This window comes from Ruegeria arenilitoris (assembly GCF_013030985.1).
GTDB classification, from domain to species: Bacteria; Pseudomonadota; Alphaproteobacteria; order Rhodobacterales; family Rhodobacteraceae; genus Ruegeria; species Ruegeria arenilitoris_B.
In genome coordinates this window covers 1-228,459 of the sequence record NZ_WPYP01000009.1, presented here as the reverse complement: position 1 = coordinate 228,459, position 228,459 = coordinate 1, and the positions used below count along the sequence as shown (strand labels likewise).

Sequence of the window (228,459 nt, the reverse complement as noted above, 5' to 3'; positions counted from 1 at the left end):
CAAAGCTTTGCATCGTCTCCAACGCCGGGAAGAAGAAAGCATAGGCTGTGACAGCCAGTGCCATGCACAGGGTCAGCGCCGTGATCTGAAGCCACGCGCCGCTGTACCATTTCAACACGGCAGCGGGACGCGGAGGCCAGTTGAACAGCGGGTTCAGCCCCACCGGCCCCTCGGGGTGATAGTGCCAGCGGGCGGCTTCGGGGTCTTGGGTGACGTCGGTCATGGCAATACCCTATGTGTGGCGTGGTCGGGTTATGTGGCGTAGTCGGAGCCTTCGGCATCCAGCAGAGCCTTGATCTCGCGCAGATGTGCCTCGGCCTGATCGGGATAGTCATCCAGTTCCTGTGCTGTCTTTTCGGCAATCTCATCCGACAACACGCGCAGGGGCTGGCCGGTTTGTAGCGCTCGGATGTAGGTTTCCGCCGCCCGTTCAAAATAATAGAGGCGATTGAAGGTATCCGCCGGGTCGCTGCCGATCACCAGCACACCATGGTTGCCCATGATCATGACCTTTTTCTTCGGATCCGACAGCATTCCCGCGCAGCGTTTGCCCTCGCTTTCAAAGGCCAATCCGCCGAATTCCTGATCGACCACATAGCGGTTGTAAAAAGTGGCCGTGTTCTGATCGATCGGCGGCAGAGTGCTGTCCGCCAGCGAGGCCAACACGGTGGCAAAGATCGAATGCACATGCATCACGCAGCGCGCATGCGGGCAGTGGCGATGGATCGATCCGTGCAAACCCCAAGCGGTTGGATCCGGTGCACCGGGCTGAGACATCACGTCCGGATCGTTGGCATCCAGAAACAGCAGATTCGACGCCTTGATCCGCGCGAAATGCATCTGGTTGGGGTTCATCAGGAACTGCGTGCCGTCCTCGTTCACCGCAAGGCTGAAATGATTGGCCACGCCTTCATGCATGTTCAGCCGCTCGGTCCAGCGGAAGGTCGCGGCAAGGTCCACGCGTTCTGCCCAATGGTCGATGTTGGGACGCAGGTTGGTGACGGTCATTTCGGGCTCCTGTTGGAATAGCTGGGGCTTTGGAAAAGCGTGCCTGCGGCGCGAATGTTTGACCAACGAAAAAAACAGACCTATCTCATTAGCTGAACTAATGGCAGAGTTATGCACATGCAGAATTCACTTCCTCCGCTGGGTTGGTTGCGCACGTTCGAGGCCTCGGCCCGGCATCTGTCCTTCACCGGTGCGGCCCGGGATCTGAACATGACCCAAAGCGCCGTCAGCCAGCAGATCAAATCGCTGGAAGGTTATTTGGGCCAGCCCCTGTTTGTGCGCCGTCCGCGCGCGCTGGAACTGACCGAGGCCGGCATCACCTATCTGCCAGTGGTGCGCGAGGCGTTCCGGACTCTGGTGCGCGGCACGAAGGCCGTGACCGGAGCGCAGCAGAACGCGGTGCAGGTGCAAAGCAACATCAGTTTTGCGGTCAATTGGCTGGCCCCGCGCCTGCCGCAGTTTCGATCCGCGCACCCCGAGGTGCAGCTGAACATTTTTACCGAACTGTGGGAACCACGCGAGATGGCCGAAGGCGCCGCGGTGGAAATCCGCTATTCGCTGCGGCCCTCCGATACGGTGCGCACCGAATTGCTGCGGACCGATCACTATTACCCGGTCTGCGCCCCTGGTTACGAGGTGACACTGGACACGCTGCAGCAGCAGCCGCTGTTTGACTGTTCCAACCTGATGTCCAACTGGGCAAGTTGGGCAGAGGATCAGCCCCTGAACTGGAAAAACCCGCCAATCACCTATTCGACCACCTATCTGGTCAGCCTGTCCGTGGCGATGGCCGGAGGCGGGTTGTGCCTGACCCATGACACCATCGCCCGCGACCTGATCCGGCAGGGGCGATTGGTGGCCCCATTCGCCCACCGCGCGGTGATGCCCGAGGCCTATTACCTGCTGTTATCCCCACAGGCCGAGGAAACTCCGGGGGCACTGGCCTTTGCCGATTGGCTGCGGCGCGAGATGGAAACGGACCGGCTGATGTGACCGGGGCACTCCCGCCCATCGTCAATGTCGCTGCGCGACATTTCCTCTGGTTGGGCCGGGCAGCGCTGACGCGCTGCGTGACGGTTTGATGATAGCTGTGCGCTGGGGGTTGCACCTTTTTGCGCATTCGGGAAAGTTGAACCATGGAATACACGCCCTTCCCCAGCTGGCCCGATGTCGCCCCTCAATTGATTGCAGTCGCCGCAGGACGCGAGGCCGCCGATATGGTTATTCGCGGCGGAATCTGGGTCAATGTCCACAGCCGCGAAACGCTGCCCGAACACGACATTGCCATTGCGGCGGGGCGCGTGGCCTTTGTCGGGCCGGACGCGTCGCATTGCATTGGACCCGACACACAGATCATCGAAGCAAAAGGCCGTTACATGCTGCCGGGCCTGTGTGATGCCCATATGCACATCGAATCGGGCATGTTGACCCCGGCCGAGTTTGCCCGCGCAGTGATTCCGCATGGCACCACCTCAATGTTTACCGACCCGCATGAGATTGCCAATGTGCTGGGGCTGGACGGTGTGCGCATGATGCATGACGAAGCGCTAATGCAGCCGGTGAACATCTTCACTCAGATGCCGTCCTGCGCGCCCTCGGCACCCGGGCTTGAAACCACGGGTTATGAGATCACCCCTGAAGATGTGGCCGAGGCTATGAACTGGCCAGGCATTATAGGGCTGGGAGAGATGATGAATTTCCCGGGTGTGATCCATGGCGACCCGAAGATGCTGGCCGAGATTGCCGCGACCCAACGGGCGGGCAAGACAGTGGGCGGGCATTATGCCTCGCCGGATCTGGGGCCTGATTTCGCAGCCTATGTCGCGGGTGGCCCGGCCGATGACCATGAAGGCACCTGCGAAGCCGACGCGATTGCCCGCGTGCGGCAGGGGATGCGGTCGATGATGCGGTTGGGTTCGGCCTGGTATGACGTCGAAAGCCAGATCACGGCCGTGACCGAAAAGGGGCTGGACCCGCGCAACTTTATCCTGTGCACCGACGACTGCCACTCTGGCACGCTGGTCAATGAAGGGCATATGAACCGGGTGGTGCGCCACGCGATTGCCTGCGGATGCGATCCGCTGATTGCATTGCAGATGGCGACGATCAACACCGCGACCCATTTCGGACTGGAGCGGGAGATCGGCTCGATAACCCCGGGGCGTCGGGCGGATATCATTCTGAGCTCGGACCTGACTGAGTTGCCTGTTGAGGTCGTCATCGCCCGCGGTCAGGTCATCGCCCGGGATGGCGCGATCACAGTGGACTGCCCGCATCTGAATTGGCCCGAAACCGCGCGCAACACCGTGCATCTGGGCCACGCCCTGACCAAGGGGGACTTCGAAATCAAAGCGCCCAACGGGGCCAACCGCGTACAGGCCAATGTGATTGGCGTGGTCGAAAACCAAGCCCCGACCAAAGCATTGAAGGCGGAATTGCCGATCATTGGCGGGCTGGTCGAAGGCGAAGGCGAGGTCTGCCAGATCGCGTTGGTCGAGCGCCACCGCGCGACCGGAGGGGTGACGAACGCTTTTGTCTCGGGCTTCGGATACCAAGGCAAAATGGCCATGGCCTCGACCGTGGCCCATGACAGCCACCATATGATTGTGGTTGGCACCGACCGGGATCAGATGGCGCTGGCGGCAAACCGTCTGGCCGAGGTTGGCGGCGGCATCACCATTTTCCGCGATGGAGAAGAACTGGCGCTGGTGGAGTTGCCGATTGCCGGGCTGATGTCCGACAGCCCCGCTGCTGAAGTGGCCGCTAAGGCGGACAAGATGGTCGAGGCGATGCAGGCCTGCGGCTGTCAGTTGAACAACGCGTATATGCAGCACTCGCTGCTGGCATTGGTCGTGATCCCCGAGCTGCGGATCTCGGATCTGGGACTGGTGGATGTGCGCACTTTTGAAAAGATAGACCTTCTGGAACCACTTGCATGACAATAATAAAAACTCCTGACGTCCCGACGCCTGAAAAGTTCACCGACCCCGCCGCCGCCGTGGCCCGTCTGGAAGGGCTGTACGAGAAGGCGACGCAGTTCCTGTGCGACAGCTTTGCTTCGGCCATGGAACAGGGTGCCCCGACCGAGCGGTATCGGGCCTTTTACCCGGAAATTCGCATCAAGACCTCCTCCTATGCGCAGGTCGACAGCCGGCTGAGCTTTGGTCACGTGTCCGAACCCGGAACCCACGCCACAACAGTGACACGGCCCGACCTGTTCCGATCCTACCTGACGCAACAGATCGCCCTGCTGATCAGGAACCATGATCAGCCGGTGACGATTCAGGCCTCGGACACCCCCATCCCGGTGCATTTCGCAGTGGCCAACAACCGCGATCTGGTGGTGCCGCATCAGGGTGCCGCCGGGTTCACCCTGCGCGATGTGTTCGACGTGCCGGACCTGACCACGACAAATGACGACATCGTCAACGGCGTACATGACATAAACGACGTGATTGGCCCGCTGTCGCTGTTCACCGCGCAGCGCGTGGATTACTCATTGGCGCGGCTGTCACATTACACGGCAACCGATCCCAGCCATTTCCAGAACCACGTCCTGTTCACCAACTACCAGTTCTACGTGTCCGAGTTCGAAAACTACGCGCGCGAACAACTTGCTGATCCGGACAGCGGCTATACCAGTTTCGTCTCGACCGGGAATGTCGAAATCACGACCCCGGACGGCGTGCTGGAACAACCGCTGAAACTGCCCCAGATGCCGACCTATCACCTGAAGCGTGCGGATGGAGCGGGGATCACACTGGTCAATATCGGGGTCGGTCCATCGAATGCAAAAACCGCCACCGACCATATCGCGGTACTGCGCCCGCACGCCTGGTTGATGGTCGGCCACTGCGCGGGCCTGAGGAACACGCAGGCGCTGGGGGATTTCGTGCTGGCCCATGCCTATCTGCGCGAGGACAAGGTGCTTGATGACGATTTGCCGGTTTGGGTTCCGATCCCGCCGCTGGCCGAGGTTCAGGTCGCGCTGGAAAGTGCTGTCGCCGAGGTGACCGAACTGGAAGGCTATGAGCTGAAACGGATCATGCGCACCGGCACCGTTGCTTCGGTCGACAACCGCAACTGGGAGCTGCGCGACCAATCCGGCCCGGTGCAAAGGCTCAGCCAATCCCGCGCGATCGCGCTGGATATGGAAAGCGCCACCATCGCCGCCAATGGCTATCGGTTCCGGGTGCCATATGGGACTTTACTGTGCGTGTCCGACAAGCCTTTGCACGGGGAATTAAAGCTTCCCGGCATGGCTTCGGCGTTCTATACCACTCAGGTCAGCCGCCATCTGGCGATCGGAATACGCGCGATGGAGCACCTGCGCGGCATGCCGTTGGAGCGTCTGCACAGCCGGAAATTGCGTTCGTTTGACGAAACGGCCTTTCTCTGAAGCAAAAAAGCAACGTTTTCCCCCTATTTTTAGTGTTTTCCGCGCTACTATTCGTTGTGTTCGCCCACAATATCCCGTTACAGTTACGCGGTGAGGCCCTATGTTTCGGGCACGTTAAGGAGACCAAGAAATGGCAAAGCCTATGACAAAGACTCAGCTGGTGGCTGCTCTCGCTGAGGAAATGGGAACGGACAAAAAAGCCGCGAACGCTGCGCTTGAGGCCATGACCGGCCTGATCACCCGCGAAGTTTCGGCCGGTGGCGCAGTGACCCTGCCCGGCGTTGGCAAAATCTATTGCCGCGAACGCCCCGAGCGCATGGTGCGCAACCCCGCCACAGGCGAGCAGTTCAAGAAAGAAGCGGACAAAGTGGTCAAGATGACCATCGCGAAAGCTCTGAAGGACAGCGTGAACGGCTGATTTCAGCTTTCACTGCGAAATGATCAAGGGCCGCCGCTTGGGGGCCCTTTTTCTATTTTACCCTTACTACTTCGTCTTTCGTGTTTGTAGACTTTGAGCCCAGACCTCCTGCGTCGCAGCACGTGGGCAAATGTCAGCTATACAGACTGAGCGGCGATAGCAGTGATCTCAATGAGCGTTACTTCATCGCCCAAGTCGGCGCCCACACATGCTCTTTGAGGCCAATTCTCTTCTGGTCCAATCCAATCACACCAGACGTCATCCATTGCCGGCTTCATTGTCATGTCGCTTAGAAACACCGTGACTTGAAGGAGGGCATGTTTTCCACTGCCCATTTCGGACAGCCTGTCTTCCAGAAAACGGAGGCAATTGCGTGTCTGGACTTCAATTCCCTCCGCGGCGTTCGGGTCATAGGCGACAAGAAAACACATGCCGTTGAAAGCCACGGCGTCACTTCGCCCCTGCGCGCTGCTTAAAGCTCGTTTTATGGGCATATTGTGTATCCGAACGTTTTGTAATTACAATTACATCATAACAGACATTGCCACCGGGTGAACGGATGTCCGCTTCGTCCGCATAACTGCCATTGTGGACGTTGGATCATGCAACAGCGGCGAATGGCGGCTCAGTGGCCTGACCTGCCCCGAACGTTGTGTCCTTGCGTCCCAAAGGGCGTTTCCGGCTCTAGCCACTGCCATTTATTGTGTCGCTGCCTGCTAATAGCCGCGCCGCGCAATAGTAATCCAATAAGCACACTTCAATCTTTGTCACAGTGCTTCCGTATTGCTTCCGGCAAGCCGAACGGCATGAAGCGCGCTCTACGCGCATTCATGTAAGAATTTGTTCTCATTGAAAAAAGTGGTGAGCCGTGCAGGATTCGAACCTGCGACCCACTGATTAAAAGTTCTATGGATCTAGCAGTAATGCCCAGCGTTAGCTGGATAACCTATTGTAATTCAACAATATAACTAGCCGTGTTGTGTCCTAAACCTTTCCGCTTAATACATACAGTAGGCCCACTATTAGGCCCAATTTCCCACACCTTTTTCTGATCTAAGGCATTGTATTTTCGCCATAGTTTGTGGGCGAAAAGAACCCGCCAGTCACTGCGGATTTTGGTACCTTTTGAAGAAAGCCGCCTTCCACTCTGAAACTTCTTGGCAGTGTCGGGTGCCTTACCCCTCGCCCTGACCAAGGCCACACAATACCCTCAACATTTGCCCGATCAATTTGACAGATGCTGCGTAACGCAATCTTGAAAAAACCAAAGGTCGGCTTGCTACGGCAACCGCTTTAAACCCTGCACACAAATTCGACCTTAAAAGGAAGAATGATCGCCTCAAGCCACTTCGCCTGAAAACCAAATGGCGCAGTGAACGGCATTTGCTGTGGTTCTTCCACTCCACCTTGCGACAGCAATCCAATCAAATTGAACATTAATAAGGAGGCCACGTGAACAACGTGACGCTAACATCACCTGAAGAATTAAGAGAAACCCTGAACCAAGCACATATGTCTACATTAGATCGGTCTACGACAACTGAGGCTGCAAAAAACTTCGTTTCAGAACTCATATGTCAAACTCTAACATATGAAGCGCAGTATCACCCTCGAACACGTGCTAGGCGACGCATCGACTTGGACAACTTCAAACTGGCCGTTGGTGCAATGGCTGCTGACTTGATCAAGCACAGCGACAACGTAGCTTCCAAGGGCTATATGTATCGACCAGCCGCCAAAGACGAACTGGCACAGACCTTGGTGAGCAGTGATGCCCTTATCAAGCTTCGAACCTACTGGATAGGAATGGGGCTGATGGAGGAAACCGGATTTGCGCATTTCCAAGCATCCTATGTGGCCAATGACCAGACCCAGACATATGAAAAGGCTAGAAGGTTCAGAGCCACGCCACGGCTATTGGAAATGGCTCAGAATTACCAACTCACTGCGGCTAACATCTCGGAGCATTTCGAGCGCAGTCACAAGCACGTCAATGTGCTGCAAGTGCGTGGCTCCAAAGGCAGTAACTATGCCCTTCCGCAGCGGGGAAAACTCATCAAACAAAGCGGCATCAAGTTTCAGGAACGCAGAGCCGAAGTGGAAACCCTCAACAGACAGTTGGCCCGTCACAGGTTCAGTCTGTCAGACAAACCGATGCTGAGGCGTATCTTCAACTGCGGAGACAGGAAAGGCTTCGACTTCAATCTCGGAGGTCGCTTTTACTGCGCCTCTGACGACGATTGGATGCAGATGCCGAAGGAAAAAAGGAGAGCTATTCTGATCGATGGTGAACCGACTTGTGAAATTGACGTTTCTTCCAGTCAGCTATCCATCCTGTACGCAATCAAAGGCGAAACCCTCGCTTATGATCCTGATCCTTACCAGATCGACGGGATACCCAGAGAGGTCACAAAACGGATCGTTGTCGCCTCTATCGGGCGGGGCAAACCCCCATCCCGTTGGCCGAGGTCCTTCAACGAAGACTTCATTGCCGAACATGGCTACCACCCTAGGGATCGGTACAAGCTGAAGGACGTGGTTTCATCGGTTTTGGTCCGACACCCCATCCTGTCCAATCTTGAACCGGACAGACTAGATTGGGCTGTTTTGCAGTACGAAGAAGCAGAGTGTTTTTTGACAGCTATGCAGCGCCTCTATGAGTTGCACGAGATACCGTCTCTTCCGGTTCATGACAGTCTGATCGTAAGGGAACGGGATCACGAGTTGACACTAGATGTGCTGAAGGATGCGTACAAGGAACGACTCGGTTTCATACCCCAAGTTAAGACGAACATGGGTGGCGGCTTTGCTATGGTGGCTTAGGGGCTTTAGAAAGTTACCTTATGTTACCCCATAGGTATGGTACCTTGTTGGGGGGGTATTATCCCCCCTGCTAACAAGTCATCCTACACGTTGTCCTATAAGAAGTATCTTAGGCATTACTTGGCAGCATAAGAAAAAAGGTAACGTTCGACCAAGAATTCTATTTTATACAAGGCAAAGTAATTACTGCATTTTTTCGGTCTTGATATGGTATCCGCACAACAAAAAACCCAAGACGCACCGCCGCACTTAGTCACTAGTGACAAGTATAGCCCGACCTGCAATGTTCATGCCAACAAGGTAGGAATCTAGATGCCAACAATGACCGAAAATCTCCCCAATAGGGTGAGAAAACTAACTAAACCTAGGAGCTCTGCACAAGCCTTGCAGCCTTTCTTAGAGGCTGTGAGCAATTCAATAATGGCCATTGACGACCGCGAAAGTGTCTTTGGCGATGCTTCGAATGGCGCCATACACATCGCTGTGTCTGACCTCGGCACGGACGAGGTCAAAATTGAAGTTAGGGACAATGGGATTGGCCTAGATCAAGATCGCTACAAGGCATTCTGCGAGATTGACACTGACTATAAAGAAGGGCGTGGTGGAAAAGGCGTTGGCCGCCTCTACTGGCTAGACGCCTTTAAAAGAATCGAAGTAATTTCCCAATATCGCACAGGCACAAAGCTCGCCCGACGGGCATTTGAGTTTCGTTTGACCCACGAAGATCAAGTTTTAGAGGTCGATGACGCAGAACACGACTTTGGTCCAACCGAGACGGGCACAATTGTTCGATTTTCTGGCTTGCGCCAAGGCCCCTATTCAGAACACTTTCCAAAACGCGCGGCTACAATAAAAGTCTATCTTGCCGCAGAGTTCATTTCAAACTTCCTCAGCAAGGTCGGTCCAGTAGTTCACTTAACCGCGACGACCAAAGGAGGTACTCTACAATCTGCGACATTCCCCAAAGATGTTTCAGAGTTGGTTGCCCGAGGACCAGAAGCCGTCAACAAGATCAAGTTGAGTGACGGCTCGAACCTAGATGTTACCTGCTTCTTGTGTGACAAGAAGGCGAGTTCAGGGTTGGTTGGCCGCCATCAGGTTCATCTGCTCGGCAACGAACGCACAGTTGAAAGCCGAAATGTTGATGATCTCGTGGCAATTGGCCCACTAAAATCAGAAGAAAATGAAGACTTAGCGCTCCATGTTCTGGTTAGTGGGGAACTTCTGAACAGCAATGTTTCTGAAAGCCGCACTTCCTTTTCTCTTACGGAAGGAGAAGTCTCGGACATTGTTAAAGAAGCAGTAAAATCTGCTCGATCCGGGTTCATCTCGGATCAACTTGATGAATTTGATCAAGCACGGCGTGCTACGTTCGAGGAATTCCTGAGGCAGCAACCAATATTTGGTTATGCCAACAAGGATGAGATATTTGCCTCCTTACCTGCCAACGCAAAGAGCCCTGAGGACTTCGTTAGCAAATTGGCCCTTCCTCGTTTCCGCGCTGAACAAAAGAGAGAAGAGGCGCTTTCATCTCTCGTCGAGAAAGTAGTTTCGGGAGATGAAGTACCTGAAGACTTTGGTGAAGTTGTGCGTCGTGCAGCAGAAGGGGTGCAAGACAATGAAAGAGTTGCCCTCGGGCATCATGCGGCGCGCAGGAGAGTGGTTCTGGATTTAATGGATCAACTAATCAGACGGCTTCGCAACAGCCCTGATCGGGACAAGAACCACGTGGAAAACACCCTCCATTCATTGCTAGTTCCTATGCGAGTGAATGCCGCCAACCCGGAAGAAGAAGAAAGCGCTGCTCATGATCTTTGGCTGCTGGACGAACGCTTAGCATTTGCTTCAGGTTTCTCCTCAGACAAGAGATTAGCAGCCGTTCTGGAAGATAGTGACAGTGACCTCAGGCCAGATGTTCTGCTCTGGGACGTGCTCTACGGCCTAGGGCCAGTCGGTCAACAAGGTGGGGAAGAAGAGGTTGAAGATACGGAGCCCCTGTCAACGGTCTTTATCGTGGAACTCAAGCACCCTGGCCGTGAAAACTATAAACCAGAGGAAAGAATTGAAGACCAGATACGTAGATACGTCTCTGAGATAAAAGACGACAAAATCGAAAGTTTCGGCCGTAGAAAGGTAAGCGTCACAAAAGACTGTCAATTTCATTGTCTGGTCGTGGCAGATTTTCACGGGAAGCTAAAAGAAGAAGTATCGGGCTGGGATTATATTCACAATCGAAGGGGAAGAGAGAGGCGGCTTGGCGGAGATCATTCGAATGTAGTCATACAGGCAGTGGAGTGGGACTATGTCCTTTCCTCATCACGGCAAGCAAATAGGGCACTGTTAGACGCAGCAGGATTGGACAGGCCACGCAAAACAGATTTTGTGAAGCAAAGTTCAACTGAAAACGACTATCTTGTTGATGTTGCTCAGACGCCAAAAGCTGCGGAATGAGCGAGAGCACTTCTTTGTAGCCTAGTTGTTGATGTCATAGATAGATGGGCCTTTCCCAAAGAAGGCCCTAAGCCTCATTTCTGGTTTGGGCCGCGAACAGGCCAATGCTGCTACGGTATTTTATCCCTCGGGCAATAACCGTTAAGGGCTAATAGCGGTCACCCGGCCATTTCTACTAACCTTCCGGCGGATTTGCTCTGAGCCGATCGATATTCAAACAACAACAATAACAACTCTTAAAACCCCCGCTTTTTGAAGTCGCTTTCCGAACCCCCCGCCCCCTCTTCATTCTGAAATGAATTCTCTCTGGCCAACTGCCCAGCGCAAATAGGCTTCCTAGCCTATGCCAATAGACCTTACCCATATGGCATACGCAGTGGAAATGCTGTCACTGAGAACTTCGGGTTGCCTGAGCGTGTCTGAGTCGTGCGGCCATCGGAATGACTGCAAAGCGGGCAGATCGGTCACTTGATACTTCGCCTTAGCGCTTCAATGATCATTTCAACATCGAAAGGTTGGTCCAACTCATTTATGTCTGTCGAGCCACGAGTTTTGGTAGTCAATCCACCGCCTTTGACACAATCGATCGAATGTTGTTTTCCTTGAGTGAGGAACGTCGCCGGATCGGCCATCGAGGCGACCAAGCCCTGAATGCACTTTACAATAACTTTATGATTTTGTTCGTCAATTGCCTTCTGGAATTCCGCTGGACTCACATAGCTATTGCCTTGATGAAAGTGTGTGAAAGTAAACGCACCATGCTCAAGAAATGATAACTCCCATGACTTTTCGTCATGCATTGAGGAGCATAGACCGTCATACAAACGAACGGTTTCTTCACGACCTTGAAGAGCGACCATTGCCTCAAAGAGAAAAGCGCCCGAGTGACAGCTGTCGAGCATCATGCTGATCCCTCGGATTCCCTTATCGGACGCCATGTTTTCTTCGATCAATGAAACGTAATCAGCGGCTGAAAGCGCCTGATCGCGCAGGACTAAGGCTCCGGACTTGGGTAAGCCATGACCTGCGAAGTAAAGGTCAATTCCGGTCTCGCCTTGCGGGAACACGCTCAATTCTCTCGAAATATTTTCAATCGCGGCTTCGAAGTCAGAGAGCGTTGGGTCCAATAGCAATACGTGGGCATCTTTCGGAACCAGTTCATCAATCGACCAGTTGTCAAATGCTAGTTTTGCGTCCGCTGACGTGAACTTCAGCTGAGCTCCGGAGCGACAGCGCATTTCGCCATAGACAGTCTGTTCGGGTGGAGGGTTTTCGGGGCCGGCGCAAGCAACAATCAGGCTTCCAGAATATCTCCTATCGTACACTTCGACCTCACCTGTTGCGTGTTAACAGATCATCTTTGATCGGTATTTGAATGTCCACAAAGGGCTCAGAGCAGCCATCCGCCGATTTTTGCCTGTCTTTCGACCTGTCCCACGGGATAAACGGCAGTTGTGCGGACGGAGCTGTCGTTCGTTTTAGCGCTGCCAAGGTCTGCTGTCGGCGCTATGTGTTGCTCGGTTGAGCGATCAAGACTAATAAAACAGCATGCGAGTCTACAAGTTTTATCCTGCTAAATGGGGCCTCGAAGCTTTGTCGAAGCGTCGCCTCAAAGTATCCCCGATTGACGAATTGAATGATCCATTTGAGTATCTATCACTTGATCTGGGAGATAAGAGTGTACGCGCTTGGGCGAAACAATTCCGGAATTTAGTCTCTAAAGAAAACGGGATCATCTCTTTTTCTAGAAATTGGTATCAACCTTTGATGTGGGCACACTACGCGGACTCGCACAAAGGCCTCGCGCTTGGTTTTGAAGTTCCTGACAGACTGCTATTCGAGATCAATTATGTCGAAGATCGGATCAAACCTGCAAGCGATGTCGATAATTCCAAGTCTTCGCTGCAAGGCTTAATCCACCAGTTGCTGCGAACAAAGCACAAAGAGTGGTCGTACGAAGACGAGTATCGGTTGGTTCGTCCCTTAGAGAACTGCGTTAGTGAAGATGGCAAGTTCTTTGCTGCTTTCAACGAAATCACAGTTCTGAAAGAGGTTGTCATCGGTGCTAGGTATGAGGCTTCAAATTCCGAACGACTCTATTCAGAATTGAAGTCTGAGGGGGTCACTTTTCAAACGGCTAGAGCGGAGTTTAAGGGGTTTCGCATGACTCCCCAAAAGTCAGCTAAGCTTCAAAAACACCTTTGAGTCTCTAGAACTAAGACTGGCGCATTTACGGACATTGGTTTTGCATTCAGCATCGGGCAACTAGGGCTCAATGCGGTCATCCGACCATTGCCGTCAGCTTTCCATCCGATGTGTTGTGAGGTGGCCGACTTCCAAACAACAACAATAACAACACTTATAACCCCCGCTTTTTGAAGTCGCTTTCAGACACCCCCGCCCCCTCTTCATTCTGAAATGAACTCTCACCGGCCAACTGCCCAGCGCAATAAGGCTTCCCGGCCTCTGCCGATAGATCTTGCCCGTGTGTCAGCCTCAGAGCGTGGCGCAAATGTCTGTCTATGGAGTCGGTTTCGACTTTTGGCAGACACCCTGCCGCAACTTCCTAAACATCATTGGCAGACAAGGAGACCATCACATGATGATCGGATATGCACGTACGTCGACACTGGAACAGAAAGCATCCCTAGAGGCTCAGAGGGAGTCACTGAGGGGCGTAGGGTGCGAGAAGGTGTACGAGGAACAGGTAAGCTCTGTAGCCCTCAGGGAGTCCCTCAACGCCGCTATGGAGTTCTGCCGGGAGGGAGACGTTCTGGTGGTGACCAAACTGGACAGGCTGGCCCGGTCTGTGAAGCATCTCGGCGAAATTGTGGACGACCTAGAAGCTGGGAATATTGGCCTTCGGGTGCTGAACCTAGGCTTGGATACGTCAAATGCTACCGGGAAACTGATGCTGAATGTTCTGGGTTCCGTGGCTCAGTTTGAGCGGGAGATGATGCTGGAACGCCAACGGGAAGGCATCGCCAAGGCGAAGGCAGAAGGCAAGTATAAGGGTAGGAAACCGACCGCTAGAGCCAAAGCGGCTGAAGTTCGGCAAATGCTTCAGGAAGGCAAAAGCAAACGTGAAACTGCCAAGTGTTTGGGCATCTCAGAGCGTTCTGTATTCCGCGTCATCCAAGACGCCCACTAACTGAATAGCCAGAAAACAAGCGACGATTTTCTGTGCTTGTGACCAACCCATCACGTTGGGGAAGGCCACTCTCTAAGTCGCAATCCATCGCCTAGTAAATCAATCAAACGCAAGGCACTAAGTCTGTCTCGCTGATCAAGGTTGCTGGCTCATTTCAACGGGCATTGGCCCAAAGGAAAGTACAAATGACAAATCTTGTCACACACCCCACCATAAAAGAACCGAGCAAACGAAAAGCTGATCTATCCCTGAGAAACATCAATAGAACCAGACGCAAGAGGAACGAGGAATCCGTGGGCGACTACTTAAACATCGGCCTCCTACTTAGCGAAACCGCATCTCAATTCCAAAGCACCCGAAAGTACGGTGAATTCCTCAAATCCGAATTCCCCGAACTCATAAAGAGTATGGATTCTCCGCTGCGCAGCGCTTGCAAGTGGTTGTACGAGGCCATTTATGTCCCGGGATCAGAGGGTTCAGACATTCTGGAAGTTCTGGACATTGATGATATTGCGGACTTCAGATCATCACACCCGACGGTAATCAAAAGGGAATATAGAAAAGCCTTGAAAGCTAAGAAGGGCGTGAGAAACGATAACGCTTTATCTGCGGACGAAGACAAATCACAGACCGGCGTAACTGCAGCGCCCAATGCCGCACCCCCGAAACGGTAAAAACCCGCTCGCGCCTTGGAGCATTGCCGCGAGACAGCGGGACTAAGCGTTCGAGATACCCAGACGGAAAGGCCATCCCATGCTCTCTGAGAAACGCAGAGAGAGGAACCGAAGCAACCTAGGTGCGCGTCTCAAAGATGCCCGACTGAAGAAGGGATACACTCAAAAGGCTTTGGCAAAGGCATTGGGTGTCGAAAACCATACTATGATCAGCCAAATGGAACTTGGTTATATGGCAGTACCTTCGAACCTGTGGGTGCCGCTTGCCGAGACCCTCAATATGGATCGCTACATCTGGGTGCTTCTTTGCACCCAAGAATATCATCCCGATATGCATCGGTCGCTCTTTGGCAACCTGAGCCGCCGGGAAATAGCGAACTTCTTGGATGCCCTGCACAGTGGGCAACTGAATGACCTGCTGAAACAGCAGAACTAACAACCCAAACCAAAATCCACACCTAGAAGGCCTGACCTCTGCTTTGCACAACGCAACGCGGAGCGATTTGGCGTGTCCGATGTTCGGATGCGCCGGGTCTTCATGGTGCCTTCAGAAAGAATCCCATGAATATCTTCAAACGCAAAGGCAGCCCGTACTACTACTACAAGTTCATGATCAGCGGGAAGGAGTACAAGGCCAGTACCAAGCGCAAAGACCAAGCTGGTGCTAAGCGCGTCATGATGGCCGAATACAACAAGGTCATGGACATTCGTCAGCATGGCGAGAAACCGGAAATAACGCTCCGAGACGCCTGTGCGCTCACGGTGGCCAGCGTCCAACGTCGGACCAAAGAAAGCTACCAATATAACATGAACAAAATGCTGGGGCTGACCAAGGCCTTCCACGGTCGCTGGTCGCTTGATCCGGACCGTCCACTTTCTTCTTTGACCGATGACGACGTGGATGACCTCAGAATGGCACGTCAGGAAGAAGGTATGACAGCAAACACGATCAACGGCGAACTTCGCTTTCTCAAACGAGTGAACAACCTTTGCAAAAAGAGGTACAAGGTGAACCCTGATCTGGAATTCAAATTGGAACGTGGCTTTGTGAAGTGCCGTGTGCTGTCTGACTTGGAAGAAGAAGCCATCCTACAGGGCCTCAACGCCAAGGCATCTGAGGGGAACGCGGCATATCAGAAGGCGGCCGATCTGTTCGTCTATCTCATCGATACAGGCGTTAGGCTAAACGAAGCTATTTTGGTTGAGTGGGCAGACATTGATATGGAAAACCGGGTGATCGATAACTTTAACCACAAAACCAAGAAGTCTGTGTTTGTGCCGATCAGTGACCGGCTTTACGATGTTCTGAAGAGGCTTAGTGAGCAGCCAAAGCCATTCGTCTCCATGGATAGAGCCGTCAAGAATCTTAGGAACGTCATAAGGGAGAACTGTCCTTCCAGCGCCCGTGTGTTGGCGGAGAAAGGAACGGCAACTATTCACTCCTGCCGGGATACCTATGCAACCCGAATGCTGAACAAAGGTATGAGGCTTGAGGAAGTATCCCATCTGTTGGGACACGCTACAGTCACTCAGACACAGAAGTATGCCAAGTTCGCAAATTTGCCGACAGCTGATAAAGCGCGTGAAATTCTCAACGCGGCCTGAGCCAAAATTCGAACTGGCCCAAATCCCGACCCAGTATGGACTTGCTGTACTGGGTCAACCCTAACCGGCACCCTGCATCTCTTTGTTATTATTGAAAAAAGTGGTGAGCCGTGCAGGATTCGAACCTGCGACCCACTGATTAAAAGTCAGTTGCTCTACCAACTGAGCTAACGGCCCACTCTTTTGTCTGGATCATGTCGATCCGTGGCGCTCTCTAAGGCATTTTCCCGACCGGGTGCAAGTCCTTATTTTGCGCCTCGTTTCGCCATCACTTAACTTGTTTCCGGCGTCCCGATAGGCGGCCTAATTAGGCAGGTGGCGCGGGGGGGTCAACCCCTTTTTTAAGGAATCTTCACCGCAGGGTGGATTCCTTTCCAGTGCAGGGTTATATGCGCGCCATGCAACGAATACTGACCTCCGGTTTGCCCTTCATGAAGATGCACGGGCTGGGCAATGACTTTGTCATTGTTGATGCGCGCGCGCAAAGCGTTGAGATTACGCCCGACCTGGCAAAAGGAATCGGGCACCGGCAGTTCGGTGTCGGGTTCGACCAGCTGGCGGTGATCGAAAACGGCGAATCGGATGCGCATCTGGTGTTCTACAACGCCGACGGATCGACCTCGGCCGCTTGCGGGAATGCCACGCGCTGTATTGCGCGTTTCCTGATGGAAGAAACTGGCAAATCCGAACTGACGCTGACCACAGAACGCGGCACCTTGTACGCACGCGATGCGGGTAAAGGGCTGACCTCGGTCAACATGGGGCCGCCGCAGCTGGACTGGCACGAGATTCCGCTGGCCGAAGAGGTGGACACCTTGGAGCTGCCGATCGAGGGTGGGCCAACCGCCACCGGGATGGGCAACCCGCACTGCACCTTCTTTGTCGAGGACGCCGAAGCCATCCCTCTGACGGAATTCGGCGCGCGCTACGAATACCACCCGCTGTATCCCGAACGTACCAATGTGCAGGTGGCACAGGTCATCGGCCCAGACCACATCCGGATGCGTGTGTGGGAGAGGGGCGTGGGCATCACGTTGGCCTCGGGATCTTCGTCCTGTGCAACCGCCGTTGCCGCCGCACGGCGCGGCCTGACGGGACGCAAAGTGCAGATCGATCTGGATGGCGGCACCATCTGGATCGACTGGCGCGAGGATGGCGTCTGGATGACAGGGCCGACTTGCCATGTTTTCTCGGGCACTCTGACACCTGAATTCCTGAGGTCATTGGGATGAATCCCCCCAAGTTCACCACTCTGGGCTGCCGCCTGAACGCCTATGAGACCGAGGCGATGAAGGAGCTGTCGCAACAGGCAGGCCTGACCGACGCGGTCGTGGTGAACACCTGCGCGGTAACAGCCGAGGCAGTGCGCAAGGCACGGCAGGAGATTCGCAAGCTGCGGCGCGAAAATCCCAATGCTCGGCTGATCGTAACCGGCTGTGCCGCTCAGACCGAACCCGAGACGTTTTCGCGGATGGAAGAGGTTGATGCGGTCATCGGCAATACCGAAAAGATGCAGCCCGACACCTGGAACGGCATGGCAGCGGATTTCATCGGCCAGACCGAGGCGGTGCAGGTCGATGACATCATGTCGGTCTCTGAGACCGCAGGCCACCTGATCGACGGGTTTGGCACTCGTTCACGCGCCTATGTGCAGGTCCAGAATGGCTGTGACCATCGCTGCACCTTCTGCATCATCCCCTATGGCCGCGGCAATTCTCGCAGCGTCCCTGCGGGCGTTGTGGTGGACCAGATCAAGCGGCTGGTGGACCGGGGCTACAACGAAGTGGTTCTGACCGGCGTTGACCTGACCTCATGGGGCGCCGACCTGCCGGCACAGCCGAAGCTGGGCGATCTGGTCATGCGGATTCTCAAATTGGTTCCCGACCTGCCGCGCCTGCGGATCAGTTCGATCGACTCGATCGAGGTGGACGAGAACCTGTTGCACGCCATCGCAACCGAGCCGCGCCTGATGCCGCATCTGCACCTGTCGCTGCAACACGGGGATGACCTGATCCTGAAACGGATGAAACGCCGCCACCTGCGTGACGATGCCATCCGCTTCACAGAGGAGGCCCGCAAACTGCGCCCCGAAATGACCTTTGGCGCCGACATCATCGCCGGCTTTCCGACCGAGACGGACGCGCATTTCGAAAACTCACTGAAGCTGGTCACCGACTGCGACCTGACCTGGCTGCACGTCTTCCCTTATTCCAAACGCGAAGGCACCCCTGCAGCCCGCATACCGCAGCAGATCAATGGGAACATCATCAAGGACCGTGCCGCCCGGCTGCGCGCCGCAGGTGAGGCTCAGGTCGCCAAACACCTGACCGCCCAGATCGGCAAGACCCATCACATCCTGATGGAAAATCCGCATATGGGCCGCACCGAGCAATTCACTGAGGTCACGTTCGGAGCACCTCAAACCGAAGGGCAGATCGTGACGTCCAAAATTTTCGGTCGCTCAAACACACAACTGACTGTCTGAGCCAGAACTAGCCCAACGACGGACACCTGATATGGCAGAGAAAATGGATTCTGATGAGGAACGGAAATCGATTAACGGGGCGGTTGCTATTTTTAGTATAATCTGGATTTTGTTTGTTATTTGGGTTGTTTTCTTTCCTCAACACCTGCCCATAACTAAAATCCGCTATCTTGCATACCTCTACATAGTTGTGTGGTGGCCTGTCGCTTTCATGGCGCACTCATCCAAGAAAAGCCTAAAGTAGTCGCTCGGTTAGAAGAATACACGGCCCCCGAAACAACGCGTGATGGTTCGGGTGTAGCTTTCGAAGCGCTTAAACAAAAAAGCCCGGTGCTGAGCACCGGGCTTTCAAAGTCTTGGTGGAAGTCCGATCAGACGGTCTTCTTGCCTTTGACGCCTGCCCACAGACGCTTGTTGACCAGGTACAGCAGGACCGACAGCAGCGACAGGAAGATCACGCCGACGAAGCCCGAGTATTTGCGCTCCATCATCTTCGGCTCGGCCGTCCACATCAGGAAGGCAGCGACATCTTCGGACAAGGCCTCAACCGTGGCCGGGTGACCATCGGCAAACTCGACCTGATCGTCGGACAGCGGCGGTGCCATCGAAATCCAGCCGCCGGGGAAGGCGGTGTTTTCGTACAGAACCGTACCAGCCTCTTCTTTTTCATGGCCGGTGTAGCCATCCAGCAGCGAGGCGATGTATTCCGCGCCGCCCATGCCTTTGAAGAACTGGTTGATACCCAGACCATAAGGTCCGTGGAACCCGGCGCGGGCCTTGGCCATCAGGCTCAGGTCCGGCGCGCCAACACCGTCATTGGCCGGGAAGTGGTCGGTCGGGATCGCCGGGCGGAAATCGTCCAGCTCAGGATCGAACACTTCGAAGTTGCCCGCCGCATAAGCGATGACTTCTTCTTCCGAATAGCCAAGCGCCTCAAGGTCGCGCAGGGGCACGTATCTCAGACCGTGGCAGGCTGCGCAGACCTCGGTATAGATCTGAAGACCACGCTGCAGCTGGTTCTTGTCCCAGGTGCCGAAAGGCCCTTCGAACGAGAAGTGGAAGTCCTCGATATGCTGCTCGCCGCCGCCTGCTGCGAAGGACGCAGCAGGAGCAAGGGCCAGAGCAAACGCGGCACCGATTGCAAGTTTCTTGAACATGTTTCCGGTCCCTCTTCTTACTCGGCCGGCGTGGCGTCGGCGTCAGCCTTGCCATAATGCGCGTTGAAGTCTTCTTCGATGGTCTCGGGCTGTGCCAGAGGCTTCTCGATCACGCCGAGGATCGGCAGGATCACGAAGAAATAGGCGAACCAGTAGGCAGACGCGATCAGCGAGAAGGTCGCATAGGGCTCTTCCGCGGGCATCGCACCCAGCCACATCAGGGCGAAGAAGTCGATGATCAGCAGGTAGAACCACCATTTGAACATCGGGCGGTATTTGCCCGAACGCACGCTCGAGGTATCCAGCCAGGGCGCCAGGGCCATGGCCAGGATCGCACCGAACATCGCGATCACACCAAAGAACTTGGCGTCGACGATGCCGCCGGTGATGAAGCTGGCGAACTGAACAACCCAGACCTCACCGGTGAAGGCACGCAGGATCGCGTAGAACGGCAGGAAGTACCATTCAGGCACGATGTGCGCAGGTGTGACCAGCGGGTTGGCTTCGATGTAGTTGTCCGGGTGGCCCAGATAGTTCGGCATGAAGCCGACAATCGCCCAGAACACGACCAGGATCACGGCCAGCGCGAACAGGTCCTTGATCACGAAGTAGGGCCAGAAGGGCAGCGTGTCTTTCTCGGCCTCGGCTTTCGAACCACGGCGCACTTCAACACCCGTGGGGTTGTTGTTGCCGGTGGTGTGGAAAGCCCAGATGTGCACGATGACCAGCGCCGCAATCACGAACGGCAGCAGGTAGTGCAGCGAGAAGAAGCGGTTCAGCGTGGCGTTGTCCACCGCGGGTCCGCCCAGCAGCCAGGTCTGGATCGCGTCGCCCACAAACGGGATCGCGCCAAACAGGCCGGTGATCACGGTCGCACCCCAGAAGGACATCTGACCCCAGGGCAGAACGTAGCCCATGAAGGCGGTGCCCATCATCATCAGGTAGATCAGCATCCCGATGATCCACGTGATTTCACGCGGGGCTTTGTACGAGCCGTAGAACAGGCCACGGAAGATGTGGATGTAGACCGCAACAAAGAACAGCGACGCGCCGTTCATGTGCAGGTAGCGCAGCATATAGCCGCCATTCACGTTGCGCATGATGTGTTCGATGCTGGCGAAGGCCAGATCAACATGCGGGGTATAGTGCATCACCAGAACGATACCGGTGACGATCTGCAGCGCCAGGCAGAACGCCAGGACGATGCCCCAGATCCACCACCAGTTCAGGTTCTTCGGTGTGGGGATCATGATGGTGTCGTAAATCAGGCCGACGATAGGCAGTCGGCTGTTCAGCCACTTCTCACCGTTTGTCTTCGGCTCGTAATGATCGTGGGGAATTCCGGACATCTGGGTCTCCCTTAGCCGAGCTTGATGGTTGTCGCGTCCACCCATTCAACGGGCGGAACGGGCAGGTTTTCGGGCGCGGGGCCTTTGCGGATACGACCGGCAAGGTCATAGTGCGAACCGTGGCAGGGGCAGAACCAGCCTCCGAAATCACCGGCATCGCCCAGAGGCACACAGCCCAGGTGCGTGCAAACGCCCATCTGTACGATCCATGCACCGGGAGCTTCGCCTTCGGGCGAAGGCATCACGCGGTTGGCGTCGGTTGCGGGGGCATCAGCGGGCAGGTTGAAATTGCGCGCCAACGGATCAGGCAGTGCGTCTACGCCTTCAGCGTCCTGCTCCTGAGCCTCTTGAATCTCAGCACCGGTACGGTGACGGATGAATACAGGCTTACCCAGCCATTTCACGGTCAGCTGCGTGCCCGGCTCGACACCGCTGACATCCTGGCGAATCGAGGACAGCGCCTGAACGTCTGCCGATGGGTTCATTTGGTTGATCAGGGGCCATACGGCTGCACCCGTCGCAACGACACCTGCGCCGCCAGCGACGTAGTAGAGGAAATCTCTGCGGGTGCCTTCGTTGTCTTCTGCGTGGGACACGAGGTTTTCTCCGATTCCGGCGCCCGCGGTTGCGGGCAAACATGCATCAGCACCGCATCAAAGCGGCGTCTCATCGCGGCTATCTAGCCGGGAGAAATCGGTTCGTCCAGCGGTCATAGGCGCGCACTACGCCGCATGTGGGCATTCATGTCACAACGAAGGGGTGATTTTTCAAGATTTGGACGGGTTTAAGTGGGGAAATCCGCCAATCGGCAGAATTCGCATCCATGTGATTCGGGGCGTGCGAATACGGGTCACCAGGATCGGTCATCCCCGCATCACAGGCCGCCTGATCTGCAAATTTCTGACCCATTTTCGCCATGCAATTTCCCACTTTCGGGAAATCCGTGACCGCGAAAAAACTGAGTTGAAAATAGATATTTTGTAGGAGCTTACGCAGACCTGATTTCGATTGCACTTTTAGCGGGAATCTCCGAAGGGCCGATTAATCCCAACCTCAGCAGGACGTTTTCCATGCCAAAACTCATTCCAACTGCGTTGACTCTTACAATTGCCCTTGCGTCACATGCCGCAGCTGCCGGTGACCCGGCCAAAGGTGAAAAACTCTATAACCGCTGCTCTTCCTGCCACGCGATCATCAAAGACGGTGAGGTTCTGGTCAAAGGCGGCATCACCGGGCCGAATCTCTATGGTGTGGTGGGCCGCGTCGCCGGAGCCGAGAATGACTACCGCTATGGTAGCGAGCGTCTGCCCGTCGGCATGTTCACCGATGACATGATCCGCGCCGGTGATGAAGGTCTGATCTGGACCGAAGAAAACATCGCCGCCTATTCGCAGGACCCGATCGGTTTCATTCAAGAATATCTGGATGACGAGACCGCGCGCCCGAACATGAGCGTCAAGCTGAAGAAAGGCGCCGATGACATCGCGGCCTATCTCGCCACGTTCAGCGCCCCCTGATTTTTGATCCGGCGCTGGCCTTGCCTGTCACGGCCAGCGCTTCTGAAGCCGGGCTCAGCCCTCGGGGCGGGTCGCTGCCATGCTGGGGCGTTCGTTGAACGCGGCAAACCATTCGCTGAGCGCATCATTGCCTTTGCGCCAGTTCCGCGCGTCGTGGCGCAAGTCCAGATAGCCCAGCGCACAGGCCACGGCCACCTGCCCCATATCCAGCGGCCCCGACAGATGCGCCATCCAACGCTGGTTCAATGCGGCACAAGCCCGTTCGATCTTGCCCCATTGCGCGTCCAGCCAGGTGTCCCACTGTTTGTCCTCGGGGCGCAGGCGCGCCTCATAGGTCATCCCAACCGCCGAATCCAGAATACCGTCAGCCAGCGCCTCCAACGTCAGCACGTCCCAGCGCCCGGAGCCCTCGGTGTACATTCCCGCCTTGGCACGCGCATCCAGAAACGCGCAGATCACACGGCTGTCAAACAGGGTCGGGCCTTCGGGCCGCTCCAGCGCCGGAATGCGTCTCAGCGGCACCTTGCCCTGCAGCTCGTCCGCCGGGGCCAACGGAGTGGTGGCGACGTTCAACACCTCGACATCTTCAAGCTGGCCGGTTTCGTGCAGCAAAACCATCACCTTGCGGACATAAGGCGAGGTTGGACTGTGATAGAGTTTCATTCGCGCTCTCCTTGGTTGCAGCGACCTTACAGGACGACCATGGAAACAAAACCCGTCAATTGGCCGGGGCGTAAAGCCTCTTGCAGAAGTGAACGCGCCTTGGCACATTCCACCCCGTTCTCAGGGCGGGGTGAAATTCCCCACCGGCGGTATGCGGGCTTGACCCGTAAGCCCGCGAGCGGCCCCGTTGATCGGGGTGTCAGCAGATCTGGTGAGAGGCCAGAGCCGACGGTTACAGTCCGGATGAAAGAGAACGTGCAGCGTGCCGGTAATGCGGTGCGTCTGCTCGTGATCGCCTTGGGTGACGTGTCATGCCGGGCTGGCAGCGAAAAGTGGGAATCTGTTTTCGCGACCGCCAGCAGGCCACCAAACCGAAAGGAGATCATGATGACACACACCCGCTATGCTTTTATCAAAGCCAACTGGCATTCCGATATCGTGGACCGCGCGCTGGACGGGCTCCTTGAACTCATCCCTGCCGAACAGGTCGATGTCTTCGACGTCCCCGGCGCGTTCGAGATGCCGCTGCTGGCCCGCGATCTGGCCCAAACCGGCCAATACGATGCCATCGCCTGTGCCGCTTTTGTGGTGGATGGCGGCATCTACCGGCACGATTTTGTGGCACAAGCCGTAGTCGATGGCCTGATGCGTGCCGGATTGGACACGGGCGTTCCCGTCCTCTCGGTCTCGCTGACCCCGCATCAGTATCAGGAAACCGATCACCACAACGCCATCTACCGCGATCACTTCGTGGAAAAGGGGCGCGAGGCCGCGCAAGCCGCCCTTATGATCGCCAAAACCCGCGCCGAACTAACCCGTGCGGCATAGGCACACTTGGTTGGGGCGCCCCTGCCCCAACCGCAAATCCGCTTGAGGCCACGGGCCTTGCCCGCTAATCACAACCCTCAAAGGAGCACGCCCCATGTCGATGAACAGCTTTGGACACCTCTTCCGCGTCACCACCTGGGGTGAAAGCCACGGGCCCGCTTTGGGTGCCACCGTCGACGGCTGCCCTCCGGGTGTGACAATCGACGAAGCGATGATCCAGCACTGGCTGGACAAGCGCAAACCGGGGCAGAGCAAGTTCACTACCCAGCGGCGTGAACCTGATGCGGTCAAGATTCTGTCCGGCGTGTTTGAAGGCCAGACCACCGGCACGCCTGTGCAGCTGATGATCGAGAACACCGATCAACGCTCGAAAGACTACGGCGATATCATGGAGAAGTTCCGTCCGGGGCACGCCGACATCACCTATTGGCAGAAATACGGCATCCGCGACTATCGCGGTGGCGGGCGCAGCTCGGCCCGTGAAACCGCGTCGCGGGTCGCCGCAGGTGGCTTGGCGCGTGAGGCGATCAAGCAGATCGCGCCCAATGTGCAGATCACCGGCTATATGACCCAGATCGGCACGCACAAGATCGACCGCGCCAATTTCGACTGGTCGCAGATTGAACAGAACCCGTTCTGGACGCCCGACGCGCAAGCCGCTGAAGACTGGGCCGTGTATCTGGACGACCTGCGCAAATCCGGCAACTCGGTCGGTGCGGTGGTCGAGGTCGTGGCCCGCGGCGTTCCCGCCGGGCTGGGCGCACCGGTTTATGCCAAGTTAGACACTGATCTGGCCGCAGCGATGATGTCGATCAACGCCGTCAAAGGTGTCGAGATCGGCGAAGGCATGGCTGCCGCCGAACTGACCGGCGAGGCCAATGCCGACGAGATTTTCATGGGTCAGGACGGCCCGCAATACAGCAGCAACCACGCGGGCGGCATTCTGGGCGGCATTTCGACCGGGCAGGATGTTGTGGTGCGGTTTGCGGTCAAACCGACCTCGTCGATCCTGACCACCCGCAAGACCATCACCAAGTCCGGCGAGGAGACCGAGATTATTACCAAAGGCCGCCACGACCCCTGCGTCGGCATCCGCGCGGTGCCGGTGGGTGAGGCGATGATGGCCTGCGTGATCCTCGACCACCTGCTGTTGCACCGTGGCCAGATCGGAGAGAACCGTGGACGGATCGGCTGATCTGCGCACACGCCTGCGCGCCGTCGTCGCGCAGCGGATGGAAACCGATCCGGCACATGACCTGGCCCATCTGGACCGGGTCTGGGTGAATGCTCAGAACATCGCGGATGAGGTAACGGACCGGTCCGTGTTGCTGGCCGCCTGTTACCTGCATGATCTTGTCAATCTGCCGAAAGACGACCCCGAGCGTCATCTGGCCTCGCGCAAGTCGGCACAGCGTTCAGAGCCTGTTCTGCGGGAACTGGGCTATAACGACACCCAAATCAGCGCGATCCAACACGCCATCGAAGCGCATAGTTTCTCGGCCAATATCACGCCCGAAACGCCCGAGGCCTGCATTCTGCGCGATGCGGATCGGCTGGACGCACTTGGGGCCATCGGGGTTGCACGGAACTTCTCCGTCTCGGGCGCATTGGGGCGGACACTGTATGATGCGGCCGATCCTTTCGCCGCAAACCGCCCGCTGGATGATCTTGCCTTTTCGATCGACCACTGGAAGGTCAAGCTTTTGGCACTGCCGGATGACATGCTGACCAAAGGTGGCGCGGCCTTGGCGCGGCGACGAACCCAACGGATGATCCGGTTTCTGGAAGAGTTCGCCGACGAGATCGGCCACCCTCTGCCCGCCGACTGGTCAAACTCCCGCACCGGTCATTGATCTTTGACAGCCAAAAGCGCAGGGTCGCGCCGATGGCAAAACCCTTAACATCGCATCGACCTGTGCTGGCCGTATCACTGAAACTCAGCGCGCTTGTGCTGTTCACGGCAATGCAGGCGCTTGTCAAAGCGTTGTCGGTCGATTTCCCGCCCGGAGAGATGGTGTTTTTCCGCTCGCTTTTTGCGGTTCCGGTGATCATCGGCTGGCTGGTCTATCGGGGTGAGCTGGTGCAGGGGTTGGTGGTCAAAAAGCCGATGGGGCATTTCTGGCGCGGCGTTCTGGGCACCAGCGCCATGGGCCTGACCTTTACCGGTCTCAGCCTGCTGCCCCTGCCCGAGGTTACGGCGATTGGCTATGCCACCCCGATCTTCACCCTGATTCTGGCCGCAATCATGCTGGGCGAGCGTATTCGCATGATCCGCATTGGCGCTGTTGCCATCGGCCTTCTGGGGGTGCTGATCATGATCTGGCCACGGCTGGGCGGCAATAACATGGACACCGCCGCCACCATCGGCGCGCTCTGCGTATTGGCGGCCACCATGGCGCGGGCCTTTGTGCAGATCCACATCCGGCAATTGGTGCAGGTCGACCATCCCGCTGCGGTGGTCTTCTATTTCTCGCTGACCGCCACGCTGCTGTCATCCCTGACCGCCTTTTGGGGCTGGACAATGCCGACGATTGAACAGGCTCTAATATTGGCTTTTATGGGGCTGATCGGCGGTGTGGCGCAAATTCTGGTGACCTCGTCCTATCGCTTTGGACAGGCCTCGATGCTGGCGCCCTACGATTACACGACCATGCTGTTTGCCATTATCATCGGCTATGTGTGGTTCGACGAGTGGCCGACACTTGTCATGCTGGGCGGCGCAGCGCTGGTCATTGCAGGCAACGTGCTGGTTATCCTGCGCGAACGCCAACTGGGCGTGGATCGGGGCAAGGACAAATCGGCCCCGGACCCAAAGGCCTGATCTTTACCTTTGGCAAACTTCGCTTAGGTTGGGCGCAAATCAAGAAAGGTTCCGCCGATGAGCGATGCACAAGATCACAAGGAAAAGATGCAGAAGGTGCAGGCCCAGCACCGCAAAAAGGTGTCCGAGGCTGTCGATCCGGAGCGCGGGCTGGTTCTGATCAACACCGGCAAGGGCAAGGGCAAATCCTCGGCCGCGTTTGGCGTGGTGATCCGGGCGCTCGGCTGGGGCCAGAAGGTCGCCGTGGTGCAGTTCATCAAGGGCAAGTGGAAAACCGGCGAGCGGCGCTTTTTCGAAGAGCGCGATCTGGTGACCTGGCACACGATGGGTGAAGGCTTCACCTGGGACACGCAGGACAAAGAACGTGACATTGCCGCCGCCAACGCCGCCTTTGACAAGGCCCGAGCGCTGATGGCCAGCGGCGACTATGATCTGGTGGTTCTGGACGAGATCAACATCGCCCTGCGCTACGAATACCTGTCGGTGGATCAGGTGATCGACGGGCTGAATGAGCGGTCCGACAAGACCAGCGTATTCCTGACCGGCCGCGATGCCCCGCAAGCGCTGCGTGACTATGCCGATCTGGTCACCGAAATGACCGAAGAAAAGCACCCGTTCCAAGCTGGCATCAAAGCCCAGCGCGGCGTGGATTTCTAAGGTTAAGTGATTGAACAGCCCCGTCCCGGGGCTGTTACCTCGCCTGATTCTCATTGAGAAACCGAACCGATCCGCGGCGGCTTGCGGCACTGGCTGGCAAGGTTTCTGGCAGGTCACTTTCTGCTTTAGGTGACTTCTCAACATAAGCGCAAAAGTCATCGTCACAGCAACAGCCGCACGCGGTGGCCGCCTCGTGTCGTGCCATGATTTCGTCCAGCGCATCGCCCATGTCTTACCCCGATCATTCGTTTCCGAGGCGGCGGCAAGCTCTCACCGTTTCATGCGCTAAGCCCGCAAACCGCCTCGAAACCCTGTGCCGGATGCGGGTGCATCTGGCGTTACGCGTTATCTGACTATTTTAGTCGGATTTTTCAAGGGTAAAAACGCGCCCCAAAACAATCTTCGGGACGCGATGCGGCGGGCGATCAGATCCCCTGTGGTTGCGGGTCCAGTGTGACCGACCACAGCTCGGTATCCGCACGATCCATCAGGCGCACGGTCATCTGCTGGGTCTCCCCGTCGATATCGACCAGACCAAAGAATTGCAGACCAGCGCTGGGGGGTAGATTGGCGCCCTGTTCCTTGGTCGGCGCTTTGACGTATTTCACCTCTGGCCCAAAAGTGCCGTCCAGCGCGTTCGGACCAAAGGTTCCGGCATGCAGCGGGCCGGACACGAATTCCCAGAACGGTTCAAAATCCTGGAATTGCGCTTTGTTAGGGTCATAATAGTGCGCAGCCGTATAGTGTACATCTGCCGTGAACCACACCGTGTTGGTAACCCCTTCGGTCTTGATGAAGCGCAGCAGATCGGCGATCTCCAACTCGCGCCCTTTGGCCGGGCCATTATCCCCGTTCGAGATCGCCTCGACCCCCTTCTGATCCTTCCACCGATCCCAAACGATCAGACCAATGGGCATGTCTGAGGCAATCACCTTCCATATGGCCTGCGAAGCGGCCAGTTCGCGTTTCAGCCACGCCAGTTGCTCAGCGCCCAGAATGCGCGACTTGTCGGTGATTTCATCCTCCATCGACGGCCCGTTCGGCCCGCGATAGCTGCGCAGGTCCAGAAAGAACACATCCAGCATCGGACCGTACGAGATCTTGCGATACACGCGCCCCGGCTCGGCTGGCGTGATCCGCAGCGGGGTCATCTCGTGGAAGGCACGGCCCGCGCGGGATTGCAGCACATGCACCGATTTTTCGGAATAGCGGTCATCCGAGATCAGATCCTTGGCGTCCGACCAGTTGTTGACGACCTCGTGGTCATCCCACTGGAAGAAGGTCGGGCAGACGGCGTTCATCGCCCGCACATGCTCGTCCATCATGTTGTATTTCCATTGGGCGCGGAATTCATCCAGCGTTTCGGCCACTTTGCGTTTCTCATCAATCAGGGTGGTGTTTTTCCAGATCAGCCGGCCGTCTTTCTCGACCTCATCCTGCATTGGACCATCGGCATAAACCGTGTCACCGGAATGAATAAAGAAATCCGGCCGGTGCTGCGCCATGGTCGCATAGGTGCGCATCCCCTCGTCATCGATACCCCAGCCCTGCCCGGCGGTGTCACCCGACCAGGCAAATCGGATATTGCGCCGCTCGGACGGAGCAGTGCGGAATTGCCCAATAATAGGCTCTGATACGACGTTGATATCGCTCAGATCGGCAGCAACAAAACGGTAGAAGATATCCTGGTCCGAGGGCAGCCCCTCGACCAGCCGCTTCACTGCGAAATCGCTGTTCGGGATAGCATCCATCGGGGTCAGTTGGCGGGCGTCGGCAAAGCTCTCGGTGGTCGACACTTCCATCATCACCCGCGCAGGGCGATCCGTGCGGGTCCAGATCATGCCCGAGCTCATGTCGACATCGCCCGACTGCACGCCGTGGGTAAAGACGGGACGGGACGCGGCGCGGCTGATCGCGGGCATGGACAGAGACACGGCAAATGCGGTGCTGCCAACCAGAAAGGCGCGGCGGTTGGAACGAAGGATTCGGGTCATGGGGCTCTCCTGTCTGGTGACCCTTGCGGGCCACGCGATTGGTGAGCGGCAGTGAGCCGCTTGTTTGTAAAACAAGCGGCTCAAATTCTTGAAAGTATCACGATGATATTGTGACACCTGTGTATAGCCCGCTCAGGCAGTCACACCCTGTTCCGGCGTGCTGAGCGAGATGACGGCGACCACCGCCGCGCCGTTCAGCCAATAGTATATCGCATCCAGCCCCGAGAACCCAAACAGGCTGGGCGCGGCCAGGAACACGACCCCGACCAGCAGATCGACGGCCAGGTGGACCTTGTAGGGCAGCACGCGCCAGATGCCGAGGTGGTGGTCGGTCAGCACGGTCAGCACAAAGGCCGCGACTCCGGTGGCTACTGACAGCCACAGCGCCATGGGGTTGGATTGCCCTATCCCCAGAACAAAGGGCAGCCCCATCAAGGCGAAGGCAACCGGATAGTCCAGATAGGCGTGAATGGTGCGGGTAACGAAACGAGCAGGCATTGAAATTTCCTTTCCTTGCTTGGCATGACCCCAAACTAGGAAAGTACATTCGGACGTTTAATTCCGGATCGTTCGTGAAACTGTGCAGATCGTCCAGAAAAATGTCGGATCAGTGCATCGACCGATAAGCCGCCGGGGACAGGCCGATCTGCTTTTTGAACACGCGGGAAAACGCAGCCTCAGAGGCATAACCGACCTCGGCCGCCGCATCCGCCACGTTCCAGCGGGCTTCGGTCAAGCCGTGACAGGCGATCTGCATCCGCCAGTCGGTCAGGTATTGCATCGGTGTGGTGCCCATCTTCTCGGCAAAGAGCTGCGCGAAGGCGGTGCGCGACATTCCGGCCTCACGCGCCAGCGATTCGACGCTCCATTCCTGCGCCGGGGCCTGATGAAAGGCGGTCAACGCGCGGGAAATGCGGGGATCGGCAAATCCGGCCAACGCGGATTCGCTGGGGCTTTGATGCTCCAGATGGGCGCGGATAGCCTGTGCAAACAGCACCTCGGACAGTTTCAACGCAATCAGATCGCCGCCGATCCGGGTGCCGCTGACCTCGGACCCGATCATGCGCAAAGTGGCCTCAATCCAGGCCCCGGCCTCTTCGCCGTAGTTTTCGATCAGGATATAGGGCGGCAGCCGGTCAATCAGCATGTGCCCGGTGCCTTGCCGCCCCGGCGGCCCGGTGAAGGAGAAATGGCCGCAGATCAGTTGGGTGTCGCGGCTCCTATCCTCTCCGCCATAGATCAGCACGCCATCGCCCTGATAGCCGGCCTCGTCCAACACTTGCTCAAGCGGCAGCGCGTCCATCGGTTTGACCTCATTGCACAGCAACGCATGGGCCGAGCCATGCGGGATCAGGATCAAGTCGCCCTGCTTCAGACGCAGCGTTTCGCCTGTGATAGAGACGAAAATCTTCAATTCTCCGCGCTGAACGAAGTGAAACCGGGCGACGTTCTGGTAGGCGGGCACCTGAATACCAAACGGCGGCGTGAAGGAAGTGCGGAAATAGAATGTGCCCCGCAGAGACAGGCGGGTAAGGATATCGCTGAGCAGGTCCAACATGGGGTAAACCTACACCCGGTTGCGCATTCGTCCAGCTATCCGAACGATCTGCACAAAATCTTGAACTATGGGCAAAGAAAACCCCCGCCAACAGCGGGGGTTCCATAAATCGTGTGTCGCTCGGATTAGGCGCGGACCAGCGCCTCGTACTCTGCGGCGATCTCGCGGGTCAGGTCTCCGACCTCGAAAGTATAGTCGCCGATCTGCCCGACCGGGGTGACCTCGGCGGCCGTGCCGGTCAGCCAGCACTGTTCGAAATCGGCCATTTCTTCGGGCTTGATGCGGCGCTCGTGGACAGTGATGCCTTTGTCTTTCAGCATCTGGATCACGGTCTGGCGGGTGATGCCGTTCAGGAAGCAATCAGCCAGCGGCGTGTGGACCTCACCATCCTTGACGAAAAACACGTTGGCACCTGTCGCCTCGGCCACATAACCGCGCCAGTCCATGAACAGCGCATCCGAGCAGCCCTTGGCCTCGGCCTTATGCTTCGAGATGGTACAGATCATGTAGAGACCCGCCGCCTTGGCATGGACCGGGATGGTTTCCGGGCTGGGGCGTTTCCATTCCGCGATGTCCAGCTTGGCGCCCTGCATCTTGGCGTCGCCGTAATAGGCGCCCCAAGGCCAGACGGCCACGGCCATGCGTACCGGGTTCCTGGCCGACGCCACGCCCATATCCTCGCCCGAGCCGCGCCAGACCAGCACACGGACATAAGCGTCCTGCAGGCCGCTGGCTTTCAGCGCTTCTTCCTTGGCGGCCTCGATCTCGTCCACCGAATAGGGCATCGGCATGTCCAGCGCCTCGGCCGAGGCGATCAGACGCTCGGAATGTTCGCGGCTTTTGAAGATCTTACCGTTGTAGGCGCGCTCTCCTTCAAAGACCGAGGACGCATAGTGCATCGCATGGGTCAGGATGTGCACATTGGCCTCGCGCCAGGGCACAAGTTTGCCATCCAACCAGATGGTGCCATCACGATCATCATACCCCGCCATGCGAAACCTCCAGCCTTGGGTTGAATTTTCCGATTGTTGCGCCAATTAAGTCCGATGCGGACATAAAGTTGCGCAGAAACTGCGATTCGATACCTGTCCACTCTTGGAATGTCAACAACGCTGACATAAACTCGACACGAGTAACGAATGAGGCATACTATGTCGGATACGCGTCCCGCCCAAGTCTTTGGCGGTGAAAGCCTGCTGTTTTTGACCGACGAACAGCTTCGGCAGGGGATCGAGGCGATGTTTTTCGCCTATCGCGGCTTTACCGCCGACCCTGATCGCATATTGGCGCAGATGGCTTATGGCCGGGCGCATCACCGGGCGATCCACTTCATCAACCGCGCGCCGGGGACGACAGTGAACAACCTGCTGGCCATACTGGGGGTGACGAAACAGTCACTGAACCGGGTGCTGCGGACATTGATCGAAGACGGCCTGGTCGAAAGCCGCGTGGGCACGGTGGACAAGCGCGAACGGCATCTGTTTCTGACCGAAAAGGGCAAGGCGCTCGAGGCGAAACTGTCCGAGGCTCAGCGCGTTAGGATGCGCGCGGCGTATAAAGATGCGGGCCCCGAGGCCGTGTCAGGATTTCGTAAAGTGCTTGAAGCGATGATGGATGCTGATATGCGTCATGCTTATACGAAACTGCGGGATACCACCTCATGAGCGAAATGGACGCCCATCTGCTGATCGTTGACGACGATGAGCGTATTCGTGATCTGCTCAAGAAGTTCCTGATGCGGAGCGGTTTTCTGGTCACGGCGGCCCGTGATGCGGCACACGCAAGGCGGGTGTTGTCCGGGCTGGATTTCGACATGATCGTGATGGATGTGATGATGCCCGGCGAGGATGGTGTGAGCCTGACCAGAACGCTGCGCGAAACCCATACCACGCCGATCCTGCTGTTGACCGCACGGGGCGAGACCGAGCACCGGATCGCCGGGCTTGAAGCGGGTGCGGATGATTATCTTGCCAAACCGTTTGAGCCAAAAGAGCTGCTTCTGCGGATCAATGCGATCCTGCGGCGGATGCCGGAAACGCAGGCACATGACACGGCCACCAAGATTCTGAGCCTCGGCCCGATCCGCTATGACGTGGAGCGCGGCGAGATGTGGCAGGGCGAAGACCCGGTGCGTTTGACCGCGACCGAAAGCCAGTTGATGAAGATCTTCTCGGCTCAGCCGGGGGAACCGATCAGCCGCGCCAAACTGGTTGAGGATCTGGGCCGCGACAAGGGTCAGGCGCAGGAGCGCGCGGTGGACGTGCAGATCACCCGCCTGCGTCGGAAGATCGAACAGGACCCGAAGCAGCCTCGGTACCTGCAGACCGTTCGGGGTGCCGGGTATATGCTGGCGCCGGATTGATTGTGCCGCTGCGCGGCGGTTTTATACCTTCGGCGAAGGTATTTTTGGCCAGATGAACAGGGGACCCAGATGAAAACTGCCCTTCTGACTCATGCGGATTGTTTGGGACATGTGACGCCGGGCGGGCATCCTGAGCGGGTGGCGCGTTTGGAGCACATCCTGCACGCGCTGGAGTCGTTGGATTTGAACCGGGTGACGGCACCTTTGGCGGCAGATGATGATCTGTTGCGGGTGCATCCGGAAAGCTACATCCGGGATATTCGCAGCGCGCGCCCGGCTGAGGGGTTTGCCCAGATCGACGGGGATACGTTCATGTCTCCGGGCTCGGTCGATGCGGCCTATCGCGCTGCCGGGGCCATGGTGCGGGCGGTGGATATGGTACTGGGAGGAGACGCCCCAAACGCGTTTTGTGCCATCCGTCCACCAGGGCATCATGCGGAAACAGACACGGCCATGGGGTTCTGCCTGTTCGGCAATGCAGCGCTGGCAGCCAAGCACGCGCTGGATCATCACGGGCTGAGCCGGGTCGCGGTGGTCGATTTCGACGTCCATCACGGCAATGGCACGCAGGATCTGCTGTGGGATGAGAAGCACGCGCTGGTGATCACCAGCCAACAGATGCCTCTGTGGCCCGGATCGGGACGGCCGGATGAGACCGGAGCCTTTGAGACCGTTCTCAACATCCCCCTTGCCCCCGGGACAGGCGGCGCCGAGATGCGCAGGGCTTATGAAACGCAAGCCTTCCCGCGTCTTCGCGCCTTCAAGCCTGAACTGATCATCATCTCGGCCGGGTTCGACGCGCATCAGGACGATCCGCTTGCCAATCTGAACTGGTCCACCGGCGATTTCGCCTGGATCACGGCAGAGCTATGTAAACTTGCTGATGAGCTGTGCGAAGGACGTATCGTCTCGACTCTGGAAGGCGGGTATGATCTGAACGCACTGGCCGAGGCCACCCGCGCCCATGTGGAAGAATTGATGAAGGCAGCCCGATGACCGATACCCCCGTTGATCAGATGACATTCGAACAGGCGATGAAAGAGCTTGAGGCCGTGGTCGGCCAGCTGGAGCGCGGCGACGTGGCGCTGGACCAGTCCATCGACCTTTACACGCGGGGCGCACAACTTAAGAAACGCTGCGAGGATGAGCTGAAACGGGCTGAGGAAAAAGTGGCCGCGATCACTCTGGATGCCGATGGTCAGCCGACCGGGACGACACCTGTCGAAGGTCAGTAAATGTTTCGCGAAAAGCTTGCGCAGGATGCGGCGCGGATTCAGGATCAGTTCGATCTGGTTCTGGGCGCGCTGGACGATCTGGATGTGACCCGGGCGATGGCCTATGCCACCGAAGGCGGCAAGCGGCTGCGCGGGTTTCTGGTACTGGAAAGCGCGCGTCTGCATGGCGTGGACGTGGGCCGTGCAATCTGGCCCGCGGCGGGGATCGAAGCGCTGCACGCCTATTCGCTGGTGCATGACGATCTGCCCTGCATGGATGACGATGATCTGCGTCGGGGGCGCCCGACCGTGCATGTGAAATGGGATGAAGGCACCGCCGTTCTGGCCGGGGACGCGCTGCAGACGCTGGCCTTTGAACTGTGTACCCGGCCCGAGGTCGGCAATGCCGAGGTCCGCGCGGACCTGGCCCTGACGCTGGCCAAAGCCAGCGGGGCGCAAGGCATGGTGCTGGGTCAGGCGCTGGACATTGCGGCGGAATCAGCCGCCGCGCCGCTGACGCTGGACGAAATTACCCGCCTGCAGGCGGGTAAAACAGGGGCGCTGATAGAATGGTCGGCCTGCGCGGGGGCACGGTTGGCACAGGCCGATCCGGAGCCGTTGCGCCAATATGCCCAAGCCCTTGGCCTTGCTTTTCAGATCGCGGATGACATCCTTGATGTGGAAGGTGATGCCGAAAAGGCCGGGAAACGCCTGCAAAAGGATGCCGAGGCCGGAAAGGCCACGTTTGTATCCCTGTTGGGTCTGGAAGCGGCCAAGACCCGTGCTGCAGAGCTGGTCGATCAGGCCTGTGCTGCGCTGGATGGGTACGGACCCTCGGCTGAAACCTTGAAGGACGCCGCCCGCTTCGTTATTGCCCGGGACAGCTAAGCCAGGAACGCGCCACATGTCTGACCGCCCGAACACGCCCCTGCTGGATCTTGTTAGCCGCCCCGCGGACCTCAAGCAATTTTCGGACGCGCAACTGCATCAGGTGGCGCAGGAATTACGGGCCGAGACGATCTCGGCCGTATCCGTCACCGGCGGCCATCTGGGGGCAGGTCTGGGTGTGGTCGAACTGACCACTGCACTGCACGCCGTCTTTGACACACCCCGCGACAAGATCATCTGGGACGTGGGGCATCAATGCTATCCGCATAAAATCCTGACCGAGCGGCGCGACCGTATCCGCACACTGCGTATGAAAGACGGGCTGAGCGGCTTTACCAAACGCAGCGAGAGCCCCTATGACCCGTTCGGCGCGGCCCATAGCTCAACCTCGATCAGCGCAGCGCTGGGCTTTGCCGTTGCCCGCGATCTGGGTGGTGTGACACCCGAAGGGCTGGGCGATGCGATTGCGGTGATCGGTGACGGCTCGATGTCTGCGGGCATGGCGTTCGAGGCGATGAACAATGCAGGCCACCTGAAAAAGCGCCTGATCGTCATCCTGAATGACAATGAGATGAGCATCGCACCGCCTGTCGGCGCGCTGTCCAGCTATCTGTCGCGGATTTACACCGAGGCCCCGTTCCACGATCTGAAAGCCGCCGCCAAGGGTGCGGTCTCGCTGCTGCCTGAACCGTTCCGCGAGGGTGCCAAACGCGCCAAGGAAATGCTGAAAGGCATGGCCGTGGGTGGCACCTTGTTCGAAGAGCTGGGCTTTTCCTATATCGGCCCGCTGGACGGTCACGACATGGACCAATTGCTGCCGGTTCTGCGCACCGTCAAGGCACGGGCAACCAGTCCGATCCTGATCCATGTGTTGACCAAAAAGGGCAAGGGATACGCGCCCGCCGAGCAGGCCCGGGACAAAGGCCATGCGACGGCCAGGTTCGACGTTGTCACTGGCAAGCAGCACAAGGCCCCGTCCAACGCGCCGTCATATACCTCGGTCTTTGGCAAAATGCTGGTCGAAGAAGCCGGGCGCGATGACAAGATCGTGGCCGTCACCGCTGCGATGCCGGACGGCACCGGGCTGAGCCTTTTCGCGGAGCGCTACCCCTCGCGCTGTTTTGACGTGGCGATTGCCGAACAGCATGGCGTGACCTTTGCCGCAGCGCTGGCGGCTGGTGGGATGAAGCCGTTCTGCGCGATGTATTCCACCTTCCTACAGCGCGGTTACGATCAGGTCGTGCATGACGTCGCCATTCAGCGCCTGCCGGTGCGTTTTGCCATCGACCGCGCAGGGCTTGTGGGTGCCGATGGGGCAACCCATGCGGGGTCATTCGACATCGCCTATCTGGCCAACCTGCCCGGCATGGTCGTGATGGCCGCCGCGGATGAGGCCGAACTGGTGCATATGGTCGCCACCGCCGCGGCCCATGACGACGGCCCCATCGCGTTCCGCTATCCGCGCGGTGAAGGGGTTGGCGTCGATCTGCCCGAACGCGGTGAGGTGCTGGAAATCGGCAAAGGCCGCATGATCCAGAAAGGCGCACGCGTGGCGCTGCTGTCCTTTGGCACCCGTCTGGCCGAGGTTCAGAAAGCCGCCGAAGCGCTCTCGGCCCGGGGCATCACCCCCACCATTGCCGATGCCCGTTTTGCCAAACCGCTGGATCACGAACTGATTCTGGACCTCGCCACAAACCACGAGGCCCTGATCACCATCGAAGAAGGCGCGGTTGGCGGTTTCGGCAGCCATGTGGCGCAACTGCTTGCGGATGAGGGCGTGTTCGATCACGGATTGAAATTCCGCTCGATGGTGCTGCCGGATACCTTCATCGATCAGGCCAGCCCGGCGGATATGTACGCCGTCGCGGGTATGAATGCCGAACAGATCGAGGCCAAGGTGCTGTCGGTTCTGGGCGTAACAACGATCGGCGAGAAGCGCGCCTGAGCGTCAACGACTTTACTATTGGAAAACGTGGTGCCTCAAGAGGGACTCGAACCCCCGACCTTGTCCTTACGAAGGACCTGCTCTACCAGCTGAGCTATTGAGGCAAGCGATGGTCCGTTTAAACGGTCGGGGTAGCACGCGCAAGCCTCGATCTTGGTGATTTCATCATCTATCGGTTCTGTGGCGTTTCCCGTTCTTGCCCCCGATTTTCTGCCCCGAAACTCCACGTCCGCGCTTGGACTGTGAATTTTTTGTAACGGCGCGTTTCCCGGATTGTCGTGCAATCTTTATTTCTATATTTCATGAAATATGACAGAACAAATTACCGACCAACTCGCCATCCTCGGCCACCCACAGCGCATCTCGGTGTTTCGCATGTTGATGCGACGCTTTCCTGACACCGTGCCCGCCGGAGAGCTGGCGGCAGAGCTGGATATCAAGGCCAGCACCCTGTCGAATTATCTGAATGCTCTGCAACGCTCGGGGTTGGTGACGCAGGAACGGTCGGGAACCTCTCTGCTCTATTCGGTCGATATGAAGAACGTGCAGCACATGCTGGATTTTCTAGTCCTCGATTGCTGCCGTGGCCGCCCTGATATCTGCATGCCTTTCAGCCAAGGAAGTGACGCCATGACGGACCGCAAGTTCAATGTACTGTTTCTGTGTGTGGGCAACTCTGCCCGCTCGATCTTTGCCGAATCGCTGCTGCGCGAACTGGGCGGCGATCGGTTCAACGTGTATTCCGCCGGAACCCAGCCAACCACCGAGCTTAACCCATTTGCTGTTCAGGTCCTGAGCGACAAGGGGCATGACACCTCGGTCCTGCGCTCCAAGCATATGTCCGAGTTCGCCGCGCCGGGCGCGCCCGAGATGGATTTCGTCTTTACCGTCTGCAACCAGGCCGCCAACGAAGAATGTCCGGCCTGGGAAGGCCAGCCGATCAGCGGCCATTGGGGCATGGTGGATCCGGTCAAGGCCTCCGGCACCGATGCGGAAAAAAGCCTGGCTTTCCAGAACGCCTATGGCGCGCTGAAGCGCCGGATCGAGGCCTTTACCTCGCTACCGGTCGAAAGCCTGGACCGGATCGCATTGCAAACTGCTGTCGATGACATCGGCAGAACGTCACTTGAGGACACGAAATGACGACTTACGCTGTAAACGGCCTGGGCCGGATGGGAAAACTGGCCCTGAAGCCGTTGCTGGAAAAAGGCGCAAAGATCGCCTGGATCAATGACGGGGTCGGTGACCCCGAGATGCACACGCACCTGCTGGAGTTCGACACGGTGCACGGTCGCTGGGACGCAGAGTTTTCGCACGACTCGGACAGCGTCACCATTAACGGCACCCGCCTGCCCTTTATCGGCACCAAAGACCTGGACGCCCTGCCTCTGGATGGTGTGGATGTGGTGATCGACTGCACTGGTGTTTTCAAGACCGAGGCCAAGCTGGCCCCCTATTTTGCAGCTGGCGTGAAAAAGGTTGTTGTCTCGGCCCCGGTCAAGGACGGCCCCACCGCCAATATCGTCATGGGCGTCAACGAAGACACCTATGACCCGGCCACGCATCACATCGTGACAGCGGCCTCCTGCACCACCAACTGTTTGGCTCCGGTGGTCAAGGTCATCCATGAGAACCTCGGCATCCGCCACGGCTCGATGACCACGATCCATGACGTGACCAATACGCAAACCATCGTGGACCGTCCGGCCCAGGACCTGCGCCGCGCGCGCTCGGCGCTGAACTCGCTGATCCCGACTACCACCGGCTCGGCCACCGCGATCACGCTGATCTATCCCGAATTGAAAGGCCGCCTGAACGGCCACGCAGTCCGTGTACCGCTGCTGAATGCCTCGCTGACCGACTGCGTGTTCGAGGTGGAACGCGAAACCACTGCTGATGAAGTCAACGCCTTCTTCAAAGCCGCAGCCGAGGGTGAGTTGAAGGGCATTCTGGGCTATGAAACCCGCCCGCTGGTCTCGACCGATTACACCAATGACGAACGGTCTTCGATCGTTGATGCACCCTCAACCATGGTGGTGAACGGAACGCAGGTGAAGATCTATGCGTGGTACGACAACGAGATGGGCTATGCCCATCGTCTGGTCGATGTCGCGCTGAAGGTTGGAGCCTTGCTGTGACAACCCGGCCCGAAGGACTGTCGGCCTATATTGCGGTCACGGCGGCCTATTGGGCCTTTATGCTGACCGACGGGGCCCTGCGGATGCTGGTGCTGCTGCACTTTCATACGATGGGGTTCTCGCCGGTTCAGTTGGCGTATCTGTTTGTGCTCTATGAAATTGCCGGGATGGGAACCAACCTTGCGGCGGGCTGGATCGCGGCGCGGTTCGGGCTGACCTCGACGCTGTATGCAGGGTTGGCGTTGCAGGTGGGGGCACTTCTTGTTCTCACGCAACTAGACCCTAACTGGGCGATTCCGGCCAAAGTTGCCTTTGTCATGATCGTGCAAGGGGCCAGTGGCGTGGCCAAGGATCTGGCCAAGATGTCCTCGAAATCCGCCGTGAAGCTGCTGGCGCCGACCGAGGGTGGCGGGCTGTTCCGCTGGGTTGCTGTTCTCACCGGCTCGAAAAACGCCGTCAAAGGACTGGGCTTTTTGTTGGGTGCTGCCTTGCTGGCGACGCTGGGCTTTATGTGGGCCACGCTGGCCATGGCGATTGTGCTGGCGATCATTCTGGTTGCTGTGATCCTGCTGATGCCACCCGGCCTGCCCAAGGGGCGCAAGGGCACGAAGTTCTCGGAAGTCTTTTCGAAATCTTCAAATGTGAACTGGCTGTCGGCTGCGCGGGTGTTTCTGTTCGGCGCGCGGGACGTGTGGTTTGTGGTCGGCATCCCGATCTATTTCTATGCGGTCCTGTCCGACGGCACCGAAGAAGGCAACCGCACGTCGTTTTTCATGATCGGCACCTTCATGGCCGTCTGGGTCATCCTCTACGGAGCCGTTCAGGCCAGCGCGCCCAAGATCCTGCGCGCATCCGAACGCAGCGAAGGCGATCTGATCCACGCCGCCCGCAGCTGGGCCACCGCCCTGTTTTGTGTTCCGGCGGCGTTGACGGTTGTAGTGCTGGTCTCCCAAGGGCCGCAGACATGGCTGACCGTCACGCTGGTTCTGGGCCTCCTGGTGTTCGGGGCAATCTTTGCGGTCAACTCTTCGCTGCATTCCTACCTGATCCTGGCGTTTACTAAATCCGAACGGGTGACGATGGATGTGGGCTTCTACTACATGGCCAACGCGACGGGCCGCCTTTTGGGCACCGTGCTGTCGGGCCTGACCTATCAGGTCGGTGGGCTGCCTCTGGTTCTGGGAACCGCTGCCGTGATGGTGGCACTTGCGGCGCTGACCTCGGGCAAGCTGACCGACCAAGCAAATGAGGCCTACTCATGAGCATTTTCGAACGCTACCTGACCGTCTGGGTCGCCCTCGCCATGATTGCAGGAATTCTGATCGGTCTGGCCGCGCCGGGTCTGGTCGGACTGATCGCCTCGGCCGAGGTGGCCAGCGTCAACCTGGTGGTGGCCCTGCTGATCTGGGCCATGGTCTTTCCGATGATGGTCGGCGTCGATTTCGGCGCTGTTGCGGGCGTGGCGCGCCAACCGAAGGGTTTGATCGTGACACTTGTGGTCAACTGGCTGATCAAGCCCTTCACCATGGCGCTGCTGGCGGTGCTGTTCTTCGACTACGTTTTTGCGCCGTGGATTCAGCCCGAGGATGCCGCACAATACACTGCCGGTCTGATCCTGCTGGGCGCGGCCCCCTGCACCGCGATGGTGTTTGTCTGGTCGCAACTGACCAAAGGCGATCCAACCTATACGCTGGTGCAGGTCTCGGTGAACGACCTGATCATGGTGGTCGCTTTTGCCCCAATCGTGGCGTTTTTGCTGGGCGTCACCGATATCTCGGTCCCGTGGCAAACGCTGGTGCTGGCAACAGTGCTGTATGTGGTGCTGCCTCTGATCGCCGGGCTGATCACACGCCGCAAACTGGGCTCACAGGACGCCATCGACGCGTTTTCGGCCCGGGTGAAGCCGTGGTCGGTGCTGGGCCTGATCACAACGGTGGTCATCCTGTTCGGCCTGCAGGGTCAGACCATTCTGGCGAAACCGCTGGTGATTGTCCTGATCGCCGTACCGATCCTGATACAGAGCTATGGGATCTTCGCTTTGGCCTACGGCGCGGCTTACGCGCTGAAAGTGCCCCACCGAATCGCCGCCCCCTGCGCCATGATCGGCACGTCGAACTTCTTTGAGCTGGCCGTCGCCGTCGCCATCAGCCTGTTCGGCCTGAATTCGGGCGCCGCCCTGGCCACCGTGGTCGGCGTTCTGGTCGAGGTGCCGGTGATGCTGTCATTGGTGGCCTTTGCCAACCGCACCCGCGCCCGCTTTCCCGAACCTGCCGGGATCGAAGCGCGCGGCGCCGGGAAGCTGCACCGCTGACACGTGCGAAACGGGCGTTCAATACGTCCCGCGCGGCACAAAATAGGGATCGATCGGAAGGGTTTCGCTGGTTCTTGCGGGCTCGGACAACCGGCGTTCAAGCAAGTGGATCACGTGCTCGACCGCCTCGTCGATGGGGTTTCTGACGGTGCTCAGGTAGAAGGTCGGCCATCCGACCATTTCGATATCGTCAAAGCCCACAATCGACAGGGCCCCGGCACTTCCATGCCACGTTCTCGCGCTGCGGTCAGCGCTCCGATTGTGCTGGCGTCATTGGCACAAACCAGCGCATCCAGGCTGTTGTCCCGCAACAGGGTCATCGACGCCTTATACCCGGCCGCGACAGTAAACTCCCTCGCCTCTTCCGCGATCGGGGGCAACCCGACCTGATCCAGAGCCTTTATTAAACCCGCCATGCGTGAGGTGCTGTGTCATGGCCGCACCTCACATCCCGAGCTTGCGGGATTCCGAGCTGTGCGGTGGTCCGCGATCCGACGTTGTTCCTGTTTGATGAGCCGCTCTCGAACCTGGACGCCAAGCCGCGCAACCAGATGCGGAATGAGATCAAGGCCCTGCAGCGCCGCCTTGGCACCACAGCCACGCATCTGAAACCAATCGCCCCGTACGTCGCGCTGCTGTCCGAGGTCGATCACGGCATGGCCCGCACGTCTCAACGCCACACAACCACAGAAATGGCGCGCGCACTGGGCATGGTCTACGCCTTCAGGGTGGAGTTTCACGAGCTGGATCAGGGCGGCCCGACCGAACGGTCTTTCTGCACGGATGAAATCAACGACCACGGCCACTGGTTCGCGTCCGAGGCCGGCGCGGCCGACCCCGAACAGCCCCGCGTCCGCGGCCGAATAGCCATCGTCGCCGTGATCCCCACTGCCAGCGGCCCCGTCTGTGTGGTTTCGACCCATCTGGAAAGCAACGCGGATACCGCGCACCGGCATGCTCAGTTCGACCTGTTGCTGCAGAAGATTGATGCCTTTGCCCCCGGTCTGCCGGTCCTCATCGGCGGAGACCTGAACACCGGCAACCACCTCCCGCCAGATTTTGACTGGCAGCGGGAGACACTGTTCGATCTGGCCGTGGGCCATGGCTATTCCTGGGCATTCACCCCGCCCGGGCTGACGACGCGGCCAAGCCTGATCACGCCGCACCCGGACCGCGAAATGATGCTGGACTGGCTGGCAGGCCGAGGATTCGCACCTGTGGAAAGCGGAATTCTGACCTCGATTTCCGCCTCGGGCCCCCGTTATCAGACCACGATTGCGTCTGGAGCACCGTCAGGCCCCTGAACGAAACAGCCTGAAACTGGCGACCCCGGCAGGATTCGAACCTGCAACCTGCCCCTTAGGAGGGGGCTGCTCTATCCAGTTGAGCCACGGGGCCGCGCAAGGCCCTCTGTAGCGCGGTTTTTTTCGGTTGTCATGAGTTTTGCACAACAGTTGTAAATCGCGTCCTGTTCACGCTACCATCGGGCAAAACAACAGCGCAGGTGCCCTCCGTGACCACAGAAACAAAACGCCCGCTTACCCTTCGTGATGTGTCCGAAGCGTCCGGAGTGTCAGAGATGACGGTCAGCCGGGTGCTGAGAAACCGGGGCGACGTATCCGACGCCACCCGCACCCGCGTTCTGGCTGCCGCGAAAGAGCTGGGATATGTGCCCAACAAGATCGCAGGCGCGCTGGCCTCGAGCCGGGTCAACCTGGTCGCGGTGATCATCCCGTCGCTGTCGAACATGGTTTTCCCCGAGGTGCTGACCGGCATCAATCAGGTTCTGGAAGATACCGAATTGCAGCCCGTGGTCGGCGTCACCGACTATTTGCCCGAGAAAGAGGAAAAGGTTCTGTACGAGATGCTCTCGTGGCGGCCTTCGGGGGTGATTATCGCGGGGCTTGAGCATACCGAGGCTGCCCGTGCCATGCTGGATTCCGCCGGCATCCCGGTGGTTGAGATCATGGACACCGATGGCAAGCCGGTGGATGCGATGGTTGGAATTTCGCACCGTCGCGCCGGGCGCGAGATGGCCGAAGCGATCCTGAAGGCGGGTTACGAACATATCGGCTTCATGGGCACTAAGATGCCGCTGGACCACCGCGCGCGGAAACGGTTTGAAGGCTTCACCGAAGTTCTGGGCAAGAACGGTGTCGAGATCGAGGATCGCGAGTTCTATTCCGGCGGCTCAGCCCTGGCCAAGGGACGCGAGATGACACAGGCCATGCTGGATCGCTCTCCGGATCTGGATTTCCTGTATTACTCCAATGACATGATTGGCGCCGGGGGTCTGCTGTATCTGCTGGAGCAGGGCATCGACGTGCCCGGGCAAATCGGTCTGGCCGGGTTCAATAACGTCGAGCTGTTGCAGGGTCTGCCCCGCAAACTGGCCACGATGGATGCCTGCCGGTTGGAGATCGGACGCAAAGCCGCCGAAATCATCGCCGCACAACTGGCCGAGCCGGATGCCGAGGTCGACACCCGCGTGACCCTGACCCCCAAGATCAGCTATGGCGATACGCTGAAACGGCGCTGACGCCATGGCGCTGCCACGGCTGGACAACAAGGCGGCCCGTGCTCTGTTCATGGACCGTCATGCGCTGGCCGAACAGCCTGCAGGCGGGGCCAAAGGGGCTGACCTGCTGGACCTGATCCACCGGCTGGGTTTTGTGCAGCTGGACAGCATCAACACCGTCGCCCGCGCCCATGACATGATCCTGTTTTCGCGGCGGCCGTCCTACCGCGCGAAGAACCTCAAGCGCCTCTATGAGCGCGACAAGGCATTGTTCGAACACTGGACCCATGACGCAGCGGTCATTCCGATGGAGTTCTATCCGCATTGGCACCTGCGGTTTCAACGGGATGCCGATCTGCTGAAGTCCCGCTGGAAGAACTGGCGTCGCGACGGGTTCGAACAGCAATTTGCCACTGTCCTGCAACATATCCGCGACCACGGGCCGGTATCCTCGTCGGATGTGGGCAAGGACGAAAAGAAAGGATCGGGCGGTTGGTGGGACTGGCACCCCTCGAAAACTGCGCTGGAGTTTCTGTGGCGGTCGGGGGCCCTGACGGTGATTGGCCGCAACGGATTTCAGAAACGCTATGACCTGACGGAACGGGTGATCGACACGCATCTGTGCCCGGGCAACATGGCCTGCGATGCCGAGGCAACCGTGGATTGGCTGTGCAATTCCGCGCTGGACCGGCTGGGTTTTGCCACGTCCGGAGAGCTGGCGGCCTTCTGGGACACGGTCAGCGTGGCCGAGGCGAAATCTTGGTGTGAACAGGCTCTAACACGCGGGGATTTGGAGGAAATCGAAGTGACCTGTGCCAATGGTCAGGTACGGAAACTGCTGGCCCGGCCGGGGCTGACCGAGGCTGACCTGCCCGCATCACCGGGCCGTATCCGGGTTCTCAGCCCGTTCGACCCGATGCTGCGCGACCGCAACCGGGCCGAGCGGCTGTTCGGCTTCCACTATCGGATCGAGGTCTTCGTCCCTGCCGCCAAGCGGACCTACGGGTATTATGTCTTTCCGCTGCTGGAGGGCGACCGGATGGTCGGCCGTATCGACATGAAAGCCCAACGCGACAGGGGCATTCTGCAAGTCAGCGCGCTGTGGCCAGAGCGCAAGGTGCGCTGGTCAGAACCCCGCATCCGTCGCCTGCAATCGGAATTGGACCGGGTCCGTCGCTTTGCCGGGCTGGACGACGTTGAATTTGCGAAAGACTGGCTGAAAGACCCTAAATAGGGTCTATTCAGCGTCTGTCAGCGTCAATCGGATCGGCTGCAACCCATCGATGCCGCCCTCGATCACATCACCGGCCTGCACCGGGCCGACACCAGCGGGCGTGCCGGTCAGGATCAGGTCTCCGGGCCGCAGGTGGTAATAGCCGGACAGATGGCTGACGATCTCGTCGATCTTCCATATCAGCTCATTCAGCGTTGCATCCTGGCGGAGCTCGCCATTCACACTCAGATGAATGCGGGTGTCATCCGCCGGCGACCAATCCGCCGCTGGTGTCAACGGCGCAAACACTGCCCCAGCCTCCAGATCCTTGCCCAGATCCCAGGGGCGCTGCTTGTTGCGCTCGCGGATCTGCAGGTCGCGACGGGTCATGTCCAGCGCACAGCCATAGGCGTAAACCGCGTCCCAGGCCTGTGCGCTGGTGGCGCGAAAGACGGGTTTGCCGATGGCGACGGCCAGCTCCATCTCGTGATGAAAGTCTTCCGTGCCCGGCGGATACGGCACAGCCGCACCAGTCAGAACCGCATTTGAGGCGGACTTGGTGAAATAAAACGGCGCCTCGCGATCGACCTCGTGCCCCATCTCGGCCGCATGCGCTGCATAGTTGCGGCCGACACAGAAGATCCGCCCCACCGGGTAAGCCGCCTGCTGCCCCTGAACCGGAATCGCAATCGGCTCGGGTAAAGAAAACACAGTTTCTGGCATCGCGGCCCCCTTTTGTTTCAGCCAGCCCGCATATTAACGCCGCAAACCGACGGGGCAAGACGCCCGGTTTTGCGCATGCCCGGCACCGCGGAACACAAAAACCTGAGCAAATCCCGTTCACAATCCGGGTGCCCTGTCTTGGAAAACACCGGAACAGTTCTAAATTGGAAGGTGGTAGAGCGACGACGCCGGTGACTCGGGGTACGGCGCGCTCTGGCCGCCGCTCACAGGTACGGCGGGTAAACTTGCACCCGTCTGGACGTGAAGACATCCCATAATGCCGCGAACCACGCGGCGTTAACGGATGCGAATACTTCAGAGAACTACGGCCTAAGACTTTACCCCCAAGGTCTTTGCGTCAGAGAGCCGGTATATTTCGGTCCGGCACGTTTTCTGAAGCGTAGGTCGGACCGTCGGGACCTATCCGACGCAACCGGCCTCGGGCCAGGCACATAATCCAGTACACGTCTGGCCGCCCCGCCGGAGAGAATGCCTACCTCCGGCGGGGTTCGTATGTGGGCGTCACGCTTCCAGATTGCGCAGTTCATTCAACAGGTCCAACAGCGCCTCGTGCCGCTCCGGGCCCAGCTTGGTACGCAGATCTTCGGCCAGATGGACCGTCACCTGAATGTTGTCGTGGATAATCTGCTTTCCCTTGGCTGAGATATCGACGATCTGCCTGCGCTTGTCGTCCGGGTGGATTTCCCTGCGGATCAGCCCCTTGGCCTCGAGCTTTTGCAGAATGCGGGTGAGGCTGGGCAACAACAGGCAGGCCCGGTCCGCAATATGGGTCGGCTCTTGCGGGCCTTCCTCGTCCAGGACGCGAAGCACGCGCCATTGCTGTTCGGTTACACCGACATCCGCCAGCATCTTGCGAATGGGCCCCATGACCCGTTCTCTGGCCCGAAGTAATGCAATGGGCAATGAACGTGACGTCAATGGTACTTCATTGGTCATAGGAAATTGTCGCCGAATTCCGGCTGCTCTGCAACGGGCGCAACACTTTTTCTGGCTGTTTTTGCGCGTTTAGCCTTAATTAGACTCTGATCAAAAGTGTGCACTTTCCTGTGTTCAGAGCTTTTGGCAGGACGCAGGATCGAAAGATCGTTGACCTTCGGCCGCAGATGCCCATCACTGTCGGCAGAGTAAAGCCGGACCAGACAAGGCGCGCACCGGACAAAAACGAGGTCTGAAATGAAGTGGGATGAGTTCTCCGACTGGGGCAAGCGAATTTCTGAATGGGCGCAGGATTACCACCTGACCGTTGGTGACAAACCGGTGCGTGCCCGGACCGAACCGGGCGAGATTCTGGACGTCCTGCCCGCCCATCCACCGGAACAGGCGCAGGCAATGGAGGATATCTTTCGCGATTTCGAAGATATCGTGATGCCTGGGATCACCCATTGGCAACACCCCCGGTTCTTTGCTTACTTCAATGCCAACACGTCGCCCCCTTCGGTTCTGGCCGAGTTTCTGACCAGTGCTATCGCACCGCAATGCATGTTGTGGCAGACCTCACCCGCCGCGACCGAGATGGAAACGCAGATGATGGACTGGCTGCGTCAGGCCCTGGACCTGCCCGAGGGGTTTGCCGGCGTCATTCAGGATTCTGCCTCTTCGGCGACGCTGGCGGCGGTGCTGACCATGCGGGAAAAGGCGTTGAACTGGCAGGGAAACCAGCAGGGGTTGTTCGGGCAGAAGCCACTGCGCGTCTATTGCTCGGCCGAAGTACATACCTCGGTGGATCGCGCCATCTGGGTGGCCGGGGTCGGACAGGACAACCTGGTGCGCATCCCGATCAAGGGAGACTGGCGCGGCATGGACCCCGAGGCGCTGGAAACGGCGATTCAGACCGATTTAGACTCTGGTTTGCAACCCGCGGGCGTCATTCTATGTGTCGGAGGGACCGGCACCGGGGCGACCGATCCGGTGGATGAATGCCTGAAGATCGCGCAGAAATACGGGCTGTATTCCCATGTGGACGCGGCCTGGGCGGGATCGGCGATGATCTGTCCGGAATACCGCCACTATTGGCCCGGGATCGCGCAAGCTGACAGCATCGTGTTCAACCCGCATAAATGGTTGGGCGTGCAGTTCGACTGCTGCGCACATTTCCTGAAAAACCCCGACGATCTGGTGCAGACGCTGGCGATCAGCCCCGAATACCTCAAGACGCACGGCAAGGATGGGATCATAAACTATTCGGAATGGTCGGTGCCCCTGGGCCGTCGGTTCCGGGCGCTGAAACTGTGGTTCGTGCTGCGGGCGTATGGGTTAGAGGGACTGCGCGAACGGCTGCGCAACCATGTGAACTGGTCCGTGGACCTGCATGACCGGCTGGCGGCCGCACCGGATTTCCAGATTGTCACCCCGCCGATGTGGTCGCTGTGGACTTTCCGCTATATACCCGATGGGCAAACGGATCTGGACGATCTGAACCTGCGGCTGGTCAATGCGATCAACGATGATGGCCGCATCTATCTGACCCAGACCCGTGTCGATGGCGATCTGGTGATCCGCTTTCAGGCCGGTCAGTTCGAAACCACCGAGTATGACGTCCGCATGGCCTATGATGTCATCACCGAAATCGCCCGCTCACTCACCTAGAGGTTCCCAAATGGCTGCGCCCAAAAATACGTTCAAACAGGCTCTAATCAAAGGCGAACGATTGATCGGCTGTTGGAGCAGTTTCGCCGAACCTGTCGCGGCCGAGATCATGGGCACCGCCGGATTCGACTGGCTGGTGATCGATGGGGAACACGCGCCGAATGACATCCGATCATTGCGGGATCAGTTGATGGCGCTGGCCGCCAGCCCCTCGCATCCGGTGGTTCGGGTACCGGTGGGTGACACGGCGCTGATCAAGATGGTGTTGGATATCGGCGCGCAGACCATTCTGGTGCCCATGGTCAACAGCGCCGAACAAGCACGCGAACTGGTGCGGGCCTGCCGCTATCCGCCCGAAGGGCTGCGCGGTGTCGGTGCCGGGGCGGCGCGGGCCACGGGCTATGGCTCGGTCACGGAGTACATTCAGACCGCCGATGAGCAGATTTGCCTGCTGGTGCAGGTCGAAAACCGCGCCGGGATGGCGGCACTGGACGATATTCTGCAGGTCGAAGGCGTCGATGGCGTGTTCATCGGCCCGGCGGATTTGTCTACCGATATGGGGTTTCAGGGCAACAGCGCCGCCCCCGAGGTGCGTGCCACCATCGCCGATGCCATCACGCGGATCAAAGCCGCGGGCAAAGCACCCGGCATTCTGGGCACCAATGACGAGGCCAGCCAGGCCTATCTTGAGATGGGCGCGCAATTTCTGGCAGTGGGGATCGACGTGATGCTGCTGACACAAGCCGCACGGGCGCTGGCGGCGCAATGGAAGGCAAAATAGCGCGCTAACCCTGCATCGCGGCGGCGGCCTGCGCATACCCGCCCGAGGCTCCGTCGACGAAATGCACATGGTCGTCCCGCATGGCCGAGGGCACAAAGCAGGTCATCATCGCCTCGTCCTGTGCGTGCAACCCAAAGCGGACCTTGCCCTGTTCGCGCGCCTGCTCCAGCATGATCCTGATTTGCTTGAGCGTGGCCGGATCGCAATCCAGCGTCATCTTCAACCCGTCATCGAACTTGCGGAAATCCGCGTTGCGGCTGACCATGTGTTTGTAGTGTCCCGGGTCGAACTCGCCCAACCGTTTACCGGTCTTGAACAACAGCGCAATCAGCAGGTTCTGCCCCAACAGCTTGATCCTTTGCCCAAACAGATTGCGCCCCGCCCGCGAGACACGGGCGTCCAACTCGACATCCGGCGGTGGCCAGCTGATTGGCGGGCCGTTTTCCGGCACCGGGTGGCCTGCACGCTCCAACCGTTCCGAGGCGGTCAGAACCGACCGCGCCAGATCGGCAAAATCGCTCTCGGTCGCTTTCTGCGTTGGCTGGATCACTACCGAGACGATCTGACCGTGGCGCGCCTTGCTGTTGGACCAGCGGCAGGACAGGCCGGTCAGATCAGGCAGCGCGCCCGGCTCAGAGGGCGGCACCTCGAACGCGCCAGCTTTCATCCGTGCTTCGGCCCAAACCAGCCCACCGCCCGAGAACATCGCGTAATCCACCCCGTCCGAGGGCGCATAGCGCGCCACCCGCAAATCCCGGCCTGCCGAACGGATTTCGGACACCGGCACCAACGCGCCACGCAGCGTGATCCCAAACTCTTCATCAGCCCAACGCCGCAATTCGGCCAGTACTGTACGGGCGGTATCCACGGCGCTTGCGGGGATGGCAAAGCCTGCGCCATCGCCGCCGAAGACATAGGGAAACTCCTGCCCTTTCAGCGCGTTGATCATGGCTGAGATCACTGCCGCGCCCACCATGTTGACGGTCTTGTAGCGACCCCTCGCGATCTCACCGGTGGAATCGACGATATCGGCCACGCCCAGCGCCCAGTCGCTTGGCACGGGCGTAAACCGCGCTGGCTGCGCCAGGCTGGTGAAGTCCCGCTGTCGGGGAAGGCTGTCATAAAAGGCGGCCTGTGCGTCTTTCATCGGCACCTCGGGGTGATGGGTATCGCAATAGATAGCCCGAATGTGAACGCTGTCCGGTGAAAACAGTATAGCACACAAGCTTGTGTGGCGCACCGGGACGTGCCAAGCATTTTCGCAAATCTTGGGGAGGAAGGGCAGTTCATGAAAGCAGGTCTGGCGGTCTTGTGCCTGGGCTATGTGCTCAGCCAGTTCTTTCGCGCCTTTCTGGCGGTGCTGAGCGTTGATCTGGGCCGCGATATCGGTGCCACGCCCGAGGATCTGGCCTTTGCCTCGGGGCTTTGGTTTCTGGTCTTTGCCGCCATGCAGTTGCCGGTGGGCTGGGCGCTGGATCAGATCGGGCCGCGCCTGACAGCAGCGGTGTTGCTAATGGTCGGCGGCGCGGGCGGTGCGGCACTGTTCGCCGTGGCCAGCACGCCGTTTCATATTGCCATCGCGATGGGACTGATCGGGGTCGGGTGCTCTCCGGTGCTGATGGCGTCGTATTACATTTTTGCACGCGAGTACCCACCTGCACGGTTTGCGACGCTGGCAGCGGTGATGCTGGGCGTGGGCTCGGTGGGCAATCTGGTGGCCTCCTACCCCACCGCGTTGGCGGTCGAGCTGATGGGGTGGCGCGCAACGATGTGGGTGCTGGCGCTGTTCTCGGGCGCCATTGCGCTGGGCATCTGGATCACGGTGCATGACCCCAAACGGGTTGAGACCGAGCACCGGGGGTCTGTGCTGGACCTGCTGAAAGAACCCGCTTTGTGGGCGATTCTGCCGCTGATGCTGGTGGCCTATGCACCCGCGGCGGCCACGCGTGGGTTGTGGGCCGGGCCTTACCTGAGCGATATCTTCGCCCTCAGCACCACTCAGATCGGCACGGCGACACTGTTCATGGGGGCGGCGATGATTGCGGGCACCTTTGCCTATGGCCCGCTTGACAGGATGCTGGGCACACGGAAATGGGTGATCTTCGGCGGCAACGCGCTGGGCACGGTGGCGCTGGTGCTGCTGTGCCTGTGGATCGACAACGCGGTCTGGCTGTCGGTGGTTCTGATGGCAGTGATCGGCTTCATGGGGGCCAGCTTTCCGGTCATCATGGCGCATGGCCGCGCCTTTGTGGCCCCGCATCTGGTGGGGCGTGGCATGACCCTGTTGAACCTCTTTGGCATAGGTGGTGTTGGCATTGCGCAATTCGTCACGGGGCGCATCCATGCTGCCACGGTGGACATCAGCCCGACCGCGCCCTACACAGCGATATTCGGCTTTTTCGCGGTCGCGCTTGCCATTGGTTGCGTGATCTATCTATTCAGCCGCGACAGCGTCGACTGACGCTGGAACCGTCAGGAGAGCCCATGTCCGACCCGCGCGTCATTGCCCCCAATCTCAAACGCCGGCTTTCGGGCGTGACCGCGACGATTGCCCGGCTGGTGCCGCTGCAGGTGCAGTGGATCGACATCGCCGCAACGGGGCCGGGCCTGCCATCGGACATCCCGCATATCCCACTGGGCCGCCTACCCTTTCTGTCGCGCAAAACCCTGCGTGTCTGGCACGCCCGCCGCAATACCGAGATGCTGCTGGGCCTGTTCCTGCGCAACATCCTGCGACTGAAGCTGAAACTGCTGTTCACCAGCGCCTCGCAACGGGCCCATACCGGTTACACCAAATGGTTGATCGAGAAGATGGACGCGGTGGTCGCCACCTCGCGCAAGACGGCCGGGTATCTGGAGCGGGACGCGCAGGTGATCATGCATGGCATCAACCTGCAGGATTTCACTCCGCCCAAGGATAAAACCGCAGTTCGGGCGGAGCTGGGCCTGCCCGAAGGCCTGTTGCTGGGCTGCTATGGCCGCATTCGCCACCAGAAAGGCACCGACGCCTTCGTTGATGCGATGATCGACCTGTGTGGCCGCTTTGACGACGTGCACGGCATCGTCATGGGCCGCGCCACCGAGAAACACACCGGCTTTCTGGCCGAGCTGAAAGACAAGGTCGCCAAGGCGGGCCTGTCCGACCGCATCCTGTTCAAACCCGAAGTGACCGTCGACCAGATCGCCGAGTGGTATCAGGTGCTGGACCTGTTCATCGCCCCGCAACGGTGGGAAGGGTTCGGGCTTACTCCGCTCGAGGCGATGGCCTGCGGCGTGCCGGTTGTGGCTACCGACGTCGGTGCGTTTTCCGAGATCGTCACCGACCCGTCGCTGGGCCGTGTGGTCGAACCCGGTGATATCCCTGCCCTGGCCGATGCCGCCGCTGAAATGCTGGCGAGCCGCGATTCCCTGACGCAATCCAGCGTCGCCGCCCGCGCCCATGTCGAACAGAATTTCGACATCAACGGTGAGGCCAAAACCCTTGTGGCCCTCTACGAGAGGCTTCTGAACGACGCCTGACGCCATCTGCCGCGTAAAATCGGCGTCATTGCGGCAAATAACCCCCGAAAACCCTTTTTTCTTTGCCGCAACGCAGCTATGAACGCGCGTCCTTAACTTTGGAGACATGAAATGGGCTATCGCGTCGTTGTCGCCGGCGCCACGGGTAACGTGGGCCGCGAAATGCTGAACATCCTGGCGGAACGCCAGTTCCCGGTCGATGAAATTGCCGCTCTGGCAAGCCGTCGTTCGCTGGGCACAGAAGTTAGCTTTGGCGACAAGACACTGACTACCCAGGACATCGACACCTTCGACTTCACCGGCTGGGACATGGCGCTGTTCGCCATCGGCTCGGACGCAACCAAGGTCTATGCCCCCAAGGCGGCCGAGGCCGGTTGCGTAGTGATCGATAACTCGTCGCTCTATCGCTATGACCCGGAGATTCCTCTGATCGTACCGGAATGTAACCCGCAGGCGATTCACGACTACAAAAACAAGAATATCATCGCCAACCCCAACTGCTCGACCGCGCAGATGGTTGTCGCGCTGAAGCCGCTGCACGACCGCGCCAAGATCAAGCGCGTTGTCGTGTCGACCTATCAGTCGGTTTCGGGTGCTGGCAAAGACGGCATGGACGAACTGTGGGATCAGACCAAAGCGGTCTACAACCCCACAACGGACGTTCCGCCGAACAAGTTCCAGAAACAGATCGCCTTCAACGTCATTCCGCAGATCGACGTCTTCATGGAAGACGGCTCGACCAAGGAAGAGTGGAAGATGGTTGTCGAGACCAAGAAGATCATCGATCCGTCGATCAAGGTCACCGCAACCTGCGTCCGCGTTCCGGTCTTCGTCGGCCATTCCGAGGCCGTGAATATCGAGTTCGAGGAATTCCTGGACGAAGACGAAGCCCGCGACATCCTGCGCGAGGCACCGGGCATTATGGTAATCGACAAGCGCGAACCTGGCGGCTACGTCTCGCCCATCGAATGCGCGGGCGATTTCGCCACGTTCATCAGCCGCATCCGTCAGGACTCGACCGTTGAAAACGGCATCAACCTGTGGTGCGTCTCGGACAACCTGCGCAAGGGTGCCGCCTTGAACGCAGTGCAGATCGCTGAACTGCTGGGCCGTGAGGTTCTGAAAAAGGGCTGAACCCCTTCCAACTGAAATGCCACAAGGGCCACCAAATTCGGGTGGCCCTTTTTCTTTTTCTTGTAGTGAAATGAAGCGCCTGCAACCTTTGCGGGTAGCCGGAACCTTTTCTCTGCGAGCACTTATGAAAAACCTGTTTTACTTGTTGGCGCTTGCGCCGACGTTGCTGTCTGCCGAAACCTTCACAATCGACACCAAAGTCAGCGAAGTGACAGTATACCCGCAAGGCGTCGAAGTTCTTCGAACAGGAACTTACTCGATCCCCGCAGGAACACATCGACTTGTCTTGTTGGGCGTTCCCGCCAGCGACCCGGATACCCAATTGGCAACGATGCAGGTTCAGGCCGATGGGCTCAGCCGATCCGCGCTTATTGTTCGCGGGGACGATGTGCCCTGGCATGACTACGTCAGCGATGAGGTCAAACAGGCCGAGGATCGCGTGACCGATATCGAAAGCCAGATCACGGCGGTAGAGGACAGAGCCGAAACGGCGCGGCTCAGGGCCGAGGCGGCCCGTCACAAAATCGCATTCCTGTCCAATCTGGGCAGGAACGAGGGTCTGGCCGGATCAGATGCCGAAAACCTGCGCGGCATTGCGCAAATGGTCGGTGAGGAATCTCTGAACGCCGAAAACACCGCGCAAACCGCCGAAATCGAAGCCCGCAAAATCGAAGAGAATCTGATCGAACTGGAAACCCAACTGGATGCAGCACGCATCGATCTGGCTGCCTTGCTGCCAGAAACAGACGAGCGACTGTTCATCGCCGTGGACGTCATTGCCGAAGCGGCGTCCGAGGGTGCGATTTCCCTGTCTTATATCGATTTTTACAGCGCCGAATGGCAACCCGGATACGATTTCAACCTGATCACCGGTGACGCACCGGAAATTCGAATCGACCGAAGTGTTCTGGTGTCACAGGAAACCGGTGAGAACTGGCAAGACGTCAGGCTGAGCGTTTCGACCCTGCAACCCACTGGGCAAAACAGCGCATCGCATATCTTTCCCCAGCGCAGGTCAATCAGCGAATACGTTGCAAATCTTGAGGAACCGGTTTTCGAAGCCCCAGTGGTAGTAGAGGAAGTTGCCCGCTTTGCACCCGATCCCGCATCCGTTCAGGGCACCGGCATTACCTACACTTTGCCCGAACCGATCTCGATCACCAGCGGGCCAGCAATCGCCGAGTTCGCCCTAGACGACATGGCCCAATCAGTAGAGCTGTTTGCGCTGGCCAACCCACTTCACGATGAAACGGCGTATCGCACGGCACGTTTCACCAATCCGTATGACCAGATGTTGCTGTCCGCCAACTTTGCCAGATGGCGGGTCGACGGGGTGCTGGTGGCGACTGACAGCACTGCAAGCATTGGCCCAAAGGCAGAGGTTGAGATGGGATTTGGCCCGCTTTACGCCCTGACCGTCACGCGCAACATCCTAGGGCGTAGCCGGGGCGATGTTGGCCTGATCTCGCGCTCCAATCAAAGTCAGGAACGCGCACAGATCAAGATTGAGAATCTGACAGGCGAAACGTGGCCGCTCCGCATTTTGGACCGTGTGCCTTTTTCCGAACAGGACGATCTTGAGATCACCTGGACCGCCCAGCCGAAGCCAAGCGAAGAAAACGTAGACAACCGGCGCGGCATTCTGGCGTGGGAACTGGAGCTGGCGCCGGGTCAATCGGAGACGATTCAATTGGATACCAAACTCAGTTGGCCCGAAGGAATGGAGCTGCACTGAACGCAATCAAGATTGCCGAACTGCTACACCGTGAGGTTCTGAAAAAAGGCTGAGTTCAACTTTAGGTCAAAGAGAAACCCCGCTGCGCCACCAGCGGGTTTTTTTGGCCAGTTGTATCTCGCAAACCTAAGAATGCGAATTTGCTTCAACCGGGCATCCACGGTTACTTCAGCACCATAGTTTTGCCAGAATACTCTGACCTACTGACCGAACTTAGTTGTGGAATTTCATTGTGTTCGGCAGTTTTTACCTTTTGACCAGAAATGAAAACGCCAAACTGACTTTGATACGCGTCGCTGAAGGTTCGGCTATCGTGGCGCTGTTCCTGATTCTGGTCCTATTGCTTGAAGGGCTGGTTCTGGCGGTTGAGTACCGCAAAGTTGACGTCATCAATGTGGTCCAAGTGCCTGGCTAAGATGCAAGCAAAAGGTTGGTAGTGGTCGATCTCGGGGACGCCACTTTCCAATTCGGACCTCGGACCGGCTTTTGACCGTTACTCCCGGGAAATGGGCATGTGTTTCGAAACGCCACGTACTGTTGCGCCGATGGTCCCTCTACAAGCTTGAGCTTCCGGGATATTGCAGAAATGCCCTGTCTGATGGGGCCCATTCTGGCCCGTATGACCCACGGTCCCTGCCCCGATCGCCTACAGCGCCTGCCCCTCCTCATCAAAAAACTGAAGCTTCTCCGGCGCGAAATGCAGGCCGATCTTGGCACCAGCCTTGATCTCGGTATCGCCGCCAAGGCGGACGGTGACTTTCTCCTCGGTGCCGCAATCGACAATGACGAACATATCGGCACCCAGGTATTCGACCACCTCGACCATGCCGTCGCTGTGGCCCGCGCCCGGTTCGACCACGCTGATATGTTCCGGACGGATACCCAGCATCGTGGCCGTGCCGGTGCGGTCGAACGGTCCGCTGCCGCCGTTTTCCAACTGGAACTGGTCTCCGGAGACGGTGCAGGGCAACACGTTCATCTTCGGGCTGCCGATGAACTGCGCCACGAACAGGTTGGCGGGGCGCTCGTATAGCTCACGCGGTGTACCGACCTGCGCGATTTTGCCGAACTCCAGCACGACGATGCGGTCGGCCAATGTCATCGCTTCGACCTGATCATGGGTCACGTAGATCATAGTGCGGTTGAGGCTCTGGTGCAGCTTGGCAATCTCGTACCGCATCTCGACCCGCAAAGCGGCGTCGAGGTTGGACAGAGGTTCATCGAACAGAAATGCGGTGGGGTCGCGCACGATCGACCGCCCGATCGCCACGCGCTGGCGCTGTCCACCGGACAAGTCCTTGGGGCGACGTTCCAGATAAGGTTCCAGCTTGAGCACCTCGGCGGCCTTGCCCACACGCTCGGCTATCTCGGCCTTGGGAACACCTGCCACCTTCAGCGAAAAGCCCATATTCTCGGCCACGGTCAGGTGGGGATAGAGCGCATAGGACTGGAACACCATGGTCAGCCCGCGTTTGGACGGTGGGTGATCGGTGACGTCGTCCCCGTTGATCAGGAGCGACCCGCGCGAGATATCCTCGAGCCCGCCGATCATCCGCAACAAGGTGGATTTGCCACAGCCCGAGGGGCCGACGAAGACGACAAACTCACCCTCTTCGATCTGCAGGTCGATGCCTTTGATCACCTGCACTTCGCCGAACCATTTCTCGACGGATTTGAGCTCGATGCTGCCCATCAGTTCCTCCCTGCCCAATGCAGCCAGACGGCGGCTGTCCAAGTGAATGCGTTGCCCCCGGCCGGACTGCCGGTGATCGGGTCGTAATATTCGGCAAAGCCGTGGCCCGCGATCAGGCGGGCGGTTTTCAGGCGCAGGGCTTCGGCTTCGACACCGTGGCCCATTTCCGCTAGTCCGAACCCCGCCAGCATGTTCATGAAGGCCCAGGTCGGCCCGCGCCAATAGCGACGTTCATCGAACTTGGGCATGTTTGGGTCATAGCTGGGGATCGGGTGCGGCACGGTGGTCAGAACGGTCTTGATCCGGTCCAACATCTGCGGGGAGTCAATCCCCCCATACCAGCACAAATAGCTCGCGTTAGAGACGCTTTCGGCCCATTCACCCGTATGCGCATCGCGGGCGTCAAACGCGCCCAGCGCCTCGTTCCACAGCGACTTTGCACCGGCCTCAAGCCGGACCACATCGGTGCTGAGGCCCTCGGCCTCGATCCCGAGTTCCTCGCTGATGGCAAGCAGATCGCGGGCGGCGCGCAGGGTGGTGAAACTCATGGTCGGATCAGCGACGCGGAACGGGTTGAGCGCCAGCAGTTTCTGCTGATCCCAGCCAACCTCACGCCCGATCTGCACCAGTTTGATATAGCGGTCATAGTCGTATTTGGTGGGCCGGTCGGCGCTGTTCACATGGCTGGTATCGCGGCGCTGATATTCACCGACGTCCGAGGCATCGATCCCCGCCATCGCGCCATCCCAGTCCGGCGCATTGTCGCGTCCGGCCTCCCATGGATGGGTTGTGCAGACCGCACCGTGTTCGTCCAGACGCCATTTCATGAACCAGCGGTGCCAGGCCAGCATGGCCGGGAACAGAGCGCGAAGGCGTACTTCACCCACCGCGCGATCCTTCTCCCAAACCCGCCGCGCCATGGTGGCGGCCAGCGGCGGTTGGGTCACACCCGAGGACGCAATCGGCCCGGAGCCGCCCCAGACGTCCGGCCCGGGGAAATACCCCGGATCGGGCTTGTGGAACAGGATATGGGGCACCATGCCGTCCGCCCACTGGCCCGAAAACAACGTCTCAAGCTCGACCCAGGCGCGGTCGATATCAAACTCGGCAAAGCCCAGCGCCGCAACCGCGCTGTCCCAGTTCCACTGATAGGGGTAAAGGCCGCTGGTCGGGATCGTATAGCCGCCCCGATCGTTTGCGATCAGGATGTTGCGGGCCGATTCACTCGGCGTCGTATAGTAGTTCATGTCTGTCATCCTTTGACCGAACCTGCCGTCAGGCCTTTGGTCATGAAACGTTCAAGCCCCAGAAACAGGGCCATGATCGGAACGGTGGCAATCACCGCACCGGCCATCAGGTGTTGGCGGGGGATTTCCGAGGAGTTCAGCATGGTAACACCTCGGGTCAGAGTGAATTTCGACGGGTCGTCCAGCAGCATGAAGGCCAGCAGGAATTCATTCCAAGCAATCATGAAGACATAGAGCGACACCGACGCCAGCGCCGGCAGGCTGAGCGGCAGGGTGATCTTCCAGATCACCGCCAGACGCGACAGTCCGTCCATCAGACCGGCCTCTTCCACCTCGGTCGGCAGGCCGCGGAAATAGCCTTGCAGCATGTAAAGCGCGACCGGGATCGTCGTGACCGGGTAAATCATGACGATGCCAAGGATCGAGTTGCGCAGGCCTGTCAGCGAAAACGCGATATAGATCGGCAACGCCAGCACGATCATCGGTACCATGTAGATCAGCAGGATCGAGCGCGAGAACGCTTTTTGCCCCTGAAACCGGAATCGCGCCACCGCATAGGCACCCGGCACGCTGAACAGCAACGTGATGAACACGGTCAGGACCGAGACGTAGAAGGATGTCAACAGGTAGCTGCCGAAATTGAAATCGCGGAACAGCTCGGTATAGCTGCGGAACAAAGCCATGCCCTGGCTCAGATCAACCGAAAAATCCAGCGGGTTCTGCAACAGCGCCTGCTGCGATTTCAGGCTGGTCATCACCATCACATAGAAGGGGATGATGACGATGGCGGTGAAGAAGATATAGCCAAAGCCGGTGCAGAACCGGATCACCGCGTCTTCGTATTCGTGGCGAGTCAGTTCCGCAAACGGCAGTTCCTTGAGAATCGCGGCCAGTGACACATGCATCACCACGGCCACCGAGATCACCGTCACCAGCAGCGCCAGCAGCGTCGTTTCCGATCCGATCAGAACCGGGCCAAAGCCGGTCAGGCAGGACAGGCCCAGCAAAGCCGCAACGCCCAGACGCGCCGGGGCATGGCGGGCGGGAAAGCGAACATAGACCAGCCCGGCCACTGCGCCCCAGATCAGGCTCAGCAGAACCTGCGGGCGAAACGCAGCACCTGTGGCGAAAGACATGGTGACCGCGATGGTGGTGGCGATCACCACCATCCACAGCGCGCCCAATACCGGGCCGGTGATATACCCTTTGCGCATCACAGGCCCTCCTCGCGGCTGATGAAACGGAAGAAGACAAAGCTGAAGGCGATCAGGCACATCAGGATCACGACGGCCACCGCCGCGCCGGCCCCGATATTCGAGACCGCAAAGGCCTGCTCATAGACATTCACGGTCAGCGTGCGGGTGCCCGCATTACCGCCGGTCAGCAAGAAAATGTCGTCGAACTTGTTGAACGTCCAGATAAAGCGCAGCAGGAACAGCACCGACAGGATGCCCAGCAGCTGCGGGATGCTCAGCAGCCAGAATTTCTGGAACGGCGAGGCGCCATCCATATCCGCCGCCTCATACATGCTGGAGTCGATGGACTGCATCCGTGCCAGGATGAACAGGAAGGACAGTGGGAAATAGCGCCAGATTTCGAACACAGTGACCATGATCAGGGCTAAGGGGCGTTCCCCGAAGAAATTGATCGGCTCACTGCTCAGCCCCATCTGCACCAGCAGCGCATTGGCCGAACCAGAAAAGGGATCGAACAGCGTGACCCAGGTGAAGGCGACGGCGATGACGGGGGCCACATAGGGGAACAGGTAAAGGCCGCGGATGAAGCCCTGCCCCTTGAAGCTTTTGTTCAGCAGCAGCGCGGCAAACAAGCCCATGACCAGTGCGCCGATAGTGCCGAACACGGTATAGAACAGGGTGACCCCAAGCACGCCCCAGAACTCGTCCCCGTCAAACACGCGGGCAAAGTTTTCCAGGCTGAATTCGAAATTTGTCAGGACACTCGGGCCGCTGCCGGTCACGCGGGGTTCAGACGCTTCGACCAGTTCTTCGAACGCGTCCGGATCGCCATCGAATTCGACCGGAATGCGGATACGCTCTCGCTGGCCGCCCTCCAGCGCGCCGAAATCGCAGAACAGGTCCTGCCCGTCCAGAATGCAGGGCGCGGCGACCTCTCCGGCGATCACACCGTCGGGCAGCACATCACTCAGGGTCACGCCGTCGATGGCGAACTCCTGACTGGAGTTGCGCAGTCGGTATTCGATCCGCAGATCGTCGCCCGATCCGCGCAGGCTTTCACGCACGATCGGTGCGGGCGGGCGCAGGTCGGACAGGGTGAAGGGCTTGAAGCTGATCCAGATGATCGCCAGCAGGGGCAGGATCACAACCAGCGACACACTGATGATGGTCGGAGCAAGCAGCGTCCAGGCCAGACGCGCCTCGCGTTTGGCTAACGCCCCGGTTCCGGTCGGTGGGGTGGCCGAAGACATGGGATACCTCGAAGGGTTGTGCGCAGCGGCGCGGACGCCGCCGCAGGTGCCGGTTTGTTACTGAACCTTGGCCAGCTCTTCGTTCATGGCCGCAACAGCGGCGGTGGCGTCAATCTCGTCATCGATATACTGACGCACGATCCGGTTGATGGCCTGAGAGTTGATCATCTTCGAGGCCAGCGACAGCTGCCCCTCGGCCACGCCCCAACGCTGAGCCACGTCCAGTCCGCCGACGATCTCGTCGATCATCGCCTGTTCATAAAGCTCACCCAGCGGGGCTTTGCGGTCCACGCCCACGGGCAGCTCTGCCCAGGCTTCCGAGAAGGCCGTCGGGTTGTCGGCATTGCCGCGACGGACCGGAAACTTACCCTCAGGCGCGATGGACAGCGTCTGGGTATAGCCCTGATCCATGGCGTATTTCACGAACTCCATCGCCGCGTCGGTATCGGCATCGTTGGTGATACCGAAGTAACGCACATCACCCCAGGCCGCGCCATCGGGGTTCGACGGGCCGGACAGTTTGGTGACGATGCCGGTTTTGCCCGCCAGATCGCGCGAGGTCGGGTCGTCGGTGATGGTGGGCGGGGCGCTGTCACGCAGACCGGCCAGTTCGTCCAGAATGAACGGCGACCAGATGATCATCGCGGCCTTGCCGTCGAAATACAGCTCGCGCGATTGCTTCCAGTACAGTTCACCCGGAGGCGACGCTTTGGAGATCGCCTTGTAGAAATCCAGAACCTCGATGGTTTTGGCTTCGTTCAGCGGTTGGAACCCGTCGGGGCCTACCGGCGAGACGCCATTGGCGAGGAAGACATGCTCCAGCACCTGGCTCATGAAGTTTTCGTCGACCTTGGTGGCCGAGACAAAGCCGTACATCTCGGGCGGGTTATGCAGGGCCTCAAGCGCAGCTTGGATATCGTCAAAGCTGTCGGGCGCGTCCAGACCGGCCTCGTCGAACAGGTCCTTGCGATAAACCACCATCTGGGTCCAGCCATCCACCGGCACGGACGCGGTTTCACCGTTGAACGCGGCCATCGCCAGCGCGCCGGGGGCAAAGGTGTCGGCACCCAATTCCTCGATCACTTCGGTGGCGGCTTCGGTGTCCAGAATGCCGGCCTCGGCCCAGGGCAGCGCGTATTGCAGTGTGTGATATACCACATCCGGAAGGTCACCCGCGGCAAAGGCGGCAGTGGCGCGGGTGCCCAGATCGCTTTCGGTGACAGGGATCACCTCGACCGTGGTGCCGGTTTCAGCCTTGAACTGATCGGCCATCTCCTGCTGTTTGGCCAAACGTTCGGGTTGTTCCTCGGTGGTCCAGAACCGGATCGTGTCAGCCTGCACCGACAGTGCGGTCAGCGCCAGTGCCAGCGACGATCCAAGCATCAGCCTTGCGGCTTTTGGTGTCAGTTTCATGAGTGGTCTCCTCCCGGTTATTCTTTGTTAAGTTGTGTGTGTTTCTTCGCCAGGTCCGTCGGTTTCAGAAATGGCGGCCCGTCCGATTCCCCTTCGACCAGAGACGCCTCGGTCAGCTCGCGCAGGGTGGCAGGGTCTTCGCCCCGGATCTGACGGATCAGCAAGGTTGCCAGCCGGTGCCCGGCCATGCGGGAATCGACGGCAAACGTGGTCAGCGCGGGGCGCGCATAGCGGCATTCCGGAATGCCGTCATAGCCGATGACCGAGACGTCCCGGCCAATCTCGAGCCCCAGATCCTGCGCAGCTGCACAGAACCCCAATGCGGCCAGATCGGTGGCAAAAACAATTGCGGTCGGCGGCTGATCCAGCTGCATCAGCGCCATCGCCTGCGCAGCGCCGTCCTCCCGCGTCCGGGCGCCTTCGCGGATCAGATCGGGATCACGCGGCAGACCCGCCTGAAGCAAACCTTCGGTGTAGCCATCGCGGCGCAGGTGGCTGTAGTTGAACTTGGGATCACTGCCGACATAGCCGATGCGCGTATGTCCGAACCCGGCCAGCCGCAGCACGGCCTTGCGCATGGCGGTTTCGCCCGCAATATCGAACCACGAGGTCTCCTCCCACGTGTTTGGCTGCCCGTACCCGGTGCGACCATAAAGGATATGCGGCACCTCGAGATTGCGCAAAAGCCCGACACGCGCATCCTTGACCATCGTTCGCGGCAGGATGAATCCGTCCGCCTTGCGCTCCTCGAACAGACGGCTGAGCACTTTCAGCGTGTCGCGTTCCGAGGTCGCGGTGGATATGGTCATCGTCCAGTCGAGACTGCTGGCGGCCTCGCAGGCCCCGGCCAGAAAGTCCTGCAGGAACGGGTTGTGTTGATCAGGCTCTTCGCTGTTCAAAACCATCGCAATGGCGCGCACCTGCCCGGTCCGGATCGCCTGTGCGTGGCTCAGTGGCCGATAGCCCAGCTTGCGGGCAGCGACCTCGACTCGGTTCCGCGTCACTTCGGAAATATCGGGATAGCCGTTCAGCGCCCGCGACACCGTGCTTTTCGACAGGCCCAGATGCGCCGCCAGTTCATCCAGCTTGACCCGGCCAGAGGCTGAGGTGCGATTCGCTGACGCGAGCGAAGGATATGAAGGATTCGTAGCCATTTTTTTCATTTGTTTGCTCCGAAACCGGTTTCGGCAATAAAAAAGTTAAAAAAGATGCAATCTGGCCATCTTTCTTGGCGCCTTTGAAGAATTTTTATTCCAGCGTGGCGACTTACCGAGGGGCGGAGTCCGCTAACGCTGCGTTTCGACCAGCACTTTCAAATTGGACAGACCCCGTTCGTAGTCGCCGCCCACCCATTCATCCATCATCAATCCCATCCATCGCGCCATCGGATTCAGCCCCAGATCGGTGACGAATCCCCAGGTCACCTGCGTCCGGTCACCTTCGGGCACCAGATCAAACGACGCCGTGGCGGTGCCCATCGACCCAAAATCCAGCGCCGTTCTGACCGTCTGATCGGGAACGCTTTCGATGATCTCCTGCGATCCGGTCCCGACCTGCTGGTGCTCCGAACTCCAGTTCAGGGCGTTGCCCACCCCGGCCTCGGGGCCGCTATACGTCAGCTGTGTCGCGGGATCGCGTTCCAGCCAGGGCGACCATTTCTCGGTCTCCTGCATCGAATTAACATAGGGAAAGATGGCAGCGGGCGGGGCGTCGATGACAATGCTGCGCGACACTTCGGCCCGTCCGGGCAACAGGTACGATACCCCGATCAGCAGCAATACAAGCACAAGCAGAGCCAGAAGAATGCGTTTGATGACTTGCATTATACGTCCCCGATCCAAACCCGGATAAGGCGACTATAGCAAAAAATAGCGCGGAATCAGAGACCTGATCCCGCGCCTTTCAAATCTACGGACTATTCCGACGGGTCAGACGACCACGAATTTCTTTTCCTGCGGGTCGTAGCACTGCAGCCCACCCTCGCCGATATCGGTCCACAGCCCATGCAGGCTGAGCGAGCCGTCCTGCACCGCCGAGGACACAAACGGGAAGGTCATCAAGTTCTCGAGCGAGGCGACAACCGCCTGCCGTTCGAACTGTCGCGCCTGATCGACGCTGTCTTCTATATCGGCCACCAGCTCGTATTTCGGCTTCAGAATATCCATCCAGCGTCCGACAAAGCTGTCTTTGGCTTCCAGTTGCGGGGCCTGACCTTTGCACATGTCAATACAGCCCTGTACCCCACCGCATTGCGAATGACCCAGCACGATCAGATGCGCCACCTTCAACGCGGTCACGGCGTATTCGATGGCCGCACTGGTGCCGTGGTGATCACCGTCGGGCGCGAAAGGGGGCACCAGGTTGGCGATGTTGCGATGGATGAAGAAATCGCCCTGATCCGCCCCGAACATCGACGTCACATGCACACGGCTGTCACAACAGGAAATCACCATCGCACGCGGGCGCTGCCCCTCGGTCGCCAGGCGGCGATACCAGACCTGATTTTCGGAATAAGTGGTGGCCTTCCAGCCGTGATACCGTTTGACCAGATAGCCCGGCAGAGGTTTCGCTAAGTCCATTCTTCTGTCCATCTTCGTGTTGCTGAGAGCTGCTCTACCCTGAATTCGCGGAAAATTCGAGCAATTATCCTGCGCGGATGCAAGGTTTTGCAAAGGAATTCACAGTCAAAGTCCGTCTATGCCGTGGGGGCGTAAAGAATTGGGGTGAATGTGGTGGATAAGATACTCACGCTTGAACACAAGGAAACCGTCCGGCTGGACCTGGAGCAGCTGAGCGGGCTGTACCGGCAACTGGGCGACAAGAACGCGCTGGACGTGCTGTGCCGCACGGTCGAGGAGCTGGCCGTACGCCTGTCAAACTGCGAACGCTTCTGGCGGCAGCGCGACTGGGCGGGGCTGCGCAAATGTGCGCGATCACTGGTGGCAATTGCGGATCAGATCGGCATGGTCGCACTTGCGCGGGTGGCAGGGGATGTGGCGCAGACCGTGGACACCGGCGATGCAGTGGCCACCGGCGCCACCCTGTCGCGGCTGATCCGGGTCGGAGAAAAATCGCTGACCGTGATCTGGGATCAGCAGGATCTTTCCGTCTGACGGGGCTTGCGGACGGGCCGTGGGCGGCTAGGCTGGGCGCAAATCGAACCAACCGAGATTTCCATGACTCTGTCCTTTGCTTCGCCCTCTGACCCCTCGCTGCCGCTGCATGTCATCGCGCAACCCGATCTGGACGATTGGCTGGCGGACCAGCCCGATCACGTGTCGACCTGGGTGCAGGCCAGCGGCTTTACCGCCGCGCTAGGACAGGTTGCCCTGATCCCGGGGCCGGACGGCGCACCGGAATTCGCGGTTGCGGGTTACGGCAAGGCCGCAGGCCGCGGACGCAAACGGTTTCCGCTGGCCGCCGCAGCCGAAGCCTTGCCCAAAGGCACCTTTCACATCGCATCCGGCGTGCCTGAGGACGCGCTGGAAACCGAATGTCTGGGCTGGCTGCTGACCGGTTACGCGTTTGATCGCTATGCTGCGCAATCCGGGGCCAAAGCGCGTCTGGTTGCCCCTGCAGGGGTGGACGCGGCGCGGATTGAGGTTCTGGCACAGGCCGAAGCCCTGACCCGTGATCTGGTCAACACGCCCACTTCAGATATGGGCCCCGATCAGCTGCAGGCCGCCGCCGAGGCGTTGGCGCAGGAATTCGGCGCTTCCTGCGACGTGATCACAGGGCAGGCCTTGTTGGAACAAAACTTTCCGATGATCCACGCTGTTGGCCGCGCCGCCGCGCAGGACCCCCGCCTGATCGAGGTGAATTGGGGCAGTTTCGGCCCCAAACTGACTTTGGTCGGCAAAGGCGTGTGTTTCGATACGGGGGGGCTGAACCTGAAACCCGGCAACTCGATGGCCTTGATGAAGAAGGACATGGGCGGGTCTGCCAACGTGCTGGGTCTGGCGCGGATGATCATGGCGCTGAAACTGCCGTTACAGCTGCGTGTGCTGATCCCGGCGGTTGAGAACTCGGTCGCCGGAAACGCGTTCCGCCCCGGTGACATCCTGACCTCGCGCAAGGGGCTGACGGTCGAGATCAACAACACCGATGCCGAAGGGCGGCTGGTGCTGGCCGATGCGCTGACGCTGGCGGATGAGGGCGCCCCCGATCTGGTAATCTCGATGGCTACGCTGACCGGCGCGGCGCGGGTGGCCGTTGGCGGCGATCTCGCTCCGTTTTACACCGACGACGACAGCGCTGCCGTTGCCCTGGCGCGGGCCGGGCAACAGGCCGCCGATCCGGTCTGGCGGATGCCGTTCCACGAACCCTACGAGGCGATGATCGAACCGGGCATTGCCGATCTGGACAATGCGCCTTCGGGCGGGTTTGCGGGATCGATCACCGCCGCACTGTTTCTGCGCCGGTTTGTGGGCGAAAGCCGCTACATGCATTTCGACATCTATTCCTGGCAAGCCAGCAAAGCGCCGGGCCGCAGCAAGGGCGGCCTCGGACAAGGTCCGCGCGCACTGCTGACCGCCCTGCCCGAGATTCTGGACCTATGACCAAACAACGCATCATAAACCCCGTGGTCAACCTGCTGCGCCACCCCGATGGCGCCCGGGACCGGCAGTTGTTGTTCGGTGACACGGTCACCGTAACGGATACCCAAGGTGGCTGGAGCCATGTGACCGCGGAAAAGGACAGCTACACAGGCTGGGTCGCCTCGGATCAGTTAGGCGCTTGGGTCGAAGACACCCACTGGATCACCGCCCCCGCGACCCATGCCTATGCAGAGCCGGATATGAAAAGCCCCGATCAGGTCTCGCTGAGTTTCGGCAGCCGGGTTCAGGTTCTGTCGGAACAGAACCGGTTTCTGGAAACCGAACTGGGTTTTATCCCCACTGTGCACGCCAAGCTTAACGCCACCCATCTGACCGACCCGGTCGCGGTGGCCGAGCTGTTTCTGGGTACGCCCTATCTGTGGGGCGGAAACAGCCGGTTCGGGCTGGATTGTTCGGGTCTGGTGCAGGCCGGGCTATTGGCTTGCGGCATCCCCTGCCCGGGCGACAGCGGAGATCAGGAACGGGAACTGGGTGAGGCCCTGCCCGCAGGCGCCGAACCGAAACACGGTGATCTGCTGTTCTGGAAAGGCCATGTCGCCTGGGTCTATGACGACAACATGCTGCTGCACGCCAATGCCTACCACATGGATGTGACATTCGAGCCGATGGATCAGGCAATCGCGCGCATTCTGGAACAGGGCGACGGGCCTGTTACATCCCACAAAAGGCTCTAATCAAGGTCAACCGAGCGGATCAGCTTGCGCTCCAGCACCCGCAGAACAGTGCGCAGGTCATGGCCGCGCTTCAGAATGCGGCCATCCAAACCGACCACCGAATACATCCCCTGCCTTTGCCGCAGGCGCGGGTGCTTCTCGACCCGGTAGATCGGATGCTCGGCGGTGCGTCTAAAGATGGAGAACACCGCCATGTCCCGCAGGTTGGAAATACCGTAATCGCGCATTTCTCCGGCAGCGACCATCCGGCCATAGACGGACAGGATATGGGACATCTCGTGCCGGTTAAACGCGACGGGCATCTGTGCCGAGTTAGCAGAAAACCGGCTGGGAGGCTGCATGTTCATACCCTCAGCCTTGCCGGAAAATGCGTTTGAATCAAGCCCGAGCACGACAAGGTGTGGTTTTTTGGTCGATCGTGACCTAGCGCCGCCCGACCTGACGGCAGATCAGAATCACCGGCAACAGCCCCACTGCAAGGATGACCAGAGAGGGCACGGCGGCGCCCTCGAGCCGCTCATCCGAGGCCAGCCTGTAGGCCTGCACCGCCAACGTATCAAAGTTGAACGGGCGCATGATCAGGGTTGCGGGAAGCTCTTTCATCACGTCGACAAAGACGATCAGCAGCGCCGTCAGCAACGATGGTGTCAGGATCGGCAGATGCACCCGGCGCAGCGTGCCCAAAGGTGTTTGGCCCAGAGACCGCGCGGCCGCGTCCATATTGGCGTGAACGGTGCTCTGCCCGCCTTCATAAGCGCTGAGCGCGGCGGCCAGAAAACGCACCATATACGCCGCGATCAGCAACCAGATCGACCCCGTCACCAGGAGCCCGGTCGAGATATCGAAGGTTTGTCGCATCCACGCATCCAGCGCGTTGTCAAAGCTGGCAAATGGCACCATCAGGCCGACCGCGATTACCCCACCCGGCACCGCATATCCCAACCGCGCCAGATAACCCGCAGTGGCCGATTTCCGGCCCGGCCGCAGGCGTTGAAAGAACCCCACGCAGATCGCCGCGAACACGGTGACGACCGCCGCTGTGCCTGCCAGGGTCAGTGAGTTCTGGATAAACCCGACATAGCGCCGCGACAGCAGGTTCTGTTCCGACTGCAGGCCCATCTGGATCAGGATGAAGACCGGCAGCAAAAAGCCCAGAAACACCGGTACGGCGCACAGCGTAAAGGCTGCCACGGATTGCCAGCCTTTCAATTGCGCCGAAGGCAAGGACGCGTGGCTTTTACCCGCCTGATAATATTTCGCCTTACCGCGCTGTATCCGCTCGGTCATCGCCATGACCAGCGCAAACCCCAGCAGGCACAGGGCCAGTTGCGCGGCGGCGGCGCGGTCTCCGATCGAGAACCAGCTGGTGTAGATACCGGTGGCAAAAGTCTGCACCCCGAAATAGGCCACAGTGCCGAAATCGGCGATGGTTTCCATGATCGCCAACAGGACACCGCCCGCAATGGCCGGTCGCGCCATCGGCAGCGACACGTGCCAAAAGGCCAGCCACGGGCTTTTGCCCAGCGCACGGGCGGCCAGAAAGGCCGTCGCGCTCTGCTGCAGGAACGCCGCTCGCGCCAGCAGATAGACATAGGGGTACAGCACGAGGATCAGCATCACCGCCGCACCCTCGGTCGAGCGGATCTCGGGGAACCAGTAGTCGCGCGGCCCCCAGCCGGTTACGTCGCGCAGGGTTGTCTGGACGATGCCGGGATGGTCCAGAATGAACGTATAGGCATAGGCCAGAACATAGGCCGGGAAGGCCAGCGGCAGAACCAGCGCGATTTCCAGAAAACGCACGCCGGGAAAGCGGGACATCGTCACCAGCCACGCTGCGCCCACCCCGATGGAAAAGGTGCCAATCGCCACCAGAACCACCAGAATAACCGTCGTCAGCGCATAGCGCGGCAAAACCGTGTCGAGCAGGTGCGAGATCGTGTCCGTCCCGCCCGTCACCGCCGCCAGAACAACCGCCACCATCGGCAACAGGCACGCGGCCGCCACCAGACAGGCCACCGTGCCAACCAGCCGGGTGCCAAACACGCCCTGACGACGCGTTCCGTGTTCTGAAAATTCGATTTCGGCCATGTTTCCGGTTTTGACAGGCTAAGGCGCAGGTTCCGCCTTTAATTGACCAAAACGCTAAGAAACACCAGTGGGCGACGAAACAATTCTGCGGCACATACTGCCGCAGACTTGTTTTTCATGGTCACTCATAAACCCGCTGATCCTCGATCACCAAACCGTCCTTGGGCAGCGATCCGGGGGCCACGACCTCGATCGCGCCTTTCAGTTTCAGCACCTCGACCACCGATTTCGCATAGGCCACGTCGTCGCTGCGGGGACTTTCGATCTGAACGGTCATGGTGTCCATCTCTCCCTGGCGGGCGGCGATGACGCGGGCCTTGACGATCTCTTCATGCTTGTCGACCAGCGCGGCCACCTGTTCGGGGCGCACGAACATGCCCTTGATCTTGGTGGTCTGATCGGCGCGGCCCATCCAACCCCTGATCCGCAGATTTGTGCGGCCACAGGGGGATTGCCCCGGCATGATCGCCGACAGATCACCAGTGGCGAACCGGATCAGCGGATAATCGGGATTCAACGAGGTCACCACGACCTCACCCACTTCACCCTCGGCCACGGGGGTGCCGGTGCCGGGGGTGACGATCTCGACGATGACATGTTCGTCGATGATCATCCCCTCCATTGCGGGGCTTTCATAGGCGATATTGCCCAGATCGGCAGTGGCATAGCATTGCAGGCAGGAAATACCGCGGTCGGCATATTCCTGACGCAAGGACGGAAACAGCGCGCCGCCGCCGACAACAGCTGCGTTGAAGCCCAGCGCCACACCCATCTCATCCGCCTTGTCCAGAATGACCTTCAGATAATCCGGGGTCCCGGCATAGGCAGTACAGCCCACATCGCGCGCGGCGGTCACTTGCAGCTCGGTCTGGCCGGTGCCAGCGGGCAGCACGGCGGCCCCTACGGCCCGTGCGCCGCTTTCAAAGATCATGCCTGCAGGTGTCAGGTGGTAGCCAAAACAGTTCTGCACGATATCGCCCGGCCCTACGCCCGCTGCATGAAGGAACCGCCCCATGCGCCACCAATCGGGATCGGTGCTGCCAGGTTCGTAAATCGGGCCGGGGGATTGGAACACGTGGTGGAAATGCCGCGCAGGTTTGACCGTGAAGCCACCGAATGGTGGCCGAGACGCCTGCGCCTGCGCCAGATCGGATTTGCGCAAAACCGGCAGTTTTACCAGATCCGCAACCGAGGCGACGGCATCGGTGTCGGCCTCGGCCAGATGCGCTTCGAATCCCGGCGCGGACAAGGCCCGCTGAAGCTGTACGCGCAAGGCCTGCGCCTGATCGGAGGCACGTTGGTCGGCTGAACGGGTCTCGAGCGCGTCGTAATAATTCGTCATGACCATATCCTCCATCCGCTTACAGCCACCTCTTGCGACGGCGATATGAGCGTACGTCGCGGAAGCTTTTGCGCCCCTCATCCGACATGCCCAGATAGAATTCCTTCACGTCCGGATTCTCGCGCAGATCGGCCGCCGGGCCGTCCATCACAACGCGGCCCGATTCCAGAATGTACCCGTAATGGGCAAACCGCAGCGCCACGTTTGTGTTCTGTTCAGCCAGCAGGAAGGACACGCCCTCTTTCTCGTTCAGATCCTTCACGATGCCAAAAATCTCTTCGACCAGCTGCGGCGCCAGACCCATCGAGGGCTCGTCCAGCAGGATCGTCTCGGGGCGCGACATCAGCGCCCGGCCCATCGCCACCATCTGCTGCTCACCACCCGAGGTATAGCCCGCCTGCGACCGGCGGCGTTCCTTGAGGCGGGGGAAATAGGTATAGACCAGCTCAAGGTCCTGTTGGATCGCCGCATTGCCATCCTTGCGGGTATAGGCGCCGGTCAGCAGGTTTTCCTCGACCGTCAGGTGTTCGAAACAATGGCGGCCCTCCATCACCTGGATGACGCCCTTTTCCACCAGATCGGCCGGATCGCTTTCGTGGACATTGGACCCACGATAGGTGATCGAACCTTTGGTGACCTCGCCGCGTTCCGATTGCAGCAGGTTCGATATCGCCTTGAGCGTTGTTGTCTTGCCCGCGCCGTTCCCGCCGAGCAGAGCGGTAATGCCCCCTTTGGGCACGGTCAGGCTGACACCCTTCAGAACCAGGATGACGTGGTTGTAGATCACCTCGATATTATTCACCTCAAGCAGGGTTTCCGCCTGAACTTCGGTGGTTTGAGCCGCATCCAGCATCTGCGCGTGTCCTTGTGCGAGTGTGGGGTTCGGGGCGGCAGTTCACCGCCGCCCCGGTGTATCAAAGCGCCTTAGTTGCAGCGCGAGTCGATGTTGTTCTCCGAGGCATAGGCTCCGGAATCTTCGTCGATCAGCGCGCCGATCACTTCACCATCGGTCGGCTTGAAGTCCGAGATCATCGTCCAGGTCTTGTTCGCCGCGTCCCATTGGGTCACACCCACCAGAGCGTCACCACCATGGTTCTCACATGAGACCGAGAAGGTCGGACCAAAGTTCGGCAGACCCAGTTCGGTCATCTTCGCCTCGGTCATTTCAAGCGCTTCCATGCCTTCGCGCATTTCGGCGGGGGTGATGTCGGCATTGCCCGAAAGCTCTTGCGCCTTCTTGATCGCTTCGGCGGCAAGTACGGCCGCATAGAGGCCACGGTTATACAGAACCGTACCGACCTGATCACCCGCGCCTGCGGCTTTGCCCGCATCAACTACGTGTGTCTTCAGATCGTCGAAAACCGGGAAGTCGGTGCCCACGTTGTGGAAGGTCAGCGCCTTATAGCCATTCGCGGCCTCACCGGCGGGCACAACGTCGTTTTCCGAGCCCGACCACCAGATGCCGATGAAGTTTTCCATCGGGAAGCGGATGTTCGCGGCTTCTTGTACGGCCACCTGGTTCATCACGCCCCAGCCCCACATCAGGACATAGTCGGGACGGTCGCGGCGGATTTGCAGCCATTGCGACTTCTGCTCCTGACCCGGGTGATCGACCGGCAGGGCCGCCAGTTCAAAGCCATGTTTCTTGGACAGTTCTTCCAGCGTGCGGATCGGTTCCTTGCCATAGGCCGAGTTGTGATAGATCAGCGCGATTTTCTTGCCGCTCAGATCGCCGCCGTTTTCCTCGAGCAGATAGTTGATCGCACCCGAGGCCCCGTCCCAATAGTTGGCCGGGTAGTTGAACACGTGGCTGAACACGGTACCGTTCTTGGCCGAGGTCCGACCATAGCCCATCGTGTGCAGCGGAATGTTGTCCGCGGTCACTTTCGGGATCAGCTGATAGGTGATGCCGGTGGACAGCGGCTGATACACCAACGCGCCTTCGCCTTTGGTGGATTCATAGCACTCAACGCCTTTTTCGGTGTTATAGCCGGTTTCGCACTCGACCACGCGGATCGGAACGCCGCCAATGCCACCATCGCGTTCGTTCAGCAGGGTGAAATAGTCGTTATACCCGTCCGAGAACGGAATGCCGCCAGCTGCGTAAGGTCCGGTGCGATAGCTCAGATCGGGGATCACAAGATCCGCCAGAGCCGGCCCTGCGGCCATCAGGGCGCCAAGCGCCGCGGTTGCCAGTTTCAATTTCATCGGGTGTCTCCTCCCTTGGTTGGTCCGATGTTGGGGTCGGGCTTTTGCACCCGTTATCTGATTGGGCCTGCCCCTTAGTGCGGGAACGGCCAGAGTCTGAGTTTCTCTTTCGCCACGCGCCACAGCTGCGCCAGGCCATGCGGTTCAAGGATCAGGAACAGGATGATCAGCCCGCCAACGATCACCAGCTGCAGATGCGCCACGATATCCGTGGGCCAGCCCAGCCAGTCAGCGCCGACCACTTTCAGCACCACCGGCAGCAGCACCAGAAAGGCCGCCCCCGCGAACGAGCCGAAAATCGAGCCCAACCCGCCGATAATGATCATGAACAGAACCAGGAACGATTTCTGGATGCCGAAGGCCTCGCCGACCTCAACCGCGCCCAGATAAACCGCAAAGAATAGCGCGCCCGCGATACCTACAAAGAACGAGCTGACGGCAAAGGCGGTCAGTTTCGCCCGCAGCGGGTTCACCCCGATGATCTCGGCCGCGATATCCATGTCGCGGATTGCCATCCAGGTGCGCCCGGTGGTGCCGCGCGTCAGGTTGCGTGCGATCAGGGCGCAGATGGTCAGGAAGATCAGGCAGAACAGGTATGTGGCCCAGGCAGGTGCGTTCGGCCCGGTGATGATGATGCCGAACACATCGCGTTCCGGCGCATTGATCTGACCCGACGCCGAATAGTTGTAGAACCACGGCACCCGGTTGAACAGCCACACCAGGAAGAACTGCGCCGCCAGCGTCGCCACCGCCAGGTAAAACCCCTTGATCCGAAGGCTCGGCAGGCCGAACAGCACGCCGACGATGGCCGTGATCCCTCCGGCAAGGATGACGTGGATGAACATGCTGACATCCGGGAAAGCGGTCATCAGCTTGTAGCAGGCATAGGCCCCCACGGCCATGAACCCCCCGGTGCCCAGGCTGACCTGCCCGCAATAGCCCACCAGAATGTTCAGCCCGATCGCCGCAATCGCGTAAATCAGGAACGGCAGCAACAGCGCGTTGGCCAGATAGTCGTTGATCAGGAACGGAATGATCCCGAACGCCACCGCCAGCACGACATAGTACCGATACCGGTCGAACTTGATCGGGAAGGTCTGGCTGTCATCAATGTACGAGGTTTTGAAATCCCCGGCCTCACGATAGAACATGTCTTACTTTCCCCATTCTTCCTGCGCTTTGTTGCGGGCCTCGGCGTCCAGTTGGTTGGAGCCTTTGGCAAATCCACTCGCCTCGGAGGCGCGCACCAGTTTCAGATAGGCCAGCACACCCATGATCAGCCCGACAAAGGCCAGGATCGCGGCGATGGTCAGCTGACCGTTCGTCAAGTCTTCCGATGTGAGGGCGATGTACCCAAAGGCCCAGAACCCGGCCCATGCGACCACGTTGATGATGGCGATGAGTTTGGTCATGCCTTACACCCTCTCGATGATTTTCTCGCCGAAGAGTCCTTGCGGACGGAACACCAGGAAAATCAGCGCCAGAACATAGGCAAACCAGTTCTCGGTCGCGCCGCCGACCAGCGGGCCGATGGCAAATTCGAACAGTTTCTCACCGACACCGATGATCAGCCCGCCCACGATGGCGCCGGGGATCGAGGTGAACCCGCCCAGCATCAGCACCGGCAGCGCCTTGAGCGCAATCAGCGACAGCGAGAACTGCACGCCCGACTTGGTGCCCCACATGATACCCGCGACCAGCGCCACGAAACCCGCAACCGACCAGACCATGATCCAGATGAAGTTCAGCGAGATCCCAACCGACAGTGCCGCCTGGTGGTCATCGGCCACCGCGCGCATCGCCCGGCCCTGTTTGGTGTATTGGCTGAACACGACCAGTGCCGCCACCAGCAGCGCCGCAATCACCGTCGCCACAATGTCCAGATTGTCGATGAAGAACCCATAGCCAAAGATGTTGAAGGTCGCCTCATCAATCCACAGGTTGATGCCCTGCGGCAGGCCCACATCCAGCGTCTTGATCTCGGATCCCCACATCAGGTCGGCCACGCCTTCAAGGAAATAGGCCAGACCAATGGTGGCCATGAACAGGATGATCGGCTCCTGCCCGACCAGATGGCGCATGACGAACCGCTGCACCGCCCAGGCCAGCAGCACCATGACACCCATGGTCAGGATGATTGCCAGCAGTGCCGGAACAGTCCAGCCAAACTTGTGCACATGCGTTCCAAAGGTCGCGTTGATGATATGCGCAAACGGAACCTGGCCGCTCATGATCCCGACCAGCGTCATCGCCGCGAACAGGGCCATAACCCCTTGGGCATAATTGAAAATCCCGGAGGCTTTGTAGATCAGCACAAAGCCCAGCGCGACCAGCGCATACAGCACCCCGGCCATCAGACCGTTGAGGATGACCTCCATCGCGAATACGAGTTGTTCAGGCATCTGCGCCGCTCCTCATGTCTGTCCGATGCTTAGTCATGGCTGACCCCCAGATAGGCGTCGATGACGTCCTGATTGCTGCGCACCTCGTCCGGTGTGCCGTCGCCGATCTTCTTGCCGTAATCCATCACGACCACCCGGTCGCTCAGGTCCATCACCACGCCCATATCATGCTCGATCAGGGCGATGGTGGTGCCGAACTCGTCATTCACATCTAGGATAAAGCGGCTCATGTCCTCTTTCTCTTCGACATTCATACCGGCCATCGGCTCATCCAGCAGCAGCAGCTTGGGCTCGGCCGCCAGCGCGCGCGCCAACTCGACCCGTTTTTTCAAACCGTACGGCAAGCGGGAAACGGGCGTCTTGCGGATGTGCTGGATTTCCAGAAAGTCGATGATCTTCTCAACGGCCTCGCGGTTCTCAACCTCTTCCGCCTCGGCTTTGCCTTTCCACCAGGCCTGCTGGAACATGTTGGTCTTCATGTAGTTCAGCCGCCCGGTCATGACGTTGTCCAAAACGCTCATGCCTTCGAACAGGGCGATATTCTGGAACGTCCGTGCAATGCCCTGCCGTGCCACCTCATAAGGCCGCATCGGCGGGCGCTTGGCGCCGTGGAACCAAACCTCGCCCTCCTGCGGCACATAAAATCCCGAGATCACGTTCAGCATCGAGGACTTGCCCGCCCCGTTCGGTCCGATGATGGCGCGGATTTCGCCCTCGCGAATGTCGAACGAGATATCCTTGATCGCCACCACACCGCCAAAGCGCAGGGTGATGTTTTTCATCTCCATCACCACGCCGCCGATCTTGCGACCGTCCTCGGTGACATATCCTTCGGTACTATCCAGCATCAGTCACTCCCTGACTTTTGCAAAAACGGGACGGCGGGCGGGGCGACGACCGAAGGTCGAGCGGCGCACGACCGGTCCTCATTCCGCAGCCACCTTGTGCTGCGCCACCGGCACCACCGGCGCGTCCACAATCTCCAGCGTCGCCGAGATCGACCCCTTGCGGCCGTCCTCATAGGTCACTTCGGTCGTGGTCGAGACGGTTTTGGACCCGTCATACAGCGCCGCGATGATGTCGCTGAACTTCTCCTCGACGAAACCACGCCGCACTTTCCGCGTACGGGTCATCTCACCATCATCGGCGTCCAGTTCCTTATGCAGCACAACAAAGCGATGCACCTGGCAACCTGACAGCATTTCATCCGCCGCCACGGACTTGTTCACCTCTTCCACATGGCCGCGAATCGTCTCTAACACACGGGGATGGCCCGCCAGTTCCTGATAAGACGCATAGGCCACGTTGTTGCGTTCCGCCCAGTTGCCGACTGCGGTCAGGTCGATATTAATGAAGGCGACACAATGATCCCGGCCGTTTCCGAACAGCACGACCTCAAGGATATCGGGATAGAACTTCAGCTTGTTCTCAACATATTTCGGCGCAAACATCGACCCATCGGCCATCTTGCCCACGTCCTTGGCCCGGTCGATGATCCGCAGATGGCCCGAGTTCTCTTCGATGAATCCTGCGTCCCCGGTGGCCACCCAGCCCTCGGCATCCTTGGTCGAAGCGGTCGAATCCGGGTTGTTGTAATACTCGACGAACACGCCGGGCGAGCGATAGTGAATCTCGCCGTTGTCGTCGATTTTCAGCTCGACCGCCGGGGCTGGTACACCAACCGTATCCGCGCGCACCTCACCATCAGGCTGAACGGTGATAAACACGGTGGCTTCGGTTTGGCCGTAAAGCTGTTTCAGGTTTATACCCAGCGAGCGGTAGAAATCGAAAATCTCCGGCCCGATCGCCTCACCGGCCGTATATCCCACGCGGAACCGGCCATAGCCCAGAGTATCCTTGAGCGGGCCATAGACCAGCAGATTGCCCAGCGCGTATTTCAGCCGGTCGCCGAAACCCACCGGCTTACCGTCCAGCAGCAGCCCTCCAACCTTCTTGGCGTGCGCCATGAAGTGGTGGAACATGCGCTGCTTCAGCTTGCCCGCGTCCTCCATCCGGATCATCACGTTGGTCAGCTGGGTTTCGAACACCCGCGGCGGGGCAAAGAAATAGGTTGGCCCGATCTCGCGCAGATCGGTCATCATCGTGTCGGCGCTTTCGGGGCAGTTCACGCAGAAACCGCACCAATAAGCCTGACCGATGGAAAAGATGAAATCACCGACCCAGGCCATCGGCAGGTAGGACAGGATGTCCTCATTCCGGGTCAGGTGATCGAACTCGGCCGAATTCTTGGCGCTTTCGATCACGTTGCGGTTCGAAAGCACCACACCCTTGGGCTTGCCCGTGGTGCCCGAGGTGTAAAGCATCACGCAGGTATCGTCATAGGTGATCGCAGCAGTCCGCTTGTCCAGTTCCGCATCGAACCGCTGATGGCCTGCGTTTCCCTCGGCCATGATGTCTTCCAGCGCGTTCATCTGGGAGTGGTCGTATTTCCGCATCCCGCGCTTGTCGGTATAGAAGATGTGTTTGACCTGATGCAGGTTTTCCTGAATCTCGATGACCTTGTCGACCTGCTCCTGATCGCCGCAGACGACGTATTTCGCGCCGCAATGCTCCAGCACATAGGCCATCTCTTCGGCCACCGAGTCCTGATACAGCGGCACCGGGACCGCCCCCACCATCTGCGCGGCCACCATCGACCAGTAATGCGCCGGTCGGTTGCGACCGATCACGGCAATATGGTCACCCTTTTCAACGCCGATCTCCAGAAATCCAAGCGCCAGCGCGCGAACCTCGGCAGCGGTTTCCGCCCAGGTCCAGCATTGCCAGATGCCGAATTCTTTTTCCCGATAGGCCGGGGCATTCCCGAACTGTGTCGCATTGCGATGTAGCAGCGCCGGAAGGGAGGCCATCCCGTCCGCGCCCGACTGCGTCTGAGCCAATCTCTCTCTCCTCCCCATCCGACCCCTCCCCGAGGCCGGAAATGGCGGGTCCGGGATGGTGCCCGGACGCCAATGCCCCGATTAGGAGCATGAGCAAGATCAGCGTCAAGTTTTGCCTGATGTTTTCTCAATTCTTACGAATTGTAACAGGCGTAAGAGGGGGATCTTTTGGGTCTTACAAGGTATACAAACCGCGAGATTGGGTATCTAAGTCGAGCGTTAGAGGACTTTGGGCTGGGTTTCACGCCTTTGCAGCAAAGTTGACGTAACGAGATGTCGGGCATTGATACGGGGCAGCTTTGCGCCCAAAGCCGCCATCTAACATGCTTCAGCCTTTCTTTTGCGCGGCACATCGCAAACTGCGGAAGCCGGACATTTGGAGTACCGGCGAGTAAAGGCAAGTGGCGGACAAACAGAGTTATCGCTGCAACCGCACCAAAGAGCGTTTTGTGGACGGGCGATCAACAGTGATCGTTTTTTGTCATACATGTATGCCAAGCGCTGGCCAGTTTAGCTGCAACGGCAGCCCGTCACCTGAGCACATAATGCGCCAAGGCTTCGTGTCTGGCACCTTCTGGACGCAAGGTCGATTGGTATAGGGTAAAGCCGGTCACCTGCATCTTTGGCAAGGCGCTCATTGTGCACGGATGTTGGACGAGCTGAACCGCCTCGCGTTGTCCTGGTTTGAAGCGAGCAATAGTCACATGCGGGCGAAAGCGCCGGCGGGGCAGCACGATCTCGGCTCGCCGCATGGCAGTCTGGATTTTTTGGTGCAAAGCTACGAGTGCCGGACAATCCTCCGCCACGACAGCCAGAACCTGCCCAAAACTTTCGATCCCTGAAAAGGTGATGCCGAAGGGTGGAGCTGAAAGTTTCAAAAGCTCTTCATGCAATTCCTCTAACGTCTCCTCGGTCTGATCATCCAAAAAGGCTAGCGTCAAATGCATGTTGTCCGACGATACCAGTCGGCCGACCGGCAGCGCGCGTTGCAAGGGCGCAATAGCTGCCTTTACGTCGTCGCTAAGCGATATCGCAATGAAAGACCGCATAGAGCCCAGAGCTACGGATGGTGTATTGGCAAGCCCATCACATAGTAGACTGGCAAAACGAACGATAGAAAATGTGCAAAGGTTGCCAAAGGGTTTTCAATCGCGACGCGCAACGTCGATTTTTCCAAGTGGAACATCTTTACCGTATCATTCCGATATCGCGGAGAAAATGCCAACAATACTCCATACGTTCCAAGCATCGACAAGGCGACAACGGCAAAGCTTTGATCCTGCGTCATAGTGAGGCCCTGAATTTTGTCTGAGTAACTTTGCGCAATGTTTGCTCATGTTTCAATGGCAGCAAAGACCGCATAACCGTCATCCAGCCGGGTTTTTCTAGGGTGTTTCCGACGTTCAACCCCTACAACCAATCTCTCAAAATCGGGATCAGCGGCACATCCGCCGCGGGCATCGGGTAATTGCGCAGCTCATTCGCGCGCGCCCATTTCAATGCCTGCCCTTCCTTGGATTGCGGAATCCCCTCCCATTTGCGGCAGGCAAACAACGGCATCAGCAGGTGGAAATCGTCATAGCTGTGACTGGCAAAGGTCAGCGGCGCGAGGCACGAAGCCCAGGTGTCGATACCCAGCTCCTCGTGCAATTCGCGGATCAAAGCGGCCTCGGGGGTTTCGCCGGGTTCGATCTTGCCGCCGGGGAATTCCCACAGACCGGCCATGGATTTGCCCTCTGGGCGCTGCGCCAGCAGCACCCGGCCCTCAATGTCGATCAGGGCGACCGCAGAAACCAGAACTGTTTTCACGAGCGATAGTCCGCGTTGATCTCGATATACCCATGGGTCAGGTCACAGGTCCAAACGGTGGACTGACCCTCACCCAGCCCCAGATCGACGGCGATCACCAGATCCTGACCTTTCATATAGGCGGCGGCGTCTTCCTCGCGGTAGTCCGGGCTGACCCAGCCTTTTTCGGCCACCAGAATGTCTCCGAAAGAGATGCTCAGCAGGTCCCGATCCGCCGCGGCGCCGGATTTGCCGATGGCCATGACCACGCGGCCCCAATTCGGGTCCTCGCCCGCGATGGCGGTTTTCACCAGCGGTGAGTTGGCGATGGCCAGACCATGCACCTTGGCGTCAGTGTCCGAGTCGGCCCCGGTCACACGGATTTCCACGAATTTCGTGGCCCCTTCCCCGTCACGCACCACCTGCTGGGCAAGATCCAGCATTACGGTTTCCAACGCCTCGGCAAAAGCCGCGTTGCCGGTGGCATCCACACCTGACGCGCCGGTGGCGCACAGCAGCAGGCTGTCCGAGGTCGAGGTGTCGCTGTCCACGGTAATGCAGTTGAACGTCCGGTCGGTTTGCGCCCCCAGCATCGCCTGAAGGGCCGATTGCTCGACTTGCGCATCGGTGAAGATATAGACCAGCATCGTCGCCATATCCGGCGCGATCATGCCCGAACCCTTCGCAATCCCCGCAATAGAGACTGTTTTGCCGGCAATCTCGACCTGCGCCGATGCCCCTTTCGGGAAGGTGTCGGTGGTCATGATCGCCCGCGCGGCGTCCTCGATGGCATGGCGGCTGAGGCCCGATTTCAGCGCCTCAAGCTGCGTCACGATACGCTCATGCGGCAGCGGCTCGCCGATCACGCCGGTCGAAGAGGTAAAGACCCGCTCGACCGGAACGCCGGTTGCTTTTGAGACCGCCTGCGTCACCTCGGCCACCGAGGTCTGACCATAGTGCCCGGTGAACGCGTTGGCATTACCCGAGTTCACAAGGATCGCCGCCGGGCCGTCACTGGCCCCGCCGATCTTGTCCTGACAGTCCAGCACCGGCGCCGCACGGGTAGCAGACCGGGTAAAAACCCCGGCCACAGACGTGCCAGGGTCCAGTACCGCCAGCATGACGTCAGTGCGTCCCTGATAGCGCACCCCCGCCTCGACGGTGGCAAAGCGCACACCGTCAATCGCAGGCAATTCGGGAAAAGCCGCCGGAGCCAGCGGAGAGACCTTGGTGATCGTGGCCACGCGCGTTTACTCCTGAATCAGGTCGGTCTGACGCAGAACTTCGGGACCAGCGCCCTCCAGCGCCGGGCGTTCAATCTCGGCCTGCTGGGTAAGTTCGTCGATGCGGGCCTGGATGACCTCTTGCTGCAGGGTCTGGGTCAGCTCGGCGCGGACCTGATCCAGGTCCGGTGCTTCGGATTTGCGCTTGTCGTTCAGGGTGACCACGTGCCAGCCGAACTGGGTTTTCACAGGCTCGGACACCTGCCCCTTTTCCAGGCTGATCACGGCTGCCTCGAAGGCCGGAACCATCTGGCCCGATCCGAACCAGCCCAGCTCACCCCCATTGGGACCGGACGGGCCGGTCGAGTGCTCTTTGGCCATTTCGGCGAAATCGGCACCGTCGTCCAGCTGTGCCTTGATCTCTTTGGCTTTTTCTTCGGTTTCCACAAGGATGTGGCTGGCGTTGAACTCATCCGCGCCCTGGAAATCGGCATATTTCGCGTCATAGGCCGCCTGAATCGCCTCGTCTGTCAGTTCTTCCGCGATCAAGGCGTTCACCGTCTGCACCGCCAGCAGCGAGCGTGTCTCATTGTCCAGTGCCAGTGTGTTCAGCTTGGACAAGGCTTCCTGCTGCTGGCCCAGCAGCGCCTGCTGGATCAGCTGGTCGACGATCAGCTCGTACAGCACGTCATCTTCAATCTGCTGGTACTGCTCGGGCAGAGCAGCGCCGGTGGCGATCACGTGACCCAAAGTGATCTCTTCCCCGTTCACGCGGGCAATAACGGTGCTGGCGTCGGGTTTGGTTTCGGCGGCCAATGGCAGGGCCATCGTCACAGCAAGCGCCAGCGATGGCAGAAAAGTGAGGCCTTTGGGCATGGAATCATCCTATTTCTTTGCCGCGACAGGGCGTGGCGTTGACACTCTGGGACCTGCCGCTTACATCGCTTTGAAGCCTTGGACAGGGCCGCCTTTCACCCCCCGTATCTATGGGTTGCGCGCAAGGTGGGCAAGCCTGTCGCAACCACGATAAGAACAGATCCGCTGGAGTGAACATGCTGGGACTCGGAACGCTCGCCAAAAAGGTGTTCGGAACACCGAACGACCGCAAGATCAAGGCGACCCGCCCGCTGATCGAAAAGATCAACGCGCTGGAGCCCGAGTTCGAAAAACTCTCTGACGAGGGGCTGATCGAAAAAACCGCCGAGCTGCGCAAACGCGCGTTGGATGGCGAAAGCCTGGACGCTCTGCTGCCCGAAGCCTTTGCCAACGTCCGTGAAGGCGCAAAACGCGCGCTGGGCCTGCGCGCCTTTGATGTGCAGCTGATGGGCGGCACCTTTCTGCATCAGGGCAATATCTCGGAAATGAAAACGGGTGAGGGCAAGACGCTGGTCGCCACCTTCCCCGCCTATCTGAACGCGCTGACCGGCAAGGGCGTGCATGTGGTCACGGTGAACGAATACCTGGCCAAGCGTGACTCGGAATGGATGGGCAAGGTGTTTGCCGCCGTCGGCATGACCACCGGCGTGATCTGGTCGGGTCAGCCCGATCCCGAGAAGAAAGCCGCCTACGCCTGTGACATCACCTATGCCACCAACAATGAGCTGGGCTTCGATTACCTGCGCGACAACATGAAGGCCGATCTGGCCGAGATTTACCAGAAATACCACAATTTCGCGATTGTGGACGAGGTCGACTCGATCCTGATCGACGAGGCGCGGACGCCGCTGATCATCTCGGGGCCGTCACAGGACCGCTCGGACCTGTATACCGCCATCGACGCGCTGATCCCGTCGCTGAGTGACGATCACTATTCGCTGGATGAAAAGTCCCGCAGCGTGACCTTCACCGACGAGGGCAACGAGTTTCTGGAGCAGCAGCTGATTGCTGCCGGCCTGATCCCCGAAGGCCATTCGCTCTATGATCCCGAAAGCACCACGGTCGTGCACCACGTGAACCAGGGTCTGCGCGCGCACAAGCTGTTCACGCGCGACAAGGATTACATCGTGCGTGACGGCAATGTCGTGCTGATCGACGAATTCACCGGCCGGATGATGCCGGGCCGCCGCCTGTCCGAGGGTCTGCATCAGGCCATCGAAGCCAAGGAAGGCGTACAGATCCAGCCCGAGAACGTGACGCTGGCCAGCGTGACCTTCCAGAACTATTTCCGCCTTTATGACAAGCTGAGCGGTATGACCGGTACGGCGCTGACCGAAGCCGAGGAATTTGCCGAAATCTATGGTCTGGGTGTGGTCGAGGTTCCGACCAACAGGCCCATCGCCCGTGTGGACGAGGACGATCAGGTCTATCGTACCGGTGCTGAGAAATACGGCGCGATGATCGAACAGACCAAGGAAGCACAGGAAAAGGGCCAGCCGGTCTTGCTGGGCACCACGTCGATCGAGAAATCCGAACTGCTGAGCCAGCTGCTGCAAAAGGAAGGCATCGCGCATAACGTCCTGAACGCCCGCCAGCACGAGCAAGAGGCGCAGATCGTTGCCGATGCGGGCCGTCTGGGCGCGGTGACCATCGCCACCAACATGGCCGGCCGCGGCACCGACATTCAGTTGGGCGGCAATGTGGAAATGAAGGTTCTCAAAGCACTGGCCGAAAACCCCGAGGCGGATCCTTCCCAACTGCGCACCGCCGAAGAGGCCCGCCATGCGGAAGAGAAAGAAAAGGTTCTGGAGGCCGGTGGTCTTTATGTGATGGCGTCGGAACGCCACGAAAGCCGCCGCATCGACAACCAGCTGCGCGGTCGTTCCGGCCGTCAGGGTGACCCGGGCCGCACCGTGTTCTACCTGAGCCTCGAAGACGACCTGATGCGCATCTTCGGCTCGGAACGGCTCGACAAGGTTCTGACCACGCTTGGCATGAAAGAGGGCGAGGCCATCGTCCACCCCTGGGTCAACAAGTCGCTGGAACGGGCGCAATCCAAGGTCGAAGGCCGCAACTTCGACATGCGCAAGAACGTACTGAAATTCGACGACGTGATGAATGATCAGCGGAAGGTTGTGTTCAGCCAACGGCGCGAGATCATGTCCTCGGATGACCTGTCCGAGATTGTCTCGGACATGCGCGAGCAGGTAATCGACGATCTGATCGACGAATACATGCCGCCCAAATCCTATGCTGATCAGTGGGACACCGACGGCCTGCACGAGGCGATCAAGGACAAGCTGACCATCGACGCGCCGGTTCAGGACTGGGCCGCCGAAGAGGGCGTGGATGACGAACAGGTGCGCGAGCGTCTGATCAACGCCGCAGATGAAATGATGGCGCAGAAGGCCGCCGCCTTTGGCCCCGAGAACATGCGCAACATCGAAAAACAGGTGCTGCTGAACACCATCGACAGCAAATGGCGCGAGCATCTTCTTACGCTGGAACATCTGCGCTCGGTCGTCGGTTTCCGTGGATACGCGCAGCGCGATCCGCTGAACGAATACAAGAACGAAAGCTTCCAGCTGTTCGAGGGTATGCTCGACAGCCTGCGCGAAACCGTGACCCAGCAATTGTCACGCGTGCGTCCGCTGACCGAAGAAGAACAGCGCGAGATGCTGGCTCAGATGCAGGCGCAACAGGCACAGGCGCAACAGGCGGTCGATCAGGCCGCGGACCGGGCCGAAGCCGTGGCCGAGGCCGAAGCCTCGGGTGATGCCCGCCCCGGTTTTGTCGAGGACGATCCCAGCACCTGGGGCAACCCGTCGCGCAATGACCGGTGCCCCTGCGGGTCAGGCAAGAAGTTCAAACATTGCCACGGGCGCCTGACCTAACGTCGCCCGAAATCAGACACATTGAGTCCCCTTCACGGCCACATATTGGCCGTGTTTCTTAATCAACATGCGACTCGCTCCTTCAAATGGGGAGGGTGTCTTGTTTGTCATTAAGAACTACGTGACCACCGGCGGCACGGTCGTTTGCGCGCTGGCGATTGGTTACCTGATGCAAAATGGAATTCCTGCCGGATCGAACGATTCGCGGGACCTTGAAGTTGTATCCACCACCCCGAGCGCTGTTGTGCCCGGGCTGGAGGAAATCGTCCTGACTTCCTCGACTCCCGCCCCGGCAACAGACCAGATCACTTCGTCGACAAAACGGACGCTAAAGCCCAGCCGGTCAACCCCCTCTGACCGCGCCGAGTGTGTCCTGAGCGCCCGGGCCCGCGCCGTCCCCGGCGCTGCCGCCCGCCTGATCGTCAAAGCCCCCTGCCACGGCAATGAGCGGATCGAGGTGCATCACAGCGGCCTGACTGTCACGCAAGAGACAGACGCAAACGGCACGTTGGATCTGACCATACCGGCCCTGTCGGAATACGCGATCTTTCTGATCTCTCTTGACGATCAGAAGGGGACCGTAGCCACCACTCACATTCCCGACATCGGCCAGTATTCCCGCGTGGCCCTGCAGTGGCAGGGTGAGACCGAGCTGCAGATCCATGCGCTGGAATTTGGGGCCAGCTATGGCGACGCGGGTCATGTCTCGGCCGGGTCCGGCACGCAGGGCGCAGGCAGCGTCGTGCATCTGGCCCAGTCCACATTCCACGATGCCCGCAACGTCGAGGTCTATTCCTTCCTTGCGGCACAATCGCATCAATCGGGGTCGATCGCATTGACGGTCGAGGCCGAGGTGACCGAAGCCAATTGCGGCCAGGACCTGAGCGTGCAGTCGCTGGAATTGCAGTATGACCGAAGCCTGCGGTCGCGCGACCTGACGCTCAGCTTTCCGGATTGTTCCAGGACCGGTGAGTTTCTGGTGTTGAATAATCTGCTTCAAGACCTGACAATCGCGGCAAACTAAACCCGCAGGCAGGCTCGAATTTCCAATGACATTTCTTCGTGTGGCGGCGGCCGCACTGTTTTCGGCAACATTTACCTCGACCGTACTGGCGCAGGATATCACGCTCACCTCTCATGACGGCAAGGTCGAGGTGGCCGGAACCCTTCTGGGGTTCGACGGCGAGTTCTACCGCGTCGACACGCAATTCGGCGAACTGACGGTCGACGGCTCTGGCGTGACCTGCGACGGACCCGCCTGCCCCAACCTGACCGATTACGTGGCCGAGCTGCGGTTTTCCGGATCGTCCGTCATGGCCGAAAAGGTGCTGCCCGCCCTGCTGACGGGCTTTGCGGAACAGGAAGGGCTGTCGGCAACGCCCCTCATGACCCAAAACGACAAACTTGTTTATGAGCTGCACCAGACCGGGCGCGATGCCCCGCTTGGGCGGTTCTTTTTCGACGTCGGCAATACAGGTGGCGGCTTTTCCGATCTGATCGCAGGGCAGGCCGATATCGTGATGGCCCTGCGCGAAATCCGCCCGTCGGAACAAGAGGCCGCCGAGGCCGCTGGTCTTGGCGACCTGACGCAGGCGCGCCGGTCGCGGGTTGTGGCGCTGGATGCGCTGGTCCCCATCGTTGCGCCCGACAATCCGGTAGCGTTTGTTTCCCTGTCCGATCTGGCACTGGTGCTGTCCGGTGAGATCGACAACTGGTCCGCTTTGGGTGGACCGGACGCACCAATAGCGCTGCACCTGCCGGAATCCGGATCGGGTCTGGCGCAAGGGGTCGAGGATCGATTGCTTGCCCCCGCCAAAGTGGCGCTGTCTGATACCGTCCTCCGACACGCGCGGGGCAGCGATCTGGTGCGTGCCGTGGCCGATGATCCCTTTGCCATCGGAATAGCCAGCGAGGCCGAGGTCGAAACGGCCCGCGCCCTTCCGCTGGCCGGGGGGTGTGGCCATGCGCTGATGGCCACAAGACAAACAATCAAGACCGAGGATTACCCGCTGACCTCGCCCATGTTCCTGTACCTGCCCCAGCAACGCCTGCCCCGCGTCGCCCGTCAGTTTCTGGCTTATACCCAAAGCGCTGACGCCCAGATGGCAATCCGCGACGCAGGTTTTGTCGATCAGGCCCCCGAGAGGATGCCTATCGAGCTGCAGGGAAATCGGTTTGCCAATGCTGTTGCCTCGGGCGGCGCTGAGGTCGGGCTGGAAGAGCTGCAGCGCATGGTCACCACGTTGCGGCCTTTGTCCCGCCTGTCGCTGTCCTTCCGGTTCGAGGCCGGGTCTTCGCGGCCTGACGCGCAATCGCGGTCCAACATCCAGAACCTGGCCCAACAGCTTGAGGCGGGAACGCTCAATGCGCGCAAACTGGTCTTTGTCGGTTTCAGCGACGGCGACGGCGACGCGGCGGCCAACGCGCGGATTGCTCTGCTGCGGGCAAAAACAGTGCGCAACGCGGTGCTGGCAGCAGTGGAAACCGCGATCCCCGACAGTATCGAACTTGAGGTTGACGGGTTCGGCGAGGCCATGCCGATGGCCTGCGACGACACCGACTGGGGCCGCAAGGTCAATCGCCGGGTCGAGGTCTGGGTCAGGTAACCCGCTACAGATACCCTTCCGACCGAAAGCTCAGTTCATTCGATTTGCCGATGATCAGGTGATCGTGCAGCGTCAGGCCCAGCGCCAGACAGGCGTCCTGAATCCGGTTGGTCATGTCGATATCCGACTGTGACGGGGTCGGATCGCCCGACGGATGGTTGTGCACCAGAATTAGCGCCGACGCATTCAGTTCCAGCGCCCGTTTCGCCACCTCGCGCGGGTAGACCGGAACGTGATCCACGGTGCCCTTGGCCTGTTCCTCATCCGCGATCAGCACGTTCTTGCGATCCAGATAGAACACCCGGAACTGCTCGGTTTCACGGTGCGCCATGGTCGTATGGCAATAGTCCAGCAGCGCATCCCAGCCCGAGATCACATGCCGCTGCATCACCCGCGCGCGGGCCATGCGATGGGCGCAGGCCTCGAGGATTTTCAGATCGGTGATCACCGTATCCCCAACGCCCTTGATCTGGCGCAGCCGTTCCTCGGGCGCGGTCAGCACCCGGTTGAAATCACCGAACGTATCCATCAGCGCCCGCGCCAGCGGTTTGACGTCCTGCCGGGGGATGGACCGGAACAGGACCAGCTCCAACAGCTCATAATCCGGCATCGCCGCCGAACCACCGGACATGAACCTTTCGCGCAGCCGTTTGCGATGATCCTTGATGTAGGACGGCAACCGCCCCGACGGCAGCGGCTGCACCGGGGCTTCGTCACTTTCAAACAGCATCGGGGCTTCGGCAAAGGCGTCCTGGGTCATGCCCAAAGATTGGCGCAGAATCGGTTTCCGAAAGGTTAACGCGCCTCACCCGCCATGCGGGCCGTGGCCCGGCGGACCAGCATATGCAGCAGAACCGAGAACACCCCGAGCGTCAGCATCGCCGCAAACATCAGATCGGTCTTGGCCCGGCCATTGGCCAGCAGCATCAGATACCCCAGCCCCTGCGAAGACCCGACCCATTCACCGATCACCGCCCCAATCGGCGCGTAAACAGCCGCCAAGCGCATTCCAGACGCCAGCGAAGGCAAGGCGGCCGGTATCCGGATATGCCACAACACTGCGCGCGGGCTGGCCTGCATGGTGCGCGCCAGATCGAGATACCCGGCAGGCGTCCGCATCAGCCCGTCGAAAAAGGACGAGGTGATCGGGAAATAGATGATCAGCACCGCCATCGCCACCTTGGACCACAGCCCATAGCCCAGCCAGAGGGTAAGCAGAGGAGCCAGCGCAAAAACCGGCAGCGCCTGCGTGAACACCAGCATCGGTTGCACCAGAACCCGCGCGGCGCGGGAATTGGCCAGTTGCAACGCGGTGACCACCCCCAGAACTGTGCCGCAGGCCAGCCCGACCACCACCTCAATCGCGGTGATCCACGTGTGTTCGGCAATCAGCCAACGGTTCTGCCACCACGTTTCCGCCACCAGGGCGGGTCCGGGCAGGATGAATTTCGGCAGGCCGGTCAGAAAGACAATCATCTGCCAGACCGCCAATGCAAACAGGGTTGCGGCGAGGGCCGAAAGGTACTTCACGCCGCTTCCTCGCGCAAAAGACGCAGCAGCGCGCCTTGGGTCTCCAGCGACCCGAGGTCATCGACCTTACGCGGGGCGGACGCGGCTGGCGGCTGGCAGGGGGTCAGGCCATGCTGCGTCATCACCACGATGGACTGGCCCAGCCGGGCGGCCTCAGCCGGGTCATGGGTGACCAGCAGAACGGTCCGCCCCTGCAATGCCTCAGCAGCCAGATCCTGCATATCCGCGCGGGTGCGCGCGTCGAGCGCCGAAAACGGCTCGTCCAGCAACACGATAGGGCGATCCTCCATCAGCGTGCGGGCCAAGGCCACGCGCTGCCGCTGACCGCCGGACAATTCGCCCGGTTTCTTGGTCAGATGATCCTGCAGGCGCATCCGTTCGATCAGACGGTCACGGCGCGCAAGATCCGGCGTCTCACCCCGCAACCGGGGCCCCAGCAGGACATTCTGCGCCACGGTCGCCCAAGGCAACAGCAGATCGTCCTGCGCCATGTAAGCAACACGCTGGGTCACCGGTTGACCATCGCTGGCGGTGATCTGACCGGTGAACTCGGCCCCGGTGTCCAGCCCCGCGATCAAGCGCAGTACGGTGGTTTTCCCAACACCTGACCCACCCAGCAGGCAGGTCCATTGCCCCGCACCAAGAGTCAGGGACAGCGGCGCGAACAGGGTCGCGCCGCCGATTGTGGCCGATCCGCTGATGGTCAGGTCGGGTGTCGAGGTCATGGGGTCAGGCCCATCTGCCAGAAATTTACCTCGAGCTCGGTCGCGGTGCGGAAGGTCCGGCACAGGCGCTGCCAACGCGGTGACGTCTCAAAATCCGCCCCAATACGCCGTGTTAGAGCCGCATCAAGCAATTCCCCGACCGCCTGACACGCCGCCTGATAATCCGGGCTGGCATAGGTGTTGATCCAGTCGCGATAGGTGTCCGAGGTGGCCTCGGACACCAGCCGAGCGCCGATCTCACCATATCCCATCACGCAAGGTACCAATGCGGCCAGCAGGTCCAGCAGATCGCCGCTATAACCGGCCTCGAGTACAAAGCGGGTGTAGGCCATGTTTTCCGCCCGTTCCTCGGTCGCGAACAGCTCTTCGCCCGAGATGCCTTCTGCCGCGCAAATACCGATATGCAGCTGCATCTCTTCGGCCACCAGCGCGTTCACCGTCGCCACCGCAGTCAGCATCTCGGAGTGGGTCTCGGACTTTACCACCGCCAGCGCCCAGGCGCGGGAAAAGTGGATCAGGAACACATAGTCCTGCCGCAGGTAATGCAGGAATGCCTCACGCGGCAGGGTGCCGTCCTTCATCCCCTCGACAAAGGCGTGGCGGGTATAGTCCCGCCACTGCCCCTGCGCCGCATCACGCATCAGCGTGAACGCTTTGCCGTAGTCGCTCATTGCACGGTCACGTCGATGGTGATGTCGCTGACCGGGTTGATGCTGTCGATCATGCCGCTGTCTTTCAGAAACGCCTCGAACCGGGCATAGCGACCCGCGTCAAAACCCGCGGGACGCAGGGCAAAGCGGGGCAGCGTGTCGACCCACGCGCGGGCGTTCAGCTCATCCTGCAGCTCGGGCGAGGTGGCGGCAAAAATCTCCCAGCTTTTCTTTGGATTGTTCACAATGAACTGGGTCGCTTTTTCGGTGGCAGCCAGAAAACGTGCGACCTTGTCAGCGTCCATCGTTTCGGGGTTGGCCACATAGATCAGCTCATCATAGGGCGGCACGCCTTCTTCCTCGATATAAAAACACCGGCCTGCGACGCCTTCGATATCCATCTGGTTCAGTTCAAAATTGCGGAAGGCTCCGATCACCGCGTCCACCTGGCCGCTCATCAGCGACGGCGACAGCGAGAAGTTCACGTTGATCATCTCGATATCGTCCAGCGCGACGTCATGAGTGTTCAGCATCGCGGACAGAACCGCCTCTTCCACACCGGCGACCGAGAATCCGACCTTCTTGTCCTTGAGGTCCGCCAGCGTTTCGATCGGGCCTTCTTCAAGCACCAGCAGGCAGTTCAGCGGGGTGGCGACCAGCGTGCCGACACGTTTCAACGGCAGACCTTCGTGAATCTGCAGGTGCAGCTGGGGTTGATAAGACACCGCCAGATCCGCCTGACCGGCGGCCACCAGACGCGGCGGGGCCGAGGGGTCGGCGGGCGGGATGACTTCGACCTCAAGCCCCTCATCGGCGAAATAACCGTTTTCCTGCGCCACGATGATAGGGCCATGGTCGGGGTTGATGAACCAGTCCAGCAGAACGGTCATCTTATCCTCGGCCCAGGCGGGCGCGGCGGCCAGCAGGGCGATGGTTGTGATCAGTTTCTTCATGTCTCGCGTTTCCTTTTCACTCACGATGTTGAAGCCGCGACGAGGACGATCTCGCCCGGCCAATCCGGTTGCATTTCTTCCGCAGCCCGCCATGCGCGCAGGCCGGTGGCGCAGCAAAGCGCCAGTCGTTTTCTTTTGTTAGGCTCTGGTTTCAGATCTCGCATCGACGCACGCCGGGCATTCGGATGGACCGGGTCTGGTGCCTCATCCGGGCCACGCAGCTCGACGATCAGATCGCCATCCATCAGTTGGCTGGACGAGATGAAAGAAAAATGTCGTGCCGGTTCCGGGGCCTTGTCAAAACGGAACGCGGTGCTGCGGAAGGTGCGCGCATCGACCTGAACCATCTGCCCCAGCGGCGAGGGCTGAAGGCCAAGGATCAGGTTCAGCGCCATCTGCGCCTGCATCGCGCCGATCATCCCAACGACCGGACCCAGCACCCCGGAGGTTGCACAGCTAGCGCCGCTGTCAGGTGCGTCCGGGAACACCGCCCGCAGGGACGGCGCACCGCCACAAAAGCCGCCGACATACCCCGCCAGTCCCAGCACCGAGGCCGAAATCAGTGGTTTGCCGAGTGCGAGACAGGTGTCTGACAGGATATAACTGGCCGCATAGCTGTCGGCGCAGTCGAGAACCAAGTCCGCTTGTTCGACAAATCCAGCCGCGTTTTCGCTTGTTAGAGCCTGTTTTACTGCGGAAACAGTAACCTCACCATTCAAGCCCCGGCAACGATCTGCCGCGACCTCAACCTTAGGACGACCACTATCCGCCTCGGTGAATAAGGTCTGCCGGTGCAGGTTCGACAAGGCAACCTCATCCCGGTCCATGATCGTCAGATGCCCCACCCCGGCCCCGACCAACAGCGGCAGCACCGGAGCGGTCAGCCCTCCCGCGCCCACCACCAGAACCCGCGCGGCGGACAAGCGGGCCTGCCCCTCTGCCCCGACCTCGGGCAGGATCATCTGGCGGGTATATCGGTTCATCGCGTGACCTCGATCCAGTCCCGCACACGAGCTTCTGGCTCAGCATTCAGCGTGATGTCGGTGACGACCGAGACGATATCGGCCCCGGCGGCTAACACACCTGGCGCGCGTTCAACGCTCATCCCGCCGATCCCGACCAGAGGGATTTTACCCACCCGCGCCTTCCATTCGGTGACCCGGGGCAAGCCCTGCTGATGCCACTTCATCTTTTTCAGGATCGTCGGATAGACCGGGCCCAACGCCACATAGTCCGGGTCTATCGTCAGGACCCGCTCCAACTCATCGTCATCGTGGGTCGAGACGCCCAGTTTCAGCCCCGCCTTGCGGATGGCGTGCAAATCGGCCTCGTCCAGATCCTCCTGTCCGAGGTGAATCCAGTCACACCCGACCTCAATCGCCTGCTGCCAATAATCGTTGATGACCAAGACCGCGCCATGCTGGCGGCAGAGGTCACGCGACTGGGCAATCTGTTCGCGCACCACCGCATCGGGCTGATCCTTGATCCGCAACTGCACGAGTTTCACACCCAAGGGCAGCATTCGGCGCAGCCAGTCCGAGTGATCGAAAATTGGGTAAAACCGGTCGAGCATCATGACAGGAACGCCTTTCCGATCACCGGGGTGGACGGCTCCGCCATATCGCGCGCCTCAATCGGGTCGGCCTGATGGGCCAATTGGCCAGCCTCAATCGCCAGCAACATCGCGCGGGCCATGGCTGCGGGGTCTCCGGCCCGGGCCACGGCTGTGTTCAGCAGAACCGCGTCATATCCCAGCTCCATCGCCTGCGCCGCGTGGCTGGGCAACCCGATCCCGGCGTCGACCACCAGCGGCACATCCGGGAACTCAGCCCGCATCGCGCGCAGAGCATATGCGTTGTTCAACCCCCGACCCGACCCAATCGGCGCGCCCCAGGGCATCAACACCTCACACCCCGCCGCCAGCAGGCGTTCGCCCACGATCAGGTCATCGGTGGTGTAAGGGAAAACCTGAAACCCGTCCTCGGTCAGGATGCGCGCGGCCTCGACCAGCTGAAACACGTCCGGCTGCAGGCTGTCGGTGTGCCCGATCAATTCCAGCTTGATCCAGTTTGTATCGAACACCTCCCGCGCCATGTGGGCGGTGGTCACGGCCTCTTTGATCGTGTGACAACTAGCCGTGTTCGGCAGAACCAGCACGCCGAGGTCTCGGATCATCTGCCAAAAGGTTTGCCCTGCACCGGATTCGCGTCGCAGCGACACCGTGGCCACCCCGGCGCCGCTGTCCCGAAACGCCTGTTCCAGGATCGCGGGGCTGGGATATTGTGCGGTGCCCAGCATCAACGGGTTGGGCAGCTGGATGCCGTAGAAGCTTTTCATCCTCAGCCCCCTTGCATCGGCGCGACGACTTCGACCCGGTCACCGTCGGACAGCTTGTGGGCAATCCGCAGACCCGCGGGCACGAAATCCTCATTCACGGCCGTCGCCACCCGCCCCGAAAAGCCACACTCGACCAGCAGGTCCGAGAGGGTTTCAGCGCGCAACTCGCGCGGTTCTCCATTAAGCACGATCTTCATCGATCATCTCCGAATGATTGTTGTCCAGCGCCAGATCCGCCACGCCCTGCGCCAGAGCCGGGGCCAGCAGATAGCCATGGCGATAGAGACCATTGGCATAGATCGTGCGCCCCAGCCGACGGATACGCGGCAGGTTGTCGGGAAAGGCCGGGCGCAGATCGACGCCAATTTCCAACACTTCGGCCTCACCAAATGCGGGGTTCAGCGCATAAGCCGCGCTGAGCAGTTCCAGCATCGAGCGCGCGGTGATGCGGCTGCTGTCCTCGCTTTCGATCATCGTCGCGCCCAGCATGTAGATGCCGCCCCCGCGCGGCACGATGTAAAGCGGCATCCTTGGGTGCAGCAGACGCACGGGCCGGGTCAGGGTGACATCCGGGCAGCGGATCACCAGCATCTCGCCCTTCACGCCGCGCAGATCGTGCAGCACCTCGCGGGCGTGCAATCCGCGACAGTCGATTGCGTTTTCAAGCCGCAATGGGGCGAGTTTGCGGTAGAATTCTACGCCTTGGTCCACCAGTTGCTTATGAAGGTCCCGCAAGGCTTGGCGTGGGTCCAGATGGGCTTCGTTCTTGAAATGGAGACCCTTGGTGAATCCATGCAATTCAGGCTCTAATTCGGCTATATTGGACTGTTCGACCTCGCTATACCCTTCGGTCCGCCGGGCAAACCGGCGCAGATCGGGCAGGTCACGCGGGTTGGCCACGACCAGCGTACCCCGCCTTTCCACCCGAGTGCGTGCCGCCCACCAGTCCAGCGCAGACTGACCCAGGCGCAGAACCGGTTCCTCGGCGTTTTCATACTCACACCATGGGGCCAGCATACCGCCCGCCCACCAGGAACACCCATGCGGACCCGGGGGACCAGCGGGATCGAACACCTGAACCCTGGCACCACGTGAAACAAGTTCACTGGCCACGGCCAACCCGGCGACACCAGACCCTATGACAGACCAGACCGTCACGCGGGCCAGACCCGGTGGAAGTGATGCACCGGCCCGTGCCCCTGGCCAATCATCAGACCGTCCGCGAAGGTGATAGCCCCTTGCAGATACTCATGTGCCTGTGTAACCGCGTCTGTCAGGCCAAGCCCCCGCGCCAGCCCCGCCGCAATCGATGACGACAAGGTGCACCCTGTGCCATGCGTGTTCCGCGTCTCGCATCGAGGGGCGGTGAATTCCGCCACCAGACCGGAGGCATCAACCAGCAGATCATGGCAGACAGCCCCGCGGCCATGCCCGCCCTTCATCAATACCGAACTTGCGCCTAACTCACACAAGGCAAGCCCCTGCGCGATCATCTGGTCGGGGGTTTCAGCTTCGGTAGCTCCTAGCAAACAGGCAGCTTCCGGCAGGTTAGGGGTCAATACGGTAGCCCGAGGTAGAAGGATGTCGCGTAAAGTCAGCACTGCATCCTGCGCCAGCAACGCATCGCCGGATTTGGCGATCATCACCGGGTCCAGCACAATCGGACCATCAAACCTGACAATGGCATCCGCGACCGTCTGAATAATCTCCGGAGTCGCCAGCATCCCGATCTTGATCGCACCAACGTCCAGATCGGTCAGCACGGCCTCAATCTGGGCGGAAACCACATCCAGCGGAATCCCATGCACCGCCGTTACGGCCCGGGTATTCTGCGCCGTTACTGCGGTAATCACGCTGGCCCCGTAGACGCCCAAAGCGGACATCGCCTTGAGATCCGCCTGTATCCCGGCCCCGCCGCCGCTGTCCGAGCCCGCAATAGTCAGGGCAATATGCGCCATATCGTTGCTCCATCATCAATGGGCAACGCGCAGCATGGAAAACGTCTGTAGTGTATACGACCGTTCCCTACGCCGGTATTGCCCGGATCAGGTTCGATGGGTTAGCGCATTCACGCCTCTCAGCCCCTTGATCGGGGCACCCCAACGGTTGGGCGGACAATCTCAGGTGGAGGAGTGGAAATCAAGCGGCAATCTTCGGTTCATAGGACCACATACGGCGGATAAATAAGACCAATCTGTGCGCGGTGTGAATTGAAGGGATTTAACGAGGCTCCGCCTCGCGCTCCGAGGCACTACCGGCCAGATGAAGAGCGGATCCCAGCTTCATCTGGCTAAAAATATCCCGGGGGAGGTGCCCAAAGGGCGACGGGGGCAGAGCCCCCAAATCAAAAGGCCGCCCCAATCGGAGCGGCCTGTTTTGTTGTATCAGCCTTTCATCCCGTCCCAGAAGGACTTGACGGATGAGAAAAAGCTATTTGATTCCGGGTGGTTGTCCTCACCCAGATCATCGAACTCTTTCAGCAGTTCTTTCTGGCGGCTGGTCAGGTTGACGGGTGTTTCCACAGCCAGTTCGATAAACATGTCGCCGACGCCGCCTCCGCGCAGGGCAGGCATGCCCTTGCCGCGCAGGCGCATCTGGCGGCCTGATTGGCTGCCAGCCGGGATTTGCACGCGCCCGCGACCACCGTCGATGGTGGGTACTTCGATCGATCCGCCCAGCGCGGCCTTGGCCATGCTGACCGGCACGCGGCAATAGAGGTTCACGCTGTCACGTTCGAACAGCTTGTGATCCGACACCTCGACAAAAATATAGAGATCACCCGGAGGACCACCACGCATCCCGGCTTCACCCTCACCCGCCAGACGGATACGAGTACCGGTTTCGACACCGGCGGGGATGTTCACGGACAGCGCGCGTTCTCTCTCAACGCGGCCTGCGCCACCGCAGGATTTACAGGGGTTCTTGATGATCTGACCCAGACCGGAACAGGTCGGGCAGGAGCGTTCAACGGTAAAAAAGCCCTGCTGTGCACGAACCTTGCCCATGCCCGAGCAGGTCGGACAGGTGGTCGGCTCCACGCCACCTTCCGCGCCCGAGCCGTCACAGGCCGAACAGGCCACGGCAGCGGGAACGCTGATGGTTTTCTGCAGGCCCGAGAATGCCTCTTCCAACGTCACGCGCAGGTTATAGCGCAGGTCGGACCCGCGCGCGGCGCGACGTCCGCCACCAGCGCCACCGCGCTGGCCACCCATGAAATCGCCGAACAGATCGTCGAACACATCCGAAAACGCGCTGGAGAAATCGCCCTGACCAAAACCGCCGCCCGGACGTCCACCGCCACCCATGCCGTTTTCAAACGCGGCATGACCAAAACGGTCATAGGCTGCCTTTTTGTCGGCATCGCGCAGCACGTCATAGGCTTCGTTCGCTTCCTTGAACTGGGCCTCGGCATCCGGGTTGTCCTTGTTGCGGTCGGGATGCAATTCCTTGGCCTTCTTGCGAAAGCCCTTCTTGATCTCGTCCGCCGATGCGCCCTTAGCTACGCCGAGCACATCATAGTAGTCGCGTTTTGACATCAGTGTTTCCTTCTGCCTCAACGTAATCGGGCCGGCCCGGCAACCGGACCGGCCCGCATTGGCCCGGTTACCCGTTAGTTACGTTTGTCGTCGTCCAGATCTTCGAACTCGGCATCGACAATGTCGTCGTCACCGGCCGGAGCAGCATCTGCCGCTGCGGGCTCATCTTCGACCTCTTCGGCTTGCGCCTTGTAGATGGCCTCACCCAGCTTCATGGCCGCTTCGGTGACATTCTGGATGCCGGACTTGATCTTGTCGGCGTTTTCGGTTTCCAGCTCGTCCTTCAGTGCGGCAATCGCCAGCTCGATGGCTTCGATGGTGGTCGGGTCGACCTTGTCGGCGTGCTCTTCCATCGACTTCTCGGTCGAGTGGATGAGGCTTTCCGCCTGGTTCTTGGCGTCGACCAGCTCGCGGCGTTCCTTGTCGGCTTCCGCGTTCTCTTCGGCGTCCTTGACCATCTTGTCGATATCCTCGTCCGACAGACCGCCAGAAGCCTGGATGGTGATCTTCTGCTCTTTGCCAGTGCCTTTGTCCTTGGCCGAAACCGAGACAATGCCGTTGGCATCGATATCAAAAGTCACCTCGATCTGAGGCATACCGCGCGGTGCGGGCGGGATATCTTCGAGGTTGAACTGACCCAGGATCTTGTTGTCCGCAGCCATTTCACGTTCCCCCTGGAAACAGCGGATGGTCACGGCGTTCTGATTGTCTTCAGCGGTCGAGAAGACCTGAGACTTTTTCGTCGGGATCGTGGTGTTGCGGTCGATCAGACGGGTGAACACGCCACCCAGCGTCTCGATACCCAGCGACAGCGGGGTTACGTCCAGCAGAACCACGTCTTTGACGTCACCCTGCAGAACACCGGCCTGAATGGCGGCGCCCATGGCAACCACTTCGTCCGGGTTCACGCCCTTGTGCGGCTCTTTGCCGAAGAACTTGGTGACCTCTTCGATCACTTTCGGCATCCGGGTCATACCACCAACCAGAACGACTTCGTCGACGTCAGCAGCCGACAGACCCGCGTCTTTCAGAGCAGCGGCACAAGGCTTCATCGACTTCTTGATCAGGTCGCCAACCAGCGATTCCAGCTTGGCACGGGTCAGTTTCATGACCATGTGCAGCGGCTGACCGTTCGAGCCCATCGAGATGAACGGCTGGTTGATTTCGGTTTGCGAGGTCGAGGACAGCTCAATCTTGGCTTTTTCAGCGGCTTCCTTCAGACGCTGCAGGGCCATCTTGTCGGCAGACAGATCGACGCCGTGTTCCTTTTTGAACTCATCCGCCAGGTAGTTGACGATGCGCATGTCAAAGTCTTCACCACCCAAGAAGGTGTCGCCGTTGGTCGACTTGACCTCGAACAGGCCGTCGTCGATTTCCAGAATGGTCACGTCGAAAGTACCGCCACCAAGGTCATAGACCGCGATGGTTTGGGTTTCTTCCTTGTCCAGACCATAGGCCAGAGCAGCCGCTGTCGGTTCGTTGATGATCCGCAGCACTTCGAGACCAGCGATTTTACCGGCGTCTTTGGTGGCCTGACGCTGTGCGTCGTTGAAATATGCCGGAACGGTGATAACCGCCTGTGTGACTTCCTCACCCAGATAGCTCTCGGCTGTTTCCTTCATCTTGCCCAGAGTGAAGGCCGAGATCTGGCTTGGGGAGTACTTTTCACCGCGGGCTTCAACCCACGCGTCACCATTGCCGCCATCGACGATGGCGTACGGCACCATTTTCTTATCTTTTTCGACTTCTGCATCATCCACACGACGACCGATCAGGCGCTTGACGCCAAATATCGTGTTGTCGGGGTTGGTGACCGCCTGACGTTTTGCAGGCTGACCGACCAGTCGCTCATCTTCGGTGAAGGCGACGATCGAGGGCGTGGTCCGCGCCCCTTCGGCGTTTTCGATGACCTTCGGCTGCGAGCCGTCCATGATGGCCACACACGAGTTGGTGGTTCCGAGGTCAATCCCGATTACTTTTCCCATATGTTCAATCCCTTTCTCTTCAAGGCGATGTCCGAGGTCCGGACCCGTTATGGCACCCGGCCCCGATCTGATATGCGCGAACGGCCCTACACCATCGCGCGTCCCGGCGTATATAAGGGCGGGATCAGAGGCCTGCAAGCGTTGTAAAAGGCAGGTTTTCGGGAATCTGCGGCCTTTTTCGCAAGGTTTTGGCAAGGATTGGGGAATCTTGAATGGCGCGACTGCTTTTGCGCGGTTTTGATATCAGGAAAGGCTATCTGGATAGCGCAGCTCAGACGCAGCTGATCGAGGTGCTGCGCCCGATACTGAAATCGGCCCCCTTGTTCCGACCGGTGACGCCATCGGGCAAGGAGATGTCGGTGCGCATGACCTCGGCCGGGTCGCTGGGCTGGGTGACGGACAAGGCCGGCTACAGGTACCAGCCACAGCATCCCAAGGGGGCGGGCTGGCCCGCGATCCCCGATCCTATCCTTGATATCTGGCGCGAACTGGCCAGCCCGGACCGTGATCCCGATTGCTGCCTGATCAACTATTATGGCGAAGGCGCCCGAATGGGCCTGCATCAGGACAAGGATGAGGCGGATTTCTCCTGGCCCGTGCTGTCGATCTCATTGGGGGATGACGCCCTGTTTCGCATCGGCAACCAGACCCGCGGCGGCAAGACCGAGTCGATCTGGCTGAACTCGGGCGATGTGGTGATCATGGGCGGCCCAGCCCGGCTGACCTATCACGGGATCGACCGAATCCGGTTCGGGTCTTCGAAACTGCTACCCAAGGGCGGTCGGATCAACCTGACCCTGCGCGTGGCAGGCTAGCGACGTGCATCCCAGCTCTGCGACACGTGCTGGCGCGAGAAAAAGATGCCCAGAAGCCCGATCAGCAGCAAGGCCAGCCCCACCCAAAGCGCGTATTCCCAACTGGTATTGCGCGGATAGTAATTGCGGAAAACAAACCCCCGGCACTGGTCGATGATGTGGAACAATGGGTTCCACGCAAACATGGCCAGCGTGGCGCCGCCGAGCGCATTTGCCACAAACATCTTTCCCGAAAAGATCATGTTCAGACGGCGGTAGATGTTTTTGACGATCGTGGAAACGGTCGGAAACCATGGTTTCAGGGCCATGAACACCACACCCACGGAACACCCGGTGAACCACGCCAGCATCAACATGCCAAACGCGCCGCCGGGATCCTGAATCTCGATCGGGGCGACCGCGACGCTGTAGAGGAACAGAATGACAATGATCGTGACAATCTGCGTATAAAGCGTGCCAAATGCGGTCGCCAGCAGCATGACCATCATGTTCATCGGCGAGTGCAGCATCATCGGGTTGCCCCCAGTGCTGACGCCCGCCACCGAACTGACCGCCCTCAAATGCGTTACGAACAAAAACACGCCAGACAGCACATACAGGATGAACTCACCGCGGATTTTGGCAATACGCGGACCCAGGAAGGACATGATCGTGTAAAACACCGCGACCAGGGCCAGGACCTGCAGGATGTTGACAATTATGGCCAGCACCGCGTTGCTGTGCTGCGACCGAACGCTACGCACGACGGCATGGAAAATAAGCTCGGCGGTTGTGAACGCGCCGCCCAGTAGTGTCTGGTTTCGCTTGAAATAATACACCCGAAGCGTCTTTCCCGTTTTTTCGCCTGCAATCTGCCACGAATTTCTTGCCGATCCGTAACCGGCACATCATAAGGCCGTCAGGATATTCGATCAACAAATCACAGGAACGGAGCATTTTTGTGACCTACGACGCCCTCATCCCCGTCATTCGACGTCTGGCCCTGGAAGCGGGCGACAAGATCATGGAGATTTACAATTCGGACGATTTCGACGTCAAAGTCAAATCCGACGCCAGCCCCGTGACCGAAGCGGACGAGGCCGCCGATGCGCTGATCTCGGCTGGTCTGCGCGACGCCTTCCCCGACATCCTGCTGGTGACCGAGGAACAGGCTGCCTCACACTCGGAAAAGGGTGATACGTTCCTGATCGTCGATCCGCTGGACGGCACCAAGGAATTCATCAACCGCCGTGGCGATTTCACGGTGAACATCGCGTTGGTAGAGAACGGCGTGCCGACCCGCGGCGTTGTGTATGCCCCCGCCAAGGGACGCATGTTCTATACGCAGGCCGATGGTCAATCGGTCGAGGAAACCGGCGCGCTGGACAAGGCGCAGGCGGGGTATTTGACACCGATTTCAGTATCTAAACCGAACAACTCCGCACTGTTGATCGTGGCATCCAAGTCGCACCGGGATCAGGCGACCGAGGATTACATCAACAAGTATCAGGTGCAGGACAGCAAGAGCGCGGGCTCGTCGCTGAAATTCTGTCTGGTCGCCACTGGCGAGGCGGATCTGTACCCCCGCGTTGGCCGCACGATGGAATGGGACACCGCCGCAGGCCACGCCGTGCTGGCCGGTGCCGGCGGCAATGTGGTCCGGTTCGACAGCCACGAACCGTTGACTTACGGCAAGGACGGCTATGCAAACCCGTTCTTCATCGCCTACGCTCCGGGTGTTGAGCTGAAGGAGGCCTGATGTCCGTTCTGATCGCTATTCCCGCCCGTTACGCCTCGACCCGCTATCCGGGCAAACCGCTGGTTCCGCTGACCGGCGCCAGTGGCAACGCGATGACCCTGATCGAACGGTCCTGGCGCGCGGCCTGTTCGGTCTCGGGTGTCGACAAGGTGGTTGTTGCCACCGATGACGACCGCATCCGCGAGGTCGCCGAAGGCTTTGGGGCCGAGGTTGTGATGACCTCGGAAACCTGCGGCAATGGCACCGAACGCTGCGCCGAGACTCACGCAAACCTGGGCGCAGGATATGACATTGTGGTCAACCTGCAGGGAGACGCGCCACTGACCCCGCACTGGTTCGTCGAAGACCTGATCGCCGGTCTGCGCGCCGCGCCCGAGGCCGGTGTCGCCACACCGGTTCTGCGCTGCGACGGCGACGCGCTGAACAGCCTGCTGAACGACCGCAAGAACGGTCGCGTCGGCGGTACAACTGCGGTTTTCGCCGCCGACAACAGCGCCATGTATTTCTCGAAAGAGGTTGTCCCTTACACCGCCGAAACCTATGGCGGGGACGACGCGACCCCGGTCTTCCACCATGTCGGCGTCTATGCCTATCGCCCCGATGCACTGGCCGCCTATCCCACCTGGCCCGTTGGCCCGCTGGAGAAACTGGAAGGGCTGGAACAGCTGCGCTTCATGGAGAACGGTCGCAAGGTTCTGTGCGTCGAGGTCGAGGCCAAAGGCCGCCAGTTTTGGGAGCTGAACAACCCACAGGACGTCCCCAAGCTGGAAGAGATGATGATGGCGATGGGGCTGGATTGATAACTGCCCCGCGCCCCTTGCCAGCCCTCCGGCATGGCAATGCACACCATATTTGATCGGAATAATAGATGACCAACATTCTTGTGACCGGCGGCGCCGGATATATCGGGTCGCACGCCTGCAAGGCGCTGGCGCAGGCGGGCTATACGCCTGTGACCTATGACAACCTGATCACAGGCTGGCAGGACGCGGTGAAATTCGGCCCGTTCGAACAGGGCGACCTGCTGGACCGCGCCCGTCTGGATGAGGTTTTTGCCAAGTATCAGCCCGCCGCCGTAATGCACTTTGCCGCGCTCAGCCAGGTGGGCGAGGCAATGTCCGAGCCCGGTAAATACTGGACCAACAACGTCACCGGCTCGTTGTCCCTGATCGAAGCCGCCGTCGCCGCGGGCTGCCTGAACTTCGTGTTCTCATCGACCTGTGCCACCTATGGCGAACATGACAATGTGGTGCTGGACGAAGACACGCCGCAGGAACCGCTGAACGCCTATGGCGCCTCGAAGCGCGCCATCGAGGATATCCTGCGCGATTTCCAGGCCGCGCATGGGCTGAACCATGTGATCTTCCGCTATTTCAACGTGGCCGGGGCCGATCCGGAGGGCGAGGTGGGTGAATTCCACCGCCCCGAAACCCATCTGGTGCCGCTGATGCTGGACGCCATCGACGGCAAACGGGACGGGCTGACCGTGTTCGGCACCGATTACGACACGCCCGACGGCACCTGCATCCGCGATTATGTGCATGTCTGCGATCTGGTCGATGCGCATGTGCTGGGCCTGAACTGGCTGGAACAAGGCAAGGGCAGCCGGGTGTTCAACCTGGGCACCGGATCAGGCTTTTCGGTGATGGAGGTGATCGGCCATTCCAAAGCTGTCACCAACCGCGAGGTGCCCTATTCCATCGGCCCCCGCCGCGCCGGGGATTGCACCAAGCTGGTCTCGGGTTCGGTCCGCGCCGGGGATGAGTTGGGTTGGACCCCGAAAAGGTCTACGTTGGAGACGATGATCGGCGATGCCTGGCGCTGGCACCAGAACGGCAATTACGAGAAGTGAGCCGCAAATGACACACTCCGCAACCGATACGCTTCCCCCCGTCGGATGGGTGCAAAAGTACCGGTTGCGCCTGAAGCGACGGCGGCTGCTGTGGCGATCCTTTCGCAGCCGCCACCAGCTGTCCTGCCTTCAGGACCGGACCGCGCAGATCAGGCCCGGTGCCATTCTGGCCTTCACCACGCTGCGCAATGAGATCAACCGCCTTCCGTGGTTCTTCCGCCATTACCGCGCATTGGGTGTCGATCACTTTCTAATCGTGGACAATGACAGCGATGACGGCTCAGTCGAGTTCCTGCGCGATCAACCGGATGTGTCGCTGTGGCAGGCCCCCGCCAGCTATCGCGCCGCGCGCTACGGGCTGGATTGGCTCACCTGGCTGCAAATGCGTCATGGGCACGATCATTGGATCCTGATGGTAGATGCCGATGAACTGCTGATCTATCCAGGTCATGACAACAAATCCCTTCAGGACCTGACCGCAGAGTTGGACCAACAAGGCCGCGCGGGTTTCGGCGCGCTGATGCTGGATCTCTACCCCAAAGGGCCGCTGAGCACGCAAAACTATAGCCCCGAGACCGACCCGACCGAGGTTCTGAACTGGTTCGATCCCGGCCCTTACCGGGCGCAGAGGCAAAGCCCGCTGGGCAATCTGTGGGTTCAGGGCGGCGCGCGGGAACGTATGTTCTTTGCCGACCAGCCGCGTCATTCTCCGACGCTGAACAAGATCCCTCTGGTCCGGTGGTCGCGGCGCTATGCCTTTGTAAACTCGTGCCATTCCGCCCTGCCCCGGCACCTGAACGCAGCCTATGACGGGCCGGACGGCGCGATCCCTGCGGGTGTGCTGCTGCACACCAAATTCCTGCCCGAAGTGGTCGGAAAATCGAAGATCGAGAAAGCGCGGCGCCAACATTTCCACGATCCCGACCAGTTTGCGACCTACTATGATTCAATCGCAGACGGCCCCGACATGTGGACGCCCCAGTCGGTCCGTTATGAGGGCTGGGAACAGTTGCAGAACTTGGGCCTGATGGGGAAAGTTTGCTGAAAAGCCGCATATGTGACTAACCATTTTTAAATGCGTTGCCATGAAAGATGCAAAGGTGGCATAAATCGGCAATTGCCCGGCACCACTCTGGACCATCCAGCCCCCGGGCATGCTCGCGTAACAAAAAGGGCAGAGCAACCGCGTGAGCCTGTTGGATTCATACCGGATGAGATTGCGGCGCAAGCGTCGCCTTGCGCGTTGCCTTCTGAAACGGCGGCAACTGAAGCCGGTGACCGACAAGACCGCCAACATCCGACGCGACGACGTGTTGTTGATGAGCGTGCTGCGGAACGAAAAAATCCGCCTGCCCTATTTCATGGACTATTACCGCAAGCTGGGCATCGATCATTTCCTGTTCGTCGACAATGACAGCGATGATGGTTCGCGCGAGTATCTGGCCAGCCAGCCCGACGCCTCGGTCTGGCACGCGCGGGCCAGCTACAAACGGGCCTCGTTCGGGCTGGACTGGTCGAATTACCTGCTGCGCAAGTACGCGCATGGACACTGGGTTCTGACCGTCGATCCGGATGAGTTCTTCATTTACCCGTTCTGCGACACCCGCCCGATCCGCGCCCTGACCGATTGGCTGGACGGCTGCGCAGTGCGCAGTTTCGGCACCATGCTGATCGACATGTACCCGCAGGGGCCGGTGGACGCGGAACCCTACCGCGAGGGGCAGGACCCGTTTCAGATCGCGCGCTGGTTCGATTCCGGCAATTACATGATCACGAAGAACCCGGTCTACGGGAACCTGTGGATACAAGGTGGCCCGCGCGCACGTGTGTTTTTCCGCGACACCCCCGCCAAGGCGCCGGCCCTGAACAAGATCCCACTGGTCAAATGGGACCGGCGCTATGTCTATGTCAGCTCGACCCATTCGCTGCTGCCGCGCGGGTTGAATCAGGTCTATGACGAATGGGGCGGCGAGAAGGCCAGCGGCGCGTTGCTGCATGCCAAGCTGATCAGCACGCTGGGCGAAAAAGCCAGGGAAGAGATGCTGCGCCGCCAGCACTTTCGGCGCTCGGGCGAATACCGCGCCTATGCCGAGGGGCTGGAGGACAAGCCGGTATTCTGGTGCGAACAGTCCGAGAAGCTCATCAACTGGCGGCAGCTTGAGATTCTGGGCCTGATGTCGAAAGGAAACTGGGCATGAGCCGTCTGGGTGTCGTCATGCTGGTCCACACGGCGCTGCACCGGGCCGGACAGGTGGCGCGCCACTGGACGGCTGCAGGATGCCCGGTTGTGATCCACGTCGACCGCAAAGTGCCCGCCCGGGTCTATTCCGATTTCGTCACCTCTTGCGCCGACGATCCGTTGATCCGGTTTTCCGACCGCCATGTCTGCGAATGGGGCGGATGGGGCATCGTTGCCGCCTCGCAATCCGCAGCGGAAATGATGCTGAACGTCTTTCCGGATGTGCATCATGTCTACCTTTCATCGGGTGCCTGCCTGCCGTTGCGACCGGTGGAAGAGCTGATCGATTATCTCGCAGACCGGCCCCGCGTCGATTTCATCGAAAGCGCCACCACCGCCGATGTCAGCTGGACCATTGGCGGCCTGGATCAGGAGCGGTTCACCCTGCAATTCCCGTTTTCCTGGCGCAAGAACCGCAAGCTTTTCGATGCCTATGTAAAGCTGCAGCGCGCCACCGGTTTGCGCCGCAAAATCCCCGACGGGTTGGTGCCGCATATGGGCAGCCAGTGGTGGTGCCTGACCCGTCAGACCCTCTCGGCCATTCTGCAGGACCCCAGACGCCAGACCTATGACCGCTATTTCCGGCGTGTCTGGATTCCGGATGAAAGCTATTTCCAGACGCTGGCACGGCTCTATTCCACCCATATCGAAAGCCGGTCCCTGACCCTGTCCAAATTCGACTATCAGGGACGGCCGCATATTTTCTATGACGACCATCTGCAGCTGCTGCGGCGGTCCGACTGTTTCGTGGCGCGTAAAATCTGGCCACATGCGGACCGGCTGTATCAGTCCTTCCTGACCGACCAGAACAGCGCCATGCGACCGGCCGAGCCCAACCCGGGCAAGATCGACCGCGTATTCTCGAAAGCGGTCGAGCGTCGGACCCATGGGCGCGACGGTCTGTATATGCAAAGCCGCTTTCCCCGCCACGGCAGCGAGAACGGGCTGACCTCATTCCCTTATTCGGTGTTTCAGGGCTTTGCCGAACTGTTCGAAGGGTTCGAACCCTGGCTGGCGGAAACCACCGGCGCGCGGGTGCACGGGCACCTGTTCGGCCCCGAACGTGCCGAGTTTGCTGGCGGCGCGACGATCACCAACGGGGCTCTCAGCGATTGCGCCGTTTTGCGGGACTATAATCCGACGGCCTTTGTCTCGAACCTGATCTGGAACACGCGGGGCGAGCGCCAGTGCTTTCAGTTCGGTCCGGCAGACACCCAACAGATCAACTGGTTTCTGGCCCGGGACAGGAACGCGCAGATCTCGGTCATCACCGGGGCCTGGGCGATCCCGCTGTTTCGGTCGAACAAGAATTTCGCCGACATCCGCACTGAGGCCGCGCGTCTGCAACAGATCGAAACCAAACAGCTCGAGGTTCTGAACTCGGTCTGGACCAAAGCGCGGCTGCGCACCTGGTCGCTGGCGGAATTCGTGGAATCTCCGATGGAGCCCCTGCAGACGGTGATTGCGGAAATCGGCACCCCTCGGGCCAGCCACCTGACGGAGGCCCCGTTGATGGTGGATCTTTCGGGGTTCGGGAAGTTCCTGCAAAACCTCAAGAATCAGGGCATGCACCCCTATCTTATGGGCGACTTTCCCGCCGATGATGTGTTTGGCGCCCGCGCCCGACCGTTCAAGAAACCCTACCTGGTACAATAGCCCGTGATGACATCCGGATTTGACTATTTCATCGTTCTTGCCGCGATGCGGACCGGGTCCAACCTGTTGGAGTTCAACTTGAACGCACTGGACGGCGTCGCCTGCCATGGCGAGGCGTTCAATCCGCATTTCATCGGCCGTCTCAAATCCGAAAGCCTGCTGGACGTGACGCTTGAGGAACGGGATGACGACCCGATGAAACTGGTTCAGGCGATCAGGTCGGCACCTGGCGAACTCAACGGATTTCGGTTCTTTCAGGGGCATGATCCCCGTGTGTTAGAGCCTGCATTGTCCGACCCCCGCTGTGCCAAGATCATCCTGACACGCAACCCGCTGGACAGCTACGTTTCGCTGAAGATCGCGCGCGAGACCAAGCAGTGGCAACTGAAAAACATCAAACGCCGCCGCGAAGCTCAGGTTGAGTTCGAAGCACAGGAATTCGAAAAATACCTGGATCAGCAGCAGGAGTTTCAACTGTTGTTGCTCAACGCACTTCAAACCACAGGGCAGACCGCATTTTACATCGCCTATGACGACCTGACCAATCTGGATGTTCTGAACGGGCTGGCCGCGTGGCTGGGGGTTTCGTCCCGGCTGTCCGCCATCGACGACACGATCAAGCCGCAGAACCCCGAACCGGTCCTGTCGAAGGTGACAAATCCCGAAGAAGCCGAGCAAGCGCTGGCCCGGATCGACAGTTTCAACCTGCACCGTACCCCGAATTTCGAGCCTCGTCGCGGACCTGCGATCGGCACTTATGTCGCCGCACCTGACACGCCGCTGATGTACCTGCCAATACGCGGCGGGCTCGAAGGCCCGGTGACACAGTGGCTGGCTGATCTAGATGCGACCGAGTCCGACAAGCTGATCACCAATCAGAACCGCAAACAGACGCGGCGCTGGCTGCAGGCCCATCCCGGGCATCGCAAGTTCACCGTGCTGCAGCACCCATTGGCGCGGGCGCATTCGGCCTTTTGTTCCTATATTCTCAGCACCGAACCCGGTGCCTACCTGAAAATCCGCAACATGCTGCGCAACCGGTTCAAGATCCCGATCCCCGGTCAGCTGCGCCAAGACAACTATTCGCGCGACCAGCACCTTGAGGCGTTTTCAGCCTTCCTCACCTTTTTGCGGCAAAACCTGGCAGGACAGACGCCGGTGCGGGTGGATGGGGTGTGGTGCAGCCAGTCTCAGGTGCTTGGCGGGATGACCTCTTTTGCGTTTCCTGACCTGATCCTGCGCGAGGATGAAATCGCCACCGCCCTGCCCGATCTGGCGCGTCGGATGGGGCATGAAGGCCCGCCGACACCCGGCCTGACCGCACCGGAAACCCCGTTCACGCTGGCCGAGATATACAACGACACGCTCGAGGCGCTGGCGGTTGATGCCTACCAGCGCGACTATATGCAGTTCGGGTTCGGGTCTTGGAAACCGCTTACGGGCGCAGAGTGATCAGCGTGCCTTTGTTCACCATCGCATAGATCTCTTCGATCTCTTCATTCTTGACGGCGATGCAGCCCGCGGTCCAATCCGGCGTCTTTTTGGCGCGTTTCAGTTCCGACCGCTTTCTCGGCTGACCGTGAATGAAAATATCGCCGCCCGGGTCAACACCGGCCGCCTTGGCCTGTGCGATGTCATTCGAGTTCGGATAGGAAATCCCCAGCGACAGGTGATAGCGGCTGTTGGGGTTGCGGCGGTCGATCAGATAGCTGCCCTCGGGCGTACGCCCATCGCCACGCTTGGTCTTTGTACCATTTGGCGCAAAGCCCAAATCAACCTTGTATTCCTTGAGGATGGTTTGATTGTGCAGAAGGTACAACTTCCGCGCGCCCTTGTTGATGACCAAAGAGGTCACCTCGGGGCCATCATATGTCAGAAATCGCGGGCTGGCTGAGGCACAGGCCGAAAGACCCAGCGTTGCCATAGCGCCCATTCCAAATGCTCGACGATCCATGTTTCACTGCCTGCTCTTTTTTTTCAGCATTATGCCAGAAATCGGAAAAACTGAAATCACTTTTTGCTGTGCGATTGCTCGGTCAGGCGGCGTTCGATACTTTCCAGCCGTTCCAGCACCTCGTCTCGATAGGCGTCGGTTTTCACCTCATCCTCGGCATGGTGTGCATCCTGCATCGAATTCACGATCAGACCCACCAGCAGGTTTACCACCGCGAATGTGGTGACCATGATGAAAGGCACGAAGAACAGCCAGGCATAGGGGTACACCTCCATCACCGGACGCACGATGCCCATCGACCAGCTTTCCAGCGTCATGATCTGGAACAGCGTATAAGCCGATTGGCCCAGATCGCCGAACCATTCCGGGAACGAGACCGAGAACAGCTTGGTCGAGATCACCGCGCCGATATAGAACAGGATCGCCATCAGCAGGAACACGCTGGCCATACCCGGCAGGGCCGAGATGAAGCCTTCGACCACACGGCGCAGGCGTGGCGCCACCGAAATGACGCGCAGCACCCGAAGAATCCGCAACGCCCGCAGCACCGACAACCCGCCCGCGCTGGGGATCAGGGCGATGCCGACGACGATGAAGTCGAAGACGTTCCAGCCGTTCAAAAAGAACCGCCGCCCACTCGCCAGCAGTTTCATGGCAATCTCCGCCACGAAAATGGTCAGGCAGATACTGTCCAGCGTCACGATCAGGGGGCCCGCGACCTCCATCAGGGTGGGCGATGTCTCCATCCCCAACAAAATGGCGTTGAAGATGATGACCCCGGTGATGAACCGGCCAAAGGTGGGATTTTCAATGATGCCCAAAAGGCGTTGATTGAATCCCATTGTGACTTTCTCCTGTGTGCTCATGCTGCGGACCCCAGTACAAACCGCGCGGCCAGTTCGGTATGTGATGACCATCGAAATTGGTCCACCACCTGTACCCATTCAAGGGTATAGCCTGCGTTAATCAGCGTTTTTGCGTCGCGCGCGAAAGTGACCGGGTTGCATGAGACATAGGCGATTACCGGGCGCTGCGCCTGGGCCAGTTCGGCCACCTGCGCCTCGGCCCCGGCGCGGGGCGGGTCGATGACCACGGCATCAAAGCTTTTCAGCTCATCGGGCATCAACGGACGGCGGAACAGATCGCGCGCCTCGGTGGTGACGCGCTTCAAGCCTTGCGCGCGACGCCACCCCTGATCCAGAGCGTCGGTCATCGCAGCCTCACCTTCGACCGCCTGAACCTCGGCGGTTTCGGCCAGGGGCAGTGAGAAGGTACCGCTGCCTGCAAACAGGTCTACAACCCGCTTTGCCCCCTGCGTGGCCTGCAAAACCGCCTGTAACAGAGCCTGTTCTCCATCTTTCGTCGCCTGCAGGAACGCGCCCGGCGGCGGCACAACCCCAGCCGCGCCGAACCGCTGCACGGGAGGCTGGCGCATGGCGATCACCTCGCCATCCCAGCTGAGCCGGGCCAGCCCGTGTTTCTCGGTCGCCTGCGCCAGCGCCAGTTCCAGTGGGCCGTCCAGAGGCTTTCCGCCTTTGACGGCCACATCCAGACCGCCTTCGGACAGGGTCAGCATCACAGCCAGCACACCCTTGCGGCTGCCCCCCAAAACCGCCAGCGCTTCGGCCACGGGAATGGCCGCGATCAAGCCCGGGTCCAGCAAATGACAATCCGGGATTTCGGTGATCGTGTCCGAGGCGCGGCCATAAAACCCGGACAGCGTGCCCTTTTTCGTCCGCCGCACCGCAATAGTCGCCCGGCGTCGTGATCGCTCGGGCGAGGTGTGAATTGGCCGCATCGGGGTATCGAGCCCCTGCGCGGCCAGCGCATTGCGCACCACCGAGACTTTCCATTCGGCCACGAAATCATCTGCGGCATGTTGCAGCTGACACCCGCCGCACGCCTTGTAATGGCGGCACGGCGCCTTGACCCGCTGGTCCGAAGGCACCTCGACCCGGATATCGGTCAGCAACTGGCCAACTAACGTGCCGCTGACCACCTCACCCGGCAGGGTGCGTGGTGCGTAAACGGGGCCGTCGGCGATGCCGTCGCCCTGATGGCCCAGGCGGGTTATGGTGAACTGCTGCGTCATGGGGGGCCTGATACCGGGGCTTTGCGCGCAACAAAACCCCTGAGAGCGTTATTCCGCCGCTTCCACCTGAATGAACCCGCCGGATTGGCGGTGCCAGAACCGGGCATAGAGGCCGCCTTGCTCCAACAGCGCGTCATGAGTGCCGGTTTCAACAATCCGGCCCTGATCCAAGACGATGATCCGATCCATCTCGCTGAGCGTGGACAGGCGGTGTGCGATCGCCAGAACCGTCTTGCCCTGCATGACCCGGTGTAATGCCGCCTGGATCGAGGCCTCGACCTCGGAATCCAGCGCGGACGTCGCCTCATCCAGCACCAGAATCGGCGCGTCTTTCAGAATCGCGCGAGCCAAGGCGATCCGCTGCCGCTGCCCGCCGCTGAGTTTCACGCCGCGCTCGCCCAAATGCGCGTCATAGCCCTTGCGACCATGGGCATCCTCGAGGCTGAGGATAAACTCATGCGCCTCGGCCTTTTTCGCAGCCGCGATCATCTCGTTCTCCGAAGCATCGGGACGGCCGTACAGGATGTTCTCTCGCGCCGAGCGGTTGAACATCGCTGTTTCCTGCGTGACCATGCCGATCTGCCCGCGCAGACTGTCCTGCGTCACCCGGCCAACGTCCTGCCCATCGATGCGAATGGCGCCTTTTTCCCCGTCATAGAGCCTGAGTAACAGCGACACCAAGGTGGATTTCCCCGCCCCCGAAGCGCCGACAATGCCCAGCTTTTCACCCGGGTGCACGGTTATGGTCACATCGGACACACCGCCCACATCGCGGCCATAGGCAAAGCTGACATGGTCGAAATCAATCTGTCCCGTCGTCACCTTCAGCGCCGTAGCATCCGCTGTGTCCTCGACCCGCTCGCGCTTGGCGAGCGTCTTCATACCGTTTTCGATCTCACCCACATTGGCGTATAGCCCCATGAGCGTGAAACTGACCCAGCCGGTCATCTGCGAAACCCGGATCGAGATCGCACCCGCCGCCACAATATCCCCAGCCGTTGCGATACCGCTGCGCCATAGCATCAATGTCGCACCGATCAACAAAACCGGTAAAACACCGGCCAGCACCATCAGAACAAAGCGGAAGCTGGCTGACAACTTGCCGAAGGCCAGCATCTTTTCCCGCAGATCGATCATCGAGTTCCGTGCGGCCTGATCCTCGAACGCGGAATGCGCGAACAGCTTGACGGTTTTGATATTGGTGATCGTATCGACCACCTGCCCCGACACCATCGCCCGCGCCCCTGCCCGCGCCGAAGACCGCACGCGAATGCGCGGCAGATACCAGCGGATCAGCAGAAAGTAGACCACCAGCCAACCGGCAAAGGGCAGGATAACCAGCGGGTGAATAGACCCTAACAAAAGCAAAGAGCCCGCAAGTGAGGCAAGGGCAAAGACAATCGCGCTGATCGTTTCGGACACCACCGAGGCCATCGCGTTCGAGGTCTGCATCTGTTTCTGCGCGATCCGGCCGGCGAAATCGTCATCGAAATAGGTGACCGATTGGCCCAGCGTCCAGCGATTCAGCTTGGCCAGAACCAGCGGCGGAATGTTAGGCATGACGATGTAGTTGTTCGAAAACGCCGAAAACCCAAAAAACACCGGGCGCAGCAGCATGAAGAACGCTGCCACGCCAAGGATCTTCCACAGATTGCTGCCACTCAGGATGTTCTCGGGTCCGCTCTCGGTCGCCAGATCGATCACCAGACCCAGCATCCAGGCGGTTCCGGCCTCCATCGCGCCCGCCGAGGCCGAAAAACAGGCCGCGACGAAGATCATCGGCCAGGCCCCCGACAGGCACCAGCGGATAAACGCCCCCAGCGTTTGCGGCGGGGGCGCTTCAGTGTTTTTGAACGGATCGATCAGGTCGGCAACCTTCATTCCGCAGCCTCCGGGTTCAGGAAGCCCCCAGATTGCCGCGCCCAGAACTGGGCGTAAAGCCCGCCTTGGGCCAACAGCTCGGAATGGCCGCCCTGTTCGACGATCCGGCCGCCATCCATGACCAGAATGCGGTCCATCTGGGCAATTGTGCTCAGCCGGTGGGCAATGGCGATCACGGTTTTACCTTGCATCATGCCGTAGAGAGTTTCCTGAATCGACGCTTCGACCTCGGAATCCAGGGCGGATGTCGCCTCGTCCAACAACAGGATCGGTGCGTCCTTCAGGATCACCCGCGCCAGCGTCACCCGCTGCCTCTGTCCACCGGACAGCTTCACGCCCCGTTCGCCCACATGCGCGTCATAGCCGGTGCGCCCCTGCGGGTCCTGAAGGTCGAGGATGAACTCATGCGCCTCGGCCTGTTTGGCGGCGGCGATCATCTGTTCCTCGGTCGCCTCGGGACGGCCATAGAGGATGTTGTCGCGCACCGAACGATGCAGCAAGGCGCTGTCCTGCTGCACCATGCCGATTTTGCTGCGCAGACTGTCCTGCGTGACGCTTGCGATGTTCTGGTGGTCGATCAGGATCGCGCCTTGTTCTACGTCGTAAAACCGCAAAAGCAGCTTGACCAGGGTCGATTTTCCGGCACCGGACCGCCCGATCAGACCAATTTTCTCACCCGGATGGATGGTCAGATTGATGTGATCCAGCCCACCGGTCTTGCGCCCGTAGTGGTGCGACAGATCGCGGATGTCGATCTGGCCGTTGGTCAGGCGCAACGGTTTCGCACCCGGCTTGTCCAGCAAGTCGATGGGCTGGGCGATCGTCTGCATCCCCTCGGCCACAACACCAAGTTGACGGAAGAAGCTGGTCAGCGCCCACATGATCCACCCGGTCATCGCGTTCAGGCGCAAGGTCAGCGCGGTCGCCGCCGCGACCACACCGACCGAGGCGCTGCCCTGCATCCACAGGGCAATGGCCCAACCCACCACACCGACGATCAGCAATCCGTTCAACGCGACCAGAACCGCATCCATGATGGTGAAGATCCGCATCTCGATCTGGAAGGTGCGGCGGGTTTCCTCAATGGCTTCGCGGGCATAATCCAACTCTTGCTCGTCATGTGCGAACATCTTGACCGAATGGATGTTGGTGTAGCTGTCCACCACCCGTCCCGTCACTGCCGAGCGCGCGTCCGAAGCCGCCTGCGATGCCGGGCCGACACGGGCCACCGTCCAACGCACCAGTAACCCGTAAAGCACCAACCAAATCAGCAGCGGCAACAACAGACGCGGATCAGCCGCCATCAGCAAGATCGCCGCCCCGATCAGGTACGCGATCGAAAAGGAAATGGCGTCGAACACCTGAAACACCGCCTCACCTGCGGCGGGCGGGGTCTGCATGATGCGGTTGGCGATGCGGCCGGCAAAGTCATTCTCAAACCACCCCACCGACTGCCGCAGCACGTGCTTATGCGCCCGCCAGCGGATCAGGGTGCCAAAGTTCGGCAGGATCGTGTTGTTCAGCAGCAGCACATCGAACACATGCAGCATCGGGCGCAGCAGCAGCACGAACACCGCCATCAGGATCAGTTCGGTGCCGTGCGCCTGCCAGACCTCGGCAGGCGGGCCGGACAGCAGGTCAACGACGCGACCCATGTAGTAAATCAGGCCGACTTCAACTGCCGCAACAATGACCGAGATCAGCGCGGCCCAGAAGAACACCCCCATGAATGGCCGGGAATAGTCCAACATGAACGGCCACAGCCGCGTAGGCGGCGTGTCGGTTTCGGTATAGGCAACAAAAGGGTCAACGAGATTTTCGAAATAGCGAAACATGGAGGGTGCTCCGATTGAGCAGGAAATTCAGGACGTGCGAAAACAGATGGCGCCAGAACACCACCCTTACGGGTCAGAGTGTTCCGGCTTTAGCCGAACCAGATCCCGTAATACATTCGCATGCCTCCCTCCAAATCAGGTAACACGCGAAAGTAACCACAATATTTTTTGTTTGTCATCCCTTTTTGAGACTTGGCCTCAGCCGCCCAGCAGGTCTTTGCGGGTCAGGGAAAAGCCTGAGGCGATCCAGCGGGCCTCAAGCTCGGCCAGTTTCTTGCCCAGCGCGGGCCCGGTGAAGTCGGGGATCAGATCGGTGGCCCGAACCGGAAAATCGGCGGCGGCACCTTTGCGCAGGTCCTGCCGCATGTCCTCGGACCAGGGCTGTTCCAGAAAGGCGCAGCGCAGCAGGGTTTCGTGCATCCCACTCTCTTCCCCATAACGAAAGCCCAGTTCGGCAATGCTGGCGGTGCCCGAGGCCTCATCCCGCATCCGGGTCAGCCGTTGCAGCTGCGCCTTGCTGAGGCGCAGGGTTTTGGCGATCTCGGGCGTGGCAATGGCGGCCAGACGTAGGATCGGCTCGGGCGCGGCCCCAGCCTGTTGCTCCAACGCGACCAGAGGCGCCAGCGACCGGTCTTCGGCCCCCGGAATCAACTGCGCCAGGACACCCGCCTGACGCATGGCTGCGACCGAGGGCGCGGGATCAGGCGCGGCCAGCAGTTTCAGCAGCTCGGCCCCGACCCGTTCGCGGGACAAACCGGCCAGCCCGTCCAGATTGGCCGCAATCGCCGCCAGTGCATTCGGATCGAACCCGGCCTCGGTATCGCCATACCAGGCGTGAAAGCGGAAATAGCGCAGCGAACGCAGGTAATCCTCGCGAATGCGGTTTTCAGCGGTGCCGATAAAGCGCACCCGCCGCGCCTGCAGATCAGGCAGACCGTCTAGCGGGTCCAGTAAGGTGCCGTCGGGCCGCGCATAGATCGCATTCATGGTGAAATCACGGCGGGCGGCGTCCTCTTCCACCTTGTCGGAAAAGGCCACTACAGCCCGCCGGCCGTCGGTTTTCACATCGCGGCGAAAGGTGGTGATCTCATGGGGGGCACCGCCGCTGACCACGGTGATGGTGCCATGCTCGATCCCGGTGGGAATAGCCTTGAGGCCCGCCGCCTGCGCCAGTTCCATCACCCGCTCGGGGTGAGCATCGGTGGCAATGTCGATATCCGAAACCGGCGCGCCCAGCAGCGCGTTTCGAACGCAGCCACCCACAAACAGCGCCTGCGCCCCGGCGCCGGTCAGGGCCGCGCAAACCTTTTGTGTAGCCGGATCAGACACCCAGCCTTCGGAAATTTGCGTCATTCACTCACCCGCGCTGCCAATCCCCGCAACATCCGGGCCGTCGCGCCCCAAATGTAATAAGGACCGAACGGCACTGCGTAATAAAACCTTTTCTGACCCCGCCAGCGGCGTGATTCAACGATATAATTCGCAGGGTTGAGCACATGTGCAAGCGGAACCGAGAACACCTCGTCCACTTCACCCGGTTCCGGGATCAGTTGGAACGGCGCGCGCAGGATTGCCACAACCGGTGTCACGGTGAACGAGGTGACGGTCTCATGGGTCGGCAGGTGCCCCAGAATTTCGGGCAGGTCGGGCGGCAGACCGATTTCCTCCTGCGCCTCGCGCAGGGCGGTGGCGGTGACATCCGCGTCGCCCTCATCCTGCTTGCCGCCGGGAAAGGCGATCTGGCCGGGATGGTGTTTCAGCGCCGAGGAGCGTTTGGTCAGGATCAGCCGCGGCGAACCGGTTGAAACCGAGATTGGCACCAAAACGCCGGCGGGGCGCAGCTTGCGGCCCTCGGGCAGAACGGTTTCGGGGTTCAGGTCGAAATCGCTCGACCCGTGACCGGGGCGGCTAAGCGCCGCCCGCAGCTGATCGGTTGGATCAGGCCTCGTCCGCATCAAAGCCGACCGAGCCCGGTTCCAGCACGTAATGGGCACCGCAGAACTGGCAATCGGCGGTGACCTTGCCCTCGGGCGTGGTCATCTTTTCGATGTCCTTGGCCGAATAGATCGACAGGCTTTGCCGTACGCGCTCCTCGGAACAGGTGCAGCCGAACTGCACTGCTTGCGCGTCATAGACCCGCGGCTGTTCCTCGTGAAACAGGCGGACCAGCAGGTCGGTCGGTGCGATCGAAGGCCCGATCAGTTCCAGATCTTCGACCGTATCCAGCAGGATGTTGACGCGGCCCCAGTTTTCACCCTCTTCGCCATCCACCAGATCTTCGGCGGTCAGGATCTGGCCCTCACCCTCGCTGGTTGCCACAAAGGGCGAGGCTTTGGGCATGTGCTGCAGCATGACCCCACCGGCGCGCCAATGTTCGCCAACGCCCGGCTCGGTCGATTTGCCGAAGCTCAGCGAGAACCGGGTCGGCAGCTGTTCGGACTGCGCAAAATACGCCTCGGCGCAGGCGCTGATCGACCCACCGGCCAGCGGCGTGATCCCCTGATAGGGCTGCGAGCCCTTGCCCTGATCGATCATGATGGCGAAATAGCCCTCACCCACCTGATCGAACGGCGCGCCATCGGTCAGGCGCTCGCGGTCGAAACTGGCATAGGCGCGGATACGGGCCGGTTCGCCCTCTTGCTTGGGCGCATAGTAGTCGGTTGCAATCATGCGCACCGGGCCCTTGGACTGAACCTGCAGCGACAGCTTCCAGCGCAGCGAAATGGTCTGGCCGATCAGCGCGGTCAGCAGGGCCATCTCGGCCACCAGGGCCTCGACCTTTTCCGGATAATCATGCTGCTTCAGGATGCCGTCGAGCACACCATCCAGACGGGCCACGCGGCCGCGCATATCCGATACATCAAGTTGAAAGGGCAGGACGGTATCGTCCCACGCGATTTTCGTTCCAAGAGACATGGGGTTTCCTTACACGCCACAGGTTGGCATACCGCCAGCATATAGGTCGAACAATTCGGGTTGTAAGGGGCCATACATGATCAGACGGTTCGGTGAAACCCCGCAAGCGGGTCAGAAATACATCAGACGTGTGGGTGTTTACGCTTTGTTGCCGCGCGGTCGGCACCTTTTGCTGACCTGTCAGATGGAGCCCGGCCCCGATCTGCAACTGCCCGGCGGCGGGATCGACCCGGGCGAATCACCCGTCACCGCCCTGCACCGCGAAGTGTTCGAGGAAACCGGCTGGCTTGTGGCCGCGCCACGTCGCGTCGGCGCGTTCCGGCGGTTCACCTTCATGCCGGAATACGATCTGTGGGCGGAAAAAGTCTGCCTGATCTATCGCGCCCGCCCCGTTCGCCGTATCGGCCCGCCGACCGAGCCGTTTCACGAGGCGTTGTGGATGGATACCGCAGATGCAACCCAAATGCTGGGCAATGCCGGTGACCGCCACTTTGCCGCTCAACACCTGAACGGGCTCTAGGGCCCGTTATATTCAAAGAACACGGCCGAGACGTCGTCATCCATGCCGCTGCCGGGGGCCATGGCCTGTGTCAGGCGCCAGAACATGTCGTCCAGAAACTCGGTTCCGCTGCGGCCGGGGGCGCATTCCAAAGCCATCCGGCGCAACCCCTCCTCTTCCAACAGCCCGCCACTGGCGAGCCCGCATTCGGTAAAGCCATCCGAATACAGCAACAGCTTGTCGCCGGGATGCAGATAGGTTTCGGTCTGCTGAAACGAGACGTCCGACAGCAATCCGATGGGCAGCCCGCCTTCGCCCAGAAACTCGGTCCTGCCATCGTGGCGCAGCACCAGCGGGTGTGGGTGCCCAGCTTGCACCATTTTCAGATGCCCATTGCGCAAATCGATGATCGCATAGACCATGGTGAAATATTCCTCGACGCCCGCATCCGCCATCAGCCGGCAATTGAGCATCTCGGCCACCTGCTCGGGCGGCAGCAGCGCATAGAACTTGTCGAACCGCTTTTCCATCGCCACGTTCTGGTCAAAATGATTGCTGGACAGATAGCCCCCCAGCCGTGCCGTCATCATCGCCGAGGTGATGCCGTGGCCCGAAACATCGATGCTGTAGAACCCAAGCCGGTTGACCCCGGGTGAAAACATCCCCACCAGATCGCCACCAATATGGCCGCAGGGTTTCAGCAACATGCTGACCCGTGACTTGCCAAACTCACGCGTCAGTTCCGGAACCAGCGAGTCCTGAATTTTCCGGGCCTGCATCAGATCCTTGTCGATGGCATCATGCGCCACGCGCAGCTCTTCCAGCGCGGTTTCGATCATCCGGTTTTTTTCGGACAGCTCGCGCTGCATATCCAGAATACGCGCGCCGGCCGAAATGCGCGCGCGCAACTCATCGGCTTCAAGCGGTTTGATCAGAAAATCGTCGGCCCCGGCATCCAGCCCCTTTGCCACCTCCTGCTTTTCGCTTTTTGAGGTCAGCAGGATGAAATAGCTGTACTGCTCACTGTCCAGCGCCCGGAACGTGCGGCAGAATTCCAGCCCACTCATCCCCGGCATGACCCAGTCGCTGACCACCAGATCCGGCGGGTCGGCTTGACACATCTCGATCGCAACATCACCGCTGTCGGCCTCAAGCACCTCAAAGCCCCATTTTTTCAGTGAAGCCACCAGAATCCGCCGTTGCAGGCGGCTGTCATCGACGACAAGCACCTTTTGGATCGCACCAAAATCCAGCTCTGTCCTGGCCTCTGCCTGACTGCCTTCTGCCACCTGTACCCTCTGCACTGCGACCATACCTGAACGAGCTGACCCTAGCGCGCGGCGGTTTAACATCCCGTGAAGGCGTCTTGTTTGCGTTGCTTAACCCCCTCTTTACCGGCCCTGGGGTACGCAGGTCATGTCGCGATATGTGTGGAGAGACCGAACATGATCGACTGGTCCAGGGTCAGACAGCTACGGGATGAGGTGGGCGCCGGTGAGTTTGACGAGGTGGTGCAAATCTTTCTGGACGAGGTGCAGGAAACGATTGATCGGGTGCACCGGGACACAAACCGGGCCGAGTTCGAGCAGAACATGCATTTCCTCAAGGGCAGCGCGCTGAGCCTTGGGTTCAACCGCTTCTCAAGCCTCTGTCAGGACGCCGAGCGAAACGCCGCCGCAGGCAAGGCGGCTGAGGTCGATCTGTCAGCGATTCTGAAGATCTATGACGAGTCCCGCACCGTGTTCCTGGCCGAAAAGGCCACGAACCTGACCTAGATCACGAACTGCGCCAGCGTCTCGTCTTCGGTGATGTCGGTATAGGTGAACCCGGCCTCGTCCAGATGCGCAAACAGGCGGGCGAAATTTTCGGGCTTGCGGGTTTCGATGCCGATCAGGACCGAGCCGAAATTGCGCGCCGATTTCTTCATGTATTCGAACCGGGCGATATCGTCTTCGGGACCGAGAATGTTCAGGAATTCCTTCAACGCGCCGGGGCGCTGCGGCAGGCGCAGGATGAAGTATTTCTTCACACCGGAATAGCGCTGCGCCCGCTCCTTGACCTCGGGCAGGCGTTCGAAATCAAAATTGCCGCCCGAGGTAACGCAGACCACAGTCTTGCCACGAATAAAGCTCTGGACATCACCAATGGCCTCAATCGCCAGCGCGCCGGCGGGCTCCAGGACAATGCCTTCGACATTCAGCATCTCAATCATGGTGGTGCAGATGCGGTCTTCGGACAGGACCAGCACGTCGGACAGGTGGCGATCCTTCAACAACTCAAACGGTTTCGCACCGATTTTGCCTACAGCCGCGCCATCGACGAAATTGTCCACGTGATCCAACGCAACCGGATGCCCCGCCGCCATCGCCGCGTGCAGGCAGGCCCCACCCTTAGGCTCGACAAACAGGCAATGGGTCCGGTCCCCGAACCACGTCGCCACGCCCGAGGACATGCCACCCCCACCCACCGGCAGGATCACGTGATCGGGTAGGCCGCCCAGTTGTGCCTCAATCTCAACCGCCAATGAGGCCTGCCCTTCGATCACATCCTCATCGTCAAAGGGCGACAGGAAATGCCCACCCTGTTGGGAGCACCACGCTTGCGCGGCCGCCAATGTGTCGTCGAAATAGTCGCCGATCAGATGAATTTCGATGTTGTCGCCACCAAAGATGCGGGTCTTCTGGATTTTCTGCTGCGGCGTCGTCACGGGCATGAAGATCACACCCTTCACGCCCAGATGCTTACACATGTACGCCACGCCCTGCGCATGGTTGCCCGCGCTGGCGCAGACGAACAGGTCCTGCCCCTGCTGCTTGCGCATGGCATTGAACGCACCGCGGATCTTGTAGGACCGCACCGGGCTGAGGTCTTCCCGCTTGAGCCAGATATCCGCGCCATAGCGGTCGGACAGATGGGCATTCCGCTGCAGAGGTGTGGGCGGAAACACGGTGCGCATTGCCTGTTCGGCGGCGCGGGCGCGGGTCATGAAATCAGTCATGACCGTTTCACTGCCGTATCACCGCCGAAAGGGCAAGGAATACATATGTGTACGCGGATTAGGCGAGTTCGCGCTTTTCGATGAAGACGCCGTACATGGTGGTCAGGACGCTGACATTCACAAGCGAGAGCACCAGCCCGATGATTGTTTGGCCCGCGATACCTGCAAATGGCAAAATCAGTGAAGCCTGAAATATCAGTGCATTTAGTAGAAATTGAAAAGTTCCAAGAATTATGGCGAGAACGAAAATCGCTCCGTTTTTGCCTTCTGTCGCTTGCTTGGCTTCTCTCAATCCAAGCGGAGCATTAATGGCAGCAGCGGGCAAGACGCAGCCCAACCGAAGGAACACCATATAGGCGAAAGTAAAGATGAGCAGAGGAAGAACCATTATCAAAAGAGTGGAAAACGGTAATACTGCTGAGACAATAGGTGTCAGTAGGCCGATCAAAATTCCGCAGAAAATTCCCGCGCCTAAACAGATTGCAAGGAGCGCAAAAGTATAACCAATGTAGTCTCGCAACCTGTCAATTCTAAGGGTCGGAATCCAACCTTTCGGGTAGTCTTCAAGCAGTATGAAACGGTGCCAAGCGACAAAAATCCAAAGCGTAACAACAAAACCGATCAGGATCGCGGCGATCAAAAGTACAACATCTCCGGTAGAAAGAGATGTGACATCATCAGCCGTGAAATCGTCAGCCATACCGGAAGCTTGCATCAACACAGTACTGATCACCGCTGTAAATACAGACAATACGAGGCCGATCTGGAGAGCTTCCTGGAGATTGCGAAATACCATCCGCACCGAATGCACAAAAATCTGCCAGCCCAACATTGAAAATCGCCCCTTCAACCAATCCTTGTTCTCTTTCCGCCTGTTTCACCCCAATTCATCCCGTGCGTCAACGCAGATAACTTGCCCCCGCTTTCAAAACCCGTTAGGGGCCAAGCGTTCTACGCATAAGGGGAAGTCAGATGTCCGCGCCCAAGAAAGTTGTTCTGGCCTATTCCGGTGGCCTTGATACCTCGATCATCCTGAAATGGTTGCAGACCGAATATGGCTGTGAGGTCGTCACCTTCACCGCCGATCTGGGTCAGGGTGAGGAACTGGAACCCGCCCGCAAGAAGGCCGAGATGCTGGGGATCAAACCCGAGAACATCTATATCGAGGACATCCGCGAAGAGTTCGTCCGCGACTTCGTCTTCCCCATGTTCCGCGCCAACGCACAGTACGAAGGCCTGTACCTGCTGGGCACCTCGATCGCGCGCCCGCTGATCTCGAAACGTCTGGTCGAGATCGCGCAGGAGACCGGTGCCGACGCCGTAGCGCATGGCGCAACCGGCAAGGGCAACGATCAGGTGCGTTTTGAATTGGCGGCCTACGCGCTGAACCCCGACATCAAGGTTATCGCCCCGTGGCGTGAATGGGATCTGACCAGCCGTACCCGTCTGATCGAATGGGCCGAAGCCCATCAGATTCCGATTGCCAAGGACAAACGCGGCGAAGCGCCCTTCTCGGTCGATGCCAACCTGCTGCACACCTCGTCGGAAGGTAAGGTTCTGGAAGACCCCGCCGACATGGCGCCGGACTATGTCTATCAGCGCACCGTCCACCCCGAGGACGCGCCCAACGAGCCCGAGTACATCGAGATCGGCTTTGAAAAAGGCGACGCGGTCAGCATCAATGGCGAGGCCATGAGCCCGGCCACCATCCTGACCAAGCTGAACGAATATGGCGGCAAGCACGGCATTGGCCGTCTGGACCTGGTCGAAGGCCGTTTCGTTGGTATGAAATCGCGCGGCATCTACGAAACGCCCGGCGGCACCATCCTGCTGGAAGCACACCGCGGGATCGAGTCCATCACCATGGACCGCGGCGCGATGCACCTGAAAGACCAGCTGATGCCGCAATATGCCGAGCTGATCTATAACGGTTTCTGGTACTCGCCCGAGCGTGAGATGCTGCAGGCCGCAATCGACAAGTCGCAAGAACACGTCACCGGCACCGTCCGCGTAAAACTGTACAAAGGTCTGGCCTCGACCGTGGGCCGCTGGTCGGATCACTCGCTGTACTCTGAGGCGCATGTAACCTTTGAGGAAGATGCCGGCGCTTACGATCAGACAGATGCGGCGGGCTTTATCCAGCTGAACGCCCTGCGCCTGAAGCTGTTGGCCGCACGGGACAAGCGCCTGAAATAACGGCTCTGCTGCGCGAAAAAGTTGAATTGACCGGTCGGGTCGCAACTTTGCCGCAGAATTGCCCAGTTGGTTGAACACACAGAACGGGTCGGCCCTGCCAGGGTCCGGCCCGTTTTTCATTCAATCCCATTGAGGCATTCATGCAGGCAGATCACAGACAGGAGCCCCCGGCAGAGTTTGAGTTCCGGGGATCGGCGGCCGAGTATTTCGGCATCTGGATCGTCAACCTGCTGCTGTCGCTTTTGACCTTTGGCATCTACAGCGCCTGGGCCAAGGTGCGCACCAAGAAATACTTCTACCAGAACACCTTTGTCGCCGGGCGCAGCTTTGACTACCACGCCACCGGGCTACAGATCCTGATCGGGCGGATCATCGTGATCGCCGGGATCGTCGCCTACACCATTCTGGGTGCGATACCGCTGGTGAACCTCGCTATGCTGCTGGGGCTGGTGTTCCTGATCCCCTACCTGCTGGTGCGGTCACTGCGGTTTCAGGCACGCATGTCCAGCTGGTCGAACGTCCGGTTCGATTTTCAAGGCAATTGGGGAACGGCAGCGGCCAACTATTTCCTGTATCCCTTCCTCGCAGCACTGACGATCTATACCACATGGCCGTTTGTCACCCGCTCGGTCCAGCGGTTTCACGTGAACGGTCATACGTTCGGGACAACCAAGATGTCTTTCGACAGCCCGATCGGGCCGTTTTACAAGGCCGCGCTGGCGGCGATGGCTTGGGGGATCGGAACGATTGTAATTGCAACTGTCGTTGTCGGAGTGAATGCCAACATATCGGGTATGCTGAGCGAGCTTAGTCACGACCCCGAAGATATCGCAGCGATGATCGACGTCATCATGATCTTGCTTTTGTTCTTCGTAGCCGCCATCCCAGCCACGATCATCTATCGGGCCATGGTGCGCAACACGGTCTACAACTACACCATTCTGGGCGACGGACACCGGTTCTATTCGGATGTGAGCGCCCTGCGTCTGTTGTGGATTTCCGTTTCGAATGCCGTGGTTGTTGCGATGACACTGGGTCTGATGCTGCCCTGGGCGCATGTGCGCCGGGTGCGCTATCTGGCCGATCACACCCTCTTCATCCCAGCCGGTCCGTTGGATGATTTCGTTGGCGACATCAGCGCCCAAGTCAGCGCCATTGGCGACGCCTACGGGGATATCGAAGGCTTTGATATCGGCATCGCGGTCTGACCTTTGAGCACGTGTCCCGAAGATATCGGCGCGCGTGTCCATGGGCGCGCCTATCCGCCTCTCAGCTCGCGCGAGGTTCCGGTGCGGTTGGCGGTGGGCACCAATACCGTCTGGCTGATTGACGATCAGGGCCAGATCCAGACCCGTTGCACCCCCGAGGAGTTGTCGGTGGAACCCCGCGTCGGATCGACCGAACGGCGGGTGAACTTCCCCGATGGCACCCTGTTTCTGACCGACCAGCACGCGGCGCTGGAACATCTGATCGCAGACTCCAGCGGATCGCACCTGCATCACGCCGAGAGGTTCCATCCCCGGTTGATCGTCGTCACGCTGGCCTGTCTGGTCGCGGTCTGGGGTGTGTGGAAATACGGGCTGTCGTTACTGGTGGCATTGGCAGTGTGGATGACCCCTCTGCCACTGGTGACCGCCATCGATGCCGGTGTGATGCAGGCGCTGGATCAGATCATGACCGAGCCCAGCGCCCTGAGCGACCGGGACAAAGCCATGGTTCAGGACAGTTTCGACCGGGTCCTGGCGGCGCTGGGTCCCGCTGCCGAGGATCACGACTACACTCTGGAATTCCGCGACCTTCCGGGCATGGGCCCGAACGCCTTTGCCCTGCCGGGTGGCACGATTGTGGTGACCGATGAACTGGTGCGACGGGTCTCGACCGATGCGCTGGCCGGGGTGATCGGGCACGAGATCGGGCATGTGGTCGAACAACACGGGCTGACGCAGATCTACCGCTCGCTCGGGGCGTTTGTGCTGATCGGGATGATGGCGGGCGATACCGGGCCAGTGCTGGAGCAGGTGCTGCTGGAAGGCAACCTGATCCTGTCCCTGTCCTATTCGCGCCAGCACGAGCTGGCCGCCGACCAGTTCGGTGTCGATCTGGCCCGAAAGGCCGGGTTCGATCCCAATGGCCTGTCGGATTTCTTCGACCTGCTGGAACAGGAATTCGGCGATCAGGAGATGGACTGGCTCAGCACCCATCCCCGTTTCGAGGACCGTCAGGAAAACCTGAAATCCATGACCCAAGGTCACTAGGCGCGGGCTATTGCCTGCGCCCCGACTGCCCCCTAACCCTGTGGCTGAAACAGGAGGGACCCCATGACACTTGCCGCTATTGCCGATGGTATTCAGAAAAACTTGGTCGGGCGCAGCTTTGAAGGCTCGTTGAAATTCGACTGCGGCGATGACGGCGTCATCGTGCTGGCCGACAATCAGGCCTCGACCCAGGATCAGGAAACCGACTGCACCATCCGCATCTCGCAGGACAACCTGACCAAGCTGCTGACCGGCAAGCTGAACCCGATGACCGGGGTGGCACTGGGCAAGCTCAAGATCTCGGGCAATATGGGTGTGGCGATGAAGCTGGGGCAACTGTTGGGCTGAGGCGATAAACTCGTCTCACCACCGCGTGACAAACCATGTCAGCGGATTGCGCCGGTGCATAAGTCAGGGCAGCCTGATCCCGAAAGGAGCCCTGCCATGACCCGCATCGCTTATCTCGACTTCGTCAAACCAACGCTGCTGATTGCGTTGATCGCACTGGCCGCCCTGCTGCGCGCCACGCCTGCACCGGCAGCGGGGACCGAGACCCTGACGGTGGCAGGAGGCTGTTTCTGGTGCGTCGAATCCGATTTCGAATCCGTTCCGGGCGTGATTGGTGCGGTCTCGGGCTTTACCGGCGGCAAAACCGCCAACCCGACCTATGATCAGGTCACCAAAGGCGGTACCGGCCATTACGAGGCCGTCCAGATCACCTTTGATCCGGCCCGCGTTTCCCGTGAAACGCTGCTGAACATGTTCTTCCGCTCAGTCGATCCTACCGATGCAGGCGGTCAGTTCTGCGACCGGGGCGATAGCTATCGCACGGCGATTTTCGTCTCTAACACAGGGGAAAAAGCGCTGGCACAACAGGCCAAGGCCGATGCGCAGCGCGCCTTGGGGCAAACGGTCGTTACGCCGATCCTGCAACAGGGCGCGTTCTACCCGGCCGAAGCCTATCATCAGGATTACTATAAGGGCACCAAGCTGGTCCTGACCCGCTTTGGCCCCAAGCGTCAGCACAGCGCCTACAAGGCCTATCGCAAAGCCTGCGGCCGCGATGCCCGGGTCAAGCAGCTCTGGGGCAGCGCGGCGCCGTTTGCCGGGTCTTAATCGAACCGCGCCTCGTGCACCTCTTTGAGGTCGGGGATCACATCCGCCGTTCCGTGCCGCGTGACCATCAGGGCCGCGGCACGATTTGCCTGAGCAATTGCCTGCGCCATCGGCATCCCGTGATCCATTCCCGCCAGAACATAACCGGTGAACGTATCCCCGGCGCCTGTGGTATCCACGGCCTGCACCTTATGGGCCGGAAAGTCCGAGGCCTCACCCCGGTGGTAGTAGCGCGCGCCTTTTGATCCAAGCGTGACAATCACATGTTCGATCTTCAGGTCGGTCACCGATTGGCCGGTGGCGTCGCGCAACTGCTCGGCCTCGACCTCATTCAGGATCAGGAAATCCAGATAGGGCAGCACGGCCTGCACCGCCGCGGCCTGAAAAGGGGCTGCGGCGTAACAGACGGTCAGGCCCAGCGCGCGGGCCATCTTTGCGGCCTCGACCTGCAGGGTGGTTTCGTTCTGCATCACCAGCAGATCGCCCTGCGATGCAGAGGAAAGCGCCTGCCCCAGTTGGTCCGGCGTGATTGCATGGTTCGAGCCCGGGAACAGGATGATGTTGTTTTCACCCTGCGCATCCACGGCGATGATGGCATGGCCGGTGGGCACATCGACCTCGGCGATATGGCGCGTGTCCACACCATATTCGGTCAGCCGATCCCGCGCCCAGCGCCCGTCTGGTCCTACGGCCCCGATATGCGCAACCTGCGCCCCGGCCCGCGCCGCAGCTACGGACATATTCGCCCCTTTGCCGCCCAGAAACCGATCCAGCCGATTGGCCGAAAGCGTCTCTCCTGGTCCGGGCAGGTGCGGCACGTCATAGATCATGTCCGCGTTGATCGAGCCGAGGTTCCAGATCGTCATGTGTTACCCGATATCGCAGGAGGCCAGGATGGCCATGTTCAGGATGTCATTCGCCGTCGAGACGGTCGAACAGATTTGGATCGGTTTGTCGACACCCGACAGGATCGGGCCAATGACAGTCGCGCCGCCCATTTCCTGCATCAGCTTGGTCGAAATCGATGCCGAGTGGCGGGCCGGTACGATCAGGATATTCGCCGGGCCGGTCAGGCGCTGGAACGGATAGCCTGCCTGCTGATCCACGTTCAGGGCCACGTCCACGGTCATTTCGCCTTCGTATTCGAAATCGACGCCGCGTTGGTCCAGAACTGCGGGCGCGCGGTGCATTTTCTCGGCCCGCTCAGACACCGGATAACCGAAGGTCGAGAAGCTGACGAAGGCCACGCGCGGTTCAAGCCCCATGTGCCGGGCCACGGCGGCCGAGCGTTCGGCAATATTGGCCAGATCGTTTTCGTCGGGCCATTCATGTACTAGCGTGTCGCCAATCAGCACGATCCGCCCCTTGTGCAACAGCGCGGTTACACCCGCGGCGCCATGGGCTGCGTCAGCATCAAAAACATGGTTGATCCGGTCCAGAACATGCGCCGATTTGCGCGTGGCTCCGGTCACCAGACCATCACCATGGCCATGCGCCAGCATCAGGGACGAGAACACATGGCGATCGCGGGCGGCCAGACGGTGAATGTCCTTGCGATCAAACCCCTTACGCTGCAGTCGCTCATAGAGAAAATTCGAATAAGCATCGAGATGCGAGGTGTTGGCGGCATTCACCACCTCCAGCTCACGCACGGCATCGCCCAGACCGGCCTCTTCCAGCTTTTGTTTCACGTCTTCTGGACGGCCCACAACCAACGCCTTGCCAAAGCCCGAGCGTTGATAAGTCACCGCCGCACGCAGCACGCGGGGATCGTCGCCTTCGGCAAAGATCATGCGGCTTTGCGCCTGGCGCGCCCGCGCGTTCAGGCCGCGCAGGATGCTGGCGGTCGGGTCCATGCGAGACTTGAGGCTCAGCTCATAGGCCTCCATGTCGATGATCGGACGGCGCGCAGCCCCGGTATCCATGCCGGCCTTGGCAACGGCAGGCGGAATGCGGTGGATCAGGCGCGGATCGAACGGCGTGGGGATGATGTAGTCGCGCCCGAAAGTCAGCGATTTGCCATAGGCCATCGCGACCTCATCCGGAACATCCTCACGCGCCAGATTGGCAAGCGCATGGGCACAGGCGATCTTCATCTCGTCATTGATGGCGCGGGCGTGAATGTCCAGCGCACCACGGAAAAGATAAGGGAAACCCAGAACGTTATTCACCTGGTTCGGATAGTCGCTGCGGCCAGTGGCGACGATCGCATCGACGCGAACCTCATGTGCCTCTTCCGGAGTGATCTCCGGGTCCGGGTTGGCCATGGCGAAAATCACCGGGTTGTCGGCCATGCTGGCGACCATATCCTGCGTCACCGCGCCCTTGACCGACACACCCAGGAACACGTCCGCACCCTTCATGGCGTCTTCCAGGGTGCGTAGTTCGGTGGAAATCGCATGCGCCGATTTCCACTGGTTCATGCCCTCGGTCCGACCCTGGTAAATCACACCCTTGGTGTCACAAACGATGCAGTTCTCATGCCGCGCGCCCATTGATTTGAGCAGCTCGATACAGGCAATCCCGGCAGCACCCGCACCATTCAGGACGATCTTCACATCTTCGATCTTCTTGCCCGAGATATGCAGCGCGTTCAGCAGACCCGCCGCACAGATCACCGCTGTGCCGTGCTGGTCATCGTGGAAGACGGGGATATCCATCTCTTCCTTCAGACGCTGTTCGATGATGAAACACTCGGGCGCCTTGATGTCTTCCAGATTGATGCCGCCGAAGGTCGGACCCATCAGCTTTACCGCACGGCAGAACTCATCAGGGTCTTCCGTGTCCAACTCGATATCGATCGAGTTCACATCCGCGAACCGTTTGAAAAGGACGGATTTCCCCTCCATCACCGGTTTCGATCCCAGCGCACCCAGATTGCCAAGGCCCAGAACTGCCGTCCCGTTCGAGATCACGGCCACCAGATTGCCCTTGTTGGTATAGTCGTAAGCAGTCTCGGGCGCTTCGGCGATGGCTTCACATGGAACAGCTACGCCGGGGCTGTAAGCCAGCGACAGATCGCGTTGCGTTGTCATGGGAACGGTGGCCTGCACCTCCCACTTGCCGGGGGTCGGGTCTAGGTGAAAGGCCAGCGCCTCTTCTTTGGTGATCTTCGTTTTGGGCATCGGAAATGTCGTTTCTTTACATCTGTTGGGCTTTTGCGTCATAGCGCAGGCTAAGGCGCGCCTCAACGACATTACGTTTTCACCTTTCGTCGCAGGGGACGGGTTTGTAAGGTCGCGCCCGGAATACGCCAGAAGGGGGCCGCACTTGTCCACAGTCACGCCGATGATGGCGCAGTATCTCGAGGTCAAAGAGGCCCACGCGGACGCCCTGCTGTTTTATCGCATGGGCGATTTCTACGAGATGTTTTTCCAGGACGCCGTGAACGCCGCCGAGGCGCTGGACATCGCCCTGACCAAGCGCGGCAAGCACAATGGCGAGGATATCCCAATGTGCGGCGTGCCGGTGCATTCCGCCGAGGGCTATCTGCTGACGCTGATCCGCAAGGGGTTTCGCGTGGCCGTTTGCGAACAGATGGAAAGCCCGGCTGAGGCGAAGAAAAGAGGCTCTAAATCAGTGGTTCGGCGCGATGTCGTGCGTCTGGTGACGCCGGGCACGCTGACCGAGGACGCCCTGTTGGAGGCGCGCCGCCACAACTTCCTGGCCGCTTATGCCGAGGTCCGCGACGAAGCCGCACTGGCCTGGGCCGATATCTCGACCGGCGCGTTTCACGTGATGCCTTTGACCTCGGTGCGCCTCAGCCCGGAACTGGCGCGACTGGCCCCGTCCGAGTTGATTTTGGCTGATGGGATACAGGACAAGCTGGGTGAACCGGTGCGCGATCTGGGAATTTCGCTGACGCCGATTGGGCGGGCCAGCTTCGACAGCACGGCGGCCGAGAAACGCATCTGCGGTTTGTTTCACGTGGGCGCGCTGGATGCGTTCGGGAGTTTTGGCCGTGCCGAAGTGTCGGCAATGGGTGCGCTGATCGACTATCTTGAGATCACGCAAAAAGGCAAACTGCCGCTGCTGCAAACGCCGCTGAAGGAATCCGAAGACCGCGTGGTGCAGATCGACGCCGCCACGCGCCGCAATCTGGAACTGACCCGGTCTTTGTCTGGCGGTCGCGCCGGATCGCTGTTGTCCGTGGTCGACCGCACTGTGACCCCGGGCGGCGCGCGGCTGTTGGAGCAACGCCTGTCCAGCCCTTCGCGCAATCTGGACGTGATCCATGCCAGGCTCGACGCGGTGAGTTTTACTGCCGAAGACAGCCTGACCGCCTCGGACCTGCGCGAGGCGCTGCGCAAAACGCCCGATCTGGACCGGGCTTTGTCCCGCCTTTCGCTGGACCGTGGCGGCCCCCGCGATCTGGCCGCAATCCGCAACGGGCTGACCCAAGCCGCAGCGATCGCCGGGATTTGCGAAGGTCAGGATCTGCCTGTCCTGCTGGCGACCGCCCTGCAAAACCTTGTTGGCTTTGACGATCTGCTAAACCTGCTGGACGAAGCCCTTGTCGCCGAACCACCCCTTCTGGCGCGCGACGGTGGTTTCATCGCCCCCGGTTTCGACTCCGAACTTGACGAAGCCCGCACCCTGCGGGACGAGGGTCGTTCAGTCATCGCCGGATTTCAGCAGAAATATGCGGAACATACCGGCATCACCTCGTTGAAGATCAAGCACAACAACGTGCTGGGCTATTTCATCGAAACAACGGCCACCCATGCCGAGAAGATGCTGAACCCGCCGTTTTCCGAGACCTATATCCACCGCCAGACCACAGCGAACCAAGTGCGGTTCACCACTGTGGAACTGTCCGAGATCGAAACCCGCATCCTGAACGCCGGAAATCTGGCGCTTGAGATCGAAAAGCGGCTCTATCAAAGGCTTTCTGACGAGATTCTGGCCCTCGCCGCCCGCCTGAACCAAGCTGCCCGGGGGCTGGCCGAACTGGACTTGACCACCGCCCTTTCCGATCTGGCGCGCGGTGAAAACTGGTGCCGCCCGCAGGTCGACACCTCGCGCACATTCGACGTTCAGGGTGGCCGCCACCCGGTCGTCGAACACGCGTTGCGCCAACAAGGCGGCGATGCCTTCATTGCCAACGACTGTGATCTGAGCGCCGATCAAGGCGCTGCCATCTGGCTTTTGACTGGCCCCAACATGGCGGGTAAATCGACCTTCCTGCGCCAGAACGCCTTGATCGCGCTACTGGCCCAGATGGGCAGCTACGTCCCTGCCGAACGGGCCCATGTCGGCGTCGTCAGCCAACTGTTCAGCCGTGTCGGAGCCTCGGACGATCTGGCGAGGGGCCGTTCGACCTTCATGGTCGAGATGGTGGAAACCGCAGCGATCCTGAACCAGGCCGATGACCGCGCGCTGGTCATTCTGGACGAAATCGGGCGGGGTACGGCCACCTATGACGGCCTGTCGATTGCCTGGGCCACGCTGGAACACCTGCACGCCGCCAACAAATGCCGCGCGCTGTTCGCCACCCACTACCACGAATTGACCGCTCTGGCCGGCAATCTGGAAGGCGTCGACAACGCCACCGTCGCCGTCAAGGAATGGGAAGGCGAGGTGATCTTCCTGCACGAGGTTCACAAAGGCGCCGCCGACCGGTCTTATGGGGTACAGGTCGCGCAGCTTGCCGGCCTGCCTGCATCGGTGGTCGAGCGCGCCCGCGTGGTTCTGGACCAGCTGGAGAAAACCGAACGCGAAGGTGGCAAGCAGAAGGCTCTGATCGACGACCTGCCTCTGTTCTCGGCCGCTCCGCCGCCGCCACCTCCAGCGCCCAAAGCCTCACCGGTGACGGATATGTTGGAAGACATCCTGCCGGATGAACTGACCCCGCGCGAGGCGCTGGACCTGATCTACAAACTGAAAGAGGCGGCCAGAACCTGACCGCCTCAATACTGTTCGGATTTGAACCTGCTTAGCTTGCAGGCGTTGACGACACGCCAACCTGCGCCGGGCGCAACAGGCGATCATGCAGCATGAAGCCTTCGGCCGAGACCTGGATGATATCACCGGCACGGGTGCCCGGAACGGGCGCTTCGAACATCGCTTCGTGAATATTCGGATCAAACCGGTCACCAACTTCGGGCGTGATTACCTGAATCCCGTGCTTCTGGAACACGTCCTTCAGCGCGCGCATGGTCAGTTCAACACCTTCCAGCAGACCGGCGGCAACTTCTTTCTGCTCATCGGTCGCCGCTTCAAGCGCGCGTTTCATGTTGTCGTAGACCGGCAGCATGTCGCGGGCCAGTTTCGACCCGCCATAGTTTTCGGCATCGCGACGCGCCTTGTCACCACGTTTGCGCGCATTCTCAGCATCCGCCAGCGCGCGCATGAACTTGTCCTTGTAGTCGTCCCGCTCGGCACGCAGCTCATCAAGCTCCAGCGCTTCGTCGCTGAATTCCGCGATTTCTTCGGCCAGCGCTTCCGCTTCGGCTGTTGCGATATCGTCCAGAAAATCTTCGTTCTTGGGCTCTGCCATCTCTTACCCTCTAGCTCCGGTCGGATATCAGCTTGCCGACCAGTTGCGCCGTATAATCCACGATCGGCACGATCCGTCCATAATTCAGACGCGTGGGCCCGATGACCCCGACCGCACCGATTATCTTTCGATCAGCGTTCATATATGGAGACACCACCAAAGAGGAACCCGAAAGTGAGAAAAGTTTGTTCTCGGAGCCGATAAAAATGCGCACACCCTCGCCTTCTTCGGTCAATTCGAGGAATTCGGCGATGTCACGCTTGCGTTCGAGATCGTCAAACAGGCTTCGGATTCGGTCCAGTTCCTCTTCCTGACCCGGTTCATTCAGCAGATTCGCCCGCCCGCGCACGATCAGACGGGCCGAGTCGCCACCGTCCCCGTCCCAGGCGGCCATACCGCTTTCGACCATCTCGCGCGCCAGCACGTCGATCTCCTGCTTGCGGGCATCGATCTGCGTCTGCATCTGACGGCGCACTTCGCTCAGCGTGCGCCCCTCGATCAATGCGTTCAGGAAATTCGCCGCCTCACGCATCGAACTGGGTGTCTGCCCCGGTGGTGGCGTGAACAAGCGGTTCTCAACATGTCCATCGGCAAACACCAGGACCACCAGAGCGCGGTCATGGGCCAGAGAAACAAACTCGATATGTTTGATCTCGGATTCATGCTTGGGCGTCAGAACCAGCGATGCCCCATGTGTCACGTGAGACAATGCCGCCCCCACACGGTCCAGCATCCCGCCCACATCGCCTGCGTTAGAGCCTAATGTCTCATCCAGCTTCTGCCGATCATCCGCGCCCAGATCGCCGACTTCTAACAACCCATCGACGAACATGCGCAACCCTTGCTGCGTCGGAATCCGCCCGGCGCTGACATGAGGACTGTCAAGCAGGCCCAGAAACTCCAGATCCTGCATTACGTTGCGCACAGTCGCTGCGCTGACCTTTTCCGACAGGGTGCGGGTCAGGGTGCGGCTGCCAACGGGCTCGCCGCTGTCCAGATAGCTTTCGACGATCAGCCGGAACACCTCACGCGACCGGTCATTCATCTCGTTCAGAATTTTGCTTGCTTCGCTCATCGGCGGCCCCCTGCTGGGTCGTCATTAAATCGCAGGCAAATGAAAGGTCAATCGGGGTTGCATCGTAACGCCACGGGGCGTTATCCCCAACCCAGCAAACAAAGGATTTCCCATGCGACCCTCAGGACGAGATTTAAGCGAAATGCGCGCCGTTTCAATCGAAACGGGGTTCACCAAACATGCCGAAGGTTCCTGCCTGATCAAAATGGGCGACACCCATGTGCTGTGCACCGCCACGATCGAGGATCGCGTGCCGCCCTTTATCAAGGGCTCGGGTCTGGGTTGGGTCACCGCCGAATATGGTATGCTGCCCCGTGCGACCAACACGCGGATGCGGCGTGAGGCCGCCAGCGGCAAGCAAGGCGGCCGCACCGTGGAAATCCAGCGCCTGATCGGCCGCGCCCTGCGTGCCGGTGTGGATCGGGTTGCACTGGGAGAGCGTCAGATCACCGTGGATTGTGACGTGATCCAGGCTGATGGCGGCACCCGCTGCGCGTCGATCACCGGCGGCTGGGTTGCGCTACGTCTGGCGGTGAACAAGCTGATGAAGGCGGGTGATGTGATCTCTGACCCCTTGGTAGACCCTGTTGCGGCTGTTTCTTGTGGTATCTATGCGGGTCAGCCGGTGCTGGATCTGGACTACCCCGAGGACAGCGAAGCCGGCGTGGACGGCAACTTCATCATGACCGGTTCCGGCAAACTGATCGAAGTGCAGATGAGCGCCGAAGGTTCGGTCTTTAGCCGCGCCCAGATGGATCAGCTGATGGATCTGGCTGAAAAAGGCGTGGCCGAACTGGCTGCTGCGCAAAAGGCCGCCACCGCATGACCCGCAAGTTCGACAGCGACAAGCTGCTGGTGGCCACGCATAACAAAGGCAAACTCGAGGAGATGGCGCATCTCCTCGAACCCTTTGGCGTGACGGTCATTGGCGCGGCAGAGATGAACCTGCCCGAACCGGAAGAGACCGAGGATACCTTCGTCGGCAACGCCCGGATCAAGGCCCATGCCGCGGCCAAGGCGACCGGCCTGCCTGCCCTGTCGGACGATTCCGGCATCACCATCGACGCGTTGGACGGCGCGCCCGGCGTTTACACCGCCGATTGGGCCGAAACCGGCAACGGCCGCGATTTCCTGATGGCGATGACCCGCGCCCATAACGAACTTGAGGCGAAGAACGCCGCCCATCCCCGCACCGCTCAGTTCCGCAGCACCCTGGTTCTGGCCTGGCCCGACGGCCATGACGAGGTCTTCGAAGGCATCGCCCCCGGCCATCTGGTCTGGCCGATCCGCGGTGAAGGCGGGTTTGGCTATGACCCGATGTTTGTCCCCGACGGCTACGACATTACCTTTGCCGAAATGGATCGCTGGGAAAAGAACAAGATCAGCCATCGCGGCCGCGCGGTGGAGATGTTCGTGAAAGGCTGCTTTGGCGGATGATTGGCGCAACGGGGGCTTTGGCCTGTATGTGCATTGGCCTTTTTGCGAGGCCAAATGCCCCTATTGCGATTTCAACAGCCATGTTTCGCGAAATATCGATCAAAAACAATGGCTTAACTCTTACTTAAGCGAATTGCGCCGTTCGGCCGCCGAGACACCCGACCGCGTCCTGAACACGATCTTCTTTGGCGGCGGCACCCCGTCCCTGATGGAGCCCGATACCGTCGCCGCCGTCATCGACGAGGCTCGCGCCCTTTGGCGACCTGCCAATGATATGGAAATCACGCTCGAGGCCAATCCCGGCTCGGTCGAGGCTGGCCGCTTTGCCGCCTATCGCGACGCTGGCGTGAACCGTGTCTCGATGGGTGTACAGGCCCTGAACGACGACGACCTGCGCCGTCTGGGTCGCATTCACACCGTGGCCGAGGCCCGCGCCGCCTTTGACATCGCCCGCAATTGTTTTGACCGGGTGAGCTTTGACCTGATCTACGCCCGTCAGCATCAAACCCTGGACGCCTGGCGCGCCGAGCTGACCGAGGCGCTGTCGATGGCTATCGACCACCTGTCGCTGTACCAGCTGACCATCGAGGACGGCACCGCATTCGGCGACCGCTATGCCATCGGAAAACTGCGCGGCCTGCCCGAGGATGACAGCGCCGCCGACATGTATCTGGCCACACAAGAGATCTGCGAGGCGCATGGTCTGCCCGCCTATGAGGTTTCAAACCACGCCTGTCCCGGCGCGGAATCACAGCACAACCTGATCTATTGGCGCTATGGCGATTATGTCGGTATCGGTCCCGGGGCGCATGGGCGCATCACGCTGAACGGTCGAAAGCTGGCAACAGAAACCTATCTGTCTCCAAACGCGTGGCTGAACGCGGTTGAAAACGGATCCGGAGAAAAAGAGCGCACTGCGCTTTCACCGCAAGATCAGGCAAATGAATACCTTATGATGGGTTTAAGGGTTGCCGAAGGGCTAGATATTGATAGGTTCAGCGCATTGTCGGACCAAGCTCTGCCGCAGAAAAAACTGTCTGATCTGGCCGAACTTGGCATGATCGAGCAGACAAACGGACGGCTGATCGCTACCAAAGACGGGCGCGCCGTATTGAACGCGGTGATCCGGGAATTGTTGGGATAGGTGATGCAGTATATCTGGGCCATTCTGGGATTGATCTGCGTCGGGCTTGCGATCGTGGGCATTGTTCTGCCCCTGTTGCCGACGGTGCCGTTTCTGCTTTTGGCGGCGTTCTTCTTCGCCCGATCTTCCTCGCGCCTGCATAATTGGCTGATCACACACCGCTCATTCGGACCGCTGATCGTGGATTGGCAAAGCTCTGGCGCCATTCGTCCGGGCGCAAAAAAGGCGGCCACCCTTTCGATCGCCGCCGTGTTTGGATTGTCAATTCTGCTGGCCCTGCCCTCACACGTCCTGATCATTCAGGCCGTGGTGCTGAGCGCGGTGATGATCTTTATCTGGACCCGTCCTAACGGCTGAGCTTGGCGCAAAGATCGTCCAGCTGATCCAGGTTTTCATAAGTCAGAACCACCTGTCCGGTTTCGGTTCCGGGTTTGTGATTGATCAAAACCTTCATCGCCAGAATCGCGGAAAGGTCCTTCTCAAGCGCCCGCGTGTCCGCATCCTTGCCCGCATTCAGGTTTCTGGAGCGCGGCGCAGCCTTGGCCGGATCACCGTTCTGCTTCTTCACCAGCGCTTCGGTGGCACGCACTGACAGCCCGTCCCGCACGACAATTTTCGCCAGTTCCGACGGATTTTCTGCGGTAATCAGCGCCCGCGCGTGACCTGCAGATAGTTTTCCTTCAATCACCAGCGTCTGCACGTCCAGCGGCAGAGATAACAAACGCAGCAGGTTTGCGATGTGACTGCGGCTTTTGCCCAGGGCTTCGGCAAGTTTCTCTTGCGTATGCCCAAACCGATCCATCAGTTGCTTGTAGCCCGCCGCCTCTTCAACCGCGTTCAGGTCTGCACGCTGAATGTTTTCGATAATTGCAACTTCCAGCACTTCGGTATCGTCAAAATCACGGACGATGACCGGAATATCATGCAGTTGTGCCATTTGGGCGGCGCGCCAGCGGCGCTCACCAGCGACGATTTCGTACTCACTTCCGTTAATTTCGCGCACGATCAACGGTTGAATGATGCCTTTTTCTTTGACCGAGGCCGCAAGCTCGTCCAACTGGTCCGGCGAAAACGTCCGACGCGGCTGGTTCGGGTTGGCACGCAGCTTTTCGATCGGGACTTTCATATCCGGCCGGCGGGGTTCTGACGGGGCCAGACCCTCGGCCTCCTGTGTCACATCTGCCATCAAGGCCGACAATCCACGGCCCAAACCTCGGGGTTTTGATTTCTTGACGGCCACTGCGCCCTCCTCACTGCCGCTCAGGCGGCGGCTTTCTTGTTCTTATGAATGACTTCGCGCGCCAGATGCCGATATGCCATCGCCCCCAACGACCCCGAGTCATACTGCAGAACCGGCAAAGCGTAAGACGGCGCCTCGCTGACCCGCACATTTCTGGGTATCTTGGTTTTAAATACCATCTCACCCAGATTGTCACGCGCGTCTTTTTCGACCTGGCGGGACAAGTTGTTGCGGTTATCATACATGGTCAACACAACACCTTCGATTCTGAGGTCCGGATTCGCGGTCTGGCGGACCTCTCGTATTGTCAGCATCAGTTGGGACAACCCTTCCAGCGCAAAAAACTCACTTTGCAACGGAACCAGAATCGAATGGGCCGCGACCATGGCGTTTACGGTCAGCAGATTCAGCGATGGCGGGCAATCTATGAGCACAAAATCAAGCTCGAACTTATCAATTGACGTCTGCCGCAACGCGTCATGCAAAAGATAGCTGCGCTTTTCGTTCGAAATCAATTCGATGTCAGCCGAGCTTAGATCGACGGTAGCGGGGATTACAAACAGTCCTTCGATTTCCGTCTCTTGTACCACCGCTTCAAGCGGCGCGTCGTCAAGGATCAGATCGTAAGTCGTCCAGTCTCGGTCTTCGACGCCGAGGCCGGTTGACGCGTTTCCTTGCGGATCGAGGTCAACAACCAGTACCCTGCACCCGGCTTCGGCCAGACCCGCGGCCAGATTGATCGCCGTCGTTGTTTTTCCCACCCCACCCTTTTGATTGGCAACCGCAATTATCCGGGGCCCTGAGGGACGAGACAGATCAACCACGCGATACTCCTTTGATCCTTAGGATAACAGCTTGGGGTTCAGTTAAACTTGTAATCGCCTCGCACTCGAAATTCCATTCCTCGCGTGCGGCTTCCAGCTCTTTTTTCCAGCTAGCACCTTTCGGCAACAAAGCAGTACCGGTTTTTCCTAAATGTCTGTCACAAAATGACAATAATGCCTCGAGATCCGCAAGCGCCCGCACAGAAAGGACGTCTGCTTGCAGCGGCTCAACGGTTTCGATTCGCTTTGAAATGACAGTACAGTTGGCACCGCATTCCCGTGCCACGCTGCGCAGGAACGCCGATTTGCGCTGATCGCTTTCCACGAAGGTGAATTTGGCTTCTGGCGCTTCTTCTACGGCCATGATCGCGCAGACCATACCGGGGAACCCGCCCCCGCTGCCCAAATCCACCCAGGTTTTGAACGCATCTGCACAGCGGTAAACCTGTACGGAATCCAGAATATGCCGCGTCCAGATATCCTTTAAACTGTTGCGGGATACCAGATTGATCTTGGGATTCCAGCGTTGCACCAGTTCAACATAGGTCTCGAGCCGCTCGAATGTTTCACGTGAAACACTCAAACCATCAAAGATCTCGTGGCTCATGCCTTTCGTACCTTTTGCTCGCGCCTCAATTTGGCCAACAGCAATGTAAGTGCGGCTGGTGTCACCCCTTCGACGCGCCCGGCCTGAGCGATGTTCACCGGTCGGGCTTGAGAAAGCTTCTGCTTCATCTCGGATGACAGACCTTCCAGAGAAGAATAGTCAAAGTCCCGCGGAATTTCATAGGTTTCATCGCGTTTCATCGCTTCGACATCTTTTTGCTGACGCGCGATATAGTTTGCATAAAGCGCGTCACGCTCAACCTGAAGCCGGATATCTGTTTCGACCTCCTCCAACTCAGGGACAAGAGGAACCAGATCATCAAACGAGACGTCTGGGAACGCCAATAGCGCCATACCATCCCGGCGATTGCCGTCCTGATTGACGTTAATTCCAACAGCACGCACCTCTTTCGGCGTATATGTTCGATCCGTCAACATGGATTTCGCAGAGGTGAGTTTATCCATCTTCTCGCCAAACCGGGTTTGGCGTTCTTCTCCCACACACCCAAGGTCTATACCCAAAGGTGTCAGCCGTTGATCGGCATTGTCTGCTCGTAACGACAGTCGAAATTCCGCCCGAGAAGTGAACATCCGGTACGGTTCCGCCACACCACGTGTGGTCAGATCGTCAATCATCACACCGATATAGCTGTCGGCCCGGGTGAAATGAACGGAATCTCGCCCAAGCACAGCCAGAGCGGCATTCAGTCCCGCGACAAGACCTTGGGCCGCGGCCTCCTCATATCCTGTGGTGCCGTTTATTTGGCCCGCAAGATATAGACCGGGCGCTTCAGGCAAGGACAATGACGATGTCAGAACACGTGGATCGACATAATCGTATTCAATGGCATAACCAGGTTGCAGGATTTCGGCATTCTCAAGCCCTTTGATTGAGCGAACATAATCTTGCTGCACATCTTGAGGCAAAGACGTTGAAATACCGTTTGGATAGATCGTATGATCATCAACCCCTTCGGGTTCAAGGAAAATTTGATGCGAGTCCTTTTCCTCAAATCGCACAATCTTATCCTCGATCGAAGGACAATACCTGGGCCCCACCCCATCGATATGCCCGCCATACATAGCGGATCGGGACAGGTTCTTTTTGATGATCTCATGGGTGCGCGCGTTTGTATGCGTGATTCCGCAGGAAATCTGCGGTGCAACAACGGACGTGGAGAGAAAGGAAAATAGCGTGGGGTCGTCGTCTCCGTCCTGACGTTCAAGATCGGACCAGTCGATTGTCCGACCGTCCAGACGTGGCGGTGTCCCAGTTTTTAATCGCCCCATCGGCAGATCAAGACTGTCCAATCGTTCTGCCAACTTAACTGAGGGTCGATCCCCCATCCGCCCCCCTGGCCGGGAAACATCGCCGATATGGATAATGCCGCGCAAGAACGTGCCTGAAGTCAAGATAACGGCGCCGGCGTGGATTTCGGAATCGTCTGCCAGCCTGATCCCAACCACCTTGTGCCCGTCCATCAAAAAGTCGACGACCTCTCCGACCACGATCGACAGACGATCCTGCGCCTGGGTCTCCTTTTGCATGGCAGCCCGGTACAAAGCGCGGTCAGCCTGGGTTCTTGGGCCTTGTACTGCCGGACCTTTACGGCGATTCAGCAAGCGAAACTGAATACCGGCCTGATCCGCGACCCGGCCCATAACGCCATCCAGCGCATCGATTTCACGGACCAAATGGCCTTTACCCAATCCACCGATGGCGGGGTTGCAGGACATTACACCGATATCGGATGCGGACAGAGTGACCAATGCCGTCTCAGCTCCCATCCGCGCGGCTGCATGAGCAGCTTCGGTACCGGCATGACCAGCGCCTACAACAACGACATCGAACTTCGAATGTTTCACGTGAAACACTCCCTACTTACCCAGGCAGAAACTGGAGAATATCTCGTCCAGAAGGTCTTCGACCCCGATCCTGCCAACCAATGTTTCCAAGGCACGGATCGCCGTGCGCAGTTCTTCGGCAGCGATATCATACAAGTCCGGGCCTGATTCCAGAACCGCCATCGCCGCAGCCAATGCTGACCGGGCATCAATCAGCGCGACGCGGTGCCGTTCACGGGTTGCGATACCATGACTGGTAGATCGTTCGCCTAGGACACACGATATGTGGGATATCAACTGATCGATTCCCTGCCCCGTCTTTCCGGAAATCCCGCCGTTTCCAACTTCACGGAGATCAGATTTCGGCAACATCTGAATATCGCCGTCCAGCATTTGAACGCCAAGCTCTGATGGGTCTTCAGTCAAAAACACCCTTAGGTCGGCCGCATCGGCGCGTTTGCGAGCCAGCTCGATCCCAAGGTTTTCGACGTGATCTTCAGTTTCGCGCAGCCCGGCAGTATCCAACAGCGTCACCGGCAACCCGCCAAGATCCATCCGAACCTCGATCACATCGCGGGTTGTGCCTGCGTATTCTGAGGTGATTGCCGCCTCGCGCCCGGCCAATGCGTTCAGCAAGGTCGACTTGCCCACATTTGGCAGACCAACAATCGCGACCTCGAACCCGGTCCGGATGCGTTCAGCAATCTTCACGCCTTCCGCTTCGCGCTGCAGGTCTTGCATGACGCCGGTCACCAATGTCTGCACTTCTGGTGTGACGTCCGTTGGTACTTCTTCGTCGGCAAAATCAATGACAGCTTCCAACAGTGATGCTGCCCGAATCAGATCACGGCGCCAGCGTTCCGCCAATCCGCCCAGTTCCCCGGCCAGAATGGTCTGCGCCTGTTTCCGCTGCGCCTCGGTTTCGGCATCAATCAGATCGGCAAGCCCTTCGACCTGTGTCAGGTCCATCTTGCCATTTTCCAGCGCGCGGCGCGTGAACTCTCCGGGTTCTGCCAACCGCAACCCGTCCGAATCCGACAGGCACCGCATCACGGCGTTGACCGAGGCGGTGCTGCCGTGAATTTGCAGCTCGGCCACATCTTCGCCAGTAAAACTGGCCGGCCCCTGGAAGGTCAGGACCAACCCATCGTCCAATCGCGCGCCATCGGCCGCATGCAAGGACCGAACCCGCATACCGCGGGGCGGCAACGGGCTGCCGGTCAGGTCCGCTGCAGCGGAATGCGCCAAAGGGCCAGAGAGGCGGATGACCGCCACCCCTGCTTTGCCCTGTGCGCTGGCCAAGGCGAATATCGTATCCATTCGAAGGCCTCGCGTGGTTATTAAGACCTGTGTCAGGTGTTCATCGAGTCGAAGAACTCACCGTTCGTCTTGGTCTGCTTCAGCTTGGACAGCAGGAACTCGATCGCGTCGGTGGTGCCCATCGGGTTGAGGATACGGCGCAGAACGAAGGTCTTGGCCAGATCTCCCTTGTCGACCAGCAGGTCCTCTTTCCGGGTACCGGACTTGAGGATGTCGATCGCCGGGAACACGCGCTTGTCCGCAATCTTGCGATCCAGAACGATTTCCGAGTTACCGGTGCCTTTGAATTCTTCAAAGATAACTTCGTCCATCCGGCTGCCGGTATCAATCAGGGCGGTGGCGATGATGGTCAGCGAGCCGCCTTCTTCGATGTTCCGCGCGGCACCAAAGAAGCGCTTGGGCCGTTGCAGGGCGTTTGCGTCCACACCACCGGTCAGAACTTTACCCGAGGACGGTACCACGGTGTTAAACGCCCTACCAAGTCTTGTGATAGAATCGAGAAGAATAACAACATCTCGTTTATGCTCGACCAAACGCTTGGCTTTTTCAATGACCATCTCAGACACAGCCACGTGGCGCGTCGCCGGTTCGTCGAAGGTCGAAGACACGACCTCCCCCTTCACAGACCGCTGCATGTCGGTCACCTCTTCCGGGCGTTCGTCGATCAGCAGGACGATCAGATAGCACTCCGGGTGGTTCTGTTCGATCGAATGCGCGATGTTCTGCAGGATCACCGTTTTACCGGTCCGCGGCGGCGCCACGATCAGCGAACGCTGACCTTTACCGATGGGTGCCACCAGATCAATCACACGGGCTGACTTGTCCTTGATGGTGGGATCTTCGATTTCCATCTTCAGACGCTCATCCGGGTACAGCGGCGTCAGGTTGTCGAACAGGATCTTGTGTTTCGCCTTCTCAGGGTTCTCGAAGTTGATCATCGTGACCTTGGTCAGCGCGAAATACCGTTCGTTATCGTCCGGCGCCTTGATCTCACCTTCGACCGTATCTCCGGTGCGCAGCGAATGCTGGCGGATCATGTCGGGTGAGACATAGATGTCATCCGGACCCGGCAGATAGTTCGCCTCGGGCGAGCGCAGAAAGCCGAATCCGTCTTGCAGAACCTCAAGCACGCCATCGCCGCCGACAGTCCAGCCCTCATCCGCGCGTTCGCGCAGGATCTGGAACATCATCTCGCCTTTGCGCATGGTCGAGGCGTTTTCGATCTCCAGCTCTTCGGCCATCGCCAGAAGGTCTTTGGGGCTTTTGGCCTTCAGGTCGGCCAGATTCAGGGCTTCAGTTGTCATGATATATACCTTCACCGCTGACAGCGCGGCACGAAGTGGAAATTCAGTACGGAAGATACGCCGCCCGGACGGGCGTGTTGATCCCTACATAAGCGCGGCAGCCATCGGAGTCAAACAGGCCCTCAGAACTTCAGAATGACCGCCAGAACGATGGCAACCATCAGAATGGTCGGAACCTCGTTCATCATGCGATACTGCCGCCCAGTGAGCTTGTTTCGGCCCTCTACGAAGTCCTTGCGCCGCGCCATCAGCCAATGATGGAACCAGGTCATTCCAATCACTGCCGCACCTTTGACCCAGGGCCAGGACCAGTCCCAGCCGACAATGCCCGGCGTGAAGACCATGATCAGTCCGCAGATCCACGCCACGTACATTGCAGGGCGCATGATCACGCGCAGCAGCTTGTCTTCCATTTCAAAGAAAATGGTTTCCGCCCCATCGACAGCCTGTGCCTTTTCTACGTGATAGACGAACAGTCTAGGCAGATAGAACAGGCCTGCCATCCACGAGATCACGGCCATGATGTGTAAAGACTTCACCCACGGGTAAATCGTGAAAAGAAGATCGGTCATTCTGGCTCCGGGCGTTGCTCGGAACTCTCCCTAATAAAAAAATAAGAAAAGAAAAAGGAAGATGGTTTTGTAGGGTGAACAAAATCCGTGGATTACTTTTTTACACATGTGTTTTCCCCAGGTGGAAAGTTCTCCGGTTCAGGGGAGTGATTCTGTGAGTGACAAAAATAACTTATTATTTTCAAATATTTAACGATCACTTTCCGGGGTATGTCTGGGGATAAATCACGGGGTATCTGTGGAGTTCCCGCTTATCCCACCTATCCGACTTATCCTTGTCCCGGATGGACAGGGTTCGAGCGACTCAGGGAAGTTTTGCGCGAAATTCCCGGGGTTGCGTGTCAATCTGAAAACCATACAAACCGTCCCAGAACGCTCAACGAATTGCACACAGGGTTTTCCACATGTCTGTCCCCTTCATCCTGGCCTCAGGCTCATCCATCCGCGCGCAGTTGCTGGAAAACGCAGGCGTGCCATTTTCCGTTCAGGTCGCGCGTGTGGACGAGGATGCCATGAAACACGCGCTGCTGGCCGAAGGTGCCGCGCCCCGCGATATCGCCGACGCGCTGGCCGAGATGAAGGCCCGCAAGGTCAGTGACAAAACCCCAGGGGCGATGGTTCTGGGCTGTGATCAGGTGCTGGATTTCGACGGGCAGTTGCTGTCCAAACCCGAAACGCCCGAGGACGCTCTGGCGCAGCTTAAGATGATGCGGGGCAAGCGGCATATGCTGTTGTCAGCGGCGGTAGTCTATCGGGATGGTGAACCGATCTGGCGCCATGTCGGTCAGGTGCGCCTGCGGATGCGGATGAGCTCGGACGCTTACCTGCGCGACTACATTGACCGCAACTGGGACAGCATTCGCCACGCGGTGGGCGCCTATAAGCTGGAAGAAGAAGGCGTTCGTCTATTCGCCACCATTGACGGCGACTATTTTAATGTCTTGGGTATGCCCCTGTTGGAGCTGCTCAATTTTCTGGCCGTCAAAGGGGTGATCGATCAATGACGCATAACCGTATTCCGTTGGCCGGAGTGATCGGGCACCCGATTGCGCATTCCAAATCGCCGCAACTGCATGGTCACTGGCTCAAGAAATACGGGCTGGATGGGCATTACGTCCCGATGGACGTAGCCCCCGAAGATTTTGAGACCGTTTTGCGGTCCCTGCCCAAGGCCGGGTTCGTCGGCACCAATGTGACGGTTCCCCATAAAGAGGCCGCGCTGCGCGTTGCCGATCACGTATCCGAGCGCGCCTCGGTCATCGGTGCGGCGAATACGCTGGTGTTTCACGAAGACGGCACGATCTATGCGGACAATACCGACGGCTACGGTTTCCTGGAGAACCTGCGCAGCGGCGCGCCGGACTGGACGCCGTCGGATGGCCCGGCCGTGGTATTTGGCGCAGGCGGCGCGGCGCGGGCGGTGATACAGAGCCTGCTGGACGCGGGCGTGCCTCAGATCTTGCTGACCAACCGTACCCGCGCCCGCGCAGACCAGTTGCAAGAGGAATTCGGCGACCGCGTTACCGTCGTCGATTGGCTGCAAGCGGGAAATGTCATTGAAAACGCGGAGCTGGTGGTCAACACGACCTCTCTGGGAATGTTGGGGCAGCCCGAGTTGCGGGTGCCGCTGGATGGGCTGCAACCCGGTGCCGTTGTGACCGATCTGGTCTACGCACCGCTGAAAACCCATCTGCTGCAAGTGGCAGAAGAGGCCGGCTGTACCACCGTGGACGGGTTGGGTATGTTGCTGCATCAGGCGGTCCCCGGGTTTGAACGCTGGTTCGGCACTCGTCCCGAGGTGACAGATGATTTGCGTGCGGCGGTTCTGGGATGAGTTTCGCGCTTGGCCTGACGGGCTCGATCGGAATGGGCAAAAGCACCACGGCGCAGATGTTCGTCGCCGAAGGCTGCGCGCTCTGGGATGCGGATGCGGCCGTACATAGACTCTATTCAAGGGGCGGAGCCGCGGTTGAGCCCATGCGGGCCGTCTTTCCCGATGCGATTGTCGAGGATGCAGTCAGCCGAGAGGCGCTGAAACAGATCATCGCGCAGGACTCGTCTGCGTTGAAACAGATCGAGGCCATCGTGCATCCGCTGGTCGCTGCGGATCGGGCTGCCTTTCGGGAACAGACACAGGCGGATATTCTGGTGTTCGACATCCCGTTGCTGTTTGAAACCGGCGGTGATGCAGCGATGAATGCGGTTGTATGTGTCTCAATCCCGGCCGATGAACAAAAGCGCCGCGTGATGGAGCGCGGCACCATGACCGAGGCGCAGTTCGAGCAGATCCGCGCCAAGCAGATGCCGAATGACGAGAAATGCGCGCGGTCGGATTTTGTGATCGTGACGGATACGCTGGACCATGCCCGCGCGCAGGTGCAGGATGTGGTCAGGCAGATACGGGCGGGGCTGGCAGATGCGTGAGATTGTACTCGATACCGAAACCACGGGGTTTGACCCCGAAAGCGGCGACCGGATCGTTGAAATCGGTGCGGTTGAGCTGTGGAACCATGTGGCCACCGGTGAGACCTATCATGTCTATATCAACCCCGAACGCTCCATGCCCGAAGAGGCGTTCGGCGTACACGGGATCGGTCCCGACCTGCTGGAAAACCCGCGCCCGCCGGAAAAGGGCGAGGTCACGCTGAAAGACAAGCCGGTCTTTGCCAGGGTGGGTCAGGGTTTTCTTGATTTCATCCAGGATTCCAAGCTGGTGATCCACAACGCGTCCTTCGATATGAAATTTCTGAACGCGGAACTCAGATGGTTGGGACTGCCGCTGATCCCGATGGATCAGGCGCTGGATACGCTTGCGATTGCGCGCAAACGGTTTCCGGGCTCGCCCGCCTCGCTGGATGCGCTGTGTCGGCGGTTCAATATCGACAACTCGAACCGGACACTGCACGGCGCGTTGCTCGACTCGGAGATTCTGGCCGAAGTTTATCTGGAACTGATCGGGGGGCGACAGCCGGATTTCGGACTGTCCACCTCTGCGGCCTCGGGTGCCGGAGGGCAGGATGATTGGCGCCCGACGGCACGCCCGACCCCATTGGCATCGAAGATCACCGACGCAGAACGCGCGGCGCATGAGGAATTTGTCGGGAAACTGGGCGAAAACGCCCTGTGGACCCGCGCCTGAGGCTAAACCCGGCGCGGGTCAGGTCAATCAGGCGTCGGTTTTCTGCGCTTCGGCCTGGCGACGCATCAATTCGTTGCGATACAGCGCGACGAAGTCGATGTTGTCCAGGTTCACCGGCGGATAGCCACCGTCGCGGGTGATGTCGCTGACGATGCGGCGCAGGAACGGGAACAGCATCCGCGGGCATTCGATCATCAGGAACGGGTGCAGCTGATCTTCGGCCACGCCCTCGATGTGGAACAGCCCGCAATAGTCGATCTCGCACAGGAACAGAACGTCCTCCAGGCCCTTGGCTTTCGACTTGAGGTTCAGTTTGATCGCCACCTCGTACTGATGTTCAACCGAACGCTTTTTCGCATCCAGATTCACCTGAACCGCGATCTCGGGCTGAACGTCACCGGACACGCCCTTTTGCGCCATCACGTTTTCAAAGGACATATCGCGAATGAACTGTCCCAGAACACGCATCTGAATTTGCGGGGCGGCCTGTGCCGCGGTGTTTTCTGCAGGGCTTTCGTCAGCCATGGATCTACTCCGAAAATGAAATTCGACACTGCTTAGCAAGTTGGGCGCGGCACCTCAATGCTGGTGCGGCCCTTCGACCCATTTCGATGGCTTTGAGGGATCCTGGCGCGGCCGGACCTCGGTAAAGTCGCCGTCAATCACGTCATCGTCAAACGGCGTGGGACCGGAGCGGAACTGCGCGCCGGTGCCCATCTGGAACTGCGTGATCGTCACTTTCGATTTCAGATAGCGGAACACCGCCACCCGAACGCCGGGTATCAACAGTGCAAAACCGACCGCATCGGTAAAAAAACCGGGTGTCAGCAGCAGAACACCCGACAGCAGGATCATCGCGCCATGGGCCAGCGGCTCGGTCGGGTCGTCCAGTTCGGCAAAGGACCGCTGCAAATTGGCCAGCGCCATGCGACCTTGTGTCCTGACCAAAGCAGTGCCCAAAACGGCCGTCAGCACCACAATCGCAAGGGTGGGCCACAGTCCGATCAGACCGCCAACCTGTATGAACAGGGCGATCTCGATGATCGGGACCAATAAAAATGCCAAGAACAGGTACATTTGCGTTATCCTTTACCAGAGGCCGGGCGGTGGACTTGCCACGAACTGTCACCTACATAGTGGCATGAGGCCGTGTATACAAAGTCGCGGTCTGAAAAGAGGATGAAATGAACGAACCGATGATCCAGTTGCTGGTCCTGGCCGGAATTGCCGTTTTCCTGATCCTGCGCCTGAAAAGCGTGCTGGGCACGCGTGAAGGTTTTGAGAAACCACCGGTGCAGCAGCAGCCCGATACTCAGAACGCCCGCCGCGGGTTCGAGGTGATCGAAGGCGGCCCGGATCACGACATCACAGACCATGTCGCCGAAGACAGCGAGGAGGCACAGATCCTGGCCGCGATGAAGCGGGTTGAGCCCAGCTTCTCGGTCACTGAATTTGTGCAGGGCGCGCGCGGTGCTTATGAAATGATCGTCATGGGGTTCGAAAAAGGAAATCTGGACGAAATCCAGCCTTTCCTGTCCGAAGAGGTGTTTGACACTTTCGTGTCTGTCGTGGCCGCCCGCGAAGATCAGGGTCTGACCATCGAAGCCGAGTTCGTTGGTGTCCGCGAAACCTCGCTGGCAGATGCGAAGTTCGACAAGGATACCAATCAGGCCGAGATCACCATGAAATTCGTGGGTGAACTGACCTCGGTCGTGCGGGATCGCGGCGGCGACATCATCGAAGGCAGCCCGAACACCGTCAAACGCCAAAAGGACAGCTGGACCTTTGCCCGTGTCATGGGCTCGGACGATCCGAACTGGCTGCTTGTTGCCACGGACGCATGATTGCCGCACTCCGGTCGCTCTTACTGGTGGGCGTGATGACCACCGCAAGCGCCGCCGGAGCCGAGGCGACGCGCTCGATCCTGTCGTTTGACGATCTTGAAGGCTGGGCCGCCGATGATCACGGCGCGGCCCTTTCTGTTTTTCTGAACACATGTGGCGATCTGGATGACCCGGATTGGCGCGCGCTGTGCGGTGTGGCGCAGACCTATGAGGCCGACGCCGCGCGGTCGTTCTTTGAGCTGTTCTTCCGTCCGGTTCTGGTCGCAGACGGCAAAGATGCGCTGTTCACGGGGTATTTCGAACCCGAACTGGACGGGTCACGCACCCGGACCGACCGTTTCAAATACCCGATCTACAAGATGCCCCCCGAGGCCCGGGCCGAGGGACCATGGTTGAGCCGTCGGGAAATCCTGACCGGTGAGGCCATGACCGACCGGGGCCTTGAGATTGCCTGGGTCGATGACCCGGTCGAACTGTTCTTTCTGCAGATCCAGGGCTCGGGCCGTATTCGCTTGGCCGATGGCGGGGCTTTGCGGGTGGGCTATGGCGGTGCGAACGGTCATCCCTATCGCTCGATCGGGGCTGAACTGATCCGGCAGGGCGCGTTGGGCGCGCATCAGGTCAGCGCCCAGATGATCAAGGCCTGGGTGCGCAAGAACCCCGAGGCTGGGGCTGAGTTGCTGTTCCACAATCCCTCTTACGTATTTTTTCGCGAAGTCACCCGCGTCGCGCCTGAATTCGGGCCGCTGGGTGCAATGAACCGGTCTGTCACCACCCTGCGCAGCATTGCAGCTGATCCGGCCTATACGCCGTTGGGGGCTCCGGTCTGGGTAGAAAAAGACGGCAAAAACCCGATGCGCCGGCTGATGATTGCGCAGGACACAGGCGCCGCCATCAAGGGGGCACAGCGGGCGGATATCTTCTTCGGCACCGGGGATGAGGCCGGACAGGCCGCCGGACGTTTGAAGGACCCGGGCCGGATGATCCTGCTGCTGCCGATCCAGCGCGCCTATGCCATGATCCCGGATGAATTCTGATGCCCCGCCGCAAACTGACCGCTGAAGAGATCGAGCTGTGGCGCAAGGTCACCAAACAGGCCGAACGCCTGCACCCCGAGCTGCCGCAATCGGTGCATCCGACCACCCTGCCCAAGCCCAAGCCGACCAAAGCGCCGAAATTCCGGCTGGAGGGGTTCGAGGTCGGCCAGAATGCGCAGGTAAAGCCGGTGCGGCATGCGTTGAAACCCTCGGTCACTGACAATCTGCGGGCCAGCCCGGTGCAGATGGACACCAAGGCCTTTGGGCGGATGAAACGCGGCAAGCTCAAGCCCGAAGGGAAGCTGGACCTGCATGGGATGCGGGTCGACACGGCGCATCCGGCGCTGATCCGGTTTGTCCTGACATCGCAGGCGCAGGGCAAGCGGCTGGTTCTGGTGGTGACCGGCAAGGGCAAGGACCGGGATGAGCCCGGCCCCATTCCCACACCGCGCGGGGTGTTGCGCAATCAGGTGCCGCACTGGCTGTCGATCCCGCCGCTGACGCAGGCGGTGCTGCAGGTCACGCCTGCTCATATCAGCCATGGTGGGGACGGGGCATATTACGTCTATCTGCGACGCAACCGCTAGAACTCGGCCCGGGCACGGCGGATACCAGTCCAGGCCAATACGCAGACCAGAACAAAGAAAACGGCGATCCACAGGAACTGAGTACCCAGCGATACGCCCCGGTCGATCAGCACCCCGGTCAGCGCCGGGCCGATGGCTGATCCCAACACCATAACCGCCGTTGCCAGCGCCTTGATCGCGCCTATGTGCCGTGTGCCGTAGAACTCGGCCCAAAAGGCGCTGGGCAAGGTGTTGTTTGCGCCTACGGTCAGGGCCAGAAAGATCAGGCCGATCAGGGCACCGCTGATCGTGTCGATTGCCGAGAGGATGGCAAAGCCGATAGCCATGGGCAGTTGGTAGAACGGCATGATCCGCGCGGTGCCCCATTTATCCAGCGCCCAGCCCGCCGCAAACATCGACAGGATCGAAACGCCGGTGAATACCGGGAACAAAGCGACCAGTTGAATATGCGGCCAGTCCTTGACCGCGGCCAGATGGACCTGATGAAAGAAGAAGGCTGTGATGAAGGCCGATGGCCCCAGGATCGCTGGCGCCATGAACCAGAACAGCGGATGGAGCAGCGCCGCGCGCCGGGTCCAGTGCCGATCCTGCATGCCGGTGGCGGTGTGAGCGTCTGACAGGCTCTGCGGGGTGCGTTCCTGCCGCAGCAAACCTATCAGAACCGGGATGCTCAGGATTGTCACCCCCGCGGCAATCACCCACAACCAGCGCCAGTCCAGAAAAGCCATCGCGGCCACAAAGATCAGTGGCAGCAGGGATTCCCCGATCGCGTAACCCAACGAGGCGATGGACAGCGCCTTGCCCCGGGTTGCGGTGAACCAACGCGCCATGGCGACCTGCGCCAGGTGGATGCTCATCCCCTGCCCGAACAGGCGCAGCAGAAAGATCACGAAGGGCAGCAGAAACAGCGCGCTGTTTGTCGCCATCACCAAAGCCGCAAGGGCCAGACCGGACAGAACCACCGGCCCCAGTACCCGCACGCGGAAGATATCGGTCAGCCCACCCGCCCAGATCATCACTACGGCCGACACCGTGGTGCCCAGCGAATAAATCGCGCCCCACGATCCGTGGCTCAGGCCGAATTCAGCCCGGATCTGGCCCGAGAAGATCGAGATGAAGAAGGTCTGCCCATAGCTGGACAGAAAGGTCAGAAGGACACCCGCGCTCAGCCAGTTCGCATTTTCGATCAGATACCGACGCAGGTTGAACGGCGTCACGGAGTGATCACCTCGGCCTCGCCGGTTTCCGTCAGTACAATCTCGGTCGCGCCATCCGGGTTGCGTTGGCTGCGCGGCACCAGAACGTCAATGCCGGGGCGCTCGTCCGGGCCGAATGTATTGCTGACGCGGCGGACCGAACTGAGGATCGCCAGCAAAGCCGGAGAGGTCGCGGCCACGAAATGCGAGGACTGAGCATCGCTGTTGAAGGCCGTGGTGTCGATGACGTTGATGGGAAACTCAGCCAGCGTGCCGATTGAGCTGATATTGCCCAACCGCTCGCCCTCGGCCGTTCCGCGCAGGCGGGCCGAGATGTTCAGGATTTTGTCTTTCTGAGACACCATGACCACAAACGGATCGGGGGGCGTCTTGATCCGCTTCATCTGTGAGCGGAACAGGTCCACATCCAGATCGGGCGAGATCAGAACAACCCCTTCGAGGTTTCGTTTGGCCCAGCCGGGTTCCTGCAATTCGGCCTGCCGCATCATTTCCATCGACAGGGCACTGCCCATCGAATGCGCCACCAGAACGACCCGTTTGACGCCCATGGATTTCAGTTCACGGATGGTCTGTTCCAACCCGTCACGGGCAAACAGCATACTGTCCAGATCGTAGGCATAACCGTACCCAGTCGCGCGGCTGGGCCAGGAATATACAAAGATCTGTCCGGGAAGGCCGATGTCATGGGACAACTGCGCGGCGCGGAAGATGGTTTCCGTCTGGGTCGAGTTATAGCCGTGCACAAAGATCGTGACGTCGTCCTGCCCACGCAGGTGTTGCCGCAATCCCTGTGGCCCGTCCAGTTCAGTAACGCCCGCCAGCACGAACTCTTTCTGCGGATTCGGGTTGGCGTAAGAGAACTTCAGCGTTCCCGGCGTGTGATTTGGCGGGATCGAAACCTTGGTTTCCAGAAATTTCAGCGTTTCGCCTCGTTGGAAACCGTATGCCCCATCCGCCTCGCGGGCGCGGGTTGTGCTGGCAAACACGGTCTGGGGCGTGCCAACGGTCAGGGCCGAGGGTACGGTTTCCGTAATCGTCCGGTCGACACAGGCGGCCAAAGACAAGGAAACAGCTAAAAGGATAAAATAGCGCAGCACGGAAAACCCTCGGAACCTTTTGCGCCAAGCTATCGATTTCTGGCCCCACGTCCAGTGACATGGGGCAAAGGGAGCGGCAAAAACCGGCTGCCCGTGTTACAGAACGTAACGGCTGAGGTCGGTCGACTTGGTCAGCTCGCCCAGATTGTCGTCCACGAACTGCGCGTTCACGACAATCTCGGCCCCGGCCTGATCGGGGGCGGTAAAGGACAACTCCTCGAACACCCGCTCCATCACGGTGTACAGCCGCCGTGCGCCGATGTTTTCAATGGTCTGGTTCACATCCGCAGCGATGCGCGCCAGTGCAGCGATGCCGTCTTCGGTAAAGCTGACGGTGACCTCTTCGGTGCCCATCAGAGCGGTGTACTGAAGGGTCAGGGCGTTGTCGGTCTCGGTCAGGATGCGTACGAAATCCTCTTCGGTCAGCGCGCGCAGCTCGACACGGATCGGCAGGCGACCCTGCAATTCCGGCAGCAGGTCCGAAGGTTTGGCGATGTGGAACGCGCCCGAGGCGATGAACAGGATATGGTCTGTCTTCACCGGGCCGTGCTTGGTGGATACGGTGGTACCCTCGATCAGAGGCAGCAGGTCGCGCTGCACACCTTCGCGGCTGACATCGCCGCCGCGCGCTTCCGCGCGGGCGCAGACCTTGTCGATCTCGTCCAGAAACACGATGCCATTCTGCTCGACCGATTCCAACGCCACACGGTTTACGGTTTCATCATCCAGCAGCTTGTCGGCCTCTTCCCCGATCAGCGCATCATAGCTTTCGGCGACGGTCATGCGTTTCTTGACGGTGCGCCCGCCGAAGGCTTTGCCGAAGATATCGCCCAGATTCATCATGCCCATCTGGCTGCCGGGCTGGCCCGGAATATCGAACATCGGCATCGGGTTCGAGCTGTCGGACAGCTCCAGTTCGATCACCGTGTCGTCCAGCTCACCGGCCTTCAGTTTCTTGCGAAACATTTCGCGCGTACCTTCGCGGGCGTCGGTGCCTGCGATGGCTTCGATTACGCGGTCTTCGGCGGCCTGGTGCGCTTTGGCCTTCACATCCTCGCGCATGTATTCGCGGGTCTGGATGATGGCCGCGTCCGCCAGATCGCGGACGATCTGTTCCACGTCACGGCCGACATAGCCGACCTCGGTGAATTTGGTGGCCTCGACCTTGATGAACGGTGCGCGGGCCAGTTTGGCCAGACGGCGGCTGATCTCGGTTTTGCCGACGCCGGTGGGGCCGATCATCAGGATGTTCTTGGGGTATACCTCATCCCGGATGTCATCGGCCAGCTGCTTGCGCCGCCAGCGGTTGCGCAGGGCCACAGCCACGGCGCGTTTGGCGTCTTTCTGCCCGATGATAAAGCGGTCCAGTTCCGAGACGATCTCGCGCGGGGTCAGGTCGGTCATGTCAAATCTATCCGTCTGTTTCGCAGCGGAACCTAATCATACCACGCGAAAACACAAGCCGATCACGGAAACATCACGCCAACTCACGGTAAGCACACGCATTTTCGTGGTGATGTGAATCGCCTTCCACGCATGCGCTGCGGCATAACTTTTTTCGACGGGCAAAGCTGCCTGCATCTATCAATGGAGATATCTCATCATGATGACTCGTCGTTCGCTTTTTGTGAAAGCTGCAGCCGCCGGCGCGGCCCTGACTTTGACCGGCACCGGTGCTGCATTGGCTGGTGGCGCCAAGAAGAAAGGCACGTTCGAGGGCCGTTCGAACCACATCACCAGTGGCTCGGTGAAATTGGTTAAAGATGGCGATCGTTACATTGTAGAACTGGGTGACGACTTCTCGCTGGACGGTGGCCCTGATCCGCGTGTGGCCTTTGGCAAGGACGGCGCCTATGCACCCGACAGCAAACTGGGCGCATTGCTGCATCTGACCGGCAAGCAATCCTATGCCGTGCCGCCAACCATGGATGCATCGGGTTATAACGAAGTGTACATCTGGTGCGAAGTCGCCGGTGTTCCGCTGGGTGTTGCTTCTCTGAAGTAAACGCGTTGGTCAGAGGCCAACACCCCCCGGCCTCTGACCCCCCGTTAGGTAACAAAGGCTTCGTCTGTTACACTCGCCCCAAGGTATTGGAACCGGGGGCGTATTTTATGACCAAAATTGCCAAGATCACCTTGCTGTTTGTGGTATTCGTCGACCTGATCGGGCAAGGGCTGGTTTTCCCCATCATCAACTCATTGATCATGGAGACCAAATCCGGGTTCCTGCCCGACAGCACGCCCGATGGCCGACGCCATTTCTATTACGGGCTGGTGATCGGGTGTTTTTTTCTGTCGTGGTTTTTGGGGGTGGTCTACGTCTCGAAGGTCTCGGATTCCATCGGGCGCAAGAACGCGCTGCTGGTCTGTCTGGGCGGTGCACTGGCGGGGTATGCCATCACCATCGCCTCGCTTTATATGGACAGCCTGCTGCTGCTGATCCTCGGCCGGTCGATCACCGGGTTCACGGCGGGCAACCAGCCGATTGCGCAGGCGGCGATGATTGACGGCAGCACCGATGCCGCCGACCGGGACCGCAACATGGGATATATCGTGACCGGCGTCAGCTTTGGCCTTGTCGGAGGGCCGATCATCGGTGCCGTTCTGTCAGACTCCGCCTTGCTGGGCAGTGTCGCCACGCTGAAAACGCCATTCTATGGCGCCTTCGTTCTGGTGCTGATCGCCATCTTCCTTGTCCTGACATTCTTCAAAGACACGCGCACAGAACGCACGGCCTTTGTCTTCCGCCCCCGCGACATCACCGACAGCCTGATTGCGGTGCGCGGTCACCCGATGGTTCTGAAAATCCTGCCCGTCTATTCGTTCTTCATGATCGCCAACGTGACCTTTTACGTATTCGTCGACAATTTCCTGACCAGCCGTTTTGGCTATGGCGTAATCGGCGGCAGCGTGGCGATGGTGGTGATCGGCTTTGCGCTGGCCTTTTCCAGTACCTTCCTGGTGAAACCGGCGCAGGAGAAGTTCAGCAAGCACCAGATCGTCTACACCTCGCTGATCGTCATGGTGATCTGCGGCTTTGCCTTCGCCTTCAGCCCCAGCGGGGTGCTGAGCTATGTGCCGGTCTTCTTCTTCTATTTCTTCTTCGGCGTTTCTTACCCAACCCTGCTGGGTCTATTCTCGTCCAGCGTCAGTGAGACGGATCAGGGCTGGGTCATGGGGGTGACCACGGCGGTCTTCTGCCTCGCCGGAGGCGTCATGTCCCTGATCGGCGGCGGGTTGATGAGCATCGATATCCGCGTGCCCTATTACATCGTGATCATCGCCGCGATCTTTGGCCTGATCGGAATGCACCGCCGCTGGAAAGGCAAAGAGATCAAGGCGTTGTTAGCCTGAGACAGTTTTGCGTTTGACTTGAATCGAAATACGCTGCCTCTCCCTTCGGTCGAAGGCGCATTTCGATATATTGTTTTTGGATAAAACGCAGAACGTCCTAAATCGTCTCAACCGTCAGATTGCCGTTGGTGTAGACGCAGATATCGGCGGCAATCGCCATTGCCTCTCGCGCCACCTGTTCGGCCTCTTTGTCGCTGTCCATCATCGCGCGGGCTGCGGCGAGGGCAAAGTTTCCGCCCGATCCGATGGCCGCCACGTTGTGTTCCGGCTCCAGCACGTCCCCTGCCCCGGTGATAACCAGCAGATCCTTGCCGTCGGTGACGATCAGCATCGCCTCAAGCTTTTGCAGGTACTTGTCGGTGCGCCAGTCTTTGGCCAGCTCGACCGAGGCGCGGGCCAGTTGCCCCGGCGTGGCCTCAAGCTTGGCTTCCAGCCGTTCCAGCAGAGTGAACGCGTCGGCGGTCGATCCGGCAAACCCGGCGACGACCTCGAACCCGCCCGGCGACAGGCGGCGTACCTTGCGGGCGGTGCCCTTGATCACGGTCTGGCCCAGGCTGACCTGTCCGTCGCCGGCAATCACCACCTGGCCGCCCTTTTTGACGCCAATGATCGTTGTGCCATGCCAACCGGGAAAATCGCTGTCTGCCATCAGGGCCTCCGTTCTTCGCTGGCATCCTATATGGGCCGGACCCGTCCGTAGCGCAACAGTTCTCAAACTGCTCAAAAGATATGCAAGAATCGCAAATCGGGGTTACCGGACTAGCAATTGTGAGACTCGGCATCTGGTCCTAAATGAGACTTACAACCGACGAAGGGTCGGCTGTTTCAGTTTAAGGAATGCGCAAATGGCAACCACCGCAAATATCCATGCGCCGCTCGGAGCAGCTACCATCCTGCATGTAGTGGACGCGTTCACCGCAGCTTTTGAAAAAGCAGCCGAATGGAACGAAACCCGCAAGACACGCGCGCTTTTGGCAGAGCTGAGCGACGCACAGCTGGACGATATCGGCCTGTGCCGCGCGGATATCGACAAGATCTGATCCGCGATTAGTACGACCGCAAAAGATAAGCCGCTCGACCGAGCGGCTTTTTCTTTGTCAGGACAATCTGTATTGGCCCGATAGGTCGGGCAGGAACGCCTCAATCGCGGCTGTAGCCACGACATGTCGGGTTCCGGCGTCGGTATCCTCGACGTCCAGCCCGCCTTTGACGGCCCGTACCTCGGCCCGGCCGCGGGGCAGATCAGCGGCGACCAGATCACAATCCACTTGGCTTGGTTCCTGTACGCCAATCGTGACTTGCACGCGCATCTCGGCATGGTCGATGCCCAGTTTGGAAAACAGGGTGATCGAGGAATGGTGCAGCGCATCCTGAACCGCCCGCCGCGCCGCCTTGGTATAATCCTGACCATAAAGGTCGTTGCCGGTGCCCATTTCAAGAATGATGCGTTTTTCGGTCATGCCACGGCCTCCATGTCGAACGAGACAACGACGGCCGCATTGGCAATGACGGTGCGCCCTTTGGTATGCGGTTTTTCGATATCCAACCCGCCTTGCGTGACGGTGATATTGGGCTGGCCATAGGGGAAGACGGCTTTCAGCGCGTCCTTGTCCACCTGATCGGGGTTCTGCACCCCAATCTCGGCATCGATGATCATCGCTTCTTTGGGAAAATCGAACAGCTCGGCCATGTTGACCGAGTTGTGCCACAGCGCGTCTTTGATCGCCCGCAGCGCGGCCTCGGTATAATCCTCGCGCCGCAGCGACGTGCCCATCCCGAACTCAACAAGAACCCGTGTCTTTGCCATCTGTGCCCCTTTTGCTTCTGCGCATTTGCTTGCTGCCACAGCAAACCGAATTCGCCGGCACGTTCAAACAAAAACTTCAAAATGAGGCCGGGACCGATCAGGGAAAGAGCGTCTTCCGCCGTGCCCCGAAACCAAACAGCGCTGGCATTCCGTACCTGCACATGACAAGACAATGGAACCATACAGAAATCACCTTCGTCGGAGCCCACATGCTGACCACGCCCGGACCTGACATGACAACGGCTGATAGGCGGGCATTTCTTGCCGAAGTCATCAGACCCCATGATCTAGGGTATAAGCTTGTCCGCGTGGGTGAATTTGGCGATGGTGGGTACCTTCTGCCCAATGATCTTGATGATATCGTAGCCTGTTTTTCACCGGGTGTTTCCCTGCAATCCAGTTTTGAAATGGATCTGGCGAAACACGGGATTCCGTCTTTTATGGCCGATGGTTCGGTTGACGAGCCGATGCTGAACGTTCCGGGTGCGGTTTTCGTCAAGAAGCATCTGGCCGCCAAAACGGGTTCGGACGTGATCTCGCTTGAGGATTGGATGGCAGAATATGCGCCGTCCGAAGGCGACATGATCCTGCAGATGGACATCGAAGCGGCCGAGTATCCGGTTCTGTCCACCCTGCCCGCCGCGCTTCTGAACCGGTTTCGCATTGTGGTGCTCGAACTTCACCGCATACCGTCGATCCTGATGAAGCCGGCTGCGTTCCAGCGGGCCTATCCTGCGTTGGCGGCGCTGAGTGACGGTTTTGTCTGCGCCCATATCCACCCAAATAACGCATCCGGTACGGTGGATATCGAAGGTGAAACCTTTCCCCGCGTGATCGAGGCCACCTTTGTGCGGCGTGATCGCGTGAAACAGATGGTCCCGGCGACCCGGTTCCCTCATCCTCTGGACCGGCGGCACAGGCCGAACGGACCGGTTTTCAAATTGCCGCAGGAATGGATCGGTCCAAGGTCGAGCGCGACATAGGCAATAAAAAACGGGCACCGCACAGCGATGCCCGTTGATCAGAATACGCTTGGATCAGATGGATTCTTCGATCCAGCTTTGCAGTGCCGCCTTCGGGGCCGCACCAGCGCGGTTCGAGACAACCTGACCGTCCTTGAAGATGAACAGCGCCGGGATGCCGCGCACGCCCATGGCTGCGGCTGCGTTCGGATTGCTGTCCACGTCCACCTTGGCGATTTTGATCTTGTCACCGTATTCAGCGGCCAGCTCTTCCAGAGCGGGGCCAATCTGCTTACAGGGGCCACACCATTCGGCCCAGAAATCGACAACAACGGGGATGTCGGAATTCTTGACTTCGGCGTCAAAGGTATCGTCGGTTACGGCTACGGTCGACATTTCATGTCTCCTGAATGGGGTAAACTCGGGAACAGAACGTAGGGTCGCCGCTGTCCGAGGTCAAGATATCTGGGTGTCGGCCAGCGCATCCGTCACAAGATCGTGTGGCAACCACATAAGCTCGGCCGTGCGGGTCCACAGGATCGCCGTGCGGATTTCGCGATCCGGATAAATTTGGGCCAGGGCCTGCGCGTAAGCTCCCATCTGCCGCAACAGGCCTTCGGGGCAGGTCGCAGGGCTGTTGGGAACCGTGGCATTTGATTTGAAATCAATCACCTGCACATCGCTCTCGGTCACGATCAGCCGGTCGATCACCCCGTGCATTCGCCGCCCGTTCAGGTCGGCGGTGACCGGAACCTCGGCCAGCGCATCGTCCGCGAATACCGCTTGCAGATGTTCTGTCGTCAGCACATTTTGCGCCTCGGTCAACAACTCCTGCCGCTCCGTGTCCTGCATATCGGGCAGAACCCGGGCGCAGAGTTGCGGCCATTTTTCCTGCGCAATTGATGGCAGATGTTCCAATAGCAGGTGCAGGCGCGTGCCGCGCAGCTTGGCGGCCTCTTCATCCTGACCAGAATCACCGGGCAAGGCTTTGGCCCCGCCCAAATCAGACGGGCTGATCGTTTCCGGCGCGGGGTCCGGTGTCGTGGCAGGATTCAGGAACTGATCCGGCAGCGGCGTATGGGTAATTTCGGGTTCTGCATGTTCGACAATCGGCAGCGTATCCCAATCGGCATGGGACAGGCGCAACGTGTCTGACTCCGGCAGTTGCGTGGCCCCTGCCCGCGCCATCGCGGCTTCAACCATCTGATACCAGCTGGTTCCGTCCTTACCGACATCCCCCGCCGCTCCTACGATCAACCACTTTTCTGCCCGTGTTAGAGCCACATATAGCAGGCGCAGCCGTTCATTCTCTTCCCGCGCCCGGGCCTCAGCCCGCGCTTGTGTGATCAGGGCTGGTGACGCATCCGCCGGGACCTTCCACAGCGGCGTGCCCTCACCCACCATGATCTCGGCGTCGCGCGGGGCCTGCCGTTTGCCGGTATCCGGCAGGATCACAATCGGCGCTTCCAACCCTTTCGACCCATGCACAGTCATCACTCGGATCATGTTGCCGACGCCGCTCATCTGCCGTTTGATTTCCAGATCGTCGGTCTGCATCCACACAAGAAAGCCGGTCAGGCTGGGGATATCGGTCCGTTCATACGCCAGCGCCTGCGACAGCAGCGCATTGATTCCATCCTCGGCCTCAGCCCCCAGGCGCCCCAGCAGCTTCCGCCGGCCGTCATGGCGGGTCAGGATGCGTTCGATCAGGTCGTAGGGGCGCAGAAAGTCGATTTGACCGCGCAAGTCGTTGAGGATTTCCAGCGTTTCCGGAAACTCTTCGGTGCGATGGCGCAGAGCCGCCCACAGGAATTGCTCCTGCCGCCGATGCGCCAGATCGAACAATTGCTGTTCCGTCCACCCAAACAGAGGCGACTTCAGCACGGTCGCCAATGACAGGCTGTCCTCGGGCGTGGCCAGAAAGCTGAGCAGCGCGGCCAGGTCTTTTACGGCCAGTTCCGCACCCACTTTCAGCCGGTCAGCCCCGGCGATGGGCAGACGCAGGGCCTTGCAGGCGCGGATGATCTCGGCAAACAGATCGGATCGGCGCTGAACGAGGATCAGGAAATCCCCCGGCTGCACCTTGCGGCGCACGAATGTGCCGGGCGTGTCACCATCCTCGGGGATCGTCTCTCGGCGGTCGATCATGTCCTTAATCGACTGGGCCACCTTCTCGGCCAGAATGACGGTGTGGTGCCGCGCGCCGGGGCGATCAACCGGGTCGGTCCAGTCGCCATCATCGTCTTCATCTACCTTTTCGATCACCGGCCACAGATCAACCCGACCGGGCAGATCCGCCTTGAACGCACGGTGCAGACTGTCCTTGTGAAACCCGGCCTCGGCCCGGTTTTCGAACAGGATATCGACCAGAGACAGGATCGCACTAGAGGACCGGAACGAGTATTCCAGCGTCGAATCCCACAGTTTAGAGCCTGATTCCGCCAGTCTGCGCCCAAACTCCTGCTGCATCCGGTCAAAGGCCTGCGGGTCGGCGCCCTGAAAGGAATAAATCGACTGTTTCTTATCACCAACGACGAAAATCGTGCGCTCGACCCCGGATCGGGCCCCTTCCCCGCTGGTGAATTCCTGCGCCAGTTTCTCGACCACATCCCATTGGTCAGGGCTGGTATCCTGCGCCTCGTCCACCAGAATGTGGTCGATGCCACCGTCCAGACGGTACAGCACCCATTCCGCAACCGCCGGGTCGTTCAGCACCTGCCGCGCGCGCAGGATCAGATCGTCGAAGTCCAGCCAGCCGCGCAGCTGCTTGCGCCGTTCATATTCCGGCAGGAAGGCGGCCGCAAAGCGGTGCAGCACATGGGTCTTGCGCGCCGCAACCAGCGCCAATCGCTGCTCACGCGCGGCCTCGATGCGCAGCATGAGGGATTCCAGTTGCGGCATCTGCTCGGCCAACGCGCCTTCGCGCAGGGCTTTGGTCGGGAAGCTGTTTATCTTGGCTGTAAAGGGTTCCTTGGCGGATTTCCCTGTCAGAAACACGCTTTCCAGTACAGTAAGGCTGCTGATCCGCGCCTCGGTGAAGGCCGACAGCTTGGCAGCCGCCTTGGCGTTGTTGCCGCCACTTTCAGTTAGCGCAGGCAGGATTGAGCGGATCAACTCGACCTCACCACCCATGAAAACGCGGGCTTGCAGGGCGTCTTCGTCGAACCCCTCTGGCAAGTCGAAGCGGAGCAACAGATCGGGCCAATTCAGCGACTGCGCAAACAGGTTGCGTTTGTGGGTGATGGCTGCGGTGAGGTTCTCAAAACCGGTATCAGTAACAAATCGCGCCACATCTTCGATCAGCGCGGCCTGCGGGCCTTCGGCGAAATCCTCGACAATCTCTTCGCGCAACAAGGCTGCAGCACGGTCTTCCATCTCGGAAAACTGCGGGCTGACCCCAGCCTCCAGCGGAAACCTCCGCAGGAGTGAGGCGCAAAACGAGTGGATCGTCTGGATTTTCAGCCCGCCCGGCGTCTCAATGGCGCGGGCAAACAGCGTGCGGGCCTGCGCCAGCCGGTCCGGGTCGATCACTCCGGGCACGCCCAAATCGGTTAGTTGGGCCAGCAGCGCGTTATCCGCCAACATCGCCCATTCACCCAGCCGTTTGAACAGGCGGTTCTGCATCTCGCTGGCGGCGGCTTTGGTATAGGTCAGGCAGAGGATGTGCTGCGGCTGTACCCCACCCAGCAGCAACCGTGCCACCCGGTCGGTCAGAACCCGCGTCTTGCCCGAACCCGCATTGGCCGCCAGCCAGGTCGAGGCATCGGGCCGCGCCGCCTGCACCTGCCGTTCGGTTGCGTCGTTGCGGGCCTTCATTTCAGCACCTCGGGATCGGTCTCATCGGTGCGGTCCCATTCGCCGAAACGGGCCAGATGGTCATAGTCGCCAATATCGGTGTCCTTGTGCAGCATCCGGCGCGATGTGAAGCCTTGATCAGGCTCTAAATAGGCAGAAATCAGCTCTTTCAGCTCAGCCAGAACCTTGTCGGGCGGCTCTTTGGCCAATGGGGCCGTGACCTCCTTATAGGTGCCGCCCATGCCGATAAAGACAGCCTCGGCTACGGGGAGCGGGTCAATGCCTTCGATGGCGCCCTGCTCGGCCATCGCCGCCTCGATCAGCAGCTGTTTGTCAAACTTGGCCTGCTGGCTTTCGGTCGGAGGTGTGCCGGTCTTGTAATCCACAATCCGCAGCGCGCCGCGACTGTTGTGGTCGATCCGGTCCGCCCTGCCCGCGATGGTGAAATCCAGCGGGCTTAGCACCAGTTTCATTGCGGCTTCAAAGGCCACCGGTCCGCCATCGCCGCGCCGGGCGGTTTCGGCGGTCAGGAAATCGTAGGCAATGCGTTCCAGCCGGGCCAACCACAATTTGCGGGCTGTGGGCCAGGCGACATGCTGATCCAGCAATGTCTCGGCGCGCTTCAGGAAATTCTCGCGCGTCAGCAAAGCACCGTCCAACACGCTGTCCTTGACGAAATGTTCGAGTATTTCATGGATGACAATCCCACGCAGCAAGGCATCCGGGGCCTGCACCAAAGGGTTCAGAGGCCGCAGCCGCAGCACATGCTTGGCATAAATCGCATAGGGATCGCGGATCAGGCGCTTGATTTCGGTGACACTCAGACGGCGTGGGCGCGCGGCGACCGGCGGGCGCGGAGATGGGCGCGGGGCCGGATCGATCCGCGGTGCGGCCTCGAGTTGTTCGGACCAACGCAAATATGTCTGACCCCGGGCGCGCATCGCCGACAAAGCAGCTCGACCACCCTGCCCCGGCAAGCCCTGCAACAGGTTCGTCATCCGGTTCAGCCAGCGCGAGGGCACGGTTTCGGCGTCGTCCGACCGGGTGGCTCGTGTCAACCAGACCTCGGGCGCGCCGACAGCCTGTTGAAAGTCGTGGGCAGACAGGCCGATGCGGCGTTCGGGCAGCAACAGCCCGGCCTTGTCGCGCATCTGACGGTTCAGCCAGGGGTCGGGCGCGGCGGCCTCGGGCCAGCTGCCTTCGTTCAGGCCCCCAAGGATCAGCAGATCGGCCCCCTGCACCCGTGCCTCAAGCGTGCCCCAAATCATGATGTGCGGATGCGGCGCGTCGCGGTCGCGAACCTCTTCACCGGCCAGTAACGCGCCGAGCAAGTCGGCAAAATCATGGGCGGTCATCGGGCCGCCATGCTGCGCCTCGCCTTCCAGCGACGTCAGAACCTTCAACGCCTTTTGGCCTGCGTTCTTCTCCCACAGCGGTCCGGTTTCACCCTCGTTACCGGCTGAAATCGCTTCGGCCAATACACGCAGGCGGGTCACCCAATCCGACAAGGGCAGCTCACCCGTCACATGCTGGTCGCAAAAATGCGTGGTGAGCCAGCGCATCCAGCCTTCGGGCACTTCTTTGCGGATGGCGAACGCGATCAGGCTGGCGCTGTCTGGGAACGGAGGGCCATACCGTCGCAAATCCAGTTCCAGATCGCGGCTATGTAACAGATGCGCACCACGATCACCGCCACCGTGACAGAGCGGGTGTTTCAACAGGGTCAACAGCGCCTCACCCTCAAGCCGCCGAGCGAACAGACCCGCCACATGGCGCAGAAACCGTCCCGGAGGGGACAGCTGCAGCGGCAGGCCGGCACTGTCATCGGGCAGGATGTTCCAGCGATCCAGCGCGGCGCTGACCTGACGGGTCAGCATCCGGTCTGGGGTGATCAAGGCGGCGGTCTGGCCGGTTTCGGCGGCCTCGCGCAGACGCAGAGCGATGGCGAGCGCCTCGGCTCGTGGGGATTGCGCCTCGACCAGGGTGAGGTCTTGCGTGGCACTGTCCAAATCGGTCAGCTGAGGGCCTTCGGACATCCATGCATCAGTGATCGGGGCAGGGCGTAAGGCCAGTGAAATCAGCTTGTTACGGGCAGGTGAGGGGGCGGGCGCATCAGTCCAAGGCGCGATCTGACCGGGTTGCATGTCAAGCTGTGTCATCAGCTTGCGGAACCGGTATTGCGGGTGATCTTCCGAGGTCAACGCCTCGTCCAATCCCCGCCAGACATGGTCTGGCTGGTCGAAATCATAACCGGGCAGGATCAGCGCGCCCTGGGGTAGACGGGCGACCGCCTCCATCAACATCAGCGTGGTGCCGCGCGATCCGGTCGAGCCTGCAAGGATCACGGGATGCTGCGGTGGCGCTACCTGCCAGCGGTCAATCAGGTTCTCCACCACGCGCCGCTGCCGCGCCTGCGCGTCCAACGCATCGGGACCGGAGTCGATGAAGTGATCGGCGATCCCTATAAACGCCTGCGCGCGGGCCCAGTGACCGGACATATCGCTGACATCCAACTGACGGATCGTATCGGGGGAGACACCTTCGCCCTGCATCTCGTCAATCAGCGCGGCCAGACTGTCGGACAGGTCAAACAACGAGGACCGCGCGGCCAGATCAGGCTGTTGTTCCAACAGCTTGGCGATCAGTTGCGTCAGTTCCAACCTGCGTCGTAGGGCCGGGATTGCAGGGGGGATTTGCGCCAGATCGACGCTTTCCCCAAGATCGGTGACCAGTGAAAGCCGCGGTAGCAGACAAGCTGGCCCCTGATCGAACAGATCGCGCACACGACGCGCCATGCGGCGGGTGTTCACGACAAGCTGCACCCGGGCCAAGGCCTCGGGCGGGCGTTCGGCGCTGCGAAGGTGAAGCCCATCCACCAGCGCTTTGGGAAAATCCGATCCGGGCGGTACTGCAAAGACGCGGGGCGTGGCGCTGGGCTTAAACATCCGCGATCAGCCCTTCGGCCAAGGCGATCCCTTCGGGGCGGCCCACATCGCACCAGAGACCGGGATAGGTGGCCGCGAAAAGACGCCCTTGGCTGTGCATCTGGTCCCACAGCAGGTTCAGCGAGAATGCCTTGTCCGGAATAGCCGTCAGCCCCTCGGTTTTTAGAATCTGCGCCCCGCCATAAACCAGGCCGGGGCCACGAGTGATCCGTCCCTCGGCATCGGCGGTGAAATCTCCCTTGCCGGTGTGGCCGATGGTCTGGTTGGTCGGAATGCACATCAGCAATGCGTCCATCCGATCAGGATCCCAGGCATCGCGCAGCAGGGTCAAAGGATTCGGCCCGGCCCAGATCGCATCAGTGTTCAGGGTATAGACCGGATCCGGTCCCAGCAGGGGCAAAGCGGCCCGCAATCCGCCGCCCGTTTCCAGAATCTCGGGCTCTTCACGCGACAACAGTACGCCTTTGGGCGACAGATGCGCCTCAAGCTGATCGGGCAGGTAGTGAAGGTTGGCCACCACGCGATCAGGTCCGAGATCGTTCACCAAATCCAGCGCATGATCGATCAGCGGGCGGCCCGCGACCTCGATCAGAGGTTTGGGGCGATCCTTGGTCATCGCGCCCATGCGGGTGCCAAACCCGGCGGCGAACAGCATCACGGCTTCGGAAGGTCGGGTCATGTCTGTCTGAGCCTGTCCAGATTTTCCGGGGTTGGCGCGGGCAGGGCCGTACGCAGCAGATCGGCCACGGTGGCCAGCGCAGGATGGTCCAGATCGCGCATCAGATGCGCCCATGTGGCCGGGATCAGATCAACGTACTGAGGTTTGCCGTATTCCGTCGCCAGACGGGCAAACACGCCCAGAATCCGCAGGTTTCTCTGCGCCCCCAGCACCGCATAAGCGGTGCGGAAGTCGTGATCGTTCACGCCAGTTGCGTTAAGATAGCGGTTGACCATCCGCATCTCGGTCCCCGGAGCCACGTCGCGGCGGACATCCTGTAACATCGAAACAAGGTCATAAGCCGGATGGCCCAGCATGGCAGTTTGGAAGTCCAGCAAACCCACCCGTTTCACGCCTTCACGGTCCGGCAGCCAGATCATGTTCTCGGCGTGGTAGTCGCGCTGGATCACCACTTTGGTACCCGAAGTTTCCTGATGCAGAATGTCTGAAAACCGGTGTTCGAATTGTTCCCGCGCGTCCGCGTCGTGCTGACCCAAAACCGCCTGCGCGTATTTGGTGAAGGACAGCGCCGCCAGCTCGGTCATCAGTGATGGGCCGTATGAGGGCAGAGACAGGGTGGGGGCCTGATGCAGCGCGATCAGGACATCGGTTGCAGCCTCGTATAGCTGCCGCTCCATCTTTGGATCCTGCTTCAGGATGCGGGCAAACAGGTTGTCCCCCAGATCTTCCAGCAGCAGAAAGCCGTATTCCGTGTCCTCGGCGTAAATCTCGGGCGCGCTCAGGCCGATGGACCGCAAATGGTTCGCCATGCGGACAAAGTCCTCGACCGGTTCGGCCTTGCCCGGAGGGGAGTCCATCAGCACGGCGGTTCGGCCGGTTTCGGGATCGGTCAGACGCTCGTATCGGCGGTTCGAGGCATCCCCGGCCAGTGGCGCGCGCCTTGCGTTGGCCCATGGTGTTTGTGCTATCAGCGCCTCGGCCAGCACGGCCCTGTTAGTCATGCGGCGCTCTCCAGTTTTTGGGGCCATTTCGGATCGGACCACGACAGGGTCAGGTGACGGTTTTCCATCGTATCAGGGTCTGTTTCAAAGCTTAGTTTCAGGGCGGTTTCAGGGGTCAGCGGACCCAGCTTGTCGGGCCATTCAACCAGGCAGATGGCTTTATCAAATGCCTCAGTCAGGCCTAATTCCTCGATCTCTTCCACGGCGCTCAGCCGGTAGAGATCGCAATGCCAGATCTCGCCGGCCGGTGTGTCATAGGCCTGTACCAGCGTGTAGGTGGGCGAGGGCACATCCTCGGGCACAGTCATCAGGGATTGGATCAGGCTGCGGGCGAAATGCGTCTTGCCGCTGCCGATGACACCTTCAAGCAGCACCACGTCGCCGGGGCGCAATTCCGCCCCCAGCCGGGCGGCGAACCGGGCTGTTTCTTCGGGCGAAGTCAGGGTGATGGAACGAGGGTGCAACGTCATGGCGCCACAATGACCTCAGGCCCTGTCGGCTGCAACCCGGTTCAGGCGCTGATTTGGCGGATCGGCTGTGTTGTCGCAAGCTCGTCCACCACGAACCGGACAATCGTTGCGCCATTCTGCATCGGACTGACGAAACAGGTCAGATCGGTGCCGTTGCGCATACGTATCTCGCCCGACCATTCGGCGCGGTTGTCGCGCATCTCGACAAAGTCGCGAACCTCACCCAGCAGTGGCGTGGCGGCACATTGGTCCTGCCAGCTGCGGGTCACGTCCAGCACCGAGTCCGGTTCGAACCCGGTCTCATCAGAGGCCCCCCACAGTTCTTGATAGGCGCGGTTGGTGAAGGCCAGCGTTCCGTCATCGCCGAACACCGCGATGGCATCGGCCAGCTTGTCCAGCACCGATTGCATCAGGTCCATTTCCGAGCGGAACCGGCGGGTCAGGGTAATCTCGGCGGTGATATCTTCGAACAGGAACGCCACCGCACCGTCGGGATGCGGGCGCCCGCTGACCGAATAGACCGATCCGGAAGGCAGCGACCAGGTTTCCTGATAATTCCCGTCCTCGGCGGCCTCGAGCAGGTCATTCATCTGGCTGCGCCAACTGCGGTAATTCTTGGGTTCCGGCATCATGTGCTGATCCCGCAGCCGGTCAAAAAAGCTGGACAGGCTGGGGCGGCAGCTGAGGAAATCCGGGGGCAGGGTGGTCAGGTCGATCAGCGCCGGGTTAAACAGCGCCAATTGTCGGTTGCGGTCAAATATGGCCAGTCCGATGGACAGCTGGGCAAAGGTTTTCGTCATGGTCTGGACGAATTTGCGCTGGGCAGTTTCGGCGGCAACAATGGCATTGATATCAACCGCGTAACACAGGTGACCTTCGGGGTGATCGACAAGCGTCAGGTCGAACCACAGCTTGTTCTCACTGCTCTCGGACGAGATCGAGATGCGGGTTTTAGCACCCAGCCGTGCATCCCCGTCCGCCCCGGGAAACAGCGGTGCGGTCAGATCTGTATCGGGGCCACGGACCTTTCTGACCAATGTGACATAGGCAGCATTGCACCAACGGACATTGCCTTGATGATCCAGCAGCCAGACAGGATACGGAGCTTGCTCCATCGCCAGACGGATCGGATCCTGCGCATCGCGCTGGACCAGGGTGGGGCGTTCGGCGCTGTCGCGCAGCTGAACGCGGACGATGCCGTCAATCCATTCGCACAGAATGTCCCGTTCGACGGTGCAATCGATCGCGGGAATGACCAACGTACCCAGATGGCGGATATGGTCGGGTGTTTCGGGAAAGCTGGGAAAATCCCGTTGCAGCAGCCGACGCAGGTCGGGCCAGTCGCGGACGGCTTCGAACCCTTCAAGCGCGATGTCGGAGTGGCTGATCAGGCGATTGCCATCGAACAGAAACACCGCATCATACAGTGATGCGGGTGCGGACAGGCCGAAATTGTCGCCCCTCTGCCGGCGGCGGGGCAAAAGCCACTGCACCGCCAGGCTGGCAGACACAAGGCTGATCGCGGCCAGAATGATCCAGTCGACCATGCGCTCTCCGGAATTGATACCGGAGGGACTATGCGTGCTAATGGTTAACGGGGTCTTAACTCAGACCTGGATCTGCTGGTTCTCACCCGAGGGGACAGGGGTATCGCCGGTTTGGGCATCCACCAGATTGCGCGGCCACGACACCTGTACAATTGCGCCCCGGCGTTCGGGATTGTCGCACAGGTTCTGATAGGGGTCCGAACCGTTGGCGAAGTGCAGCTCTGCTCCGCTGCGTTCCAGCAGGGTCTTGGCGATGAACAGGCCCAGCCCCATGCCCTCATACTCAGGGCGGGTGCTTTGATCTTTTTCGGCCCGGCGACGGCGCATGAAGGGGTCGCCGATCCGACCGATCATCTGTGACGGGTATCCGCGCCCGTCATCCATGATGTTGACGGTGATCTGATCCGAGGTCCATTCGGCCTCGACCCAGACATTGGCACGGGCAAAATCCACCGCGTTCTGGATCAGGTTGCGCAATCCGTGAATGATCTCGGGCTTGCGCAGGATCGAGGGTTGCTGCACATCGCCGTCCCCTGCCGGGCCTTCGGCAAAGTGAACGGTCTTGCCCCGATGAAGGTGTGGCTCGGCGGCCTCATGCACCACGGTGGACAAGGGGGCCTGACGCAGATGCAGGTCGTCTTTACCGGCCCGGCCCATATCGCGCAGGATATCGCGGCAGCGATTGGCCTGTTCGCGGATCAGGGCGGCATCTTCTTTCAGGTCGGGGCGGTCGTCCAGTTCCTCGATCAGTTCGGAGCTGGTCAGCTTGATGGTGGCCAGCGGCGTGCCAAGCTCATGCGCTGCGGCCGCAACCACGCCGCCCAGATCGGTCAGTTTCTGTTCCCGCGCCAGTGCCATATGCGTAGCGGACAGAGCATCGGACATCGACTGCACCTCGGAGCTGACGCGGTGGGAATAGGCACCGATGAAGACGATCGCGATAACAACCGCCGCCCAATTGCCGAACAGCAGCATTCCGGGGATTTCCAACATCTGCCCCGCTTCGGTGCGCAACGGCAGGTGAAATTCAACCAGCAATGAGGTCAGAGCAATCGCCACCGCCCCCACGATCACGGTCGAGCGGGTGCTCATCACATTGGCCGAAATCGTGACCGGCCCCAGCAACAGCAGTGCAAAGGGGTTGTTCAGGCCGCCGGTCAGGTACAGCAGAATCGCCAGCTGCAACAGGTCGAACAGCACCATCAGGAAGTTTTCGAACTCGGTCAGGCGCTTGTTTTTCGGAAACAGCAGGATGGCGGTCATATTGCCCATGACCGAAACGCCGATGGCCACATAGCACAGCGCCATCTCCAGCTGCACCTGAAAATACTGCTGCGCAACCGTGATCGCCGTGAACTGACCGAAAATGGCCACCCAGCGCAGCAGGATCAGCGTGCGCAGCCGGATCCAGCTGCTGCGTTCCTGACTGCGCCATAATGTGATGTTGGAATTTGCCATCGGTCCATTTTGTCCTGTTGCATCGGCTGATCATCTTGATAGGTGTCCCGGCGGAAACGATCAACAACCCCTCATCTCAGGATTGATGTCATGATCCGTCTTTACGCCATCCTTGCAACCGTTGTTCTGGCCGTCGGTCTGGGCGCCATGTGGCTACTGACACGGGGGGCGGGGTCGGACGATCAGTTCGCGCAATGCCGGTCGGCCCAGATCGCGGGCGGCACAGCTGCAATCGGCGGTCCGTTCGAGCTGGTCAACGGCAAGGGCGAGACGGTCACCGACAAGGATGTGATCACCGAACCGACGCTGGTTTATTTCGGCTATACGTTCTGCCCCGATGTCTGCCCCTTTGACATGTCGCGCAACGCCGAGGCCGTGGATATCCTGGCCGAGCGCGGTCAGTCCGTGACGCCGCTGTTCATTTCGATCGACCCGGATCGGGACACGCCGCAGGTGGTGGACGACTTTGCCTTCAACCTGGGTGGCAAGACCATCGCGTTGACCGGCTCGCCCGAGCAGGTCAAGGCCGCCAGCCAGGCCTACAAAACCTATTACCGGGCGCATGACAAAAGCGACGAGTTCTATTTGGTCGACCATTCCACCTTTACCTATCTGGTGACGCCCGAGCATGGTTTTCTTGAGTTTTTCAACCGTGATGACACGGCGGAACAGATGGCCGACAAGGTTGGTTGTTTTCTGGACAAGTTGTGATGCGTTTGACCTTTGGAATGGCGCTGCTATTACTCATGTTTAAGCCAAAGGCGTGAAATAGCGGAAAGAACAGAATATGGCGGACAGCTCAGACCTCGATATCGGCCCCGATAAATCCCTGCTTCTGGTGGATGACGACGAGCCGTTTCTGAGGCGACTGGCCAAGGCCATGGAAAAACGCGGGTTCGAGGTTGAAACCGCAGGCTCTGTCGCTGCAGGCCGCGCCATCTCCACCGCCCGCCCACCTGCTTATGCCGTGGTTGATCTGCGGCTCGAGGATGGCAACGGTCTGGATGTGGTCGAAGTTCTGCGTGAAAAGCGCCCCGACAGCCGGGTTGTGGTACTGACCGGCTACGGCGCGATTGCCACCGCCGTGGCCGCCGTCAAGATCGGCGCGACCGATTACCTGTCAAAACCTGCCGATGCCACCGACATCACTAGCGCACTGCTGGCCAAGGGCGACGAACTGCCCCCGCCGCCGGAAAACCCCATGAGTGCAGATCGCGTGCGTTGGGAACATATCCAGCGGGTCTATGAGCTGTGCGACCGGAACGTGAGCGAAACCGCCCGCCGCCTGAACATGCACCGCCGGACGTTGCAGCGGATTTTGGCGAAGCGTAGTCCGCGTTAGCGGCCCCCGTGGTATTTCAAAACAAGAGACCTCCTAAAACACCAACGGCTATGCTTTCTTTTCCCACCCGCGCTTTACGCCGGCCAGAATGGCTGGTCCAGCTTCTGCGGTAGGCACAATTTCCATTATGTCGTTGTGAAAAAGCGGCCAAAACTGCGCGCATATTCCGATTACTTCGGCTTTGGACTCTGCTTCGAGTAGGACATACCCCTCGGTATTGCTGATCCAGCCTGTGAATTTTACCGGCCCTTCGCCATCGACCAGCTCACTGGCATCACCGACCATATCGGTCCATGCCGCAATTTCACCTTCGCGATCCTTGGGCCAGGCGGCTGCGGAGCAAGTAAAGTGATTAATGTAATGAGGCATAAAAATAACTCCCTATTGAAGTGCTTGGTAGCCTACGCAGAAAACTGGTCGTTGCGTGTTCTTCTGGTTCGCTGCTTACCACAAAACCGCTTCAGAGTTGAGTTATTAACGCCTCATGTCGTTCAGTGTATGCCTGCCTTACCTCAACTGGCGGGCGCAGCTTAATCTGCAGCCCCTCCATCACCGCCTTGTCCGGGCGACCAAAGAACTTCGTCGCCTCGGCTTCGGAAAACCCCGCGATCTGGGTGGCCTCCATCCAGGCACTGATCTTGTCGGCCTTTTTGATCTGCCGTTTCACCGTTTTCGGCACTGCAGCAGGTAACCCGAACCGAATGTGGATCGCTGCCGCCAACCGGTCATCCAGCGCGCCGTAATCGGGGCCGACGGCGGATTTGACCGGTGAGATCATATCTCCGATCACATATTCCGGCGCATCATGTAACAAGGCCGCGAGCCGCCACTTCACCGGCGCATTGGGCGCTATCCGGCCAAAAAGATCTTCGACCAGCAGGGAATGCTCGGCCACGGAATAGGCAAAATCCCCAGCGGTTTGGCCGTTCCAGCGGGCCACAAAGGCCAGTCCGTGGGCGATATCTTCGATTTCTATGTCCACAGGGGTCGGGTCCAGCAGGTCCAGCCTGCGCCCCGACAGCATCCGCTGCCATGCTCGTGCTTGTGTTGCCATTATGCCATGCCTTGTGAAGTGGCTCACGTAAGTTTCGCGTTTTTGTGCTATGATGTACCTGTCGAGATCACCGGCTGCCAACATTTTCTTGACCAGACGTGCTTTGAACCGGCGCGTGGTGATACCGACATTTGTGCTGAGGGGGGTGCATGCTCCTCCTGGTGTGCCCCTCTCGGAACGTAACTCGTATCGAAAGGAGCTAGCTATGTTTAAGCGACTGTTTGGAATTACCCTGGCCTTTGGAATGGCAGCCACTGCCCCACCCGCCTTTGCCCAAAGCTGTGCACAACGCGAGCATGTGATCGCCAAGCTGCAGGACAGCTATTCGGAAGAGCTGGTCTTTGGCGGATTGCAGAAAACGCGCGGTGCGCAGACGGTCATGGAGGTCTGGACCTCGAAGGAAACCGGAAGCTACACGGTTCTGGTGACCCAGGCGAACGGCATTAGTTGTATTGTCGCCGTTGGCACAGATTTTTTTGAAGCGATCCCAAAGATTAAGCTAAAGGGTCAACCCAGCTGATTTGAGCGGCGGAAAACCCCGTTTCCGGCCATTCGCGTTGCCACCTGCCCCAAGGAATGCTAGGGGCAGCCCGAACGTGATTTACCTCAATGGAGCACCTGATGGCCGGGGACTATATCGTCAAAGACATTTCATTGGCCGGGTTCGGCCGCAAAGAGCTGGACATTGCCGAAACCGAGATGCCGGGCCTGATGTCCCTGCGCGCAGAATATGGTGAAGCAAAGCCGCTGAAAGGCGCGCGGATCGTCGGTTCGCTGCACATGACAATCCAGACCGCTGTACTGATCGAAACGCTGGTGGCGCTGGGTGCGGACGTGCGCTGGGCGTCGTGCAACATCTTCTCGACGCAGGACCACGCCGCCGCCGCGATTGCCGAGGCCGGTATTCCCGTTTTCGCCATCAAAGGTCAGACGCTGGAAGAGCATTGGGATTATCTGGACAAATCCTTCCTGTTCGACGAAGGCCCGAACATGATCCTGGACGATGGCGGCGACGCGACGCTGTACATCCTGCTGGGCGCACGCGCCGAAGCGGGTGAGGACATCATCCCCGTTCCGGGTTCGGAAGAGGAAGAGGTGATCAAGGCGCAAATCGCCAAGCGTATGGCAGCATCCCCGGGCTGGTTCACCAAGATGCGCGACCAGATCCAGGGCGTGTCCGAAGAAACCACCACCGGTGTGAACCGCCTGTATCAGCTGGTGAAAGACGGCCACCTGCCGTTCCCGGCGATCAACGTGAACGACTCGGTCACCAAGTCGAAATTCGACAACAAATACGGCTGTAAGGAATCGCTGGTCGACGGTATCCGCCGCGCCACCGACACCATGATGGCCGGCAAGGTTGCCGTGGTCTGCGGTTATGGCGACGTGGGCAAAGGCTCGGCTGCATCGCTGCGCGGGGCTGGTGCCCGTGTGAAAGTGACCGAAGTCGATCCGATCTGCGCGCTGCAAGCTGCGATGGACGGGTTCGAAGTCACCCTGCTGGAAGACGAAGTCGCCAGCGCCGATATCTTCATCACCACCACCGGCAACAAGGACGTGATCCGCATCGAGCATATGCGCGAGATGAAGGACATGGCCATCGTCGGCAACATCGGCCACTTCGACAACGAAATTCAGGTGGCCAGCCTGAAGAACCACAAATGGACCAACATCAAGGAACAGGTGGACATGATCGAGCTGCCCTCGGGCAACCGCATCATCCTGCTGTCCGAAGGCCGTCTGCTGAACCTTGGCAACGCCACCGGCCACCCGTCCTTCGTGATGTCGGCTTCGTTCACCAACCAGGTTCTGGCGCAGATCGAGCTGTTCACAAAAGGCGACGAGTATAAAAACGACGTCTACATCCTGCCCAAGCATCTGGATGAGAAAGTGGCCCGTCTGCATCTGGACCGCATCGGCGTGAAGCTGACCAAGATGGACAATGAACAGGCCGCCTATATCGGTGTGAAACCCGAAGGCCCGTACAAGCCCGAGCATTACCGCTACTGATTTCCGCAAGTATCGGAAATGAAACGGCGGCCGATTGGCCGCCGTTTTCTTTTGCCGTCAGCGTAGCGGTGGTACGAAATCCCCTCGGCCCTGCGGAGTGAAATCCAGTACGTTCCACAGGGGCCAGGCCGCATCCACATGCCGCGGGTGCCATTCGCTGGGCTCGAAAAACAGCTCAGAGCTCCAGAAGTGAGTGATACCATCCTGATCGCGCTGAAAGACGTTTAGGATCGGCAACTGGTTTCCGTCCTCGCTCTCGGCCAGATAGTCGCGCTGATAATCCGTACCAAGCGCGGAATACAGCGGCAGATCGTTCCATCCCATTTTTGCCTTGAGATGTGACAGTTTATCAGGGGTGTTTTGCGCTGCTACAGCAAAGGCAATTTTCTGTGTAATATGCGCGACTTGCCCATTCAGGCCGTCCAGAAACGCCGAGCACATCGGGCAGGGCGCCTGCGCGTCCGGACCATACATCAGCGAGTAGATCGCCAATGTGTCGTGATTGCCAAACAAAGACGACAACGCTGCAGGCTCACCCCGCTCTGAGTGGAAAACATAGTCCTGAGGAATTTCGCCGCCTTTGGGCAGGCTGCGCCGCAGGTTCGCGACATTCTCGATAGCCGCTCTCAGTTCGGTTTCCGCCTGCAGCAGGGTGTTTCGGGCGGTTCTGTATTGCGGGCTCTCATTCGGTAGCGATACGGGCATTGAGACCTCCTGATTCCAATTGGTTACCCTTGTTTAACATAAATGTTAAATAAAGGCATGCGAAAATCAAGCTGAGGGTCAAACGCATGGTCTTAGGGGGAATGCAGCGAATTTTTCCCTTTGTGCATTTTTTTCTGCCCGTTACCGTGTTTGCGGCGCTGGTATAGCCGGTAACCAATTTTGAACCAGGAGATGAAAATGGGAAAACGCGACGAGCTGATCGCTAAATACGCTGAAGATCTGAAAGGCAAATGCGGGATGGACCCCGATATGGACCTGCTGACCAAGGTCACCATAGGGTGTGGTCCGGCGATCTATGACGCCGACGCGTCGACCGTGGCGGCCACTCAGGAAGGTGAGCTTGAGACGGTCAAGAACAACTTCCTCGTCAAAAAGCTGGGTCTGGCGGATGGCCCCGAGCTGATGGAAGCGATCAACTCGGTTCTGGAAACCTATGGCATGTCCGAGCGCAACAAGTACCGTGCCGTGGTCTATTACATGCTGACCAAGCATTTCGGCAAAGAGGCCGTCTACGGCTAATCTGTTCGTTTCCCAATAAAACGCCCGCCTCCCCATCGGTGGGCGTTTTGTATTTGAAACTTATTTTAAAGACTTGGCATTTGAAACGCCTGCCGAAACCCGGCTATGGTCCAAGTATGACCAGGACGGTCAGAACCAGAGATTTCCATACGCGTGTGGTGAGTAGGGAGCACGCGGGGGTAGGGAAGGTTCTGCATCCGTCAGGACCTTCCCTTTTAATCAATCCGCCAGCGTTTCACCCAGGGCGCAGATCACCTGCCATTCGGCCGCGCTGACCGGTTGCACCGACAGACGAGAGTTTTTCACCAGCACCATATCGGCCAAACGCTCATCCGCCTTGATCTGGTCCAGCGTCACCGGTGTTTTGAACGGCCGTACCGCCTTGATATCCACGCATTCCCAGCGCTCATCGTCGGTGGTGCTGTCGCGATGGGCCTCGGCGCAGACCTCGACGATACCGACAATCGCCTTGTCCTTTTGTGAGTGGTAGAAAAACCCACGATCGCCAACAGCCATCTGCCGCATGAAATTGCGCGCCTGATAGTTGCGCACGCCGTCCCATTCTTCGCCCGCATCGCCTTTGGCAACCTGCTGGTCCCAGCTCCAGGTCGATGGCTCGGATTTGAACAGCCAATACGCCATCAGCCGATGACCTTCTTCCACGGGATCAGGTCGACGGACTGGAACAGCCCTGCCTTGGCATAGGGATCGTTTTCGGCCCAGATTTCGGCCGCGGCCATGTCTTCGACCTCGAGGATCACCAGCGAGCCGATCATCGCGTCACCGTTCAGCAGCGGACCGGCCTGCGAAACGACGCCGGTTTCCTCGATATAGGCCAGATGGGCGGCGCGGTTGTCCAGCCGGGTCTGCAGGGCGCCGTCCTTGTCACGGGCGATGAGGGCGATCAGCATGTCATTCCTCCTTGAGGGGTCGATTGAGCAGGGTTTCGATGGCTTGCGGGACACTGTAGAGGCCGTGGCTCAGGTCCGCCACCGTGGCGCTGATGGGCATGTCCAGCCCTTCATTTGTGGCGATCTCGGACATGGCCCGCGCCGTGGCGACGCCTTCGACCGTTGTCTGGGCGTCAAAAGGACAATTCAGACCCAAACTCAGGCCATATCGGTAGTTTCGCGACAGTTCGGACGAACAAGTGAGCACCAGATCCCCCAGCCCGGACAACCCCATCAACGTTTCCGGCTGTGCGCCGCGCATCAGGGCAAAGCGCTGCATTTCGGCAAACCCGCGGGTCATCAGGGCGGCGCGGGCGCTGTCGCCAAGGCCCGCTCCGATAGCAGCCCCGCAGCCGATGGCCATCACATTCTTCAACGCGCCGCCCAGTTCCGCGCCAATCACATCGGTGGTGCGATAAAGGCGCAGGTTGGCCGTGGTCAGTTCATGTTGCAGATCCTGGCTCAGCGTGTCATCGGCACAGGCCAGGGTCAGCGCTGTGGGTAGGCCACGCGCAATGTCATCGGCAAAGCTGGGGCCGGTCAGAAGGGCAGGATGCGCGTCCGGGATGGTTTCGCGGATCACCGAAATGGGGCCGAGGCCCGAGGACAGTTCGATCCCCTTGCAGCAGGCGACCAACGTCTTCCCCGCCAGAACCGAGGCGTGTTCCGTCAGGGCCGCACGTAGTTTCTGCATGGGTACGGCCAGCAACATCACGTCAGCGTCAACTGCATTCTGAATATCGGCCGTCACCGAGATCGCATCGGACAGCGTCACGTTCGGCAGACGTGCGGTATTCTCGCGGCTGCTCTGCATGTGCCGGGCTTGTTGGGCATCCCGCGACCACAGCGTGACCAGCCCGTTTCCGGCCAGTGAAATTGCCAGTGCCGTGCCGAAGGCCCCTGATCCCAGAACAGAAACACTCATGCCTTGGCACCTTTCTTGCCGCTGCCCAACATGGCGGGGCTGGTTTGATCCAAAGGCCAGCGGGGTCGGGCCGTCAGGTCCAGACCATCGCGGGCACCAGTGCGAAAACGCTCGATCCCGGCATAGGCGATCATGGCGGCGTTGTCGGTACACAGGGCCAGTGGCGGCGCGGTGAAACGCGCGCCTTTTTCAGCGCAAACAGTCTCTAACGCGCCGCGAATGGCGGAATTTGCGGCGACACCCCCGGCCACGGCAATCACCGGGTCCGACGGGTTTTCCTCCAGATATCGGTCCATCGCCCGGCGGGTTTTCTCGGCCAGAGTGTCCACGATGGCTTGCTGAAACCCGGCGCACAGATCGGCGCGGTCCTGACGGGTCAGACCGCCTTTTTCCGCAACGATCTGATCCCGCATCCGCATCAGCGCGGTCTTGAGCCCCGAGAACGACAAATCGCATCCCGGCCGGTCCAGCAGAGGCCGGGGAAAGCGGAATCGTTTGGGATCGCCCGACCGGGCCTCGGCCTCGACCGAAGGGCCACCCGGTTGCCGCAGACCCAACAGGCGGGCGGTCTTGTCGAAGGCTTCACCGGGCGCGTCGTCAATAGTGCCGCCCAGGCGGGTAAATTGCTCTGGCCCGTGGGCGATCAGGTATTGGCAGTGGCCGCCCGAGACCAGCAGCATCAGATAGGGAAACGCGATCCCGTCGGTCAGGCGCGGCGTCAGGGCGTGGCCCGCCAGATGGTTGACGCCGATCAGCGGCAGGCCGGTCGCCGCGCTCAACCCCTTGGCGCACATGACACCGGACATGACACCGCCGATCAGACCCGGCCCGGCGGTCACCGCGATGGCGTCGATATCGGCCAGGGTGAGGCCCGCGGCCTCTAACGCCTGAACCACGCAGATATCCAGTTTCTCGGCATGGGCACGGGCGGCAATCTCGGGCACCACGCCGCCGTAGGCGCTGTGCAAATCGGTCTGGCCATGCACGATGGAGGACAGCACTTCGGCCTCTGCGCCATCCGTTTGGCGCACCACGGCTGCGGCTGTGTCGTCACAGCTGCTTTCCAATCCGAGGACGGTAAGTGTTTGCACCATTGGCCTGATCCGTTACACCTTGGTTGCCAAGCGGGGTATCACCCCGCGCGGATGCAAACAATCCCAAGGCGGAAGGCGCCGACTGTTGTATTTGCTGATGACCCGCCCGCGCGCTGCCTCTGAACGGTTCGTTGCGCAACTGCCAACCCGCACCAGATCACGGGTCGAAGTCATCTATTCTCCGATCCTCGAAATCAGGCCGCTGCCGATCAGCGTTGATACAGACGGGGTGCGTGGGCTGATCTTTACCTCGGCAAACGGGGTAAATGCAGCCATCGCGCAAGGGCTGTCGCGGGATATGCCTGCGTTCTGCGTCGGTCCCGCCACCACGGGCACCGCCAAAAGGGCCGGGTGGCAGGCCCAAATGGCCGGTGCAACTGCCGAAGAGCTGGTGGCCTATTTGCTGAAGCATCGGCCTGAAAGCCCGTTGTTGCATCTACGGGGCGAACACAGTCGGGGCAATATCGCCTCTCGCCTGACCGAGTCGGGCCTGACCGTGCGCGAACAGCCCGTCTATCAGCAGCGCCTGTTACCGCTGACATCCGAGGCAGCCGCGGCCGCAGACGGAGATACACCGGTCATCGCGCCCCTCTTTTCGCCCAGAACGGCGCGACAATTTGCCGATATCTGGGCCGGTTCGGCGCCTTTGTGGCTGGCCGCAATCAGCGAAGCGACGGCAGAATCCCTTTATTCCTTGGACTATGCGCGCCTGAAGATCGTCAAAGAGCCGACCCCGAAGAAAATGCAGAAAGCCGTTAAAAAGCTTGTGGAACATGCGATGCGGGTTGAGGGCGGCGAGACCACCTATTAACCTAGAGTGGCCTGTTATTCATGTGAAATTGGATTCGATAAGGGGAACATTGCGGTGGCTGGTAAGAAGAAATCCGATCAAAAGCCGGTGGAAGACCCCAAATCCGAGGAGACGGTCGAATTCACCTCGCAGCAGGAAGAGCCGTCTGTTGACTCAGACGCACCCGTAGAAGAGGCCCTTTCCGAAGCCGAAGCCGAAGCCGAAGCCGAAGCCGAAGCCGAAGCCGAAGCCGAAGCCGAAGCGCCCATTGCGGCGGTTGCAGACAAACCCGCCGAACCTGAACAGGAAAAACGCGGCGGCTTTGTGCCGGCCCTGCTGGGCGGTGTGCTTGCGGCCGGGATCGGGTTTGCTGCGGGCAGCGCGGGTCTGTTCGGGTCGGGTGAGTCAGACGGCCTTGCAGCGCTTGAGGCGAAGCTCAATGATCAGTCCAGCCAGATCGCGGCGCTGACGAAATCTCTGGCCGACAATTCTGACAGTTCGGACGTGGACAGCAAAATCGCTGCCCTAACCGATCAGATCACACCGCTTGGCGCGGAACTGGACGCGGTGAAATCCGGCCTCGACGGGCTGGCGGGCAAGATCGATCCTCTGGCCAGCCGTCTGAGCGATCTGGAAAGCGGTGCGCTGACGCAAGGCGCCTCGCCCGAGGTCTCGGCCGCGTTTGAGGCCGAACTTAAGAAACTGCAGGACTCGCTTGCCGCGCAGCGCGCCGAGGTCGAGAAAATGGTTACGGACGCGCAAGCGCTTGAGGCGCAGGCCGCCGCCAAGGCGCAGGCGGCCACCAATGCATCGATCCTGTCTCAGGTGCATAGCCAACTGGACGCAGGCCAGCCCTATGACGGTCTGGTGGCTGACCTGACAGCCGGCGGCGTGAGCGTGCCTGAGGCTCTGTCCGCTCCGGCAAAAGAAGGCGTTGCTACCCTGGCTGCCCTGCGGGACTCGTTCGCGCCCGCAGCCCGCGCAGCGCTGGCCGATGCGCGTAGCGCGGACAAGGCTACGGGTCTGGTCGCATTCCTGCAGCGCCAGACCGGCGCGCGCTCGGTCTCTCCGCAAGAGGGGGACAGCCCGGATGCGATCCTGTCCCGGGCCGAGGCAGCGCTGGCGGGCGGAGATATTGCCGCGGCGCTGACCGAACTTGATACTCTGCCCGATGCGGCCAAGGCGGCACTGGCGGATTGGGAACAGACGGCCCAGACGCGGGTGGCTGCCGTGGACGCCGCAAATGCGCTGCAATCCAGCGTAAACTCGAACTGAAGGACCTGCCATGCTGTGGTCATTGTTAAAGATCCTTGTTTTTGTAGCGATTATCGGCCTGCTGGCCATGGGCGCCATGTTCCTGATGGAAACTAGTGGCGGCGTGCAGATCACGGCGTGGGGTCAGGAATTCACGCTGGGGCCGCTGCAATCGGTGATCGCGCTGGGTGTGCTGGTTGTCTTGATCTGGGTGTTCTTCAAGCTGCTGACCCTGCTGATCGCGACGCTGAAATTCCTCAACGGGGACGAGACCGCGCTGTCGCGCTATTTCGACCGCAGCCGCGAAAAGCGGGGCTATCAGGCGCTGTCTGATGGCCTGATGGCGCTGGCCTCGGGCGAGGGGCGCGTGGCGATGAACAAGGCCTACAAGGCCGAGAAGCTGCTGAACAAGCCCGAACTGACCAACCTGCTGGTGGCGCAGGCGGCCGAGATGAACGGTGACACCAAAAAGGCGTCCGAAACCTACAAGAAGCTGGTCACCAACAACGCCACCCGTTTTGTCGGGGTGCGTGGCATCATGAAACAGAAGCTGGCCGAGGGCGATGACGAAACAGCCCGTAAACTGGCCGAAAAGGCGCTGGCGATCAAACCGCGCCATGCTGAAACGCAGGATATTCTGTTGGGTCTGCAGACCAAGTCGCAGGACTGGAGCGGCGCGCGTTCGACCCTGACCGCCAAGCTGAAGGCCGGTCATTTGCCGCGCGACGTGTTCAAGCGCCGCGATGCGGTGCTGGCCTTGTCCGAAGCCAAGGATATTCTGGCCGAAGGCGCAACGGTCGAACAACAGGAACACGCGATCGAGGCCAACCGCCTGTCGCCCGATCTGGTGCCTGCCGCTGCGATGGCTGCACGGGCCTATATCGAAAAGGGCAAACCGCGTGCCGCGACCAAGATCCTGAAAAAGGCGTGGGAAGTGCAGCCGCACCCTGATCTGGCTCATGCCTTTGCCGAGATCGCACCGGATGAAACCCCCGAGGCGCGGATCAAGCGGTTTACGGCGCTGACACGCATTCATCCCGAGAATCCGGAAACCCGCCTGATTCTGGCCGAGCTGAACATCGTGGCCGAGGATTTCCCCGAAGCCCGCCGGGCGCTGGGTGATGTGGTGGAAAAACAGGCCGATGCGCGCGCCTATACCCTGATGGCGGCGATTGAGCGGGGCGAGGGCGCCTCGGACGCGGTGGTGCAGGGCTGGCTGGCCAAGGCGCTGAACGCGCCGCGCGGGCCGCAATGGGTTTGCGACAACTGCCACGACATTCAGCCCGAATGGGCCCCTGTCTGTCAGAACTGCGGCAGCTTTGACACGCTCAGCTGGCAAACCCCGCAAACGCCCGAGATCGCAACTGCGACCGGCGTTCACATGCTGCCGCTGATCGTCGGCGCGCTTGAGGACAAGCAGGAACCCGAACCCGAGCCGGAACCCGAGCCGGAACCCGAAGTCGAAGAGGTCGAGGAAACGGCCGAACCCGAGGTCATCGAGATGGAGGCGGAACCGGTCCGGCCCGATATCGAACCGGCGGTCAATGCCGAGGGAGAGCCGGTGGTCGAGAAACAGGCCTAGCGCGCGGTTTCCACGTCAAAGGCGTCGTTCCACAGTTTGAACAGCTCTGCCCGGCGGTTCTGGTCCCGTGCGACCAGCAGCGCCGGGGACAGCGCGATAAAGCGGCGTGCGCTGGGGGTCAGGCCGGTCTCGGTCGCGTCCATAGGGGCCACAAGGCCGGAAGCCGCCAGCAGGTTCTGCGCCTCGGGTGACAGCAGGAAATCCAGAAACCCGGTTGCGGCGTCCTTGTTGCGGGCCTGCGCCGGGATCATGAGCGCGCGGGACAGGACCAGCGTGTAATCCTCGGGCAGGATCACGCCCACGCCGGGCGCATCGGCATTGGCCACATAAGATCCCAGAACGTTGTAGGCGATCAGGAACCGCCCCTCTGCCACGTCGCGGATGATCTCGGACGAACAGCAGGTGGCCACGGCGTCGATGCGGGCGAAGCCTTCGATCAGGGAACCAAAGGTCGTGGCCTCAAGACTGTCACCATAGGCGAAGAGATACCCCAGACCCGAGGCGGCAATGTCATAGGTCGCCACCCGGCCCCGCAGCAGATCGGGTTGCGTGCGCATCGCGTCCAGCAGGGCAAAGCGGTTGCGGGGGATGTGCTGATCTTCCAGCAACTCCTTGTTATAGGCGATGACGGCAGGTTCGGTGGTGATGCCCCACAGCTCATCCCGCCAGCGCCGTGCGTCCGGCAGGGCCTCGGTTCGGGACGAACGATAGCGGTGGGCACAGGCGGAATTAACCAGCCACACCATCTGCTGAATGGCCGAAGAAAACACCACATCAGCGGGGGTCTTACCGCCCTTGCAGACGGTACGGCTGTGTTGGAACAGCGCGTTCGAACCCCATTGTTCGTAGGTGATCACCAGGTCGGGGTTCAGCTCGACGAACCGTTCCAGAACCGGAGCGATGATGGCGATATCGGTGGTTGATCGGATTAGCATCGGGTCGTCTCCACCGCCGAAGCTGGCAGTGGCTTCCTGCGCGCTCAGGGTGCCGGGCAGGGCAAACATAAGGCAGAATAACAGGATGCGGATCATTCTATTCCCCTTGTGGCCGGAAAGCTGAGTGCCGCGCGGAATCCAGTTTCGTCGCGGGCCATTTCAACCGTGCCGTCAAAGGCCTCGGCCGTGGATTTCACGATGGACAGGCCCAGCCCGCTGCTGTCCTCGCCCGATCGGGTGGTGCGATTGAACCGGTCTCCGATGTGATCGGCGATGGGCGTGGCGGGGCCGGGACCGTGATCGCGTACCCACAAAATGGCGCTGTTGCCCTCTTGCGTCGCCCCGATGCTGACCGGAGGGTCGCCGTGCCGCAGCGCGTTGCCCAGCAGGTTCTTGGCAGCCTCACCGAGGGAAAAGGCATCCGCGTTCACCAGTACTGGGGTTTCTCCGATCTCCAGTCGTACTTCGACACCGGGCGCAACCAGTTCGTGATCGCTCTGTTCCAGTACGTCCAGCGCCACCTCGCGCAGATCAACGGGACGCCGGGGGGCGCTGTCGATACGGTGGATCACCATGGCGCGGGACAGCAGCTGATCCAGCAGGGTACCCAGCGATCGCGTCCGCCTCAGCAACCGGTCCAAGGCGCGTGCGCGGGCCGGGGGCTCGGGGTCGTCCTGCGCGATCTCGGCCTGCACACGAATGGCGGCAACGGGGGTGCGCAGCTGATGGGCGGTGTCGGCGATCAGGTTGCGCATCGTATCCACCTGCCGGTCGAGCCGCCCCATGAAGCGGTTCATCGCGGTCAGCATCACCTGCAGCTCACGCGGCAACCCGTCGCTGGCCATCGGTGTCAGGTCATGTGGATCGCGGCGCGTGAGGTCGTCGGACAGGGCCTCGAGCGGGCGCAGGGCGGACCGGGTGACAAACCACGACATGATCAGCAGCAAAACCCCTGCAACGGCCATGGGCAGCAGCGCGTCGCGCATCAGACCGGCGGTCATCATCTGGCGTGCGCGCAGGGTCTGGCCGACCAGCACCTCGACCTCGCCCGAAAACTCCCGTTCGGCAAACAGGCGGGCAACGCGGACAAAGCGGGCGGATTCCCCGTTCAGGTCGGCGGTGAAATAGAAGGGCGCGGTGCCGGGTTGCTGTGGCACCTCGATCACCGTGTCGCGGTCCAGCCCTGTGATGAACGGGCCACCGGGGACCTGCACCGCATAGAAAATCCGGTCATCCGGCGCCTGCGCCAGCAGTTGAAAGGCCGAGACAGGCAGGTCCACAAACGGCTCGCCATCCTGAATGCGCACGGATTCGGCGATATCGTTGGCCGCGCCCAGCAGCAGCCGATCATAGGCCTGCCGTGCGGCCAACCGGCCATTGGCCCAGATCGACAGCGCCACCAGACAGCCGCCCAGTATCAGGATCAGCATCACCGCGCTTAGCACACGCGCCGTCAGGCTGTGGGGCAGGTGCAGCCTAGCCATCCAGACCAATCCGATATCCCACCCCGCGCTGGGTGGTGATACTGACGGTACTGCCGGTGAACTTCTTGCGCAGGCGGGCGATGTACAGCTCAATCGCGTTCTCGCCCACATCCGCATCCTCGAACCCGTAAAGCGAGTCGTAGAGGCGCGTTTTCGACAGGTATTGCCCCTCGTGCCGGATCAGTGCGTCCAGCACGGCGGCCTCGCGGGCGGTCAGGTTCAGGCGCTTGCCCTCCAATGTGGCGCTGCGGTCCTTGGGGGCATAGATCAGCGGTCCCAGCGTGATCTGTTCGCTCTTGCGGTCGGCGTCCCGGCGGACGAGCGCGCGCAGGCGGGCCTCAAGCTCGCGTTGATCAAAGGGCTTGCCCAGATAGTCGTCGGCCCCCTTGTCCAAGGCGGCCACGCGATCCTCGACCGAGGTCAGCGCGGTCAGCATCAACACAGGGGTGCGATCCCCTGACGCGCGGATTTTGCCAAGGAAATTCAGGCCGGACCCATCGGGCAGATTGATGTCCAGCAGCATCGCGTCATAGCTTTGTACCGCGCGGAAATCGCGGGCGGATTCCACGGTTGTTGCCAGATCACACACCACGCCAGAGCGGGCCAGATGGGCCACGACGCCCTCGGCCAGATCCTCGGCATCTTCGATCATCAAAACGCGCATGACGCCTCCCAAAGCCGGACGCAGGAACCGTGACAGGTTCGTGACAGCATTATTCGGTAAACAGATACGACCTGCAAGGACACGCGCCTGCGGGGATCGGTTTCGGCCGCTGAAATGTGGCCCAAAAAGACCCAAGGAGGAGACACGAATGAAACTGTTTGGAACCAGTGGCGCAATTGCAGCTGCTGTCTTTGCCCTGTCCGGCGTAGCCGCCAGCGCACAGGAATGTATCGCCCCGGCCAACCCCGGCGGTGGCTGGGATTTCACCTGCCGTCAGGTGGGTAAATCGCTGCAGGACCTGGGCCTGATCGACCAGACCATGCAGGTGGTGAATCTTGCCGGTGGTGGCGGTGGCGTGGCCTTTGCCGAAGTGGTGAACAAGCGTGGTGAGGATAACGAACTGATCGTTGCCGCCAGCGCGGCCACCGCGACCCGTCTGGCGCAGGGGGCCTATCCCGGCAACACCATGGAACAGGTGCGCTGGCTTGCCGCCATCGGGGCCGATTATGGCGTGATTGCCGTAGCCGCCGACAGTGCGGTCAATACGTTGCCGGAACTGCTGGACCAGATCAAAGCGGACCCGGCCTCGGTTTCGGTTGCGGGCGGGTCCGCCGTGGGTGGATGGGATCACCTGAAGGTGCTGATCGCGGCCAACGCTTATGGCATCGACGATGTCCGGGCCGTCAAATATATCGCCTTTGACGGCGGTGGCGAGGCGGTGACCCAGCTGTTGGCCGGTTCGGTTCAGGCCTTTACCGGTGATATCTCCGAGGCCAAGGGTTTCGTCGATTCCGGCGATATCAAGGTGATCGCGGTGCTGGCCCCCGAACGCCTGCCCGGTGAGTTTGCCGACTTCCCGACTGCCAAGGAACAAGGTGTCGACGCCATTGGTGCCAACTGGCGCGGCTTCTACGCTCCGGGCGGTATGACTGATGAGGCCTATGGCGATTGGGTCGGCAAGATCGGTGACCTCTACGCCTCGGGCGAATGGAAAGAGGTGATGGCCGCCAACGGTCTTGCCCCGCTGGACCTGCAAGGCGCGACTTTCCAGGACTTTGTCGCCGAATCCGTGGGTCAGATCCAGACCATCTCGAAAGAGATCGGGATCATCAAATAACCACTCACAGCGATCCGGGCGCCCAGCTGTGCCCGGATCAACCCATTTACCCGAACAATAGGAGACACCGATGAGTGACCGCATCTTCGGGGTCGTCGGACTGCTACTCGCCATCGGATTTGCCTTTTCCGCTTTGGCGATCGAGGAGAGCTTTCTGTCCGATGCCGTCGGACCCAAAGCCTTCCCCCTGATCATCGCCGCAATTCTGGGCCTGTCGAGTATCGTCATCGCCCTGCGCCCGGATACCGAGCCCGAATGGCCCACGCTGAGCCGTCTGGTCGAGGTCGGCGCCGCCGTGGTCATGATGATCCTTTACGCTGAACTGCTGCCTGAGATCGGCTTTGTCATCGCCACCGCCTTTGCCGCCACCTATCTGGCCTGGCGTCTGGGCTCTGGCCCGTTCGAAAGTGTGTTGGTGGGCATTGGCACGTCCGTTGGCATCTACGTCATCTTCCATCTGGTTCTGGGCTTGTCGCTGGCCCGCGGCCCACTGGGGTTCTGAGGAATAAACATGGAAACTCTTGCATCCCTCGGAGACGGTTTCGCCATCGCGCTGACATGGCAGAACCTGATGCTGGCCCTGCTGGGCTGTTTTCTGGGCACGATCATGGGCGCGCTGCCCGGTCTCGGCCCGTCAAATGGCGTGGCGATTCTGATCCCGCTGGCCTTTACGCTGGGGCTGGGGGCGACACCTTCGCTGATCCTGTTGACCAGTGTCTATTACGGGGCAATGTATGGGGGTCGGATATCTTCGATCCTGCTGAACATCCCCGGAGACGAGCCCGCCATGATGACCTGTCTGGACGGGCACCCCATGGCCAAGAAGGGCTTTGCCGGTGAGGCGCTGTCGCTGTCCGGTATCGCCTCGTTCGTTGGCGCGTTTCTGGCCACATGGGGCCTGATCTTTCTGGCGCCGCAGCTGGTTAAGATCGCGCTGCTGTTCGGACCGGCCGAGTATTTCGCCCTGTTCGCCCTGGCCTTCATGACTCTGGGTGGCGTGTCCTCGACTAATCAGGCGAAATCCGCCTTTGCCGCCGCGCTGGGTCTGGGTCTGGCAACGATCGGTGTGGATACCCAAACCGGCGTGCCGCGGTTCACCTTTGGCGAGGTACACCTGTATGACGGTCTCGATTTCCTTGTGGCTATCGTCGGTCTGTTTGCCCTGTCCGAGGTCTTTATCTTCCTTGAACACCGCCATGGCGGGTCGGATGCCGAAGGCCGCAAGCTGAATATCGGTCGCCTCTACCCACCGATGTCGATGGTCAAGAAATGCACGCCGACCATGCTGCGGACTTCGTTCCTGGGCTTTATCGCCGGGGTTCTGCCGGGGGCCGGGGCGTCTCTGGGCTCATTCATCTCCTATTCGATGGAGAAACGGCTGGTCGACAAGGAAAACACCTTCGGCACCGGTGATCCCCGTGGCGTGGCGGCGCCCGAGGCCGGGAACAACGCCGCCGCTGGCGGAGCCTTGGTGCCCATGCTGGCGCTGGGCGTGCCGGGGTCGGGAACCACGGCGGTTCTGCTAGCGGTTCTGCTGGCGCTGAACATCACGCCCGGTCCGTTGCTGTTCACGCAGAACCCGGATGTGGTCTGGGGCCTGATCGCGGCGCTGTTCATCGCCAACTTCATGTTGCTGGCAATGAACATCCCGATGGTGGGGCTGTTCACCCGCGTGCTGATGATCCCCTCACGCATCCTGATGCCGATCGTGGCGATGGTCAGCTTTGTCGGCATCTACGGCATTTCGGGGTCGAGCTTTGACCTGCTGGTGATGATCGGGTTCGGCGTTATGGGCTGGGTTCTGCGTAAGCTGGACGTGCCACTGGTGCCGATCATCCTTGGCACGCTGCTGGGCAACTCGATGGAGAACAACCTGCGCCGTGCGGTGACCATCGACAACGGCAACTGGTGGACCCTGATCGACAGCCCACTGTCCATCGCGCTGTGGTCCATTGCCATCATCGGCTTTGTCCTGCCCCTGATCGTCGGTGCACGGGTCAAGGCCAAGATGCACCAGCGCCGGGATGAAGAAGGCGCGATCAGCGACTGATACTCCGGGCGCCGCCGGTCGGGGACTGGCGGCGCCAAAACAGACTCTGGAAAGATGCGATGGAACCTGTAACTTTGCTGAACAAGGCAAGTCACTGATCAAAGGAAGCGCGCATGGACTTGAGTGATGAAATCCGCATCTCGGCACCGCGGGATGTCGTGTACCAAGCCCTGAACAACCCTGAGATCCTGCAGGAGTGCATTCCGGGCTGTGAGGAACTGACTCAGAACGCGCCCGATGAACTGGCGGCAAAGGTTGTGCTGAAGATCGGCCCGGTCAAAGCCAAGTTCGCCGGAGAGGTCACGCTGGACACCTCCAACGCCCCCGACGGGTTTTCCCTGTCCGGCGAAGGCAAGGGCGGGGCTGCGGGTTTTGCCAAGGGCGGCGCCGACGTGACGCTGACCGAAGACGGAGACGAGACGGTGCTGTCTTACACCGCCAAGGTCGATGTCGGCGGCAAGATTGCCCAGTTGGGCAGCCGCCTGATCTCGGGCACCGCCAAAAAGCTGTCGGGCAAGTTCTTCACCCGGTTTGGCGAGATCGTATCCGAGCAATCGGTGTCCTGACCGTCAGGACACCCTGCCCGTTACATGTGATAGAACTTCTGTGCAGTTAGCCCGAAAACCTGGTCGTGATCGGTGTCGGGGACCAGGGCTTTGTGTCTGGCGATCAGGTCCGTGTAATTGGATGACAGGCTGTCGACCGGAAAATTAGACCCGAACATGCAGCGTTCGGGCCCAAATTGGGTCAGGCAGGTTTCGACGATGGGTCGGACACTATCCGCAGTCCAGCCGTGATCGAACATACCAAGGCCGGAGAGTTTGCAGGTGACCTGCGGCAGCGCCGAGAGGGGTTGCAACGCCTTGGCCCAGCCCTCCAGCCCCGGTTCGGATCGGTCATGCGGTGACCCGGCATGGCACAGCGCCACCTGCGTTGCAGGAGCCTGATCCAGAACGGCGGCGGTCCGTTCCATCAACTCGGGCAATAATTGCAGGTCAAAGGACAGGCCGCGATCGCCCAGTTGTTTCAGGCCGGCCAGAAACTTTGGACTGTCCAACAGGTCGTTGGTGCCCGACAGCTGATCCTCACCCGGGGCGCGACCGATGATCTGGCGCACCCCGCGCAGCGAGGGCAGGGTTTGCAGCCGGTCCAACTGTTCGGTCATGTCGTCCGCGGTCAGGTCACAAAAGGCGACCTGCACCAGCGGCCAGTCGGGATATTGATCAGCGACGGACTGCACCCATTGCGCCTCGGACCATGGATCGGCGGCGCCGACCTGAATGTGGACTGAGGCAGTAAACCCAGCGGCCTTGGCATCTTTGCGGAATTCAGGCAGCAGATAGTTGCGCTGAATCGGGGTGGGATCGCCAAAGAACCGCACCGCGCCCTTTTCCATAAGCCATGGATATTCCACAGCGTTCAGGTCCCACAGGTGATGATGCGCATCAATCCTCATGGCGTTTCAATCCCTGTCGTGCGGGCCAGAATATCGACACCCTGTTGTTTCCAAAAATGCAGAAGGTCGATGAAAATCCAGTTCTCGGCCAGTTTGTCCCCCGCCCGGCGGTAGATGTCGATCACCCGGAATTCGCCGGGCTTGCCGGTGGCGGGCATGCCCATGAAGCCACCTGTCGGAACAGCAGTGAAATTGGGCCAGCCGAAAAAGCCGCCATAGTGCCCCTCGGCCAGACGGCAGATATGTTTGGTCTTGGAGCGCTCGGTGAATGACGCACGAAACGGGCCGGAATGCTGCTTGGCATAGCGTTCGATCGTGTAGGTGGCGCCGATGCCTTCGGGCCCCCACCAGATCATGTCGTCATGCCATGTGCGGGCCAGTTCGTCCTCAAGCGACAGGCCGCTGTTCCACTGTCCAAGGTCCGAGATCATGGCGTTGATCGCCGCCAGCGTCTTGCGGCCTTCTTCCTCGGGCTGATCATCATGCAGCAGACCGTCATGGGTCAAGGGACCGGGTTGGATCAGATGGGCCGCAGTTTGCGGCGGAAACGGGTTTTGCCCCGCCTGCACCATCAGATGGGGGATGTCGAAATACATCGCGGTCTCGGCAATCTTGCCGTCCGCGACCCGGTGAAACTCGCAATAGCGCAGAAAAGCCATCTTGCCGGTTGGGCGAATCCCCAGCCATGGCGCGTCGAACAGGCCCATCAGATGACCCATCGAAACCACCCAGACATCCGCACCCGTTTCCAGAGAGTTGGTGCCCGCGAAAAAGACATCCTGGCGGCGTTGCATCCGTTTCAGGCTGGATTTCAACGGCTGCCAGAATGCTCGCGCCACCGATTCTGCACCGGTGATTTCGTCGAACGGATGAAAGCCGCGCCACAGCAAATCGTCAGCACAGAATTGCCCAAACATGTCAGGCAGATTCGTTTCGCTGGATGAATCGAGGGCCTCGTAGAACGAGGAGACGAGTGTTTTTTCTTCCTGAAAGCTCACGTTGCACCGTTTCGTTGATGGCTTGCTTTGGATTTAAGCGATTGAGAATCGCAAGTTAAAGGTTTTTTGCATACGTATGCAAAAAAGTCTTGCCAGAAATGATTACTGGAGAATACAGTTTTGCAAACGTATGCAAAGCGAATCCTTGCAGGGGGCACCATGGCGGAAATTCAACTGCGCAACGTCGGCAAACGCTGGGGCAGCTTTGTCGGGGTTCACAATTTCGACCTGACCATCGCGGATCGCGAGTTTCTGGTGCTACTGGGCCCGTCAGGCTGCGGCAAGACCACCACGATGCGGATGATAGCCGGTCTTGAGGATGTGACCGAAGGCGAAATTCTGGTCGACGGCAAAGTGGTCAACGATCTGGAGCCCAAGGACCGCGACGTGGCGATGGTGTTCCAGAGCTATGCGCTCTATCCCAACATGAACGTCTATGAGAACATCCGCTTTCCGCTGAAAGTGCGCGGCATCGACCCGGCAAGCCATGACGAAAAGGTGCGCCGTGCCAGCGCGATGGTCGAGCTGGACGAATTCCTGCACCGCAAGCCTGCCGAACTGTCCGGTGGTCAGCGGCAGCGTGTGGCGCTGGCCCGTGCCATCGTCCGCGAACCCAACGTGTTCCTGATGGACGAGCCGCTGTCGAACCTCGACGCCAAACTGCGGGTTTCGACCCGGGCGCAGATCAAGAACCTCAGCCACGAACTGGCGGTAACCACCATCTATGTGACCCACGATCAGATCGAGGCCATGACCCTGGCCGATCGTGTTGTGGTCATGAAAAAAGGTGTGGTGCAGCAGGTAGGCAGCCCGACCGAGATTTATGACCGTCCTGCGAATACGTTTGTCGCCAGCTTCATCGGCTCACCGGCGATGAACCTGATGGACGGTCAGGTGTCGGGCGGCGTGTTCCGCGCTGAACATGTTGAGATTCCGGTCGATGCACCGGACGGCCCGATGACGCTGGGCTTCCGCGCTGAAGACGCCAGCCTTGCCGAAGGGCAGGGCCAGATCACCGCGCCGATCTATACGCTGGAGCTGTTGGGCGATGCCACCATGATCTCGGTCCGGGTCGGTGGCGCGCTGGTATCGGTCAAGGCCGACAAAGCCTTCCGCGCCGAGATCGGCGAGATGGTGTCGTTCGCGGTGCCAACGGATATCTGTCACCTCTTTGAAGCTGAAAGCGGTGCGCGGATCGGGGAGCAATCCCACAAACAGCCCATTCGGGCATAACAGCGGTCCGGACGTCGACGACGGACCGATCCTGACAGGGAGAAACGCATGAAACTCAAATCACTCTTCATGGCAGGCGCCATGTCCCTCGCAGCAACCGGCGTATGGGCCGAATGTGCGTATGAAAACGAAGTGCCGCTGAAATCGCTCTCGGCTGGCTTCGAGGCCTGGAAGGCCGTCACCGATGCGATGGCCGAATGCGGCAACTTCAGCGCCTCGCTGGACCAGGAGTTCCGCGAGAAGCAGCCCGAGGCGTTTGCTGCAAACCCCTCGCTGTATCAGATTGGTGGCGTCGCCAACGAGACGATGATTCCGCTGCTGAACGCAGGCTCGCTGCGTCCGCTGGATGATCTGGTTGAAAAATATGGTCAGGACCTGCTGCCGAACCAGCTGATCAAGGTCGACGGCAAGGTCATGGCGATTGCCATGATGGTGAACGCGCAGCACCTGATGTACCGCAACGACGTTCTGGCCGATCTGGGCATTGAAGAGCCCAAGACCTATGACGACGTTCTGGCCGCCGCTGCCAAGATCAAGGAAGCTGGCGTCATGGAGTATCCGATCGGCGGCACCTTCAAGACCGGTTGGAACCTGGCTCAGGAATTCGTCAACATGTACATGGGCGAAGGCGGTCAGTTCTTTGGCGAAGGCAACATGCCCTCGATCAACAACGAACAGGGCGTCAAAGCGCTTGAGACCATGAAAGCGATGACCGAGTTCATGGACCCTGAATATCTGGTATCCGACTCGACCTATGTTCAGCAGCAGTTCCAGCAGGGCAAGATCGCCATGGCGAACCTGTGGGCCAGCCGTGCCGCAGCGATGAACGACGAAGCCGAAAGCCAGGTTGTCGGCAAGGTGACCATGGCATCGGCGCCGATGGGTGCGGCTGCGCCATCGACCACTATCTGGTGGGATGGTGTCGTTCTGGCTGCGAACATGAGCGACGAAGAAGCGGATGCCGCATTCCGTCTGGTTCTGGAAGGCATCGACGGTGACATGGTCAGCGCCAACAACGACGTCGCAGTCTGGCTGAGCCCCGCCTACACGCCGGGTGATCTGGCAGCCGGTGCCGCAGCGTCGGCAGAAAACGGTGCCAAGGCGTACCCTGCGTCGGCCCCGATGGGCGTTCTGCACAGCGCGCTGGGCAACGGTCTGGCCGACTATCTGACTGGTGCAAAAGACGCATCAACCACTCTGGCCGACATCGAAGCCGCTTATCTGACTGCTGCGAAAGAAGCAGGTCTGGTCAACAACTGATCCTCCCGGGGGGAGGGCTCCGGCCCTCCCATCCCCTCCTGATCCCTCGAGAACCATGAGAAAGGCAGAGCCATGAATTTCCGGACATTTGCCGCCTTTGTTGGCCCCTCTGTCTTTATGATGCTTCTCTTCATCGCTTTCCCGCTGGTCAGCGTGTTCAAGCAGAGCTTTTACATCACCCAGCCGATCTATGAGACGGTCGAGGTGGAAACCTGCACCCCCGGTTTCCTGACCCAGACCTGTGTGACCGAAGAAAAGTCTCAGCCCGTCTTGGATGAACACGGCGAGGTCATCACCCAGACGCAATATGTCGGGCTGCAAAGCTATCGCAACGTGCTGGAACCCGAACGGGCCTGGCGCGCGATCACAGATGGCAGCATAAGCGCGTTGACAACGATTGATTTCTGGAAGGCATTGCGGTTCACCCTGACTTTCACCCTGATCACCTTGCCCTTGGTCATTGTCTGCGGGCTGGGCATTGCGGTCATGATCAACAACGCCGCTCAGGCGATACGCGGACCGGTGATCTTCATCTCTTTGCTGCCCTTTATCATCACCCCGGTGATCGGTGTGCTGTCGGTCAACTGGCTATTTCGCGGTGATGGTATCCTGACCGCGCTGCTGGAATGGTGGCTGAACCGCGATATCGCTCTGTTTGCGCAAGCCTGGACCATTGAGATCCTGATGATGCTCTACCGCGTGTGGCACGTGGCACCCTTTGCTGCCATTGTGTTCTATGCCGGTCTGCAGACCGTCAATCAGGACAGTCTGGAAAGTGCCGTGATCGACGGCGCGACCCGTTGGCAGCGGATGAAATACATCGTGATCCCTCACCTGATGCCGCTGATCATTTTCGTGTCGATGATCCACCTGATGGACAGCTACCGGGTGTTCGAAGAGATCGTCGGTTTCGCCAGCCAGGGCTATGTCATCTCACTGCAATGGCTGACTTATGACTTCCTTGTGCCGGATCAGGCGGGCAACCGCTCGATCAGCCGGGCTTCGGCCAGCGCCATGCTGACCATGATCGGTATTGCCATCCTGCTTATCTTCCCGCTGCGCCGGACATGGCGCGATCACAAAGGAGGTCACTGAATGTCCTCGCGTGCACTTCGCCAACCGCTCAGCCTGCGGCTGACCTCGAACATCTTTCTGGCTTTCTGGTGCCTTGTTGCCATCTTCCCGATCTTCTGGATCACAGTGATGAGCTTCAAATCCCCGGTTGATGCCTTCGACAGTAACGCCCTGAACGTGATTTTCGGACCAACTACTCTGTCCAACGGCAACGGGCTGTCGCTGCTTGATATTATCCTAGGTATTGCCGTGATCTGGGGAACCATTGCTCTGGTGTCCAAGAAAATGCCCGTAATGATCAAAGCCTATTCAAAGGAAGGTCAGGAATGGCTTGGCTGGGTGATCGGTATTCTCGCTGCCGCCGTCGGCTTTCTAGTGGTATTTTTCGTAATCCTGCCTGCTATTCTGAGCGTATTGAACCCCCTCTTCGGACCGTTGGGGCGCGACATTCTGGGCCTGACGACCGAACACTACCAAACTGTCTGGATCGACCGAGGTTTCTCGAACAACTTCAAAAACTCGCTGATCGTAACCACAGGGGTCGTTGTCTTGTCGCTGTCGGTTGGGACGCTGGCGGGATACGGGCTGGCACGATCAGGATCAAACCTGGCCTTCTGGCTTCTGATCGTTGCTTTGGTCTTTCGGGCTTTGCCGCCCTCGGCGTTAGTCGCCAGCTATCTGCCGGTTTTCATCAGCTCGTCGGAATGGCTGGCGCCGATTCTGGGTGAAAACGCGCCGACGTTGTATGGTAAGCCGTTTGCGGTGATCGCGGTGCTTGTAGCGATCAACCAGCCGTTCACGATCTGGATGCTGCGTTCATTTTTCCAGAACATTCCGGCGGAATTGGACGAGGCCGCACGTGTGGACGGGTGCAACCATTTTCAGGCCTTCCGCCGCGTGATTATGCCGGTGATGTGGCCGGGGGTGATCACCACCGGGCTGTTCAGCTTCCTGCTGGCCTACAACGACATCCTCGTGACCTCATTGCTGCTGGACGCGCAGAACCAGACCATGGTTCCGGCCATCGTCGGTATGTTCAACCGCGAAACCACCACGACCGATCAGGTTGTTGCCGTGGCTGCCGCCGTGTCGATCACTGCGCCGCTGATCTTCCTTGTTCTGATCTTCCAGCGCCAGATTGTCAGCGGTCTGACCGCAGGCGCGGTGAAAGGCTGATGAGCAACCATGCCCGCCATAACGCCATGTCGCGCCACCCGGCGCTGAACAGGATGCCCAGGGATTTTCTGAGCTTTGGGGGCCTTTCCCCCAATCTCTTCCCTGTAAAACCTGAAAGGACATGACACATGAAAGGTTCTCGCCCCGAACAAGCGGTTCTGACCCGCGACACGGATCTCAGCAAAACGGATGAGACACGCCGTGTTATTGAAACCATGGTGGACGGTCTGAACGACCACCGCATCGACGATATTGGTGAGTTTTTTGCCCAGGGTTTTCGCTGGATGGGCAATCAGGGCTGCGGCACCAAGACCGGTCTGGAAGAATTTCAAGACAACTGGCAGCGCCCGTTTCAGGCCGCGTTCTCGGACAAGACCTGCATCGACGAGGCGCGCCTTTACATGGGGGAATGGGCGGCGGCGTTTGGTCGTCAGGAAGCCACGCATTCGGGTGAGTTTCTGGGTATCGCACCCACCGGCAAACGGGTCGAGATCCGTTATATGGATTTCTGGAAAGTGGTCGATGGCAAGATCGTCGACAACTGGGTGAATGTCGATTTCGCCCATGTCGCGGCGCAGCTGGGTGTCGATCTGTTCCAGGGAGAAGGCTGGGAAGCATTTGACCGGGGGGAAAAAACGCCGCCCCGGCCCGAAAACTGAGGATTGGAAACATGACAATCGAGTATCTGAAACGCGGTAAGTCTGACGCCGACCGGGCCGAGGACGACGCCAAGACCCGCGCCGTGGTGGAAGCCACGCTGAAAGACATCGAAACCCGTGGCGATGCCGCCGTGCGTGACCTGAGCGAGAAGTTCGACAACTATTCGCCCGCCTCTTTCCGGCTGTCGCAGGAAGAGATCGACGATCTGATCGGCCAACTGACCGAGCGTGAACTGGCGGACATCAAGTTCGCGCAGGAACAGGTGCGCAATTTCGCACAGGCACAGCGCGACTCGATGCTGGATATCGAGGTTGAAACCCTGCCGGGCGTGATCCTGGGCCACAAGAACATCCCTGTTCAGTCCGTGGGTTGTTATGTTCCCGGCGGCAAGTTCCCGATGGTGGCTTCGGCGCATATGTCCGTGGCAACGGCCTCGGTCGCCGGTGTTCCGCGCATCATCGCCTGCACCCCTCCGTTCAACGGCAAGCCGAACGCGGCGGTGATTGCGGCCATGCATCTGGGCGGCGCGCATGAGATTTATGTCATGGGCGGCATTCAGGCCATCGGCGCCATGGCGATCGGGACCGAAACCATCGATCCCGTTCATATGCTGGTTGGCCCCGGTAACGCCTTTGTGGCCGAAGCCAAGCGTCAGCTGTTCGGCCGCGTGGGTATCGACCTGTTTGCGGGCCCGACCGAGACCATGGTCATCGCCGATGAAACCGCAGCTGACGCAGAGTTGTGCGCCACCGACCTGCTGGGTCAGGCCGAGCATGGCTATAACAGCCCCTGCGTTCTGCTGACCAACTCGCGCAAACTGGCCGAGGAGACCCTGTCGGAGGTCGACCGTATTCTGGGCATTTTGCCGACGGCTGGCACTGCAAAAGTGTCGTGGGATGAGTATGGCGAAGTGATCGTCTGCGACACCTATGATGAAATGCTGCAGGTCGCGGACGACATCGCCTCCGAACACGTTCAGGTCATGACCGACCGCGACGACTGGTTCCTTGAGAACATGACCTGCTATGGCGCGCTGTTCCTTGGTCCGCGCACCAATGTTTCCAACGGGGACAAGGTGATCGGCACCAACCACACGCTGCCGACCAAGAAAGCGGGCCGCTATACCGGTGGTCTGTGGGTCGGTAAGTACCTGAAGACGCATAGCTATCAGAAGGTAGTCACCGATGAGGCGGCGACTCTGATCGGCGAATATGGCTCGCGCCTGTGTATGCTCGAAGGCTTTGTAGGCCATGCCGAGCAGTGCAACATCCGCGTGCGTCGCTATGGCGGCATCAACGTACCATACGGCGAGCCTGCGCCCTATCGGGACGCCGCTGAATGAGTGACAAACACACACATCACAAATCGCTGATCGCACCGCTTCGGACGGCGATGTACGACTTCAGCGAGGACGGTGTGCGCAGGGCGCTGGCAGATGTCAGCGCCCCTGACGCTGTTTTCAGGCTGTGCCATCCCTTTGGCGACAGCCCCGGCAGCGACGCGTTTTACGATACCGCCTACAAAGACCTGCTGTCCGCCTGGCCCGATCTGGAACGCCGCGACTATATCGTCATGGCTGGCCCGGATGAGCATGGGGCCGATTGGGTCGGATGTGGCGGTTACTATACCGGCACCTTCACCGGGCCGTGGCTGGATATCCCGCCGACCGGCCATCAGGTGACGATGCGGTTCCACGAATTCTACCGTTTCGAAGATGGCAAAGTGGTCGAGATGCAGGCCCTGTGGGACATCCCCGAGGTGATGATGCAGGCGAATGCCTGGCCGATGGCCCCCAGCCTTGGCCGCGAATGGCATGTGCCCGGACCGGCCACGCAGAACGGTTTTGTGCCCGGCCCCTATGATGCGGCCAAAGGGCAGGCGGCCTGCCAGCACATCATCGACATGCTTGAACACCTGAAGAAGCACCCCTCGCAGGGCGGGCCGGAGGTGATGGAGCCCGAGCGGTTCTGGCATCCTCGGATGAACTGGTACGGCCCGGCGGGTATCGGTACCGGGCGCGGGTTTTCCGGGTTTCGCAACTGGCACCAGATTCCGTTCCTCAACGGGATGCCGGACCGCGGGCAATATATCGACGACATCACCTATCACTTTTTCGGGGATGGCGACTATGCCGCCGTGACCGGCTGGCCTAACATGATCCAGACTGTGACCCATGATGGCTGGATGGGTATCGCGCCCTCGGGCAAGCGGATCACCATGCGCAGCCTCGATTTCTGGCGGGTGGAAAACGGCAAGATCCGCGAAAACTGGGTACTGGTCGATCTTCTGGACGCGTATCGTCAGCTTGGCGTTGACGTTTTCGCCCGACTGCGGGAATTCAACAAGGCCCGCAACATGGGGCGTATCAATATCCCGGATGGAATGAGCTGATGAGTGACCTGCCCCGCACCCCTTCGTTTTCCCTGGCAGGCAAGACCGCCCTTGTCACCGGCGCGTCCTCGGGCATCGGGCAGGGTTGTGCCGTGGCTCTGGCCGAAGCGGGCGCGCATGTGGTCTGCGCCGCACGTGGGGCGGATCGTTTGAACGAAACGGTTGCCGCGTTTCAGGCGCAAGGCTGGTCGGCCGAAGCCGCCGTAGTGGATCAGAGCGATCTTGAGGCACTGCGTGGCCTTTTCGATGGTCGCGTCTTTGATGTGGTGGTGAACTCGGCCGGAACCGCGCGTCATGGTCCGGCAATTGAGACCTTGCCCGAGGATTTCGACGCAGTGACAAACGTCAACCTGCGCTCGGCCTATTTCCTGTCATCCTACGCGGCCAAGGCGCTGATGGCGGCGGGCAAGCCGGGGTCGATCATCCATATCTCAAGCCAGATGGGTCATGTCGGCGGTGTCGACCGGGCGCTGTATTGCGCGACCAAGCACGGGCTTGAAGGCATGGTCAAAGCCATGGCGATCGAATGGGGCAAGCAGCGCATCCGCATCAACACCGTGTGCCCCACCTTCATCCGCACGCCGTTGACGCAATCCACCTTCGACAATCCCGAACGGGCTGCGTGGATCATGGAAAAGATCAAGCTGGACCGGATTGGTGAGGTCGAGGACATCATGGGCGCGGTGACCTACCTGGCCTCGGACGCCTCGGCGTTGGTCACGGGTACCTCGATGCTGATTGACGGAGGATGGACGGCAGACTGATGGCTGAAAAAGTTACCTCACTTCAGGTTGCGCAACTGGCCGGTGTCAGCCAATCGGCGGTCAGCCGGGTGTTTACGCCCGGCGCGTCGGTCAGCAAGAAGACCGAGGAAAAGGTGCGCAAGGCCGCAGCCGAGCTGGGTTATCGCCCCAATGTTCTGGCCCGGGCAATGGTGTCGGGGAAAAGCCGGATCATCGGTTTGGTCGTCGGGTATCTGGATAACTACTTCTACCCTGAAGCGCTTGAGAAACTGTCCAATGCGCTGCAGGAAAAGGGCTATCATGTCCTGATATTCATGGCCTCACGGACGGCCGGGAACATCGAAGATGTGATGGCGGAAATTCTCGATTATCAGGTGGATGGAGTCATTCTGGCCTCGGTCGCGATGTCGTCGGAAATTGCGATGCGCTGCCAGCAGGCTGGTGTGCCGGTGGTGCTGTTCAACCGCAGTCAGGATATCGAAGGCATCACCTCGGTCACATCCGACAACTATGTGGGCGGGCGCAAGGTGGCCGAGTTCCTTCTGGCCGGAGGGCACGAGCGCATCGGCTATATCGCTGGCTGGCAGGGTGCCTCGACCCAGCGCGACCGCGAGGCCGGGTTCCGGGCCGGACTAAGTGAAAGTGGCCAGAGCCTGTTTGCGCATGAGATCGGCGACTTTCACACGGAAACGGCCCGTGCGGCGGCGCGGCGTATGTTCGATGTTGCGCCAGACATGCGCCCGGATGCGGTGTTTGTCGCAAATGATCACATGGCGCTGGCAGTGATGGATGTGATCCGCTTTGAGCTGGGGCTGCGCGTGCCCGAGGACGTGTCGGTCGTGGGCTATGACGATGTGCCGCCCGCGGCGTGGCCTGCCTATAACCTGACCACGATCCGACAACGCGCCAATCTTATGGTGGCGGAAACCGTCACCGCATTGCTTGAACATATCGACACCCCGACAACGGCAAAACCGCGCAAAGTGGCCATCGACGGGCCGCTGATCGTGCGGACCTCGGCCCGGTTGCCCAAAGGGTGGAACCCACAAAGGACAGAGACATGAAGGGCTTCGATCCGAAGTTCCGGGATTTTCCGGACTACATCATCGGCATCACCAAAGAGATCTGGGAAGACAGGGGGATTTCCACCCTGCACGAGTATTACGCATCGGATATCGTGGTGCGGATGCCCGGCAGCGTGTCGACCGGCAATCAGGGCGTGATCGGAGCGACAATGGCCACGCTGGCCGAATTTCCCGATCGCACCCTTCTGGGTGAGGACGTGATATGGTCCGGCACTCCGGAAGTGGGGATGCTCTCGAGCCACCGCATCATGTCTACCGCCACCCATTTGGGTGATGGGATGTTCGGTCAGGCGACGGGCGCAAAGCTGCGCTATCGCATTCTGGCCGATTGCCATGCGCGCAACAACGCCATCGATGACGAATGGCTGATCCGTGACAACGGTGCAGTTGTGCGTCAGATGGGCTGCGACCCGCAGGATTTCGCCCGTGATCTGATCGCGCGGGAAGGCGGGCCGGAGAGTTGCGTCAAACCGCTGACCCCTGCCAACGATATCAAGGGTCCGTATTCCGGCCGCGGCAATGACAATGAATGGGGCCAGCGCCACGCCGATCTTCTGACCCGGATGATGGGCGCAGATATGGGCGCGGTCCAGCGCGAATACGACCGTGCGGTTCAAACCGAATACCCTGGCGGTGCAAGCGGCCATGGGCGTGAGCCGGTTGATCGCTTCTGGATGTCGCTGCGCGCTGCAATGCCCAGTGCGACTTTCACCATTCATCACCAGATCGGGCGCGACGATCCGAACATGCCGCCACGATCCGCCATCCGTTGGAGCCTGCATGGCAAGCATGACGGCTGGGGTGCCTTCGGCGTGCCCACTGGCGCCGAGCTGTATGTGCTGGGCATCAGCCACGCCGAATGGGGCGAGCTGATCGGCGGAGACATCAGGCTGCGCCGCGAATGGACTCTGTTCGATGAAACGGCGGTCTGGAAGCAGATTATTCTGGCGACCGGGGACGTGTGATGCCCTTGGTGACTGCCCCTCTTGATACCAGCGAAGGGACCCGGCGGTATCACTGCCACCGGGCCTCTTTGCGGGCAAAGCGGCTGAACAACCGCCCTCCCGGGGCAACGGGCTGACCACCCTGTTGCAACACCAAACCCGTTAGGAGACTAAAATGAGCACCATCCAAGAACGCATCGTCCGCTATGGCGAGCTGCAACCCTGCAAAACTGCCTTTATCGACGCCCACACCCCGGGCAGCGACCAAAAAGAGAACTTCACCATCGTCGGTGGTGGCGTCTCGGAATCCCCCGATCAGCACGTCCACATCACCGACAAGATCGGCTTCAATATCGGCGCGGCGGGGCAACCTCCGAAATGCCGAAACTCGCTGCACAGCCACACCACGGCCGAGGTCTTCTTTGTCGCCAAAGGCCGTTGGCGGTTCTTCTGGGGCCGTTATGGCACCGCAGGAGAGTTCATTGCCGAAGAAGGTGATATCTTCAACATCCCGACCGGCATCTTCCGCGGGTTCGAGAATGTGGGCGACGACTACGGCATGATCATGTCGATGCTGGGCGGCGACGATGCCGGTGGCGGCGTGACATGGGCACCGCAGGTGATCGAAGACGCGCAGGCGCATGGCCTGATGTTGGGCGACAACGGCGTGCTGTATGACAGCAAAAAAGGTCAGGAACTGCCACACAACGTGCGCCCGATGCCTCTGCTGACCGAGGAAGAGCTGAAAGCCTATCCCGAGGTGCCCGTCGATGCCGTGATCGGCAAATACGTGGCGCGGTATTGGGACCTGATGGCGCTGGCGGCGGACAAACCCGCGCTGGTGATCGGTGAGACCGGTATCATCAAGGATAAACCGGGTTTCGAGGTTGATTTCCTGACCCGCGGCTCGGCCGTCAACGATCCGGTCAAAGCCGAAAGGCCTGTGGTTCTGATGCCGGCAAGTGGCCATTGGCGCATTACCGTGAATGGCTATTCCACCACCTTGTCCAACGGCGATACTGCGGTTGTCATGCCCGGCGAAACCTACACAATCGCGGCGTCCATGACCGGGCAGGCGGGCCTGTACCGTATCACGGCCACCGACGATCCTGCCGGTGCGACCTGGGCCGGATGACCGTCGATCCGGACGATACCCATGCCGTCTACGAACGGCAGGCCAGGGCCTATGACGCGCAACGCTCGAAGGCCCTGTTCGAAGCGCGCTGGCTGGCGCGCTTCACCGCCAGCCTGAAACCTGGCGATCACGTGCTGGATCTGGGTTGCGGAACTGGTGAGCCCATCGCCCGCTGGTTCAAGGCCGAAGGGTTCACCGTCACCGGCGTCGATTTTTCCGAAGCCATGCTTGAGATCGCCCGCGACCGCTGGCCCGATGGCGATTGGTTGCAGGCAGACATGCGGGATTTCGAACTGGATCAGAGATTTGATGGCATTATCGCCTGGAACAGCTTTTTCCACCTGACGGCTGACGAACAGACAGGCTGTATCGCCCGCATGGCGCGCCATCTGCGCCCCGGTGGGATGCTGATGCTGACCGTCGGCCCCAGCGCCGGTGAGGAGCAGGGAACGGTCGGAGGAGAGCCGGTCTATCACGCCTCCCTCTCGCCCGCCGCCTATGCCACCTGCCTTGAGGAAAACGGGATGATCCTGACCGGATTTTTGGCCAAGGATCCCGAGACCCAAAGCCATACTGTGCTGATGGCACGCAAGATTTAACGGAGGTTCCATGACCGTAAAGACAACACATGTCGGGTCGCTGCCACGCTCGCAAGAGGTGGTGGATTTCATCTTTGCCCGTGAACGGGAAGAACCTTTCGACCAGGCCGCTTTCGATGCGAGCATGGCGAATGCCGTGTCCGAGACCGTGCGCAAACAGGTTGAGGCCGGGGTGGATATCGTCAGCGATGGCGAAACCTCGAAGATATCCTACGCTACTTATGTCAAGGATCGCTATACCGGGTTTTCGGGCGACAGCCCGCGCAATGCCCCGGCTGATCTGAAGATGTTTCCCGGTTTCCTGCAACGGCTGGCCGATGACGGTGGCACGCCGCAATATGCTCGCCCGCAATGCACCGGCGAGGTCCGCTCGAAAGGGCAGGGCGAGTTGGAGAAGGACATCGCCAACCTCAAGGCTGCGATGGCGCAGCACGGTGCCGAACGCGGGTTCATGAATGCCGCATCCCCGGGCGTCATCTCGTTGTTCCTGCAAAACGATTTCTACCCCACGCGCGAGGCGTATCTGCCCGCGCTGGCGGATGCGATGAAGGACGAATATGAAACCATCGTGGCTGCCGGGCTGGATTTGCAACTGGATTGCCCTGACCTTGCGCTCTCGCGCCACATGCTGTTCACCGATCTGTCCGACGAGGAATTCGTCAAGATCGCCGACATGCATGTCGAGGCCCTGAACCACGCGCTGCAGAACGTGCCGCAGGATCGTGTGCGCGTGCATATCTGCTGGGGCAATTACGAAGGCCCGCATTGCTGCGACATCGCCATGGACAAGGTGTTCACGACCCTGATGAACACAAAATCCCGTTATGTGCTGTTCGAAACCTCGAACCCGCGGCACGCGCATGAATGGACCGTGTTCCGCGACCGCAAGGCCGAGATTCCGGACGACAAGGTTCTGGTGCCCGGTGTTGTCGACACCACGACGAATTTTGTCGAACACCCCGAACTGGTCGCGCAGCGCATCACGCGTTTCACCGATATCGTCGGCGCTGAGCGTGTGATTGCGGGCAGTGACTGCGGTTTCGGCACATTTGCGGGCTTTGGCGCGGTCGATCCCGATATCGCCTATGCCAAGCTGACCGCGCTGTCCGATGGCGCGAGGTTGGCCTCGGCATGACGCCGCTGGTTCTTTTGCCCGGCATGATGTGCGATGCGCGGCTGTATCAGCCGCAAATTGCCGCCTTGTCCGGGTCAAGACCCTTGCTGACCTTCCCGCTGGCGACACAGGATAGCGTGCAGGCGATGGCCGAAGATATCTTGGCCAACGCGCCGCCGGTCTTTGCGCTGGCAGGGCTGTCGATGGGCGGTATCGTAGCGATGGAGGTTGTGCGGCAAGCCCCCGACCGGGTTGAACGGCTGGCCCTGCTGGACACTAATCCTCTGGTCGAAAAGCCCGAGGTCAAGGAGCGGCGCGGCCCGCAGATGGAAGCCATCCGCGATGGCAAACTGCGGCAGGTGATGCGGGACGAGATGAAGCCCAATTATCTGGCCGACGGACCCAATCAGGGCGCCATTCTGGACCTGTGTATGGCGATGGCCGAAGATCTGGGCCCCGACGTGTTCCTGCGCCAGTCCCGCGCGCTGATGGATCGCCCCGATCAGACTGAAACACTGAAAGCTTATCCCGGCGCATCGCTGGTTCTGTGCGGCCGCTATGACGGCTTGTGCCCGGTCGAGCGGCACCAGCTCATGTACGACCTGCTGCCCAACAGCAGGTTTGAAGTCATCGAACAGGCCGGGCACCTGCCCACTCTGGAACAACCCAACGATACCACAGCGGCCCTGATCCGCTGGCTGGAGGCCAAATGACACCGTCCCTTCTGACACTGTTGCGCAAGGTCGATACACCCACCGTCTGCAACGCCATCGAGGTGGCGCAGGGCAAGCGCGGGTTCGACGCGTTCACCCGCGGCACGATGCTGTGCTCGGCCCCGTCCGAGCCCGCGATCTTGGGCTATGCCCGCACCGCCAAGATTGCTGCGGTGCAGCCGCCGTCTGAGGCGTCAGAGGTCATCCGGGAACGCCGCATGGCCTATTACAAATACATGGCCGAAGGGCCTGCGCCCTCGGTCGCGGTGATCGAGGATGTCGATTATCCAAACTGCATCGGCGCCTATTGGGGCGAGATCAACACCACCGTTCACAAAGGCTTTGGCATGTCGGGCGCCCTGACCAACGGCGTCATGCGCGACCTCGGCGATCTGCCCGAAGGCTTTCCGGTGGTTGCCGGTTCGGTCGGACCCAGCCATGGCTTCGTCCATGTGCGTGAGATTGATACGCCGGTGTCGGTTTTTGGACTGACGGTGAATCCGGGTGATCTGATCCACGCCGACAGGCATGGTGCGCTTGTGGTTCCAGAGGACGTTGTCAATCAGCTTGAGGCCGCGATCCAGAAACTGCTGAGCACGGAACGCATCGTCTTGGATGCCGCCACCCAGCCGGGGTTTGATTTTCAGGCGTTTCAATCGGCCTGGGAAAAGTTCGAAAAATCTCGGGTTTGAAACGGTCCCCGGTCACGCAATAATGCGGGGAGCAGGAAGGTCAGGCGCTGCCTACTTGCGCCCGGCCGGAAGATCGTCGCGTTTTTCTTCCAAAACGGTTTGGAACAGCGCGGTCAGTTCGGATTTTTTTACCGGGTGAACCCTGCGGGCTTCTGCCGAAGCGTTGTCCATGTCCTCAGAAACAGCGCCCTGCACCGACTTGGCCGCTTTGAAGCGATTGAGAAATGATCTGATATGCATAGCCGCTTTCCTCCAAAATTCCGGTCTTAAAAACTTGCCGCTGCGGACCTGATCCGAACCCGCTGGTTTCGGGCTCAAGGATCGATGATCCGTGAGTGGCGATCCGCAGCGACAGGGGGCATTTACGCACCGTGTTTTTTCGAACAAGGGGGAAGAAATCGTCCTTTTGCGTCATTTTTTAACCGTTCAGTCAAAAAATGATTTCAAACCTTACCTTTAGGTAAAGGTGTTAAAGGAGGAGTTTACGTTCCGCGACGCTACGTCACTTTTGGAACGGCCGTTGCAACTGTCCGCGCGGGCCTTTTTGGCCAAATGGGTCCGGTCGGATTCGCAAGGCTGGGCATTTCGCCTGACAAGGTGGCATTGCGATCAACGAAACTGAGAAAGACTCCCGCAGACACAGGTGATTTCCGCATATGCGGATTGGTCTTTTTTTATATTTTCGGGGATTTGGTGCCCAGGAGAGGACTCGAACCTCCACGTCCATACGGACACTAGCACCTGAAGCTAGCGCGTCTACCAATTCCGCCACCTGGGCAGGTGTCGTGGAGCGGCGTTTAAGCCTACTGGCGGGGGGCGTCAACAGGATTCGGAAAGTTTTTTGAAAGTTTTTTGACCCATGCCTCAAACGGTCCGAAATCTGCCGGTTTTTTCCCGGACGCGCGGCGTTATTGCGCCTTGTTTGCCGGGGCTTTGGGCGGTAGATCGGTTCAAGACCTATCAGCAGGAGCCCTCGCATGTCCAAACTGGTCACGATTTATGGCGGATCGGGATTTGTCGGTCGTTATATCGCACGTCGCCTGGCAAACGAAGGATGGCGCGTGCGGGTCGCGGTGCGCCGCCCGAACGAGGCGATGTTCGTCAAACCCTATGGTGTGGTTGGTCAGGTCGAGCCCATCCTGTGCAACATTCGCGATGATGCCTCGGTGGCTGCGGTCATGCACGGTGCCGATGCGGTGGTGAACTGCGTCGGAGTGCTGAACGAGCTGGGCAAGAACGAATTCGATGCCGTGCAGGCCGAAGGGGCCGCACGGATCGCGCGGATCGCTGCTGAACAGGGCGTTGCGCGGATGGTCCATATCTCGGCCATCGGGGCGGATGCCGAGTCCAACAGCGAGTATTCCCGCACCAAGGCGCGGGGTGAGGCCGGTGTGCTGGCGCATATGCCGAACGCGGTGATCCTGCGCCCGTCGGTTATTTTCGGGACTGAGGACCAGTTCTTTAACCGTTTCGCGGGCATGACCCGCATGGGGCCGTTCCTGCCTCTGGTCGGTGCGGATACCAAGTTCCAGCCGGTCTATGTGGATGACGTGGCCAAAGCCGCAGTACAGGGTGTTCTGGGTCAGGCTGAGGCCGGTATCTATGAGTTGGGCGGGCCCGAGGTAAAATCCTTCCGCGCTCTGATGCAGCAGATGCTGGGGGTGATCCACCGTCGCCGTGTCATCATCGGCGTGCCGTTCTTTGCGGCCAGGATCATGGCGGGCGTGCTGGATATCGCGAAATTCGTCAGCTTTCAGCTGTTCCCGAACCACATTCTGACCCGCGATCAGCTGAAGAATCTGCGCCGCGACAATGTGGTGTCCGAGGGCGCCAAGGGCTTTGATGATCTGGGAATCGAACCGGCCACTCTGGAATCGGTTCTGCCGGATTACCTGTGGAAGTTCCGCCCCGCCGGTCAGTATGACGACATCCAGAACTCGGCCGGTAATCTGCGGATCTGATCAGCTGTAGGCAATCACCAGCAGGATCGCGCCCAGGATCACGCGATAGATGACATAGGGCGTGAAGCTGACGCTGCGCAGCAGACGCATCATCAGGGTCAGCGCCAGCAGGGCCGAGATAAAGGCGAAAAAGGCGGCGATCGCGCCGTCTTTGGCCAGCTGCGCATCCGCCTCGCGGATCACCTCTGCCGACAGCAACACGCCCGAGGCCAGGATCGTCGGGATAGACATCAGCATCGCGATCCGTGCGCCGTCTTCGCGGCTGTACCCAAGCTGCCGCGCACCGGTGATGGTGATGCCCGACCGCGAGGTGCCGGGAATCAGCGCCAGAACCTGCCACAACCCCATGATCATGGCATCGCGCAAGCCCCAGTCGCTTGCCTGCTTGGTCTGCGGGCCTTTCTGATCCATCCAATACAGCACCAGCCCGAAACCCAGCATGGCCCAGCCGATCACCGCCATCGAACGCAAGGATTGGCTGAGCCCGGTTTTGAACAGGATGGTACCGACGATGACGGTGGGAATCGTGGCGATGATCAGGCCCATCGCCAATCGGGCCTGCGGAGTATCGACCCGCCCCGTCAGGGCGCGCGGCAAACCGGCTACGGCTTGTTTTACGTCCGACCAGAAATACAGGATCACGGCACCCAAGGTGCCTACATGTACGGCAACGTCAATCGCCAGCCCCTGATCGTCCAAGCCGGTCAGGCTGGGCAACAGGATCAGATGGCCCGAAGAAGATACTGGCAAAAATTCGGTGATACCCTGAATAATTGCCGCGAGAATCAGTTGAAAAAAACTCATTTACCTGCCGTGCCGCCGTCACGTGTTCTTTGCGCGCAATGGGTATAAGTGTGGTGCCGAAAAGGAAAGCGCGTAAATAGGTCCGAATCGGTACTAAAAAACCGAATATTTTCCGGGAACTTCGGTTTTCAGCTCAGAATTTTTCAATTTAGGTCAGCATAATTGACTTTTCATCCGGGTCGGTATCTCTTAAAGAAGCCCGACCAAGCCAATTCATGGAGTCTGACCCGTGGCCAAGCAACCGATGCTGAAATTTGTGCAGATCGACCGCGTCATGCCGGAAAAGCGTGCCGCCGATGTGCGCAAGGAAGACTTTGACGAGATTTATGCTGAGTTCGCGTCGGCCAAGGCAAAAGAGCAGGCCAGCCGCTGCAGCCAATGTGGTGTGCCTTACTGTCAGTCGCACTGCCCGTTGCACAACAACATCCCCGACTGGCTGCGCCTCACAGCAACCGGTCGTCTGGAAGAGGCTTACGCGACCAGCCAGGCAACCAATACCTTCCCCGAGATTTGCGGCCGCATCTGCCCGCAGGACCGACTGTGTGAAGGCAACTGTGTGATCGAACAATCCGGCCACGGCACCGTCACCATTGGCACCATCGAGAAATACATCACCGACACCGCCTGGGACAAAGGCTGGGTGAAACCGGTCGCTCCGGGTTCTGAGCGCAGCGAAAGCGTCGGCATCATCGGCGGTGGCCCCGGCGGTCTGGCCGCGGCGGACATGCTGCGTCGGGCGGGCATTCAGGTCACAGTTTATGACCGCTATGACCGTGCTGGTGGTCTGCTGATGTACGGTATTCCGGGCTTCAAGCTGGAAAAAGACATCGTTCAGCGCCGCAATGACCTGCTGGCCGATGGCGGGGTTGAATTCGTCCTGAACTGCGACGTGGACGCTGCCAAGTTCGAAGAAATCCGCGCCAAGCATGATGCGGTGATCATTGCGACCGGCGTTTACAAGTCGCGCGACCTGTCCATGCCGGGCAGCGGACTGAATGGCATTGAAAAGGCGATCGACTTCCTGACCGCCTCGAACCGCAAGAGTTTTGGCGACGCCGTCGAGGATTTCGACAATGGCCGCTTGAACGCTGACGGCAAGAAGGTTGTCGTGATCGGCGGTGGTGACACCGCGATGGACTGCGTGCGGACCTCGATCCGTCAGGGTGCGACCTCGGTCAAATGCCTGTATCGCCGTGACCGCGCCAACATGCCGGGTTCGCAACGTGAGACTCAGAATGCCGAGGAAGAAGGCGTGGTGTTCGAATGGCTCAGCGCGCCCAAGGGCTTTACCGGCGATGACAAGGTTGCGGGCGTGATAGTGCAGAAGATGCGTCTGGGTCAGCCCGATGCCTCGGGCCGTCAGGCACCCGAAGTCATCGAAGGCGCAGATTACGTCGAAGAGGCCGATCTGGTGATCAAGGCGCTGGGTTTCGAGCCCGAAGACCTGCCGACCCTGTTCGGTCAGCCCGACCTGCCCGTGACCCGTTGGGGCACCGTCAAGGCCGCGTTCCAGACCGGTGAGACCGAGATGGACGGTGTCTATGCCATCGGTGACATCGTGCGCGGTGCCTCGCTGGTGGTCTGGGCGATCCGTGACGGCCGTGACTGCGCCGATGCGATCATCGACCGGTTCAATGCCAAGGCTGCTGTCGCAGCCGAGTAACCCAACGCCCAGCGACAGGAGGGTTCGAATGCCCGAATTGCAAGGCCAATGCATGTGTGGCGCGGTCACCGTGACCGCCACCCCGGCGCGCGACGCGCTGGGCGCCTGCCATTGCGATCAGTGCCGCCGCTGGACCAGCTCGATGCTGGTGACGTTTCAGGCCGAACCGGGATATGCGGCGCTGGGACCAGTAAAGGTCTTTGCGTCTTCCGATTGGGCGGAACGCGCCTTTTGCTCGGATTGCGGATCGGCGCTGTGGTACCGGATCACCCTGCCCGGCGAGATGCACGGGCAAACACAAATGGCAGCGGGACTGTTCGAGAATGGCGCAGGCCACCCGCTGAAACTTGAACTTTATATCGACAAAAAGCCCGACGGGTACGCGTTCGAAGGCGAACGGCGGCAGATGACCAAAGCCGAGGTCGAAGCCATGTATGCCCCATCGGAAGAAGGAGACAGCCAATGACCAAATATGATGCCGATTGGGTGCGGGCCGAAGAAGCCAAACGCCAGTGGATGGCGGAAAACGGTCTCTATTCCGAGGAAGAAGAGCATTCTTCCTGCGGTGTGGGCCTTGTTGTTTCCGTTGACGGCAAGCCGTCGCGCAAGGTTGTGGATGCCGGGATCGATGCGCTCAAGGCGATCTGGCACCGTGGCGCTGTGGATGCCGATGGCAAGACCGGCGACGGCGCGGGTATTCATGTGCAGATCCCGGTCCCCTTCTTCTATGACCAGATCCGCCGCACCGGCCACGAGCCCAACATGGATGAGCTGATCGCCGTGGGTCAGGTCTTCTTGCCCCGCACCGATTTTGGCGCGCAGGAAAGCTGCCGGACCATCGTGGAAACCGAAGTTCTGCGCATGGGCTATTACATCTATGGCTGGCGCCATGTGCCGGTCGATGTCACCTGCCTGGGCGAAAAGGCCAACGCGACCCGCCCCGAGATCGAGCAGATCCTGATCTCGAACTCGAAAGGTGTGGATGAAGAAACGTTCGAGCGTGAGCTGTACGTCATCCGTCGCCGCATCGAAAAGGCCGCTAATGCTGCGGGAATTTCGGGTTTGTATCTGGCGTCGCTGTCCTGCCGCTCGATCATCTACAAGGGCATGATGCTGGCCGAGCAGGTCGCCGTCTTCTACCCTGATCTGATGGACGAACGCTTTGAATCAGCCTTCGCGATCTATCACCAGCGTTATTCGACCAACACCTTCCCGCAATGGTGGCTGGCGCAGCCGTTCCGCATGTTGGCCCACAATGGTGAGATCAACACGCTGAAAGGCAACATCAACTGGATGAAGAGCCATGAGATCCGCATGGCGTCCTCGACCTTTGGCGACTATGCCGATGACATCAAGCCGATCATCGCCGGTGGTTCGTCGGATTCGGCCGCATTGGACTCGGTTTTCGAGGTTCTGGTGCGTGCGGGCCGATCGGCCCCCATGGCGAAAACCATGCTGGTGCCGGAAAGCTGGTCCAAGCAGGCGGTGGAACTGCCGCAGGCGTGGCGTGACATGTACTCCTACTGCAACTCGGTGATGGAGCCGTGGGACGGTCCCGCCGCGCTGGCAATGACCGATGGCCGTTGGGTTTGCGCCGGTCTGGACCGGAACGGCCTGCGCCCGATGCGCTATGTGGTGACGGGCGATGGTCTGGTCATCGCGGGGTCTGAGGCTGGCATGGTGCCGATCGACGAGGCATCCGTGACCGAAAAAGGCGCGCTGGGGCCGGGTCAGATGCTGGCCGTGGACATGAAGCGCGGCAAGCTCTACCGCGACACCCAGATCAAGGACAAGTTGGCGCGCGCGCTGCCCTTTGGTGAGTGGGTCGGCAAGATCAACGATCTGGACGACACGCTGGGCGAATTGGTCGAGACGCCGATCTTCTCGGGCGAAGAGCTGCGCAAGCGTCAGATCGCGGCGGGCTATTCGATTGAGGAACTGGAACAGATCCTCGCCCCCATGGCCGAGGACGGCAAGGAATCGATTGCCTCGATGGGCGACGATACCCCGTCGGCGGTCCTGTCCAAGCAATACCGCCCGCTGAGCCATTTCTTCCGTCAGAACTTCAGCCAGGTGACCAACCCGCCGATCGACAGCTTGCGCGAATACCGCGTGATGTCGCTGAAAACGCGGTTCGGCAACCTCAAAAACGTGCTGGACGAAGACAGCAGCCAGACCGAGATCATCGTGCTGGAAAGCCCCTTTGTCGGCAATGCCCAATGGGACAAGCTGGCCGAGAACTTCAATTCGCCGCTGGCCGAGATCGATTGTAGCTTTGAGCCCGGCCGGGGCGCGCTGAGCGCCGCTTTGGCCCGTGTTAGAGCCGAAGCAGAAGAGGCCGTGCGCTCGGGCGCGGGGCATCTGGTGCTGTCCGACATGAACTCGGACGAAGGTCGCGTGGCAATGCCGATGATTCTGGCGACCAGCGCGGTGCATTCGCATCTGACCCGCCAGGGGCTGCGGACCTTCTGCTCGCTGAACGTACGCTCGGCCGAATGTGTTGACCCGCATTACTTTGCCGTGCTGATCGGCTGTGGTGCCACCGTTGTGAACGCCTATCTGGCCGAAGATTCGCTGGCCGACCGCATTGATCGCGGCCTGCTGGAGGGCACGCTGACGGAAAACGTGGCTCGTTTTCGCGAGGCCATTGACCAGGGTCTGTTGAAGATCATGGCCAAGATGGGCATCTCGGTGATCTCGTCTTATCGCGGCGGTCTGAACTTTGAGGCCGTGGGCCTCAGCCGTGCCATGGTGGCCGAGTATTTCCCGGGCATGACCAGCCGGATTTCCGGTATCGGTGTCACCGGTATTCAGACCAAGGCCGAGGAAATCCACGCCAAGGCCTGGACCAACGGTCTGGACGTGCTGCCCATCGGTGGTTTCTACAAGGCGCGCAAATCGGGCGAGACCCATGCATGGGAAGCGACCTCGATGCACATGATGCAGATGGCCTGTAACCGCGCGTCCTATGAGCTGTGGAAGCAGTACTCGGCCAAGATGCAGTCGAACCCGCCGATCCACCTGCGCGACCTGATGGATTTCAAACCACTGGGCAAACCGGTGCCGATTGAAGAGGTCGAGTCGATCACCTCGATCCGCAAGCGTTTTGTCACCCCGGGCATGTCGCTAGGCGCGCTGTCGCCCGAGGCGCACAAGACGCTGAACGTGGCGATGAACCGGATCGGTGCCAAGTCCGACTCGGGTGAGGGTGGTGAAGATCCAGCCCATTTCGTGCCGGAGCCCAATGGCGACAACCCGTCGGCCAAGATCAAGCAGGTGGCGAGCGGTAGATTCGGTGTGACCGCCGAATACCTGAACCAGTGTGAAGAGCTGGAGATCAAGGTGGCCCAGGGTGCAAAACCCGGTGAGGGTGGTCAGCTGCCGGGCATGAAGGTCACCGACCTGATTGCGCGCCTGCGTCACTCGACCAAGGGTGTGACGCTGATCTCGCCACCGCCGCACCACGACATCTACTCGATCGAGGATCTGGCGCAGCTGATCTATGACCTGAAACAGATCAACCCGCGCTGCAAGGTGACGGTGAAGCTTGTGGCGTCCTCGGGCGTTGGCACGATTGCTGCCGGTGTGGCCAAGGCGAAAGCCGATATCATCCTGATTTCGGGTCACAATGGCGGTACGGGTGCCTCGCCCGCGACCTCGATCAAATATGCCGGTCTGCCGTGGGAGATGGGCCTGACCGAGGCGCATCAGGTTCTGGCGATGAACAATCTGCGCGACCGTGTGACCCTGCGGACCGATGGTGGCCTGCGCACCGGTCGTGACATTGTCATGGCCGCGATGATGGGGGCCGAGGAATATGGCATCGGTACTGCCGCGCTGATCGCGATGGGCTGTATCATGGTGCGCCAGTGCCAGTCGAACACCTGCCCGGTTGGCGTGTGTACGCAGGACGAAGACCTGCGCGCCAAGTTCTCCGGCAGCGCGGACAAGGTCGTCAACCTGATCACCTTCTACGCGCAGGAAGTGCGTGAGCTGCTGGCCAGCCTGGGTGCACGCTCGATCGACGAAATCATCGGTCGTGCCGATCTGCTGGCACAGGTCAGTCGTGGGTCCGCACATCTGGACGATCTGGACCTGAACCCGCTGCTGATCACCGTCGATGGCGCGCAGGACATCGTCTATAACCGCGACAAGGATCGCAATGTGGTGCCGGATACTTTGGATGCCGAGATTGTCCGCGATGCGGCGCGGTTCCTGAAGGATGGTGAAAAGATGCAGCTGTCCTACGCGGTGCAGAACACGCACCGGACCGTGGGTACCCGTGTTTCCAGCCATATCGTGCAGAATTTCGGGATGCGGAACACGTTCCAGTCCGACCACCTGCATGTGAAGCTGCAAGGTTCCGCCGGTCAGTCGCTGGGCGCCTTTGCCGCGCCGGGTCTGAAACTGGAAGTGTCCGGTGACGCCAATGACTATGTCGGCAAAGGTCTGTCGGGCGGCATGATCGTCGTGCGCCCGCCGCAGGTCAGCCCGCTGAAGGCGGATGACAACACCATCATCGGCAACACTGTTCTGTACGGCGCCACCGATGGCTACCTGTTCGCCGCCGGCCGCGCTGGTGAGCGGTTCGCGGTCCGGAACTCGGGCGCCGCGGTGGTGATCGAGGGCTGTGGCTCGAACGGGTGCGAATACATGACCGGTGGTGTGGCTGTGATTCTGGGCGATATCGGTGCCAATTTCGGTGCGGGTATGACGGGCGGTATGGCCTATCTGTATGACCCCGAAGGCAAGGCCGAAAAGCTGATGAACATGGAAACGCTGGTGACCTGCCCGGTGACCGTCGATCATTGGGAAGAGCAGCTGAAATCGATGATCGAAACCCATCAGGCCGAAACCTTCAGCCGCAAGGCCGCAGACATTCTGCAGCACTGGGATGTTGAAAAAGCCAACTTCCTGCAGGTCTGCCCGAAAGAGATGCTGAACAAGCTCAGCCATCCTCTGACCAAAGAAGCCGAAGCGGTTCCAGCTGAATAAACGGCCAACAAAGTCCTGAACGTAGAAACCCGCGTGTCACCAGAAACACGCGGGTTTTTCGATTTCGGACAATTTAACCAAGATTATTGCGTTTTTGCGCCGTTCGCGCCTAGCTATGGACACAGTTTCTTCGGGATTTGCAGGGACACTGCTGTCCAACGTGACGAGTAGGCAGGAGCAGACACATGCCAACGACCTATACAGACCAGTTCTTTGACATGGACCCTGCGAACCCGCCCGCAGCGGGAACAACGCTGACGGTGCAGGTCTATGATCTGGTGGATCAGAATGACGATGGCGATATCGATCGGTTCAACAACGACACCGTCAACGGTGTGGATGTTACCCGGTCATGGCCGGGGGACACGGTGACGATCAACGTACCCGGTCAGGGGAATGTCATCTATGTCGGCACGACATTTTATCTTGCGGATGGAACGCGGGTTTTTACTCCGACTGATGGCAAGGTGTTGCAAGAAGGCACATTGGTTTCGACTACTTTCGTTACCACGCAGGGGCCGCTGGACGTAGATTCCCTTGGCCCACCCTGTTTCACGCCCGGCACCATGATCGAAACGCCCGAGGGGCCGCGTCGGGTCGAAGACCTGCAGCCAGGGGACATGATCACCACCGTCGATCACGGTGCGCAGCCTTTGCTGTGGGTGGGCAAAACCCGGGTTGAGGCGCGGGGCAAACTGGCACCGATCCGGTTCGAGGCCGGGATTTTTGGCCTGGATCGTCCTCTGATGGTATCGCCGCAGCACCGGATGTTGGTCGCGGATTGGCGCGCGCCTTACCACTTTGGCCATTCCGAGGTTCTGATCGCCGCGCATTGTCTGGTCAACGACGACACGGTGACTCGCGTCGAAAGCGATGAGATCGAATACATCCACCTGCTGTTTTCGCGGCATGAGATCGTCATCGCAAATGGGGCGAAAAGCGAAAGCTATTATCCGGGGCACGCGGTGACCCAGGCGGATCGTGACACACAGGCGGAAGTGCTGCGCCTGTTTCCGGAGCTGCGGGACCGAAATCCGGTGATGCCGGAAACCGCGCGCCCGGTCGTCCGCCCGCGCGAGGCGCGCGCGCTGGCGATATAAACCGTTTCAAACCCAAGCGCCGCATCGTATAGCAAGGGCATGGCAAGAAAAGCAGCGCGCAAGTCGAGCAGTAAGAAAAGCAAGGCGTCAAAGGCAAAGAAACCAACCACATTGCGGGTTCGCCGTTGGGTGACTCGGGCTGTGGTGGGGGTGATTGTCTTTGTGGTCGGGCTGGTGGTGCTTTATTCGGTGGTGAACCCGCCGGTGACCCATACGATCTGGTCCGAATGGCGCCGGCTGGGCAAGGTCGAGCGCGATTGGGTGCCGATCGAGGAGATATCACCCGTCATGGCCCGTTCGGTCGTGGCGGCCGAAGATGCCAATTTCTGTCTGCATTGGGGCTTTGACGTCGAAGCGATCCGCGAGGCGCTGGAAAACGGCGGTACGCGCGGGGCGTCGACCATCACGCAGCAGGTGGTGAAGAACGTGTTCCTGTGGCAGGGCCGCAGCTGGGTGCGCAAGGCGCTGGAAACCTCGATCACGCCGGTTGTCGAGATTTTCTGGAGCAAGCAGCGCATTCTTGAGGTCTACCTGAACGTTGCCGAAACCGGGCAGGGCGTGTTCGGGGTCGAGGCCGCTGCTCAACGCAATTTCAACGTATCGGCATCCCGGCTGAGCCCGGTGCAGGCCGCGCGGATCGCGGCGATCCTGCCCTCGCCCCGCAACCGGTCGGTCACCGACCCCTCTGTGCGCACACGCCGACGGGCTGCGTCAATCCTGGACGGGGCGGCCACCATCCGCGCAGATGGTCGCGCGGACTGTTTCGAGGATTGAAAACCAACGCCCCTCAAGGCTAAAGCTGAAGGGTATTCACTGGTTCGATTGGAAGCCCATGGCGCGTCTGTTTCACGTTCCCCTGTCCCCATATTGCCGCAAGGTCCGCCTGTCCCTGGCGGAAAAGAAGATCGAGGTTGAGCTGGTCGAGGAACGATACTGGGAGAAAGACCCGGATTTTCTGCGCCGCAACCCCGCCGGCAAAGTGCCGGTTCTGCGTCTGGACGGGCGTGTGATGTCGGAAAGTGCCGCCATTTGCGAATATATCGAAGAAACCCGCCCGGAGCCCCCTTTGATGCCCAAAACGCCCGAGGCCCGGTATGAGGTGCGGCGTCTGGTGGGGTGGTTTGATGACAAGTTTCATCATGAGGTGACCTCGAAACTGCTGTATGAGCGGGTGAACAAGAAAGTCACCGGTGAGGGCTATCCAGACAGCAAGAATGTCAAGGAAGGTGCTCGGGCGATCAAGTATCACCTGGATTACATGGCCTGGCTGCTGGATCACCGGCGCTGGCTGGCGGGCGATCAGATGACCTTGGCGGATTTCGCAGCCGCGGCGCATCTGTCAGCACTGGACTATATCTCGGATGTGGATTGGAATCGGTCTCAGGCGGTCAAGGACTGGTACGCCAAGATCAAGTCGAGGCCGGCGTTTCGATCGATTCTGGCGGATCAGGTGCCGGGGTTCCGGCCGCCGCTGCACTACGCTGATCTGGATTTCTGATAGGGTAGTGGGGGGCTGTCTGCCCCCCATCGCGCTTGTGCGCGATTCCCCCCGAGGATATTTGTAGCCAGATGAAGAGCGGATCGGGTTTAAAAGACAAGCTGGTGGCGCAGGCGCTGAGCGAAGGGTTTGTGTCCTGTCGTGTGTGTCGGCCTTGGGACGTGCCTGAAGTTCCGGCCCGGTTAGGGGCGTTTCTGCAGGCCGGATATCACGGTCAGATGGGCTGGATGGCCGAGCGGACCCATTGGCGTGGTGATCCGGCAGCACTGTGGCCCGAAGCACGGTCGGTGATCATGCTGGCCGAGAGCTATGCGCCGGACCATGACCCGACCGAGGTGCTGGATCATCCGGACAAGGCGGCGATCTCAGTCTATGCGCAGAACAAGGATTACCATGATCTGGTCAAGAAACGGCTGAAACGGCTGGCACGGTGGCTGATTGCCGAGGGCGGTGGCGAAGTGAAGGTCTTTGTCGATACCGCTCCGGTGCCGGAAAAGGCATTGGGCTATGCTGCCGGGCTGGGCTGGCAGGGCAAACACACCAATCTGGTCAGTCGGGATTGGGGTAACTGGGCCTTTATAGGGTCTGTTTTTACCACTTTGGATCTTCCTGTGGACCCAGCTGAGATAGACCACTGCGGATCGTGCCGGTCCTGCCTGGATGCCTGTCCGACAAATGCTTTTCCGGCCCCCTACCAGTTGGATGCAACGCGCTGCATTTCCTATCTGACCATCGAACACAAAGGCCCGGTGGACGAAGAGTTGCGCGGCAAGCTCGGCAACCGGATTTATGGTTGCGACGATTGTCTGGCCGCTTGTCCGTGGAACAAGTTTGCGGTTGCGGCCAGCGATATGCGTTATGCCGCCCGGGACGATCTGAAGGCACCTGCACTGGCAGATCTGGCGGTGCTGGATGATGCAGCGTTTCGCGCGAAATTTTCCGGATCGCCAATCAAGCGCATCGGGCGGGATCGGTTTGTGCGCAATGTGCTCTATGCCATCGGAAACTCGGGAAGGGTCGAACTCAGGCCCGTCGCGCAGGGTTTGACGGATGATCCCGACCCCACCGTTGCCGACGCCGCGCGCTGGGCGGTGCAACGATTGCCATAAGTGCCGCAAACAGGCTGGACGTGTCGGTCCAAACCACTAAACCCATCCGTAGCGAACAGGAAGGAGAACCCGATGGCGTTGGCTTTGGGGGTGGATACGGGCGGAACCTATACCGACGCGGTGCTGATCCGGGATGAGCGTGAGGTAATCGCCTCGGCCAAGTCCCTGACCACGCGGGCCGATCTGGCGATTGGCGTGGGTAAGGCGATTCAGGCGGTTCTGGACGCGGCGCAGGTGGCGCCGGAGCAGATATCCATGGCGTCGCTGTCGACCACATTGGCGACAAATGCTCTGGTCGAGGGGCAGGGCGGGCGCGTTGCGCTGATCTATATCGGGTTCAAGGACGGCGATCTGGACAAGCACGGGTTGCGGGACGCGTTGAAAGGTGATCCGGCGCTGGTGGTTGGGGGTGGTCATACCCATGCCGGGGGCGAGGCTGCGCCGTTGGATGTGGCGGCGCTTGAGGCGTTTTTGGACTCTCACAAAGGCGTCTCGGGTTTTGCTATTGCTGCCCAATTCGCCACACGGAACCCGGCGCATGAGCTGGAGGCGGCTCGGATCATTGCGGAAAAGACCGGTGCGCCAGTGACCTGTTCGCATCACCTGTCGGCCAAGTTGAACGGTCCGAAACGGGCGGTGACTGCAGTGCTGAATGCCCGGCTGATCGGGATGATCGACCGGTTAATCGGGCGGGCGCAGGACCGGTTGCTGGAACTGGGCATCACCGCGCCAATGATGGTGGTGCGCGGGGACGGCGCCCTGATGAGCGCGGAACAGGCGCGTGAGCGGCCGATTGAAACCATCCTCAGCGGCCCGGCGGCGTCGATTGTCGGGGCCAGTTGGCTGACGGGAACCGAGAACGCTCTTGTGTCGGATATCGGCGGCACGACCACCGATGTGGCGCTGATCCGCGACGGCAAACCTGCGATTGATCCGGCAGGGGCGCAGGTCGGCAGGTTCCGCACCATGGTCGAGGCGGTTGCAATGCGCACCCATGGTCTTGGCGGCGACAGCCAGGTGCATGTGATGACCGAAGGCTTGGGCGGCGGCGTGTTTCTGGGGCCGCGGCGGGTGCTGCCCGTCTCGCTGATCGCGTCCGAAGCGCCCGAGGCCGTTCATACCGTGTTGGATACGCAACTGCGGGCAACAACGGTGGGTGAGCATGACACCCGTTTCGCACGCCGCGTTCCCGGCATTCACGCCGAGGGGTTGGGCGCCCGGGAAGAGGATCTGCTGGAGCGGCTGGGTGACAAGGTCCTGCCGCTCAGCGAACTGCTGCGGACCCGGATGGAAAACGGGGCTCTGGCGCGGCTGGTGGATCGTGGGATCGTACAGGTCTCGGGCGTGACGCCATCGGATGCCAGCCATGTTCTGGGCCGGCTGGATGCCTGGGATGCGGATGCCGCCAACAAGGCGCTGGAACTGATCGCGCGCAAACGGATTGGCACCGGTGACAGGCTGGCCAAGACGCCCGAAGAGCTGGCACAGATCATTGTGGATCAGTTGACCGAACAGACAATATTGACCTTGTTAGAGACTGCTTTTTCAGAAGAGGCCGAAGCGTTTGGTGTGCCTTCCGCCGAATTGGCGCGGCATGTTCTGACGCAAAAGGGCCTGTCCAGGCATCGCGGTTTGTTGGCGCTGGATACGATGTTGAACGTCGATGTAGTGGGCCTTGGGGCGTCGGCACCCAGCTATTACCCTGCGGTGGGCGAGCGTCTGCGCTGTCGTATGATCCTGCCGGAACATGCGGGTGTGGCCAATGCCATCGGTGCCGTGGTGGGCCGCCTGACCCTGCGCAGAATGGGAACGGTCACATCTCCGTCCGAGGGCCGGTTCCGGGTCCATCTTGAAGACGGTCCGCAGGATTTCAACGAATCCGACGCGGCGCTGGACCTGCTGGAATCGGTACTGCGGTCCGAGGCCGAGGGCGCCGTGCGTCAGGCCGGGGCCGAGGATATCCGGATCGTGATCGACCGGGATATCCGAACCGCCCGGATCGAGGCGCAGGACGTGTTTGTCGAAGCCACAATCACCGTCGAGGCCAGCGGCCGCCCGAGGGTGGCGACAGGGTAGCCCCGGCAGGGGCTGTCCCGTTATTCAGCCGCGTTGCGTTTGGGCAGAACCCAATCGGGGCGCGGGAAGTGGCAGGTATAGCCGTTCGGGATACGCTCGAGGTAATCCTGATGCTCGGGCTCGGCCTCCCAGAAATCGCCGACGGGTTCGACCTCGGTCACCACCTTGCCGGGCCAGATACCACTGGCATTCACATCGGCAATTGTGTCCTCAGCCATCTGTTTCTGCGCATCATCCACGTAATAGATGGCCGAGCGGTAGCTCATGCCGCGGTCATTGCCCTGACGGTTCAATGTCGTGGGATCGTGGATTTGAAAGAAGAACTCCAGCAGATCGCGATAGGTGATCTGCGATGGGTCGAAGAATATCTCGATCCCTTCGGCATGGGTGCCGTGATTGCGATAGGTGGCGTTGGGCACGTCACCGCCGGTATAGCCGACGCGGGTGTCCGACACGCCGGGCAGTTTGCGGATCAGGTCCTGCATCCCCCAGAAACAGCCCCCGGCCAGTACGGCGCGTTCATCGGTCATTGGATATCCTCCACATGGATCAGGTATTCGCCATAGCCTTCGGCCTCCATCTCGTCACGATGGATGAACCGAAGCGCGGCAGAGTTGATGCAATAGCGCAGCCCGCCCTGTTCGCGCGGGCCATCCGGAAAGACATGCCCCAGATGGCTGTCGCCGTGTTTCGAGCGGACCTCGGTGCGGATCATACCATGGGTGGCGTCGTGAAACTCCTCCACATGCTCATGGATGATCGGTTTGGTGAAACTGGGCCAGCCGCAGCCGGATTCGTATTTGTGGGTCGAGGCAAACAGCGGCTCGCCCGAGACGATGTCCACATAAATCCCCGGTTCCTTATTGCTCAGGTATTTTCCGGTGCCCGGACGCTCGGTCCCACTGCGCTGGGTGACGTGGAACTCTTCGGGGGACAGGGCGGCGATGGCCTCGGGGTCTTTGGTATAACGGGTCATGGCTCCTCCGGTCATTTTTCTTGTGGCATAATCTGGGGGCAGGGGCGGGGAAATCAAAGCCCTATTTCAGCGGCCTCGCGCGTTCGTGCGGGTGATCTGCGACCGGGTTTGATACGTAATATAAGCAAAGGGAGGCCAAATCATGCTCAGAATGTTTGTTTTGACGGTCCTGATCCTGCTCGGTCGCGCGGTGCAGGCGGCTCCGTTGTCGGGGGAGTTCGCGTCGATCGATGGCGGAACCTTGTCGATCGAGGGCTGGAGGGGTCAGCCGGTTCTGGTGGTGAATACCGCCTCGCACTGTGGCTTCACCGGGCAATATACGGCTCTGCAAAAGGTGTATGAGGCCTATTCGGATCAGGGCCTTGTGGTTCTGGCGGTGCCATCGGATTCGTTCAACCAGGAACTGAGCTCGGCCGATGAGGTCAAGGAATTCTGCGAGATGAACTATGGCCTGACCCTGCCGATGACGGATATCACCCCGGTGAAAGGTGCGAATGCGCATCCGTTTTATAAGGCGGTCGCGGCACAGACCGGGTTTGAGCCCCGGTGGAACTTCAACAAAATCCTGCTGGATCCCAATGGCGAGGTTGTTGCCACCTATGGCGCGAACACAAAACCGGATGCGCCCAAGTTGCTGCGTCAGGTTGAGGCCTTGCTGCCCTGAACAGGTTGCCGCGCCAGTTGAACCGCCAGAATACCGAGTGTCGTGATCCCGACCCCTACCGCATCCAGCGGGCCCAGTTTTTCACCCAACAGGATGGCGGCGATGGTGACGCCGAAAACGGGATTGAGGAAATGGAAGGTCGCCGCGCGGGTGGCGCCAATCCGGTCCAGCAGCAGCACCCAGATCAGTGTGGCCAGCAAGCCGGGGAACAGGGTCGTGTAGGTGAAGGCCAGCGCCAGCGGAACGGTTGGGTGGATGTAGATTGTTTCGAACAGCGGAGCCGCGACAAACAGAACGGCAGAGCCCACCAGCATCTGCAATCCGACCACCATCATGAAATTGCCGCCCGAAGTGGCTCCGCGAATGGACAGCGTGGCAAAGGTCAGCGCCAGGGCACCCACGCAGCACAGGGTCACGCCGAACATGTCAACGCCGCCACCGATCCGCGTACTCATGATCAGAGCCACACCGGCAAAGCCCGCAAACAAGCCCAGCACCGCTAGCGGACGCAGCTTTTCGCCCAAAAACAACCAGCCCGCCAAAGCCACCAGCAACGGCATGGTCGAGGCGATGATGGCGGCAAGCGACGCCTCAACCGTTTGCATCGCATAAAAGTTCAGACCCAAATAAAGGGCATTTTGGCAGATTCCGAACAAGATCGTCGCCCGCCACTGGGGGCGTGTCAGGTTCCAGCTTTGACCCATGGCGCGTGCAATGGCCACGCCAATCAGCCCTGAAATCAGAAACCGAACAGCCAGCGAAAACAACGGAGACGCATCCGCGACGATGATCCGGGCCGAGGTAAAGGCCGAGGACCAGATGAACGCAAATGTCAGCCCCATGGCAATGGCGCGAAGGTCCATTCCGCTCCCCTCTCAGCAATTTCGCGCACTGTTTATCAATTTCGCATTCACCGCAAGGCGGGTCGCTTTTTGCGTCAAAAAAGGCACATCCGACTCACAGCATTAACCGATTGGTCGTTTTTATTGATTGACTCGCCAATAAAAGATAACAGCATCCGCATCCGAAAAATAATGGGAGGTGTGTTAAGTGTTGTTGGAGTACATCCTGTCGTTCGGCGTCCTGCTGGCTTTGGGCCTGGTCGCTTTCTTCGTGGTGAAGTGGTGGAACCTGCGCTGTGTTGGCGTAACCCCCGTCCATCTGTTCACTTTTATTGCGATCCTTTTCACATCCGGTCTGGATGTCGGCCTGATCATGTTCCCTTTGACCGAGTTCGGCGGTTATGCCGAAGATCCCGCCTATGCCTTCGCCAATCCGCTGGCAATCGAGTTCGGCTTCTGGGGTTTCCTGATCTGGGCGTTCTACTTCCTGACAGCGTTCTATTTCTGCGTGATCGAGCCGCGGGTGAAGTTCTTTGAAATCCCCTTGGTCAAGCTGGTCAACAACGTGGTCATCATCGGCACCTGCGCCTTTACCGCCAGCCTGTTCCTGATCTACCTGCCGGGTTACCTGCCCGAAGTTGGCGACGGTGAGTCAGTGGTCGGTACGTTCTATATCATCGTGTTCGTCGTGATTCTGGCTGCTGCCTATTCGTCGACCGACCTGAAATACGTGCGCATCCTGTCGGTGGGTTCGACCTTCCTGTTCCTGGCCCTGATCCTTGGCATGTGGGCGGCGGCCGGTATGGGTGTCACCGGGTTCCTGGAAACCGGCGGCAACATCGGCGCCTATTTCACGAACATCCACAAATTTGTCCTGCCGCTGACCGACTATCACGCCTTCTACCTGTTCTGGTGGTTCGCATGGTCGATCATGATCGGCCAGTTCACCTCGCGCTTTGTCGGTGGTCTGACCACATGGCAGCTGCTGGCGGCACTGCTGATCTTCCCGTCGATCCCGCTGGGCATCTGGTTTACCGTTCTCTACTACTACCACCTGAACGGCATCGACACCGCAGGTATCACCAACATCGCGATGGTGATTGTGGGCGTGACCTTCGTGATCAACTCGCTGGACTCGCTGATCCGCCTGTACACCGACAACCTGAACATGACGGTCGAGCGTCTGGGCAAACTGGTCTATGTCGGCGGCAACGTCGCGCTGCTGTTCGTCCTGACCCTGCTGTTCCAGAGCCAGTGGCTGCAGATTCAATGGATCGGCGCCGTGGTTGTCGGCCTGTACCTGGCCTGCGTTGTCTATGTCCTGATCGCCAAGCGCAAAGAGGTGCTGAGCATCGACGCGATGCCGGAAGACCG

General features: G+C 59.9%; 221 protein-coding genes, 4 tRNA genes, 2 pseudogenes and 2 riboswitches (1 of these 229 only partly in view). Of the genes and pseudogenes, 114 read left to right on the top strand and 113 right to left on the bottom strand.

Annotated features, from left to right (window positions below):
- Positions 1-223, bottom strand: the 5' end (the start) of a protein-coding gene (locus GOX88_RS18320) for a sterol desaturase family protein (RefSeq protein ID WP_170405121.1). It extends 767 nt beyond the left edge of the window; the window shows 223 of its 990 coding nt (coding positions 1-223); its start codon is at positions 221-223; the stop codon falls past the left edge of the window.
- 29 nt (positions 224-252) lie between these two features.
- Positions 253-1,008, bottom strand: coding sequence for a class II aldolase and adducin N-terminal domain-containing protein (locus tag GOX88_RS18315; RefSeq protein WP_170405117.1), 756 nt, complete (start codon positions 1,006-1,008; stop codon positions 253-255).
- Positions 1,009-1,125: 117 nt separating this feature from the next.
- Between GOX88_RS18315 and GOX88_RS18310 the strand changes: the two genes are divergently transcribed.
- The 4 genes from GOX88_RS18310 (at position 1,126) to GOX88_RS18295 (ending at position 5,825) form a co-directional block, all read left to right on the top strand.
- On the top strand, positions 1,126-2,001 hold the full coding sequence (locus tag GOX88_RS18310) for a LysR family transcriptional regulator (RefSeq protein ID WP_170405114.1): 876 nt from the start codon (positions 1,126-1,128) through the stop codon (positions 1,999-2,001).
- Between the two features lie 143 nt (positions 2,002-2,144).
- The gene (gene ade, locus GOX88_RS18305) at positions 2,145-3,947 is read left to right on the top strand and encodes an adenine deaminase (protein ID WP_170405111.1); all 1,803 of its coding nucleotides are present in this window, start codon (positions 2,145-2,147) and stop codon (positions 3,945-3,947) included.
- The gene (locus GOX88_RS18300) at positions 3,944-5,407 is read left to right on the top strand and encodes an AMP nucleosidase (protein WP_170405108.1); all 1,464 of its coding nucleotides are present in this window, start codon (positions 3,944-3,946) and stop codon (positions 5,405-5,407) included. The genes ade and GOX88_RS18300 overlap by 4 nt, the downstream gene beginning before the upstream one ends.
- 130 nt (positions 5,408-5,537) lie before the next feature.
- Positions 5,538-5,825, top strand: a complete 288-nt coding sequence (locus tag GOX88_RS18295) for an HU family DNA-binding protein (protein ID WP_039533371.1) — start codon at positions 5,538-5,540, stop codon at positions 5,823-5,825.
- A 137-nt stretch (positions 5,826-5,962) separates the two neighbouring features.
- On the opposite strand, the gene GOX88_RS18290 is transcribed toward GOX88_RS18295, so the two are convergent.
- Complete coding sequence (locus tag GOX88_RS18290; RefSeq protein WP_170405105.1) at positions 5,963-6,319, bottom strand: RidA family protein; 357 nt, start codon at positions 6,317-6,319, stop codon at positions 5,963-5,965.
- A 958-nt stretch (positions 6,320-7,277) separates the two neighbouring features.
- On the opposite strand from GOX88_RS18290, the gene GOX88_RS18285 reads away from it, so the two are divergent.
- Positions 7,278-8,648: a hypothetical protein gene (locus GOX88_RS18285; protein WP_170405102.1), complete on the top strand. Its 1,371-nt coding sequence runs from the start codon at positions 7,278-7,280 to the stop codon at positions 8,646-8,648.
- 420 nt (positions 8,649-9,068) lie between these two features.
- Positions 9,069-11,099, top strand: coding sequence for an ATP-binding protein (locus GOX88_RS18280; RefSeq protein WP_170405099.1), 2,031 nt, complete (start codon positions 9,069-9,071; stop codon positions 11,097-11,099).
- Between the two features lie 464 nt (positions 11,100-11,563).
- Here GOX88_RS18280 and GOX88_RS18275 read toward each other — a convergent pair whose 3' ends face one another.
- Positions 11,564-12,424 carry a hypothetical protein gene (locus tag GOX88_RS18275; protein ID WP_170405096.1) on the bottom strand — a complete coding sequence of 287 codons (861 nt, stop codon included), beginning with the start codon at positions 12,422-12,424 and terminating at the stop codon, positions 11,564-11,566.
- Positions 12,425-12,647: 223 nt separating this feature from the next.
- Between GOX88_RS18275 and GOX88_RS18270 the strand changes: the two genes are divergently transcribed.
- The 5 genes from GOX88_RS18270 (at position 12,648) to GOX88_RS18250 (ending at position 16,529) form a co-directional block, all read left to right on the top strand.
- Positions 12,648-13,304, top strand: a complete 657-nt coding sequence (locus GOX88_RS18270; RefSeq protein WP_170405093.1) for a DUF2971 domain-containing protein — start codon at positions 12,648-12,650, stop codon at positions 13,302-13,304.
- A gap of 394 nt (positions 13,305-13,698) precedes the next feature.
- Complete coding sequence (locus tag GOX88_RS18265; RefSeq protein ID WP_170405090.1) at positions 13,699-14,250, top strand: recombinase family protein; 552 nt, start codon at positions 13,699-13,701, stop codon at positions 14,248-14,250.
- Positions 14,251-14,435: 185 nt separating this feature from the next.
- A complete protein-coding gene (locus GOX88_RS18260) occupies positions 14,436-14,924 on the top strand; it encodes a hypothetical protein (protein WP_170405087.1) in 489 nt (162 codons plus the stop codon).
- A gap of 79 nt (positions 14,925-15,003) precedes the next feature.
- On the top strand, positions 15,004-15,360 hold the full coding sequence (locus tag GOX88_RS18255) for a helix-turn-helix domain-containing protein (RefSeq protein WP_170405084.1): 357 nt from the start codon (positions 15,004-15,006) through the stop codon (positions 15,358-15,360).
- A gap of 125 nt (positions 15,361-15,485) precedes the next feature.
- Positions 15,486-16,529, top strand: a complete 1,044-nt coding sequence (locus tag GOX88_RS18250) for a tyrosine-type recombinase/integrase (RefSeq protein WP_170405081.1) — start codon at positions 15,486-15,488, stop codon at positions 16,527-16,529.
- 101 nt (positions 16,530-16,630) lie between these two features.
- On the opposite strand, the gene GOX88_RS18245 is transcribed toward GOX88_RS18250, so the two are convergent.
- Positions 16,631-16,706, bottom strand: a tRNA-Lys gene (locus GOX88_RS18245).
- A gap of 212 nt (positions 16,707-16,918) precedes the next feature.
- On the opposite strand from GOX88_RS18245, the gene dapF reads away from it, so the two are divergent.
- Both dapF and mtaB read left to right on the top strand, forming a co-directional pair.
- Positions 16,919-17,761 (top strand): diaminopimelate epimerase, encoded by an 843-nt coding sequence (gene dapF, locus GOX88_RS18240; protein ID WP_170405153.1) that lies wholly within the window; start codon positions 16,919-16,921, stop codon positions 17,759-17,761.
- Positions 17,758-19,014, top strand: a complete 1,257-nt coding sequence (gene mtaB / locus GOX88_RS18235) for a tRNA (N(6)-L-threonylcarbamoyladenosine(37)-C(2))-methylthiotransferase MtaB (RefSeq protein ID WP_170405078.1) — start codon at positions 17,758-17,760, stop codon at positions 19,012-19,014. Before dapF ends, mtaB begins: the two co-directional genes overlap by 4 nt.
- 371 nt (positions 19,015-19,385) lie before the next feature.
- Here mtaB and GOX88_RS18230 read toward each other — a convergent pair whose 3' ends face one another.
- The 3 genes from GOX88_RS18230 to petA are packed head-to-tail and all read right to left on the bottom strand — an operon-like array spanning position 19,386 to position 22,116.
- The gene (locus tag GOX88_RS18230) at positions 19,386-20,171 is read right to left on the bottom strand and encodes a cytochrome c1 (RefSeq protein WP_170405075.1); all 786 of its coding nucleotides are present in this window, start codon (positions 20,169-20,171) and stop codon (positions 19,386-19,388) included.
- 17 nt (positions 20,172-20,188) lie between these two features.
- Positions 20,189-21,520: a cytochrome b gene (petB, locus tag GOX88_RS18225; RefSeq protein WP_170405072.1), complete on the bottom strand. Its 1,332-nt coding sequence runs from the start codon at positions 21,518-21,520 to the stop codon at positions 20,189-20,191.
- 11 nt (positions 21,521-21,531) lie between these two features.
- A complete protein-coding gene (gene petA / locus GOX88_RS18220) occupies positions 21,532-22,116 on the bottom strand; it encodes a ubiquinol-cytochrome c reductase iron-sulfur subunit (RefSeq protein WP_170405069.1) in 585 nt (194 codons plus the stop codon).
- A gap of 474 nt (positions 22,117-22,590) precedes the next feature.
- Between petA and GOX88_RS18215 the strand changes: the two genes are divergently transcribed.
- Positions 22,591-23,037, top strand: coding sequence for a c-type cytochrome (locus GOX88_RS18215; protein WP_170405066.1), 447 nt, complete (start codon positions 22,591-22,593; stop codon positions 23,035-23,037).
- A 54-nt stretch (positions 23,038-23,091) separates the two neighbouring features.
- Here GOX88_RS18215 and GOX88_RS18210 read toward each other — a convergent pair whose 3' ends face one another.
- The gene (locus GOX88_RS18210) at positions 23,092-23,700 is read right to left on the bottom strand and encodes a glutathione S-transferase (RefSeq protein ID WP_170405065.1); all 609 of its coding nucleotides are present in this window, start codon (positions 23,698-23,700) and stop codon (positions 23,092-23,094) included.
- A gap of 112 nt (positions 23,701-23,812) precedes the next feature.
- A riboswitch (FMN riboswitch) is annotated at positions 23,813-23,959 on the top strand.
- A 125-nt stretch (positions 23,960-24,084) separates the two neighbouring features.
- Between GOX88_RS18210 and GOX88_RS18205 the strand changes: the two genes are divergently transcribed.
- The 5 genes from GOX88_RS18205 to cobO all read left to right on the top strand — a co-directional run bounded on the left by GOX88_RS18205 (position 24,085) and on the right by cobO (position 28,006).
- On the top strand, positions 24,085-24,528 hold the full coding sequence (locus GOX88_RS18205) for a 6,7-dimethyl-8-ribityllumazine synthase (protein ID WP_302478202.1): 444 nt from the start codon (positions 24,085-24,087) through the stop codon (positions 24,526-24,528).
- Positions 24,529-24,622: 94 nt separating this feature from the next.
- Complete coding sequence (aroC, locus tag GOX88_RS18200) at positions 24,623-25,723, top strand: chorismate synthase (RefSeq protein WP_170405059.1); 1,101 nt, start codon at positions 24,623-24,625, stop codon at positions 25,721-25,723.
- Positions 25,707-26,381 (top strand): HD domain-containing protein, encoded by a 675-nt coding sequence (locus GOX88_RS18195; protein WP_170405057.1) that lies wholly within the window; start codon positions 25,707-25,709, stop codon positions 26,379-26,381. The genes aroC and GOX88_RS18195 overlap by 17 nt, the downstream gene beginning before the upstream one ends.
- A 32-nt stretch (positions 26,382-26,413) precedes the next feature.
- Positions 26,414-27,349: a DMT family transporter gene (locus GOX88_RS18190; RefSeq protein ID WP_170405054.1), complete on the top strand. Its 936-nt coding sequence runs from the start codon at positions 26,414-26,416 to the stop codon at positions 27,347-27,349.
- A gap of 57 nt (positions 27,350-27,406) precedes the next feature.
- Complete coding sequence (gene cobO / locus GOX88_RS18185; RefSeq protein WP_170326228.1) at positions 27,407-28,006, top strand: cob(I)yrinic acid a,c-diamide adenosyltransferase; 600 nt, start codon at positions 27,407-27,409, stop codon at positions 28,004-28,006.
- 425 nt (positions 28,007-28,431) lie between these two features.
- Here cobO and GOX88_RS18180 read toward each other — a convergent pair whose 3' ends face one another.
- From GOX88_RS18180 to GOX88_RS18165, 4 genes are all read right to left on the bottom strand, one after another.
- Complete coding sequence (locus GOX88_RS18180) at positions 28,432-30,000, bottom strand: alkaline phosphatase D family protein (RefSeq protein WP_170405052.1); 1,569 nt, start codon at positions 29,998-30,000, stop codon at positions 28,432-28,434.
- Between the two features lie 132 nt (positions 30,001-30,132).
- Entirely contained in the window at positions 30,133-30,498 is a 366-nt protein-coding gene (locus GOX88_RS18175; RefSeq protein ID WP_170405049.1) for a hypothetical protein, read from the bottom strand.
- A gap of 109 nt (positions 30,499-30,607) precedes the next feature.
- On the bottom strand, positions 30,608-31,558 hold the full coding sequence (locus GOX88_RS18170; protein ID WP_170405046.1) for an AraC family transcriptional regulator: 951 nt from the start codon (positions 31,556-31,558) through the stop codon (positions 30,608-30,610).
- 125 nt (positions 31,559-31,683) lie between these two features.
- The gene (locus GOX88_RS18165; protein WP_170405043.1) at positions 31,684-32,550 is read right to left on the bottom strand and encodes a branched-chain amino acid aminotransferase; all 867 of its coding nucleotides are present in this window, start codon (positions 32,548-32,550) and stop codon (positions 31,684-31,686) included.
- A gap of 159 nt (positions 32,551-32,709) precedes the next feature.
- Between GOX88_RS18165 and GOX88_RS18160 the strand changes: the two genes are divergently transcribed.
- The 6 genes from GOX88_RS18160 (at position 32,710) to dxs (ending at position 37,967) form a co-directional block, all read left to right on the top strand.
- A complete protein-coding gene (locus GOX88_RS18160; RefSeq protein ID WP_170405040.1) occupies positions 32,710-33,222 on the top strand; it encodes a MarR family winged helix-turn-helix transcriptional regulator in 513 nt (170 codons plus the stop codon).
- Complete coding sequence (locus tag GOX88_RS18155; protein ID WP_170405036.1) at positions 33,219-33,920, top strand: response regulator; 702 nt, start codon at positions 33,219-33,221, stop codon at positions 33,918-33,920. Before GOX88_RS18160 ends, GOX88_RS18155 begins: the two co-directional genes overlap by 4 nt.
- Before the next feature lie 69 nt (positions 33,921-33,989).
- The gene (locus GOX88_RS18150; RefSeq protein WP_170405032.1) at positions 33,990-34,916 is read left to right on the top strand and encodes a histone deacetylase family protein; all 927 of its coding nucleotides are present in this window, start codon (positions 33,990-33,992) and stop codon (positions 34,914-34,916) included.
- A complete protein-coding gene (locus tag GOX88_RS18145; RefSeq protein ID WP_170405029.1) occupies positions 34,913-35,155 on the top strand; it encodes an exodeoxyribonuclease VII small subunit in 243 nt (80 codons plus the stop codon). Before GOX88_RS18150 ends, GOX88_RS18145 begins: the two co-directional genes overlap by 4 nt.
- Complete coding sequence (locus GOX88_RS18140; protein WP_170405028.1) at positions 35,156-36,022, top strand: polyprenyl synthetase family protein; 867 nt, start codon at positions 35,156-35,158, stop codon at positions 36,020-36,022.
- Positions 36,023-36,038: 16 nt separating this feature from the next.
- Positions 36,039-37,967 (top strand): 1-deoxy-D-xylulose-5-phosphate synthase, encoded by a 1,929-nt coding sequence (gene dxs / locus GOX88_RS18135; protein WP_170405025.1) that lies wholly within the window; start codon positions 36,039-36,041, stop codon positions 37,965-37,967.
- Between the two features lie 28 nt (positions 37,968-37,995).
- Here dxs and GOX88_RS18130 read toward each other — a convergent pair.
- A tRNA-Thr gene (locus GOX88_RS18130) sits at positions 37,996-38,071 on the bottom strand.
- Positions 38,072-38,276: 205 nt separating this feature from the next.
- Between GOX88_RS18130 and GOX88_RS18125 the strand changes: the two genes are divergently transcribed.
- The 4 genes from GOX88_RS18125 to arsB are packed head-to-tail and all read left to right on the top strand — an operon-like array spanning position 38,277 to position 42,416.
- Entirely contained in the window at positions 38,277-39,110 is an 834-nt protein-coding gene (locus GOX88_RS18125) for a helix-turn-helix domain-containing protein (protein WP_170405022.1), read from the top strand.
- The gene (locus tag GOX88_RS18120) at positions 39,107-40,105 is read left to right on the top strand and encodes an ArsJ-associated glyceraldehyde-3-phosphate dehydrogenase (protein WP_170405020.1); all 999 of its coding nucleotides are present in this window, start codon (positions 39,107-39,109) and stop codon (positions 40,103-40,105) included. Before GOX88_RS18125 ends, GOX88_RS18120 begins: the two co-directional genes overlap by 4 nt.
- A complete protein-coding gene (gene arsJ, locus GOX88_RS18115; RefSeq protein WP_170405017.1) occupies positions 40,102-41,367 on the top strand; it encodes an organoarsenical effux MFS transporter ArsJ in 1,266 nt (421 codons plus the stop codon). Before GOX88_RS18120 ends, arsJ begins: the two co-directional genes overlap by 4 nt.
- Positions 41,364-42,416 carry an ACR3 family arsenite efflux transporter gene (arsB, locus tag GOX88_RS18110; protein ID WP_170405014.1) on the top strand — a complete coding sequence of 351 codons (1,053 nt, stop codon included), beginning with the start codon at positions 41,364-41,366 and terminating at the stop codon, positions 42,414-42,416. Before arsJ ends, arsB begins: the two co-directional genes overlap by 4 nt.
- A gap of 18 nt (positions 42,417-42,434) precedes the next feature.
- Here the strand turns inward: arsB and GOX88_RS23770 are convergent, their stop codons facing one another.
- Positions 42,435-42,596 carry a hypothetical protein gene (locus tag GOX88_RS23770; RefSeq protein ID WP_170405011.1) on the bottom strand — a complete coding sequence of 54 codons (162 nt, stop codon included), beginning with the start codon at positions 42,594-42,596 and terminating at the stop codon, positions 42,435-42,437.
- Positions 42,569-42,832: a substrate-binding domain-containing protein gene (locus tag GOX88_RS18100; protein ID WP_170405008.1), complete on the bottom strand. Its 264-nt coding sequence runs from the start codon at positions 42,830-42,832 to the stop codon at positions 42,569-42,571. Before GOX88_RS18100 ends, GOX88_RS23770 begins: the two co-directional genes overlap by 28 nt.
- Before the next feature lie 60 nt (positions 42,833-42,892).
- Here GOX88_RS18100 and ugpC point away from each other — a divergent pair.
- Positions 42,893-43,024: pseudogene (gene ugpC / locus GOX88_RS23250) on the top strand (sn-glycerol-3-phosphate ABC transporter ATP-binding protein UgpC); the annotation flags it as partial.
- A gap of 713 nt (positions 43,025-43,737) precedes the next feature.
- Here the strand turns inward: ugpC and GOX88_RS18090 are convergent.
- Positions 43,738-43,814: transfer RNA gene (locus GOX88_RS18090), tRNA-Arg, on the bottom strand.
- 115 nt (positions 43,815-43,929) lie between these two features.
- On the opposite strand from GOX88_RS18090, the gene GOX88_RS18085 reads away from it, so the two are divergent.
- Together GOX88_RS18085 and GOX88_RS18080 are read left to right on the top strand one after the other, a co-directional pair.
- The gene (locus GOX88_RS18085) at positions 43,930-44,955 is read left to right on the top strand and encodes a LacI family DNA-binding transcriptional regulator (protein ID WP_170405005.1); all 1,026 of its coding nucleotides are present in this window, start codon (positions 43,930-43,932) and stop codon (positions 44,953-44,955) included.
- A 4-nt stretch (positions 44,956-44,959) separates the two neighbouring features.
- Entirely contained in the window at positions 44,960-46,168 is a 1,209-nt protein-coding gene (locus GOX88_RS18080; RefSeq protein WP_170405003.1) for a winged helix-turn-helix domain-containing protein, read from the top strand.
- Positions 46,169-46,171: 3 nt separating this feature from the next.
- On the opposite strand, the gene GOX88_RS18075 is transcribed toward GOX88_RS18080, so the two are convergent.
- Positions 46,172-46,870: a fumarylacetoacetate hydrolase family protein gene (locus GOX88_RS18075; RefSeq protein ID WP_170405000.1), complete on the bottom strand. Its 699-nt coding sequence runs from the start codon at positions 46,868-46,870 to the stop codon at positions 46,172-46,174.
- A 522-nt stretch (positions 46,871-47,392) separates the two neighbouring features.
- Entirely contained in the window at positions 47,393-47,827 is a 435-nt protein-coding gene (gene hpaR / locus GOX88_RS18070) for a homoprotocatechuate degradation operon regulator HpaR (RefSeq protein WP_170404997.1), read from the bottom strand.
- Positions 47,828-48,064: 237 nt separating this feature from the next.
- On the opposite strand from hpaR, the gene GOX88_RS18065 reads away from it, so the two are divergent.
- Both GOX88_RS18065 and GOX88_RS18060 read left to right on the top strand, forming a co-directional pair.
- A complete protein-coding gene (locus GOX88_RS18065; RefSeq protein ID WP_170404995.1) occupies positions 48,065-49,477 on the top strand; it encodes a pyridoxal phosphate-dependent decarboxylase family protein in 1,413 nt (470 codons plus the stop codon).
- Between the two features lie 10 nt (positions 49,478-49,487).
- A complete protein-coding gene (locus GOX88_RS18060; RefSeq protein WP_170404992.1) occupies positions 49,488-50,258 on the top strand; it encodes an HpcH/HpaI aldolase family protein in 771 nt (256 codons plus the stop codon).
- Between the two features lie 4 nt (positions 50,259-50,262).
- On the opposite strand, the gene GOX88_RS18055 is transcribed toward GOX88_RS18060, so the two are convergent.
- Positions 50,263-51,405, bottom strand: a complete 1,143-nt coding sequence (locus GOX88_RS18055; protein WP_170404989.1) for a DUF3095 domain-containing protein — start codon at positions 51,403-51,405, stop codon at positions 50,263-50,265.
- Positions 51,406-51,546: 141 nt separating this feature from the next.
- Between GOX88_RS18055 and GOX88_RS18050 the strand changes: the two genes are divergently transcribed.
- The 5 genes from GOX88_RS18050 to GOX88_RS23310 all read left to right on the top strand — a co-directional run bounded on the left by GOX88_RS18050 (position 51,547) and on the right by GOX88_RS23310 (position 57,061).
- The gene (locus GOX88_RS18050) at positions 51,547-52,719 is read left to right on the top strand and encodes an MFS transporter (RefSeq protein WP_170404986.1); all 1,173 of its coding nucleotides are present in this window, start codon (positions 51,547-51,549) and stop codon (positions 52,717-52,719) included.
- A 23-nt stretch (positions 52,720-52,742) separates the two neighbouring features.
- A complete protein-coding gene (locus GOX88_RS18045) occupies positions 52,743-53,777 on the top strand; it encodes a glycosyltransferase family 4 protein (protein WP_170404983.1) in 1,035 nt (344 codons plus the stop codon).
- Between the two features lie 111 nt (positions 53,778-53,888).
- Positions 53,889-54,911, top strand: coding sequence for an aspartate-semialdehyde dehydrogenase (locus GOX88_RS18040; RefSeq protein ID WP_170404980.1), 1,023 nt, complete (start codon positions 53,889-53,891; stop codon positions 54,909-54,911).
- 124 nt (positions 54,912-55,035) lie between these two features.
- Entirely contained in the window at positions 55,036-56,646 is a 1,611-nt protein-coding gene (locus GOX88_RS18035; RefSeq protein WP_170404977.1) for a DUF4139 domain-containing protein, read from the top strand.
- A 232-nt stretch (positions 56,647-56,878) separates the two neighbouring features.
- Positions 56,879-57,061: a hypothetical protein gene (locus GOX88_RS23310; RefSeq protein ID WP_170430685.1), complete on the top strand. Its 183-nt coding sequence runs from the start codon at positions 56,879-56,881 to the stop codon at positions 57,059-57,061.
- A gap of 231 nt (positions 57,062-57,292) precedes the next feature.
- Here the strand turns inward: GOX88_RS23310 and GOX88_RS18030 are convergent, their stop codons facing one another.
- The 8 genes from GOX88_RS18030 to GOX88_RS17995 form a co-directional block, all read right to left on the bottom strand.
- Positions 57,293-58,339: an ABC transporter ATP-binding protein gene (locus GOX88_RS18030; RefSeq protein ID WP_170404975.1), complete on the bottom strand. Its 1,047-nt coding sequence runs from the start codon at positions 58,337-58,339 to the stop codon at positions 57,293-57,295.
- The gene (locus GOX88_RS18025) at positions 58,339-59,586 is read right to left on the bottom strand and encodes an MGH1-like glycoside hydrolase domain-containing protein (RefSeq protein ID WP_367648084.1); all 1,248 of its coding nucleotides are present in this window, start codon (positions 59,584-59,586) and stop codon (positions 58,339-58,341) included. The genes GOX88_RS18030 and GOX88_RS18025 overlap by 1 nt, the downstream gene beginning before the upstream one ends.
- A gap of 5 nt (positions 59,587-59,591) precedes the next feature.
- The gene (locus tag GOX88_RS18020; RefSeq protein ID WP_170404969.1) at positions 59,592-60,800 is read right to left on the bottom strand and encodes a carbohydrate ABC transporter permease; all 1,209 of its coding nucleotides are present in this window, start codon (positions 60,798-60,800) and stop codon (positions 59,592-59,594) included.
- Entirely contained in the window at positions 60,800-62,032 is a 1,233-nt protein-coding gene (locus GOX88_RS18015) for a carbohydrate ABC transporter permease (RefSeq protein WP_170404966.1), read from the bottom strand. The genes GOX88_RS18020 and GOX88_RS18015 overlap by 1 nt, the downstream gene beginning before the upstream one ends.
- Positions 62,033-62,089: 57 nt before the next feature.
- On the bottom strand, positions 62,090-63,445 hold the full coding sequence (locus GOX88_RS18010) for an ABC transporter substrate-binding protein (RefSeq protein ID WP_170404963.1): 1,356 nt from the start codon (positions 63,443-63,445) through the stop codon (positions 62,090-62,092).
- A 17-nt stretch (positions 63,446-63,462) separates the two neighbouring features.
- Positions 63,463-64,608, bottom strand: coding sequence for a LacI family DNA-binding transcriptional regulator (locus tag GOX88_RS18005; protein ID WP_217354255.1), 1,146 nt, complete (start codon positions 64,606-64,608; stop codon positions 63,463-63,465).
- A 123-nt stretch (positions 64,609-64,731) separates the two neighbouring features.
- On the bottom strand, positions 64,732-65,268 hold the full coding sequence (locus GOX88_RS18000; protein WP_170404958.1) for an SRPBCC family protein: 537 nt from the start codon (positions 65,266-65,268) through the stop codon (positions 64,732-64,734).
- 105 nt (positions 65,269-65,373) lie between these two features.
- Positions 65,374-66,024, bottom strand: a complete 651-nt coding sequence (locus tag GOX88_RS17995) for a carbonic anhydrase (RefSeq protein ID WP_170326190.1) — start codon at positions 66,022-66,024, stop codon at positions 65,374-65,376.
- Between the two features lie 144 nt (positions 66,025-66,168).
- Between GOX88_RS17995 and GOX88_RS17990 the strand changes: the two genes are divergently transcribed.
- The 3 genes from GOX88_RS17990 (at position 66,169) to GOX88_RS17980 (ending at position 68,738) form a co-directional block, all read left to right on the top strand.
- Positions 66,169-66,558, top strand: a complete 390-nt coding sequence (locus GOX88_RS17990; protein ID WP_170326189.1) for a hypothetical protein — start codon at positions 66,169-66,171, stop codon at positions 66,556-66,558.
- A gap of 63 nt (positions 66,559-66,621) precedes the next feature.
- A complete protein-coding gene (locus GOX88_RS17985) occupies positions 66,622-68,004 on the top strand; it encodes a leucyl aminopeptidase family protein (protein ID WP_170404955.1) in 1,383 nt (460 codons plus the stop codon).
- Positions 68,001-68,738, top strand: coding sequence for a C40 family peptidase (locus tag GOX88_RS17980; RefSeq protein ID WP_170404952.1), 738 nt, complete (start codon positions 68,001-68,003; stop codon positions 68,736-68,738). The genes GOX88_RS17985 and GOX88_RS17980 overlap by 4 nt, the downstream gene beginning before the upstream one ends.
- Here GOX88_RS17980 and GOX88_RS17975 read toward each other — a convergent pair.
- The 15 genes from GOX88_RS17975 to GOX88_RS17905 form a co-directional block, all read right to left on the bottom strand.
- Positions 68,735-69,085 (bottom strand): DUF2794 domain-containing protein, encoded by a 351-nt coding sequence (locus GOX88_RS17975; RefSeq protein WP_170404950.1) that lies wholly within the window; start codon positions 69,083-69,085, stop codon positions 68,735-68,737. The two genes, GOX88_RS17980 and GOX88_RS17975, sit on opposite strands and share 4 nt — an antisense overlap.
- 76 nt (positions 69,086-69,161) lie before the next feature.
- Positions 69,162-70,826: an ABC transporter permease gene (locus GOX88_RS17970; RefSeq protein ID WP_170404947.1), complete on the bottom strand. Its 1,665-nt coding sequence runs from the start codon at positions 70,824-70,826 to the stop codon at positions 69,162-69,164.
- Between the two features lie 121 nt (positions 70,827-70,947).
- The gene (locus GOX88_RS17965) at positions 70,948-72,168 is read right to left on the bottom strand and encodes a phenylacetate--CoA ligase family protein (RefSeq protein ID WP_170404944.1); all 1,221 of its coding nucleotides are present in this window, start codon (positions 72,166-72,168) and stop codon (positions 70,948-70,950) included.
- A 19-nt stretch (positions 72,169-72,187) separates the two neighbouring features.
- A complete protein-coding gene (locus tag GOX88_RS17960) occupies positions 72,188-73,021 on the bottom strand; it encodes an ABC transporter ATP-binding protein (RefSeq protein ID WP_170404942.1) in 834 nt (277 codons plus the stop codon).
- Between the two features lie 71 nt (positions 73,022-73,092).
- Positions 73,093-74,376 (bottom strand): ABC transporter substrate-binding protein, encoded by a 1,284-nt coding sequence (locus GOX88_RS17955; RefSeq protein WP_170404939.1) that lies wholly within the window; start codon positions 74,374-74,376, stop codon positions 73,093-73,095.
- 74 nt (positions 74,377-74,450) lie between these two features.
- The gene (locus GOX88_RS17950) at positions 74,451-75,527 is read right to left on the bottom strand and encodes a branched-chain amino acid ABC transporter permease (RefSeq protein ID WP_170326181.1); all 1,077 of its coding nucleotides are present in this window, start codon (positions 75,525-75,527) and stop codon (positions 74,451-74,453) included.
- A gap of 3 nt (positions 75,528-75,530) precedes the next feature.
- The gene (locus GOX88_RS17945) at positions 75,531-75,788 is read right to left on the bottom strand and encodes a hypothetical protein (protein ID WP_170404936.1); all 258 of its coding nucleotides are present in this window, start codon (positions 75,786-75,788) and stop codon (positions 75,531-75,533) included.
- Between the two features lie 3 nt (positions 75,789-75,791).
- Positions 75,792-76,778: a branched-chain amino acid ABC transporter permease gene (locus GOX88_RS17940; RefSeq protein ID WP_170404932.1), complete on the bottom strand. Its 987-nt coding sequence runs from the start codon at positions 76,776-76,778 to the stop codon at positions 75,792-75,794.
- A gap of 29 nt (positions 76,779-76,807) precedes the next feature.
- Positions 76,808-77,626: an ABC transporter ATP-binding protein gene (locus GOX88_RS17935; RefSeq protein ID WP_170326177.1), complete on the bottom strand. Its 819-nt coding sequence runs from the start codon at positions 77,624-77,626 to the stop codon at positions 76,808-76,810.
- Between the two features lie 78 nt (positions 77,627-77,704).
- Positions 77,705-79,648, bottom strand: coding sequence for an AMP-binding protein (locus GOX88_RS17930; protein WP_170405150.1), 1,944 nt, complete (start codon positions 79,646-79,648; stop codon positions 77,705-77,707).
- 560 nt (positions 79,649-80,208) lie between these two features.
- Complete coding sequence (gene thpR, locus GOX88_RS17925) at positions 80,209-80,727, bottom strand: RNA 2',3'-cyclic phosphodiesterase (protein WP_170404930.1); 519 nt, start codon at positions 80,725-80,727, stop codon at positions 80,209-80,211.
- An 11-nt stretch (positions 80,728-80,738) separates the two neighbouring features.
- Positions 80,739-80,966, bottom strand: coding sequence for a hypothetical protein (locus GOX88_RS17920; protein WP_170404927.1), 228 nt, complete (start codon positions 80,964-80,966; stop codon positions 80,739-80,741).
- A gap of 122 nt (positions 80,967-81,088) precedes the next feature.
- Positions 81,089-81,487 (bottom strand): 8-oxo-dGTP diphosphatase MutT, encoded by a 399-nt coding sequence (gene mutT, locus GOX88_RS17915; RefSeq protein ID WP_170404924.1) that lies wholly within the window; start codon positions 81,485-81,487, stop codon positions 81,089-81,091.
- Positions 81,484-82,710: a bifunctional glutamate N-acetyltransferase/amino-acid acetyltransferase ArgJ gene (gene argJ, locus GOX88_RS17910; protein WP_170404922.1), complete on the bottom strand. Its 1,227-nt coding sequence runs from the start codon at positions 82,708-82,710 to the stop codon at positions 81,484-81,486. The genes mutT and argJ overlap by 4 nt, the downstream gene beginning before the upstream one ends.
- A 6-nt stretch (positions 82,711-82,716) precedes the next feature.
- A complete protein-coding gene (locus tag GOX88_RS17905; protein WP_170404919.1) occupies positions 82,717-83,565 on the bottom strand; it encodes a peptidylprolyl isomerase in 849 nt (282 codons plus the stop codon).
- A 176-nt stretch (positions 83,566-83,741) separates the two neighbouring features.
- On the opposite strand from GOX88_RS17905, the gene secA reads away from it, so the two are divergent.
- The 3 genes from secA (at position 83,742) to GOX88_RS17890 (ending at position 89,065) form a co-directional block, all read left to right on the top strand.
- A complete protein-coding gene (gene secA, locus GOX88_RS17900; RefSeq protein ID WP_170404916.1) occupies positions 83,742-86,459 on the top strand; it encodes a preprotein translocase subunit SecA in 2,718 nt (905 codons plus the stop codon).
- A gap of 100 nt (positions 86,460-86,559) precedes the next feature.
- Positions 86,560-87,483 carry a hypothetical protein gene (locus GOX88_RS17895; protein WP_170404913.1) on the top strand — a complete coding sequence of 308 codons (924 nt, stop codon included), beginning with the start codon at positions 86,560-86,562 and terminating at the stop codon, positions 87,481-87,483.
- 25 nt (positions 87,484-87,508) lie between these two features.
- Positions 87,509-89,065 carry a phosphate ABC transporter substrate-binding/OmpA family protein gene (locus GOX88_RS17890; RefSeq protein ID WP_170404911.1) on the top strand — a complete coding sequence of 519 codons (1,557 nt, stop codon included), beginning with the start codon at positions 87,509-87,511 and terminating at the stop codon, positions 89,063-89,065.
- Positions 89,066-89,069: 4 nt separating this feature from the next.
- Here the strand turns inward: GOX88_RS17890 and radC are convergent, their stop codons facing one another.
- The 13 genes from radC to dnaK all read right to left on the bottom strand — a co-directional run bounded on the left by radC (position 89,070) and on the right by dnaK (position 100,781).
- Entirely contained in the window at positions 89,070-89,825 is a 756-nt protein-coding gene (gene radC / locus GOX88_RS17885) for a RadC family protein (RefSeq protein ID WP_170404908.1), read from the bottom strand.
- Between the two features lie 35 nt (positions 89,826-89,860).
- Positions 89,861-90,595 (bottom strand): ABC transporter permease, encoded by a 735-nt coding sequence (locus tag GOX88_RS17880; RefSeq protein WP_170404905.1) that lies wholly within the window; start codon positions 90,593-90,595, stop codon positions 89,861-89,863.
- Positions 90,592-91,320 (bottom strand): ABC transporter ATP-binding protein, encoded by a 729-nt coding sequence (locus GOX88_RS17875; RefSeq protein WP_170404902.1) that lies wholly within the window; start codon positions 91,318-91,320, stop codon positions 90,592-90,594. Before GOX88_RS17875 ends, GOX88_RS17880 begins: the two co-directional genes overlap by 4 nt.
- Complete coding sequence (gene tenA, locus GOX88_RS17870; RefSeq protein ID WP_170404898.1) at positions 91,317-91,991, bottom strand: thiaminase II; 675 nt, start codon at positions 91,989-91,991, stop codon at positions 91,317-91,319. The genes GOX88_RS17875 and tenA overlap by 4 nt, the downstream gene beginning before the upstream one ends.
- Positions 91,988-92,923, bottom strand: coding sequence for an ABC transporter substrate-binding protein (locus GOX88_RS17865; RefSeq protein WP_170404895.1), 936 nt, complete (start codon positions 92,921-92,923; stop codon positions 91,988-91,990). The genes tenA and GOX88_RS17865 overlap by 4 nt, the downstream gene beginning before the upstream one ends.
- A gap of 20 nt (positions 92,924-92,943) precedes the next feature.
- Positions 92,944-93,906 carry a HesA/MoeB/ThiF family protein gene (locus GOX88_RS17860; protein WP_170404892.1) on the bottom strand — a complete coding sequence of 321 codons (963 nt, stop codon included), beginning with the start codon at positions 93,904-93,906 and terminating at the stop codon, positions 92,944-92,946.
- On the bottom strand, positions 93,903-94,499 hold the full coding sequence (locus GOX88_RS17855; RefSeq protein WP_170404889.1) for a thiamine phosphate synthase: 597 nt from the start codon (positions 94,497-94,499) through the stop codon (positions 93,903-93,905). Before GOX88_RS17855 ends, GOX88_RS17860 begins: the two co-directional genes overlap by 4 nt.
- On the bottom strand, positions 94,496-95,260 hold the full coding sequence (locus tag GOX88_RS17850) for a thiazole synthase (RefSeq protein WP_170404887.1): 765 nt from the start codon (positions 95,258-95,260) through the stop codon (positions 94,496-94,498). The genes GOX88_RS17855 and GOX88_RS17850 overlap by 4 nt, the downstream gene beginning before the upstream one ends.
- Positions 95,261-95,262: 2 nt before the next feature.
- Positions 95,263-95,457, bottom strand: a complete 195-nt coding sequence (gene thiS / locus GOX88_RS17845) for a sulfur carrier protein ThiS (RefSeq protein WP_170404884.1) — start codon at positions 95,455-95,457, stop codon at positions 95,263-95,265.
- Complete coding sequence (locus GOX88_RS17840) at positions 95,441-96,418, bottom strand: FAD-dependent oxidoreductase (protein ID WP_170404881.1); 978 nt, start codon at positions 96,416-96,418, stop codon at positions 95,441-95,443. The genes thiS and GOX88_RS17840 overlap by 17 nt, the downstream gene beginning before the upstream one ends.
- Positions 96,415-97,218, bottom strand: a complete 804-nt coding sequence (gene thiD / locus GOX88_RS17835) for a bifunctional hydroxymethylpyrimidine kinase/phosphomethylpyrimidine kinase (RefSeq protein ID WP_170404878.1) — start codon at positions 97,216-97,218, stop codon at positions 96,415-96,417. The genes GOX88_RS17840 and thiD overlap by 4 nt, the downstream gene beginning before the upstream one ends.
- A gap of 47 nt (positions 97,219-97,265) precedes the next feature.
- Positions 97,266-97,372: riboswitch (TPP riboswitch) on the bottom strand.
- A gap of 272 nt (positions 97,373-97,644) precedes the next feature.
- On the bottom strand, positions 97,645-98,796 hold the full coding sequence (gene dnaJ / locus GOX88_RS17830) for a molecular chaperone DnaJ (protein WP_170404875.1): 1,152 nt from the start codon (positions 98,794-98,796) through the stop codon (positions 97,645-97,647).
- Positions 98,797-98,870: 74 nt separating this feature from the next.
- The gene (gene dnaK / locus GOX88_RS17825) at positions 98,871-100,781 is read right to left on the bottom strand and encodes a molecular chaperone DnaK (protein ID WP_170404872.1); all 1,911 of its coding nucleotides are present in this window, start codon (positions 100,779-100,781) and stop codon (positions 98,871-98,873) included.
- Positions 100,782-100,993: 212 nt separating this feature from the next.
- On the opposite strand from dnaK, the gene GOX88_RS17820 reads away from it, so the two are divergent.
- On the top strand, positions 100,994-101,596 hold the full coding sequence (locus GOX88_RS17820) for an alpha-ketoglutarate-dependent dioxygenase AlkB family protein (RefSeq protein WP_170404870.1): 603 nt from the start codon (positions 100,994-100,996) through the stop codon (positions 101,594-101,596).
- On the opposite strand, the gene GOX88_RS17815 is transcribed toward GOX88_RS17820, so the two are convergent.
- Complete coding sequence (locus GOX88_RS17815; protein WP_170404867.1) at positions 101,593-102,414, bottom strand: ABC transporter permease; 822 nt, start codon at positions 102,412-102,414, stop codon at positions 101,593-101,595. The two genes, GOX88_RS17820 and GOX88_RS17815, sit on opposite strands and share 4 nt — an antisense overlap.
- A gap of 122 nt (positions 102,415-102,536) precedes the next feature.
- On the opposite strand from GOX88_RS17815, the gene cysQ reads away from it, so the two are divergent.
- The 7 genes from cysQ to GOX88_RS17780 all read left to right on the top strand — a co-directional run bounded on the left by cysQ (position 102,537) and on the right by GOX88_RS17780 (position 110,533).
- Complete coding sequence (gene cysQ / locus GOX88_RS17810; protein WP_170404864.1) at positions 102,537-103,334, top strand: 3'(2'),5'-bisphosphate nucleotidase CysQ; 798 nt, start codon at positions 102,537-102,539, stop codon at positions 103,332-103,334.
- Positions 103,334-104,134 (top strand): 3-deoxy-manno-octulosonate cytidylyltransferase, encoded by an 801-nt coding sequence (locus GOX88_RS17805; RefSeq protein WP_170404861.1) that lies wholly within the window; start codon positions 103,334-103,336, stop codon positions 104,132-104,134. Before cysQ ends, GOX88_RS17805 begins: the two co-directional genes overlap by 1 nt.
- A 68-nt stretch (positions 104,135-104,202) precedes the next feature.
- On the top strand, positions 104,203-105,186 hold the full coding sequence (galE, locus tag GOX88_RS17800; protein ID WP_170404858.1) for a UDP-glucose 4-epimerase GalE: 984 nt from the start codon (positions 104,203-104,205) through the stop codon (positions 105,184-105,186).
- Positions 105,187-105,193: 7 nt separating this feature from the next.
- On the top strand, positions 105,194-106,231 hold the full coding sequence (locus tag GOX88_RS17795) for a glycosyltransferase family 2 protein (RefSeq protein WP_170404855.1): 1,038 nt from the start codon (positions 105,194-105,196) through the stop codon (positions 106,229-106,231).
- 166 nt (positions 106,232-106,397) lie between these two features.
- The gene (locus tag GOX88_RS17790; RefSeq protein ID WP_170405147.1) at positions 106,398-107,384 is read left to right on the top strand and encodes a glycosyltransferase family 2 protein; all 987 of its coding nucleotides are present in this window, start codon (positions 106,398-106,400) and stop codon (positions 107,382-107,384) included.
- Positions 107,381-109,081 carry a DUF5927 domain-containing protein gene (locus tag GOX88_RS17785; RefSeq protein WP_170404852.1) on the top strand — a complete coding sequence of 567 codons (1,701 nt, stop codon included), beginning with the start codon at positions 107,381-107,383 and terminating at the stop codon, positions 109,079-109,081. The genes GOX88_RS17790 and GOX88_RS17785 overlap by 4 nt, the downstream gene beginning before the upstream one ends.
- A 6-nt stretch (positions 109,082-109,087) precedes the next feature.
- Entirely contained in the window at positions 109,088-110,533 is a 1,446-nt protein-coding gene (locus GOX88_RS17780) for a nodulation protein NodH (protein WP_170404849.1), read from the top strand.
- On the opposite strand, the gene GOX88_RS17775 is transcribed toward GOX88_RS17780, so the two are convergent.
- The 8 genes from GOX88_RS17775 to GOX88_RS17740 all read right to left on the bottom strand — a co-directional run bounded on the left by GOX88_RS17775 (position 110,517) and on the right by GOX88_RS17740 (position 119,759).
- Positions 110,517-111,035 carry a L,D-transpeptidase family protein gene (locus tag GOX88_RS17775; protein ID WP_170404846.1) on the bottom strand — a complete coding sequence of 173 codons (519 nt, stop codon included), beginning with the start codon at positions 111,033-111,035 and terminating at the stop codon, positions 110,517-110,519. The genes GOX88_RS17780 and GOX88_RS17775 overlap by 17 nt on opposite strands.
- Positions 111,036-111,091: 56 nt before the next feature.
- The gene (locus tag GOX88_RS17770) at positions 111,092-111,877 is read right to left on the bottom strand and encodes an ion transporter (protein ID WP_170404843.1); all 786 of its coding nucleotides are present in this window, start codon (positions 111,875-111,877) and stop codon (positions 111,092-111,094) included.
- Positions 111,878-111,897: 20 nt separating this feature from the next.
- Positions 111,898-113,127, bottom strand: a complete 1,230-nt coding sequence (locus GOX88_RS17765) for a class I SAM-dependent RNA methyltransferase (protein ID WP_170404839.1) — start codon at positions 113,125-113,127, stop codon at positions 111,898-111,900.
- A gap of 48 nt (positions 113,128-113,175) precedes the next feature.
- Positions 113,176-115,008: an ABC transporter ATP-binding protein gene (locus tag GOX88_RS17760; protein WP_170404836.1), complete on the bottom strand. Its 1,833-nt coding sequence runs from the start codon at positions 115,006-115,008 to the stop codon at positions 113,176-113,178.
- Positions 115,005-116,843 (bottom strand): ABC transporter ATP-binding protein, encoded by a 1,839-nt coding sequence (locus GOX88_RS17755; protein ID WP_170404833.1) that lies wholly within the window; start codon positions 116,841-116,843, stop codon positions 115,005-115,007. Before GOX88_RS17755 ends, GOX88_RS17760 begins: the two co-directional genes overlap by 4 nt.
- Positions 116,844-117,041: 198 nt before the next feature.
- A complete protein-coding gene (locus tag GOX88_RS17750; protein WP_170404830.1) occupies positions 117,042-118,196 on the bottom strand; it encodes a CCA tRNA nucleotidyltransferase in 1,155 nt (384 codons plus the stop codon).
- Entirely contained in the window at positions 118,193-118,798 is a 606-nt protein-coding gene (locus tag GOX88_RS17745; RefSeq protein WP_170404826.1) for a CoA pyrophosphatase, read from the bottom strand. Before GOX88_RS17745 ends, GOX88_RS17750 begins: the two co-directional genes overlap by 4 nt.
- Positions 118,782-119,759 (bottom strand): Hsp33 family molecular chaperone HslO, encoded by a 978-nt coding sequence (locus GOX88_RS17740; protein ID WP_170404823.1) that lies wholly within the window; start codon positions 119,757-119,759, stop codon positions 118,782-118,784. The genes GOX88_RS17745 and GOX88_RS17740 overlap by 17 nt, the downstream gene beginning before the upstream one ends.
- Positions 119,760-119,835: 76 nt before the next feature.
- On the opposite strand from GOX88_RS17740, the gene GOX88_RS17735 reads away from it, so the two are divergent.
- The gene (locus GOX88_RS17735) at positions 119,836-120,279 is read left to right on the top strand and encodes an NUDIX hydrolase (protein WP_170404820.1); all 444 of its coding nucleotides are present in this window, start codon (positions 119,836-119,838) and stop codon (positions 120,277-120,279) included.
- Here the strand turns inward: GOX88_RS17735 and GOX88_RS17730 are convergent.
- Complete coding sequence (locus GOX88_RS17730) at positions 120,276-121,571, bottom strand: SpoIIE family protein phosphatase (protein ID WP_170405144.1); 1,296 nt, start codon at positions 121,569-121,571, stop codon at positions 120,276-120,278. The genes GOX88_RS17735 and GOX88_RS17730 overlap by 4 nt on opposite strands.
- Before the next feature lie 132 nt (positions 121,572-121,703).
- Here GOX88_RS17730 and GOX88_RS17725 point away from each other — a divergent pair, with 132 nt between their 5' ends.
- Positions 121,704-122,033, top strand: coding sequence for an Hpt domain-containing protein (locus GOX88_RS17725; protein ID WP_170404817.1), 330 nt, complete (start codon positions 121,704-121,706; stop codon positions 122,031-122,033).
- Here the strand turns inward: GOX88_RS17725 and ilvA are convergent.
- Together ilvA and GOX88_RS17715 are read right to left on the bottom strand one after the other, a co-directional pair.
- Entirely contained in the window at positions 122,030-123,256 is a 1,227-nt protein-coding gene (gene ilvA / locus GOX88_RS17720) for a threonine ammonia-lyase IlvA (RefSeq protein ID WP_170404814.1), read from the bottom strand. The two genes, GOX88_RS17725 and ilvA, sit on opposite strands and share 4 nt — an antisense overlap.
- Positions 123,257-123,314: 58 nt before the next feature.
- Complete coding sequence (locus tag GOX88_RS17715) at positions 123,315-124,088, bottom strand: hypothetical protein (RefSeq protein WP_170404812.1); 774 nt, start codon at positions 124,086-124,088, stop codon at positions 123,315-123,317.
- Positions 124,089-124,228: 140 nt separating this feature from the next.
- Between GOX88_RS17715 and GOX88_RS17710 the strand changes: the two genes are divergently transcribed.
- The 5 genes from GOX88_RS17710 (at position 124,229) to msrA (GOX88_RS17690) (ending at position 128,823) form a co-directional block, all read left to right on the top strand.
- Positions 124,229-125,452, top strand: coding sequence for an argininosuccinate synthase (locus GOX88_RS17710; RefSeq protein ID WP_170404810.1), 1,224 nt, complete (start codon positions 124,229-124,231; stop codon positions 125,450-125,452).
- 140 nt (positions 125,453-125,592) lie between these two features.
- Positions 125,593-126,660, top strand: a complete 1,068-nt coding sequence (locus GOX88_RS17705) for a YjgN family protein (protein WP_170404807.1) — start codon at positions 125,593-125,595, stop codon at positions 126,658-126,660.
- 3 nt (positions 126,661-126,663) lie between these two features.
- Positions 126,664-127,707 carry a M48 family metallopeptidase gene (locus GOX88_RS17700; protein WP_170404804.1) on the top strand — a complete coding sequence of 348 codons (1,044 nt, stop codon included), beginning with the start codon at positions 126,664-126,666 and terminating at the stop codon, positions 127,705-127,707.
- A 63-nt stretch (positions 127,708-127,770) separates the two neighbouring features.
- Positions 127,771-128,055: an SCP2 sterol-binding domain-containing protein gene (locus GOX88_RS17695; RefSeq protein WP_170404801.1), complete on the top strand. Its 285-nt coding sequence runs from the start codon at positions 127,771-127,773 to the stop codon at positions 128,053-128,055.
- 96 nt (positions 128,056-128,151) lie between these two features.
- On the top strand, positions 128,152-128,823 hold the full coding sequence (msrA, locus tag GOX88_RS17690; RefSeq protein WP_170404798.1) for a peptide-methionine (S)-S-oxide reductase MsrA: 672 nt from the start codon (positions 128,152-128,154) through the stop codon (positions 128,821-128,823).
- On the opposite strand, the gene GOX88_RS17685 is transcribed toward msrA (GOX88_RS17690), so the two are convergent.
- Together GOX88_RS17685 and GOX88_RS17680 are read right to left on the bottom strand one after the other, a co-directional pair.
- The gene (locus tag GOX88_RS17685) at positions 128,820-129,689 is read right to left on the bottom strand and encodes a ribokinase (RefSeq protein ID WP_170404796.1); all 870 of its coding nucleotides are present in this window, start codon (positions 129,687-129,689) and stop codon (positions 128,820-128,822) included. The two genes, msrA (GOX88_RS17690) and GOX88_RS17685, sit on opposite strands and share 4 nt — an antisense overlap.
- 3 nt (positions 129,690-129,692) lie before the next feature.
- On the bottom strand, positions 129,693-131,948 hold the full coding sequence (locus GOX88_RS17680) for an NADP-dependent malic enzyme (RefSeq protein WP_170404794.1): 2,256 nt from the start codon (positions 131,946-131,948) through the stop codon (positions 129,693-129,695).
- 163 nt (positions 131,949-132,111) lie between these two features.
- Between GOX88_RS17680 and mutS the strand changes: the two genes are divergently transcribed.
- Entirely contained in the window at positions 132,112-134,727 is a 2,616-nt protein-coding gene (mutS, locus tag GOX88_RS17675) for a DNA mismatch repair protein MutS (RefSeq protein WP_170405141.1), read from the top strand.
- Positions 134,728-134,758: 31 nt separating this feature from the next.
- On the opposite strand, the gene GOX88_RS17670 is transcribed toward mutS, so the two are convergent.
- Complete coding sequence (locus tag GOX88_RS17670; protein ID WP_170326131.1) at positions 134,759-135,322, bottom strand: nucleotide exchange factor GrpE; 564 nt, start codon at positions 135,320-135,322, stop codon at positions 134,759-134,761.
- A 10-nt stretch (positions 135,323-135,332) separates the two neighbouring features.
- A complete protein-coding gene (hrcA, locus tag GOX88_RS17665) occupies positions 135,333-136,397 on the bottom strand; it encodes a heat-inducible transcriptional repressor HrcA (protein ID WP_170404792.1) in 1,065 nt (354 codons plus the stop codon).
- A gap of 112 nt (positions 136,398-136,509) precedes the next feature.
- On the opposite strand from hrcA, the gene rph reads away from it, so the two are divergent.
- Genes rph through GOX88_RS17645 form a run of 4 tightly spaced genes read left to right on the top strand, consistent with a single transcriptional unit; the run spans position 136,510 to position 139,335 of the window.
- Positions 136,510-137,223, top strand: a complete 714-nt coding sequence (gene rph / locus GOX88_RS17660; protein WP_170326129.1) for a ribonuclease PH — start codon at positions 136,510-136,512, stop codon at positions 137,221-137,223.
- Positions 137,220-137,834, top strand: a complete 615-nt coding sequence (gene rdgB, locus GOX88_RS17655; protein WP_170326128.1) for an RdgB/HAM1 family non-canonical purine NTP pyrophosphatase — start codon at positions 137,220-137,222, stop codon at positions 137,832-137,834. The genes rph and rdgB overlap by 4 nt, the downstream gene beginning before the upstream one ends.
- Entirely contained in the window at positions 137,824-138,978 is a 1,155-nt protein-coding gene (hemW, locus tag GOX88_RS17650; RefSeq protein ID WP_170404790.1) for a radical SAM family heme chaperone HemW, read from the top strand. The genes rdgB and hemW overlap by 11 nt, the downstream gene beginning before the upstream one ends.
- A gap of 3 nt (positions 138,979-138,981) precedes the next feature.
- A complete protein-coding gene (locus GOX88_RS17645; protein WP_170404787.1) occupies positions 138,982-139,335 on the top strand; it encodes a YbaN family protein in 354 nt (117 codons plus the stop codon).
- On the opposite strand, the gene GOX88_RS17640 is transcribed toward GOX88_RS17645, so the two are convergent.
- The 7 genes from GOX88_RS17640 to GOX88_RS17610 form a co-directional block, all read right to left on the bottom strand.
- The gene (locus GOX88_RS17640; protein ID WP_170404784.1) at positions 139,325-140,218 is read right to left on the bottom strand and encodes a ParB/RepB/Spo0J family partition protein; all 894 of its coding nucleotides are present in this window, start codon (positions 140,216-140,218) and stop codon (positions 139,325-139,327) included. The genes GOX88_RS17645 and GOX88_RS17640 overlap by 11 nt on opposite strands.
- A 20-nt stretch (positions 140,219-140,238) precedes the next feature.
- On the bottom strand, positions 140,239-141,042 hold the full coding sequence (locus GOX88_RS17635; RefSeq protein WP_170404781.1) for a ParA family protein: 804 nt from the start codon (positions 141,040-141,042) through the stop codon (positions 140,239-140,241).
- The gene (rsmG, locus tag GOX88_RS17630; protein WP_170404778.1) at positions 141,035-141,649 is read right to left on the bottom strand and encodes a 16S rRNA (guanine(527)-N(7))-methyltransferase RsmG; all 615 of its coding nucleotides are present in this window, start codon (positions 141,647-141,649) and stop codon (positions 141,035-141,037) included. The genes GOX88_RS17635 and rsmG overlap by 8 nt, the downstream gene beginning before the upstream one ends.
- A complete protein-coding gene (gene mnmG, locus GOX88_RS17625; protein WP_170404775.1) occupies positions 141,646-143,514 on the bottom strand; it encodes a tRNA uridine-5-carboxymethylaminomethyl(34) synthesis enzyme MnmG in 1,869 nt (622 codons plus the stop codon). The genes rsmG and mnmG overlap by 4 nt, the downstream gene beginning before the upstream one ends.
- A gap of 12 nt (positions 143,515-143,526) precedes the next feature.
- A complete protein-coding gene (mnmE, locus tag GOX88_RS17620; protein WP_170404772.1) occupies positions 143,527-144,813 on the bottom strand; it encodes a tRNA uridine-5-carboxymethylaminomethyl(34) synthesis GTPase MnmE in 1,287 nt (428 codons plus the stop codon).
- A 32-nt stretch (positions 144,814-144,845) separates the two neighbouring features.
- Positions 144,846-146,117: a transcription termination factor Rho gene (rho, locus tag GOX88_RS17615; protein ID WP_170404769.1), complete on the bottom strand. Its 1,272-nt coding sequence runs from the start codon at positions 146,115-146,117 to the stop codon at positions 144,846-144,848.
- Between the two features lie 122 nt (positions 146,118-146,239).
- Positions 146,240-146,689, bottom strand: a complete 450-nt coding sequence (locus GOX88_RS17610) for a CopD family protein (RefSeq protein WP_170404766.1) — start codon at positions 146,687-146,689, stop codon at positions 146,240-146,242.
- A gap of 404 nt (positions 146,690-147,093) precedes the next feature.
- Here GOX88_RS17610 and GOX88_RS17605 point away from each other — a divergent pair, with 404 nt between their 5' ends.
- From GOX88_RS17605 to dnaQ, 4 genes are read left to right on the top strand one after another with little or no spacing between them, the layout of a single operon-like run.
- Complete coding sequence (locus GOX88_RS17605; RefSeq protein ID WP_170404763.1) at positions 147,094-147,693, top strand: Maf family protein; 600 nt, start codon at positions 147,094-147,096, stop codon at positions 147,691-147,693.
- Positions 147,690-148,523 (top strand): shikimate dehydrogenase, encoded by an 834-nt coding sequence (locus GOX88_RS17600; RefSeq protein ID WP_170404760.1) that lies wholly within the window; start codon positions 147,690-147,692, stop codon positions 148,521-148,523. The genes GOX88_RS17605 and GOX88_RS17600 overlap by 4 nt, the downstream gene beginning before the upstream one ends.
- Positions 148,520-149,113, top strand: coding sequence for a dephospho-CoA kinase (gene coaE / locus GOX88_RS17595; protein WP_170404757.1), 594 nt, complete (start codon positions 148,520-148,522; stop codon positions 149,111-149,113). Before GOX88_RS17600 ends, coaE begins: the two co-directional genes overlap by 4 nt.
- Positions 149,106-149,828: a DNA polymerase III subunit epsilon gene (gene dnaQ, locus GOX88_RS17590; protein WP_170404754.1), complete on the top strand. Its 723-nt coding sequence runs from the start codon at positions 149,106-149,108 to the stop codon at positions 149,826-149,828. The genes coaE and dnaQ overlap by 8 nt, the downstream gene beginning before the upstream one ends.
- Positions 149,829-149,855: 27 nt before the next feature.
- Here the strand turns inward: dnaQ and secB are convergent, their stop codons facing one another.
- Both secB and GOX88_RS17580 read right to left on the bottom strand, forming a co-directional pair.
- The gene (gene secB, locus GOX88_RS17585; protein ID WP_170404751.1) at positions 149,856-150,353 is read right to left on the bottom strand and encodes a protein-export chaperone SecB; all 498 of its coding nucleotides are present in this window, start codon (positions 150,351-150,353) and stop codon (positions 149,856-149,858) included.
- Positions 150,354-150,407: 54 nt separating this feature from the next.
- The gene (locus GOX88_RS17580; protein WP_170404748.1) at positions 150,408-150,905 is read right to left on the bottom strand and encodes an FxsA family protein; all 498 of its coding nucleotides are present in this window, start codon (positions 150,903-150,905) and stop codon (positions 150,408-150,410) included.
- 107 nt (positions 150,906-151,012) lie between these two features.
- Here GOX88_RS17580 and GOX88_RS17575 point away from each other — a divergent pair, with 107 nt between their 5' ends.
- From GOX88_RS17575 to GOX88_RS17565, 3 genes are read left to right on the top strand one after another with little or no spacing between them, the layout of a single operon-like run.
- Complete coding sequence (locus GOX88_RS17575) at positions 151,013-151,672, top strand: Tim44/TimA family putative adaptor protein (RefSeq protein ID WP_170404745.1); 660 nt, start codon at positions 151,013-151,015, stop codon at positions 151,670-151,672.
- Positions 151,669-152,709 (top strand): murein transglycosylase A, encoded by a 1,041-nt coding sequence (gene mltA / locus GOX88_RS17570; protein WP_170404742.1) that lies wholly within the window; start codon positions 151,669-151,671, stop codon positions 152,707-152,709. Before GOX88_RS17575 ends, mltA begins: the two co-directional genes overlap by 4 nt.
- Positions 152,709-153,296 carry a Smr/MutS family protein gene (locus tag GOX88_RS17565; protein WP_170404739.1) on the top strand — a complete coding sequence of 196 codons (588 nt, stop codon included), beginning with the start codon at positions 152,709-152,711 and terminating at the stop codon, positions 153,294-153,296. Before mltA ends, GOX88_RS17565 begins: the two co-directional genes overlap by 1 nt.
- Here GOX88_RS17565 and GOX88_RS17560 read toward each other — a convergent pair.
- From GOX88_RS17560 to hslU, 3 genes are all read right to left on the bottom strand, one after another.
- Positions 153,293-154,513 (bottom strand): MFS transporter, encoded by a 1,221-nt coding sequence (locus tag GOX88_RS17560; RefSeq protein WP_170404735.1) that lies wholly within the window; start codon positions 154,511-154,513, stop codon positions 153,293-153,295. The two genes, GOX88_RS17565 and GOX88_RS17560, sit on opposite strands and share 4 nt — an antisense overlap.
- Positions 154,510-155,610 carry an alpha/beta hydrolase gene (locus GOX88_RS17555; RefSeq protein ID WP_170404733.1) on the bottom strand — a complete coding sequence of 367 codons (1,101 nt, stop codon included), beginning with the start codon at positions 155,608-155,610 and terminating at the stop codon, positions 154,510-154,512. Before GOX88_RS17555 ends, GOX88_RS17560 begins: the two co-directional genes overlap by 4 nt.
- Before the next feature lie 96 nt (positions 155,611-155,706).
- Positions 155,707-157,014, bottom strand: a complete 1,308-nt coding sequence (gene hslU, locus GOX88_RS17550) for an ATP-dependent protease ATPase subunit HslU (RefSeq protein ID WP_170404730.1) — start codon at positions 157,012-157,014, stop codon at positions 155,707-155,709.
- A gap of 199 nt (positions 157,015-157,213) precedes the next feature.
- Here hslU and GOX88_RS17545 point away from each other — a divergent pair, with 199 nt between their 5' ends.
- Positions 157,214-157,615, top strand: a complete 402-nt coding sequence (locus tag GOX88_RS17545) for a DM13 domain-containing protein (protein WP_170404727.1) — start codon at positions 157,214-157,216, stop codon at positions 157,613-157,615.
- 107 nt (positions 157,616-157,722) lie between these two features.
- Positions 157,723-158,964 carry an MFS transporter gene (locus GOX88_RS17540; protein WP_170404724.1) on the top strand — a complete coding sequence of 414 codons (1,242 nt, stop codon included), beginning with the start codon at positions 157,723-157,725 and terminating at the stop codon, positions 158,962-158,964.
- A gap of 97 nt (positions 158,965-159,061) precedes the next feature.
- Here the strand turns inward: GOX88_RS17540 and hslV are convergent, their stop codons facing one another.
- Positions 159,062-159,613 carry an ATP-dependent protease subunit HslV gene (hslV, locus tag GOX88_RS17535; RefSeq protein WP_170404721.1) on the bottom strand — a complete coding sequence of 184 codons (552 nt, stop codon included), beginning with the start codon at positions 159,611-159,613 and terminating at the stop codon, positions 159,062-159,064.
- Positions 159,614-159,809: 196 nt separating this feature from the next.
- Here hslV and GOX88_RS17530 point away from each other — a divergent pair, with 196 nt between their 5' ends.
- Complete coding sequence (locus GOX88_RS17530; RefSeq protein WP_170326102.1) at positions 159,810-160,004, top strand: DUF1127 domain-containing protein; 195 nt, start codon at positions 159,810-159,812, stop codon at positions 160,002-160,004.
- Positions 160,005-160,061: 57 nt separating this feature from the next.
- Here GOX88_RS17530 and GOX88_RS17525 read toward each other — a convergent pair whose 3' ends face one another.
- Together GOX88_RS17525 and GOX88_RS17520 are read right to left on the bottom strand one after the other, a co-directional pair.
- Entirely contained in the window at positions 160,062-160,424 is a 363-nt protein-coding gene (locus GOX88_RS17525; RefSeq protein ID WP_170404718.1) for a Lin0512 family protein, read from the bottom strand.
- Positions 160,421-160,771, bottom strand: a complete 351-nt coding sequence (locus GOX88_RS17520) for a Lin0512 family protein (protein WP_170404715.1) — start codon at positions 160,769-160,771, stop codon at positions 160,421-160,423. Before GOX88_RS17520 ends, GOX88_RS17525 begins: the two co-directional genes overlap by 4 nt.
- 209 nt (positions 160,772-160,980) lie before the next feature.
- On the opposite strand from GOX88_RS17520, the gene GOX88_RS17515 reads away from it, so the two are divergent.
- Positions 160,981-161,754 carry a hypothetical protein gene (locus GOX88_RS17515; protein ID WP_217354254.1) on the top strand — a complete coding sequence of 258 codons (774 nt, stop codon included), beginning with the start codon at positions 160,981-160,983 and terminating at the stop codon, positions 161,752-161,754.
- A 54-nt stretch (positions 161,755-161,808) separates the two neighbouring features.
- On the opposite strand, the pseudogene trxA reads toward GOX88_RS17515, so the two are convergent.
- The 8 genes and pseudogenes from trxA to regB form a co-directional block, all read right to left on the bottom strand.
- A pseudogene (gene trxA / locus GOX88_RS17510) lies at positions 161,809-162,150 on the bottom strand (thioredoxin); the annotation flags it as partial.
- A 39-nt stretch (positions 162,151-162,189) separates the two neighbouring features.
- Positions 162,190-165,549: a double-strand break repair helicase AddA gene (addA, locus tag GOX88_RS17505; RefSeq protein WP_170404709.1), complete on the bottom strand. Its 3,360-nt coding sequence runs from the start codon at positions 165,547-165,549 to the stop codon at positions 162,190-162,192.
- Entirely contained in the window at positions 165,546-168,473 is a 2,928-nt protein-coding gene (gene addB / locus GOX88_RS17500) for a double-strand break repair protein AddB (protein ID WP_170404707.1), read from the bottom strand. Before addB ends, addA begins: the two co-directional genes overlap by 4 nt.
- Positions 168,466-169,152, bottom strand: a complete 687-nt coding sequence (locus tag GOX88_RS17495) for a nucleotidyltransferase family protein (RefSeq protein ID WP_170404704.1) — start codon at positions 169,150-169,152, stop codon at positions 168,466-168,468. The genes addB and GOX88_RS17495 overlap by 8 nt, the downstream gene beginning before the upstream one ends.
- The gene (locus GOX88_RS17490; RefSeq protein WP_170404702.1) at positions 169,149-170,153 is read right to left on the bottom strand and encodes an aminoglycoside phosphotransferase family protein; all 1,005 of its coding nucleotides are present in this window, start codon (positions 170,151-170,153) and stop codon (positions 169,149-169,151) included. Before GOX88_RS17490 ends, GOX88_RS17495 begins: the two co-directional genes overlap by 4 nt.
- On the bottom strand, positions 170,150-170,623 hold the full coding sequence (gene tsaE, locus GOX88_RS17485; protein ID WP_170404697.1) for a tRNA (adenosine(37)-N6)-threonylcarbamoyltransferase complex ATPase subunit type 1 TsaE: 474 nt from the start codon (positions 170,621-170,623) through the stop codon (positions 170,150-170,152). The genes GOX88_RS17490 and tsaE overlap by 4 nt, the downstream gene beginning before the upstream one ends.
- A 41-nt stretch (positions 170,624-170,664) precedes the next feature.
- The gene (locus GOX88_RS17480; RefSeq protein WP_170404694.1) at positions 170,665-172,170 is read right to left on the bottom strand and encodes a PAS-domain containing protein; all 1,506 of its coding nucleotides are present in this window, start codon (positions 172,168-172,170) and stop codon (positions 170,665-170,667) included.
- A gap of 60 nt (positions 172,171-172,230) precedes the next feature.
- Complete coding sequence (regB, locus tag GOX88_RS17475) at positions 172,231-173,628, bottom strand: sensor histidine kinase RegB (protein ID WP_170404691.1); 1,398 nt, start codon at positions 173,626-173,628, stop codon at positions 172,231-172,233.
- A 90-nt stretch (positions 173,629-173,718) separates the two neighbouring features.
- Between regB and GOX88_RS17470 the strand changes: the two genes are divergently transcribed.
- Complete coding sequence (locus GOX88_RS17470) at positions 173,719-174,339, top strand: SCO family protein (protein ID WP_170326090.1); 621 nt, start codon at positions 173,719-173,721, stop codon at positions 174,337-174,339.
- Between the two features lie 76 nt (positions 174,340-174,415).
- A complete protein-coding gene (locus tag GOX88_RS17465; protein ID WP_058283361.1) occupies positions 174,416-174,970 on the top strand; it encodes an ActR/PrrA/RegA family redox response regulator transcription factor in 555 nt (184 codons plus the stop codon).
- Between the two features lie 48 nt (positions 174,971-175,018).
- Here GOX88_RS17465 and GOX88_RS17460 read toward each other — a convergent pair whose 3' ends face one another.
- Positions 175,019-175,339 (bottom strand): hypothetical protein, encoded by a 321-nt coding sequence (locus GOX88_RS17460; RefSeq protein WP_170404688.1) that lies wholly within the window; start codon positions 175,337-175,339, stop codon positions 175,019-175,021.
- Between the two features lie 91 nt (positions 175,340-175,430).
- Positions 175,431-176,024: an HD domain-containing protein gene (locus GOX88_RS17455; protein ID WP_170404685.1), complete on the bottom strand. Its 594-nt coding sequence runs from the start codon at positions 176,022-176,024 to the stop codon at positions 175,431-175,433.
- A gap of 205 nt (positions 176,025-176,229) precedes the next feature.
- Here GOX88_RS17455 and GOX88_RS17450 point away from each other — a divergent pair, with 205 nt between their 5' ends.
- Together GOX88_RS17450 and ahcY are read left to right on the top strand one after the other, a co-directional pair.
- A complete protein-coding gene (locus tag GOX88_RS17450; RefSeq protein ID WP_170404682.1) occupies positions 176,230-176,544 on the top strand; it encodes a hypothetical protein in 315 nt (104 codons plus the stop codon).
- A gap of 101 nt (positions 176,545-176,645) precedes the next feature.
- Positions 176,646-178,034 carry an adenosylhomocysteinase gene (gene ahcY, locus GOX88_RS17445; RefSeq protein ID WP_170404680.1) on the top strand — a complete coding sequence of 463 codons (1,389 nt, stop codon included), beginning with the start codon at positions 176,646-176,648 and terminating at the stop codon, positions 178,032-178,034.
- Between the two features lie 57 nt (positions 178,035-178,091).
- On the opposite strand, the gene GOX88_RS17440 is transcribed toward ahcY, so the two are convergent.
- Positions 178,092-178,739 (bottom strand): DUF899 family protein, encoded by a 648-nt coding sequence (locus GOX88_RS17440; protein WP_170404677.1) that lies wholly within the window; start codon positions 178,737-178,739, stop codon positions 178,092-178,094.
- Between the two features lie 198 nt (positions 178,740-178,937).
- On the opposite strand from GOX88_RS17440, the gene GOX88_RS17435 reads away from it, so the two are divergent.
- Entirely contained in the window at positions 178,938-179,279 is a 342-nt protein-coding gene (locus GOX88_RS17435) for a DUF2853 family protein (RefSeq protein ID WP_170404674.1), read from the top strand.
- 219 nt (positions 179,280-179,498) lie between these two features.
- On the opposite strand, the gene GOX88_RS17430 is transcribed toward GOX88_RS17435, so the two are convergent.
- From GOX88_RS17430 to tsaD, 4 genes are read right to left on the bottom strand one after another with little or no spacing between them, the layout of a single operon-like run.
- The gene (locus GOX88_RS17430) at positions 179,499-179,921 is read right to left on the bottom strand and encodes an EVE domain-containing protein (protein WP_170404671.1); all 423 of its coding nucleotides are present in this window, start codon (positions 179,919-179,921) and stop codon (positions 179,499-179,501) included.
- On the bottom strand, positions 179,921-180,190 hold the full coding sequence (locus tag GOX88_RS17425; protein ID WP_170326081.1) for a YciI family protein: 270 nt from the start codon (positions 180,188-180,190) through the stop codon (positions 179,921-179,923). The genes GOX88_RS17430 and GOX88_RS17425 overlap by 1 nt, the downstream gene beginning before the upstream one ends.
- Before the next feature lies 1 nt (position 180,191).
- Complete coding sequence (locus GOX88_RS17420; protein WP_170404668.1) at positions 180,192-181,154, bottom strand: NAD(P)H-dependent glycerol-3-phosphate dehydrogenase; 963 nt, start codon at positions 181,152-181,154, stop codon at positions 180,192-180,194.
- On the bottom strand, positions 181,151-182,248 hold the full coding sequence (tsaD, locus tag GOX88_RS17415) for a tRNA (adenosine(37)-N6)-threonylcarbamoyltransferase complex transferase subunit TsaD (RefSeq protein WP_170404664.1): 1,098 nt from the start codon (positions 182,246-182,248) through the stop codon (positions 181,151-181,153). Before tsaD ends, GOX88_RS17420 begins: the two co-directional genes overlap by 4 nt.
- An 85-nt stretch (positions 182,249-182,333) precedes the next feature.
- Here tsaD and GOX88_RS17410 point away from each other — a divergent pair, with 85 nt between their 5' ends.
- Genes GOX88_RS17410 through GOX88_RS17400 form a run of 3 tightly spaced genes read left to right on the top strand, consistent with a single transcriptional unit; the run spans position 182,334 to position 185,874 of the window.
- A complete protein-coding gene (locus tag GOX88_RS17410) occupies positions 182,334-183,059 on the top strand; it encodes a uroporphyrinogen-III synthase (protein ID WP_254443358.1) in 726 nt (241 codons plus the stop codon).
- Positions 183,060-183,113: 54 nt separating this feature from the next.
- Positions 183,114-184,313 (top strand): COG4223 family protein, encoded by a 1,200-nt coding sequence (locus tag GOX88_RS17405; RefSeq protein ID WP_170404657.1) that lies wholly within the window; start codon positions 183,114-183,116, stop codon positions 184,311-184,313.
- A gap of 10 nt (positions 184,314-184,323) precedes the next feature.
- Positions 184,324-185,874, top strand: coding sequence for a heme biosynthesis protein HemY (locus GOX88_RS17400; protein ID WP_170404654.1), 1,551 nt, complete (start codon positions 184,324-184,326; stop codon positions 185,872-185,874).
- Here GOX88_RS17400 and GOX88_RS17395 read toward each other — a convergent pair.
- Genes GOX88_RS17395 through GOX88_RS17385 form a run of 3 tightly spaced genes read right to left on the bottom strand, consistent with a single transcriptional unit; the run spans position 185,871 to position 188,957 of the window.
- A complete protein-coding gene (locus GOX88_RS17395) occupies positions 185,871-186,905 on the bottom strand; it encodes an ABC transporter substrate-binding protein (RefSeq protein WP_170404651.1) in 1,035 nt (344 codons plus the stop codon). The genes GOX88_RS17400 and GOX88_RS17395 overlap by 4 nt on opposite strands.
- On the bottom strand, positions 186,902-188,293 hold the full coding sequence (locus GOX88_RS17390) for a sensor histidine kinase (protein ID WP_170404648.1): 1,392 nt from the start codon (positions 188,291-188,293) through the stop codon (positions 186,902-186,904). Before GOX88_RS17390 ends, GOX88_RS17395 begins: the two co-directional genes overlap by 4 nt.
- Entirely contained in the window at positions 188,286-188,957 is a 672-nt protein-coding gene (locus GOX88_RS17385) for a response regulator transcription factor (protein WP_170404646.1), read from the bottom strand. The genes GOX88_RS17390 and GOX88_RS17385 overlap by 8 nt, the downstream gene beginning before the upstream one ends.
- A gap of 148 nt (positions 188,958-189,105) precedes the next feature.
- Here GOX88_RS17385 and GOX88_RS17380 point away from each other — a divergent pair, with 148 nt between their 5' ends.
- The 4 genes from GOX88_RS17380 to GOX88_RS17365 all read left to right on the top strand — a co-directional run bounded on the left by GOX88_RS17380 (position 189,106) and on the right by GOX88_RS17365 (position 192,690).
- Positions 189,106-190,074, top strand: coding sequence for a Bug family tripartite tricarboxylate transporter substrate binding protein (locus GOX88_RS17380; RefSeq protein ID WP_170404643.1), 969 nt, complete (start codon positions 189,106-189,108; stop codon positions 190,072-190,074).
- Between the two features lie 70 nt (positions 190,075-190,144).
- The gene (locus GOX88_RS17375; protein ID WP_170404640.1) at positions 190,145-190,576 is read left to right on the top strand and encodes a tripartite tricarboxylate transporter TctB family protein; all 432 of its coding nucleotides are present in this window, start codon (positions 190,145-190,147) and stop codon (positions 190,574-190,576) included.
- 9 nt (positions 190,577-190,585) lie between these two features.
- The gene (locus tag GOX88_RS17370) at positions 190,586-192,124 is read left to right on the top strand and encodes a tripartite tricarboxylate transporter permease (protein ID WP_170326072.1); all 1,539 of its coding nucleotides are present in this window, start codon (positions 190,586-190,588) and stop codon (positions 192,122-192,124) included.
- Positions 192,125-192,237: 113 nt separating this feature from the next.
- Positions 192,238-192,690 carry an SRPBCC family protein gene (locus tag GOX88_RS17365; RefSeq protein WP_170404637.1) on the top strand — a complete coding sequence of 151 codons (453 nt, stop codon included), beginning with the start codon at positions 192,238-192,240 and terminating at the stop codon, positions 192,688-192,690.
- A 20-nt stretch (positions 192,691-192,710) separates the two neighbouring features.
- On the opposite strand, the gene GOX88_RS17360 is transcribed toward GOX88_RS17365, so the two are convergent.
- The gene (locus GOX88_RS17360) at positions 192,711-193,580 is read right to left on the bottom strand and encodes an amidohydrolase family protein (RefSeq protein ID WP_170404634.1); all 870 of its coding nucleotides are present in this window, start codon (positions 193,578-193,580) and stop codon (positions 192,711-192,713) included.
- Complete coding sequence (locus GOX88_RS17355) at positions 193,577-194,578, bottom strand: ester cyclase (protein ID WP_170404630.1); 1,002 nt, start codon at positions 194,576-194,578, stop codon at positions 193,577-193,579. Before GOX88_RS17355 ends, GOX88_RS17360 begins: the two co-directional genes overlap by 4 nt.
- Positions 194,579-194,737: 159 nt before the next feature.
- Between GOX88_RS17355 and GOX88_RS17350 the strand changes: the two genes are divergently transcribed.
- The 15 genes from GOX88_RS17350 (at position 194,738) to GOX88_RS17280 (ending at position 209,397) form a co-directional block, all read left to right on the top strand.
- A complete protein-coding gene (locus GOX88_RS17350) occupies positions 194,738-195,811 on the top strand; it encodes an ABC transporter ATP-binding protein (protein WP_170404627.1) in 1,074 nt (357 codons plus the stop codon).
- Positions 195,812-195,859: 48 nt separating this feature from the next.
- Entirely contained in the window at positions 195,860-197,071 is a 1,212-nt protein-coding gene (locus GOX88_RS17345; protein WP_170404624.1) for an ABC transporter substrate-binding protein, read from the top strand.
- 72 nt (positions 197,072-197,143) lie between these two features.
- Positions 197,144-198,166 (top strand): carbohydrate ABC transporter permease, encoded by a 1,023-nt coding sequence (locus GOX88_RS17340; RefSeq protein WP_170404621.1) that lies wholly within the window; start codon positions 197,144-197,146, stop codon positions 198,164-198,166.
- A complete protein-coding gene (locus GOX88_RS17335) occupies positions 198,167-199,321 on the top strand; it encodes a carbohydrate ABC transporter permease (protein ID WP_170404618.1) in 1,155 nt (384 codons plus the stop codon).
- A gap of 128 nt (positions 199,322-199,449) precedes the next feature.
- Positions 199,450-199,980, top strand: coding sequence for an ester cyclase (locus GOX88_RS17330; RefSeq protein ID WP_170404614.1), 531 nt, complete (start codon positions 199,450-199,452; stop codon positions 199,978-199,980).
- A gap of 11 nt (positions 199,981-199,991) precedes the next feature.
- Positions 199,992-201,323: a histidinol dehydrogenase gene (gene hisD, locus GOX88_RS17325; protein ID WP_170404611.1), complete on the top strand. Its 1,332-nt coding sequence runs from the start codon at positions 199,992-199,994 to the stop codon at positions 201,321-201,323.
- The gene (locus tag GOX88_RS17320) at positions 201,320-202,372 is read left to right on the top strand and encodes an ester cyclase (RefSeq protein ID WP_170404608.1); all 1,053 of its coding nucleotides are present in this window, start codon (positions 201,320-201,322) and stop codon (positions 202,370-202,372) included. Before hisD ends, GOX88_RS17320 begins: the two co-directional genes overlap by 4 nt.
- A complete protein-coding gene (locus tag GOX88_RS17315; RefSeq protein ID WP_170404605.1) occupies positions 202,372-203,136 on the top strand; it encodes an SDR family NAD(P)-dependent oxidoreductase in 765 nt (254 codons plus the stop codon). Before GOX88_RS17320 ends, GOX88_RS17315 begins: the two co-directional genes overlap by 1 nt.
- Positions 203,136-204,179 (top strand): LacI family DNA-binding transcriptional regulator, encoded by a 1,044-nt coding sequence (locus GOX88_RS17310; protein ID WP_217354253.1) that lies wholly within the window; start codon positions 203,136-203,138, stop codon positions 204,177-204,179. Before GOX88_RS17315 ends, GOX88_RS17310 begins: the two co-directional genes overlap by 1 nt.
- Positions 204,176-205,165: an ester cyclase gene (locus GOX88_RS17305; protein WP_170404602.1), complete on the top strand. Its 990-nt coding sequence runs from the start codon at positions 204,176-204,178 to the stop codon at positions 205,163-205,165. Before GOX88_RS17310 ends, GOX88_RS17305 begins: the two co-directional genes overlap by 4 nt.
- A 154-nt stretch (positions 205,166-205,319) precedes the next feature.
- Positions 205,320-206,279, top strand: coding sequence for a cupin (locus GOX88_RS17300; RefSeq protein WP_170404599.1), 960 nt, complete (start codon positions 205,320-205,322; stop codon positions 206,277-206,279).
- Complete coding sequence (locus tag GOX88_RS17295; RefSeq protein ID WP_170404597.1) at positions 206,276-206,878, top strand: class I SAM-dependent DNA methyltransferase; 603 nt, start codon at positions 206,276-206,278, stop codon at positions 206,876-206,878. Before GOX88_RS17300 ends, GOX88_RS17295 begins: the two co-directional genes overlap by 4 nt.
- Before the next feature lie 10 nt (positions 206,879-206,888).
- Positions 206,889-208,013, top strand: a complete 1,125-nt coding sequence (locus GOX88_RS17290) for a cobalamin-independent methionine synthase II family protein (RefSeq protein ID WP_170404594.1) — start codon at positions 206,889-206,891, stop codon at positions 208,011-208,013.
- Positions 208,010-208,705, top strand: coding sequence for an alpha/beta fold hydrolase (locus GOX88_RS17285; protein WP_170404591.1), 696 nt, complete (start codon positions 208,010-208,012; stop codon positions 208,703-208,705). The genes GOX88_RS17290 and GOX88_RS17285 overlap by 4 nt, the downstream gene beginning before the upstream one ends.
- Complete coding sequence (locus GOX88_RS17280; protein WP_170404588.1) at positions 208,702-209,397, top strand: RraA family protein; 696 nt, start codon at positions 208,702-208,704, stop codon at positions 209,395-209,397. The genes GOX88_RS17285 and GOX88_RS17280 overlap by 4 nt, the downstream gene beginning before the upstream one ends.
- 51 nt (positions 209,398-209,448) lie before the next feature.
- Here the strand turns inward: GOX88_RS17280 and GOX88_RS17275 are convergent, their stop codons facing one another.
- The gene (locus tag GOX88_RS17275) at positions 209,449-209,715 is read right to left on the bottom strand and encodes a hypothetical protein (protein WP_170404586.1); all 267 of its coding nucleotides are present in this window, start codon (positions 209,713-209,715) and stop codon (positions 209,449-209,451) included.
- Positions 209,716-210,088: 373 nt separating this feature from the next.
- A tRNA-Leu gene (locus tag GOX88_RS17270) sits at positions 210,089-210,175 on the bottom strand.
- 199 nt (positions 210,176-210,374) lie between these two features.
- On the opposite strand from GOX88_RS17270, the gene GOX88_RS17265 reads away from it, so the two are divergent.
- On the top strand, positions 210,375-211,358 hold the full coding sequence (locus tag GOX88_RS17265; protein ID WP_170404583.1) for a complex I NDUFA9 subunit family protein: 984 nt from the start codon (positions 210,375-210,377) through the stop codon (positions 211,356-211,358).
- Here the strand turns inward: GOX88_RS17265 and GOX88_RS17260 are convergent, their stop codons facing one another.
- Positions 211,359-212,162 (bottom strand): undecaprenyl-diphosphate phosphatase, encoded by an 804-nt coding sequence (locus GOX88_RS17260; RefSeq protein WP_170404580.1) that lies wholly within the window; start codon positions 212,160-212,162, stop codon positions 211,359-211,361. It abuts the gene before it with no gap.
- Between the two features lie 229 nt (positions 212,163-212,391).
- On the opposite strand from GOX88_RS17260, the gene GOX88_RS17255 reads away from it, so the two are divergent.
- From GOX88_RS17255 to GOX88_RS17220, 8 genes are all read left to right on the top strand, one after another.
- Complete coding sequence (locus tag GOX88_RS17255) at positions 212,392-213,825, top strand: NAD(P)-dependent oxidoreductase (RefSeq protein WP_170404577.1); 1,434 nt, start codon at positions 212,392-212,394, stop codon at positions 213,823-213,825.
- 28 nt (positions 213,826-213,853) lie between these two features.
- A complete protein-coding gene (locus GOX88_RS17250) occupies positions 213,854-214,291 on the top strand; it encodes a GFA family protein (protein WP_170404574.1) in 438 nt (145 codons plus the stop codon).
- Positions 214,288-218,820, top strand: a complete 4,533-nt coding sequence (gene gltB, locus GOX88_RS17245) for a glutamate synthase large subunit (protein ID WP_170404571.1) — start codon at positions 214,288-214,290, stop codon at positions 218,818-218,820. Before GOX88_RS17250 ends, gltB begins: the two co-directional genes overlap by 4 nt.
- A gap of 185 nt (positions 218,821-219,005) precedes the next feature.
- Positions 219,006-219,920, top strand: a complete 915-nt coding sequence (locus GOX88_RS17240; RefSeq protein WP_170404568.1) for a Hint domain-containing protein — start codon at positions 219,006-219,008, stop codon at positions 219,918-219,920.
- A 39-nt stretch (positions 219,921-219,959) separates the two neighbouring features.
- A complete protein-coding gene (gene mtgA / locus GOX88_RS17235; protein ID WP_170404565.1) occupies positions 219,960-220,694 on the top strand; it encodes a monofunctional biosynthetic peptidoglycan transglycosylase in 735 nt (244 codons plus the stop codon).
- A gap of 58 nt (positions 220,695-220,752) precedes the next feature.
- The gene (fzlA, locus tag GOX88_RS17230) at positions 220,753-221,418 is read left to right on the top strand and encodes an FtsZ-binding protein FzlA (RefSeq protein ID WP_170404562.1); all 666 of its coding nucleotides are present in this window, start codon (positions 220,753-220,755) and stop codon (positions 221,416-221,418) included.
- 71 nt (positions 221,419-221,489) lie between these two features.
- The gene (queG, locus tag GOX88_RS17225) at positions 221,490-222,527 is read left to right on the top strand and encodes a tRNA epoxyqueuosine(34) reductase QueG (RefSeq protein WP_170404557.1); all 1,038 of its coding nucleotides are present in this window, start codon (positions 221,490-221,492) and stop codon (positions 222,525-222,527) included.
- Positions 222,528-222,599: 72 nt separating this feature from the next.
- Positions 222,600-224,603, top strand: coding sequence for a hydantoinase/oxoprolinase family protein (locus GOX88_RS17220; protein ID WP_170404554.1), 2,004 nt, complete (start codon positions 222,600-222,602; stop codon positions 224,601-224,603).
- 20 nt (positions 224,604-224,623) lie between these two features.
- On the opposite strand, the gene msrA (GOX88_RS17215) is transcribed toward GOX88_RS17220, so the two are convergent.
- Together msrA (GOX88_RS17215) and msrB are read right to left on the bottom strand one after the other, a co-directional pair.
- Positions 224,624-225,133, bottom strand: coding sequence for a peptide-methionine (S)-S-oxide reductase MsrA (msrA, locus tag GOX88_RS17215; RefSeq protein ID WP_170404551.1), 510 nt, complete (start codon positions 225,131-225,133; stop codon positions 224,624-224,626).
- Positions 225,130-225,579 (bottom strand): peptide-methionine (R)-S-oxide reductase MsrB, encoded by a 450-nt coding sequence (gene msrB, locus GOX88_RS17210; protein ID WP_170404548.1) that lies wholly within the window; start codon positions 225,577-225,579, stop codon positions 225,130-225,132. Before msrB ends, msrA (GOX88_RS17215) begins: the two co-directional genes overlap by 4 nt.
- Before the next feature lie 142 nt (positions 225,580-225,721).
- Here msrB and GOX88_RS17205 point away from each other — a divergent pair, with 142 nt between their 5' ends.
- A complete protein-coding gene (locus GOX88_RS17205) occupies positions 225,722-226,243 on the top strand; it encodes a glutathione peroxidase (RefSeq protein WP_170404545.1) in 522 nt (173 codons plus the stop codon).
- On the opposite strand, the gene GOX88_RS17200 is transcribed toward GOX88_RS17205, so the two are convergent.
- Positions 226,219-227,106: a DMT family transporter gene (locus GOX88_RS17200; protein ID WP_170404542.1), complete on the bottom strand. Its 888-nt coding sequence runs from the start codon at positions 227,104-227,106 to the stop codon at positions 226,219-226,221. The two genes, GOX88_RS17205 and GOX88_RS17200, sit on opposite strands and share 25 nt — an antisense overlap.
- Positions 227,107-227,299: 193 nt before the next feature.
- Between GOX88_RS17200 and GOX88_RS17195 the strand changes: the two genes are divergently transcribed.
- The coding region (locus tag GOX88_RS17195) for a BCCT family transporter (RefSeq protein ID WP_170405136.1) at positions 227,300-228,459 on the top strand (1,160 nt) is incomplete at its 3' end.

Bases quoted from the DNA above. Each gene is read 5' to 3' on its own strand.
- GOX88_RS17380 (WP_170404643.1), top strand. From the start codon at position 189,106: ATGAAACTGTTTGGAACCAGTGGCGCAATTGCAGCTGCTGTCTTTGCC.
- GOX88_RS18030 (WP_170404975.1), bottom strand. From the start codon at position 58,339: ATGGGCAGCATCGAGCTCAAATCCGTCGAGAAATGGTTCGGCGAAGTG.
- GOX88_RS17975 (WP_170404950.1), bottom strand. From the start codon at position 69,085: ATGAACATGCAGCCTCCCAGCCGGTTTTCTGCTAACTCGGCACAGATG.
- GOX88_RS17575 (WP_170404745.1), top strand. From the start codon at position 151,013: ATGAACGAACCGATGATCCAGTTGCTGGTCCTGGCCGGAATTGCCGTT.
- cobO (WP_170326228.1), top strand. From the start codon at position 27,407: ATGAGCGATGCACAAGATCACAAGGAAAAGATGCAGAAGGTGCAGGCC.
- GOX88_RS17790 (WP_170405147.1), top strand. From the start codon at position 106,398: ATGAGATTGCGGCGCAAGCGTCGCCTTGCGCGTTGCCTTCTGAAACGG.
- hisD (WP_170404611.1), top strand. From the start codon at position 199,992: ATGACAATCGAGTATCTGAAACGCGGTAAGTCTGACGCCGACCGGGCC.
- GOX88_RS18215 (WP_170405066.1), top strand. From the start codon at position 22,591: ATGCCAAAACTCATTCCAACTGCGTTGACTCTTACAATTGCCCTTGCG.
- GOX88_RS17945 (WP_170404936.1), bottom strand. From the start codon at position 75,788: ATGACCAAACTCATCGCCATCATCAACGTGGTCGCATGGGCCGGGTTC.
- tsaE (WP_170404697.1), bottom strand. From the start codon at position 170,623: ATGACGTTGCACCCTCGTTCCATCACCCTGACTTCGCCCGAAGAAACA.
- GOX88_RS17580 (WP_170404748.1), bottom strand. From the start codon at position 150,905: ATGTACCTGTTCTTGGCATTTTTATTGGTCCCGATCATCGAGATCGCC.
- secB (WP_170404751.1), bottom strand. From the start codon at position 150,353: ATGGCTGACGAAAGCCCTGCAGAAAACACCGCGGCACAGGCCGCCCCG.
- GOX88_RS17290 (WP_170404594.1), top strand. From the start codon at position 206,889: ATGACCGTAAAGACAACACATGTCGGGTCGCTGCCACGCTCGCAAGAG.
- tsaD (WP_170404664.1), bottom strand. From the start codon at position 182,248: ATGGTGCAAACACTTACCGTCCTCGGATTGGAAAGCAGCTGTGACGAC.
- GOX88_RS17855 (WP_170404889.1), bottom strand. From the start codon at position 94,499: ATGATGCTCGACCGGTTTTACCCAATTTTCGATCACTCGGACTGGCTG.
- GOX88_RS17725 (WP_170404817.1), top strand. From the start codon at position 121,704: ATGATCGACTGGTCCAGGGTCAGACAGCTACGGGATGAGGTGGGCGCC.
- GOX88_RS17765 (WP_170404839.1), bottom strand. From the start codon at position 113,127: ATGACGCAGCAGTTCACCATAACCCGCCTGGGCCATCAGGGCGACGGC.
- GOX88_RS18075 (WP_170405000.1), bottom strand. From the start codon at position 46,870: ATGCCAGAAACTGTGTTTTCTTTACCCGAGCCGATTGCGATTCCGGTT.
- GOX88_RS18060 (WP_170404992.1), top strand. From the start codon at position 49,488: ATGGCTGCGCCCAAAAATACGTTCAAACAGGCTCTAATCAAAGGCGAA.
- GOX88_RS17285 (WP_170404591.1), top strand. From the start codon at position 208,010: ATGACGCCGCTGGTTCTTTTGCCCGGCATGATGTGCGATGCGCGGCTG.
- GOX88_RS17480 (WP_170404694.1), bottom strand. From the start codon at position 172,170: ATGGTCGACTGGATCATTCTGGCCGCGATCAGCCTTGTGTCTGCCAGC.
- GOX88_RS17435 (WP_170404674.1), top strand. From the start codon at position 178,938: ATGGGAAAACGCGACGAGCTGATCGCTAAATACGCTGAAGATCTGAAA.
- GOX88_RS17400 (WP_170404654.1), top strand. From the start codon at position 184,324: ATGCTGTGGTCATTGTTAAAGATCCTTGTTTTTGTAGCGATTATCGGC.
- GOX88_RS17260 (WP_170404580.1), bottom strand. From the start codon at position 212,162: ATGAGTTTTTTTCAACTGATTCTCGCGGCAATTATTCAGGGTATCACC.
- thiD (WP_170404878.1), bottom strand. From the start codon at position 97,218: ATGGCGCATATTGCCCTGACTATTGCGGGCTCGGACAGCGGCGGCGGG.
- GOX88_RS17685 (WP_170404796.1), bottom strand. From the start codon at position 129,689: ATGACGATCTGGAACCTCGGCTCGATCAACGCGGACATGATCTATGAC.
- GOX88_RS17420 (WP_170404668.1), bottom strand. From the start codon at position 181,154: ATGAGTGTTTCTGTTCTGGGATCAGGGGCCTTCGGCACGGCACTGGCA.
- GOX88_RS17315 (WP_170404605.1), top strand. From the start codon at position 202,372: ATGAGTGACCTGCCCCGCACCCCTTCGTTTTCCCTGGCAGGCAAGACC.
- GOX88_RS17460 (WP_170404688.1), bottom strand. From the start codon at position 175,339: ATGCCTCATTACATTAATCACTTTACTTGCTCCGCAGCCGCCTGGCCC.
- GOX88_RS17930 (WP_170405150.1), bottom strand. From the start codon at position 79,648: ATGGCCTCCCTTCCGGCGCTGCTACATCGCAATGCGACACAGTTCGGG.
- ilvA (WP_170404814.1), bottom strand. From the start codon at position 123,256: ATGACTGATTTCATGACCCGCGCCCGCGCCGCCGAACAGGCAATGCGC.
- GOX88_RS17750 (WP_170404830.1), bottom strand. From the start codon at position 118,196: ATGACGCAAATTTCCGAAGGCTGGGTGTCTGATCCGGCTACACAAAAG.
- GOX88_RS17470 (WP_170326090.1), top strand. From the start codon at position 173,719: ATGATCCGTCTTTACGCCATCCTTGCAACCGTTGTTCTGGCCGTCGGT.
- GOX88_RS17440 (WP_170404677.1), bottom strand. From the start codon at position 178,739: ATGCCCGTATCGCTACCGAATGAGAGCCCGCAATACAGAACCGCCCGA.
- GOX88_RS17520 (WP_170404715.1), bottom strand. From the start codon at position 160,771: ATGGCAAAGACACGGGTTCTTGTTGAGTTCGGGATGGGCACGTCGCTG.
- GOX88_RS17455 (WP_170404685.1), bottom strand. From the start codon at position 176,024: ATGGCAACACAAGCACGAGCATGGCAGCGGATGCTGTCGGGGCGCAGG.
- gltB (WP_170404571.1), top strand. From the start codon at position 214,288: ATGACCAAATATGATGCCGATTGGGTGCGGGCCGAAGAAGCCAAACGC.
- GOX88_RS17995 (WP_170326190.1), bottom strand. From the start codon at position 66,024: ATGGACTTAGCGAAACCTCTGCCGGGCTATCTGGTCAAACGGTATCAC.
- radC (WP_170404908.1), bottom strand. From the start codon at position 89,825: ATGACCCAGGACGCCTTTGCCGAAGCCCCGATGCTGTTTGAAAGTGAC.
- GOX88_RS18255 (WP_170405084.1), top strand. From the start codon at position 15,004: ATGCTCTCTGAGAAACGCAGAGAGAGGAACCGAAGCAACCTAGGTGCG.
- GOX88_RS17905 (WP_170404919.1), bottom strand. From the start codon at position 83,565: ATGCCCAAAGGCCTCACTTTTCTGCCATCGCTGGCGCTTGCTGTGACG.
- GOX88_RS17850 (WP_170404887.1), bottom strand. From the start codon at position 95,260: ATGAAAAGCTTCTACGGCATCCAGCTGCCCAACCCGTTGATGCTGGGC.
- GOX88_RS18300 (WP_170405108.1), top strand. From the start codon at position 3,944: ATGACAATAATAAAAACTCCTGACGTCCCGACGCCTGAAAAGTTCACC.
- GOX88_RS18190 (WP_170405054.1), top strand. From the start codon at position 26,414: ATGGCAAAACCCTTAACATCGCATCGACCTGTGCTGGCCGTATCACTG.
- GOX88_RS17760 (WP_170404836.1), bottom strand. From the start codon at position 115,008: ATGAAGGTTGCCGACCTGATCGATCCGTTCAAAAACACTGAAGCGCCC.
- GOX88_RS18000 (WP_170404958.1), bottom strand. From the start codon at position 65,268: ATGCAAGTCATCAAACGCATTCTTCTGGCTCTGCTTGTGCTTGTATTG.
- GOX88_RS17205 (WP_170404545.1), top strand. From the start codon at position 225,722: ATGCTCAGAATGTTTGTTTTGACGGTCCTGATCCTGCTCGGTCGCGCG.
- GOX88_RS17805 (WP_170404861.1), top strand. From the start codon at position 103,334: ATGTCCGTTCTGATCGCTATTCCCGCCCGTTACGCCTCGACCCGCTAT.
- GOX88_RS17730 (WP_170405144.1), bottom strand. From the start codon at position 121,571: ATGGTCGCAGTGCAGAGGGTACAGGTGGCAGAAGGCAGTCAGGCAGAG.
- GOX88_RS17340 (WP_170404621.1), top strand. From the start codon at position 197,144: ATGAATTTCCGGACATTTGCCGCCTTTGTTGGCCCCTCTGTCTTTATG.
- GOX88_RS17565 (WP_170404739.1), top strand. From the start codon at position 152,709: ATGCCCCGCCGCAAACTGACCGCTGAAGAGATCGAGCTGTGGCGCAAG.
- GOX88_RS17960 (WP_170404942.1), bottom strand. From the start codon at position 73,021: ATGCTGGATGCGGCTCAAACCACCGAAGTTCAGGCGGAAACCCTGCTT.
- GOX88_RS17425 (WP_170326081.1), bottom strand. From the start codon at position 180,190: ATGCTGATCGCCCTCATCGCCCGTGACAAGGACGGCGCCCTGCAGACC.
- GOX88_RS17780 (WP_170404849.1), top strand. From the start codon at position 109,088: ATGACATCCGGATTTGACTATTTCATCGTTCTTGCCGCGATGCGGACC.
- GOX88_RS17220 (WP_170404554.1), top strand. From the start codon at position 222,600: ATGGCGTTGGCTTTGGGGGTGGATACGGGCGGAACCTATACCGACGCG.
- GOX88_RS18150 (WP_170405032.1), top strand. From the start codon at position 33,990: ATGAAAACTGCCCTTCTGACTCATGCGGATTGTTTGGGACATGTGACG.
- ade (WP_170405111.1), top strand. From the start codon at position 2,145: ATGGAATACACGCCCTTCCCCAGCTGGCCCGATGTCGCCCCTCAATTG.
- GOX88_RS17705 (WP_170404807.1), top strand. From the start codon at position 125,593: ATGCAGGCAGATCACAGACAGGAGCCCCCGGCAGAGTTTGAGTTCCGG.
- GOX88_RS17540 (WP_170404724.1), top strand. From the start codon at position 157,723: ATGACCAAAATTGCCAAGATCACCTTGCTGTTTGTGGTATTCGTCGAC.
- GOX88_RS18270 (WP_170405093.1), top strand. From the start codon at position 12,648: ATGCGAGTCTACAAGTTTTATCCTGCTAAATGGGGCCTCGAAGCTTTG.
- GOX88_RS17335 (WP_170404618.1), top strand. From the start codon at position 198,167: ATGTCCTCGCGTGCACTTCGCCAACCGCTCAGCCTGCGGCTGACCTCG.
- GOX88_RS17240 (WP_170404568.1), top strand. From the start codon at position 219,006: ATGCCAACGACCTATACAGACCAGTTCTTTGACATGGACCCTGCGAAC.
- GOX88_RS17970 (WP_170404947.1), bottom strand. From the start codon at position 70,826: ATGGCCGAAATCGAATTTTCAGAACACGGAACGCGTCGTCAGGGCGTG.
- mtaB (WP_170405078.1), top strand. From the start codon at position 17,758: ATGAATCCCCCCAAGTTCACCACTCTGGGCTGCCGCCTGAACGCCTAT.
- dnaK (WP_170404872.1), bottom strand. From the start codon at position 100,781: ATGGGAAAAGTAATCGGGATTGACCTCGGAACCACCAACTCGTGTGTG.
- GOX88_RS18065 (WP_170404995.1), top strand. From the start codon at position 48,065: ATGAAGTGGGATGAGTTCTCCGACTGGGGCAAGCGAATTTCTGAATGG.
- GOX88_RS17795 (WP_170404855.1), top strand. From the start codon at position 105,194: ATGACACACTCCGCAACCGATACGCTTCCCCCCGTCGGATGGGTGCAA.
- GOX88_RS18315 (WP_170405117.1), bottom strand. From the start codon at position 1,008: ATGACCGTCACCAACCTGCGTCCCAACATCGACCATTGGGCAGAACGC.
- GOX88_RS18100 (WP_170405008.1), bottom strand. From the start codon at position 42,832: ATGGCGGGTTTAATAAAGGCTCTGGATCAGGTCGGGTTGCCCCCGATC.
- GOX88_RS17875 (WP_170404902.1), bottom strand. From the start codon at position 91,320: ATGACCTCGACACCCGACCTGACCATCAGCGGATCGGCCACAATCGGC.
- GOX88_RS17280 (WP_170404588.1), top strand. From the start codon at position 208,702: ATGACACCGTCCCTTCTGACACTGTTGCGCAAGGTCGATACACCCACC.
- GOX88_RS17375 (WP_170404640.1), top strand. From the start codon at position 190,145: ATGAGTGACCGCATCTTCGGGGTCGTCGGACTGCTACTCGCCATCGGA.
- GOX88_RS18040 (WP_170404980.1), top strand. From the start codon at position 53,889: ATGGGCTATCGCGTCGTTGTCGCCGGCGCCACGGGTAACGTGGGCCGC.
- GOX88_RS18120 (WP_170405020.1), top strand. From the start codon at position 39,107: ATGACGACTTACGCTGTAAACGGCCTGGGCCGGATGGGAAAACTGGCC.
- GOX88_RS17770 (WP_170404843.1), bottom strand. From the start codon at position 111,877: ATGGGATTCAATCAACGCCTTTTGGGCATCATTGAAAATCCCACCTTT.
- GOX88_RS18205 (WP_302478202.1), top strand. From the start codon at position 24,085: ATGATGACACACACCCGCTATGCTTTTATCAAAGCCAACTGGCATTCC.
- GOX88_RS17530 (WP_170326102.1), top strand. From the start codon at position 159,810: ATGGCAACCACCGCAAATATCCATGCGCCGCTCGGAGCAGCTACCATC.
- dnaJ (WP_170404875.1), bottom strand. From the start codon at position 98,796: ATGTCAAAACGCGACTACTATGATGTGCTCGGCGTAGCTAAGGGCGCA.
- hslV (WP_170404721.1), bottom strand. From the start codon at position 159,613: ATGGCAGACAGCGATTTTCCCGGTTGGCATGGCACAACGATCATTGGC.
- GOX88_RS17890 (WP_170404911.1), top strand. From the start codon at position 87,509: ATGACATTTCTTCGTGTGGCGGCGGCCGCACTGTTTTCGGCAACATTT.
- tenA (WP_170404898.1), bottom strand. From the start codon at position 91,991: ATGAGCGACTACGGCAAAGCGTTCACGCTGATGCGTGATGCGGCGCAG.
- GOX88_RS18180 (WP_170405052.1), bottom strand. From the start codon at position 30,000: ATGACCCGAATCCTTCGTTCCAACCGCCGCGCCTTTCTGGTTGGCAGC.
- GOX88_RS17715 (WP_170404812.1), bottom strand. From the start codon at position 124,088: ATGTTGGGCTGGCAGATTTTTGTGCATTCGGTGCGGATGGTATTTCGC.
- GOX88_RS17490 (WP_170404702.1), bottom strand. From the start codon at position 170,153: ATGACTAACAGGGCCGTGCTGGCCGAGGCGCTGATAGCACAAACACCA.
- GOX88_RS18050 (WP_170404986.1), top strand. From the start codon at position 51,547: ATGAAAGCAGGTCTGGCGGTCTTGTGCCTGGGCTATGTGCTCAGCCAG.
- GOX88_RS17865 (WP_170404895.1), bottom strand. From the start codon at position 92,923: ATGAAGAAACTGATCACAACCATCGCCCTGCTGGCCGCCGCGCCCGCC.
- rho (WP_170404769.1), bottom strand. From the start codon at position 146,117: ATGACAACTGAAGCCCTGAATCTGGCCGACCTGAAGGCCAAAAGCCCC.
- GOX88_RS18140 (WP_170405028.1), top strand. From the start codon at position 35,156: ATGTTTCGCGAAAAGCTTGCGCAGGATGCGGCGCGGATTCAGGATCAG.
- GOX88_RS17600 (WP_170404760.1), top strand. From the start codon at position 147,690: ATGACGCATAACCGTATTCCGTTGGCCGGAGTGATCGGGCACCCGATT.
- GOX88_RS17785 (WP_170404852.1), top strand. From the start codon at position 107,381: ATGAGCCGTCTGGGTGTCGTCATGCTGGTCCACACGGCGCTGCACCGG.
- GOX88_RS17395 (WP_170404651.1), bottom strand. From the start codon at position 186,905: ATGATCCGCATCCTGTTATTCTGCCTTATGTTTGCCCTGCCCGGCACC.
- GOX88_RS17265 (WP_170404583.1), top strand. From the start codon at position 210,375: ATGTCCAAACTGGTCACGATTTATGGCGGATCGGGATTTGTCGGTCGT.
- GOX88_RS17860 (WP_170404892.1), bottom strand. From the start codon at position 93,906: ATGAACCGATATACCCGCCAGATGATCCTGCCCGAGGTCGGGGCAGAG.
- GOX88_RS18175 (WP_170405049.1), bottom strand. From the start codon at position 30,498: ATGCCTGCTCGTTTCGTTACCCGCACCATTCACGCCTATCTGGACTAT.
- addA (WP_170404709.1), bottom strand. From the start codon at position 165,549: ATGAAGGCCCGCAACGACGCAACCGAACGGCAGGTGCAGGCGGCGCGG.
- GOX88_RS18210 (WP_170405065.1), bottom strand. From the start codon at position 23,700: ATGAAACTCTATCACAGTCCAACCTCGCCTTATGTCCGCAAGGTGATG.
- GOX88_RS17820 (WP_170404870.1), top strand. From the start codon at position 100,994: ATGGCGCGACTGCTTTTGCGCGGTTTTGATATCAGGAAAGGCTATCTG.
- rdgB (WP_170326128.1), top strand. From the start codon at position 137,220: ATGACCCGCAAGTTCGACAGCGACAAGCTGCTGGTGGCCACGCATAAC.
- GOX88_RS17250 (WP_170404574.1), top strand. From the start codon at position 213,854: ATGCCCGAATTGCAAGGCCAATGCATGTGTGGCGCGGTCACCGTGACC.
- GOX88_RS17310 (WP_217354253.1), top strand. From the start codon at position 203,136: ATGGCTGAAAAAGTTACCTCACTTCAGGTTGCGCAACTGGCCGGTGTC.
- GOX88_RS17935 (WP_170326177.1), bottom strand. From the start codon at position 77,626: ATGCTGGATAGTACCGAAGGATATGTCACCGAGGACGGTCGCAAGATC.
- rsmG (WP_170404778.1), bottom strand. From the start codon at position 141,649: ATGAGCCACGAGATCTTTGATGGTTTGAGTGTTTCACGTGAAACATTC.
- GOX88_RS17965 (WP_170404944.1), bottom strand. From the start codon at position 72,168: ATGACGAATTATTACGACGCGCTCGAGACCCGTTCAGCCGACCAACGT.
- GOX88_RS17430 (WP_170404671.1), bottom strand. From the start codon at position 179,921: ATGGCGTATTGGCTGTTCAAATCCGAGCCATCGACCTGGAGCTGGGAC.
- coaE (WP_170404757.1), top strand. From the start codon at position 148,520: ATGAGTTTCGCGCTTGGCCTGACGGGCTCGATCGGAATGGGCAAAAGC.
- GOX88_RS17495 (WP_170404704.1), bottom strand. From the start codon at position 169,152: ATGACCCGACCTTCCGAAGCCGTGATGCTGTTCGCCGCCGGGTTTGGC.
- GOX88_RS17390 (WP_170404648.1), bottom strand. From the start codon at position 188,293: ATGGCTAGGCTGCACCTGCCCCACAGCCTGACGGCGCGTGTGCTAAGC.
- dnaQ (WP_170404754.1), top strand. From the start codon at position 149,106: ATGCGTGAGATTGTACTCGATACCGAAACCACGGGGTTTGACCCCGAA.
- GOX88_RS18160 (WP_170405040.1), top strand. From the start codon at position 32,710: ATGTCGGATACGCGTCCCGCCCAAGTCTTTGGCGGTGAAAGCCTGCTG.
- GOX88_RS23770 (WP_170405011.1), bottom strand. From the start codon at position 42,596: ATGGTCGGATGGCCGACCTTCTACCTGAGCACCGTCAGAAACCCCATC.
- hslU (WP_170404730.1), bottom strand. From the start codon at position 157,014: ATGACCGACCTGACCCCGCGCGAGATCGTCTCGGAACTGGACCGCTTT.
- petB (WP_170405072.1), bottom strand. From the start codon at position 21,520: ATGTCCGGAATTCCCCACGATCATTACGAGCCGAAGACAAACGGTGAG.
- GOX88_RS18310 (WP_170405114.1), top strand. From the start codon at position 1,126: ATGCAGAATTCACTTCCTCCGCTGGGTTGGTTGCGCACGTTCGAGGCC.
- GOX88_RS18165 (WP_170405043.1), bottom strand. From the start codon at position 32,550: ATGGCGGGGTATGATGATCGTGATGGCACCATCTGGTTGGATGGCAAA.
- hrcA (WP_170404792.1), bottom strand. From the start codon at position 136,397: ATGAGCGAAGCAAGCAAAATTCTGAACGAGATGAATGACCGGTCGCGT.
- thpR (WP_170404930.1), bottom strand. From the start codon at position 80,727: ATGCGGTCTTTCATTGCGATATCGCTTAGCGACGACGTAAAGGCAGCT.
- GOX88_RS17330 (WP_170404614.1), top strand. From the start codon at position 199,450: ATGAAAGGTTCTCGCCCCGAACAAGCGGTTCTGACCCGCGACACGGAT.
- mtgA (WP_170404565.1), top strand. From the start codon at position 219,960: ATGGCAAGAAAAGCAGCGCGCAAGTCGAGCAGTAAGAAAAGCAAGGCG.
- GOX88_RS17200 (WP_170404542.1), bottom strand. From the start codon at position 227,106: ATGGACCTTCGCGCCATTGCCATGGGGCTGACATTTGCGTTCATCTGG.
- GOX88_RS17980 (WP_170404952.1), top strand. From the start codon at position 68,001: ATGACCAAACAACGCATCATAAACCCCGTGGTCAACCTGCTGCGCCAC.
- GOX88_RS18155 (WP_170405036.1), top strand. From the start codon at position 33,219: ATGAGCGAAATGGACGCCCATCTGCTGATCGTTGACGACGATGAGCGT.
- thiS (WP_170404884.1), bottom strand. From the start codon at position 95,457: ATGAAGATCGTGCTTAATGGAGAACCGCGCGAGTTGCGCGCTGAAACC.
- GOX88_RS17295 (WP_170404597.1), top strand. From the start codon at position 206,276: ATGACCGTCGATCCGGACGATACCCATGCCGTCTACGAACGGCAGGCC.
- GOX88_RS18025 (WP_367648084.1), bottom strand. From the start codon at position 59,586: ATGAACTACTATACGACGCCGAGTGAATCGGCCCGCAACATCCTGATC.
- GOX88_RS18080 (WP_170405003.1), top strand. From the start codon at position 44,960: ATGGCGCTGCCACGGCTGGACAACAAGGCGGCCCGTGCTCTGTTCATG.
- GOX88_RS17740 (WP_170404823.1), bottom strand. From the start codon at position 119,759: ATGTCTCTTGGAACGAAAATCGCGTGGGACGATACCGTCCTGCCCTTT.
- regB (WP_170404691.1), bottom strand. From the start codon at position 173,628: ATGGCAAATTCCAACATCACATTATGGCGCAGTCAGGAACGCAGCAGC.
- hpaR (WP_170404997.1), bottom strand. From the start codon at position 47,827: ATGACCAATGAAGTACCATTGACGTCACGTTCATTGCCCATTGCATTA.
- GOX88_RS17525 (WP_170404718.1), bottom strand. From the start codon at position 160,424: ATGACCGAAAAACGCATCATTCTTGAAATGGGCACCGGCAACGACCTT.
- galE (WP_170404858.1), top strand. From the start codon at position 104,203: ATGACCAACATTCTTGTGACCGGCGGCGCCGGATATATCGGGTCGCAC.
- GOX88_RS17365 (WP_170404637.1), top strand. From the start codon at position 192,238: ATGGACTTGAGTGATGAAATCCGCATCTCGGCACCGCGGGATGTCGTG.
- dapF (WP_170405153.1), top strand. From the start codon at position 16,919: ATGCGCGCCATGCAACGAATACTGACCTCCGGTTTGCCCTTCATGAAG.
- GOX88_RS18055 (WP_170404989.1), bottom strand. From the start codon at position 51,405: ATGAAAGACGCACAGGCCGCCTTTTATGACAGCCTTCCCCGACAGCGG.
- GOX88_RS17755 (WP_170404833.1), bottom strand. From the start codon at position 116,843: ATGTTTCGCTATTTCGAAAATCTCGTTGACCCTTTTGTTGCCTATACC.
- GOX88_RS17670 (WP_170326131.1), bottom strand. From the start codon at position 135,322: ATGGCAGAGCCCAAGAACGAAGATTTTCTGGACGATATCGCAACAGCC.
- mutS (WP_170405141.1), top strand. From the start codon at position 132,112: ATGATGGCGCAGTATCTCGAGGTCAAAGAGGCCCACGCGGACGCCCTG.
- GOX88_RS18260 (WP_170405087.1), top strand. From the start codon at position 14,436: ATGACAAATCTTGTCACACACCCCACCATAAAAGAACCGAGCAAACGA.
- msrA (WP_170404551.1), bottom strand. From the start codon at position 225,133: ATGACCGATGAACGCGCCGTACTGGCCGGGGGCTGTTTCTGGGGGATG.
- addB (WP_170404707.1), bottom strand. From the start codon at position 168,473: ATGTTTAAGCCCAGCGCCACGCCCCGCGTCTTTGCAGTACCGCCCGGA.
- GOX88_RS17920 (WP_170404927.1), bottom strand. From the start codon at position 80,966: ATGACGCAGGATCAAAGCTTTGCCGTTGTCGCCTTGTCGATGCTTGGA.
- GOX88_RS17450 (WP_170404682.1), top strand. From the start codon at position 176,230: ATGTTTAAGCGACTGTTTGGAATTACCCTGGCCTTTGGAATGGCAGCC.
- GOX88_RS17710 (WP_170404810.1), top strand. From the start codon at position 124,229: ATGTCCGCGCCCAAGAAAGTTGTTCTGGCCTATTCCGGTGGCCTTGAT.
- GOX88_RS18035 (WP_170404977.1), top strand. From the start codon at position 55,036: ATGAAAAACCTGTTTTACTTGTTGGCGCTTGCGCCGACGTTGCTGTCT.
- GOX88_RS17695 (WP_170404801.1), top strand. From the start codon at position 127,771: ATGACACTTGCCGCTATTGCCGATGGTATTCAGAAAAACTTGGTCGGG.
- fzlA (WP_170404562.1), top strand. From the start codon at position 220,753: ATGGCGCGTCTGTTTCACGTTCCCCTGTCCCCATATTGCCGCAAGGTC.
- GOX88_RS17345 (WP_170404624.1), top strand. From the start codon at position 195,860: ATGAAACTCAAATCACTCTTCATGGCAGGCGCCATGTCCCTCGCAGCA.
- GOX88_RS17605 (WP_170404763.1), top strand. From the start codon at position 147,094: ATGTCTGTCCCCTTCATCCTGGCCTCAGGCTCATCCATCCGCGCGCAG.
- GOX88_RS18015 (WP_170404966.1), bottom strand. From the start codon at position 62,032: ATGTCTTCGGCCACCCCACCGACCGGAACCGGGGCGTTAGCCAAACGC.
- GOX88_RS17735 (WP_170404820.1), top strand. From the start codon at position 119,836: ATGATCAGACGGTTCGGTGAAACCCCGCAAGCGGGTCAGAAATACATC.
- GOX88_RS17940 (WP_170404932.1), bottom strand. From the start codon at position 76,778: ATGCCTGAACAACTCGTATTCGCGATGGAGGTCATCCTCAACGGTCTG.
- GOX88_RS18125 (WP_170405022.1), top strand. From the start codon at position 38,277: ATGACAGAACAAATTACCGACCAACTCGCCATCCTCGGCCACCCACAG.
- GOX88_RS17300 (WP_170404599.1), top strand. From the start codon at position 205,320: ATGAGCACCATCCAAGAACGCATCGTCCGCTATGGCGAGCTGCAACCC.
- secA (WP_170404916.1), top strand. From the start codon at position 83,742: ATGCTGGGACTCGGAACGCTCGCCAAAAAGGTGTTCGGAACACCGAAC.
- GOX88_RS17645 (WP_170404787.1), top strand. From the start codon at position 138,982: ATGCAGTATATCTGGGCCATTCTGGGATTGATCTGCGTCGGGCTTGCG.
- msrB (WP_170404548.1), bottom strand. From the start codon at position 225,579: ATGACCCGTTATACCAAAGACCCCGAGGCCATCGCCGCCCTGTCCCCC.
- GOX88_RS17465 (WP_058283361.1), top strand. From the start codon at position 174,416: ATGGCGGACAGCTCAGACCTCGATATCGGCCCCGATAAATCCCTGCTT.
- rph (WP_170326129.1), top strand. From the start codon at position 136,510: ATGCGACCCTCAGGACGAGATTTAAGCGAAATGCGCGCCGTTTCAATC.
- GOX88_RS17985 (WP_170404955.1), top strand. From the start codon at position 66,622: ATGACTCTGTCCTTTGCTTCGCCCTCTGACCCCTCGCTGCCGCTGCAT.
- GOX88_RS17305 (WP_170404602.1), top strand. From the start codon at position 204,176: ATGAAGGGCTTCGATCCGAAGTTCCGGGATTTTCCGGACTACATCATC.
- GOX88_RS17360 (WP_170404634.1), bottom strand. From the start codon at position 193,580: ATGAGGATTGATGCGCATCATCACCTGTGGGACCTGAACGCTGTGGAA.
- GOX88_RS17745 (WP_170404826.1), bottom strand. From the start codon at position 118,798: ATGCGGACGAGGCCTGATCCAACCGATCAGCTGCGGGCGGCGCTTAGC.
- GOX88_RS18265 (WP_170405090.1), top strand. From the start codon at position 13,699: ATGATGATCGGATATGCACGTACGTCGACACTGGAACAGAAAGCATCC.
- GOX88_RS17350 (WP_170404627.1), top strand. From the start codon at position 194,738: ATGGCGGAAATTCAACTGCGCAACGTCGGCAAACGCTGGGGCAGCTTT.
- GOX88_RS17545 (WP_170404727.1), top strand. From the start codon at position 157,214: ATGATGACTCGTCGTTCGCTTTTTGTGAAAGCTGCAGCCGCCGGCGCG.
- GOX88_RS18010 (WP_170404963.1), bottom strand. From the start codon at position 63,445: ATGAAACTGACACCAAAAGCCGCAAGGCTGATGCTTGGATCGTCGCTG.
- msrA (WP_170404798.1), top strand. From the start codon at position 128,152: ATGACCCGCATCGCTTATCTCGACTTCGTCAAACCAACGCTGCTGATT.
- aroC (WP_170405059.1), top strand. From the start codon at position 24,623: ATGTCGATGAACAGCTTTGGACACCTCTTCCGCGTCACCACCTGGGGT.
- GOX88_RS17370 (WP_170326072.1), top strand. From the start codon at position 190,586: ATGGAAACTCTTGCATCCCTCGGAGACGGTTTCGCCATCGCGCTGACA.
- GOX88_RS18290 (WP_170405105.1), bottom strand. From the start codon at position 6,319: ATGCCCATAAAACGAGCTTTAAGCAGCGCGCAGGGGCGAAGTGACGCC.
- GOX88_RS18045 (WP_170404983.1), top strand. From the start codon at position 52,743: ATGTCCGACCCGCGCGTCATTGCCCCCAATCTCAAACGCCGGCTTTCG.
- GOX88_RS17680 (WP_170404794.1), bottom strand. From the start codon at position 131,948: ATGCCCAAAACGAAGATCACCAAAGAAGAGGCGCTGGCCTTTCACCTA.
- GOX88_RS18280 (WP_170405099.1), top strand. From the start codon at position 9,069: ATGGCCATTGACGACCGCGAAAGTGTCTTTGGCGATGCTTCGAATGGC.
- arsB (WP_170405014.1), top strand. From the start codon at position 41,364: ATGAGCATTTTCGAACGCTACCTGACCGTCTGGGTCGCCCTCGCCATG.
- GOX88_RS18145 (WP_170405029.1), top strand. From the start codon at position 34,913: ATGACCGATACCCCCGTTGATCAGATGACATTCGAACAGGCGATGAAA.
- GOX88_RS17950 (WP_170326181.1), bottom strand. From the start codon at position 75,527: ATGTTCTATCGTGAGGCCGGGGATTTCAAAACCTCGTACATTGATGAC.
- dxs (WP_170405025.1), top strand. From the start codon at position 36,039: ATGTCTGACCGCCCGAACACGCCCCTGCTGGATCTTGTTAGCCGCCCC.
- GOX88_RS17515 (WP_217354254.1), top strand. From the start codon at position 160,981: ATGCTGACCACGCCCGGACCTGACATGACAACGGCTGATAGGCGGGCA.
- GOX88_RS18005 (WP_217354255.1), bottom strand. From the start codon at position 64,608: ATGAAAAAAATGGCTACGAATCCTTCATATCCTTCGCTCGCGTCAGCG.
- GOX88_RS17320 (WP_170404608.1), top strand. From the start codon at position 201,320: ATGAGTGACAAACACACACATCACAAATCGCTGATCGCACCGCTTCGG.
- queG (WP_170404557.1), top strand. From the start codon at position 221,490: ATGAAGAGCGGATCGGGTTTAAAAGACAAGCTGGTGGCGCAGGCGCTG.
- mnmE (WP_170404772.1), bottom strand. From the start codon at position 144,813: ATGGATACGATATTCGCCTTGGCCAGCGCACAGGGCAAAGCAGGGGTG.
- GOX88_RS17955 (WP_170404939.1), bottom strand. From the start codon at position 74,376: ATGAAATTGAAACTGGCAACCGCGGCGCTTGGCGCCCTGATGGCCGCA.
- GOX88_RS18170 (WP_170405046.1), bottom strand. From the start codon at position 31,558: ATGTTGGACCTGCTCAGCGATATCCTTACCCGCCTGTCTCTGCGGGGC.
- ahcY (WP_170404680.1), top strand. From the start codon at position 176,646: ATGGCCGGGGACTATATCGTCAAAGACATTTCATTGGCCGGGTTCGGC.
- GOX88_RS18295 (WP_039533371.1), top strand. From the start codon at position 5,538: ATGGCAAAGCCTATGACAAAGACTCAGCTGGTGGCTGCTCTCGCTGAG.
- mltA (WP_170404742.1), top strand. From the start codon at position 151,669: ATGATTGCCGCACTCCGGTCGCTCTTACTGGTGGGCGTGATGACCACC.
- GOX88_RS17610 (WP_170404766.1), bottom strand. From the start codon at position 146,689: ATGACCGATCTTCTTTTCACGATTTACCCGTGGGTGAAGTCTTTACAC.
- GOX88_RS18230 (WP_170405075.1), bottom strand. From the start codon at position 20,171: ATGTTCAAGAAACTTGCAATCGGTGCCGCGTTTGCTCTGGCCCTTGCT.
- GOX88_RS17775 (WP_170404846.1), bottom strand. From the start codon at position 111,035: ATGGATCGTCGAGCATTTGGAATGGGCGCTATGGCAACGCTGGGTCTT.
- GOX88_RS17385 (WP_170404646.1), bottom strand. From the start codon at position 188,957: ATGCGCGTTTTGATGATCGAAGATGCCGAGGATCTGGCCGAGGGCGTC.
- GOX88_RS18250 (WP_170405081.1), top strand. From the start codon at position 15,486: ATGAATATCTTCAAACGCAAAGGCAGCCCGTACTACTACTACAAGTTC.
- GOX88_RS18020 (WP_170404969.1), bottom strand. From the start codon at position 60,800: ATGCGCAAAGGGTATATCACCGGCCCGGTATTGGGCGCGCTGTGGATG.